This is a genomic window from Martinezella lusitana (assembly GCF_014207095.1).
Taxonomy (GTDB): Bacteria; Pseudomonadota; Alphaproteobacteria; order Rhizobiales; family Rhizobiaceae; genus Rhizobium; species Rhizobium lusitanum_B.
In genome coordinates this window covers 280,440-505,881 of record NZ_JACHBG010000001.1, presented here as the reverse complement: position 1 = coordinate 505,881, position 225,442 = coordinate 280,440, and the positions used below count along the sequence as shown (strand labels likewise).

Sequence of the window (225,442 nt, the reverse complement as noted above, 5' to 3'; positions counted from 1 at the left end):
GCGTCCATGTGGAGTCGCCAGCGCGAAGCAACACAGGCGGAAGAACACCTGAAGCAGGTGCGCGAAAACGACGATCTCGGCGTGGTCAACCGGCTTGCGCCGGCAAACTGAGCAGACTTGCGTCTTCGGCGCCGCTCTCAGCGGTCGCAGCGAGATTTCAGGCGAAGATCTTGTGCACTCCGACTGTCACGAACCTGAGATGACAGCTTGCTAGGTACGGGGCTCACTTAATAGGGAGCCCTCAATGCGTACTTTTGCCAAAGCCTTAACGTTGCTGCTCGTCGTCGGTGTCGCCTCGCCGGTTTTCGCCGACGATGCCAAGCCGTTTGCAGATGCCAAGGAGATCAACCTCCTCAATCTCCTGCCGCCGCCGCCCGCCAACGATTCGGCGAAGACGAAGGCTGAACTTGGCGAAATCCTGACGATCCAGGTTACCCGCACGCCGGAAATGGCAGCTCGCGCCGTAGCAGATGCCGAAGAAAATGTCTGGCGCTTCTCCGACGTCATCGACAGCCCAAAGTTCACCAAGGACAACCTGCCGAAGTTCTCGGCCTTCTTCGACCGCGTCGTCGAGACCGAAGGTGCCGTTGTCGATCCGGCCAAGGATGTCTGGAAGCGCCCGCGCCCGCATCTCTACAGCGATCTCGTAAAGCCGATCGTGCCGCTCTCCAAGTCCGGCTCCTATCCGTCAGGCCATACGACGGTCGGCACTCTGATGGGCATCGTGCTGGCGAACATGGTTCCGGAGAAGCGCGACGCCATCATGGCCCGCGCCTGGGAATACGGCCATAACCGCGTTGTCGGCGGCATCCACTACGCCTCCGACATCGAAGCCGGGCGCATCGCCGGCACCGTCATCGCCGAAACCATCACGACGCATGACGACTACAAGAGCGAATATGAAGGTGCCAAGGCCGAGCTGCGCGCCGCTCTGGGCCTCTGATCTTCCTCCGAGCATAAAAACATAGGTACGGCCGCCGGTTTCCACCGGCGGCCTTTTCATTGCGCCGCACGAGCAGACGTCAGCAAGGCTTTTCAGGGGTGGACAAGCATCGATGTGCTGCATTTGCTTGGATTGCGCTGTCGGCGAACGCGCGAAAGCATTGCCCATGACGGCGTTTGGCTGTAGTCACCGTCGACTGGTAGTCAGAGCAAGACCGCTTATCTTGTTCTCATCTTTTGATTGGCGTCCTCGCGCTCGGCAACCGGAATCGGTTGCCTCAGAGGTGCCCTAACGGAGTAAGCCGTAGATGAGCTTGTTCAACAGTGTGCGCAACGTCATCGTTCCGGTGCACAAGGAAGGCTATCCCTTCGTTGCGGGGTTCTTCGTCGCATCGCTGGTCCTCGGCTGGATCTTCAAGCCGCTCTTCTGGATCGGCCTGATCCTCACGCTCTGGTGCGCCTATTTCTTCCGTGACCCCGAGCGCATGACGCCGCAGGACGATGATCTGGCAATATCGCCGGCCGACGGCAAAGTTTCGGGCGTGCAGATGGTGACGCCACCGGCGGAACTCGATCTCGGCAACCAGCCGATGCTGCGCATCTCGATTTTCATGAACGTCTTCGATTGCCATGTGAACCGTTCGCCGATGCGTGGCCGCATCACCAGCATCGCCTACCGCCAGGGCAGCTTTCTCAATGCCGAACTGGATAAGGCAAGCGAGCAGAACGAACGCAACGGCCTTGTCATCGAAACGAAGCATGGCGCGATCGGCGTGGTACAGATTGCAGGCCTCGTCGCCCGCCGCATCCTTTGCTTCGTCAATCCCAACGAGCCGCTCGACGCCGGCGAGCGTATCGGCCTGATCCGCTTCGGTTCGCGCCTTGACATCTTCCTGCCCGAGGGAGCATCGCCGCGCGTCGCCATCGGCCAGCGGGCGGTTGCCGGCGAAACCGTGATTGCCGAATTCGGCTCCTCAAAGGGCCCGACCGTTAGCCGCCGCAGCTGAACCTGGAGCATTTCCGCATGTAAGCGGGGCCGCAGAAATGCTCCATATCATTGTTTTCACGCAGTTCCTGGCGCAAGCTTGCTTCGCATCTTTGCTGGAATTGCTCTAGGACCAAGAGTGAGATGAAAACGCCTTTTCCGCCTTTCGAGCCGCATGGGCCCAATGACGAAGCGCGCGGACCGCGCCTCCGGGAAATCCCCTTGCGGCTCATCGTGCCGAACATGATCACCGTGCTGGCGATCTGCGCTGGCTTGACGGGCATTCGTCTCGCTTTTGAAAACCGTTACGAACTCGCAGTGGCTGCTGTACTGGTCGCCGCCTTTCTCGACGGTATCGACGGGCGCGTCGCGCGGCTGATGAAGGCCACATCGAAGTTCGGCGCGCAGATGGATTCGCTCGCCGACATCGTCAACTTCGGTGTCGCTCCGGCTCTGGTGGTCTATATCTTCCTGCTCGATCAGGCCCATTCGCTGGGCTGGATCGCCGCACTCATCTATACGATTGCCGCAGGCCTTCGCCTTGCGCGCTTCAACGTGATGGCCGAGCGCGAGCACAAGGCCTCCTGGCAATCCGAGTATTTCGTCGGCGTGCCCGCTCCGGCGGGCGCCATGCTGGTATTGCTGCCAGTTTATCTCGGCTTCCTGGGGCTCACGCCGGATCGGACGTTTGCCTATTGGGGCGCCGCCTATACTGTCCTCATCGGCTTTCTGCTGGTCAGCCGGCTTCCCGTCTGGTCCGGCAAGACGGAGGGCAACGGCATCCGCCGCGACCTCGTATTGCCGATCATGCTCGCTCTCATGGTCTATGTGGCGCTGCTGATGAGCTACACATGGCATGTGATGGTGGTGACGGTCGTCGTCTACCTGCTGTCGCTGCCGCTCGGCGCTCGTTCATGGGCAAAGAAATACGGCACCTACACCATCAACGGACCGGGCGACCCTGACGTTGACGACGCCAACGACGATATCGGCAGGCATATCTAGCAGGCGCATGAAATGCTGTCGTGCGTGCCTCCCGCGACAATAGCGCGCGCAACCGCAAGTCGGTAAGTTTCCCTTATCATTCGAGAGGCTTAGCAGAGGCGGGAGGACGTCGTGTTTCCCCGTCAGCGGCGCTATCCTGCAGTATGGCGACCCGTGCGCCGACTGGCTTTTTGCACGAAGACTCTCCGCTAATCTCTCGAAATATGGTCATTGTTTACAAAAGCTGATTGGAAAACGCCTTCGATTTGTCATGATTTACGACGAGATAGCGAAGCACGACAGTGAATCGCGAAGTGCTCCGGGGGAGCATGGTGAGGAGTAAATCATGACGCAGAAAAAAGACGAACCAGCACAACCGCAGGCAAAGATCGATCCCAGCAAGCTTTACCGCCCGCTTGGCCTGAAAGCCGTTCTTGCAGCGCATCTGATGCTGAAGACCAAGCCGCTCAAGAAGAAAATCGCCTGAACTTGAGTGCCGTGAGCCGGCTGCCAAGCAGCCTAGGCACATGAACATCCTGTTGCGACGCCGGCCGCCGAATGGCGGTCGCTCAGAAGAAGCTCAGCTGGCCATCGTCGGGATCTGACTTCTTTGACGGCTTCTTGACGGGCTCAATCGCTACCGGTGTCTGCAGATCCGGCCCCATATTGGCGACCTTGTTGACTTGATCCGAAACCGGAATCGCTTCGAAAAAATCCTCCTGCACGGGTGCCATCAGATCAGCGACCTCTCGCGGCTCTTGCGTCTTGCAATCGAGCCAGCGCGCAAAATCCTCCGGCTGGATGACGACAGGCATGCGGTCATGGATCGGACGCATGGCGGCATTTGCCGCAGTCGTCAGGATGGCGCCGGTATCCACTTCCGAACCGTCGGCCGACGACCACGTCTCCATCAGTCCTGCGAAAGCGATGACGCCTCCCCTTCTTGGACGGATCCAGTAGGCCTGCGACTTCTCGCCACTTTCCTTCGACGGCCGATGCCATTCGTAAAAGCCGGAGGCCGGAATGAGGATGCGGCGGTGGCGCATGGCGGCCCGGAACGACGCCTTGCCGATTGCCGTTTCGGCGCGCGCATTGATCAGCAGCGGAAACTCTTTCGGATCCTTCACCCAGGAAGGCGTGAAACCCCAGCGCACAAGAAAGGCGCGTCGATCCGGCAGGTTGCTGCCAGGCTGTTGCCTGTCGCCTGATATGACGACGAGGATCGGCTGTGTCGGGGCGATATTGTAACGGGCCGGAAAGCCGTCGAGCAGCAACACGCCGAGCGCATCACCCACATATTCCGGCGTCGATGTCAAAGCGAAGCGTCCGCACATGAAGCTTGTGTTGCACCCGCAAGGCGCCGGGTCAAGCGCAAGCTCAGCCGCGCGGGCCGAGGAGGATGAGGCCTGCACCGGCAAGACAGATGGCAGCACCGGACATGTCCCACCGGTCCGGCAGCCGCCCCTCCACCAGCCAGAGCCAGAGGATGGAAGCGACGATATAGACACCACCATAGGCCGCAAAGGTACGGCCGGCGGCTTCGCTCGGCACCAGCGCCAGCAGCCAGGCAAAGATCGCCAGCGACACCAGACCAGGCGCCAGCCACCAGATCGGCTTTGCCAGCCTCAGCCAGGCCCAGAAGGCGAAACAGCCAGCAATCTCTGCCAGGGCCGCAAGAGCATAGAGTGCGAAGATCATTCCGGGCGCCCGCCTATTCGGCGAATACGAATCGCCGGTCCAACGATGGCGAGTTAAGGAGCTTTCCCGCGGGACAGCAAGGGTCGTTTCCTATAGAGATCGTGAACCGATGGCATTGCGCCAGCGCCTTCAAGGCTCATCATGCGAATGCGAACAGACCGATGAACTCTATTCCCCGCCCCGCCTCCTCCGCCATCCTCGAACGTGACGGCCGATTCCTTCTGGTGCTGCGCAGCAATCCGCCATCGGCCGATATGTATGCTTTTCCAGGCGGCAGGGCGGAAGCGGGCGAGACCCCTGCCGCGGCCGCGCTGCGGGAATTCGAGGAGGAGACGGGCATCAAGGCGCGCAATCCCCGGCTGTTCGAGACCTACGACCTGCGCTCCCATGCGTCGGACGGCACCCTCACAAGCCATTTCCTGCTGTCGGTCTTCCTTGTCGATGCCGACAAGGACGCCGTTGCCGTCGCAGCCGACGATGCCGCCGAGATCGGCTGGTATGCGCTTGAGGAGATTCGCGCCCTGCCCGTGCCGGCGAGCGTGCTGGAATGCGTGGAAAGAATTGCCGCCGAGAGCAAGGCCGGCCACCGATATTAACGATATGGAGCAATAACGAGGTGAAAAGCCGGCATGATGCCTTGTTCACGTCATGCTTGTCCGGTCAACATGGTTACATGATTCATAACCGCCTTGGCCGACCGCTCCTGATTTGCATTGCGCTTGCCGCAGCGTTTCCCGCTGTGGCGCAGCCGGCAACAAGCGCGCCGCCGGCACAGGCATCCGACAATGCCGATGCCGAACGACCAACACCCTATGACGACCGGCTTTCGCGACTCGCCGAAATTCTCGGCTCCATCGATTACCTGCGCACTCTCTGCAGCACCAAACAGCAGGAAGGATGGCGCGGGGACATGCAGCAACTGCTCGATATCGAGACGAAAGGCGAACCGAAGCGCAAGGAGAGACTGACGGCCGCATTCAACCGTGGGTATCGGTCATTTGCCTCGGTTTACGCGAATTGCACGCCACAGGCCCTTGTGGCCGAGGAGCGATACCGTAACGAAGGTGCAACACTGGCTACAGAAATCACCGCCCGCTTTGGAAATTAACGTTTTATTAACCCCTTTTCATACCGAGCCGTGTCGTTTTAGGAAAAGGCTGATAAAGTTATTAAGCAAGTGGTAAGGACATGAACGTCTCGAGGAAAGAAACAATGGAAACCAGCCTGAATGAAATCGACGACATGATCGTCCATGAAAAGATGCAGGCAGCGCTGGAATACCAGAATGAAGCTTGGGCCGACGGCATGGCCGACGGTATCGAGCCGGAAATCATTGCCGATGCAGCCATTGCGCATGCTATCCGCGAGACGATTCGCATTCAGGGCGAACAGGGCGCAGAGGCTTTGCTTGAATCGCTACGTGAGCGCATGCTCGCCGGCGAATTCTCTCCGAACCGTACCCTGCAATAACAATCAGAGATTGCTGATGCGTATATTCCAAGGCAATGAGTCCCGTCGTTCCATTGCCTCCGTTGCTGCTGCGACGCTGTTGTTGAGCAGCGCCGTCTTGCCGCTGCCGGCATTCGCCTTCTCCGGGCTTAATCCGCCTGCTCAGTTGCCGGGCGCCGCCGGCACCTCAGGCTCAGGCCAACAGAAGACCGAAAAGCCTGTCGAGCAAGCGCTGGAAGCACCGGCCAACAATGCGCTGCCGGCGCCTGAGCCGCTGATCAACAAGCAGGCCGGCCAGAGCAATAACGACACTTCCGCGGCCAGCAAATCGGTCGAGTTCCTCTTCGATATCGACAAGGCGCCCGAGCCCGTCAAGAAGCTGCGCGCGGCGATCGTCGAGGCCGCCGCTTCGGGCGATCTCGAGCGTCTGCGGCCGCTGATGAATGTCGGTGGCGGCCTCAAGCAGACCCAGGTCACGGCGGACGATCCCGGCGAAGATCCGATCAAGACCCTGCATGACCTCTCCGGCGATCCGGATGGGATCGAAATCCTGTCGATCCTGCTGGATATCATGTCCACGGGCTTTGCCCATGTCGGCCAGGGAACGCCTGACGAAATGTATGTCTGGCCCTATTTCGCACAGAAAGACATCAAGGCACTGTCCGCGCCCGAAAAGGTGGATCTGATGCGCATCGTAACGGCCGGCGACTATGCCGACATGCTCGAATTCGGCGGCTACAATTTCTATCGCGTCGGCATCACGCCGGACGGCCGCTGGAAATTCTTCACCTCGGGCGAATGATCCCACCGGGGAACTTGCGGTTCCCCGCCTAAGGCCCTACCTCTGAGTGGTGAATCATGTCGCGCCAAGCCGTGTAGCGGTTTTGCGGCGGCGAGATGCGCGAAATCAAAAGCCTGAGGCGTGGATAGCGGATCTGGAAGATCGCGGCACGCGCAACGGTCAAATCAGCGGATCCAACATGCCAGCCGTGTTTCTGAAAGATCGTTCCTTCATCCGCGTCGTCGGCGCGGAGGCGGAATCGTTCCTGCACAACCTCATCACCACCGACCTTGTCTCGCTCGCAGCGGACGAAGTGCGCCCCGGTGCGCTGTTGACGCCGCAGGGCAAGATCCTGTTCGACTTCATGATCCGGCGCGATGGTGCGGACTTTCTGATCGAAACGGATGCGACGCAACGCGAAGGCCTGTTGAAGCGGCTTATGCTCTATCGTCTGCGCGCCAAGATCGAGTTTACTCCCCTCGACGTGGAGGGCGTCACGGTCGGCTGGGGCGACGCGGCAAGCGACGGTCCTCGTGACAGCCGTTTCCTAAAGGCTGGAATTGTGCTGACCCGCACGCCCGGTCAGCACGGCCACGACGACCGAGCGATGTACGACGCACTGCGCATTGCCAATGGCATCGCCGTTTCCGATCGTGATTTCGCGCTGCAGGATGCGTTTCCGCATGATGTGCTGATGGACCTCAATGGCGGGCTCGGTTTCCGCAAAGGCTGCTATATCGGCCAGGAGGTTGTCTCGCGCATGCATCATCGCGGTACGACCCGCAGGCGCGTCGTCATCGTCGACGGTAGTACGGACCTTCCCGCGTCGGGGATGGAATTGACGGCAGGCGGCAAGCCCATGGGTTCGCTGGGATCGGTCGACGGCAGCAAGGGTCTTGCGATTATCCGCATCGACCGCGCCGGTGAAGCGATCGCATCGGGAACTCCGATCCTTGCAGGAGATGTCGAAGTCTCGGTATCGCTTCCCACTTGGTCCGGCCTCACCTTCCCAGCGCCGGCCGACGAGGCTTCGGCATGAGCTCGGCCAAAACTCCGCGCGCCTGGCAGCGCATGCTATCCGGGCGACGGCTCGATTTGCTGGACCCTTCGCCGCTCGACGTCGAAATCAGCGATATTGCGCACGGACTTGCCCGTGTTGCGCGCTGGAACGGCCAGACCTCGGGCGACCACGCCTTCTCGGTCGCGCAGCATAGCCTTGTCGTTGAGGCAATCTTCCGGCACCTCAATCCGGCAAGCCCCGACGAGTGGCTGGCCGCGCTGCTGCACGACGCACCGGAATATGTGATCGGCGACATGATCTCGCCGTTCAAATCCGTCGTCGGCGGCGGTTATAAGGAAGTGGAGAAGCGGCTGGAAGCGGCGATATATCGTCGCTTTGCCTTGCCACCCCATTGCGCGCCGCAGCTGAAGGACAAAATCAAGAAGGCGGACACCATCTCAGCCTATTTCGAGGCGATATTGCTCGCCGGTTTCACGCCGGAAGAAGCCCGCAAGTTCTTCGGACAACCCCGCGACATTACGAGGGAGATGCTGCCGATCGAGCCAATGCCGGCGACCGAAGCCCAACGGAAGTTCCTGCAACGCTTCGAGGAGATCGAGGCCGAACGCGCGGAAATGAGGATCGGCGCGTGACTGGCATCGTCGTGTCGCCGCTTGCCCGCATCGCGGAGATGGCCGTGCGTCATGGTGCGCGCGAGATGATCAGCCTTATGGCGAAGGAACAGAACTTTCATCGGCCGGCGGTCATCAAAGCGGACAGGCATCTGCTGCTCAGCATGAACGATATCAGCTTTGCCGGCACCGGCGACCTCATCGCCCCGCAGGAGGCGCATGTTCGCGCCATCGTCGACTTTGCGGGAGAGTGGGATCGTGCATCGCCTCTACTCGTCCATTGCTGGATGGGCGTTTCACGCTCGCCCGCAGCAGCGCTGATCGCCGCTCTCGCCGTTCATCCGGACCAGGACGACATGGCGCTTGTCCGTCGCCTGCGCTCCGCCTCGCCTTTTGCGACGCCGAATACGCGTCTGGTCGCAATCGGCGACGATATGCTCGGGCGAAAAGGAAAGCTCGTTGCGGCGGTAAAAGAGATCGGCCGCGGTGCGGATGCCGATGGTAATGCGCCATTCGTGCTGCCCGTGTCCGGGAGCATCGCATAGAAAACGAAGGCCGCGTCTGCGCAGCCTCCGTTCGCTTCATCCATAGACCATCTCTGCGGTTCAGGCTGCAACACTGCCCGTCTGGGCAGCGCTATTCGCCTGATCGGAGTCGTACTGACCGTAGGTGTTCTGATAAAGGCTCGACGGATCCTGCATCTCGCTAAGAAAGGCATTGAACACCGCATTTTCAGCGATCGTCGCCGGACTTGTCTCGCTGTCGCCCGCTGCTGGTTCCAAAGACAGCATATCAGCGGCAGATGTGTCGGAAGACTTCAGCGCATCGAGACCTTCGGCAAACTGATCTTTCGTCAGCAAGCCCGTGTTCTGCGCGTCTATGCTCGCGAACAGGTTTTCGGCATCGCTTTCGCTCATGTCCTTCGGACGACCGGCGACGAATTCCTTTTGCGAGATCTTGCCATCCTGATCGGCGTCGAGGCTGGCGAATAGCTGATCCATCGGCGATTGGGATGGCGAACCATCGCTCGATGTCGAGGAGTCGGACTGTCCAGCACTTGCCTGCTGCATTTGCAGCAGCATCGACGCCAGGTTTCCGGAGAAAATGTCCGTGGCGCTTGGATCGCTGCTGCCGTCACTGTCTTCATCGTTGAGAATGCTCGCCGACAGAAGGCCCGATTGGGCCGCCTGCTGCAATTCCTGAGCATCCACAACGCCGTCCTGGTTCTTATCAAGCGGACTATACGAGGTAGCCGTCATGCTGCTTCCAATTGAAGAAACGCCACTCATCCAAATCTCCTAAGCAAACGCCCTTGGCGTGTTCGACTGCCCCCCGGCACGCTTAGTCAACCGCACATAGGATAAGGGGATTTGCCAGGCTGGATCAGATGGGTGTTAACTCGTCATTAACCATAATTGACGGGCCGAGAATCATATTGCCGGTGCGCATGCGCCGGCTGAAAACAACCAGCGCATGCGGAGCCTGGCGCAGGGTTTCGAACCGGATCTCGGCTGCTTTGAAGCGCATCGCAATCTCTCAGATACGCTTGTTGCGCTTCAGCTCATCGATTTGGTGCGTGTCGCACAAACCGCTCGGCACTTTTGAGCGACAGGCTCTAGCGGATGACGGCACAAGCAAGACGTTTGCCGGCGCCGCCGACCGGCTGGCTGCGGTAGTCGTCCGATTCCTCGTGGATCATCAGCGTACGGCCACGGATGCCATTCTTGTTGTTCAGCGAGACCATGCCGTTGAAGACCTGCGCCCGCAGCTTGCCATCCTGATCGACATACTGGTTGGGCATATCACCCGCATGCGGCCCCTTGGCGGCAAGAAAGCCATGCTCCGCTTTCGCGGGATTGAAATGTCCGCCCGCAGAATCGAACCCGTGGGTGTGGTCGCACTTGCTGCTTTCGTGAATATGAAAAGCGACCCAGCGATTGGCCGGCAGGCCGGAGACTTCCATCTCGATCAATACGCCCGACCTTCCCTCGGTCAACGTCGCTCTCCCCGCCTGCTTGCCATCAAGTCCGACAAAATCGGCCGTGGCCGTTTGCTGGCTTTGGGCCGCCGCAGGCATGGCTGCGGCCAGTGCGAGAATTGCAGCCATCATCATAGTCCGTCTCATGGAGCGGTCTCCCTTTTGGTGGTTGCTGTCTAACGCATTGCGGATACGAGTGTTCCGCCGACAAGAAAGTGAATTGCATCAAACAAATAAAGCGGCCTGCCATCATCTGGCAGGCCGCTTCAAGCAATCAGACGAAAGCGGCTATTATCAGGCCGCCATGTTGTCGATGTCGTACTGGCCGTAGGTGTTGTTATAGGCGTCCATCGGCGAAAACAGATCGATATGGGTTTCAGACTGCTTGGCCCTGGCGGCTACATCGGAATTCGGCAATTGCAGGAGTTTGGCCATCAGGTCGCTCATGGCGCTGCCGGAACTATCCGCTGAACTATTATCGGCATTCTGTTGGAAAATACCGGGGCGCTCGCCAGCTTCGCGTTCTTCGCCGCTGAGCATACCATCGCCATTGGTATCGAGACGCGCGAGCGTGCCGCGATAAGGATAAGAACTATTGGATACGGAAGATACATGGGACATTCGAATCTCCTGTGGTAGGAGCCGCCTCATGCGACGTCGTTCGCCCTCACAACATTCAGGGCCAGACTATGAGTCTTTGATAAGCTGCTTCGCTCTATCAGTAAATACGAATTATTAATGGGCATTAACTATAATTTTCAATTAGTAAATCGGAACCAACGCATATTCTCCTGACCGCTTTCGCCAAGCTTTCAGGCATAATCCACTGGAATCATAGACGAATTTGGCCGCAAACCCTTACTGTGCGGTCCAATTGGTATATTGTACGAGCGATTGCCCACGGAGAGGACCTGATGGAGCTGCTACCGTTTGTCGTCGTGATCGCCGGTTTTTTCATACTGCTCGGATACAACCGGCGGATAAAGAGACTGGAAATTCGCGTCCAAGAGCTGCAGAACGCCATTGCTGGCAAGATGCTCCCCGCGGATCTGTCCGACTCGGCCGGAGCAGAGGAAACGCAGCCTGACGCTGTGCCGCTACTCAGCGAAGCCGGGCTTATCCAGGCAACCGAAGCCGCGATCGAGACCTCGCCCACGGATGACACCGAAGAACCGGCCCTGGCGGCCCGGACCGCTGCCGACATGCTGACGGATGGCGGCGCGGAGATCACGTTTCCGGAAACGACGAAACCGAAGGAAAGCCTGGAAAGCACGATCGGTGCACGCTGGGCGGTCTGGGTCGGCGGTATCGCGCTCGCCCTCGGTGGCATCTTCTTGGTCAAATATTCGATCGAGAGCGGTCTCCTCAGCCCGGGCGTCCGCCTCGTGCTTGCGGCGATCTTCGGTCTGATCCTCGTTGCAGCGGGCGAAGTCATCCGCCGCCGTTCCGCGCCGGTCCTTGGCGATGCGTTCCAGAATGCGATGGTGCCTGGCGTATTGACCGCAGCAGGCGTCGTGGCGCTATTCGGCTCTACCTATGCCGCACATGGCATCTACGGCTTTATCGGACCGGCAACGGCTTTTGTTCTCCTCGCACTGATCTCGCTTGCCACCCTTGCCCTGTCGCTGTTGCACGGACAGGCGCTGGCGGGCCTCGGTCTGCTCGCCTCGATGGTCACCCCTGCCCTTGTAGCGCCAACCGCGCCAAGACCCTGGGTCCTTTTCGGTTACCTCGTTCTAACCTGGCTCGCGACCCTTCTAGCGTCGCGGCTGCGCCGCTGGATGATCGCGCCATCGCTTGCCAACGCGCTGCTCAGCCTTTGGCCCTTGGTCTATATCTCCAACAGCCCGGTTGTGGACTTCACGCCTGCCACATTTTCTGTCCTCGCCATGCTTGGAGGCACCATCTTCCTCTGGCCTGGACGCTACCAGACTGCCGTGATGGCGATAGATGACGCAACGATAGAGACTGAATCCGATCCGCCGCAGCGGCGCAGCGGCGATGGCTGGGGCGCGTTCTTGGCCCGTCCACCACTCGGCATGACGCTGACGGCAACGATCGGCGCCCTGACGGTTGCTCTCTCGCTGCTGGGCGACAGCCTTGCCTACGGATATCCCATCGTCGATGCCGTGTTCATGTTCGCAGCGCTTGTCGCAGCGGTGGCCGCCTTCGGCGCCGGCCGGCTGCATGCGGCCTGGGCGGCAGTCCTGTCTGCGGCCGTTGCCATCCTAGGCGTGTTCGGCCTGCTGACGAACTGGATCTATGGCCTCGACCCCAGCATCGTCGATGCACTCGCGCGTATGCAAAACGTGGTGATCTACGAAGCACTCGGCCTCGGCGCTATCTTCGTGCTGATCGGCAGCTTCTTCCTGCGGCGTTTTGCGGAGAGCGAAAAAACCTTTGCTGCGCTCTGGAGCGGGATCATGGTCGTCGTGCCGCTCGCCATCGCCGCGATCAGCTTTGTCAATTTCGGCAACTGGATTGTTGACTGGCTGCATGGTCTCTATGGCATCGGGCTCGCCGTCGCGCTGCTGGCGCTCGCCGAATGGCAATATCGCCGCTCGGGCGACGGATGGAATCTGCCGACCAACGTTCTTGCTGCCGGCTCGTTCGCTGCCGCAGTGTTTGCCTTGCATATGCTCACACATCACGCCGTGCCGACCATTCTGCTGCCGCTCCTCGGCATTGCCTATCTGCTCATCGGACGGGCGCGAGACTGGCCGGTCCTGCCATGGACGATGATCGCAGCCTTGATCGCTGCCATGGCGCGCATCGCCTGGCAGCCGACCATCGTCGATCCGGCCGAGCTTGGCACGACGCCGGTCTTCAATATGCTACTGGCGGGCTATGGCATCCCCGCGGCGCTCGCAGCCGTGGCTGCCTTCATGGTCCGCCGCACTCCCAACATCCGTCTGCGCAGCACGCTTCAGGCCTTGGCGTCGTTCCTCGTTCTGCTGACGATCGCCATCCTGGTGCGCCACGCCATGAACGGTGGCGTCCTGAACGACGCGGTTCCGACGCTCGGCGAACAGTCGATCTACACGCTGCTGGCGATCGGCGCTTCCGCGACGCTGATGGCCCTGGACCTTAGCGCCGCAAGCCCTGTCTTCCGATACGGCAGCATGGCGCTGGGCACGCTCTCGGTGATCATGATCCTGACGCTGCATCTGCTCGGACTGAACCCGTTCATAACGGGCGAGAGCACCGGCCGCATCCCGTTGTTCAACCTGCTGCTGCTGGGCTACCTCCTCCCAGCCATCGCCTATGGCGGGTTGGCGCTGCTGGCACGAAACCGGCGGCCTCCGCCTTATGTCGCGATGCTGGCCGTTGCCGGGGCCGTGATGGCCTTTGCCTGGGCAACGCTGACGGTGCGCCGCTTCTGGCAGGGGGAGTACATTCCCTTCTGGAACGATTTCATCCAGGGCGAGCTCTATTCCTACTCGGTCGTCTGGTTGCTGATCGGCATCGCCCTTCTTGGGCTAGGCGCCCGCTTCGAAGCGCGGAGCTTGCGCATTGCATCGGCGGTGCTGGTCTTCATCGCCGTCGTCAAAGCCTTCCTTATCGACATGGCAAATCTTGAAGGCTTCCTGCGCGCCCTCTCCTTCATCGGTCTCGGCGCAGTGCTGATCGGCATCGGCCTGTTCTACCAGAAGATCCTGACACGGAAGAAAGCCACGGAGTGATTGCGGCGAATCCTTTCGCCCGTTAGGAAGTGGCTCTGCCGACAGATCATTCCGGAGCGCTTGCCACAATGGACACCAACAGGATGGCGCGGGCCTTTGCCCCGTTCGAAACGCTGGCTGCGGATCTCATTCCACATGCTGCCGCTGGGGACGATGGCTCGCATGATATCGCCCATATCCTGCGGGTTTTCAGGAGCGCCATGGCGATCCAGGCCGAGGAAGGCGGCAATGCCCGAATCCTTGCCGCCGCCGTGCTGCTGCATGATTGCGTTGCCGTGGAGAAGAATTCGCCGCATCGCGCACAGGCCTCACGGCTAGCCGCAGAGAAGGCATCGGGCATCCTGCGGGAGATCGGCTGGGCGGATGAGGATGTTGCAGCTGCCGCGCATGCGATCACCACCCACAGCTTCTCCGCCAATCTTCCGCCCGAAACCCTGGAAGCGAAGATGCTACAGGATGCCGACCGGCTGGATGCAATCGGCATGGTGGGCGCTGCACGCTGCTTCTACATCGCAGGGCGTCTCGGCTCGTCTCTCTACGATCCTTTCGACGCGCTTGCGACAGAACGACCACTCGACGATAAGCGCTTCGCCATTGACCATTTCGAGACAAAGCTGTTCAAACTTGCGGACGGTTTCCAGACCGAGACCGGACGCAAATTTGCCGAAGCGCGGCATGATCGGCTGAAAACCGTGCTCGCTATGTTCATCGACGAAATCTGAGGGCTATCCATGCGCGTCAGCGATCTTTTCATCTATCCGCTCAAGAGCGCACGCGGCATCGCCATCCCTTCGGCCGCCGTTGACGCCTTCGGTCTGGCAGGCGATCGCCGCGCCATGCTGGTCGACCCTTCCGGCCACTTCATTACTCAGCGCGAATTGCAGGCGCTGGCGCAGATCGATATCCAGCCCGGCCCTTCCTATCTGCGCCTGAGGATGGAGGGAAAGCCCGATATCATCGTGCCGCCGCCACACCCGGACAATCGCATGGATGTCGTCGTCTGGAAATCAGCGGTCAGCGCATCCGTCGCGGATGAGGAGACCAACAAGGCTCTGTCAGGCTGGCTTGGCCGCGAGGTCAGGATGGTTTTCTTCGACAGGCTCGCCAAGCGCCTCGCCAGCCCGGAATGGGCGGGCGACGATTCAACCGTTACCTTCGTCGATGGCTATCAGATCCTCGTCACCACGACGGGCTCTCTGAAGGCGCTCAATGCCAATCTGGCCGCCCATGGGGAAGGTGCCGTCGGCATGGAGCGCTTTCGTCCGAACATCGTCATCGATATCGATGAGGAATGGCCGGAAGATCGCTGGGCAGCGATCGAGGTCGGCGGTATTCGCCTTGATCTCGTCAAGCCCTGCTCACGCTGCATCATGACGACCCAGGACCAGAAGACCGGCTCGCGTGACGTGCCGAACCCGATGCCCGCCATGGGCCGCATCCGCATGTCGGCCGACCGCCGCGTTCCCGGCCCACTCTTCGGCTGGAATGCCGTGCCGCGCGGCGATGGTTCGGTCAAGATCGGCGACGCGGTGACGGTGCTTGAGGAACGGCCGGAGGGCTGGGCGCTCAAGCGGCGATAGTCGTTCCGCCGTTTGTTTAGCTTGCGGAGCTAACGCAGCAGGCGCATGCTTATAGCTCGTTTTGAACCCGTCGGTTGCGGCTAACATAGACGCAGCGCGCGGGCTTGCACGAGGTGCGTCCGATGGAGTGCGCCGGCTGCGGTTTCGATATTCAGAGCGGCTTTGCTTTCTGTCCGCGATGCGGAGCAAGGCAACCTATCGCTTGCGCCGCTTGCGGCTATCCCTGCCAACCGGATTTCGTCTTCTGCCCCCGTTGCGGCGCCGCGACTTCTGACAAGAGGTCCCCTCCTCCCACCGCCACTACCAAGCCGAACGTCGAGACGATGCCGGTAAAATCCGATGGCGATGCCGACCGACGGCCGGTGACCGTGCTTTTTGCGGATCTCTGCGGCTTCACGACGCTGAGCGAGCAGATCGACCCGGAAGTCATGCGGGTGTTGCAGAACGACTTGTTCGAAGAGATGACGCAGGCGGTCGAGGCCTATGGCGGCTTCGTCGACAAGTTCGTCGGCGATGCGCTGCTGGCCTTGTTCGGCGCGCCGGTCGCCCATGAAGACGACCCGGTGCGGGCACTGAACGCAGCACTTAACATGATCGAGCGGGCGACGCAGGTCGGCGAGCGCTGGCAGCCCCGCGCTGGCGTGCCGCTGCGTCTGCATATCGGCATCAATAGCGGTCCTGTCGTCACCGGCGGCTTCGGCGCCATCAGCGCAAAATCCTATTCCGTGACCGGCGATACGGTGAACACGGCCCAGCGCCTGCAATCGATGGCCGGCGAAAACGATATCCTCGTTGGACCGCTGACCTATCGCCTCACCCGCCATGCTTTCGCCTTCGACAATCTCGGCGCCCAAAGCTTGCGCGGCAAAAGCGGCAATGTGCTTGTGCATCGGCTGACGCGGCCACTCGAAGCGCCACATACGGCGCGCGGTCTCGAAAGTTTCGGCCTTCAGGCACCGATGATCGGGCGGGATACGGAGTTGTCTCGGTTGCTGACCTGCCTCGACCTTGCCTGCGGCGGTGCGGCACAACTCGTCCGTCTCATTGGCGATGCAGGCATCGGCAAATCGCGGCTGGCCAACGAGTTCATTGGAATTGCCGGCAATGCCGTCCGCTTTCAGGGCCTCGCCATCCGCAAAGCCACCTGCTCGCCTCTCGGCGAACAGTCCTATGGGACACTGGCCGCGGTCGTGCGCAGCGCCTACGGCATCGGCGAGCGGGACGATCTCGGCAGGACGCGACAATTGCTGGCGAATGGATTCCGCGCACTTGACCTCACGCAGGAGGATGTCGACGGGCTTCTACCGCTTTTCCTGCATGTGCTTGGTCTCGGCGATCCGAGCGGAGCGCTGCGGCACATCGAGCCGGAGCAATTGCGCCGGCAGATCTTCTATGCCGTGCGGACCGTCTTCGAGCGGCGCCTGGCGCAGGGTCCGCTGCTGCTTGTCATTGAGGACCTGCATTGGGCCGATGCCGCCTCGCTGGAAGTGCTTCGCTTCATGATGGATCGGCTGGAGCGCAGCCGGCTGATGCTGCTTGCGATCTACCGACCGACATCACAGATCGATCCGCTGGATTCCAATCGTGTCAGCGTCACTGTGCAGCGTCTCGGTCCGCTCGTCGCGGCAGATGGGCAGAAGCTGCTTGCTGCTTTTTTCCGCGAGGATCATGGCAAGCTGCCGGCCGCAATGCGCAAACGCATCCTTGATCGTGCCGGTGGCAATCCACTTTTCATCGAAGAGATTCTTCGAGGATTGATCGACATGGGTGGGCTGCACAATGACGGTCAGCGCTGGGAACTTGCTGCGGAAGACACCGATGTCAATATTCCGGTCAATCTGCAGGCCCTGTTGCTCGCCCGTGTCGATCGTCTGCCACCGGAGATCAGACGGCTGGCGCAGGAGGCGGCGGTGGTCGGCCCAAAGTTCGACACCCTTCTGCTGCGCAGCGTTGCCAGCGAACCTCATGTCATCGACGCGGCGTTGGACTATCTTTGCGATACCGATATGATCGAGGAGTTGCGCGGGCCGGATGCCGGTGCTTCTCCCACCTATCGTTTCAGCCAGTCGCTGCTGCACGACGTCATCTACCATAATCTCCTGCTGCAGCGGCGCATGGAGCTGCATCACCGGATCGGCCGTGTTCTGGAACGCCAATATGGCGCAACGCCGGATCGGCCCGAGCATCTGGCCCAGCTCGGCCATCATTTCAGCCTGACCACGGAAAAAGCGAAGGGCGCCGGCTATCTGATGGCAGCGGGCGATATGGCACGCAAGACCTACGCCAATGACGATGCCATGCGGCTCTATCGCCAGGCGCTCGCAACCTTCGAAAACGAGCCGGAGGTGGCGCCGGAGCAATCGGCGCTGCTGGAACGTCTGGCTGATCTCTGCGGCCCCGCCGGTCGCCGCGACGCCGCCTTAAGCCATTATCAACGGGCGCTCTCGATCCATCGCAACGGTGACGATCGAATTGCGGCGGCCAGGATATTGCGCAAGATCGGCCGGCTGCATCTCGAGGCGGGACGCCGCGATCAAGCGGAGGCACATTGCGCCGAGGCGGAAACGATGATCGCGACGATCGACTCGCCGGTCGAACACGCGCATCTCCTGCAGGAGCGCGGCCATCTTGCCTTCCGCATGGGCGACCAGGCGGCAGCTGCCGAATGGGCGACGCAGGCCCTGCAACGGCTGCAGACGCTCCCCATCGACGGAACGACCGAGGCCGGGCGAGAGGCGGCGCGCGCCATGGCGGAGGCGCTGAACACCAAGGGCGCAGCGCTCGCACGGCTTGGCCGCCGCCGCGACGCCGTGCTGGAAGTGGAGCGCAGCCTCACCGTCGCCGAAAAGGCCGATCTGCAAAGCGCTGCCTGTCGCGCCTATTCCAATCTCGGCGTACTCTACACCATTGTGGATCCAGCCAACGCCATCAAGATCTGTCGGCGGGGGCTGGAGGTCGCGACCCGTATTGGCGATCTCGGCTTTCAGGCCCGCCTTCTCGCGAACCTTGCCGTTTCCTGCTGTACCTTTACCGACCGCTGCGCCGCCGAGGGCGTGCCGGCGGCCGAGAAGGCCGTGGAAATCGACCGGGCGCTGGATCAGCGTGACCACTTGTCTGTGCCCTTGATCGTTCTGGGGCAGATCCATCAATGTCACGGGAAGCCGAAGCTCGCGCGCAAATATTACGAGGAAGCCCTTGAGGTTGCGAAGGAAATCGATGAGCCGCAATTGCTCTTTCCATGCTATGATGGCTTGGCGACACTAAGCCTGGAACATGACGACCTGGTCGAGGCGGAGCGTTTTTTCACGCTGGCTCAAGATGTATGTGCCCGCCACAACCTCGATCCGGGCACGCTTGTCGTATTGCCGTTTCTCGACTGACTGTCCTCGTTGTGACGGTCGCCGGAGATCTGTTGGGAGAACCTATTCAAGGAGATAAAGGGAGGAACGAGACATGCAGGAGAACCATACCGAAAGACCGTTGCAGCCGGGAGATCGCGCGCCGAATGTCGTGCTGGATGCGATCACTCGCCAGGGCAAGATCGCGATCGACGATTTTCGCGGCCAGAGGCCTGTGCTTGTGGGACTATTCCGAGGACTGCATTGTCCCTTCTGCCGCCGTCAAATCGCCGCAATGTCCGAACTCACGGGTGCCCTTCAGGAAAAAGGCATCGACAGCCTGACCGTTGTCAACACGCCGATCGAACGCGCCCGGCTTTACTTCCGGTACCATCCGCTTCCCAATCTGCTGGCTGCTTCCGATCCGGAGCGGGTATCGCACAGGGCCTTCGGTCTGCCGAATGTCCAGTTCACCGAGGATGAGACCGACTGGCCGCACAAGGTCGGCATAAGCGCGGTGCGGTCGATGCGCATCGAAATGCCGAGCGAACTTCCCCAGCCGATGGATCCGATGACGGCGATGGAGTTCCTCGACAAGGCGGATGGCTATGAAATCACCGAGGACGACAAACATATGGTTGCGACAGGCGAAGGCCAGCTCGTCGGCGAATTCCTGCTCGATCGGGATGGTGTCATTCGCTGGTGCTTCACCGAGGCCGAAGAGGCCGGTCGTCATATGTTCGGCATTCCCGCCCCGCGCGAGGTGATGTCGGCAGCGTCCAACATGGCTGTTTGAACGAGCGATCTTTCCGCTTGGAGCCATGCCTTGAGCATGATCCTACGCGCTGCGCGCTCAAGGGATCATGCTCTATATTTTAGCCGCAACGGCCGGGCGCTCCTGTGGTGTTTCCAGGTCCAGGGTTGCCGCGTTCAGTGCTTTCATCGCCGCCTGGATGAAGCCTTCGCGCGCCGCGGCGATCTGAATGCCGCGCGGCTCATAGACGTGGCGATGCAGAAAGAATCCGGTCAGACGAAAGGCAGCAGAAAGGCTGTCTCCATCAGCAGCGACCACGGCTCCGGTCGTCAGAAATGGCGGCAGGATCAACATCTTATCCGCCCATGGCATGCCAGCTGCGCGGCAGACGGCCCGCCCGCTTTTCGGCGAAACGAAGGCCAGATCCTCACGCCCGCCAGTGGCCGCGCATTCGGTCAAATCGAGACCGAAACCGAGATCGTTCAAGACGGCAAGTTCGAAACGCACGAAAAGTTCGCCGGCGTCGGCAGGGTTCTGCAGGTTTTCCAGAATGACGTCGAGCGCATCATAAAGATGCGGGTGCGGGTCGCGCTCGGGCAGCAGCCGAAGCAACGCAGCCATCGCCTGCACGCCGTAGACGGCGGTGGCGGTTTCCATCAGCCGCGCCGCTCTCAACGTCACCGGTTCCATACGAAATTCGCCCAGATGCTCGTGCAGCCTCGCTCGCCAGGTCGCTTCTACGAGATTGCCGGCCTGCAGCACCGGCTGCATAGAGCGAGACCTGCCACCTCGCACCATTCCCATGTGACGACCCCGCGAACGCGTCATCACCTCGACGACGACGCTGGTCTCGCCGTGGCGCTTGACGCCCAAGATGATCGCGTGGTCTTGCCACTGCATCGGCCGGTTTATCCTAAAAGAATGTCTCGATTCGAGTTTAGGACAAATGACCCCTGATGTCACATGGCGGAGGGTTTGCCGATGGCCGACAGCGTTTGGACGAAAAGCCGCATGGCTTGCTCATCGAAAGGCTTGTTCAAAAGCGGCACATGCCGCAGGTCCGACGGAAAGTCCAGCGTATCGGAATAGCCGCTGACAAAACCGAAGGCGATGCCGCGCTCCAGCAGCAAACGCGCGAAGCCGAAGCTCGTCGTTTCCCCCAGATTGACGTCCAGCATCGCGAAATCATAGCTATCAGAGTGAATGGCGCTAACCGCCTGTTCCAAATTCGAGGCAATTTCAACTTGCCCAATCCCGACAAGGCGCAGTATTTCCTCCACCTCCATCGCAATAATGAGATTGTCTTCAAGAATAAGGACACGTTGAAGCATCATCTCAACGTCATCCCCAAATGCATGCACCAAGCCATACGGCCCGTTAAGAAATTCCACATCTATCCCTCCGGCGCCAATCATCGGCCCGTATTGAATGGAAGGTTTCCCATCCGTTCCTGGCTAGGTCTGTTGTGACATGACTTCGCCTGCAACCCGCTTCGCACTTTTTGCATTGCGGTACTATGGGCTCGTCGATGTGCTCCAATCGCTTTTGCCGCCGGGGTTAGTAAAGAATGAAACTGGTCGAAAAGTGACGGACGTATTAATCTAAGCTGATACAGTTGAGGCCGACATTTAAAAAAGACATGTCGCCGATCACAATAAATATCGTCAAATGAAGGGTCGCTTGCCCGAATCAGGATTGTCCCAACCGGCTACATCTGCGAGGCCCTTCGCATCCAGAACGCTGCAGCCGCGATCCTGCCAGAGAATCAGTCCGCGCCCGGCCAGCTTTTTCAACGTCTTATTGGTATGGACTACGGAAAGGCCGAGCGTATCGGCGACATGCTGCTGCGTGATGGGAATGACTTTGCTGCCGTTGAAGAGACGAAGAGCGTGGGCGCGCTGATACAGATAGGCAATGAGATAGGCGGCTCGCTCAAGGGCTGATCGGCGTCCGATGCTGAGCAAATGTTCGTCCAGAATCCGCTCTTCGCGTGCCGCAATCCAGGTCAGATCGAAAGCAAGAGGCGGATGGGAGTTGTAAAGCGTCATCAGTTCCGTGCGCTCGAAGACACAAAGCGAGATCGGCGACAGCGCTTCCGTGGAATGCTGCATCTCCCCCATGATAGAGCCCTGCAGCCCGATAAGATCGCCCGGCATGACATAGTTGAGGATCTGCCGTCGGCCATCCTCCAGCGTCTTGTAGCGAAAGCCCCAGCCGGACAGGATGGTGAAGAGATGCGCGCTATGGGCGCCTTCCAGAAAAATGGTAGCGCCCGCATCGACGAGCAACTCGCCTTTCTTGAAGCCGCTGATGAAATTCAGCTCGTCACGCTCGAATTCCCGAAAATGCGGCAGAGACCTCAGCGGACATTCCTGACATGGAGTTCGCTGTCCATGCATCGCCGCGGCCTTCATCATGAAACGCTCCCCTGTGTTGCATCAGTTCAGGCGACGCGCCCGATAAACTGTTGCAATATAAAGCATTCAGGAGAGCAAAGTTCCATCAGTGCGGGAAGTCGAGGCCCATTTCCCGGAAGCGCTCGGGATCGTCGCCCCAATTCTCGCGCACCTTGACGAAGAGGAAGAGATGGACAGGCTGCTCCAGTATCTCGGAGAGCTCCTTGCGCGATGCAGTCGAGATCGACTTGATCGCCTCGCCGCCCTTGCCGAGGGCAATCTTCTTCTGGCTCTCACGCTCGACATAGATCACCTGCTCGATGCGAACCGAGCCGTCCTTGCGCTCCTCCCACTTCTCCGTCTCGACATGCGAGGAATAGGGAAGCTCCTGATGCAGACGCAGGAACAGCTTTTCGCGGGTGATTTCGGCAGCGAGCTGGCGCATCGGCAGATCGGAGATCTGATCCTCGGGATAATACCAGGGGCCTTCCGGCAGTGTCTTTGCCAGATAGTCCATCACATCGTCGCAACCGGAGCCATTCTCAGCGGAGATCATGAAGGTCTGATCGAAGGCGATCTTCTCATTGGCGGCAGCAGCAAGCGCCAATAAGTCCTCGCGGCGGACGCGATCGATCTTGTTGAGCACGAGGATTTTCCGCTGCGGAACTTCTTTCAGCCCTTCCAGAATGGCTTCGGCGTCGCCGCGCAAACCGCGCTCGCTGTCGATCAGCAACATGATGAGATCGGCATCCTTGGCGCCGCCCCAGGCCGACGTCACCATGGCGCGGTCGAGGCGACGGCGCGGCTTGAAGATGCCGGGCGTATCCATGAATACGATCTGCGCATTATTGTGAATAGCGATGCCGCGAACGACGGCGCGCGTCGTCTGCACCTTGTGGCTGACGATCGAAACCTTGGCGCCAACGAGCCGGTTGAGCAGCGTCGACTTGCCGGCATTGGTCGGGCCGATGAGGGCCACGAAGCCGGAATGGGTCGGGCCGCCATGTTCAACCGTGCCGTCGTCGGCGGGCGCATCTTGCTGATTGGTCATCTTTTCCGTCGTTTCCACGGCCTCCCCGATCTCATTCCGACAACAGGAAGGCTCAATACTCTTGTTTCTTTCGGCATTCCCCACGGAAAACCGCTATGCACTTTTCCTGGAAATGCTGTTTTCCTGTTCTTCCGCATTCAAGACGGAAAACTGCTGCGCATTTTTCCCGAAATGCTCTCGGCAATCACTTCTCAGAGGGTTGAGACTGCCATACGCCTTCGCGCTCCAAAATCCGCGTTGCCGCCACCTGTTCGGCCGCGCGCTTGGAGCGATCAATTCCTGTTTCGGGTGCGGTTCCCGTCACTTCCACGGTCACCGTGAAGCGGGGATCATGATCCGGTCCGCTGCGATCATCAACCCTGTAGATCGGGGTTACGCCGAATTTCGCGTGCGCCCATTCCTGCAGTTCCGTTTTTGCGTCGCGTCTCGCCCCGTCGGGCCGAACCGCGCGGCGCTGCCAATAGCGCAGAATGAACGTGCGCGCCACTTCGAGGCCACCATCCAGATAAAGCGCGGCAATCAGACTTTCGACGACATCGGCGCGCACGTTGAGCATGCGCTTGCCGGTCAGCTTCTTCACGTCGGCACCGGTGCGAATGTAGAGATGCAGCTGCATCTCGTCGGCAACTTCGGCGCAGGTTTCGGCGCTGACCAACTGATTGAGGCGAACCGAAAGCTCGCCTTCTGTTGCCGTCCCGAAAGTACGGAACAGAAGCTCGGCGATGCATAGGCCGAGAACGCGGTCGCCGAGGAATTCCAGCCGCTCGTAATTGCCCGACTTGTGCGTGCGGGCGCTGGCATGTGTCAGCGCCCAATCGAGGCGATCCCTTTCGGCAAACTCGTAGCCTATCGCAGATTCAAGCTTGACGCGATCCGCCTGCGAGAGCGTTTGCACTTTCGTCATTCGACAACCTTGAAGAGGCGATCCCAACGCATGTTGGTCGGCCATTTCCAGATTTCGCGGAACGACGTGTCGTGGCCGAGCGAGAAGAAGATGACACTGGCGCGACCGATCAGATTTTCGAACGGCACGTAACCGACATCGAAGCGGCTATCGTCGGAATTGTCGCGGTTGTCGCCCATCATGAAATAATGTCCGGCCGGAACGACGTATTCCTGCGTGTTGTCACCGCGCGAATTCGGCGAAAGATCGAGCGTATCGTAGACCTTGCCGGTATCCGGCATGCGCTCGCTGTAGACGGGGATCTTGTCGCCCGGTTCCTGGCTGTAGTCAGATGCGAAGGTGCCGTGCGGCTCGCGCGGCACTGCCTGACCGTTGATATAGAGAACGTCGTTCTTCATCTGGATGCGATCGCCGGGCAGACCGATGACGCGCTTGATGTAGTCGACATCAGGATTGGGCGGGAAGCGGAATACGACCACGTCACCGCGCTTCGGCTCGCTGGAGAAGATGCGGCCACTGAACAGGTTCGGCGAGAACGGCAGCGAATACTTCGAATAGCCATAGGCGAACTTGTTGACGAAGATATAGTCGCCGACAAGAAGCGTCGGCATCATCGAGCCTGACGGAATGGTGAATGGCTGAAATAGAACCGTGCGGATGATCATGGCCAGGACAAGCGCCTGCACTATGACCTTGATGTTTTCCCACAGAGCATTCTGCTGTTTAACGGCTTTCTCGGACACGCAGTCTTGTTCCTTTTTCGCACCCCACCGGCGCAACTTGCATTCGGCTTCTCTCTACTCGCTTCAAATCACCGCGGCAATGCCGCCGGCGTCAAAAGCAGCATCCGACAGCGATTCAGCCCTCTATCGGCAATGCCTCGATGATCACGAAGGCCTGAGCAAGAGGAAAATCATCCGTTATCGTCAAATGAATGGCAGCGCGATGATTCTCAGGCAGCATGGAAGCCAACCTTTCCGCCGCTCCTCCCGTCAATTGCATGGTCGGCTTGCCGCTCGGCAGATTGACGACGCCCATGTCTCGCCAGAACACGCCCTGCGCCAGTCCGGTGCCCAACGCCTTTGAGCAGGCCTCCTTGGCGGCAAAGCGCTTGGCGTAGGACGCGGCCTTATTCTTGCGGCCTTCGGATTTGGCGCGCTCGATATCGGTGAAGCAGCGATCCGTGAAGCGGGCGCCGAAGCGCTCCATCGTCTTTTCGACACGACGGATGTCGATGAGATCGCTGCCAATGCCGATGATCATGATGCGGCCCTCCCGGCGGCCCAGACGACGTCAGTGTGATGTCGGGTCAGTTTGATGTCAGACGCTCGACGAATTCTCGGCAAGCTCCAGGCGCTCGCGGGCGCGCTCCATCAGCCTCTCCTTGCGGCGCGTCTTGAAGGTCTTCACGCCATAATAGGTCAGCGCATAGACGATCACGCCCGAGATGATCGCGGGTGGAATGCCGCCGATCAGCATCGGTTTCAGGACCGGATCCCAGATTTGAAGGAGATCTCCCTTGTGCCAAAGCGCCGGCAGATCGACGCCGCCACCCTGGCTATTGCTGTCGCGCGCCAGGATCAGATGGCCGATCTCCCAGGTCAAAGCCCAGATGAAGGGGTAGGTAATGGGATTGCCGGCGGCCAGACAGCCGAGCGCGGACGCGATGACGTTGCCGCCGATCAGATAGGCGATAATGATCGCCATCACGAAGTGCACGCCGATGAACGGTGTCCAGGACACCACAATGCCTGCGGCAAAGCCGGCCGCAACCGAATGCGGCGACGCTGCAAGGCGAACGAGGCGCTTGCCAAAGTATTGAAAAGAACGAACGAAACCTTTGCGGGGCCAAATGTGCTCCCGCAACTTTTCCTTCAGTGTCAGTGGTTTTCGGCGACGAAATAGCATGCGGCTTATCTAGTGCACTGCGGGCGGTCATGACAAGACCGGCCAAACATATCCAGTGCCCGTTAGAAGCCGAAAGTACGGCCCTTTTAGGAACGTCGTCCGCGCTAACGCAGAAAGAAAGACGTTCTTTCATTTTCAGGCAGCATTCCCGCAAGTTCGGGAAGCTCCAAGGGCGCAGCAGCAGCACGCCCTTCTTGGTCTTGGAAGTATTGGCAGCGGTTAACGCTGGCGGAACAGACCGCGATCGACCTGACGCTGACGATATTCAAGGTCAAAACGGTCGTGCGAGCCATTCAGATAAGCCATCTCGCGTTCTTCAACGCTCGGAACGCGCAGGGCGCGGGCGATTTTCTTGATCGGGCTAAACATTGTCTTCTCTCATCTCTGTTTCGTTTCTTCGATGACCAGAAGATAGGCCCGAGAGAGGTTAATTACCACCTCTCTAAAATAGACACAGCCATGCGATAAGCGCATAGCTATCCGGAAAGCTGCTCATTTTTGGTCATAAAATGATCACAAAATATGCAGGCAGCATCAAATCGACCATGACGCCGGGCGGCGTCACTCATAAAGCCGCTTCACCGTGGCAATGCAATCGAGCTCCTTGAGCTGCACCAGAAGCTGGTTCAGCTGACGCAGATCCCAGACTTCGACGTCCAGCGCCATCTCGGTGAAGTCGGCGGCGACGCGAACCGTATTGAGAACGCGAATATTGACGTCGACATCGGCGACGGTCTGCGCGACCTTTGCCAGAGTGCCCGGCTCGTTCAGCGCGTTGATCAGGACGCGGGCAGCAAAGCGGGACTTGTTGGCTTCGTCCAGATCCCAGCGTACATCAATCCAGCGCTCGGGCTCGTCATCGAACCGCTGAAGAACCGGCGACTGGATGGGATATATGGTGATGCCCTTGCCCTTTTCCATGATGCCGACGATGCGGTCACCGGGAACGGCACCCGTCGGTGCAAAATGCACTTCGACATTGGCCGCCAGACCACGGATCGGTGGCGCCTCCGCATCATCGGCCAGATCGGCCTTGTTCTTGCCGGGAATCTTGAAAATCATGCCGGAGGCGCTGTGGACGTTGAACCAGCCTTCATCCCCGGCCGGCTTGACGGTGACGCGCTCATCCTGATGGTCGGGATAGACTGCGCGCAGCACATCGAGCGACGACATCTCCCCTCGCCCGACGGCGGCGATGGCATCTTCCACGTCCTTCTGGCCGAGACGATGCAGGGCCGGCTTCAGGGCATCCCGCGAGAAGATCTTGCCGGCACGCTCGAAGGTGCGCTCCAGAATGCGGTGGCCGAGGCCGGCATATTGCTTGCGAATGGCAAGCCGGGTCGCACGGCGAATAGCCGCGCGTGCCTTGCCCGTCACGACGATCTCTTCCCAGGCCGCCGGCGGCACCTGGACGCCGGAACGGATGATCTCGACTTCGTCGCCGTTGGTCAGTCGCGTCACCAGCGGCATGATGCGGCCGTTGATCTTGGCTCCAACGGTGGTGTCGCCGATATTGGTGTGAACCGCATAGGCGAAATCGATCGGCGTCGCGCCGCGCGGCAGGGCAATCAGCTTACCCTTGGGGGTGAAGCAGAAGACCTGATCCTGGAACAACTCAAGCTTCGTATGCTCGAGGAACTCTTCGGGACTATCGCCCTCGGCCAGCGCCTCGATGGTGTGACGCAGCCAGGAATAGGCGCTGCTTTCCTTGGAAAGAACGTCGCCATCGCCATTGCCGTTTGCGCCGTCCTTGTAGAGCGTGTGGGCGGCGATACCGAACTCGGCGATCTCGTGCATGCGCTTGGTACGGATCTGCAGCTCGATACGCTGGCTGGAGGGGCCGACGATCGTGGTGTGCAGCGAGCGGTAGTCGTTCTGCTTCGGCGTCGAGATGTAGTCCTTGAACCGACCGGGAACGACGCGCCAGCGAGTGTGCACGATGCCGAGCGCCCGATAGCAGGACGGTATGTCGTCGACGAGAAGACGGAAGCCATAGATGTCCGAAAGCTGCTCGAAGGAGAGCGACTTCGACTGCATCTTGCGGAAGACCGAGTAAGGCTTCTTCAGCCGCCCCTTGACCATGGCATTGGCAAGGCCGTTGGCCACCAGCAGATCGCGCAGCTCGGTCTCGATCTTCTTGACGAGGCCTTCATTGCGTCGTGACAACTCCTCCAGTCGCTTGGTGACGGTGTCGTACGCCTCGGGGTTGATATGACGGAAGGAGAGCTCTTCAAGCTCTTCGCGCATGTCCTGCATGCCCATGCGGCCGGCAAGCGGCGCATAGATTTCCATCGTTTCTTCGGAAATGCGAGCACGCTTTTCCGGCGACATGTGATCGAGCGTGCGCATATTGTGCAGGCGATCGGCAAGCTTCACCAGAAGCACGCGAACGTCGTCGGAAATGGCGAGCAGCAGTTTGCGCAGGTTTTCGGCCTGCTTTGCCTTCTTGGTGACGAGATCGATTTTTTTGATCTTCGTCAGCCCCTCGACCAGGCGACCGATATCCTCGCCGAACAATTCGTCAATCTCGGCACGTGTCGCCGTCGTATCCTCGATCGTGTCGTGGAGGAGCGCGACCGCAATGGTCGATTCGTCCAGGCGCATATCGGTCAGGATGGCGGCAACTTCGAGGGGATGGGAGATATAGGGATCGCCGCTTGCGCGTTTCTGCTGGCCATGCTTCTGCATCGCATAGACATAAGCCTTGTTGAGCAGCGCCTCGTTGGCATCGGGCTTGTACTTCTGCACCCGCTCAACAAGCTCATATTGCCGCATCATTCCAAGGCTACTCCCTCAAAAACAAAAGCGCGCCAGTCATATGACCGGCGCACGCATCCCCTCATCATATCGCTCCTGCCCGGAGCATCAAGATCGACGATCAGTAATCGTCGCTTTTTTCCGGCGGAACAAGGCCTTCGATGCCGGCCAGCAGTTCTTCTTCCGACATCTGGTCGAAAGTGACGGCTTCCGGAGCGTCTTCTTCCTCGTCGCTGGCAGCCGAAGCACCACCGGCCGCAAGCAGGCTTGCTGGATCGGGCTCGGGCTCATCCACTTCGACATGCTTCTGCAGCGAGTGGATCAGATCTTCCTTGAGGTCGTCGGGCGACAGCGTCTCATCAGCGATTTCACGCAGCGCAACGACAGGGTTCTTGTCGTTATCGCGGTCGATGGTGATGGAGGAGCCCTGCGAGATCAGGCGGGCGCGATGGCTGGCAAGCAGCACGAGCTCGAACCGGTTCTCTACTTTATCAATGCAATCTTCTACTGTGACACGGGCCATTGCCTGTCCTTTGCGGTCGTGATGTCGTCATCATGTCTCGGAGTAGCACGCCGATACAAGCAAACGATGGCAAATTCAAGTTTTTCCTGTTTGAGCCCCTGCGCGCAATCCCATAAAGTGCTAAAATTCTCCTAGACAAATGGTGCATTCCACCTAAGATTGCTTGGAATATCGCGTAGCGTGCCCTAAATCTCGTTTATATGAATAATTCATAAAGTAATTCGAATTATTCTTCGGACGCTGTACAAGGCCTTGTTTTAGCTTACCTTTGAATAAAAAGATTACGTTTTTGTAACAGTGGATATGTAAGCGATGTTTGACCCACGCGAGAAAATCGCACTTTTTATAGACGGCGCCAATCTCTACGCTGCATCTAAGAGCCTCGGCTTTGACATAGACTACCGCAAGCTCCTGAAGGCGTTTCAAAAACGTGGATATCTGCTGCGCGCCTATTACTACACCGCCCTCATTGAGGATCAGGAATATTCCTCCATCCGCCCGCTGATCGACTGGCTCGATTACAATGGCTACAAGGTCATTACCAAGCCGGCGAAGGAATTTACCGACTCCATGGGACGCCGCAAGATCAAGGGCAACATGGACATCGAGCTGGCGATCGACGCCATGGAGCAATCCGAGACCGTCGATCATCTGGTGATCTTCTCCGGCGACGGCGACTTCACGACGCTGGTGGAAGCTTTGCAGCGTCGCGGCCGCAAGGTTTCGGTGATTTCGACGATGGCGACCCAGCCGCCCATGATTGCCGACGACCTGCGCCGTCAGGCCGATCACTTCATCGACCTCGTATCGTTGAAGGCCGAAATCGGCCGCGAACCCTCGGAACGCGCTCACCGCACTGCAGATGTGGCTCATACGGAAGCCGACGCCGAACAATAAAGCCGAATGGATGGCTGCCTGCGGTCTTCGAAGCCAGACTTCTGTGGTTGCTTTACCTATGCTTGACGGAACCCAGCCGCTCGCCGGGAATCAAGGCAGTTCGGCTAATGCAGTAGGTTTTAGCCGTTGTCCTTGAGCAGCCGGCTCTTCTGGCGGTTCCAGTCGCGTTCCTTCTCGGACTCGCGCTTATCGTGCAGCTTCTTACCCTTGGCGAGCGCCAACTCAAGTTTTGCACGGCCGCTATCGTTGAAATAGATCTTCAACGGCACCAGCGTCATGCCCTCGCGGTTGACGGCGGAACGCAGCCTGCCGATTTCGCGGCCGGAGAGCAGCAGCTTACGGCGGCGACGCGGCTCATGATTGAAGCGGTTCGCCTGCAGATATTCCGGCAAATAGGAGTTGATGAGCCAGATCTCGCCGTCTTCATCGGAAGCGTAGGATTCGGCAATGTTGGCCTTGCCTTCACGCAGCGACTTGACCTCCGTGCCCTTCAGCACGAGACCCGCTTCATACGTGTCGATAATCTCGTAGTTGAAGCGTGCCTTTCGGTTCTCCGCCACGATCTTGTTCACTACGCGCTGGCTGCCTTTGGGGGCCATGATTGTTCTTCTTCTTTTCTGACGTCATTCCGGCTGCGGCTAACAGCGCGGCCCAGGTTTCAGCACTCTAAATAAGCGAGACCGCTCTCCTTGTGAAGAGAGCGGTCTCGCAGAGTTTGGCAATGAGTCTGCAATCGGCCTCAGTTCAGCAGGCCGGCATGGCGCATGGCCGCATCGATCGCAGCTTCCGTGCGGGGCTCAAGGGTCGACAATAGCGGTGAGCGGACATTGCGGCTCATCCGACCAAGACGGGAAAGGCCATACTTAGCACCGCAGAGACCAGGCTCAAGGAAGATCGCCTTGTGCAGAGGCATCAGACGGTCCTGATACTCCAGCGCCTTGGCATAGTCGCCGGCAAGCGTCGCCGCCTGGAACTCGGCGCAGAGGCGCGGCGCGATATTGGCCGTTACCGAAATGCAGCCGATGCCACCGTGAGCATTGAAGCCCAGCGCCGTTGCGTCTTCACCGGAAAGCTGGCGGAAGTCGCTGCCGCAGGTGATGCGCTGCTCGGAAACCCGTTCGATTTTGCCCGTCGCATCCTTCACTCCGACGATGTTGCCATAGGCCTTGGCGAGTGCACCCATCGTCTCTGGCGTCATATCCACGACCGAACGGCCTGGAATGTTATAGATGTAGATCGGCAGCTTCACGGCTTCGGCAACGGCGGCGAAATGAGCGAAGAGCCCCTTCTGCGTCGGCTTGTTGTAATAGGGAGTGACGACGAGCACGGCGTTAGCGCCGACTTTTTCGGCATGCTGGGCAAGCTCGATCGCTTCACGCGTATTGTTCGAGCCTGCGCCCGCCATGACGGGAACGCGCTTGTTCGCCACTTCGATGCAAAGCTCGACGACACGCTTGTGCTCGTCATGCGACAAGGTCGGCGATTCGCCCGTTGTGCCCACGGGCACCAAGCCGCGGCTACCCTCTTTTATCTGCCACTCGACATGGGAGGCAAAGGACGCCTCATCAAACTTGCCAGCGTCAGTAAAGGGCGTAACGAGTGCGGGAATGGACCCCTGGAACATACAAGTCTCCTAGCGGCGCTGCCTTCATGCTTCAGCCGCAATCCATGGTTATGAATCCGCGCACCATAAAGCGCCGGCTTGACGGCGACAAGCGCGCTTTGATTGGTGTGGGGCAGTTTCCGATATGATAATTGATTGAAATTCGAACCGCCGGTAAGGTTTCGTTAATATAGCATTAGGCAAATGGAAAGGGCCTGATTGTTTTGTGAGTAGCCGGATGAAAAGACCTGTGATGATCTGGACCGCCATGGGCCTGGCGGTTGCGTGGGGCGCTTTTGCGTCTCAACCTTCCGGCCAGCCCACAGCGATCCGCGGCGATGTCGCGATGTCGACGCCGGATCCGATCAGCACGGCCGCCATACCGCGTGGCGGTGCCATTGCCCCGATCAGTGGCGATTTGAAGGCCGGTCTCGATGCGCTCTCCAACAAGAACCCGATGCAGGCGCTTGCCGTCCGCAACAGCATGCGAGAAGGCACGCTCGACCGTCACATACTGACCTGGGCGATTGCGACCTCTGGCCAGCCGGGCATCCCATCCGGAGAAATTGCCGCCGCTGCGCGCGAACTTGTCGGTTGGCCGGGTCTTAGCAGCCTGCGTGCGAACTCGGAGCGGGCGCTCTACATCGAAAATCCGTCCACGGAACAGATTCTCGCTGCCTTTGGCAGCACCCAGCCGGAAACCGTGGAAGGCTCGGTGATCCTGTCTCGGGCGCTCGTGGCGCGCGGCTCCGCATCTCAAGCTGCGAAGCTGATCCGCAAGATCTGGCGTACCGAGGCGCTCGACAAGCCTTTCGAAGACAAGATCCTCGCCGAATTCGCCGCGCTGCTGTCGCCCGCCGATCATAAGGCTCGCATGGACTTTCTGCTTTATCGCGACCGTACCGCTCAGGCGAAACGCTTCGGCGACCTCGGGAAGGCACAATCGCTCTACAAGGCCTGGGCTGCGGTCAACGATCGCTCGAGCAAGGCCGACGGGTTGATTGCGGCGATCGACGCCCAATGGCGCAAGGATCCTGCCTATCTCTACATGCGCATCAAGAACCTGCGCTGGCAGAACAAATATGACGATGCCGCCACCCTGCTTGGACAGATGCCCAAGGATCGTAGCGTGCTCGTCAGCCCCGGCCAATGGTGGAACGAGCAGCGGATCGTCAGCCGCGGGTTGGTGGATCAGGGTGACTTCAAAGATGCCTATCGCGTCGTCGACGCCAGCGTCGCAGAGAGCCCGCAGGATGTCGGCGAAGCCGAATTCCATGCCGGGTGGTATGCCTTGCGCGGTCTGCAGGACGGAGCGAGCGCATCGGGCCATTTCCGCAAGATCCTGCAGGTGTCGAATGGGCCGATCTCGCAATCACGCGGCTGGTACTGGCTCGGACGCGCGGCCGAGGCGGGTGGCCCGGGCAAGGCAGCCGATTTCTATGCCAAGGCGGCGGCCTATCCCAGCACGTTCTACGGCCAGCTTGCCGCCGAGAAACTTGGCCGGCGGACGCTAGACGTCACCTATCCTTCCCCCTCGCCCACCGATCGCCAGCGCTTTCAGGCACGCGAGGCGGTGCAGGCGATTTCGCGGCTCGAAGCGGCGGGACATGGCTGGCGCGCCGAGGCAATCTACCGCGCATTGGCACGACAGCTGGATGGCCCCGGCGAAATCGCCTTGCTGGCAGCTCAGGCAGAGCGCTCCGGCAATCATCAGCTTTCGTTGCAGATCGGCAAGATCGCCTATGGCCGCGGTGTCGATGTCGCCGCGCTCGCCTTCCCGATCGGCGTCATTCCGCAGAACGCCAATATCTCGGGTTCCGGCAAAGCTTTGGCCTATGCCATCGCCCGACAGGAAAGCGCCTTCAATCCGGCTGCGGTCTCCTCGGCGAATGCGCGCGGCCTGCTGCAATTGCTGCCGAAGACGGCCAAGGCGGTCGCCGGTCGGCACGGCATAGCCTATTCCGCCGAAAAACTGACGCAGGATGCCGGCTATAACGCCACACTTGGCGCTCACTATCTCGGCGAACAGATCGACACGTTCGGCGGCTCCTACATTCTGACCTTCATTGCCTACAATGCCGGCCCGAACAAGGTTCCCGAGTGGATCACCCGTTATGGCGACCCGCGCGGCAAATCGCTCGACAACGTCATCGATTGGATAGAGCGCATCCCCTTCCCCGAGACGCGCAACTACGTCCAGCGTGTCATGGAGAACTATCAGGTCTACAAGGCCCGGCTTGGGCAGAAGACCGATATCGTCAGCGATCTCGTCAACGGCCGCACGTGATCGGGCCGGCGTGCTTGGGTGCGGTTGTGCAGACCGCGGGATTGACGCTACATTTCTCGTGATATCCCAAGCACGAGGCACGATGCATGCGCAGCGATGACAAAAGCGGCTTCCTTGTTCGAACGATAGCGGCCGAGGACGGCCTGAAGCTTTATGTTCGAGACTATATCGGTGACGCGCAGGCCACACAGGAACGGCCGCCCATCATCTGCCTGCCGGGTCTGACGCGCAATTCGCGCGACTTTCACCAATTGGCGATGCTCTTGGCGTATCATTCAGCAGCGCCCTACAGAGTACTGACGCTCGACGCCCGCGGGCGCGGGCGGTCCGAACGGGACGTGGACAAATCCCACTATAATCTCGTGGTCGAAACCCAGGACGTCGTTAGCCTCTGCTCCACACTCGACATCCCAAAAGCCGTCTTCATCGGCACCTCGCGCGGCGGCCTCGTCATGCATCTGCTCGCGGCCAGCCGTCCGGATCTTCTGAAAGCGGCCATTCTCAACGATATCGGACCTGCGATCGAAAAGCCCGGCCTGGCTGAAATTCGCGACTATCTCAATCGAGACAGAAAACCGGCCGACCGGGACGATGCCGTTGCCATTCTGCGGGAGAATCACGGCGCCACATTCACGGCGCTTGCCGACGGCGACTGGCAGGACATGGCCGGCGCGATCTATGACTTTCGTGACGGCAAACCCGTGGCCGATTATGACCCGGCCATCGCCCAACAGCTGCTAGCGCTTGATTTTGAAGCACCTCTTGCGGACCTTTGGCCGCAATTCGAGGCCTTCAACGACACTCCGCTGATGGTGATTCGCGGTGAAAACACCAAGCTGCTGAGCACGCGCACCATCGAAGACATGGCGCGCCGACATCCGGGCATGGTCATCAAGTCGGTGGCGGGCCAAGGTCATGCCCCTCTCCTGCATCTCGGCGATATCCCGGAAGTCATTCGAAGCTTTCTCTCAGCGCTTTGAGGCAAGCTGATCGGCCTTCGGGACTGTGCACAATAAAAAGGCCCGGTTGGGAAAACCGGGCCTGCCCTTTTCTGATCGGAGGTCAGATCAGAAAATCTGTCGATGTCGATTCGGCGGACCGAATTAGAAGCTGCGCTGGAAGCGGAGGATACCAGCCCACTGATCCTGGTTCACAGAATCGAAGTTGGTGTAGGAGACTTCCGGCTCGATGAGCAGGTTCTTGACCGGGTTCCACTTCAGGTTCGTGGTCGCGGCAAAGATCTTCGAGTCGGTGTAGGCGAGCTGCAGGTTCCACTTCAGCTTGTCGTTGACCGGAACGCCAATGCCACCCCAAACTGCCCAGTCACCCCAGCCGCAGAGATCGCCACGGCCAACCGGGCAAGCAGACGCGTCGAGGTTCGAACCGGCATACTGGTTCAGCTTCTTGCCGTCAGTGTTCCAGCCACCCATCAAGAAGGCCTTGAAGACGCCGAAGTCAGCGTCGACGCGAGCCTTGATAGCGCCTTCTTCGACGATCGAGTCATAACCGCCGACGACCTTGAAGCCGAAGTTGCCAACCTTGTAGCCGATACCGGCAACAGCGTTCGGAGCATAGTGGTTTTGCTCTGACTTAACCCAGGCGCCGCCGAAGGAAGAGGCATCCGCACCGGAGTTACTGTCTTCAACGGAGACCACAGCCGTGAAGCCGTTGCCGGCGTCGTAGTTGTAGCTGATCTGGTTCAGTTCGTACGGGCCGTCATAGACCACGTCGTCGTTGATGACGTCGCCGGCATAACCGGTGAAGACGTTGTACTGCGAGTCAGCCTTACCGACGAGGAAGCCACCGAGGCTGATGTTAGCCCAGAGCAGCTTCGTGGTGGTGGTGTTGCCTTCCTGCCAGTCCCAACGGATGACAGTGTTGGTCTTCAGCGGACCGTATTCGGTGTCCGATGCAGTATCGAGGCTCAGCTGAGCGCGAGTATGCCAGATAGTGCCGTTGTGGGTATTCGGGTTGTAAGCATCGTACCACTTGCCTTCGGTACGAACCAAGCCGCCGACCTTGAGGCAGGTTTCGGTGCCCGGAATGAAGAAGTAGCCTGCACCGTATGCGTCGCAGATGCGAACGTATTCCAGTGGCTCCGGCTCAGCAGCAACGATGGCGTCGGCTGCGTGAGCACCGGATACTGCTGCCAGCGCAGCAGCGGAGCCGAGAAGAAGGCTCTTGATGTTCATTGGAAACTCCAGTTTCAATATCAATAAGGCGCAAGACATCACGCCGAAAAATCGACGTTCCCCACCCTACCTAGTTTTTAAAGTTGACCCCTGATCCGGGAGAACCAAGACCGTAAGTCTTGCTTCTGATTTGGACCCTACAGATCGTTTTTTTCAGAGCAATATCAGATACAAACTGTCGGCATTTATGACGCGCGTTTCAAACGGTGCGTTGCACAAAAATCACGTCGCAAATTCGTCATATTTCTGCCGCGTCGAGAATAGGTTCTGCTTAAGATTACACGGAAAAAACTTTCGCCCGATAAGCGATATCCGTGGCGGAAGTGTGCTGCGCCGGGACAGCCGGCTCTATACTTCCAATATCAGAAAGAAATGCCGCTATAGACAACGCAAAAGGCCCGATCTTTCGACCGGGCTTTTCCTCACCGAAGTGAGAAATCCTATATGACCGAAGTCATACTAGATTAGAAGCTGCGCTGGAAGCGGAGGATACCGGCCCACTGGTCCTGATTGATGGAATCCCAGTTGGTGTAGGAGACTTCTGGCATGACCAGGAGGTTCTTAACCGGGTTCCACTTGACGTTCGTCGTAGCGGCGAAGGTCTTGTTGTCGGTGTAGGCGAGCTGCAGGTTCCACTTCAGCTTTTCGTTGATCGGAACGCTTGCACCGCCCCAAACAGCCCAGTCACCCCAGCTCTGGCCGATCGAGTCGCCATTAGCATACTTGTTGAGCTTGCTGCCATCGGTGTTCCAGCCGCCCATCAAGAAGGCCGAGAATACGCCGAAGTCAGCGTCTACGCGAGCCTTGATGGCGCCTTCTTCAACGATCGAGTCGTAACCGCCAACGAGCTTGAAGGCCCATGCGCCAGCCTTGTAGCCAACACCGGCAACGGCGTCAGGAGCGTAGTGGTTGTGGCTGTCTTCGCCGTTAGCACCAACGGCGCCCGTGCCGGAGTTGCTGTCTTCAACCGAGATCACAGCCGTGAAGCCGTTGCCGGCGTCGTAGTTGTAGGTGATCTGGTTCAGTTCGTACGGGCCATCACCGATAACGTCGTCGTTGATGACGTCGCCGGCATAACCGGTGAAGACGTTGAACTGCGAGTCTTCCTTACCGACGGTGAAGCCACCGAGGCTGATGCTGGCATGCAGCAGGTTCGTCTTGGTCGGATTGCCTTCCTGCCAGTCCCAACGCATTTCGGTGTTGGTCTTCAGCGGGCCGTATTCGGTGTCCGAAGCCGTCTGCAGCTGCAGCTCAGCGCGGGTGTGCCAAAGGGTGCCGAAATGAGTGTCCGGGGTGTAAGCGTCGTACCACTTGCCTTCGGTACGAACCTTGCCGCCGATCTTGAGGCAGGTTTCGGTGCCCGGGATGAAGAAGTAACCAGCGCCGTATGCATCGCAGATGCGGACGTATTCAAGCGGCTCCGGCTCAGCGGCAACGATAGCGTCTGCTGCGTGAGCACCGGATACTGCTGTCAGCGCGGCAGCGGAGCCGAGAAGAAGGCTCTTGATGTTCATATTGACCTCCAGTCAAAGTTTTTGTCGAGAATGAGAACTACCCGAAGGTATTCCCTGTCCCATCCTCGCGTTTCAAGAAGTGGACGATCAATCGCCCTCGCTTCCGAGAGTGAAAATACAAGACGCGCTCTGTCACGCAATCGACATCTTCTCGGAAAGGGTGATTTGCGTAAGCCTTCTGTAAGCCCTGTTGCCGAAAGGACACAAAACGACGGCGGCGCGGTAATGTAGGTTTAGACTTCGTTAAGAAAATCCTTAATCTACGGGCACTTATGCGGCGGCTCCCAATATAGCCCAGGACGCGAGATTCGGCCGTAACGCGGCCATTGCCTGACAAAACAAGGGGTTCAGTTGAGAATTGAACGCCAGTTGTACTCTTTGCCATACAGATCGCTGGTAGCAGAGAGCTCAAAGTCCGCTCTCCCCACCGTCCCGAATCGACGCACGTACCCCGAATGATTCTGCCTTACCTCTTTCGAGACGACATTAGGGACGACGTTTGAAGACGACTCAGCACGATCGCGTTGAGGAAATTTGAAGGAAACAGCGAGACGGAAGGTCGCGTGCCACGTGATATTACCAAGCAGACGAACCTGAGTTCGATGCTGAGCAATGGGCGATCTTATTCTTGAGATTGAAATGGCGGAGAAGATGGGATTCGAACCCACGATACCATTTCTGGTATACTCCCTTAGCAGGGGAGCGCCTTCGACCACTCGGCCACCTCTCCGGTGCGGCCCTGATAGGGCCATTCATTTATCGACGCAAGCGCTTTTTCGCCTTCACCCACGTTCTTTCCGAGATTCGGCAATAGCCGGCTGCCGAATCCCGTGTGCTTGGAAGATATGAGGCGTATCAGGCCAGCAGCTGCTTGAGGTCCGCCGCGGGATCCGAGAGAATCGCTCTGGAGGGATTGGCGCCCGCTTCCAGAAGCTTCTTGCCGGCAACATAGGCCTTTGCATCGTTTACAGCGTCGACGGCGATGAAGCGGCCCTGCTTGAAATACCAGACGGAAGCGGCCCCCTCACGCGCGCCGGGCCGCAGCAGCGTCTCGTCATAGCCGAGATTGAAGCCGGCAATCTGCAGCTTCACATCATATTGATCCGACCAGAACCAAGGCTTTGGATCGTAGGCCTTATCGCCACCGGCAATGATCTCTGCGGCGGCGTCCGCCTGGTCGACTGCGTTCTGCACCGATTCGAGGCGGATTCGCGTGCCCTCCCATGGTAGCTCGACGCAATCGCCCATGGCGAAGATCGAGGGGTCGGAGGTACGGGCGAACGAATCAACGACAATGCCATTGCCGACCTCCAGGCCTGCTTCCTTGGCAAGCCTGTCATTCGGAGCAACCCCGATACCCACCACGACGAAATCGACCTCGATGGTGGTTCCATCGGAAAGCTCGGCAGCGACGACATGACCGCTGCGGCCGACAAGCTGCTTCAGCCCCGTCTTCTCGCGAATGACGACATCATGTTTCTGATGGATCGCTCGGAATATGTCGGCCGTTTCCTTGGCCGCGACCCGCTGCAGGATCCGGTCGCTCATTTCGATGAGAGTAACTTCAAGGCCGCGATGGCGTGCAACGGCTGCCGCTTCCAAACCGATATAGCCGCCGCCGATAATAAGGACGCGGCGGCCTGGGCGCATCTCTTCCGCCAGAAAATCCGCATCGCGCTTGTCGCGGGCGACGTATACGCCTTCGAGCGCACCACCGACGGAGGGCGGAAGGCGACGCGGTGTGGAACCGGTGGCCAGCGCCAGCGTCTCGTAATCCAACCGCGAGCCATCCTGCATCACAATCTGCTTTGCGGCGCGGTCGATCTGCTCGACCCATGTGGACAGACGGATCTCGACATTGTTGTCGGCGTACCATTGTTCCGGGCGGAACAGCAGGCGATCGAAACTCATCTCGCCTAGGAGGTACTTTTTCGTCAGGGGCGGTCGCTGGTAGGGAAGGCTTTCTTCAGCGCCTGCGATGGTGATCGGCCTTGAATCACCAAGCGCCCGCAACTTGGCTGCGAGCGCGAAACCCGCCTGCCCGGCCCCAATAATGACCAATCTGCCCGTCACGATCCGTTCTCCATATTGTTATTATATGGTGTGCCGCCAGCATGAGACAGGCAGGCGCACCTATGGCCTCAGGGGTAACGCCTACCTCCGCAAGCGTCAATCACGACTGAGCCTGCGCCCGGGATCGGGAGAAAATTAGGCCGAATGACAAGCGGTTCTGCTTTTCTTTAAATAGAGGAACCGCCCATCTTCTTGGTTTTTTTTGCATTCGGGGCGGAGAACCGCCGCACATTTTCGCGGCACGTTTTAGAGGGCGATCTCGACCCAGCGCTGCTCATGGAACGATCGCGCCATGGCATGGACGGATTTCTCGATGCGCAAGCCATCTGAGAATCCGACGACTGACGCAGTCTCGCCGGAAATGGCCCGGATCAACTCGTGGCATTCGATGATCTTGAGGTCGTTGAAACCAAGGCCGTGACCAGGCGCCGGAATGAAGCGGTCGTAGGGCTTATGAGCCGGTGCGGCCAGCACCTTGCGGAAACCTTGTTCGCTGTCCCTGCCCTCGGCCTGATAAAGCTCGAATTCGTTCATGCGCTCCTGATCGTAACAGATCGATCCCTTGGAGCCGAAGATCTGTAAGGCTATTCTTCCCTTTCGGCCCCAGGCCGAGCGATTGGCCATCAGTACAGCAGAAATGCCACCGCCAAGTCGCATCAGCACATTGGCGAGATCGTGATTCTCGACGGCGCGGCTGCCGCCCTCCTTCAATGGCCGCTCGGCATAGGGCTTCACCATATCGGTGATCACGGCCTCCACATGCCCAAACAGGAACCACAGCAGCGAGAGCGGGTGCACGGCGAAATCGTCCAGGGCGCCGTAGCCGGAGGCAAGCTCGCTCTTCCAATAGAAGAGGCCGTTCGGATCGGCCATGAAATCTTCGTCCATTTCGACGCGGACATGGTTGACGGCACCGATCGCGCCGTCTTCGATCAACGACTTGATGTGCCGCATAACGGGGTTCTGGATATAGTTGTAACCGAGAATGGCGACCTTGCCGGAGGCTTTCGCCGCAGCGAGCATACGCTCGGCAGCATCATAGGCCGGCGCCATCGGCTTTTCGCACCAGACATGTTTGCCGGCCTCAAGTGCGGCAATCGCCATTTCCGGGTGGAACTGATTGGGTGTGGTGACAGAGACGACATCGACCTCGGGATCGGCAATAAGGTCACGCCAGTTGGCCGTCGCTCTCTCGAAGCCGAATTCATCGCCCCTCGCCTTTGCCAGATCGGCATTGGCTTCGGCCAGATGGACTAGCCGAGGCCGTGCCACGTCGCCGAATACGGTCTTGACCGCATTCCATGCCAGCGCATGGCACTTGCCCATATAGCCCGTGCCGATCAGTCCAACGCCCAATGGCTTCATTTGCCCATTCTCCTCCGCTTCCACCCGAAGCGAAGTCATTTTTGGAATGTTTAGACCGTTTTGGCAAGCGCACTCTCTTGACCTCCCAAGCCAAACCTCAATAATTCTCCATATTTTCCTTTTAAAATTAGATACTTAAAAATATTCGTGCCGAACAAATCGAAATCCGCTATCTTTGCAAATATGGAATACTTATTCCATCACAGGGGCAGGATGGCGGAAACGGGCATGGATAACGGTATCGGCACGCAGACAAAGGTGCCGCGCGACTTCGAAAGTCTGCGCAGCAACATCATAGAGCGCAAGAACGCTATGCCGAAGCGTTTGGCGCAGGTTGCCGCCTTCGCGCTTGGCAATCCCGATGAAATTGCCTTCGGCACGACGGCGAGTATCGCAGCTGCCGCCGAAGTCCAGCCTTCGACGCTGGTCCGTCTTGCGCACCACCTCGGCTATGAGGGTTTTTCCGACCTGCAGAGCATCTTTCGCGAAAGATTGCGCGACCGGACACTGAGCTATGAAGAGCGCTTGGTGACCCTCGAACGCTCCGGCGTTGAAAACGAGGATGCCAGCATTCTCTCCGGCTTTCTGTCCGCGGCAAGCCAATCGGTCAACAAGCTCGCTGCGACCATTGAGACAGAGGCGTTCGCCAGGGCCGTCGATGTGCTCGCCGCCGCCGAGACAATCTATCTCATCGCCAAGCGCCGGTCCTATCCGCTCACCGCGCACATGGCCTACGCCTTCTCCAAGCTGAATATACGCCATCAGATCGTCGCGTCCCCGAATGGCATCGACAGCGAGATCGCCCGCTTCGCCACGGAAAAAGATGCCGCGATCGCTGCGAGCTTCTCCCCCTATGCCGCCGAAAGCCTGTCGCAGGCGCAGGATCTGGCGTCACGCAACGTGCCGGTCATTGCGATTACCGATTCGGCCTTCTCGCCGCTCACTGCCTGTGCGACCCACTGGTTCGAAGTGGCCGAGACCGACTTCGCCGGTTTCCGCTCCATGTCGGCTTCGATGGCGCTGGTCATGGCCCTCCCCGTCGCCATTGCCGAGCGGCGGCGAAAAGCTGCTGCAAAAGCCGATAAAACGAAAATGGAATAAATATTCCGAATTGACAAAAAATCGGAACCGATGTTTCATTGCGTCCAGGATAACGGCAGCGAAAACGGCCAGCCAATCCGCCGCAACCGGGACGATACGAATACCGGCACTTTCAATGACGCATGATCTCGGCGCAGGCTGAAGAGCAAAAGAGGTCATGCATGGACGGGAGGACATCATGGCACACGACAATTCTGGCGCCGAGCCGGAGACGAAACTCGATGTGATCACCATCGGACGATCTTCCGTCGATCTCTATGGTCAGCAAATCGGCTCGCGACTGGAAGACATTGCCTCCTTTGCCAAATCAGTCGGCGGCTGCCCGGCCAATATCGCCATCGGCACCGCCCGGCTCGGCCTGAAATCCGGCCTCATCACCCGCGTCGGCGACGAGCAGATGGGCCGCTTCATCCGCGAGCAGGCCGCCCGCGAAGGTGTTGCCGTCGATGGGATCGCCACGGACAAGGAGCGGCTGACCGCACTTGTGCTGCTGGCGGTCGAGGCCGAAGGCGTCTCGCCGATGATCTTCTACCGCTCCGACTGTGCCGACATGGCGCTGAACGAAGGCGATATAGACGAAGGCTTCATCAAGTCCTCCGGCGCAGTTCTGGTCTCAGGCACACATTTCTCCAAGCCCAATACCGAGGCGGCGCAGCGCAAGGCGATACGCATCGCCAAGGCGAACGGCCGAAAGGTGATCTTCGACATAGACTACCGGCCGAATCTCTGGGGCCTTGCCGGCCACGCCGAGGGTTTCGAGCGCTATGTGAAGTCGGATCGCGTGTCCACCAAGATGAAGGAAACGCTGCCGCATTGTGATCTGATCGTTGGCACGGAAGAGGAGATCATGATCGCCTCGGGTGCGGACGACGTGCTCGGCGCCTTGAAGGAAATCCGCCGCCTCTCGTCCGCGGTTATCGTGCTGAAGCGCGGCGCCATGGGCTGCATCGTTTATGAGGGACCGATTTCTGACGATCTCGAAGCAGGCATTGTCGGCCAGGGTTTCCCGATCGAGGTGTTCAACGTTCTCGGCGCCGGCGACGCCTTCATGTCTGGCTTCCTGCGCGGCTATCTGCGCGGCGAGCCGCTGAAGACCTGCGCCACCTGGGCCAACGCCTGCGGCGCTTTCGCCGTTTCCCGCCTGCTCTGCTCGCCGGAATATCCGACCTGGGCGGAGCTCGACTTCTTCCTGAAGACCGGCAGCAAGCACCGCGCGCTGCGCAAGGATGAGGCGATCAACCATATCCATTGGGCAACAACCCGCCGCAGCGACGAGATCCCGCTACTGATGGCGCTTGCGATCGATCATCGTTCGCAGCTCGTCAGCATCTGTGATGAATTGGGCCTTGGTCACGACAAGATCGTCGCCTTCAAGCGGCTTGCCGTCGAGGCGGCGGCGCGAGTAGCGGATGGCCGACCTGGCTATGGGATGCTGATCGACGAGCGCTTCGGGCGTGATGCCTTCTTCGATGCCGCAACCAAGAATTTCTCCTGGATCGGGCGTCCCGTCGAACTACCGGGCTCGAAGCCGCTGAGATTCGAATTCAGCCAGGATATCGGCTCGCAGCTCGTCGAATGGCCGCTCAGCCATTGCATCAAGTGCCTGTGCTTCTACCATCCTGACGATCCGAAGGAATTGAAGACGGAACAGCAGGAGAAACTAAGGACGCTGTTCGAAGCCGCACGCAAGGTCGGCCGCGAGCTTCTGGTCGAGATCATCGCCAGCAAGAATGGTCCGCTGACTGACGATACGATTCCGACGGCCTTGGAAGAGCTCTATGCGCTCGGCATCAAGCCGGACTGGTGGAAGCTGGAACCACAGGAATCGACATCAGCCTGGAAAAAAATCGATGCCGTGATCGCCAAAAATGATCCATTGTGCCGTGGTATCGTGCTGCTCGGCCTGGAGGCGCCAGCGGAGGAACTGATGCGCAGCTTCGAGGCGACGCTGGCAGCGCCTTCGGTGAAGGGTTTTGCCGTCGGCCGGACCATCTTCGCCGATCCGGCCCGGGCCTGGCTCTCAGGCGCCATGAACGACGAGGAAGCGATTGCCGACATGGCCGGCCGCTTCCGGCAATTGACGGCAGCCTGGCTCAAAACTCGCGGCCTGTGAAATTCTGGGGCGGCTCGGCTTTCTGAGAAGCTCTGAGCCGCTCTATCTCTTTGTTTTCTGGCAATTCCGGACGGAAGACCGTTACGCATTTTTCCTGGAACTGCTCTAGCATTTGGGAGGCGCCCGATGGGCAAGACGATTCGATTGACGATGGCACAGGCCGTCGCGCATTTCCTCAAGAAGCAGATGACCATCATCGACGGGCAAAAGCAGCCGATCTTCGGCGGCGTCTGGGCGATCTTCGGCCATGGCAACGTCGCCGGCATCGGCGAAGCGCTCTATCAGGTGCGCGAGGAACTGTCGACCTTCCGTGCTCACAATGAACAGGGCATGGCCCATGCCGCCATCGCTTTTGCAAAAGCGAGCTTCCGTCAGCGTTTCATGGCCTGCACGACGTCGATCGGCCCCGGCGCGCTCAACATGGTGACAGCCGCCGGCGTGGCGCATGTCAATCGCATCCCCGTTCTCTTCCTGCCTGGCGACGTCTTTGCCAACCGTGCACCCGATCCGGTCTTGCAGCAGATCGAGGATTTCGGCGACGGTACCGTTTCCGCCAATGACGCCTTCCGCCCGGTTTCGCGCTATTTCGACCGCATCACCCGTCCCGAGCAGATCATGTCGGCGCTAAAGCGCGCCATGCAGGTGCTGACCGATCCGCTTGACTGCGGGCCAGTGACGCTTTCGCTCTGCCAGGATGTGCAGGCCGAAGCCTATGATTATCCGGAAAGCTTCTTTGACGAGCATGTCTGGACCCAGCGCCGTCCGCAGCCGGATGCCGACGAACTGGCAAACGCGATCGCATTGATCCGCCGTTCGGAAAAGCCGGTCATTCTGGCCGGCGGCGGTGTGCTTTACTCGCAGGCCACCAAGGAACTGACAGCTTTCGCTGAAGCGCACGGCATTCCAGTCGTTGTCACGCAGGCAGGCAAGTCGGCCATCGACGAAAGGCATCCTCTGGCGCTCGGCTCGGTCGGCGTGACAGGCACGTCGGCGGCCAATGCCATTGCCGAGGACACCGATCTGGTGATCGCTGTGGGCACGCGCTGCCAGGACTTCACGACAGGCTCCTGGGCACTGTTCAAGAATGAGAAGCTGGCGATGGTCAGCCTCAACATCGCAGCCTACGACGCGCTCAAGCACAATAGTCATCCACTGGTGACGGACGCGCGCGAGGGGTTGAAGGCGCTTTCCGCCGGCCTTGTCGGCTGGCGCGCTCCGGCAGCGCTTGCCGAGAGGGCAACGCAGGAAAAGAAGATCTGGATGGAAGCAGCCGCTCGGGCAATGGCGACCACGAACGCCGCCCTGCCCTCCGACGCCCAGGTGATCGGTGCAGTTACGCGGACCATCGGCGGCGAGAAGACCATCGTGCTTTGCGCGGCAGGCGGCCTGCCCGGCGAAATGCACAAGCTCTGGCCGGCGACGGTGCCCGGCAGCTATCACATGGAATATGGCTTCTCCTGCATGGGTTACGAGATTGCCGGCGGGCTCGGCGCGAAGATGGCCCATCCGGAAAAGGAAGTCGTCGTCATGGTCGGCGATGGCTCCTACATGATGCTGAATTCCGAACTGGCGACCTCGGTCATGCTCGGCTTGAAGATCACCGTCGTCCTGCTCGATAACCGCGGCTATGGCTGCATCAATCGCCTGCAGATGGCAACCGGCGGTGCAAACTTCAACAATCTGCTGAAGGACTCGCGCTTCGAAGTGATGCCGGAGATCGATTTCCGAGCACATGCGGCCAGCATGGGCGCGATTGCCGTGAAGGTTTCCTCCATCACCGAGCTGGAGCAGGCCATCGAAGCCTCGAAGAAGAACGACCGCAGCTCGGTCATCGTCATCGACACCGACCCGTTGATCACGACGAATGAGGGCGGCCACTGGTGGGATGTCGCCGTTCCAGAGGTCAGCCCGCGCGCCGAGGTCAACAAGGCCCGCGCGGCCTACGAGAAGGCCCGCGCCTCCCAGCGCATCGGCTGATCGATTTCCGACAGTTTTCCGGAGGAGCTGAGACGCTCCTCCATCACTAGGCCGGATGATTTTCGGTCCGCTCGACCTAAAATCATCCGGCCGAGAATTAAAGAATTAGAGCATGATGTTGTCCGAAAACCGCTCACACTTTTCGGCATCATGCTCGGTTTTCAAGGAGACTATTGATGAAGGCCAAACTCGGCATGTCGCCCATCGCCTGGTGGAACGACGATCTTCCTGAGCTCAGCGACGACGTATCGCTGGAAGAATGCCTGCGCCAGTCGCGTGGCGCAGGCTTTACCGGCATGGAACAGGGCCGGCGCTTCCCGAGCAATCCCGATGAGATGCTGCCGATCCTGCGCGCCGCCGACGTGACGCTTTGCGGCGGCTGGTTTTCCGGCACGCTCGTCAACGAGGAGCTTGCGGCCAACAAGGATCGCATCGCGCCGATGATCGAGCTGTTCAAGGCCGTCAACGCGCCTTGCATCGTCTATGGCGAAGTCGGCCGCTCCATCCAGGGCGACCGCTCCAAGCCGCTCGCCACCAAGCCGCGCCTTTCGGATGACGAGATGAAGGCCTATGCCCGCCGCGTCACTGAATTCGGCGAATGGTGCGCCGAACAGGGCATGCCGCTCTCCTACCATCATCACATGGCGGCCGTCGTCGAAACCGAGCCGGAACTCGATGCTTTCATGCGCAATTCCGGCGCGGGCATTCCGCTGCTGCTCGATGCAGGCCACCTTGCGTTTGCCGGCGGCGACGTGCTGCGCGCCATCGACAACCATCACGCCCGTATCAACCATGTGCACGTCAAGGACATCCGCAAGCCCGTCGTGGACGGGTTGGATCGTAGCCGCCAGTCCTTCCTCGATGCCGTCGCGCTCGGTGCGTTCACAGTGCCGGGCGATGGCTCGCTCGATTTCGGCGCCATCGTCAAGCGCTTCGCCGATTACGGCTATGAAGGCTGGTTCGTGGTCGAGGCCGAGCAGGATCCGCGCAAGGCGCCACCGCAGAAGATGGCCGAGATCGGCCATGCTGAACTGATGCGCGTCATGACGGCGGCGGGCTACACCGTGGAAACCGAAGGCTTTCCCAAGGGATAGCCAGAGCGTTTCCGCTTTTCTTCGAATCGCGAAACGCTCTAGCTCTTTGTTATCTAGCAATTCCGGACGGAAAACCGCTGCGCACTTTTCCTGGAATTGCTCGAGAGATGAGCGCTCCGCGCCGATCGAAGGATGGCGAGGAGCGTTTCCAAGCAATGGAGGAAGAAAACCCATGCCCAATCTCAAGGTCAAACCTGACGGCTCCCATGGCCGCGTCACCCATGTTACGCCCGAAAGCGCCGGCTGGACCTATGTCGGCTTCGACCTCCACCGCCTGAAGCCGGGTGAAACAGCCTCGGCCGAAACCGGCGATCGCGAGGTCTGCCTCGTCTGGGTCAGCGGCAAGGGAAGCGCCAAGGCAGGCACAAAGGATTTCGGCTCGCTCGGCGGGCGCATGAGCCCCTTCGAAGGCGCGCCGCATGCGCTCTACATTCCAGCCGGCTCGAACTGGTCAGTAACCGCCGAGACCGATCTGGAGCTGGCCGTCTGCTCGGCACCGGGCGGCGGCTCCCATGAGGCGCGTGCCATTCCGCCGGGCACGCATCCGGCCCTGACGCGCGGCAAGGGCACGAATGTCCGCCACGTCAACAACATCATGCCGGAAGACGACGGTGCCGCGCATTCGCTGCTCGTCGTAGAGGTGATCACGCCGGGTGGACACACCTCGTCCTATCCGCCGCACAAGCACGATCAGGATGATCTCCCGAACGAGAGCTTCCTGGAGGAGACCTACTATCATCGCCTTAACCCGCCGCAGGGCTTCGGCTTTCAGCGCGTCTACACAGACGACCGCTCGCTGGACGAAGTCATGGTGCTGGAGGATGGCGACGTGACGCTGGTGCCGAAGGGCTACCATCCCTGTGCCGCCTGCCACGGCTACGATCTCTACTATCTCAACGTCATGGCTGGGCCGAAGCGCATTTGGAAATTCCACAATGCCGTCGAGCACGAGTGGCTGCTCAAATCCTGAGATAGCATTGTGGTTCTTAACCACCCGCCCTCGTGGTTCGAGACGGCCCTTTGGGCCTCCTCACCATGAGGGCTAGTCTCCTGCACGAGACTACACATTGAACTCGCCTCATGCGACAGGGAGCTGTTTTACGCGACGATGTGCACTCCATCCTCACCCTGAGGAGCGAAGCCTCGAAGGGCGAGGATGGCCCCAAGCTTCTCAACAGCGAAAAGGCCGCGCCTAAAAGCGCGGCCTTTTCCATTCTTATGCAGGCAACAAGCCGTAGCGCCATTTCCGATCCCTGGCGTTGCGCGACAGCACGAGCCAGGTGAGCAGGATCATTCCCGCCTCTGCGAAGATAGGCGTCATCCAGATCCCCCGTTCGCCGAAGACGAATGGCAGGAGGAATGTCAGCGGCAGAGTGAACAGATAGGACCGTGACAGACCGAAGATCGCGCCGCGTTTCGCATCGCCGATCGACTGAAAATAGGACGACAGGATGATCGCCTGGCCGAAGATGAAATAAGCGCCAATCGTCCAGGGCAGGATGCGGCCGACCTCTTCGACGATCAGGGGATCGGCAACGAAAATCGAGCCCAGATGCCTCGCCAGCAGTTCGACGACAAGTTCGACGGCGGCGCAATAGACCAGGGCCGAGATCATCGCGATGAGAACGCTATGGCCGACACGAGCCGGAAGCGCCGCACCATGATTGTGACCCGAGATGGTCTGCAGCGCGATGCTCAGGCCCAGAAGCGGCAGATAGGCGAAGGTCATCACCCGCGTGACGATCCCGTAGGCGCCGACGGTCGCAACATAATCCCCCTGGTGCCAGATCGACAGGTTGAAGAGGATAGCGGCCGAACTCAGCGAGATGCCGATGAAGCCGAGGCTCATGGGGGCGCCGAAGGCAAAGATGCCGCGCCACTCACGAATATGCAGCGCCCTATCGACCCAAAGTCCGTTGGGCCGACGCAGGCGATAGACGATGACGATCGCCAGGCAGATGAACTGCGCGATGATCGAGCCACCGGCAGAGCCGACCACGCCCCAATGGGCGACGGCTATCAGCAGCCAGTTTGCCAGGATGTTGAGCAGCGTCGAGGCGAGCGTCACGAGCGTCATGAAGCCGAGCTTTCCTTCGCAACGCAGCCCATCGAGATGCAGCGAGAGGAAGAAGCTGATCGGCGCGAAAGCAACCATGACGCCCATGAAAGCCTCGCCGGAACGGGCAACCTCCGCGTTTCCTGCCGCGGCGACGGAAATGAACTGCCGGGCCGCGAGCCAGTAGACGAGGTTTACGATGACCACGACGGCGATCGCCAGCGTATGGGCGCCCGTAAACACGGACTTAGCCCCTTCGCGGTCTCCGGCTCCGAGACGGCGGGCAAGAATGCTCGCCATGCCGTTCGAAACCAGCGTCTGCAGCGCGACCAGCAGCATGAGCGCCGGGAAGATGAGGCTAACAGCCGAGAGCGCGTCGGCTCCGACATAGACGCCGAGGAAATAGGCGTCGACGACGGCGAAGAGGCCGCTGACTGTGGTGATGATGATGATCGGCGTTGCTGTCTTGGCAAAGACGCCTGGCAGCCAGCCGGTCAGAAACATATTGGCTTCAGTATGACGTGTCATGGTGGTACCCACACAGAATCGCTCGTTATTGGCGAAGATAGCGGTCTATCGATAGAAGATGAATGTCAGATGTCGAGAACGAGATGCGGTATGCCGTTCGACGTCTTGCGTGGCGAAATGCCATCGGCATCGACCTGGGCGTTGATGCGCTGGCGGAATGCCGAGAAGCTCTCGAATTCCACCACATCAACCGGTTCGTCGAAGTGAATGGTGATCCGGTAGAGCCCGCCTGACTTCGCCGACATCGCGAGAACCTTGCCGGTGAACGGCTTGTTCAGGTAGCGCCCGCGAACGGCCGAGCCGACATCGAAGGGCGCATCAGGCCCATCATTGGGTTTGGCCGCAAGCGCCGAGAGCGTGTTCCAGTCGCGCAGCCCATGTTGCTTCGCGATCAGTTCCAGCGCCGTCGAGTGGCTCATGTCGTCGCCGCGCTCGGCCATGGCCTGACGCAAACGTCGAGCCTGAGCCTTCAATTCATCTATGGACGGATACGTCGTCATAGGATCAGCCTTTGCTAAGGCACGCAATTACGACCGTGAAACGGAGCTCGCATTACCGTCAGTCAGCATGCCCTATATGGCTGTGACCAAGAACAGCGAGGACTTCACCTTGGATTTCCATCCGCGAGCAGCAGGCGCCTCGAACCGACAGGTCGTATGATCCAAGCCGATCCCGCTGTCAAGATGCACCCAAATCGGCACAAATGGCGAACCCGTTAAAATTCTACCGATGCAATTGACGCTTCGGCAAAGTCTCCGTGCAAGGTTGATGCGGTAACCGAGATGAATTCGGTCTGTTCTTCAACAGGGAATGACAATGCTTCGCGCAACGCATCTGGCGAAAGTCAAATCCGAAGTCTATGAGCGCAGCTGGGAACGTTTCTTCGTCCAGCGGCCTGCACGGCTAGTGGCCGTGCGTCCTTGCCTTACCGGCATTTCCGTGCGCAGCGCCGAGATCGTCGATATCTCGCGTGGAGGCGCCAGCTTTGTCGTCGGCACGACCGTCGGTCTGCCGACCCATTACTATCTGAACATCCTCGGCCTTGCCTATCGCATCGCCTGCGCCGAAGTCAGCCGCAACGGCAATCGCGTCCATGTCCGCTTCATCAACCTGATCGAACCGGAAACATTGCGACGCGTCGTGCGCGCCGATTTCATGATCGGCAACGTCGAAGCGCTGGCTGCACGCGGCAAGAGGCAGTAGGCGTATTGGCGAGAACTGGGAACGCAGCTAGCGGCTGCGTTCGGGTTTCTGTCGGACAAGCGGCCCCGCTGGCGGCGCCTAGGATGATACAGCGGCGAGAGCGATCAATGTGACAAAGACGCTCAAAGGCGCAAGGTGCGAATATTCGCGGTGGCGTAGGACGCTTAGCAGCGCAGCCGCAATGATTGCCGCGCCAAGCACCATCCCTGCCATGCGGCTAACAGGAAACGCGATCATTGCGGCGCTGACTATCTCCAACCCACCGGCGACAATGCCCCACCAGGGCGGGTAGCCCCAGCGAACGAAATCGTTTCGTGTCGCGGAGCTGCGGATCGCGTTTGCAAGACCTGCGCCGGAAAATGCGACAACCAAAAACCAGATTGAGAGAATCTGAACCATCTCAGTGCCCACCGATGAGCATGGGGATGGCAGCCAGGACCATAATCACCGCCGTAAGGCCGTGAATGCCGAAGGCACTTTTGCTGGAGCCTTTAGCTGCGAGAATGAGCAGCATGTCGCCGATCGGGATGATCGCTTCGACCAGAAGGACGATGCCGATCTCCCTCTGAGTGCCCCACACCATAAATGCAAGCACGAGCAGTCCCGCCACGATGTCGCGAACTCCCTTGAGGCGCAGCCACCAAGGGATATTGGGGCCATCGTCAGGAAGCGGCAGGCCAAAACCGCGCATCATGGTCATTGGGCTCGCGATATAGCCGGTGCCAATCGCAATAATCGCGAGAGCCACAAGCAGCGCGATCCCGTTAACAAGCCAGTCCATCTTCAATTCTCCTAGCGTAGCAATATAATCTATCATCGCTAGATGATGACTTAGCATTGCTAGATAGTCAAGCGATGCTATAATTCAAGCGCGCATTTGCCGTGCGGACATGGAGCTTTTGGGATGACTGTCACAGACCGGAAAATTCGGGAGCGAGCCGAGCGCGAAGATCGCATCGTTGCTGCAGCGCGCGCGATCGCGGAAAGCGAAGGATGGGAGGCCGTTACCATTCGCCGCCTGGCTAACGAAATCGAATATAGCCAGCCCGTCCTTTATTCACATTTCGCGAGCAGGGATGCCATCGTTGCGGCGGTTGCCGTGGAAGGTTTCAAGGAGCTCGCAGCCGTTCTTCGTGCGGCAGCGCACGCGGCAGACGGACAACGCGACGCTCTCATGAAGGTCGCCACGAGCTATTTTGCCTTCGCACTCAGCCGCCCCGCACTCTATGACGCCATGTTCATCCTACCGACCCAGTTGATATTCGCCGAAGCGGAAACGAGAGCAGAACTTCGGGACGGTTTCGAAGCGATTACAGCAGTCGTGTCGCCGTTCTGCATGGATGTGGAGATCGTAACCGAGACTTTCTGGGCAGCCCTTCACGGGCTTGCCGAGCTCGAACGCTCAGGCCGCGTGAGGCCTGGCATGCATGAAAAGCGCATCGCACTTGTCGTTCAGGCGATCATCAACGCTGAAAACGCCGCACCGAACTAAAAAGCTCATGTCATTCGGTCGCAGCGTGCCAAATGCCGCTATCCGGAAGCGGCGCTTTTCTACTCTTGCAACCACCGGCCAAGCGCCTATTCTGCCGCACCTTGCAACTGAATTCGGGAAACAAAGCCAGCATGTCCGCCTTCTCGCGCTTCACGCCGCTGATCAGCGCCCTGCCCTCCACCGTCCCTTTCGTCGGCCCCGAAGCGCTGGAGCGTCAGCGTGGACTGACGGTCAAGGCCCGTATCGGCGCCAATGAAAACGGCTTCGGGCCTGCGCCCTCCGTCATCGCGGCCATGCGTGAACGTGCTGGCGATATCTGGATGTATAACGATCCGGAGAATTTCGAGCTGAAGCATGCGCTTGCAGCGCATCTCGGCATCCAGCCTGCCAATATCGCGGTCGGCGAAGGCATCGATAGCCTGCTCGGCCTGATCGCTCGCATGGTTATCGAGCCCGGCACACCCGTCGTCACCTCGCTCGGCGGCTATCCCACCTTCAATTTCCATGTTGCCGGTTTCGGCGGGCGCCTCGTCACCGTGCCCTATGTCGATGATCGCGAGGATCTGGAAGGGTTGCTCGAGGCTGTGAAGCGCGAGAACGCGCCGCTCGTCTATTTCGCCAATCCCGACAATCCGATGGGAAGCTGGTGGGAAGCCGAAAAGGTCGTCGCCTTTGCCCGCGCACTGCCGGAAAACTGCCTGCTAATCCTCGACGAAGCCTATAGCGAAACCGGGCCTGCAAGTTCGCTGCCTGATATCTCGGCCCTGATCGATCTGCCAAATGTGCTGCGCACCCGTACCTTCTCCAAGGCTTACGGTCTTGCCGGCGCCCGCGTCGGCTATGCCATCGGCGCGCTCGAGACGGTGCTGACCTTCGACAAGATCCGCAATCATTTCGGCATGAACAGGCTGGCGACCGCTGCCGCCCTCGCCGCGATAAAGGATCAAGCCTATCTCACCGAGGTGGTCGTCAAGATCCAGACAGCGCGCGAGGTTATAGGGACGATAGCTCGCGACAACGGCTTGCTGCCTCTCGCTTCCGCCACCAACTTCGTCGCCATCGATTGCGGCCGCGACGGCGTCTATGCCCGTGCCATCGTCGACGGGTTGATCCAGCATGGCGTCTTCATCCGCATGCCGGGGGTCGCCCCGCTCAACCGGTGCATCCGCATCAGCGTCGGGCCGAAGCAGGATCTGGATCTCTTGGCTGAAGCGCTGCCCAAGGTGCTGAAGGCGATCGGCTGATCTTCTGAGCGATTCTGGACCTTGCTGAATTGCGAAGTTATAAGTCGCTCATGTCGTCTTGCCAGAACCGCTCTCCGCAAGCGTGAAAATGCGCGGGGATTATTCCGTCGTCCGCGTCGTAGATATACAGCGTTACCGGACACCGCTGCTGGTTCGCCCACTGGATTGCTTCGTGAACGGACACGTCGTCCCGGCTCGCGTAGTCGATGGTCAAGCCGGGTGGCAACTCATCCGCCACATCTGCGTCTGCGCAGCTATTGTCATGCTCTACGGCTTCGATGATTGCGTTCACACGCTTCCAACGATAGCGCCGCTTTCGTCGATCGATGACATTCCAGATCATTGGATTTGCGCGTCGTGTCGCGCTGATAATTTGGCTAAAACCGTCAATATCTTAGCGACTTTGAAGCACGAGCGATAGTCTCCACCGCCATATTGCCCAACACATCGACGTCGTACGCCGGCGGCATGAATGGAGTGGGGCCTGCATAGTCCAAAACGACGAAACCGCGCCAGCCTTATGCCGGCTGGTCGCGGTTTTCATCATTCGGCTGGCGTCTCCGTCGGCCGCCGACATCCCCTCCTTCGAGGTCAGTCTTCATGTCGCGTCTTATGCGGCACGCTTCAGTGCGTCGTCATCCACTCGCGAGCGGCGCGGAGCGCGGTCGCGAGCTGCATCTTAGTCAAGGTTGCGGCAACGTCGGCACGAAGCTCGGCGGCCCGCGCACTGCCACGGATGGCAGCGATATTCAACCATTTATGGGCGGCAACGAGGTCTGCGGAGCAGCCCCGGCCAGTCGCATAGTTCACGCCCAGTTCGCAAAGGGCATCGGCGCTATTACCACCCAACATGGCCATTTCAGACATCGGTGTTTCGAAGCGTGCCATCGGTTTTGTCCCTGTTTGCTTACGTTTGCATCTGCCCTGTTTTCCGTCCGAACCTTGCCGTCGTTCGCGGCTTTCCGGTTCTTCCGGTCGGCGGGTTTGCCCCGCTCGTTTGATGGCTTCACTATCGCAGACGGCTTTCAAAAAACGGCTAAAATGCATGCTTAATTCGATGCAAACAAAGTACAAATGCTTGGTAAACTTCGGTTTTTGTTAAACATCGCTTCCCTTGCAAATTAAGGATTTTCGCGCAAGCTTTACCTTTCGTTAAGATCCGGATTTAAACCCTTCATTCACCACGAAAAGAGCTGCGATAATCAGATGCGATGTTTTTTCGCGCCGTGCCGAGGCCCTGCAACAGGGCATTTGCGCCTGAAATCAGTATTTACCTTTACGTTAGCGTCAGATAACTTCACCCTATTCCCGGCGTTCGAGCCGGGCGGCGTCCGGGGAGGAACATCACTATGATCCGTGCCACCATTCTTGCTACGGCATTGCTCGCAAGCGCCAGTGCGGCTCTTGCCGAAGAGCCGATCGTCGGCAACTGGAAAACCGTAGCGGGCGACACCGCCGCCATCGCGCCCTGCGGCGACAGCTACTGCGTGACGCTGAAGACCGGCAAATATGCCGGCAAGCAGATCGGCAAGATGCAGGGCAAAGGCGGAAGCTATACGGGTGAGTTGACCGATCCATCCGAAGACAAGACCTATAGCGGCTCCGGCACCGTGAGCGGCAATACCGTCAGGATGAAGGGTTGCGTTTTGAAGGTATTCTGCAAATCGCAAACATGGACAAGGCTTTAAAGACCTTCGGCTCCAAGAAGAAGCCCGGCCTTATGCCTACCCGCCACCTTTCGGGCAGGATTTTTGCTGCGTGTTGCTAGCGGTAAACGCACCCTCAAGTCCGGTAATATTTCTGAACGCCGGATGAACCGGCATCTCAGCACCCGTTCAGCCTGACCATGGCAAAACAGTGTCCAGTATGGGGCACGGTAGGGCCAGGAACATGGACTCGATCATCATCGCACGGCGCTTTGTAGTTATTATGCTGTTTGCGGCCGTCTTCGCATTCAGCTTTTCGGTTGCGGTCGAACATGCCGGCCGCAGCGGCGCACAATCGCATTTTGGGGCAAGCTTCACCTGCGTGCAGACCGGCGCGCCCTACTGCACGACAGTACAATAAACAAGTGCTGACGCACCTCGGATGACCGGGGTGCGAATCCCGCAAGAACAAAATAGCTGAGAAAATCCAGAGCCGCCTCTTGCAACGTCGTTTGCTTGTTAACAACGACACTCTATAATGGCTCATGAGCAACCGAATCTCTCCTTTTTCGCCCCTCGACATCTCCTCCCCCAGCCCGTTCCAGCCGCGGACATTCGATGATCCGGCCAAGGCGGTCGAAGCGCTGACGGAGCTATACGAACGCAATACGGCGTTCCTGATCGACAATTTCACCAAGCTCGCCAAGGGTGCGCCGATCACGGCGCGCTATCGCGCCTTCTATCCGCAGGTCAGCATCGAGACGACAAGCTTCGGCCATGTCGATTCCCGCCTCTCCTACGGCCATGTCACGGCGCCCGGCGTCTACACGACGACGATCACGCGGCCGCATCTCTTCAAGCATTACCTGAAGGAGCAACTGACGCTGCTGATGCGCAGCCACAACGTTCCGGTTGTCGTGTCCGAGTCGACCACACCGATCCCGCTGCATTTCGCCTTTGGTGAAGGAGCGCATGTCGAGGCATCCGCCAGCGTGTTCGAGGATATCCCGCTGCGCGATCTCTTCGATACGCCTGACCTCAACACCACCGATGACGAGATTGCCAACGGCGAATATATCCCGCCGCCGGGCCAGCCCTCGCCGCTTGCCCCGTTCACGGCACAGCGTATCGACTATTCGCTGGCCCGTCTGGTCCACTACACGGCGACCAGCGCCGCGCACTTCCAGAATTTCGTGCTGTTCACGAACTACCAGTTCTATATCGACGAATTCTGCCAATGGGCCCGCGATCTGATGGCGAGCGGCGGCGACGGCTATACCGAATTCGTCGAACCCGGCAACATCATCACCAAGGCCGGCTCCAGCCAGCCCGAAGGCGACGTGACCACACCGCGGCTGCCGCAGATGCCGGCCTACCATTTGAAGAGGAAGGGCCATGCCGGCATCACCATGATCAATATTGGCGTCGGCCCGTCCAACGCCAAGACGATCACCGACCACGTTGCGGTGCTGCGCCCGCATGCCTGGCTGATGCTCGGCCATTGCGCCGGTCTGCGCAACAGCCAGCGGCTAGGCGACTATGTGCTTGCTCATGCCTACATGCGCGAGGACCATGTTCTCGACGACGACCTGCCGGTCTGGGTGCCGATCCCGGCGCTCGCCGAAGTGCAGGTCGCGCTGGAAGCAGCCGTTGCCGAAATCACTGGCTACGAAGGTTTCGAGCTGAAGCGCATCATGCGCACGGGCACGGTCGGCACGATCGACAACCGCAACTGGGAACTGCGCGATCAGGCAGGCCCCGTGAAGCGGCTGTCTCAGGCCCGCGCGGTCGCGCTCGATATGGAATCAGCCACGATCGCCGCCAACGGCTTCCGCTTCCGCGTTCCCTACGGCACGCTGCTCTGCGTTTCGGACAAGCCTTTGCATGGCGAACTGAAGCTGCCAGGCATGGCGACCGCCTTCTACCGTACCCAGGTGAACCAGCATCTGCAGATCGGCATCCGCGCCATCCAGAAGCTGGCCGCCATGCCGCCGGAAACACTGCATTCACGCAAGCTGCGCAGTTTCTTCGAAACGGCGTTCCAATAGGGCCAGAGCTTCTGCCCTACCGCCCGTCTGTAGGCATCGAAACTACCTTTGCAACGGCCGCGACTTGCGGCCGTTCGTCGTTTGGCTGCGCACCCAAACTCAAGCACAGGATCAAGAAGGCAAAGCCTACAAATCCGATCCAGATGCGGTACACGACTCTGCCGGCATCGGCCGCCTCCAGCAGCTCTTCTTCCTTCAGCGTCTTCCTTTGCCAATAATGAACGATTGCGGCTTCCAGACTGTACATCTCCGTCACTCCTTGTCGTGATGACGGAACTGGTCGACCGACGTCGAGCTTTTTCGACAGCGGCGGAAATTTTTGCCATGCTGCCAATCTGGGTGTCGATTTGCGCGAAAGCCGCTCGTCTAGAGCCGTCAGCAAATTGAAAGAGGAGACGCTGCGATGAAATATCTCTGCCAGGTCTGGTTCGATGGCACGGCGCTCGACGTCATGACCAAGGAGGAAAAGCACAAGCTCGATTCGGATTCGCTCGGCTATGACCGCGATCTGATGGCAAGCGGCAACATGATCCACGCCGAAGCGCTGCAATCGCCGCGATCGGCGGTGACGGTGCGGGTCCGCAATGGTGAGACCGCGGTGACGGATGGTCCCTTCATCGAAACCAAGGAGTATCTTGGCGGGTTTATTCTGATCGACGCGAAGGACCTGAACGATGCAATCCGCATTGCCGCCGGCATTCCGCTCGCCAAGCTTGGCGCAATCGAGGTACGCCCGATCTATTCTTTCGGCCCGGACACTTGAGGAGGTAACCATGAAATTCCTTTGCCAGGTCTGGTTCGAAACTGCCGAGATCGCCAAGCTTTCCGAAGAGGAAGGGCGAAAACTGACGCAAGATTCGATCGACAACGACAATCGGTTGCGCAACAGCGGCCATATCATCGTCGCCAATGCGCTGCATGAACCGAAGGCTGCCAAAACGGTTCGGGTGCGCCAAGGCCAGGCCGCTGTCACCGACGGCCCCTTCGCGGAAATGAAGGAGCATCTCGGCGGCTTCGTGCTGATCGAGGCGAGAGACATCGAGGAAGCGACTGAAATCGCCGCGACCTTCCCCGTTACCCGCTACGGCATGATCGAGGTTCGCGGCGCCTACGACATCCGCTTTCCGGACGAATAGCTAGAAGGGAGAACACATGCGGTTTCTATGTCTAATCTACACATCCATTGACGTCGACGGACGTCTGAATCAAAGCGAGATCAACCATCTGATCGGAGAGCATTTCGTTTATGACGAAGGCTTGCGACGGGACGGCAGCCTGATCGTTTCGGATGCGCTGGAACTGCGAAACAAATCGATCGTCATCCGGCCGCATGGCAAGACCTTTTCGGTGACGGACGGGCCATTTGTGGAAACCAAGGAATATCTGGCCGGCTTCTATGTCATCGACGCGCCGGATATGGAGAGCGCAGCGGAGATTGCCAAACGCATCCCCTCGGCGCGCTACGGCGCCATCGAGATCCGGCCAGTGCGGACCCTGACCCTTAAGGGAGACCTTGCGGAGATATCCTGACGCCGTGCCAACGAACCAAACCATCGACAGCATCTATCGCAGCCACTCGCGCCGCGTGCTGGCAACGCTGATCCGTCTGCTCGGCGATTTTGACCGGGCCGAAGAAGCGCTTCACGATGCCTTTGCGGCGGCGGCGCAGCAATGGACGCAGGAGACGATCCCGGCCAATCCCTATGCCTGGCTTGTTTCGGCCGGCCGCTTTCGCGCCATCGACCACATCAGGCGCCGGACACGCTTCGATGCCGCGCGCTCGGACATTGCCGACAGCCTTTACCCGGAGGGAGAGGCGATGGAGACCACGGAACCCGAAGAGATCGAAGACGACATGCTGCGGCTGATCTTCACCTGTTGCCATCCCCTGGTGCCCGCCGAGGCGCGCATGGCGATGGCGCTGCGCGAGGTTTGCGGGCTGACCACGGAAGAGATCGCCCATGCCTTTCTGATTCCGGCGCCGACCGTTGCCCAACGCATCGTCCGCGCCAAGAACCGCATTCGTTCCGCCCGCATTCCTTATGAGGTGCCAGGCAAAACCGAATTGCCGGAGCGGTTGGCCCAGGTACTGCACGTCATCTATCTCGTCTTCAACGAGGGTTATTCGGCATCGTCGGGCTCTGCGGTCGTCCGCGCCGGTCTCGCCGCGGAAGCCATTCGGCTCGGCAGGCTTTTGCTGCAGCTATTGCCGGATCCGGAGATCGAAGGGCTTCTTGCGATCATGCTGCTGCAGGATTCGCGGCGGCTTGCCCGCACGGATGCCTCAGGCGATCTGGTGCTGCTGGTCGATCAGGATCGCGCGCTCTGGAATCGCAGCCAGATCCGCGAGGGTCTGCTATTGTCGGCAAGAGCCATGTCGGCTGAGAGCGTCGGCAGCTATGCGCTGCAGGCCGCGATCGCGGCAGAACATGCTCGCGCAGTAACCGCTGGCGATACCGACTGGCAGCAGCTCGTCGCGCTCTACGATCTGTTGTTGATGGCCAGTCCCTCACCCGTGATCGAACTCAATCGGGCCGTGGCAATCTCCATGCGCGATGGCCCGGCTACAGCGCTTTTCATCGTCGACGGCCTGCTGCACGAAGAGCGCATGGCGCGTTATCATCTGACCCATGCCGCGAGGGCCGATTTCCTGAGACAGCTTGGACGATTGGACGAGGCGCGGCAGGCCTACGAAACTGCGCTTTCGCTTTGCCAGCAGGCACCGGAACAAGCGTTCCTGCGCAAGCGATTGTCCGAGCTGGATGACATTGCGCGGTGACAATCGCTTCAGCTGCGCTTGCGCCCGACCAGCAATCCGATCGCAGTTCCCGTCAGCGCCGACACGATGATCAGCAGATGTGCATTGATGCTGGCCTGCGCGAGATTTTCGATTGCTTCCTTCGCGCTTGAAGCACCGAAGGCCATGGCGCCGGCGGTGATGCCGGCAGGATAAGTGCCGACGCCTCCCGGCGCATGCACCGGAAGCACTGATGATAATTCGCCGCCGAGCGCACCACCGAAGCTTGCTGAGAGCGGAGTGACGTTCATGAGGCGGAGCGCCCAAGCGAGCACGACGACCTTGACCAGCCAGTTGACGACGGTCGTCAGCCAGGCGCGCGCAAAGGCCCGGGCGTTGACCGGCAGGCCACGCTCCAGCTCGTGCACCAGGCCCTGCGCCTTCTTCGGCAGGATGCGGGCGGCAAGACGGATCAGCGGCCGGCGGGAGATAAACCCAGCGACGGGCAGAAGCAGAAAGGCTGCCCACACAATCCAGGCCAGGACATGATAGGACGAGGCAAGCGCAAGACCGACGCCGGCTGCGGCCAACAGCGCGTGCAAATCGAGCAGGCGCATGACGAATAGCGCCGATGTGCCCCGCGCCAGCGGGATGCCGAACTCCGAGCGCATCAACACCGGGAAGCTGGTCTCGCCGGTGCGGAAAGGCATCATGATATTCAGCAGGTTATGGACTTGCGTCACACGGAACAGCGCCGTGAAACGGCCCGATGTTTCCTTTGGAAAGTAATCGTAGATGCGCCAGGTTCGCAGGAAATAGGTGCCGGTCAGAAGCGCGAGTGCCAGAAGGATCGGCAGCGCGCCGACCTTACCCCATTGCGCCAGAATGGAGTCCCAGCCCCAGAACCATTCGATGAAGGCAGCGTAGGCCACGACAACTGCGAGGGTCAGTAGCGTCATTCGGTTGCGAATAAACCAATTCTGTCGACTGGCCACCATTGGAGTCTTCATGTAGTTAGGGCACCCAAATGCGAGCGGAGGCTGAGCCCGGACGTTTCGCTCGTTTCCGTCCGGCAGGTTCTGCCGGTCTTTTAGGAGAAAGAAGAGTTGCAGACAACGGCAGAGTCGACCCTCCCCCAGGCCGATGCGGCAGACCAGCTGGAGCTTTCGCTGGTTGTGCCCGTCTTCAACGAGGAAGAAAGCGTCGGTCCGCTGATCGAGCGCATCTGTACGTCGATGACCGGCTTTACCAAGCCCTGGGAACTGATCCTGGTCGATGACGGCAGCGCGGATGCGACGCTTGCCAATGCGCGCCGGTCGCTGACACGCGAAGGGCTGATCCTGCGCATCGTCGAACTGCAGCGCAATTTCGGCCAGACGGCCGCCATGCAGGCCGGCATCGATGCCGCCAATGGCCGCCTCATCGCCACCATGGACGGCGACTTGCAGAACGATCCGAAGGACATTCCTTCGATGGTCGATGAACTGGAACGGCGGCAGCTCGACCTGCTCGTCGGCTGGCGCAAGAACCGCCAGGACGGCCTCCTCCTGCGCAAGATCCCGTCCTGGTGCGCCAACTACCTGATCGGCCGCATCACCGGTGTCAAGCTGCACGACTATGGCTGCAGCCTTAAGATCTATCGCGCCTCGATCATCAAGCAGGTCAAGCTGATGGGCGAGATGCACCGCTTCATTCCGGCCTGGGTCGCAGGCGTCGTGCCGAGCTCACGCATCGGTGAAGTGCCCGTCACCCACCATGCCCGCCAGCACGGCACGTCGAAATACGGGATTTCGCGTACCTTCCGCGTCATTCTCGATCTGCTCTCGGTGATGTTCTTCATGCGCTACAAGGCGCGGCCCGGGCATTTCTTCGGCTCGCTCGGCCTCGGCCTTGGCGCGCTTGCAGCGATTATCCTGTTCTGGCTGTTCATCGATAAGTTCATCTTCGGCGACGATATCGGCAGCCGTCCGCTGCTGATGGTCGGCGTCGTGCTGCTCTTGTCCTCCGTTCAGATGATCACGACGGGCATTCTCGCCGAAATGATCGCCCGCATCTATTATCGCGACGATCTCTCGCCGAACTACATCGTGCGCAAGATCTTCGACCGCGAGCATCAGGACGTTTGAGTTTCCGATCGGAAGCTGGACTGCTGACTTCGTGATCATGCCCTCCGTGCGCCGTCCGTTGGCGCACGGCCGTCGTTGAAGCGAAGTGCCGCTTACGAGCGCATGTCAGCCCAGACGGCATCGAGCGCTTGCCGCGCGATCCGTACCATCGTATCCACTTCCTCATGACTGATGATAAGCGGCGGCGAGGCCAGCATGCGGTCACCTGTTGCGCGCAGCACCAGACCGTTTGCCAGGGCATGGTTGCGCACGGCCGAACCGACCGCATCCGGTTTTTCGAACCTACGGCGGGTGGATTTGTCCGCGGCAAGCTGCAAGGCGCCCATCAGGCCGACGCTGACGGCTTCGCCGACCATATCGTGATCCGCAAGACTGCCCCACGCCTTGGCGAAATAAGGACCGATGTCGTCGCGGACGCGCTCGACCAGCCGCTCCTCCTCGATGATCCTCAAATTCTCGATGGCGGCAGCCGCGCAGACGGGATGGCCCGAATAGGTGAAGCCGTGATTGAACTCACCGACCTCGTTGATGAAAACATCGGCGATGCGATCGCTGACGAGCACGCCGCCGATCGGCAGGTATCCGGAGGAAAGTCCCTTGGCGATTGGTGCAAGATCGGGCTCGACGCCGAAATGCTGAAAGCCGAACCACGAGCCCAAGCGGCCGAAGCCGCAGATGACTTCGTCCGAAACGAGCAGGATATTCCGCGCCTTGCAGATGCGTGCGATCTCGGGCCAATAGGTTGATGGCGGGATGATCACCCCGCCGGCTCCCTGCACGGGCTCGGCAACGAAGGCGGCGACATTGTCCTCGCCCAGTTCGTCGATCTTCTCTTCCAGTTCACGGGCGACCTTCAAGCCAAATTCTTCCGGCGAAAGATCGCCGCCCTCGGCGTACCAGTAGGGCTGGCCGATGTGGACGACGCCCTGGATCGGCAGATCGCCCTGCTCGTGCATGTATTTCATGCCGCCCATGCTGGCGCCCGCGACGGTGGAGCCGTGATAGCCGTTCCTGCGAGCAATGACGGTCTTCTTCGCCGGCTGGCCGACAGCAGCCCAATAGACGCGCGCCATGCGGAACCAGGTGTCACTAGCTTCCGAGCCGGAATTGGTGAAGAAGACATGGTTGAAATGCGGCCCGGCACGGGCGCAGACCTTCTCGGACAGCAATGTCGTCGGTGTCGTCGTCGTGCCGAAAAACGTATTGTAATAAGGCAGCTCGTTCATCTGCCGCATGGCGGCTTCGGCAATCTCGGTGCGGCCATAGCCGATATTTACGCACCAGAGGCCGGCGAAACCGTCGAGATACTTCTTGCCGTTGCTGTCAAAGATATGTGCGCCCTCGCCGCGCTGGATGATCCGTGTGCCATCGGCATTCAGCTTCTTCATATTCGTGAAGGGATGGAGATGGTGGGCAGCATCGACGGCGGCGAGATTGGAACGGCTTGGCGTGTCGGACATCTGCAAGATTCCTGTCGGATTGAAAGGCTGGCTTTGATCAGTTACGACCATGCCGTGAGCATTGGGGATTTACAAGAGCATGGCTGCCGACACCGCAACCGAAGGTAACGCGCGCATCGAGGTGCTGATATCGGACATGAACGGCCGGCTGCGCGGCAAGCAAATTCCAATCTCAGCCGAGAAAAAAGTGTGGTCCGGCGCCGTGCGGCTGCCGACCTCGACGCAATCGCTCGACATCTGGGGCGACGATAATGACGATATCACCGGCCTGTCGCTGACGATCGGCGATCCCGACGGGACCTGCGTTGCCGACCAGCGCACGCTCACCGACATGCCCTGGGCTCCTGCGGGATCGAAACAGGTGCTGGCTACGATGCATGAACTCGACGGCAGCCCAAGCTTTCAGGACCCGCGCGCCATCCTCACAGCCGTTCTCGATCGCTACAAATCGCTTGGCCTGACACCCGTCGTTGCGACCGAGCTGGAATTCTATCTGCTCGCCGGCGACTGGCGGGAAAGAGGCGTTCCTTCGCCACCGGCGGCCTTGACCTACCGGGGCGAACCGAACGGCTTTCAGGGTTATGATATGGACGCTGTCGACCTGCTTGACGGTTATCTTGAAACGCTACGCGGTTATGCGAGGGCGCAAGGGTTGCCAGCAGACGCGACGACTGCCGAATTCGGAGCCGGGCAGTTCGAGATCAACCTGCTGCATCGCCCGGATGCATTGGCGGCTGCAGATGACTGCATCATGCTGAAGCGTGTGGCCGAGCAGGCAGCACGCAAGCATGGCCTGAAATCGACCTGCATGGCCAAGCCCTATACTGACGAGGCCGGCTCAGGGCTGCATGTGCATGCGAGCATCATCGATACTCAAGGCCGCAATATCCTCGATGCGGCCGGCGGCGAGCCGAAGAGGCTGAAGTCGGTCTGCGCCGGGCTGTTGCAAACCCTGCAGGATGCGCAGCTGGTCTTTGCACCCTATGCCAACTCTTATCGCCGTTTCCAGCCGGGCTCGTTTGCACCGGTCGATCTCACCTGGGGTTTCGGCCATCGGGGTACGGCCGTGCGGATTCCCGAGAAAGACGGACCAGCCGCCCGCATCGAGCACCGCGTCGCCGGCGCGGACGCCAATCCCTATCTGATGCTGGCAGCAATCCTCGGCGGCATGCTGCTTGGTCTGGAGAACGACCTCGATCCCGGCGAGGAATCAACGCCCGCATGCGTGCCTGTCGATGCGCCCAAGCTGACCCATGATTTTCTGACGGCTGTCGAGCGCTTCCGCGCCTCGGCCTTCATCGCCGATGTCTTCGGCGAGCGATATCAAAAGCTCTACGGCGATACGAAGCATAAGGAAGCGATCCGCCACCTACGCACAGTTTCCGATTTCGATTATCGCACCTATCTGCCGCGCCTCTGACGGTCTCAGACGGCGAGGCTGTCGATCGCCCCCTCGCGCTCGACACGGGCGGCAGTTCCTTGTCGCACCATCACCCTGAGTTCGCCGGGATGCACCCTGAGCGTCACATCGCGCTCGAGCGGCAAAAGCTCGCCATCCATGACGCAGTTGGCCAGCTGGCGTAGCTTCGGAAAATGCAGGCGCACCTCGGGCGTATGCATGACCATGACATCCGTGTTGTCGCGCACCCGGCCACGCAGCATGTCGATCGCAAGGCGGGCGACACCGAGCGGCCGCAAAGGCTTTGCCATATAGAAGCCCAGCTCGCCGCTGCGCAGACTATCGGCATAGAGCAGCGCGTTGGTGCCGAAGGGATTGTTGGAGACGGAGATCGCCGAGACATGCCGGCGTTCACTGATACCGCCGGCTTCGAAATCGACATCGAATTCCGGAGGATTGGCGATGACGCCGAAAGCGGCTCGGGTGCTGGCCGACATCTTTCCGATGCGCGAGCGATAGGTGTAGCTGTTGCGGTAGCGCACCATGCGCGCATGCAGACCCGCCGAAAACTGATGCACGAAAGCGCGGCCATTGGCGCTGCCGATATCGACATTGTCGACCTCGCCGGTCGCCAGCACGCTCAGCGTCTGCCAGATATCGAGCGGCAATCTGAGAGAGCGGGCAAAGAGGTTCATGGTACCGGCCGGAACGACGCCAAGGGCGACGCCGTTTCTCCAGGCAATCGCAGCGGCTGCCGAAATCGTGCCGTCGCCGCCGCCGGCGATGATGCCGTCTATATCATCGCGGCGGGCCGCCCGTTCCATCGCCGAAACGATATTGCGTCCCTCCACGATCACAGCTTCGAAATCGTGACCGGCGTCACGGAAGATCTGCTCCGCCCTCTTCTCATAGGCAGCCATGTCGGTCGTTCGGAACGTGCCGCCATCACGATTGAAAAAGCCGATCAGCTTCATCGGGGCTCTTGGTCTTCTCTCAAATTCTATCTCAAAAAAGGGGCTGACGCCCCCGTGCGCTTTCACAGAGATGGTTTCGGACAAGGCGATTTCAAGCATTGCGCCGCCTGCACAGGAAGCAGAACCGGCCGGCACTTATGCGCGAATGGATATGCTGCGCTGCAAAAAATGCACAGGACAGGAATGGTACGATCATTGATATTGTTGTTTGTGGCATGTCCATGCCGTCCCAGTCCATTTATTTTCCCATGATGCGCCGAGTACCTGGTTTCAGCGTCCGCCGCGCGATTCGCGGTGCTTCGACCCGATTACCGCCCAAGGAGTTTTCGTGAGCGATATTGCCGTCGAGGTTCTCGATACCCAAACCTCCCTGGAAACGCCGTCGCGCACCGCCATTGCGCTGGTGACTTTGGCACTGGCCGTCGGCAGTTTCGGCATCGGCACGGGCGAATTCGTCATCATGGGGCTTCTGCCCGAGGTCGCCGATACCTTCGGCGTCACCACGCCACAAGCGGGCCATGTCATTAGCGCCTATGCGCTCGGCGTCGTCGGCGGCGCGCCGATCATTGCCGTGCTCGCCGCCAAGATGGCGCGCCGCACGCTGCTCCTGCTGATGATGGCGCTCTTTGCCGCCGGCAATATTTCCAGTGCGTTTGCGCCGACCTTCGAAAGCTTCACGGTGCTGCGCTTCATCACCGGCCTGCCGCATGGCGCCTATTTCGGCGTCGCAGCGCTCGTTGCCGCCTCCATGGTGCCGGTTCATCGTCGCGTGCGGGCAGTCGGCCAAGTCATGCTCGGCCTGACGATCGCGACGCTGATCGGCACGCCGATCGCCACCTATCTCGGCCAGCTTCTCGAATGGCGCGCAGCCTTCATGATGGTCGGCGGCGTCGGGCTCGTCACCATGCTTCTCATCGCCCTGTTCCTGCCGAAGGACAAGGTCGAAGAAGGCGCCAGCATCACGCGCGAACTGGGCGCACTCAAGCGCATTCAAGTTTGGCTGACGCTGGGTGTCGCGGCCATCGGCTTCGGCGGCATGTTTTCGATCTTCAGCTACGTCGCCACGACGACGACCCAGGTCGCCGGCCTTGGCACCGCCATGGTGCCGGTCGTGCTGGCACTCTTCGGCATCGGCATGAATGTCGGTAACATCGTCGGTTCGCGCCTCGGCGACATCTCGATCAAGGGAACGATCGGCGGCATGATGATCTTCAATGTCGTCATCATGACGTTGTTTGCACTCACCGCCGCCAACCCCGTCATGCTCTGCATCTGCGTCTTCCTGATCGGCTGCGGTTTTGCCGCCTGCCCCGCAGTACAGACCCGCCTGATGGACGTGGCAGCCGATGCGCAGACGCTGGCCGCGGCCTCCAATCACTCCGCCTTCAACATCGCCAACGCGCTCGGCGCCTGGCTCGGCGGACTGGTGATCTTCTGGGGCTTCACCGCGGCAGCGACCGGCTATGTCGGCGCGGTCCTCTCCGTCGGCGGTCTTGCCGTCTTCGCGCTGTCAGTTGCTCTGGAGCGCCGTACCGGTCACGCATGACGCCAGTTGCTGGCGGCCGTCATGGCAGAACACATTCTCTTCGCCCCATACGGCCATGGCCTTGATGATCGGCCCAAGGCTGGCGCCTAGCGGCGTCAGCGCATAATCGACACGCGGCGGCACCACCGGAAAGACGGTGCGTGAAACCAGCCCGGATTCCTCCAGCTCCCGTAGTTGCTTGGTCAACATACGCTGCGTCACCGACGGCAGTTTGCGGCGGATCTCGTTGAAGCGCAGCGTTCCCTCCATCAGGTGAAACAGGATCACGCCCTTCCATTTGCCGTCGAGCAGGCTGAGCGTCGCCTCGACCGGACAACCCGGAAAATTCCTGACAAGCTTGGAACGGGGAACCGACATCGACAGTATCCTTTTTGTACCTACGTACAGAAATTGTGCATTCTTGCGCCATGTGAGGATAATGCGCATCTAGCCACTGTGCAACAAACCTAGGAGCTTCTCCCATGCGCGCAGTCGCCTACAAGCAACCGCAACCTATCTCCGCAGAGACATCCCTGATCGACGTCGAACTGCCGACGCCCGAGGCAAAGGGCCGCGATCTGCTCGTCGAGGTGAAGGCTGTTTCCGTCAATCCGGTCGACGTCAAAGTCCGTGCCAATGTCGCTCCGAGCGACGACGCGTATAAGATCCTCGGCTGGGATGCGGCCGGGATCGTCAAGACGGTCGGCCCCGACGTCACCATGTTCAAGCCGGGGGACGAGGTCTTCTATGCGGGCGCCATCAACCGCGATGGATCGAATGCCGAATTCCATCTGGTCGACGAACGTATCGTCGGCGCCAAGCCGAAGAGCCTGGATTTTCCAGCGGCGGCGGCACTGCCTCTGACTTCGATCACCGCTTATGAGGCACTGTTCGATCGTCTGAAGGTGCAAGACCCCGTTTCCGGTGTTGCCAATGCCATCCTCATCATCGGCGGTGCGGGCGGCGTCGGATCGGTTGCCATCCAGATCGCACGGGCTCTAACCGATCTCACCATCATCGCCACGGCATCCCGGCCGGAAACACAGGCCTGGGTGAAAGAGCTCGGCGCTCACCACGTCATCGATCATTCGAAGCCGCTTGCCCCGCAGATCGAGGCCCTTGGCATCGGCGCGCCGGCTTTCGTCTTCTCCACGACGAATACTGCCGACCACATCACCTCAATCGTCGACGCCATCGCGCCTCAAGGCCGGTTCGCGCTGATCGACGACCCGAAGACGCTCGATGTCGTGCCCTTCAAGCGCAAGGCAGTATCGATACACTGGGAGCTGATGTTCACACGCCCGCTCTTCAGCACCGCCGACATGATCGAGCAGCACAAGCTGCTGACCAAGGTCGCGGAGCTGGTGGATGCCGGCAAGATCCGCTCGACCCTGACCGAGACCGCGGGCACGATCAACGCCGCCAATCTGAAGACGGCGCACGCCCTCGTCGAGACCGGCAAGATGAAGGGTAAGATCGTTCTAGCGGGCTTCTGAGCGATCGGATTTCACAGCAATTCGGGCTGGGCGCATGTCGTCCGGCCGCATTGTTTTAACGCATTTGCATCAGGCTTTATTGCGTCGCAAAAATTTGCAGCCGCCTAACCAAAATTTTCTCGCAGGATCGTGCGTTTAGGCACGTCCGCCTCTTGACTTTTTATGCCTTCGGCGCGACTTCTCCGCACATGGGGAATACCGTTTTTCCATGCCGATTAACCGGAGCCATCTTTAGATGCCTAGCGACAGTAGTAGTCGATTGCCTTTGCCGTCAGTAGCATTCGTGCACTAACCGACTCCTGTCGGCTCGCCACGATCCGCTACGACGGCGGATCGACCGGAAAGGCGAGCTATAATGAACATCAACAGCTTTCCCGCGCGGGCTGGCAATGCCGCTCGTGCATTCATCAATAACAATCGCGGCGCCACCATCGCCGAACGCGTCGAGTCGCTGAACGTACTTGATGTGGCCGAAGCCGCACGCATCCTCGCCAAAATGCCGGAAGAGCGCGCCGTGCGCATTCTCGATCGGCCGGAACTGCGCAACGCTCCTGCCATCCTCGAAGTCATGGGCAATGCAGACGCTTCCCGGCTGCTGCACGGCATGTCCAACGACCGCGTCGCCGACGTGCTGCTCGACATGGATGTCGACACCCGCGCCCGGCTCTTTACCACTTTCGACGAGCATGCACGCCAGGCTATCCAGGGCCTGATGGGTTATCCGCCGCGCACAGCCGGCGGCATTATGACGACGGAGTTCGTCAGCGTTCTCGCGAGCTGGACCGTGGCGCAGACGCTCGATCACGTTCGCCAGGTCGAGCGCTCCCGCGAAACCGTCTATGCCATCTATGTGCTTGATGACGAAACGCATGTGCTGCTGCATGTCGTGACGCTGCGTCGCCTGATCACCGGCGAGCCCGATGCCTGTATCCTCACCGTCGCACAAAAGGGCACGCCAGTCACGGCACCGCCGCTGATGAAGCAGGAGGATGTCGCCCGTCTGATCCGCCGGCACGATCTGCTGGCGCTTCCTGTCGTCGACGACAAGGGCCACATGCTGGGGATCGTCACCGTCGACGACGTTATCGATACGATGATCGCCGATACGACCGAGGACGCTCAGAAGTTCGGCGGTATGGAAGCCCTCGGCCAGCCCTACATGAAGATCAGCTTTGCCGGTATGATCCGCAAGCGCGCCGGCTGGCTCGCAGCCCTGTTCCTCGGCGAAATGTTGACGGCGAGCGCCATGCAGCATTTCGAGGGCGAGCTGGAAAAGGCCGTGGTGCTGACGCTCTTCATTCCGCTGATCATGAGCTCTGGCGGCAATTCCGGCTCGCAGGCAACATCGCTGATCATCCGCGCGCTGGCGCTTGGCGAGCTCAAGCTCTCCGATTGGTGGCGCGTGGCGCTGCGCGAACTGCCGACCGGCATCGTGCTCGGCGCAATCCTCGGCCTTGTCGGTTTCACCCGCATCATCGCCTGGCAGAGTCTTGGCCTGTTCGACTACGGCCCGCACTGGCAACTCGTCGCCCTGACTGTCTTTGCAGCCCTCATCGGCATCGTCACCTTCGGTTCGCTTGCCGGCTCGATGCTGCCATTCGTTCTGCAAAAGCTGCGGCTCGATCCGGCCAGCGCATCGGCTCCCTTTGTCGCGACGCTCGTCGATGTCACCGGTCTTGTGATCTACTTCTCGGTGGCACTGCTGATCCTCAGCGGAACGATGCTTTGACGGCATCGAGATTTTCATCACAAAAGGGGCTGGCAACGGCCCTTTTTCGTCTTCATTCCGGCATCGGCAGCTTCAGTGCACCATTGGCCTTGATCGTCCGTATCGCGAAGTTCGAGCGCAGATCGACCACACCGGGAAGAGCCAGCAGCTTTTCCGACATCACCTTTTCATAGGCGGCAAGGTCCGCCACGACGACTTCCGCCAGGAAATCGGCGGATCCCGAAATCAGGTGGCATGCAACGATCTCTGGAATAGCGAGCAGCGCCGCCTGCTGCACTTCGGAATTTTCCTTCGAATGATGACCGACCTTGAGTTCGACGAAGACGGTCAAACCGAGACCGGCTTCCTTGCGGTCGATATCGGCGCGATAGCCGCGCAGCAGCCCTGACTTTTCCAGGTTGCGAATGCGCCTGAGGCAGGGCGATGGCGAGAGATTCACCCGTTCCGCGATCTCGACATTGGTGGCGCGCGCATCCTCCTGCAGGCAGTTGAGGATCGCAATATCGAACTTATCCAGTTTTGGCATGATCGAGAAGTTTATAAATCCCAATTAGCAGATTGTTGCTCATAGCATTGTTTCTGCGCCATAACTAGCAAGGACATGCCTCGGCCTTCGGCGCTATCTTTTCCTCATTCAAAGATGATCCGCATGGATGGAAAGGATATGTCGATGACCGCTTTGTCTCTCTCCACACGCAAGGCAACGCCCACCGCGATGGGCTACGCGGGCGCTATCGTGACCGTATTGATCTGGGCGAATTGGATTCTCGCGACGCGCCACACCGCCGAGACGCAGATGAGCACGATCGACCTCGGCCTGATCCGCTATGGCGTGCCGGCAGCAGTCTTGGCCCCCGTCTGGCTGCGGACCGGCCTGCTACCGAAGGGCGTATCATTGAAGCTGCTCGCGCTGATGGTCTGCGGCTCCGGCGCCCTCTTCTTTCAGCTGACCACCTTCGCCATCCAATTCACACCCGCCTCCTCCGCCGGCATTCTGCTCGGCGGCTCCATGCCTCTTGCCGCCGCCGTGATCGGCGTCCTGCTATTTCGCGAACGGCTGGATCTGACGCGCTGGCTCGGCCTTGGCGGCATCGTCATCGGCGTTGCGATCCTACTAGTTCGCAGCCTGTATGGCGTACAGATCTCCTGGGCCGGCTTCACCCTGCTGCCGCTCGCCGCTCTGCTGTGGGCAGCTTATACGCATGCCTTCCGGCGCTCGGGCCTGACTGCGATGCAATCAAGCGCGATCATCGCCGTCTGGTCTTTCCTGATCCATGTCGGCCTGGCCGCCATTTTCGGAAGCTCGCTGACTTCGGTGCCCTTGCCGGAAATCGGCCTGCAGATCGTCAGCCAGGGCTTGCTGTCGGGTCTTGCCGCGACGCTGGCCTATGGTCTTGCCGTCCAGGCTCTTGGTGGCACGCAGGCAGCAGCCTTCACCGCGATTACGCCCGTTCTTGCCACGATTGGTGGCGGCTTCCTGCTCGGCGAAGAAATCGGAATAGCCGGCGTTGCGGCAGCGATCGTGACTGGTGCCGGTGTCGCGCTTTCCACCGGCCTGCTCGCTCGCAAGCCCGCCCAGCATTAATTTCCACCCTGCACAGGGATGGAGCTTCGACAGGGCCAAACGCTTCATTGCAGCGTTTGGCCCTATCTTCGTGATGTCACTCACATATTCGGATAGACCGGCCCCTCGCCGCCCTGCGGCGGAACCCAGTTAATGTTCTGGTTGGGATCCTTGATGTCGCAGGTCTTGCAGTGGACACAATTCTGGGCGTTGATGACGAAGGTTTCCTTGCCGTCCTTCTCCACCCATTCATAGACGCCGGCCGGACAGTAGCGCGTCGAAGGTCCCGCAAAGACATCATGCTCGGAATTCTTCTGCAGCGCCATGTCTCCGACCTTCAGATGCACCGGCTGGTCTTCCTCGTGGTTGGTGTTCGACAGGAACACCGAGGACAGACGGTCGAAAGTCAGCACGCCATCGGGCTTCGGATAGTCGATCTTCTGGTGCTTGGCGGCAGGCTCCAGCGAGGCGGCATCCGTCTTGCCATGCTTCAGCGTTCCAAAGACGGAGAGGCCGAACAGCTGGTTCGTCCACATGTCGAGGGCGCCGAGCACTACGCCGACCGCCGTGCCGAACTTCGACCACAGCGGCTTGACGTTCCTGACGCGCTTCAGATCCTTGCCGATATCCGTCTGGCGCCATTCGTTCTCGATCTCGATCACTTCGTCATTGGCGCGACCGGCGGCGATCGCCCCGGCAATCTTGTCCGCTGCCAGCATGCCCGACAGCACCGCATTGTGGCTGCCCTTGATGCGGGGAACGTTGACGAAACCTGCCGAGCAGCCGATCAGCGCGCCGCCCGGGAAGGTCAGCTTCGGCACGGACTGGTATCCGCCCTCGGTGATGGCGCGGGCGCCATAAGAGATGCGCTTGCCGCCTTCGAAGGTGCCGCGAATGGCGGGGTGGGTCTTGAAGCGCTGAAACTCTTCGAAGGGGAAGAGATAGGGATTCTTGTAGTTGAGGTGCACGACAAAGCCGACGGCGACCAGATTGTCTTCCAGATGATAGAGGAATGAGCCGCCGCCCGTCTTCATGTCCAAGGGCCAGCCGAAGGAGTGCTGCACGAGGCCCGGCTTATGGTTCTCGCGCTTGACCTCCCAGAGCTCCTTGATACCGATGCCGAATTTCTGCGGTTCACGGTCTCTCGACAGATCGAACTTGGCGATGAGCTGCTTGGCGAGCGAGCCGCGCACGCCCTCGCCGATCAGAACATATTTGCCCATCAGCGCCATGCCGCGCGTGTAGTTCGGACCGGGCTCGCCGTTCTTCTCGATGCCCATGTCGCCGGTGGCAACGCCGATGACGGCGCCCTGGTCGTCATAGAGCACTTCGCTTGCCGCAAAGCCCGGATAGATCTCGACACCGAGCGCTTCCGCCTTCTCGGCCAGCCAACGACAGACATTGCCGAGCGAGACGATGTAATTGCCGTGATTGTTCATCAGCGGCGGCATGAGGAAATTCGGCAGACGTAAGGAACCGGCCGGGCCAAGGAACAGGAAATGATCTTCCTTGACCTCGGTCTTGAAGGGATGTCCCTCCTCGTCGCGCCAACCCGGCAGCAAGCGGTCGATGCCGATCGGATCGACGACGGCGCCCGAGAGGATATGCGCGCCGACCTCAGCTCCTTTTTCGAGCACGACGACGGTCAGATCCGGATTGATCTGCTTCAGCCGGATTGCAGCCGACAGGCCAGCAGGCCCCGCCCCGACAATCACGACGTCGAATTCCATGCTCTCGCGTTCCGGCAGCTCGCTCGCGTCAGTCATTCACTCTCTCCGCTTGGCCGGCATCCTTGATATCGGATCGCAGCCTTATCCCCTTTTGGGCATCTTCCCCGCTTCATTTATCTCTTGTCAAAATGGAAAGGAATTGTCGAGCCGGGAAGCGACAGGCAGTCTCCCAATTCCCCCACCGCACCATGCAAGTTAAATTACTCTTACGTTAACGTCAATATTTTGCCTGCCCTTGCGACCTTCTCATCAGGCACGGCTTTCAAAGTCGATCGAGAGCACTCTATAAATAGGGTTCAGCGGTTCCATAGCATGAAGGGGTAATCGACATGGATCTTCGTATCGAGGGAAAACGCGCGCTGGTGCTCGCCTCTTCCAAAGGGCTTGGCCACGGCATCGCCGTCGCTTTGGCGCGCGAGGGGGTAAACGTTCTGCTTTGTGGCCGTAGCGGCGAACGGCTCGAGAGCAATTGCAAAGCCATCAACGCTGAAGGCAAAGGCCGCGCGGACTGGGTCTGGGCGGATCTCGGCGACGAGAACTTCGTCGAGATCGTCAGCAAGGCCGTGACCGAGAAGCTCGGAGGCATCGATATTCTCGTCAACAATAGCGGTGGCCCGACGCCGGGTACCACCGAGGACATGACCGCCGACAGGCTGGAGACCTACTTCGTCACCATGGTATCGCGGATCATAACGCTCACCAACGCGCTTGTGCCCGCAATGAAAGTGCAAGGCTGGGGCCGTATTCTCACCGTCGCCTCTTCCGGCGTCGTCGAGCCGATCCCTAATCTGGCGCTCTCCAATACGCTACGCCCCGCGCTCGTTGGCTGGAGCAAGACCCTTGCCAGCGAAGTGGCAGCCGATGGAATTACCGTCAATTTGCTTTTGCCGGGCAGCATTGCGACCGACCGGCTGACCGAACTCGATACGGCTGCGGCCAACCGTGGCGGCAGGAGCCTGGAAGACGTCAGCGCCGAGCGTCAGCAGCGCATCCCGGCCGGTCGCTACGGCCGCGTCGAGGAGTTCGCCGCCACTGCCGCCTTCCTCTGCAGCGAGCCGGCAAGTTATGTGACCGGAACGATGGTTCGTTGCGACGGAGGAGCGGCGCGTTCTCTGTGAGACGGATCATCTGCCGAAGGGAGACGGGCCTCTTGTAAAGAAGGCCCGTCAACACAATTACGTGAGCATAGGCTAGAGCCGCTATGAAGATTTCGGCCCGCTTCTCACTATAAATGCCGGAAAAGAACGTATGGCTGTCCAATTATTACATGGCGGCAATCAAAAAATAGTCATTTGACTATTTGCTGCGCCGCACAACCGGCAGCGGCTTCAAAGCTTTCCAAGCTTTAATTTTTCGTCCCGCCGAACTGTGGTAAATTGCACAGGATGAGCGTTCATGAATTCACGTTATTGGGACAGAATTACCGAACGTTAGCAGTGACGGCGATGTGATGGATTGCGGCGAAGCCCGTCTTTGTTGTGCGACGCAATAGATACACCTCGATGTCATCGCGTTTTTTGCAACTCGCTTCGACCGGTTCTTTAAATATGAAAAAATTCTGGCTTCCCCTCGGTCTCTTCGTCGTTGCAGCCCTTGCAGCCTGGGGCTACCGCGACCGCATTCCTTTTCTTTCCGCATTTGTCGACAAGGCCTCCGCAGAAACCAAAGATACCAGCAAGACCGCAGCGGCTGGCAGTAAAAAGCATCAGGCCGGGCCTTCGGTCGTCAAGACGGTAGCGGTGGAGAATAGAACGCTGCCGAGCGACATCACGGCCACCGGTTCGGCCGTGGCGCAAAATGCGACAACGATCGCCGCGCAGGAATCCGGCATCATTACCTCAATCGAGGCGCAGGACGGCGCGATGGTGAAGGCTGGCGACCTCATCGCCAAGCTGGATTCGCGAACGGCACAGGCCGCCGTCGACAAGGATCAGGCTAATATAGTCAAGGACCAGGCGGCGCTCGTGGCGGCGGAATCAGCCCTCAACCGCGCCAAGAGCCTGCTTGCCAATGCCGGCACGCAACAGACGGTCGATCAGGCGGTCGCGGCGCGCGATACAGCAGCAGCCGACGTCAACGCCGACAAGGCCCAGCTTGCAGCCGACCATGTTCTGTTGGAAAACACGCAAATCCGTGCGCCTTATGACGGTCGCCTCGGAAATGTCGTCCCGAGCCCCGGCGCCTACGTCACGCCCGGCACTGCGATCGTGACGATCACGCAGTACAATCCGATCTACGTGCAATTCCACATGCAGGAAAATCAGCTCCGGCAACTGGAAGAAGCCATGAAGGCCGGCACCGTGCCGGTCAGCACCGTGCCGAACTCGACCAAGGGCAAGTCCCGCCAGGGCGCAGTCAGCTTCTTCGACAACACCGTCGACCCCTCTTCCGGCACTATTCTTGTCAAGGCGAAGTTCGATAATGCCAATGGCGCGATCTGGCCCGGCCGATCGGTCAACGTCGTCATGCATCTGACCGACAATCAGCCCGCGATTGTTGCCCCGACGGTTGCGATCAGCCCAGGCCCCGAGGGCTTCTATGCCTATGTCGTCAAGGACAGCAAGGTGCATCTGACGCCTGTTACCGTAGAGCGGCAGAACGGCGGCTACTCGGCCATTGCCAAGGGGCTGACGGAGGGAGACCATGTCGTCATCGAAGGACAGGTTCAGTTGATCGATGGCCAGAATATCGTCGAGCAGTTCAACGACGAAAAGCCTGAGAAGGTGGCTGCAGCCAACGACCAGTCGAGCCAGAAGAGCGAAACGATTTCCGTTGGAGCGCAGCAATGATACCACAATTCTGTATCCAACGACCGGTCGCGACGACGCTTCTGGCGCTGGGTGTGGTCATGGCCGGCCTTGCGGGCTATCAGCTCCTCCCCGTCGCCGCCCTGCCCCAGGTGGATTTTCCGACCATCAACGTTTCGGCCCAGCTGACGGGCGCCTCGCCGCAGACGATGGCGACCTCGGTTTCCACACCGCTGATCAAGCAGTTCGAAACCATTCCCGGCATCAGTGAAATCTCCGCAACAAACTCGCTCGGCAACACCAGCATCGTCCTGCAGTTCGATCTCAACCGCAGCATCGATGCCGCTGCGGCCGACGTTCAGGCCGCTATCTCGAATGCAACGCGGCAATTGCCCAACAATCTGACGACGCCGCCTGGCTATAGAAAGACCAACCCGGCAGACGCACCGATCATGCTGCTTGCGGTGCAGAGCGATACGATGCCGCGCAGCAAGCTGGACGAAATCGCCGAAGACATTATTTCGCCCTCGCTGTCCACCCTTCCCGGCGTTGCGGAAGTGACCGTCTATGGCGCGCAGACCTATGCCGTGCGCGTCGAGGTCGATCCGAGCAAGCTGCAGGCTCGCGGTATCGGCATCGAAACCGTCAACTCCGCCATCGTCAACGCAAACAGCCAGGTTCCGGTCGGCACTCTGCAGAATAGCAAGCAGAGCATGACCCTTAACGCCAACACGCAGAAGACCAATGCAGCACAGTTCAAGTCGCTGGTCATCGCAAATCCAAAAGGCGCACCGATCCACCTAAGCGATGTCGCCGATGTGCAGGACAGCGTGCAGAACGTCAATGCCGGCTCGTGGTACGACGGCAAGCAGGCGATCATTCTTGCCATCCAGCGTCAACCGGATGCCAACACCGTCGATGTGGTCGATGTGATCAAAGCCAAGCTGCCGCAGCTCCATGCGGAAATCCCGGCCTCGGTGCAGACCCATGTCATGAACGACTCGTCGCAGCCTATCCGCGATGCGATATCGGACGTGAAGTTTACCCTGCTCCTGACGATCAGCCTGGTCGTTCTCGTCATCTACCTCTTTACCGGCCATGTGACGGCAACGATCATCCCCGGCCTTGCCGTGCCTCTGTCGCTGATTTCGACATTCGGCATGATGTATGTGCTTGGCTACAGCGTCGACAATATCTCGCTTCTAGGATTGACGCTCGCCGTCGGCCTTGTGGTGGACGACGCGATCGTCATGCTGGAAAACATATTGCGGCATGTCGAAGAAGGCATGCCGGTGCTCCAGGCGGCGATCAAGGGATCGGCCGAAGTAAGCTACACCATCATTTCCATGTCCATCTCGCTGATTGCTGTGTTCATCCCGATCCTGCTGATGGGCGGTGTCGTCGGCCGCATCTTCAACGAGTTCGGCATGGTGGTCGCCATCGCCATCGTGTCTTCCGCAATTGTCTCCCTCACCGTCACGCCGATGCTCAGCTCGCGCCTGTCGGCAGGTCACAGCCAACCACCCTATCCGGTACGCCTCTTCAACCGGGCTTTCGACTGGACCCAGCGCGGTTACGACAAGGGCGTCGCCTGGTGCTTGCGCAATCGCGGCACGGTTCTGCTCAGCTTCCTCGCCTCCGTGGCGCTCTCGGTCTATCTCTTCATGGTGCTGCCGGCGAGCTTCTTCCCGACGGAAGATATCGGCCGACTGCAAGTTTCCACCCAGGCGCGTCAGGATATTTCCTACCCGGCCATGCGTGAACTACAGAGCCAGGCCGCAGCGCTCGTCAGGCAGAACCCGGCCGTCGACCACGTCATGTCCATCGTCGGCGGTAGTGCCCGCCAGCCGTTGAACAACGGCACCATGTTTGTCCAATTGAAGCCGAAGGAACAGCGTCCGCCGCTGGACCAGACGCTGCGCGAACTGCGGACCAGCATTGGCACCGTAGCGGGCCTCAAGGCCTATATAACGCCACAGCAGAGCCTGCGCTTCGGCGGCCGCCAAACCGCCAGCCAGTATCAGTTGGTCGTTCAGGCTTTGAGCGCCGACCAGACCAACCTCTGGGCCAACAAGATGTTGGATGCGATGCGCCGCGACCCCAGCTTTACCGACGTTGCATCAGACGAGCAGAACAATGCGCTGCAGGCCAATATCGTCATCGACACTGAAAAGGCAGCGCAATACGGGATCAACAACAATCAGCTGCGGACGACGCTGGAGGAAGCCTTCGGCGGCTATGATGCCGCCCAGATCCAGACCACCGGCGACAGCTACGACGTGATGGTCGAATTCGACACAAGCAAGCCTTGGGATGACCAAAGGCTGCAGGACATCCACATTACGTCGTCCAACGGCTCGCTGGTCCCCCTGTCGAACTTCGCTCATGTCCAGCGCACGACCGGTCCGGTTACCATCAACCAGACGGGACAGCTCGTTTCGACCACCGTGTCGTTCAACCTGCCGGCTGGCGAAGCGCTTGGTGATGCCACGGCGCGGATCGATCAGATCAAGAAAGAGATCGACATGCCGGCGGACATCTTTACGTCCTACGGCGGCACCGCCCAGATCTTCCAGCAATCGCAAGGCAGCACGCCCTATCTGATCCTTGCCGCCGTGTTGACGATCTATGTCGTGCTCGGCGTTCTCTACGAGAGCTTCATCCATCCGTTGACCATCCTGTCGGGCCTGCCGGCTGCCGCCCTCGGCGCTCTGCTTGCCCTCAAGGTCTTCGGCTTCGACCTCTCGATCATCGCGCTGATCGGTCTGTTGATGCTGATAGGCATCGTGAAGAAGAACGCGATCATGATGATCGACGTGGCGCTGGAAACGCTTCGATCGACAACGGGCATATCGCCTGCGGAGGCGATCCACGAAGCCTGCGTCCGTCGTTTCCGCCCGATCATGATGACGACCTTCTGCGCACTGCTCGGCGCTCTGCCGATCGCCGTCGGCGGCGGCGCGAGCTCCGAGCTCCGTCAACCGCTCGGCATCGCTGTCGTCGGCGGCCTGGTGGTCTCGCAGCTTCTGACGCTGTTCATCACGCCTGTGATCTTCCTTGAGATGAACCGCCTGAACGAGTTCCTCGCTCGGTTCGGCCGGCGCAAGGACGAGGATCCGCATCACAAGGAACCGCCGTCGGCTATTGCCGCGGAGTGACAAAGGCGGGCGCCGAGAGGCGTCCGTTTCATTTGTCCCGGACGCTACCGACAATAGGCCAAGGCGCCGGCTGGAACAGTTCCTGGGCGGGGAAATAAATCCGGCACGGCGTCTTGCACTTGCCGAGCAGCCATGCCATGACGCGCCCTCTTTGCGATCTGGGCGCGCCTTGCGCCTCGTCGGGGCCTTGCCCCAATCCATACAATCTCAACGGAAAGGAGTGCGGGCATGGCTCGGGCGCTTGGTTTCGACTTCGGCACCACGAATACGGTTCTGGCGATGGCCGATGGACCTGAAACGCAATCTGTCGCCTTCAACAGCGCCGCCGGCACGGCTGACAGCATGCGCACGGCGCTTTCCTTCATGAAGGATCCCGGACTGGGCGCAGCCGCGCTCAAGGTCGAGGCCGGACATGCGGCCATCCGCCAGTTCATCGACAATCCCGGCGACTGCCGCTTCCTGCAGTCGATCAAGACCTTTGCCGCAAGCGCGCTTTTCCAGGGCACGCTGATCTACGCCAAGCGCCATAGTTTCGAGGATCTGATGGAGATCTTCGTGCGCCGTCTGCGTGCCTATGCCGGAGAAGGCTGGCCGAGCGACGTTTCGCGAATCGTGACCGGGCGCCCCGTGCATTTTGCCGGCGCCAATCCGGACCCGGCACTTGCGACAGAGCGCTACAATAACGCCCTCGCCCGCTTCGGCTTTCCCGAGATCCATTATGTCTACGAACCGGTGGCCGCCGCATTCTATTTCGCGCAGAACCTGAAGAAGGACGCGACAGTATTGGTAGCCGACTTCGGCGGCGGTACGACGGACTATTCTCTTATCCGCTTCGAGACCGTCGCCGGCAAGCTCACGGCCACGCCCATCGGCCATTCCGGTGTCGGCATCGCCGGCGATCACTTCGATTTCCGGATGATCGACAACATCGTCTCGCCGGCCATCGGCAAGGGCAGCTACTTCAAGAGCTTCGACAAGCTGCTGGAAATGCCCTCTTCCTATTATGCCAATTTCGGACGCTGGAACCAGCTTTCGATCTTCAAGACCTCGCGCGAATATGCCGACCTGAAGACGCTGGTGCGCAGCAGCCTCGAGCCCGAGAAGCTCGAAACCTTCATCGATCTCGTCGAGCATGATGAGGGCTATCCGCTTTATCAGGCCGTATCGGCCACAAAGATGGCGCTCTCGGCCGAGGAAGAGGCTGAGTTCAACTTCCCACCGCTTGGCAAAGCCGGCCGCCGGAGCGTTCGCCGCGCCGATTTCGAAAACTGGATCGCCGAGGATCTCGCCCGCATCGAAGGGGCTCTTGACGATGTCCTGACGACGACGAACACCTCGCCCAACGCCATCGACAAGGTGTTCCTCACCGGCGGTACGTCCTTCGTGCCGGCAGTCCGGCGCATCTTCACGGAACGCTTCGGGCAGGAGCGCATCGAGACCGGCGGCGAGTTGCTGTCGATTGCGCACGGTCTTGCCCTGATCGGTGAGCGAGAGGACATCAGCCAGTGGACGGCGTGAGATAGCGGGCCGCCCTGCCCTTTCGCTCCGGCGCTGTTTTGATTGACGCCTTTCCGCTTTTCTTCGAATCGCGAAAAGGCTCAATCTTTTTGTTTTCACGCAATTTCGAACGGAAAACCGCTATGCACTTTTCCTGGAATTGCTTTAGGGTTCCCCCATGATTTCCGCCAGCGACCTCACACCGGCCGAACTTGCTGCCCTTCTGCATTTCCATGCGGATGCCGGCGTCGATTGGCTGCTGGAAGAGGAGCCGGTGGATCGCTTCGCCGAATTCGAGGCCATGCGCGCCGCTCGCCAAGGCGCAAGGGCTGCACAGCCGCGGCCGGACGCTCCGCAGCCGGCGAGCAGAGTGCAGCCGGATCGCCGCCAGGCCGCGAAACCGGCCGCTGCCCCGCCGCCCGCTTCACCACGCAATGCTCCGGCCATTCCCGACGAGCAAGCGGTCGAGCAGGCGCGATTCGCGGCCGAAAGTGCTCGCTCGCTCAGCGAACTGAAGACCGCGCTCGAGGCCTTCAACAGTTGCAATCTCAAGAACAGCGCCCGCTCGACCATCTTTGCCAGCGGCTCTCCGGAAAGCCGGATCATGGTGATCGGTCCGATGCCGAGCGCCGATGACGATCGCGAAGGCACACCGTTTGCCGGCCGTGCCGGACAGTTGCTCGACAAGATGCTGGCCTCCATCCGCCTGCAGCGCGAAGACATTCTGCTGACCAACGTCATTCCGTGGCGCCCGCCAGGCAACCGCGCACCGTCAGCGCCGGAAGTCGAGATATGCCGTCCGTTCATAGAGCGGCAGATTGCGCTCGCCGAGCCGAAGGCCTTGCTGCTGCTGGGCAATTTCACCGCAAGGCACTTCTTCGAAAGTGCTGAAACGATACACGGACTACGCGGACAATGGCGGGAAATTGGCATTCTCGGCCGAACGATACCGGCGATCGCCAGCCTGCACCCGCAGGAACTGCTGACCGCACCAATCAACAAGCGGCTCGCATGGAGCGATCTTCTGGCGTTCAAGAATCGTATCGACGCCGAAATATTAGGCTGATTTTCGTTACAATTAACAGAATATGACACGAGCTATGCATTTTCGCATGACAGTTCATCGTTGTTGTGCATTGCGAAATCAATGTTGCGCTGCAATATATAATCATGTCTTGGGAGGAATCTCGAAAGGAACCAAGGCAATGACTATGCGTTTTCGCCCTATTCACTGCGGGTTTGACACCCTGCGTCGCGCCCTTGAGCCCGTGCGTGCCACAAACGGGCATCGCAACCTCGGCATCGCTGCCAATGAGCAGATGACAGCCCGAGGCACCGGCATCTCGACCCGCGTTGGCCGCCCGACCGCCATTTTCGCCGATTTCCGCGCCTGCTAATCAACAGGCGCGAAGTCGCATTCGCGCGACTCCGAACGCATTTCCGTTGGAATCCAACGACGAAAATCCTCCGTCTCCCTATTTTCATAGAATTCCGGATGCAAAGCAGGGTTCACCGCTTGCTGGAATTGCTCAATCTTTCAGGAACTGAATCATGTCTTCGGGCTTACGCTCACTCATCAGTCTTTTCGATTCTGTCGCGCATATCGGCTCTGCCGTACGGGCAGCCGAAGAGTTCGAACGCTCGCGGAGCCTTCGCGGGGACGAAAGCCGAAACTTGAGCCCCGCCCGCGCGGCAGCTGCGAGCATTCCTCTATAGGGAATTCGAAGACCGGGGCAGCCGCGACCGGTTTCGCCATCTCTGGTGAGAGATCCCCGCAAAGGCCGAAGCGCAAAACCTGCCGACATCTCAACGAGTATTAGCTCTTTTGATCGGGTTGCCCCGTGACTTGCCGCGCCCAGGCAAAGGCTTCGTCGATCGCCGCAAGCTTCACGGCTTGCCACCCGCAATATTGATCCAGGAAGTCGCGTGAGATCCACATTCGCGTTTTCTTCGTCTCGTCGTACCACCCTATGTCGCCACGATCGGCGGACTTCCGGAGAAGACGCTGCAGATGGGTGCGCGATATCATGAAGTGCGCCGCAAGCGCGCGGGCATCGATCCGCCCGATGTCGATCTGCGGACCCGGCTCCCCACTGAGATCCATTTGCGACATGATATAGTCGACGACAAGGCCTCCAGCCTCAGTCCATAGAAATAGGCCGACGGATTCCGGCGGCTCGCGCCAGACCTCGGCTTCCAGACAGTAACGCGCCATGCGCGGCTGTGCGAGATCCATCAGTTGCGGAGCGGCAGCCAGCGCCGCGGCGCGACCACCATCATCCAGCAGATCAAGCGTCGCCAGATTGGACAGGCACCAGCCGAACATCCCCGTCAGGCTAGCCTCGGTCGGCACGTAGCGTCGCGGGCGCCGGACATGACCGGGAGCCAGCATCAGAAAGCGATAGGTGAGCAGCTCGTCGATAAAGCTGAGCACTGTATTGCGGCTGGCGACGCGGTGATGCGTAATCAGATCGCGAAGGCCGACGACGGTCAGACCGGAACCTGGCACCGCCGGATCATATTCAAGATGAAGCGCATAGGCCGTCTGCGTCAGAAGCCAACGCTGATGCGAGGCCAGCATGCGGGCAATCCGCGGACCATGATCGTAACGATTGCGCAGCGCCTCTGCGAGAAAACGCAGTGACGACACGAATTTAGGATGGCGAGCAATTTGCTCGATAGAAAAACTCAATCGGGCCTCCTTGGGGTGCCCTTCTCAACGTATCAACAAAAGGAGGATGTTTCATTTTTGTGAACGAGTTCACCGGAATCGATCATAATTCCGACATCTAATAGCGTGCTATAGTTATGTAGCTGTGCTTATACCGCAAGAGACTAAACAAATAATTTACTTTAAGTAATTGTTTCCTTGAACAGACCTGATGACGTTCGGCAACGGCACCTCAAGGATGGTGGGTCACCCAGCGCAACGATTGTCGCCCCGATTATCCGCAAATGCGGGTAGTAGGTGAGTGTGTGAGGATCCGGTATACATCCGCAGGCAGAGCTTGACCGGGCAAACGCGACGGATCGTCACCCCAATACTTGTTGTGCCACAACGGAACATTTCAGTGTAATGATATGACTTTAACTTTGGTTCAGATTTCGATGTAATGATGCGGCGACTTTCGGTCCGGAGGAGGGCTTCGGACTGTGCGGCAATGCATAGCCTGATCAGGATAGACCATGCGAACAGATACCGGCCAGATCGTAAATCTGGCAGACTACCGTCCTACCGACTTCGTTCTGGAACGCGTGGACCTCACCTTTGATCTGCACCCAACCGAAACGAAGGTTGAAGCGCGGCTGATTTTCCATCGCCGCGAAGGCATCGACCCGAAGGCGCCGCTGGTGCTGGACGGCGACGAACTGGTGCTATCCGGATTGCTGCTCGACCAGGGCGAACTGCCCACCGAGCAATATGTTGCCACCCCCGAGAGTCTGTCAGTTCGCGATCTTCCCGAGAGCACACCCTTCGAGTTGACGATCACCACCGTCATCAATCCAGAGGCCAATACGCAGTTGATGGGCCTCTATCGCACCGGCGGCATCTATTGCACGCAGTGCGAGGCCGAAGGCTTCCGCCGCATCACCTATTTCCCCGACCGGCCTGATGTTCTCGCCCCGTATACGGTCAACATCATCGCCGACAAGGCTGCCAATCCGCTGCTGCTGTCGAACGGCAATTTCCTCGGCGGCGCCGGCTATGGTGAAGGCAAGCATTTCGCCGCCTGGTTCGATCCGCATCCGAAGCCGAGCTACCTTTTCGCGCTCGTCGCCGGCGATCTTGGCGTCGTCGAAGATACCTTCACGACCATGTCCGGCCGTGAAGTGGCGCTGAAGATCTATGTCGAGCATGGCAACGAGCCGCGTGCGGCCTACGCCATGGATGCGCTGAAGCGTTCGATGAAGTGGGACGAAGAGCGGTTCGGACGCGAATACGATCTCGACATCTTCATGATCGTCGCCGTGTCGGATTTCAACATGGGGGCGATGGAGAACAAGGGTCTCAACGTCTTCAACGACAAATACGTGCTCGCCGACCCCGAGACGGCGACCGATGCCGACTATGCCAATATCGAAGCCATCATCGCGCATGAATATTTTCACAACTGGACGGGCAATCGCATCACCTGCCGCGACTGGTTCCAGCTGTGCCTGAAGGAAGGCCTGACTGTTTATCGCGACCACGAATTTTCCGCCGACGAACGTTCGCGTCCGGTCAAGCGTATCGCGGAAGTCCGCCATCTGAAATCGGAGCAGTTCCCCGAGGACAGCGGCCCCCTTGCCCATCCGGTCCGCCCGACAAAATATCGCGAAATCAATAACTTCTACACGACGACCGTCTATGAGAAGGGCAGCGAAGTCACGCGTATGATCGCGACCCTGCTCGGCCGCGATCTCTTCAAGACGGGCATGGATCTCTATTTCGATCGGCACGATGGTCAGGCCGTCACGATCGAGGATTTCGTTAAATGTTTCGAAGATGTCAGCGGCCGCGATCTCACGCAGTTTTCACTGTGGTATCATCAAGCGGGCACGCCTCTCGTAACGGCTTCCGGCGCCTATGATGCCGACGGCAAGACCTTCACCCTGTCGCTCGAACAGATGATGCCGGCGACGCCGGGCCAGGCCACCAAGAAGCCGATGCATATTCCGCTGCGCATGGCGTTGATTGCCGAAGATGGAACCGCGATCATGCCGGCATCAGTCAGTGGTGCGGAGCTGACCGACGATGTGCTGCATCTGACCGCGCAAGCGCAGACGGTAGTCTTTCACGGCATTCAATCACGGCCGGTGCTGTCGCTGAACCGCAGCTTCTCGACGCCCATCAACCTGCAATTCAACCAGAGCGCAGCCGATCTCGCCCTCATCGCACGCTACGAGACCGATCACTTCGCCCGCTGGCAGGCGCTGATCGATCTCGGGCTGCCCAATCTACTGCAGGCGGCGCGCGATGCCCGGCAAGGCAACGATATCACATGCGATCCGGCGTTCGTCGACGCGCTCTTGGCTGCGGCCGCCGACGACAGTCTGGAGCCTGCCTTCCGGGCACAGGCGCTTGCTTTGCCGAGCGAAGCGGATATTGGCCGCGAACTTGGCGGCAACAATGATCCCGACGCGATCCACGTAGCGCGCCGAGCTATCCTCAAGCAGGTTGCCGAAGCCGGCAAGGATATCTTTGCGGCACTTTACGACAGCATGCAGACGACTGGCCCCTTCAGTCCGGATGCGGCAAGCGCCGGTCGGCGAGCCCTGCGCAATGCGGCGCTGGCCTATCTCTCGCAATTGGATGGCAATCCGGCGCGCGCAAAAGCCGCCTATGACGCGGCAAACAACATGACCGATCTCAGCGCCGCGCTGACAATTCTGGCACATCAATTTCCGGAAAGCGCGGAGACGGCGGCAGCCCTCGAGCATTTCCGCGACCGCTTCGCGGAGAATGCCCTCGTTATCGACAAATGGTTCGCCATTCAGGCCGGGATCCCTGGCGCCGACGCGCTTGCGCGCATCCAGCGCCTGATGGAGACCTCGCAGTTCAAGCGCACCAATCCCAACCGGATGCGCTCCCTGCTCGGCACCTTCGCCTTCGCCAACCCGACCGGTTTCGGCCGTGCCGATGGCGCAGGCTACAATTTCCTTGCGGACGAAATCCTCGATATCGACCAGCGCAATCCGCAGCTTGCGGCGCGTATCCTGACCTCGATGCGCTCTTGGCGCCTGCTCGAACCGGTGCGGGCCGACCACGCCCGTTCAGCTCTCCTGCGGATCGAGCGCACTGCCGGCCTTTCGACCGATGTAAGGGATATCGTCGACCGCATTCTCAAGGAGTGATCTCGATCACTCGCCATGCTGATCTGAAAGGCCGGTTCTGACCGGCCTTTCAGCTTCAACGAGTCCCGCGACTGCGCAACTTACCGCTGCGTGTGCGGAAGATGCCAAAATCACAGATGGTTAAGAAAGTTTTACCGCACCCTCTGGACAAGCCGAATCACGAATGATTCATTAGGGCAGATTCGGGCGAGCGGCGCAGCGAATCACACGAGGGACAAGGCTAAAGCGATGGTGGACGTGCGGCGGGCAACCGCAGCCGATGGACGGCTGCGTGTTAATTTCGACGGTCTGAAATCCTGGCATAGCGGCGTTACTGATCGAACCGGCATACGGGTGGAGACGATATCACGTCGCTTCCCGCAGACCGAACATATCCTCAAGCGCATCATCCCCGTTCTCATCGTTTCCTTCCTGATGGTCGTGGCCGCCTCGCACTTCTTCGGCATGGTGACCGAGCATGGCCGGATGGCTTCTGCCGCCCGCCGCACAACCTCGCTTTCCATCGCTGCCGCATCCGCCGCCTTTTCGAACGACGCCAGCCTGTTTCAGATAGGCGACCGGGGTGGAGCGGAGCGGAAGCTGGCCACCTATCTGCCACAGGACCGGCTGGACGCCGGTGCATTCGTCCTGCTCGTGCAATCAAGCGGTCGCGTTTTCGGCTCGTCCGCTGCCGGCTCCGCCTATATCGGCATGTCGATCTCCGATTTCTTTCCGCAAGTATCCGCCATCCGCAGCTTCGGCGACCATGCCGGCGTGATCGAGACGACGATCGCTGGCGAGCCTTACTATGCCGCCATTTCGTTGATCGGCGACAAGGGCGATTTCGTCCTCTCGGCAGCGTCAATGGATCAGATCGAAAAGCTTTGGCGCGACGAGCTGACGCTCAACGTCACGCTCTTTGCCGGCATCTCTTCGATCCTGCTCGTCATTCTCTATGCCTACTACACGCAGGTACGGCGGGCCCGCGACGCGGACGAGATCTTCCTCGAATCCAATCTGCGCGTCGAGACGGCGCTCTCACGCGGCCGCTGCGGTCTTTGGGATTTCGATTTCACCAGCCGCGAGTTTTTCTGGTCGCGGTCGATGTATGACATGCTCGGGCTGCCGGCGGCCGACAAGCCGCTCGCCTTTGCCGACGCGGCCCGCCTGATGCATCCTGACGACAGCAGCCTGCACATGCTGGCACGTTCCGTCACCCGCGGCGGCGCCGGACAGGTGGATCAGATCCTGCGCATCCGCCATGCCAAGGGGCACTATGTCTGGATGCGCGCCAGAGCGCAGATCATCCGCAACAATTCCGGCCGCGTGCACATGATCGGCATCGCGATGGACGTAACGGAGCAGCACCGGCTGGCGCAGCGCTATGCCGAAGCCGACCAGCGCCTTGCCGATGCGATCGAATGCACCTCCGAAGCCTTCGTCCTGTGGGACAAGAACGACCGCCTCGTGATGTGCAATGCCCATTTCCAGCAGGCCTACGGCCTGCCCGACAATGTGCTCGTGCCCGGCACCGAGCGCGCCGTGGTCAACGCGGCAGCGGTGCGGCCCGTTATCGAACGGCGCATCGTCGATCCCGGCCGCTCCAACCATTCGCAGACGACGGAAGTGCAATTGGCCGACGAGCGCTGGCTGCAGATCAACGAGCGCCGCACCCGTGACGGCGGTCTCGTCTCGGTCGGTAACGACATCACGCAGTTGAAGCGCAACCAGGAGCGCCTTCGCGAATCCGAGCGCCGACTGATGGCGACGATCAACGATCTCTCGGCATCGCGGCAGATCCTAGAGCGGCAGAAGGCTGAACTTTCCACCGCAAACACCAACTATCTTGCGGAAAAGGAACGTGCCGAGGCCGCCAACAAGGCCAAATCGGAATTCCTCGCAAACATGTCTCACGAGCTGCGCACGCCGCTCAATGCCATCCTTGGTTTTTCGGAAATCCTGCAAGACCAGATGTTCGGCCCGCTCGGCTCGGCGCGCTACAATGAATATGCCAAGGATATTCACGACAGCGGCAAGCATCTGCTCAACGTCATCAACGACATCCTCGACATGTCGAAGATCGAGGCAGGCCATATCAAGCTTTCCCGCGAGCAGGTCGATCTCGCGCCGCTGATAGAGGAATGTCTGCGTTTCACCCGCATTCCCGCGGCAAACAAGAACATTCTCGTCGAGCAGTGCATTTCCCCCGACATCAAGCTCAGCGCCGATCGCCGGGCGATGAAGCAGATCGTGCTCAACCTGCTTTCCAACGCCGTGAAATTCACCAATGACGGCGGTCGCATCGCGGTGCGCACCCGCAGGGTCGACGACGCGGTGATGCTTGTTATCGCCGATACCGGCATCGGCATTCCGAAATCGGCGCTTGGCAAGATCGGTCAGCCTTTCGAGCAGGTGCAGAGCCAATATGCGAAAAGCAAGGGAGGCTCCGGCCTCGGGCTTGCGATTTCACGCTCGCTGACGGTGCTGCATCAGGGCCGCATGCGCATCCGCTCGCGCGAAGGCGTAGGCACGGTCATTGCCATCCGTATTCCGGACCAGGATTGATCAGTTTCCGACTGTCGCCTGAAAGATTTTCCGGACCGCTTTCGACAACCGCTTCAGCTCCGCTTCCAGCGTGCGAATATCCGGGCAATCGCCAGCGCGGCAGACCAATTCGATCAGGCCGGAAGGCGTGTTTTTCGGATCGAACGTACCGTCGATGCAGAGGCGGATAAGCTGTGACACTTCCGTGTAGAGATGCAGCGCCTCCAGGCAGATATCCAGATCGTTACGATCCATCAGGCTGCCGCCGAGCAATTTCAGCGCTTCTGCCGTGCTGAGCCCGTTCGCGTCGATGCCGACCCCGCGGGCCGGTGCGATCAGCCGCAGATATTGCGCGATGAATTCGATATCGATCAGTCCGCCAGGAATGAGCTTCAGATCCCAGATGCTCTCCGGCGGCTTCTCCTGATCGATCAGGCCGCGCATCTCGCGGACATCCTTGGCGATCTTGGCGACATCCCGCGTCGAGGACAGGATCTCGCCGATGATGCGCTCTGCATCCAGCGAAAACTCTTCGTCGCCGCAAATCAGACGGGCGCGTGAAAGCGCCATGTGCTCCCAGGTCCAGGCTTCCTCGCGCTGATACTTCTCGAACGAGTTGATGCGTGTCGCGACCGGGCCTTTGTTGCCGGACGGGCGCAGGCGCATGTCGACTTCATAGAGCACGCCTTCGGCCGTAGGCGCCGAAAGAGCCGCGATCAGGCGCTGTGTAATGCGTGTGAAGTATCGCGTCGCATCCAGCGCCTTCGGGCCGGAAGATTCGGCGGCAGCATCGTCGTAATCATAGAGCAGGATGATATCGATGTCGGAACCGGCCGAAAGCTCGAAACTGCCGAGTTTGCCCATTCCGATGACGGCGACGCGGCCGCCCGGATATTCACCATGCGCCGCCCGGATTTCCTTCATGACAGCATCGAGCGCCGCCTCGACGATGAGATCGGCAAGATAGGTGAAGGCGCGGGCCGCCATGGTCCCGCCGATTGCGCCCGTCAACAGGCGAATACCGATCAGGAAGCGCTGTTCGGATGCGAAGATCCGCAGCAGGTCAAGCGTCTCTTCATAGTGCCTTGCCGGGGCAAGGAAGCTCTTGAGGCGCTCGGCCAGATAGTCGCGCGTCGGCAGCTCGGCCATCAGGCTCGGATCCAGCATGCCGTCGAAGACGTGCGGCTTGGCCGCGATGATTTCGGCGAGCCGCGGTGCCGACGACATGATGTTGACGATGAGCGAGAGCAGTGCCGGATTGGTTCCGAGCAGCGAGAAAAGCTGGATGCCCGCCGGCAGGCCGGAAATGAAGCTGTCGAAGCGCAGCAACGCCTTGTCGGCGCGCTTGCTTTCGCCGAAGACCCGCAGCAGCTCCGGCGTCAGCTCCGTCAACCGCTCGCGCGCCTCTACCGATTGCGTGGCGCGGTATCGTCCGTAATGCCAGGTGCGGATCACATTGGCGATATCGGACGGCCGCTCGAAACCGAGACGACGCAGCGTTTCCAGAGTGTCGGGATCATCGCCCTGGCCGGTGAAGACCAGATTGCCGGTTTCGGACGATAGTTTCGTTTCCTGCTCGAACAGGCGCGCGTAGCGGCGCTCCACCGCCTTCAAGGTCGAGACAAGCGCCTCGGAGAAAGCCGGCAGATCGGCAAAACCCAACATGAACGCGATCCGGCGAAGCTCGGCATCGGTTTCCGGCAGTAGATGCGTCTGCTCGTCGCGCACCATCTGGATGCGATGCTCGACATCACGCAGGAACCAGTATGCGGTGGCCAGTTCGTCGCGCGTTTCCGCGTCGATCCAGTTTGCCTTGGTCAGCTCGGCAAGCGTCTCCTCGGTCGCACGGCTACGCAGTGCCGGCATGCGGCCGCCCGCGATCAGCTGCTGGGTTTGCACGAAGAACTCGATTTCGCGAATGCCGCCGCGACCGAGCTTGACGTTGTGCCCCTTCACAGCAATCGCACCATGGCCCTTGTGCGCGTGAATCTGCCGCTTGATGGAATGGATGTCCGCGATGGCAGCGTAGTCGAGATATTTGCGGAAGACGAAGGGCACGAGATCGCGGATGAACGCCTGGCCTGCGGCAATGTCGCCGCCGACAGGCCTCGCCTTGATGAAGGCGGCGCGCTCCCAATTCTGGCCCCTTCCCTCGTAGTAGATCATCGCCGCATCGACCGGGATCGCCAGCGGCGTCGAGCCGGGATCGGGGCGCAGACGCAGATCCGTGCGGAAGACGTAGCCATCGGCGGTGCGCTCCTGCAGAATCCGCACCAGCCGTCGCATCAGCCGCGGGAAAATATCGATCGCATCTTCGGGATTGGGGACAATCCCGGCCATCTCGTCGAAGAAGACGACGAGGTCGATATCGGACGAGTAATTCAGCTCCTTGGCGCCGAGCTTGCCCATGCCAAGCACGATCAGGCCGGAGTTTTGGCTTGGAACGGCGGTATCGGCAACCGAGATTTTGCCCGCCTCGTGCGAGGACAGCAGCAGATGATCGATCGCCGCCGATATCGACGCCTCCGCCAGTTCGCTCAGCCAGCGGGTCGTCGTTCTGCCGTCATGGATCCGCGCGAGGTCTGCAAGGGCGGCGAGAAAGGAGGCGCGGCGCTTGGCGACACGCAGGCGGCTCATCACTTCGGATTCCGAGGGCGACTGCTCTTCGCCATCGACGGGCCGCCAGGCATTCCGGGCTTGTTTGACCAGCGTTTCGATCTGTGGCGTCAACGGCTTTTCGATAGCGGCCACGAGCAATGACGGCTCGAGATTGGCCGTTTCGCGCAGATGCGGCGATAGAGCGAGTACGGCGACGACGAAGTCCCTGAGTGCACTTTCACCGGCGAGCAAGGCGGCGATAGCCGGCTCTGCGGCGGCCATCTGCTTGAGGTCGGCGAGCGCAGATTTCGTCTCTGTCTGGTTCAGCGGCCGTAACCGCCCAGGCGGGACATCCCGCAACATATCGCCTTGCGTCATCGTCATGCAGCGCTCCCCATGAGCAATCGGATAAAGCAGGATTAACCTATTGTTTCTGCATGGGGAAGATCATCGTTACCGTTAACCCCTTCGCATCGGCACTCTCGGGATTGGTATCCGAAAGCTCCAAGCGTCCGCCGTGCAGCTCCATGACGGCCTCCACCAGCGCCAGGCCAAGCCCGGTTCCCGGTTTGGAACGGCTTTCATCCAGCCGGAAAAAGCGTTTCACGACATCGGCACGCTGATGAGCGGGAATGCCGGGGCCATGATCCGCAACGGCAAGCATCACCGCATCGTGGGTGTGCGACAGTTTCAAGGTTACCGTCGGCTCCCCTTGGCAGCCGGCCGCATATTTGAGTGCGTTGTCGATGAGGTTGAAAAGTGCCTGGCCGATCAGTTCGCGATTGCCCTGCACCTCGACGTCAGACTCGATATCGGCGGTGAGCGTCAGACCGGCCTCCTCGGCCACCGGCTCGTAAAGCTCGGAGGTATCGGCGACGATGGACGAGAGGTCGACGCCGGTCATCTCGGCTGCGACGGATCCCGCCTCGACGCGAGAAATCATCAGCAGCGCATTGAAGGTGCGGATCAGTTGGTCGGACTCGCTGATAATGCCTTCCAGAGCGACACGGCGACCATCGCTATCGGCATTGTCGAGCGCATCGGCCGCCTTGTTGCGCAGCCGGGTCAGCGGCGTCTTGAGATCGTGGGCGATATTGTCGGAGACCTGCCGCAGCCCTTCGTTCAGCTTCTCGATGCGCCCCAGCATGGAATTCAACGACGCCGACATACGATCGAACTCGTCGCCGGAGCCGCCGACGGGCAAGCGCTGCGAGAGGTCGCCGGCCATGATCTTGCGGCTGGCATCCGTCATCCGGTCGATGCGCTTCAAGGCATTACGGCCGATGCCGAACCAAATGACCAGCGCGCCGACGCCCATGATCGCCAGCGCCAGCATCAGGGCCTGGCGCACCAGGACCCGGAACCGTTCCGGTTCGCCGAGGTCGCGCCCGATGAGGATACGCAAGCCGTTATCGAGGATGAAGATATTGGCGATCGCCAGGTGGCGGCGCTCGGGATCGTTCGACGCGTCCGTATAGCGCTCGTAGATGAAGGGCAGCTCCGTCCAGCCGGACTGGCCGAGCACTCCGGGTTGCACCGAGGCAACGTTGCCGGCGAGGATATCGCCCGACGGACCGGCTATGACATAGAGATTGGCGCCTGGCTGGCGAGCCCTGCGCTCCATCGTGCGCAACAGCAAGTTCAGCCCGCCAATGTCGTAGGCGCGCTTGACCTGGCTGACTTCCTGTTGGACGGCATCGCGGATCTGCCCCGTCAGCAGTCGCTCGGACATAGCCGTGACGTAGAAGACCAGCGTGGCGGCACACAGCGCAAAGAGGAGGATGTAGAGAGCGGAAAGGCGGACTGCCGTCGACTTGAAGAGGACGCGGAAGCGACTCATCACTCGTCCTTGATCATGTAGCCGGCGCCGCGAATCGTCTTCAACAGCGGCTGGCTGAAATCCTTCTCGATCTTGGAGCGCAGCCGCGAGACGTGGACATCGATGACGTTGGTCTGCGGATCGAAATGGTAGTCCCAGACATTTTCAAGCAGCATCGTGCGGGTGACGACCTGGCCGGCATTCTTCATCAAATATTCCAGCAGGCGGAATTCACGCGGCTGCAGCGGGATTTCCTTGCCACCGCGGCGAACCTCATGCGACAGCCGATCCAGTTCGAGATCGCCGACGCGATAGAGAACATCCTGCTCGGGCGTGCCCTTGCGGCGCCCCAGCACTTCCACGCGCGCGAGCAGCTCGCTGAAAGCATAGGGTTTTGGCAGATAGTCATCGCCGCCGGCACGCAAGCCGGTGACGCGGTCATCGACCTGCCCAAGCGCCGAGAGGATCAGAACCGGCGTGTGAACGCCTTTGCGGCGCAATTCGCTGATGACGGAGAGGCCATCACGGCGCGGCAGCATGCGGTCGATAATGGCGACGTCGTAGGTGTTTTCCGTGCCCATGAAGAGACCGCTCTCGCCGTCGCTGGCGTGATCGGCAACAATGCCGGCCTCGCGAAACGCCTTGGTGAGATAGGCCGCCGCCTCGAGATCGTCTTCGATGATCAGAATCTTCATGTGGGCGACATTACCTGCCGAGGGTGTCTCGGCACAACCGGATTCGGAAGGATTCACGGCATGTTGGCCAGCGGTTGTCATCTTTCACCTGCCTCGGAGCCAGTCATCTTTGACGTCAGTTAAAGAAGAAGCCGCGCAAGCCGTAGCTGCGCGGCTTCCCATTGCATTCTAAAGCGCGTCGCGATCTTCAGATCGCTTCTTGCGCTTTAGATCCTTGTTTGTGCGCATGTCGTCGTCGCAAAACCGCTACACGCTTTTGCGCGACATGCGTTGAAGACTGAAAGGATCAGCCCGCATTGATCGGCAAGGCGACGAAACGGCTGCCGTCACCGGACTGGATCTGGAACAAGGCGCGCGTGCGGCCGTCCTTCTTGGCCTGCTCGAGAACCTTGACGATGTCCTTCGCGCTCGAAACCTGCTGGTTGTTGACCGAGGTGATTTTCTCACCTTCCTTCACGCCCTTGTCGGCGGCGTCGGAGTCCGGGTCGACGGCAGTGATTGCGACGCCCTTGCCGTCGTCGGCAGGGCCGACGGTAAGGCCGAGGTCGGCCAGCGCCTTTTCGGAGGACGGCTGCGACTGGTTCTGCTGCGAGTTGTTGCCGTCATCGTTCGAAGCCTGGCTCTGATCGAGCGGCAGCGTGCCAAGTTCGACGGTGACCGACTGAGACTTGCCGTTACGCCACAGGGAAACCTCGACCTTCGCGCCCGGCTGCATAGCGCCGATGCGACGAGCGAGATCACGCGGATCCTTGACGGGATCGCCGTTGACGGCCGTGATCACATCGCCGTTCTTGATACCGGCCTTCTGTCCGGGTGAGCCATCCTGCGGGGAAACGACGAGTGCCCCGCTTGCTTCGGAAAGGCCGAGAGATTCGGCAATATCCTTGCTGACAGGCTGGATCTGCACGCCGAGCCAGCCGCGCGAAACGGTGCCGGTCTTGATCAGATCGGTCACGACATCCTTGGCGGTGGTCGCCGGAATGGCAAAGGCGATGCCGACGCTGCCGCCCGACTGCGAGAAGATGGCGGTGTTGATGCCGACCACCTGGCCATTCAGGTTGAAGGTCGGGCCACCGGAATTGCCCTTGTTCACCGGCGCATCGATCTGGATGTAATCGTCATACGGGCCGGAATGGATATCGCGGCCACGCGCCGAGACGATACCTGCGGTGACCGTGCCGCCGAGGCCGAACGGGTTGCCGACGGCAACGACCCAATCGCCCACACGGACCTTGGAGTCATCGGCCCAGCCGACATAGGTGAACTTTTTGCCCTTGGGATCGACCTTCAGCACTGCGAGGTCGGTGCGCGAGTCCTTGCCGACGAGCTTGGCGTCAAGCTCGGTGCCATCGTTGAGAACGACGACGAAGGCTGCGCCATCGGAAACGACGTGGTTGTTGGTGACGATGTAGCCGTCCTCGGACACGAAGAAGCCGGAGCCCTGAGCGACCGGCCGCAGGCGACCCTTGCCATCCTCGGAATTCTTCTGCTGGCCTCGGCCCTGCTGCTGCTCGAACTGGCGGAAGAACTTCTTCAACGGATGATTGTCCGGGAGATCGTCGAAGCCGCGACCGAGGCTGAAGGAGTCGTCTTCATCGGAAGCCGAGTTGACCCGCGATTCCACGCGGACGGAGACGACTGCCGGCGACACGGCATCCACGACATTGGCGAAGCTCGGAACCTGCGGGGCCTGAACGTTCACGGCATCGGCATAGGAGCTGCTGACTTCGGCGGGAATGCCCGTGGCGAGAGCAGCAACAGCAAGGCCGGCGACGACAGAAGCTTTCATAGCAGTGCTACGGGACAAGGTGTCCTTGATATTCCTAAACATATGCGAGTTACCTTCTCTTCTCTCGTCAGATTTCCGCCGGCGCAAGCCAGCGGTGACTTGTGGTGGTAAAGATATAAGGCGCGGGACCTTACGGCGAACTGTCCGCCCCATGAAAAATTGGTAATGTAGGGAAATGATGGCAATGAGGTGAAGGAAGATGACGCAAGCGTCACTTTCCCAAGATCTCGTCCAGTTGCGCCTCTTCTTCGGCGCTGAGAGCCTTGCCGGTTGGTTTTCCGGCGCGGCGGCGGGCATAAACGGCAAGAGCGATGCCGCCCAGGACGAAGAGCGTGATCGGCGCGCCCCAGAGTATCAACGTCTTCGCGGTGAAGCGCGGCTTCAACAGCACGAACTCGCCATAGCGCGAGACGACGTAGTCCAGGACCTGCTGATCGGTATCGCCGTCGCCGAGGCGTTTGCGGACCAGCAAGCGCAGGTCGCGGGCGAGATCGGCATTGGAATCGTCGATGGACTGGTTCTGGCAGACCATGCAACGCAATTCGGCTGATATCGTGCGTGCCCGCCCCTCCAGCGCCGGATCGGGCAAGACTTCGTCGGGATTGACTGCGAAGGCCGAAAGCGGTGTCAGAAACATTGCCAGGCAGAACCACAGCAGGATAGCCAGGAATGGACGCCGGCGACTGGCAGACAACGATATCCCCCCGGCACTACTCATTCGGCTGGCTCCATAGCGGAACGGGCCGGTTTTGCCTTCCGGCTCGGGGCGCCGACGCGCAGGCGCCGGTCGCTGAGCGACACGAAACCGCCGATCGCCATGACAAGGGCGCCTATCCAGATGCAGAGGATGAACGGCTTCCACCAGATGCGCACGACCATGCCACCATCCTTGCTGGCGTCCCCAACCGACACGTAGAGCTGGTTCGGCCCAAGCGTCAGAATGCCGGATTCGGTCGTTCCCGTCCGGCTCGCGGTGAATACCCGCTTGGATGACGACATTTCGGCAAAGGCGACACCGCCGCGGCTCACGGTGAAGCGGGCGCGATCCTCGGTGTAGTTCGGGCCGACAGCCGGCTGCATACCCTCGAAACGCAGGCTGTAGCCGCCGAGTTCGGCTGTCTCACCCGGTTTCATGCTGGTGATGTTCTCGGTCTCGAAGGTCGTCACCGCAACAATGCCTAGCACGGTAATGCCCAGGCCTGCATGGGCGAGCGCCGTCCCGAAGGCTGAGCGCGGCAGACCGCGCAGCCGGTGCCAGGCGACATTTGCCGCAACCTTGCGAATGCCGGCGCGATACCAGAGATCGGCCAGCGCGCCGAAGATCAGGAAAAAGCCGGCGGCAAGGCCGAGGACGGCCAATACTGGGCCGCCATGCTTGAGATAGAACAGGACGAGCCCGGCCAGGAAGGCAAGACCCGCGACGACGTAGAGCCGCTGCAACGCACCGAGCAGATCGCCCCGCTTCCAGGCAAGCAGCGGACCGAACGGCACCGCCACGAGGATCGGCGTCATCAGCAGGCCGAAGGTCAAGTTGAAGAAGGGCGGTCCAACGGAAATCTTGTCGCCGGTCAAAGTTTCAAGCGCCAGCGGATAGAGCGTGCCCGTCAGCACCGTGCCGCAGGCAACCGTCAGGATCAGATTGTTGAGAACCAGCGCCCCCTCGCGCGAGATCGGCGCGAACAATCCGCCGGCGGCGAGTTTCGGCGCACGCAAAGCAAAGAGCGAGAGCGCGCCGCCGATGAAGACCAGGAGAATGCAGAGAATGAAGATGCCGCGCGCCGGATCGCTGGCGAAGGAATGAACCGAGGTCAATACGCCGGAGCGGACGAGGAAGGTGCCGAGCAGCGAGAGCGAGAAGGTGAGGATCGCCAGCAGCACCGTCCAGATTTTCAGAGCGTCACGCTTTTCCATGACCAGCGCGGAATGCAGCAGTGCAGTGCCGGCAAGCCAAGGCATGAAAGAGGCGTTCTCCACCGGATCCCAGAACCACCAGCCGCCCCAGCCGAGTTCGTAATAGGCCCAATAGGAGCCCATGGCGATGCCGAGCGTCAGGAAACTCCAGGCGGCGAGCGTCCATGGCCGAACCCAGCGCGCCCAGGCGGCATCGATGCGGCCTTCGAGAAGCGCTGCGACGGCGAAAGAAAAGCAGACGGAGAAGCCGACATAGCCGAGATAGAGCAAGGGAGGATGGATAGCGAGGCCGATATCCTGCAGGACGGGATTGAGATCCTTGCCTTCCGCCGGCGCGGGATCGAGCCGGATGAAAGGATTGGATGTCAGCAGGATGAAGACCAGAAAGGCCGACGAGATCCACGACTGCACCGCCAGAACGTTGGCACGCAAAGTATCCGGCAGATTGCGGCCGAAGAGCGCGACGAGCGCGCTGAACAGCACAAGGATCAACAGCCATAGCATCATCGATCCCTCATGGTTGCCCCAGACGCCGGAGATCTTGAAGATCAGCGGCATCAGCGAATGGGAATTGGCCCAGACGTTGAAGACAGAGAAATCGGAGGCGACATAGGCATAGGTCAGGACGCCGAAGGAAAAGGCGACGAGCAGGAATGTGACGACCGAGCCGATGGGTGCGATATCCATCATCGAGATGTCGCCGCGCCGCGCGCCGATGACAGGCAGAATGGAGACGATGAGCGCGGTCGCCAGCGCCAGCACCAGGGCATAATGTCCGAGCTCTATGATCACCGGGTCGCCTCCTCGCCCTTCCACACGCCGTCCGCCTTCAGCTTGTCGGCGACCTGCTTGGGCATGTAGCGCTCATCATGCTTGGCCAGCACGCTGTCGGCAACGAAAACGTCGCTGCCCGGCACGAACTTGCCCTCGGTCACCACGCCCTGCCCTTCCCGGAAGAGATCCGGCAGGATGCCGTCATATTTGACCTTGATGGTATCGGTGCCGTCGGTCACGGCAAACTGAACCTGCGTGCCCTGTCCCCGCACGATGGAACCCTCACCGACAAGGCCGCCGAGACGGATCAGCGTTCCGGCATTGACGGGGGTCTTGGCAAGATCCGCCGGCATGTAGAAATAAGCGACCGACTGGCTGAAGGCGAAGAGCACGAGCAGCACGGCGGCGGCGATGAAACCCATGCCGCCGGCAATCACAGCCAGACGTTTCTGCTTGCGGGTCATTGCTGCGTCACCTCCGTCGGCAGTCCCAATTCCTTCGCCAGCGCCAGAAGCTGCTGGCCTTCTCCTCCATCGGCCGGGAAAGCCGCAAGGCCCCGCTTCAGGGCGTCCGCGGCACGATCCCGATCGTTCAGCACGGCATAGGATCGGATCAGCCGCATCCATCCCTCGAAATTCTTCGGATCGTCCTTGAGCTTTGCATCGAGGCTTTCGACCATGCCTCGGATCATCTGCTGGCGATCGCCGCTGCCAAGCGCATTGGCGGCGGCAACGTCCGCGGCGGTGGGATTGCCCGGTGCGTTGGTATTTGCGGTCGCTATCGGCTGGCCGCCATTCTTGACGATATGCTCATTGACGGCTGCAAGCCAGGGCGCATCCGGTGGCGACTGTTTGGCGAGCGCCTCGAAGGCAGTTTTCGCGTCGGCGGCCTTGCCCTCCTGCTCCAGCGCCAGCGCCAGATAGAAGAGCGTACGCGGATTGGCAGCGTCGAGCGCTAGGGATTGCTGCAGCACGCCGCGTGCATCCGCCGTCACGATACCATTCGCCTTGACCACCAGCACTTCGCCCAGATCGCCGAGGCGTGTCGCATTCGGCCCGAGTATGCGAATGATGTTGCGATAGGCGAGTTCCGCGTCGCCGATGCGATTGGTCTTGAAATAAATCGGCGCCAGAACTTCCCAACCCTTGGCATCGTCGGGGTTCTTGGCCAGATGCTGCTCGATCTTGACAATGGAGATGGCGAGATCGCCTCCCGATTTCTCCAACCGTGCTTCCAGCGGCTGCGAGGGCAGGCCGGGATTGCCGTTGGCCAGATAAAGACAGAGACCGACAATAGGCAGAATGGCGATGATGAAAGCCTGGGAAAGGCGATAGTTGCCGCGAGCGGACGATTTCGCTTCACTCGGCTGATCTTTGGAAACAGCAATAAGACGCCGGCCGATCTCCGCGCGAGCATAGCTTGCTTCTTCCTTCGAGATCAGCCCCCCGGCCAAATCACGATCCAGCTCACGAAGCTGATCGCGGTAGACCTCGACCTCTCCGGAACGACCGTCGTCGGCCTCTTTCGCACCACGCAGAAGAGGATAGAGCAGCACAGCGCCGACAACCGCCGTGATAACGGCCACAAGAATCCAGAACAGCATAAACGCCCATTACTTTAACGGGGCGCTTATTCCAACCGCGAAAGCCCTGCTGACGAAGATTTGAGGCGTTTGGCCGCGCCTTTCGGCTTTAGAATCTAGTCGAGCGGCGTCCAGGTGCCGTCGTCATTGCGGCAGGCGGCGCCTCTTCCGGTCGTCGGCTTGCCGTCGACGGTGATGGTATGGGTATATTGCCGGCAGTTCTGCGAACCGACCTGATAGGGCGCGGCAGCGACGACCTCACCGCTCGCAGCCTTCCCCTTCCAGACCACGGGCTGGCCAAGCGGTGCGCTTTCCAGCGCCCGATATTCCGCCTCCAGCGCCCGCTGCTTATCGTTGTCGCCAAGCTTGATGCCTGTGCGGTCGATAATGCCGCCATCGAGCGCCGCGATAAATGTCGCCGACGCTGGCGGCTTCGACGAGGAAAGCAGGCTACCGCTGCCGTCCTTGCCACTTGTGGTGGAACAACCGGAAAGCGCAATTGCTGCGAAGAGAGAGGGGGCGACCAAGAAAGAGGTACGAAGCTTCATACAACCGAACCAGTATCAAAAAGCAAAACCATAGGTACTGCGATGCGGCATCATCATGACCCACAACGTCTTTTGGCATCAAGGCGTGCGTCACGCAACATCCTTCGTCAAACCGGGTAGAATTAGGCTGGCGCGAAGGCCGCCCCAGGCGCCTCGGGACAGTTCGAACCGGCCCTGATATTCATTGGTGATCTCGCTGACGATCGACAGGCCGAGGCCCGTACCGGGCTTGCTCTCGTCGAGCCTGCGGCCGCGCTTCATCGCCTCGCGGATCTGATCCGGCTCAAGACCTGGGCCGTCGTCCTCTACCACCAGTTCCACCCAATAACGGCGCGCCGGATCGAGGCCCTTGACCTCGGCTGGCGCTTCGGTTGCAACCACGCGAACCTTGTTCTGCGCAAACCGCGACGCATTTTCGAGGAGATTGCCGACCGTCTCCTCAAGATCCTGCTGCTCCATGGCAAGCGCCAGATTGGGGGAGACGGTGAGTTCGAACTCCTTGTCCGCATTGAGCCGCCGCATGACGCGGACGAGCCGCTCCAGCGCGGGCTCCGCCTCTGTTCGCGCCAGCACGGATTCGCGCTGCGCGGCAATGCGGGCCCGATTGAGATAGGATTGCACCTGCCCCTGCATGGCCTCCGCCTGGTTCTTCACGAGATCGCCGTGCGAGCGCTCCAGTACGCGCGATTCGTTGAGCAGCACCGCGATCGGAGTTTTCAGTGAATGGGCGAGATTGCCGACCTGCATGCGCGCGCGCTCGACGATGCGACGGTTGCTTTCGATCAGTGCGTTGACTTCGTTGGCAAGCGGCAGGATCTCGCGCGGAAAATCGCCCTGCAGCCGTTCGCTTTCGCCGGCACGAATGCGCTCCAGCGCGGCGCGCGCCTTATCGAGCGGTTTCAGGCCGTAAAGAATGGCGAGCGCATTGACGATAAGGCTGCCTACGCCGAAGCCCACCAGGGCGAAGTAGAGGCTGTGGGAGAAATTGCTGACGTCGTCCTCCACGACGGCGACGTTGCCCGTGACACGGAAACGCGCCGCACGGCCATCCGTATCGAGCACGACTTCGGTTTCGGCCACCTGGACGCGATTCCCGAAGGCGTCGGTGACAACATAATAGCGCTCATAACGCTTGTCGAAGGGTGCCTCCAGCACCGACAGCACCGGCAGATTCGACGCGCCCAGCGAGGGCGACGCCAGCGGTGTCGCGGTATAGGTGCCAAGCGGCTCGACTATCCAATACCAGCCGGTCTTCGGCTGGGCAAAGCGCAGGTCGCCAAGCTGCGGATTGCCTGACAACGCACCCTGATCGCCGATCGTAACCGAATTGATGACGCTGGAGAGCTGTGCCCGCAACAGATCCTGAAAACCGCGTTCGGCGCTCTTGCGATAGATATTGGAAATGACCAGGCCGATCACCACAAGCGCCATGGCAGACCACAGTGTGGTCAGCAGCAGAACGCGCGCCGTGAGCGACTTAATTCGCATTGGTCGGAGATTGGATTCGGTAACCAAGGCCACGGACCGTCTCAATCAGATCGACACCCATCTTCTTGCGCAGGCGCCCGACAAAAACCTCGATCGTATTGGAATCGCGGTCGAAATCCTGATCGTACATATGCTCGACCAGCTCGGTGCGCGAAACGACTTCGCCCTTGTGGTGCATGAGGTAGGCGAGAAGCCGGTATTCATGCGAGGTGAGCTTGAGCGGCTTGCCATCCACCGTCGCCTTCGAGCTTTTGGTGTCGAGGCGGACCGGGCCGCAAACGATTTCCGAGGAGGCATGGCCGGCGGCGCGACGGATCAGGGCTCGGATGCGGGCGAGCACTTCCTCGACATGGAAGGGCTTGGCAACGTAGTCGTCGGCTCCCGCATCGATGCCGGCAACCTTGTCGCTCCAGCGATCGCGTGCCGTCAGGATCAGCACCGGCGTTGCGCGTCCGGCGCCGCGCCACTTCTCCAGCACCGTGATACCGTCCATTTCCGGCAGGCCGATATCGAGGATGATGGCATCGTAGGGCTCGGTATCGCCGAGAAAATGCCCCTCTTCACCGTCAAAAGCCGTATCGACGACATAGCCTGCCTCTTTCAAGGCTTCGGCAAGCTGGCGATTGAGGTTGATATCGTCTTCGACAATCAAAATGCGCATATTTGGATCCAATTTCCCCGGTTCGAGAAACAGTACTGTAAATCGAGCTGCAGTGGAATCACGGAAACGATAAGATTTTACGTGAAATTCAAGGTCTTAGAACATTCGTCGGGCGCGATGCCCAAGATGCCTTCACATCGGCACCTTCATCGTCACCTTGCGCGGGCGCTGCCCATTGCCTTGCACGAGAACGGTAATGACACAGCTATCGCCCGACGGCTGCGCGGAAAGGAGTTGCCCGCCCGTCTTTTCAACCACTTCGGCTGCAGCCTCGCTGCAATCGTTGCTGGCTCGGGCCACGAGGGTCGTCGGCGGCGTAGGCAGAACAGCCGAGCTGGCCAACACAAGGGCCGCTGCTGCTATGCTTGATAATGAGGCCATGCTTCGGACTTCCCACAGGGACATTAACTTGAGCAAATATGTACCCAAACACGTCTGAATGGCAAATGAATGGGCCGTAATTTTCCGCTTTCAACGCCTTCAACGAGCCTGAAACAAGATTTAACCGTTTGAATTCATTGAATGTGCGATCATAAGACTACCATGATGACAGCCGATCGGCGCTCCGCGACATATCGCCGGTACAATCGCACAGCAATGCATATTCGAGCGGTATCTAAATAGCTGATCTGAGCATGAGCAAAACAGAGGCTCAGTCAATTTTAATCATTATCGAGTATCTTTAATGACACAGGCGCAACACGAACGACCGCGCTACCATGGCCAATACAATTGGCCTTAAGGTGTTTTACTGAGGTAAGACACCTTGCTTTCCTTGAGTCTTTTGAATCGCTTGGGGCGACTTCCTTTCAGATTGAATCCGCTGCCTCAGACGCCGATTCAAGAACTTCAGGTAAAGAATCCGGGCGCGGATAATTCGATTCCGCCGGCGAGCACAATCACCTGAAATGGCTCATTGCGCTCTTATGGTCGCCTCGCAATTTCGCGCCGTTCAGAAGGGCTCCCGGACGGCAGCTGATGTCTCGTAGTCGGCCGCAATCCGCATTTCCCGCAGAGGACGCACGCGCTCTATGGAGCGCTGATAGTTCGGGTGAGCTTTGTAGGCGGCAAGTGCTGCCTCATTGTCGAATTCGCCGTAGACGACGAGATCGATGTCGGTGCCGAACTGATCGGTCTTCACATTCGTCCCGATCTCCAGCAGACGTGCGTGTGGGATGGCCGTCAAAATTGAGAGGCCGGAGCGGACCTCCTCAAGCTTGGCGCGATCGGGAACAGTGAAAAAGACGATATGACGGATCACGCGACAGCTCCTTGTGCATGAGCGAAGATCCGCGCGATATCACGCGTATCAGCGCAATTCAATGAAGGGGCTCGATCTCTGCCAAGGCTTCGTTGTCGCAGGCTTCACAGGAGCGATTTTCTGCGTGGAGCCGGGCGTGATACGCTTTTTCCATGACCGACGAGGATCTCATCGCTCTTGCGCTTGGCCTGCCGGAGGCCACGGAAGGCTCGCATTTCGGAACGCGCGATTTTCGAGTGCGCGGCAAGATCTTCATGACGCTACCCGGCCCGGATTTCTGCGTCGTGAAGCTGACGCCCGATCAACAGCAAATGGCCAGGGCGACCATGCCCGAAGAGGTTGCTGCCGTGCCGGGCGGCTGGGGTCTCAAGGGCTCGACTCGTCTCTTCCACCATCGCGCCGACAAGGACGCGGTCGCAATGCTCGTGCGGCGAGCCTGGCGGAATGTGGCGCCGAAATCTATGGCTTTGCCGGAGGATTAGGCAGCATATCGTCTTCGACGGTCAGCGGCCAATCGACGACGAAATCCTCGAAATCATCGAGATCGACATCGGTTTCGCTTACCGTGCGGCCCCGCGCGGACACCCCGGCGATATGCACCGTCTCCGGATCGCCCGAGACGAGCGGATGCCACCAGTAGAGATCGCGACCATCGTTGACGAGGCGATAGGCGCAAGTGGGCGGCAGCCATTCCAGCTCCGGCACTTTTTCCGGCGTGAGCTGCACGCAATCGGGCACGAAATCCCAGCGGTTCGGATAGCTCGTGCACTGACAGCTTTCGCCATCCATCAGCTTACAGCGGATCGAGGTGAAATAGACGTCGCCGCTATCCCACTCTTCCAGCTTGTTGAGACAACAGAGCCCACAGCCGTCACAAAGGCTTTCCCATTCCGACGGGCTCATCTCCGTCAGGGTCTTGCTTTTCCAGAAGGGTACTTCGTCTGTCATCATCATCGTCCTCGCCGCCCGGCTAAGGGGAATTCGGGCTGCGGCATGCATGTCTCTTGTTCTTTTCTCTAAATCAACCAATTATTCAATTAGCCGTCCTATGAGATAATAGGCTTTGTGTGTGCCGCAAGGAAACACGCAGCAGTATTGTGGTCGGGAAGTAGAGCGTGGAAGACCCATCCAATCCAGAAAACGGGCCGAACATGGAGCCCGAGACGCCACAGGATAATGGGGCCGGCAAGCCGCGGCGGCGGAAGCTGTATTTTTTCCTGCGTCTTGATTCCTGGATCGACTCCACCCTTTGGAACGCCGGCTTCCGTCTTGCGGAGGCCTGGGAAGAGATCACGATTTTCTTCCGCCGCTTTCGCGTGCGTGGCTGGAAGCGCATCCTTTTCGAATTGCTCGGCGAAGGCCTGACGCTGGGCGCTGCCGGCTCCGTCGTGATGCTGATGCTTGCCATGCCGGCCTTCGAGGCGACCCAGGGCGACTGGCGCAATCGCGGCAACTTCGCCGTCACCTTCCTCGACCGCTACGGTAATGTCATCGGTCATCGCGGCATCATTCATGAGAATTCCGTACCGGTAGACCAACTGCCGGATTATTTCATCAAGGCAGTGCTTGCGACCGAAGACCGGCGCTTTTTCGACCATTTCGGCATCGATGTGATCGGCCTGTTCCGCGCCGTGACCGTCAATGCGCAGGCCGGCGGCGTCGTTCAGGGTGGCTCGACGCTGACACAGCAGCTCGCCAAAAACATTTTCCTCAGCAACGAACGCTCGATCGAGCGCAAAATCAAGGAAGCCTTCCTTGCGATCTGGCTGGAGGCCAATCTCTCGAAGAAGGAGATCTTAAGCCTTTATCTCGACCGCACCTATATGGGCGGCGGCACCTTCGGTGCGGCGGCGGCCGCGCAATTCTATTTCGGCAAGAGCATCACCGACGTCAATCTGGCGGAAGCCGCGATGCTGGCAGGCCTTTTCAAGGCGCCGGCGAAATATGCGCCGCATGTCAATCTGCCGGCGGCGCGTGCCCGTGCCAACGACGTGCTCTCCAACCTCGTGCAGAGCGGATTGATGACCGAGGGGCAGGTGATCGCCGCCCGGCGCAACCCGGCTTCGGTCGTCGATCGCGCACAAATCGAATCTCCCGATTATTTCCTCGACTGGGCCTTTGATGAAGTGCAGCGGCTTGCCACCCGCTTCCCGGAACGCTCGCTGATCGTCCGCACGACCATCGACATGGGATTGCAGAAGGCAGCGGAGGATTCGATTCAATCGAGCCTGATGGAATATGGCGAGCGCTACCACGCCAAGCAGGGCGCGAGCGTGATGATCGAAAACGGCGGCGCCGTCCGCGCCATGGTCGGCGGTAGCGACTATGGTGAAAGCCAATTCAACCGCGCGACCAAGGCGCTGCGTCAACCTGGCTCCTCCTTCAAGATCTACACCTATTCCGTGGCGATGGAGAGCGGCATGACCCCGACCTCGGTCGTCGTGGACGCACCGATCTCCTGGGGCAACTGGAGCCCGCACAATTACGAAAACCGCTATGCCGGCAAGATAACGCTGACGACGGCCATCACGCAATCGATCAACACGATCCCGGTGCGTCTGGCCAAGGAAAAGCTCGGCATTCAGCCCATTCGCGAGATGGCCAAGGCCATGGGCGTGGAAACGCCGATCCGCAACGACAAGACCATTCCGATCGGCACGTCTGAGGTGACGGTGCTCGACCAGGCGACGGCCTATTCCGTTTTCCCTGCCGACGGCATGCAATCGAGACGCCACGGCATCGAGCAAATCACCGGCTATGACGGCAAGGTGCTCTATGATTTCGGTCACGACGAGCCGCCTGCCAAGCGCGTGCTCAGCGAAAAGGCCAATTCCTATATGAACCAGATGCTGACGCAGGTTCCGGTCATCGGCACCGCCCGCAAGGCGGCTCTGGACAACGGCATCGTCGTCGGCGGCAAGACCGGCACGACGCAAGCCTATCGCGATGCCTGGTTCATCGGCTTTACCGGCAATTACACCTGCGCCGTCTGGTTCGGCAACGACGATTATACATCGACGAACAACATGACCGGCGGCACTCTTCCGGCAATGACCTTCAAGAAGATCATGGACTATGCCCATCAGGGCATCGTGCTGAAGCCGATTCCAGGGATCAGCGATCCGTTCCCCGCGCAAAAGCCGCAGACGGCATCCGCCAAGAAGCCGGCGGATCCGGCAAATGGCAGCCTGCCACCGCTCGTGCGCCCTCGCTCGCTTTCGGTGGACTCGACGAGGGTCCTGCGCGATATCGGTGAAAAGCTGAAGGGCGCGGCTCCGCTCGAAGCCCAGAAGCTCGCAGCGGCGAAATAGCGACCGCTAAGCCGGCATAACTCCCTACACGGGCGTCCCGCCCTTCCCCCTGCGGTCAGAATCAGGAATAAATCGATATCGATTTGTCACGAGGACGATCCCAGGGTGTTCCGAGTTCCCTTTCTTGTTGCGCTTTCGCTGCTGATCGCTTTCGGCGGCGGGATCATGTTCACGCTCTTTGCGCTGAATGCGACATCCGGTTTCGGCGCCATTAAGCTTGGCGCCTGGCAGGCGTTCCCGGAAATGCAGACAGCGGATGCAGACCCTTACGCGAAGTCGCATCGCGCCCGTGCCGGCCGGCTGCTGTATGGAACTGCCGAAGGACTGGTCTTTACCGCCTCAGACGACGATGGCCGCGCGAGATTGACGACGAGCTGCAGCTATCGCATCAGCGGCCAGACGCCGCCGGCGCGGCTCTGGACGCTGTTCATCGCCGGCAATGACGGCCAGCCGATCGAAGCGACCGCCGGGCGCCCCTCCACCATCAATTCATGGGTCGTGCTGCGCAATCCGGATTCAAGCTTCAGCATCACCGTTTCGCCGAATGCGCAGGCGGGCAATTGGCTTGCCCTGCCCACCGCCGGCAATTTCCGGCTTGTTTGGACGCTTCTGGATTCCCCGGCGGCAAGCAGTTCCGGTCTGATCGACCTCACCATGCCGAAACTCGAGAAAATCGGGTGCGGCAATGTTTAAATATGCTTTCGCCATTCTGACCGGTCTTTTCGGCGCGGCGCTGCTGCACATCGTCATCATCCTGGCGCTGCCGCATTTCTCCGACCGCGATGCCTATACGCGTGTATCCGACGAGGGCGACGAGAACCATTTCTACGTGCTCGACGAAGCGGATGACGACGCGGGACTATCCAATACCGACCCCTATATTCGCACTGCTGTCTGCGCATACGATATAGAAGACAAGCCGGTGCATCTGACCGCAAAGGGCAAGGTGCCGTTCTGGTCCCTTGCCGTCTATGATGCCGCGTCTAACGAGGTGTTCAGCATGAGCGACCGCACATCCGTCGGCGGCGCTCTCGACCTGTTGCTTGCCTCTCCTGTCCAACTGACGGGAATACGCAAGGCGCTGCCGCCGGCTCTTGCGCAATCGATCCTGGTGGAGGCTCCGCATGCTCAAGGCTATGCGGTTCTGCGCACGATGGCCCCGCAGACAAGCTTCAACGATGCGGCGAAAGAATTTCTGTCGCAAGCCGGCTGCGACGAGTTCAGCAACAATTGAAACCAATGGGCGACGATGCAAGCGCCTTCGATCGCCACATCCGGCAACGCAGGGTGACCCGTAGCAAGCGATAGGTGCGGGTTTCGCGTACCAACGGATTTCGTCAGGCGCGCGTTACTTGCCTTTCACCCGCTTGGGTCCAGCTCCCGGACGGTGAGTAGGAGTGTCCAAGTGCTCGTAACGCACCCCGGTAAACAGCAATATTCTCGCTTCCACCGGCTCCTTCTGGGCGCGAGGCGGCAGGCGCAATCGCCAATCGGAAAGAGATACTATCTTTGCCATTCTCGTCTCCATTTACGTCTCGAGACGGATGAACTTGCGACTGATTTCACCCTACCCGCCACCAAGGCAGGCTAGCGCTTCCCTTTCTCAACCCTATCCTCTCCGGTTAAAACAAGGGACATTTACGCCTTCTCGCGGCATTTCAGGAACGCCTCGGCATAGGCCCCGCTATCGGTTCCCATGCCTTCACTGCATGTGATTACACTCTGCAAACAACTGCTTTCTTCGGAATTCAGACATATCGCAGTTAACAGAATGCTAATCTTCGTCGCACGTCATCCGTCGCACGTGTCGTCATGCTCTATTAACGCGGCGATGGCGGCTTTGGTTTCATTCACCGCGGAAAAATATTGAATGCCGGCTTTCTGAATAAATATAATAATATCAGTCTCTTATTTTCAATATCGGTGTAGACGAGAAGTGCACCGCCCCTGAATTCGTTGCATAAAAGCGTCACGCAAATATTATTTGCGCTCACGAAAAATTAACGTATTGTAAGATCGCTAATCGAGGGCGAAACATGTTTGCGACGGGCAACTCCGTCTTCTCTCCAGAGGATGTCATGGTCCTGCGTGGCGCGCTCGATGAGTGGTGCCAGGAGAGGCGCATCGACATCAAAAGCGCCGAAGCACAATTCGCAGCAACAGCCGCGCTCGGCCTTTTCCAATCCGGCCACAACACTTCCGAAAAACTCCTGACGGCTCTGCGTGAACACAGGGGCATCTAAGCGCCGTTTCGGGCGTTGCCACTCCAAGCGCATCTCGCTGTGGATAAGCCTGCGGAGGCAACTGGCGCCCTCCGAGCCGAAACTCTCATAAGTTGAATTCTGAAACGAGCAACCCTGCGGCGAAAGCGGTCTATGGCCGGGCATAGCCTCTGATCACCGCCCTATTCCGCAGAAACGCCGCGGTTTCATTCGCGCAAGCTTAACGCGCAATTTTTATTCGGATTTTAATAAAGTTTTCACGAACCATTAACCCAACCGGCCTTAGTCTTTCCCGAAAGCCAGACAAGGACGGCCGTGTCCATGCCCGTTTCGCCAATCGTTGCCGCGGACGCCCCGCTACCGGGAAGCGTCACTCGACACGATCGGAAGATGGTGCGGCAACATCGGCCGTCGATGATCCGGTTCCCCGTGTTTTTGTTCTGCGTATCAGTGTGGGTGTTTGCGTGCGTGACCGGTTTCGAGACCTTGAAGAGCCTGCAACAGTCCGGAAAAAGGACGTGGTTCTGATGGCGACGATCACCAGCTTTGAAGGCATGGGGCACCCGTCCAAATCGGAACTTCGCCAGTTCGCTGAACTTTTCACGCCGGTTTTCCAAGCTTCCTCGGAGGAGGCAAAGCGCCAGGCAGTAGCGGCCCTCTCCCAATGCCCGACCGTGCCACAGGCAGTCGCCCTCTTCATCGGCTGTCAACCGATCTCGATTGCCGCTCCCTTCCTCACCGGTTCTCAGGCGATCGATGACGACACCCTGATCACCATTGCCCGGACGCAGGGAGCAGCCCATGCCCGTGCGATCGTCAGCAGGCCGTCGCTGTCACCCAAGGTGATCGACGCGCTCGTCGGCCTGCATCAGGCTGAGCCGGATCGCGGCATGGCTATGCAGGACGCCGCGATGAATGCGCCCATGGTGAAAGTCGAGACGATCGAAACCGATCGCCTGGCGCGCGAAGAAGCGCTGCGCATGCAGATCAAACAGGCAGCGCGTCATCTGGCGCGGGACGACAGGGATCGTCTCGGCCTGCGCAGCCTAGGAGAAATGCAGGAAGCGCTACTCGTTCGTTTCGCACGAGAGCGCGACGCTCTGCAGTTTGCGACTACGCTTGCCGATGCGCTTTCATCGAGCCAATGGTTGGCGGAACGCATCATGCTCGACACGTCGGGACAGCAATTGGCCGTCACGCTGGTAAGCCTCGGAATGGGTATCGCGGATGCGGTCTATTCGCTCGAGCGCTTCTATCCACATCTGGCTGAAAGCCACGGCAGCGTCAGCCGTGCGTGGCTTGTGCTTGACGGCATCGACACCGAAGAGAGCCAGAGCCGTGTCGAAGCCTGGCGTCGGGCCGACAGCTATACCTATCTCCCACAGGACAGCGTTGCACCTCGCCCCGCCGCCCCGCTGTTCGGCGCCAAGTCCGTTTCGATCCGCGAACTGAGAGTGGCCGGCAAGCGTTGAAGCACCTGGTGATCTTCAAGATTCGCTTTAGGTCTTCGATCTTGCCTATGCCGTTGCCGTAACGCCGCGCCGCACTTTTGCACGGCATGCTTTGGCGGCCTCAATCCAAGGGATTGCGGCGCAGTTCGGCCAATGGGACGATATCGGCAATGTCGTCCGTCTCCAGCTCGATGATCCACAGATCCGGATCGAACTTCAGTTCTCGATCGAGCGTCTCGCGAACCTGCTCCGGCTGCCGCCGATCGACGCGAAGCTCGAACAGGCGCCCTGTGTCCCCTTCCCCGTCAAAGAAGCTCTGCGGCGCCGGCGCATAGAGGGTTTCCAGACCATCGCGGAAACGTTGCCGGATGAAGATCGCTCCCGCCTGCTCTTCGCCCTTTCGCTCGACGGCGGCAAAATCGCCCCGGGCAAACATCCGGCGCGTCATGGCGGAAACGAAGATGTCGCTGCGCAATCTCATGATCGAGCTATAGCGTCGAGCAGTTTGTCAGGCAATTGAAGCGATGGATTAAAGCGCGCCGATATCCTGAAGTTTCTTCAGCACCACCATGTTGGGCTCACCGGTCTCAGGCAGACGATAGTGCTTTTGGAAGCGGCGAATGGCGGCCTTGGTCTGTTCGCCGGCGACGCCGTCGATGCTGACATTGCTATAGGCGATGTTGCTCAGGCCCTTCTGAATCTGCATGACCATATTGACCTTGGTGACCGGATCGCTCGACACGGGTTTCGGTGCAACGGCGCCGGTCCTCAAGGTCTTGTCGGCATTCTGTATGGCGGCGGCCACCGGATCGATTGCATCGGCAGTAGCAGACACGTTGACCGGGCGCGGCGCAGGAATGGCCGCGGTGTTTGCCTTGGTGACGGCGGCGGACGGCGGCCCTCCCGCAGCCTTGCTGGCTTTCAAGGCCGCCAGAAGCTCGGGCGTCGGTGCACCCGTCTGTGGTAGGCCGGACGCTTCTTGAAAGAAGAGGATTGCGGCTGCGGTGCGCGATCCCGGTACGCCGTCTGCAGCGCCATCGTAGAGGCCATGACGGATCAGCTCGGACTGTACGTCGGCAATCAACTTCGCTGGCGCGGCTGCAGACTGAGAGGCAGGCGGGCTGCCGGCGGCAGGTGCGGCCGCGGTGGAATCCTGCCGCTCGATGCGGAATGTCGTAACATTGCCGGCATCAGTTTGCTGCGCATGCAGGAACGATTTGCGGCCGGGGATCTGATAGGGAGACGCAGGATCACGCGTACGCAGCAAGGGCGATGGATGCGTGCCGGGCTGATACCAAAGCGCATTTGCCGTAACGAAGCCGAAAACGCCGAGAAAGAGCGCGATGCCGCCGGCGATGGCAGGGTGCCGACCGACCGCGCCGCCGACCAGGCCCGCAAACACACCCGCTCCGCGAAGGCCGAGACCGCCCAGCGCGGTGCCGCCGCGCAGGCTGAGGCTGCCCAGGGCGACCACTCCGCGAGAAGCGAACCCAGGCTGCTTGCGTTTGCCTTTGCCTCTTCCCTTAGGCGATTTTCGCTTTTGCGGCGCCATCCATCCCTTCCTCTTTTCGCCCTTCACTTATCTCCACAGTATGTTTCAGACGCGGCGGAAAATCGACCGGGCGATTGACATCCACAGGCTGTTGTACAGCCGAGGCGCCCGAACCGTCGAACGGAATGAGAATTGTGATCACCGTGCCCTCGCCCGGAGCACTGGCGATGGAGAAGCTGCCGCCATGCAGGGCGACGAGCCCCTTGACGAGCGACAAACCAAGGCCGGTGCCTGCATAGCGACGGGTGTAATCGTTCTGGATCTGCACGAAAGGCTGCCCGAGGGAGGCCAGCCGTTCGCTGGCAATACCGATGCCCGTATCGCCGACCGAGAGTTTCAGCATACCGTCCGTCAACGCTGCATCGACGGTGACCGCGCCACCCGCATCGGTGAACTTGATCGCGTTGCCGACGAGGTTGATCAGAATCTGCTGGATGGCCCGTTGGTCAGCCACGACATCGCCGAGACCACGCTGAATGCGGCTCGAAAGAGTAAGTCCCTTTTCCTTCGCCTGCAGTCCCAGCATCGCTTCGCATGTCGCAATGGAATCCTCGATCGAGAAGGCTTCCATCATCAGCTCATAGCGGCCGGCTTCGATCTTACTCATGTCGAGCATGGTATTGACCACCGACAGCAGATGCGCACCGGACTGGCGGATCAGGCCGACATATTCGCGTTGGCGGTTGTTTTCGAGCTTACCGAAATATTCGCCGCTGAGGATATCCGAAAAGCCGAGGATCGCATTGAGCGGCGTGCGCAGCTCATGGCTGACGGCGGCAAGGAAGCGCGACTTGGCGTCATTGGCCGATTCGGCCTCTGCCGCCTTGCGGGCAGCATCCTCACGAAGCTGCTGATCCTGCGAGATATCGCGAAGCTGGCTGACGATCGCGATCAGCCGGCCATCGACATCGCGGCGCGCCGTCAGTTCCACGCGAACATGGACGAACTGCTGGTCGCTGCCGATGACGGCGGAGCGCTCCAGCCGGAGGTCGACGCAGAAGGCGTCCTTACCCTGGCGGAGCAAATCGATGGCCTGCAGGAAGACGATCCGATCCGAGACATGGATCTGCTCGATCAAGCCGCGACCCGTCGGATCGCGCATCCAGCCCAGGAACTCGGCCCGGTCGCGGCCGCCGACGGTGGTGACGTTCCCCTGCGGATCGAGCAACAATACGAGGCCAAAAGCAGCTTCCAACATCAGGTCGCGATGCTCGACGAGAACGGCTTCGGAAGATTGAGCGGCTGGCCGCTGGCGCGACAGCGCGATGCTGCCGACCGCGGAAAACAGAAACGCAGCGCATACGGTCGCCACACCGGCTGGCAGAGCCACGGCTGGGCTGGTGATGAAGGAAAGCCCTGCCGGTACGGCAAAAAGCGCCACCGAGGAGGCAAGCGCAAGCCGGCGAAGAATCGCCAGCTCCTGCGTCCGGACTTCGCCATTACCACTCGTCCCGGAGAGCCAGCTTCCGCTCACCCGATCCACGAAGGCTACAGCCCCGACTGCCATGTCACTCAATACGCGCACACTACAACCCGTCAAAACGGTCACTTATTGGACTGCACAATAGGCCTTCGCGACTTAAGGAAAGAATAAAGAGAGAACCCGCCGATGGGCCGAAAAAGCTCCAAAATCCCGTTTTGGCGCAGAATGCGAGACCTTTGTTTTTTGTGGTTAACAGCGGGTAAGCAACGGATTTTATTCATATTTCCGCCGCGCGTTAACTTTTTCGGCGAAGCGTGGAGCCGCAAAGCCCTGCATATCAGGCGGATAGGGCGAGACATGCTTAACAGCAATCGCTACAATTTGAACGAAATGCCGGGCGAAATCGGAAAGCTAAAATTTGAATCAAATTTGCCGAAAAAGCCGCCGAGTTTTGCAAAGCAATGTTGTCCTCTGCCGGATAGGGTCAAGTCACATCGGACGAATGAAGTCCGAATCGGCGATTGCGCCGACAGACAGAGAGGATGGGCAGGAAAATGTGGTTTCTGATTAGAGCGGGGTTCTGGTTTTCGCTGGTTCTCATGTTCCTGCCGATCTTCGCCAAGCCCGAAGGCGCGCCGAGGCCGGCTGGCGAAGCGACCCTGCAGGTTTCCGATGCGATTTCGGCCGCCTCGGGCGTCGTTCAATATGTCGGCGCCATGTGTACCGAAAAGCCAGAGGTTTGCGTCAAGGGCGGCGAAACGCTGACGGCACTTGGATATCAGGTCGGCGACGGTGCCCGCGTCGCCTATGACATGCTCGGCCGCCACTTCAAGGATCAGTCCTCCAATGCACCTGCCAACGTTGCAACGGCGGCGCATGCCAGTGCCGAGCAGATTGCCGCCACGACGCAGCCGATGCCTGCAAGACGCATTATAGGAACCGAGACGGCCGATGTGGTCGTGACCGGGACGGTGCGGCTGCCCGATTCCGTACCGCTACCGAAGCCGCGCCCGCGAACCTGAAACGTCTCCTTCTCCCCCAATCCGACGCCGCGAGCCCTTAGATGCCCGCGGCGTTCTTTTTTGCCGTGGGTTCAAATCATCAGCCGTTTCGCCTATATCCAAAGTCAACGGATAATGTGGACAGATACAATGGCTGCGCTTGATAAGATCATCGATGACTTTTCCTTCCTGGAAGACTGGGAGGATCGCTATCGTTATGTGATCGAACTCGGCAAGGCTCTGCCCGATCTGCCGGATGATAAGCGGACACTGGAAAACAAGGTGCAGGGCTGTGCAAGCCAGGTCTGGCTCGTCACACATGCATCCGGAGATCCGGAGAACCCGATACTGACCTTCGAGGGTGATTCCGACGCGCATATCGTCCGTGGGCTTGTGGCGATCGTGCTCGCCACCTATTCCGGCAAGCCGGCCTCGGAGATCGCCGCACTCGATGCACTCGACGTCTTTGGAAAGATCGGCCTGGTCGAGCATCTCTCGTCGCAGCGCGCCAACGGATTGCGTTCGATGATCAAGCGCATCCGCGAAGAAGCAAGCATCAGGACTGCGGCCTAAACTGCTTCGGAAAAGCTCGGAGCATTTTCCATTCCGAGCCATGCGCCAGAGCATTCAAGTCGGCGCACTTGCAAGATTCCGTCACCGCATCACCGGCAAGGCCGCCGCTACTTAGCGGCGATACACAAAACCCGGCTCGAAAGCCGGGTTTTGAAAACCGCTGAAACTCTTAGCGGGAGCCGCGCTTGCGGCGCTGGCCAAGACCCATTTCTTTCGCAAGCCGGGAACGTGCTTCTGCGTAAGCGGGCGCTACCATCGGGTAGTCGGCGGCGAGATCCCACTTTTCGCGATATTCTTCCGGGGAGAGACCGTGATGGGTCATCAGGTGACGCTTCAGCGACTTGAAGCTGCCACCGCATTCCAAGCAAGTGATCTGGTCATCCTGGACCGATTTGCGGACCGATACGGCCGGCTTCTGCTTTTCCACGACAGCAACGGCAGGGGCCGGGGCGGACGTGTTGCTTAAAGCGGAATGTACGTCGGAAATCAAATTCGGAAGGTCACTGACCGGTACGACATGGTTGCTGACATAGGCCGCAACGATGTCGGCAGTCAGTTCAACCAGTAACTCCTGCCCATTGCCAAGGGCCGCGTCTGACATTGTGTTCTCCTGTTCATCGGCTTGCTTGCTGCACCGCGCCCCACAGAGCGCGCAGGTACAGCGTTGCTATAAGATCTGCGCTCATCCCAGAAATCTGTTGATCATCAAGTTCCCGTAGCGCCGAGCAATCCGCACAAACGTATTGCTCGCATTCGTAGCAGCGACCGACAAAAAACGGTGCATAACGCCATATTTCTTACCGCAGGAAATCCACCCCTAGACTTCATGCGAGGAAAACCGTCTAATGCCGCCTGATGTTAGGATTAGCGATCGCGAAAGGTGATCTCCAATCGTTAACCGGAAGAAAGTTTCGCCCAGCTTTTCCCAAAAGAAAGTTAAGAGCATTGTGAGCTTAAACCCGGTCGAGACTAATTCAACATCAGAACTCTACTTGAATCTGAATTAGCACTCTTTACCCAAATGTCCAGTTTTTAATCCCAACATTTCTTTGCAAAAATTTCATCTACAAAAAAGCAGGTAACTAAAGAGGCGAACTTGCGTTGCTTCTTCTTCAATCTCCGCGTTTGTTAGCCCTTCTTTCCATACCCGCGTTTCGCGATTCTTCGTTGCAATAGTAGTTCATCCCGTACGGAAGGTTCCGTCAACCTGTACCCAGCTTCATGCGCGGCGCGTGCAAGAAGATGTGCAGCGATCGGCGCAGTCAACGCGAAGAAGACGAAACCTGCTAAAGCGCGGGCCAGAATCGACAAATCCTGTGAATGAATGCCGACTGCTAGCAGTAGAAGTCCCGAGCCCACAGTCCCGGCCTTCGACGCCGCATGCATGCGGCTGTAGAGATCGGGCAGGCGCACGATACCGATGGCGGCTATGAGCGCGAACAGCGCACCTCCGACAAGAATGACGGCCACGATAATCGCCCAAACCAGATCCATTAACGCCCTCCCTTACGCCGTTTGCCATGTTTGCGCGTCCTTCCGCCAAGCGATTCGCCCTTACCACCCTGATCCGAGAGAGGCTGCTTAGAGGAACTAGATTGCCCCTGCGTGATGATAAATCGAGCAAAGGCAACGGTCGCGAGAAAGCCGACAAGGCCAAGCGAGATGGCGATATCGATGTAGAGCATGAAGCCTGTCTTGATGGCGATGACAGCAATGAAGCCGATCGCGATCGCCACCAGCATGTCGAGCGCCAGAATCCGGTCCGGCAAAGTCGGGCCTGTCACGACGCGATAGACCGTGAACAGAAATGCCAGGCTCAAAATGCCTAGAGCCATCATTGCCGCGGCCGAAACGACGGATGCCGCTATCATCGGAAAGCCTCCATGATCCGCCGCTCAAAACCATCGGCTATACTTCGCCGGATGGCGTCCGGATCGGAGCAATCGAGCGCATGGACATACAAGGTCTTGCGATCTTCCGAGACATCGACAGACAAGGTGCCGGGTGTCAGCGTGATGAGGTTGGCGAGCAAAGTGATTTCGAAGTCACGCTCCACGGTCAGTGGAAAGGCGAAAATCCCCGGCTTCACGTCCATCCTTGGGCTCATGACCGTGACGGCGACCGCCCAAGCCGATTTGGCAAGCTCGCATAGGAACAGCAACAGCAGTGCGAGGATGCGGCGAACGCGGCCGAGATAGAGCGTGCCTCCGTAGGACGATCGCACGACGGTGAGTGCGAGCGCGGCAAGGAAGAAACCGAATACCAGGTTGAGGAACGATGCGCTGCCGGTGATGGCGACCCAGACGATGGCAAGCAGGAGATTGAAGACCAGGAGGATCATTGCGCGTTCCCCGCCTGCGGGAAGACCGAATGCAGATAGGCGGCTGGTTGCTCCAGTCCGGCAGCGGCCACCTGCGTCAACTGCAACAGCCTCTCCGGAAACACGCCGAAGCCAATGACGAGGGCAGTCAGGGCAATGAGCGGCAGCCCCGCCTGCCACCTGATCGGCTCCGAAGCCATAATCCCCTCATCCGCAGCCGGCCGCCAATAAGCCAGCAGGAAGACCCGACCGAAAGCGATCGTGGTCAGGAAGCCCGCGAGCAGGATTGCCGCCGCGAGCCACCAGGCTCCGGCCGCCAACGACGCCTTCACCAGCACGACTTTCGGCCAGAAGCCGGAAAATGGCGGCAGGCCGCTGACGGCAAAGAACAGTATCAGGGAAAGGCCGGCGAACCAGCCGCTTCGCCGGTAAAGCCCGCCGAGCGCGGTGAGCGAAAAGCTGCCACCGAGCCGGGCGGCTTGACCGGCCATCAGATAGAGCGCGGTCATCAACACCATCGAGTGGAACGCATAGAAGATCGCGCCGCTGAGACCATCGGCACCGCCAAGCGCAACGCCCGCCAACATCGTGCCGATGCCGGAAATAACGATATAGCCGAGCAAACGGCGAATATCGCTCGACCCGAGCGCACCCAGTACCCCGGCCAGCATGGTGGCAATGGCAACAACCGTTATCATAGGCCCAAGCTCGGCGCGCTCGACCGGCAGCAGCATGACCAGGACCCTGATGAGCGCATAGACGCCGACCTTGGTCAGCAGACCCGCAAAGAGCGCCGAAACGGTGATGCGCGGCGTGTGGTAGGAAGCGGGCAGCCAGAAATTGACTGGGAAGGCGGCGGCCTTCATGCCGAAGGCCAGCAGAAACAGGCCAGCCAGCGTCATCATTGGCGCCGTGTTGCCGCCTGCCCTCGCCTTGACGGCAATATCGGCCATGTTGAGCGTGCCGAAGACGGCATAGAGATAGCCGACCGATATCAGAAACAGCGTGGTGGCGATCAGGTTCAGCACGGCATATTTCAGCGCTCCGTCGATCTGCTCCCGCTCCGAGCCGAGGATGAGCAGGCCGAAGGACGAAATCAGCAGAACTTCGAACCAAACATAGAGGTTGAAGACGTCTCCGGTCAGGAAGGCACCGCTGACGCCCGCGAGCAACAGCATCAGGAAGGGAAAGAAGCCGTAGCGGCGGCCGCTGGTGCCGATTTCTGCGAGTGCGTAAATGCCGGCGGCCAGTGCCACGATCGCCGCGGTCAGAGCCAGAGCCGCGCTGAGAAGATCGACGCTGAAGGCGATACCGAAAGGCGGCAGCCAGCGTCCCATGACCATCGTTACCGGTCCATCAACGACGACCCTGTAAAGCAAGGCGGCGTCGGCCAGCACTAGGAGCAGCAGTCCGGGAATGGCGATCCAGGGATGCCATTCGGTGCGGTTGCGCAGCATCAGAAGAATGGCGCCAAGGCCGATGCATAGGCCAACCGGCAGGATGACCAGCCAATGCGCGAGCGGCACCGGTGCAGCAACCAGTGCGGCGGAAAGATCGGCGGGAATATCGGTCGGTCCGGCCATTCGTCAGTACCCCAGGGGCGGCAGCGGCCGCTCGTCCGGTTCGGCTGCCTGCATCTCGCCGGTATTGTCCGTCTTGAGATCCTGATAGGCCCTGTAAGTCAGGACGAGCAGAAAGGCCAGGAACGAGAAGGAAATAACGATGGCAGTCAGGATCAATGCCTGCGGCAGCGGATTGGCCGCCGACAGATCGAGCGTGCTGGCGCCTTGCGGAATGATGGGCGGCACTTCGGGCGTTATCCTGCCCGCAGTAAAGAGCAGCAGATTGACGGCATTGCCGAGGATGGCGATGCCGAGCATGATGCGGATCGAAAACTTCGACAGCATCAGATAAATCGCCGCCGAGAAGAACAGGCCGACAAGAACGGCAAAAACAGCCTCCATCAGTCGACCTCCCGCTCTTCGAGCGCAAGCGCAATTGATGTGATCGCACCGACGACGACCAGATAGACCCCGATATCGAAGAGCATCACCGTGGAAAGCGCCACTTCTACACCGAACAGATGCGGATAGACCCACAGCCCGGTCATGAAGGGCACGCCAAAGACGATGGACAGGAAGCCTGCAAGCGTCGACGCCAGCAGGCCGAACCCGGCGATCGTCAACGGATGAAGGACGATGGCGCGGCGCACCGCAGTCACGCCGCAGGCAATGCCATAAATCGCGAAGGCGGATGCGGCGATCAGACCGCCGATGAAACCGCCGCCGGGTTCGTTATGACCGCGCAGCAGGACAAAGACGGAAAAGAGCAGCATCAATGCGGTCAGAAAGGGTGCGGCGGTCCGAAAGATCAGCGTGTTCACGAGCGCTCGGCCTCCATTCTATTTTCGACATCGGCCTTTTCCTCACGGTCCGGATCGTTGGCTGCAAGCTTGCGCTCACCGCCCGCACGGATGCGGATCAACGCCAGGATGGCCAGTCCGGTCATGGCAACGACGGCAATCTCGCCGAGCGTATCCGTACCGCGGAAGTCGACGATGATAACGTTGACCACATTGTCGCCGTGGGCGATCAGCTTCGAGTAACGGTCGAAGAATGCAGTCAGCGTCAGATCGAAGGGAGCCTGCGTCGCCTTCAGCAGGAGAAGCGAGAAGCCTGCCCCGCAGCCAATCGCGAGCAAGGCATGGGCAAACATTTTCAGCGGCGGACGGCGATCGGCCGACGAAAGACGCAGCCTCGTCATCACCATCGCCAGAATGACGACGGACAGGGTCTCTACCATGAATTGCGTGAAGGACAGATCCGGTGCGCCGAACAGCAGGAAGATGACGGCGACGGCAAAGCCCTGGATGCCAAGCGACACGATGGCTGTCAACCGATCTCGCGCGAGAACGACCGAGGCAAGCCCGATGACGGCAATCAGGAAAATGGTCGCCTCATGCCACTGCAAATTCGGCCGGGCCGGCATAGCCGGAAGCTCGCCATACACAACGAGCGGCACCAGCAACATGGCCGCAAGGCAGAGAAATGTAACCGTGACGTAGATTTCCAGGCGGCCCGGCTGCAGGATGCGTGAGACCGCGTGCGACAACCGCACCAAGCCGGAGATAAGGCCATCGAAACCACGATCCGGTCCCGGCCCCAGGTGCCGCAGGATGACCGACATGACGAAACGAGCGCGATCAAGCTGCCAATAGACCAGGATACCAGCCAGCACGGTTGCGAGCGAAAGCGCCAGCGGCAGACCGACATGCGGGATCGGCGAGGCGGATATATGCAGTTCCTTGCCGGCAACGGCACTGGCCATCGGCGACGTCACATAGACATGCCATGCCCCCGAGAGCAGAGCCGCCGCGAGGCCGAGCAAGGCGAGCAACACCGGCCCGAGCCACAACAGCGGCGGCGCTTCGTGCGGATGACGCGGCGTATCGACCAGAGGCCCGACAAAGGGCTTCAGCGCCACGGCAAAGGCGATGGCGAACATCAGGGCATTGCCGGCGACGGCGACGATCGTCAAAACGACCGCCCATGGCCAGGCCTGCGCCAATGCGGCATAGATCTCCTCCTTGGCAATAAAACCGAAGGCGGGCGGCAGGCCGCCCATCGAGATGGCAGCGGTGAGCGCGGCGGCGAAGGTGAGCGGCATTGCCGAACGCAGCCCGCCGAGGCGCGTGATGTCACGCGTTCCCGTCTCGTGATCGACGATGCCGGCGACCATGAACAGGGCGCCCTTGAACAGCGAGTGCGCCACCAGATAAAGGACCACGGCTTCGACGGCATAATCCGTGCCGAAGCCGGTCAGCAGCACGAGCAGTCCGAGAGAGGATACCGTCGTATAGGCAAGCTTCAGCTTGAGGTCGGTCTGACGGATTGCCAGCAAGGTGCCGACCAGCAGCGTCGCCGCACCGAAAACCGGCAGGATCGTCTGCCATGCCGCCGTATCGCCCATGACCGGATTGAGCCGCATCAGGAGATAGACGCCAGCCTTCACCATGGTAGCGGAATGCAGATAGGCCGATACGGGCGTCGGCGCTTCCATGGCGTTGGGAAGCCAGAAGTGAAATGGAAACTGCGCCGACTTGGTGAAGGCGCCGCCGAGCACGAGGATCAGGGCCGTGAGATAGAACGGGCTTGCCCGCAAGACATCGCCGGAGCCCAACAACTCCGACATCGAGCCGAGACCGGTGATCTGCCAGATGAGCAGCAGGCCCGCCAGCAACAGCAGCCCTCCTCCACCGGTGACGACCAGCGCCTGCAGGGCCGCCCGCCGCGACGCCTCCCGGCGATGATCAAAGCCGATCAGCAGGAACGAGGTGATGGAGGTCAGCTCCCAGAAAACGAACAGCGTCAAGAAACTGTCCGCAACGACAAGACCTAGCATCGAGCCCATGAAGAGGAAGATGAACGAAAAAAAGCGCCCGAGATCCGCATGTCCCTTCAGGTAGCCGCCGGCATAAAGCACGATCAGTGTGCCAATACCCGTGACGAGCAGTGCGAAGGTGAGCGAGAGGCCGTCGAGCAGCCATGAAAAGCGCAGGCCGAGACTCGGCACCCAATCAAAGCCGCCTCGAATCGTCTGTCCCGCTGCGATCTCAGGCAGAAAGCTGCAGAAATGGAGAAAGGCAAATGCCGGGAGCAGCGCCAAAAACCAGGCCGCATTGTGTCCGAGGCGCCGAACGAAGACGGGCGCGATCAACGCACCCAAAAACGGCAGACATAGAGCCAGGAATGTCAGGCCCGTGACACCGGCCATGCCTTCTCCCTGCTGAACGATCATGCGGAATCCGGCAAAGCCGGAGCTAGAGTGCAGGGATAGGCGAATGGGTTGATCGCCTCAAGTGCAAACGGTCGAAAACCGGTATTAAACCACTGAAATCGCTTTTCGACGGGGCAAAGCCAGGCAGTTGCCATGGATATCGAGCCCCTTCGAAGCAAGACTTTAGGAGGCTCGGGAAGGAGCCCGCGCATAGATGCATCGACCCGGCGGAAAATCATACAATCCTGCATGGCTCGCAATGAAGCTGTAACGAATTTGAGCTAATTTTGTATCATTTCCAGAATCGCTATGGAATTTCCGCTGAAAAAATGCGCTATTCTTGACCGGTTTGCAGACCCCGCCTCCGGAAACCGCAATGCTTGCCCGCCTGATAGCTTTCCTGCTGCTTTGCCCCGCCTCGGCGTTTGCCGCCGAGTGGTGGTCCTATGACGATGCAGGCTTCGGCTACGCGATCGAACTGCCGTCGGACTTCCATCTATCGACCCCTTCCCATGACGCCAATCGCTTGTCGCTGTCGCCTGCGGACCGGTCGGCCATGCTGCAGGTTTTCGGTACGGCGCTCGCAAATGGCGATTTCGTGGAAGAGGCAAATGTGCGCGTTGCCCTCGCTAGGGATCAAGGCTGGAAGATTTCCTACACCAAGTCGAATTCACGCGGCATCAGCTTTTCCGGCACGAAACAGGGCCGTATCGTCTATGTGCGCGGCGTGGCGCTTTGCAACGGCGGAGCGGCCTTCTTCCAGATGGATTACTCGAAATCCGACATGCAACGCTATGACGCCATCGTGATGCGCCTGGTGCGCAGCCTGCGCCCGACCAAGAAGTGCACGCCGACGGCGCAGGTCGTCAAAACCCTTCCGGCGACAGGCTGAAGCAGGTGAGCACCGCCGAGTAATGTACGGCGGCGGCGGCAATAACAAAGCCGTGCCAGATGGCATTTTGGAAGCGCAGCTTTTCCCAGACGTGGAAGATGACGCCAAGCGAATAAATCACCCCGCCGATGACGATGAGCAGCATCGATGCGGAAGGAATATGCATCGAAACCGGCTTGGCAACGATGACGCCGCTCCAACCCATGGCGAGATAAAGCAGGATCGCCAACCGATCGTAACGCCCCGGGAACAGGCATTTCAACACGATGCCGAATGCCGCGAAAACCCAGACGGCGATCAGCATGGCAAATAGCAGCGGATCCTCGGCCCCACGCTCGAGAAACGGCGTGTAAGTGGCAGCAATGAGCACGTAGATGAAGGAGTGGTCAAAGCGCCGGAGGAACCATTTCGTCCGCGACACCGGCCAGAGATTGTAGGTGAAGGACATGCCGAGCGTCAGCACCAGGCCGACGCCATAGATCCAGGCGGCAGCAATCGCGCCGTAGGAACTCCAGACGGTCGCGTAGAAAATCAGGACAGTCGCACCGATTAGCGCAAAGACCACGCCGATACCGTTGACGATGCTGTCGGCGATCACTTCGTATCGATCGTATGCCCAGCGGATGCCTTTGTACTCGGTCATTTGTTCGTACGCTCAAATTCCGTAACGGCTCGATCCTTGCACCTCGCAAATGGGGAAGCAACTGCGTCAAACTGGCATTTCGATCAATCTTCGTGAACGACACCAGCTACATCGTCAACGCTTGGCGAACGCTCAATCCGCAATTTCTGGCCTTCTGTGAACAATCGAAATCCGCCATATAGAAAGGCAAGTACAGCGGGCAGAGGATATCGAAGAGGCATATCAACCGGCGAAACCTTCCGCTCGCCACTGACGGCTCACCTGCCGCCAACGCCGGTTGCCTTTTCTAGAAATGTAGAGGTTGGAATTGCCCATGACCGAAACTGCCCCCTCCTACGCGCTTACCCGCCCCGCCTATGTCGGCCAATCGCATCTCGTCGTCACCGATCTGCCGCTCGTCTCCCGCTTCTATCAGGACATGCTTGGCCTGAAGGTGATAGAGAAGACCGCAAGCGGTGAAGTGCTCGGCGTCGCCGGCCAACCGCTCCTGACCCTGACGACGGATCGCGCTGCAGCTCGGGCGCCGCGGACGGCGGCCGGCCTGTTTCACACCGCCTTCCTGCTGCCGAGCCGCGTCGAGCTTGCCCGCTGGCTCCGCCACGCCGCGCATAACAACGTCGCGCTCGAAGGCGCATCCGACCATATCGTCAGCGAGGCGATCTATCTTTCCGACCCCGAAGGCAATGGCATCGAGATCTATGCCGACCGGCCGCATGAGGAATGGACCTTCCACGACGACGGCACGGTAGAGATGGCGACGCTCAGGCTCGATCTGCAGAAACTCTACGAAAGCGCTCCGCAGGACCGCTGGGACGGCATGGCCGACGGTTCGGCGATCGGGCACATCCACCTGCAGGTCGGCGACGTCGCCGAAGCGAACGCCTTCTATCGCGATGTCCTCGGCATGAAGGTCATGGCGGCGCGCTATCCCGGCGCGACCTTCCTTGCGACGGGCGGTTATCACCACCATCTCGGCGCCAATACATGGAACAGCCGCGGCGCCGGCATACGCTCCGAACACATGACCGGCCTTTCGGATTATACCTTGCGCTTCAACGACAAGGCTTCGCTCGACAAGGCTGTTGCCGCTCTGGAGCAGCATGAGATCAAAACCGAAAAGCGCGACGGCGGCATTTCGCTGCGCGACCCTTGGGGCATAGGCCTTAATCTGGTCGCCTGACCGCTTCGTTCAATGTGCTTTCGCAAGCCCGTTTCGGAACCGGAACGGGCTTTTTCGCGTTTGAATCTCGAGGCAATCGTGCCTCGGGGATTTGAGTGCATGGAGACCGATAGAAACGCCGGAATCCAGCCAGGCGGACCGGAGCGTCGCGATGGGAACTCCGGCGGGCGGCAAAACATGTCGCAAGGATATGGCAACGACGCAACCACTTCCGAACCGGCGGACAATCCGCCAACCGGTCAGCTTCGCATCGCCGCCGAGTGGGCGACCATAGGTATCTTTCTTATCCTTGCTCTGGCCGGCGTTTATATGATGTCGATCATTCTCATTCCAGTGACCCTCGCCGTCGTCGTCGGCATGATCCTGGGGTTGGCGGCTGAGAAACTCAGCAAGCTCGGTGTGCCGCGCGTCCTCAACGCCGTTCTCCTCTCATCGGCCGTAGCGCTGGCGATTTTCCTCGTCATCAATGCGCTTGCCGGGCCGCTGGCGAAGCTGGCGCAGGAGGCTCCCGATTTCTTCCAGCGAACCGCGGATAGGCTGATGCCTTATCTCGACCGGTTCAAATGGCTGCACATTTCGCCGGAAACCTTCCAGAGCGGCCCGATGTCGATCACTACCCTCCTGGAAAACAGCGGCAATGTCCTGCATGTCGTTTCCAGCAACCTCACCCCGGCCATCGTTCAGATCCTGATCTTCTTTGCGGCGCTGCTCCTGTTTCTCGTTAGCCGGCTCAGCCTGCGCAAGACGATCATCATGACCTTCTCAAACAGGGCGGCGCGACTGACGACAATCAGGATTATCTATGCGGTGGAGCAGGTGCTGGGTTTTTATTTCGCCACGGCCTCATTGATCTATGCCGGCATCGGCGTCGCGATGACGATTATCGCCTACGTCGGCGGCTTAAGCGTGCCGGTGCTCTGGGGCGTATTCGCCTTCGTTGCCAGCTTTATTCCATTTCTCGGCGTCACCACCATGACGATTGCATTGGCAATCGCCGGCATCATCACGCATTCGGACATAGTCTTTGCGCTCGCTCCCGCCATTGCCTTCTTTGCAGTCCACCTCGCTGTGGAAAATCTGGTCTTTCCAGCCGTCATGGGCCGTCAGTGGGAACTCAATCCCTTTGTCGTCTTCTTCGCTATCATCTTCTGGACATGGATGTGGGGTGCCGTCGGCGCCATGTTGGCGCTGCCACTGTCGCTGATTGTCATGACCGTGATCGACGAGCTCTTCATCGAAGAAAAGGCCCAGCCGCAACTGCCGGGTTAAACCAATTCCACGAGAAGCGGCGCGGTTTGCTGCCGAAAATGCGTGAAAACAAAGGGATAGAGCATTTCCGTAACTCAGGTTGAAAACAGATATACTCCAGCCGGTTCACGCCATCAGTTCGTCGTGCCGTCGTCGCCCTTTTCGGGAATGTCCTGAAGGCGGACGAACTGCACGCCTTTCGCTTTCAGCGCCAGGATGCTCGCGGCCACCCCCTCGCCGGCGGCATGCGTCGGCTGGTTGATATGGGAAATGATGACGTCGCCGTCCTTGGCGGAGACATATTGCTTTTCCACCATCTTGGCCGGCAGGAGCGAACCGCCGTCGCCATTCACCGAATAGCCGGCGATCCGGTAGCCCATGCCGCGGATCTGCTCGATCGACGAGCGGCTGTATTTGGCGGTCGCGCCGCGGAACCAGCGTGGTTGCGGTATGCCCGCCGCGATCATCGCATCCGCCCCGCCCTTCACTTCCTGGGCGACCGCCTCCGGCGAGCCGGCAGCAGGGATGCCGTAGACCTGGGTCGGGATGTCGACGGCCGGGATATGGTTCTGCCCGTGGTTTTCCAGCTCGAACAAATCCGGGTGAGCCAGGAAGACTTTCAATGCGTCCGGATTGGTGCGCAGCCAGCGCGCGGTCACAAAGATGGTTGCCGGGATGCGCTGATCGACCAGGGTGCTCAGAATGCGCGGGTCGGTCTTGCCCATGCAGGCGTCGAAGGTGAGCGCGATGCGTGGCGCGCCCTTGCCGGCTCGATTGACGCGCAAATGCGGCTCGACGAGCTTGACGTTCGGGGCGGCTGCCTTCGGCGGCAGTTGCGGCCAGCCTGCCGGCGGTTGTTCAGGCTGCGCTGCATAAGCAGCGCCGGCAGCGAGAAGAAATGCGGATGCAAGCACAAAACGGTTCATCAAGCGGCCACCGGGCGAATCGAGACAATCTAATCTGACGGAAGACCGTGGGATCACCACGGATTTTCCACCTCTCCGCTCGCCATCTTCCGGCAACACGCCGGAAATATGGCAGACCGAGGGCAAACCCACCCATATCGCATCAGATATACGCTGGGCTTAGAAAGCATCACGCTCCGGGCTTCAACCCGTCGGCGTCTATGCTACGATTGATATGAGGCCATCGTAACACTATCTGCGTATTTTCCGTGCTCCCGAAGAGAGACATGCATGAGCCGCGATCCGTATGAAGTATTGGGCGTAAAACGCGACGTCCCGCAAAAGGATATTCAAAGCGCCTATCGCAAGCTTGCCAAGAAGCTGCATCCAGACCTCAACCCCGGCGACAAGCAGGCCGAGGACAAATTCAAGGAGGTCTCAGCGGCATACGGCATCGTCGGCGACGAGGAGAAACGCGCGCGTTTCGACCGCGGCGAAATCGACAGCAGCGGCGCCGAACAGGCACCGCGCAACTATTATCGCGACTACGCCGCCAATGAAGGCCAGCGTGGCCCCTATCAGAATACCGGCGGCTTTGCCGATTTCGGTGATGCCGATGACATGTTTTCCAGCTTCTTCTCGCGGCGCAGCCGAGGCCATTCCCAAATGCAGGGTCAAGATCGTCACTATACGATGGAGGTCGACTTTCTTGATGCCATCAACGGCGCGAAAAAGCAGATCAGCCTGCCTGATGGACCGGCCCTCGACGTCCAGATACCGCCAGGTACCCGTGACGGGCAGACGCTGCGGCTGAAGGGCAAGGGCGACCCCGGCTTCAATGGCGGGCCAGCCGGCGATGCTTTGATTTCGGTGCATGTCCGTCCGCATCGGTTCTACACCCGTGACGGCGACGACATTCGGCTGGAGCTGCCGATATCGCTGACGGAAGCAGTGCTTGGCGGCAAAATCAGGGTTCCCACTCCCTCCGGCGCCGTCACGGTGACGCTGCAGCCGAATTCCAACACGGGCAAGACATTGCGGCTGAAGGGCAAGGGCGCGCCTGTACGCGGCAAGGACAATGGCGACGCCTATGTTACCCTGAAGATCGTGCTTCCGGATGCGTCGGATCCCGAGCTGACGCGTTTCGTCTCGGAATGGGAAGCCGGCAAGACACAAGATCCCAGAAAGACCATGGGAGGATAAGCGATGAACGAGAGAGAGTTTCGACTGCACCTCGAAATCGAGACCACGGTGCTGGAAGTCTGGATCTCACAGGGCTGGGTGGTGCCGGAGGTGACGGATCAGGGCCGGAACTTCCGCGAGGCCGACATTGCCCGCGGCCAGCTTATCCTCGACCTCGGCAATGCCATGGGCGTCAACGAGCCCGGCGTCGATGTCGTCATGGATCTGGTCGATCAGATCCATAGCCTGCGCGCGACGCTGCGCGATCTCACGGACGCTGTTCGCCACCAGCCTTCCGACGTGCAACAGCTCATCCTCTCGGAGCTCAATCGCGTCGAGGTTCTGAGGCGGCGCTGACGGCACCTGTCAGTCAATTGTAGAGATAGTGCTCCTGCCACGCCTCGCGCGGCACTTTTTCGCCGATCTGGTAGCTCAACTCCCGGACATGAATGTGCTTCGGGCCAGTGACGCAATTGTAGGAGAGATGATACCAGTCGCCCTTGCTGCGGAAGACCGCACCCGGCGCATCCATCGAATCCGGGTTCATGGCGGGGTCGCTGAATGTGTAAGCGATGACTTTATCCGGCTTGAAACCCGTCTTTTCCGTGCCGATCCGCTTCATTGCCTCTGCATCGCATGCCTGCTCCATGCGTTCCGATGGATCAAGCTTCTCCAGTTGTTTCTTCATTGCCGGATCGACAGCGAAGGCGGAGTTGGCGACAGCAGCCAATGGAATGAGGATGGCAACGAGTTTCAGCATGAAGACCGGTCCCTTGCATTATTCTGGATTTGGTTGCGTCCGTTCCATCAGGGATGGCGGTTCGACCGCCTTTATGTCGACGCAATGTATGCCGACTTCGATAAAGATTGTGGTCTCATCAAGGCAGCTCCCCCCAACGGTTTCCCGCAAGCTGCCTACTGCGCTATTCCTCGGATCGAGATCGATTTGCGGAATCTTGAAGCATTTAAAGGCGCTGCAGCGCCCCTGGCGCGCGATGAAAGATGCGCGATACCGTAGTCGATCAACAGTAGTTTACCCGACTTGTATGAAGCTTGAGGGGAGAGTTCCCTATTGAACCTCATGCGGCCCGCCTCTATTTCTCTGTTCTCTTCGCATCCGACTTTCACTCCAGAGAAAGCGCACTCGTGTCTGTATTCAAGAACCTCCCCACCCCGCCTGCCGCCCCGAAGCATCCTGTTGCGGATACGCGTCACGGCATCAGCCGCAGCGACGATTACGCCTGGCTGCGTGCCGACAACTGGCAGGCGATGTTTAAGGATCCGTCGATCCTGGCGCCGAAAATCCGCGCTCATCTGGAAGCTGAGAACACTTACATGAATGCGGCAATGGCCGACACGAAGGAACTGCAGAAGGTTCTCTTCGGCGAGATGAAGGGCCGCATCAAGGAGGACGACAGCTCGGTGCCGGTCAAAGACGGCCCCTATGCCTATGGCACGCTTTACGTCACCGGCGGCGAGCAGCCGCATTATTTTCGCGAAGCCCGCAACGGCGGCGAGCGCAAGCTGCTGCTGAACGGCGACAAGGAGAACGAAGGAAAGTCCTATTTCCGCCTTTCCGGCCTCGATCACTCCACCGACCACAGCCTCGGCATCTGGGGCTATGACGACAAGGGCTCGGAATATTTCACGCTGAAGGTCCGCAACCTCGAGACCGGCGAGGATCTCTCGGATGTTCTCGAGAACACCGGCGGCGGCGGCGTCTGGGCGCCCGACGGCAAAAGCTTCTTCTACACGCTGCAGGACGAGAACCATCGCCCGTCCAAGATCTATCATCACATCCTCGGCACGCCGCAATCGCAGGACCGGCTCGTCTACGAAGAGGAGGATGCAGGCTTCTTCATGGGCGTCGGCGGCTCGCTGCTCGATGACTACATCTTCATCGACATCCACGACCACGAGACCAGCGAATATCGCATCATCGCGACTTCCGACTTGACCGCCGAGCCGAAGGTGGTCGCCGTGCGCGAAACGGGGATCGAATATGAGCTCACCGAAGGTGGCGACGTCTTCTACATCCTGACCAACGACGGCGACGCCAAGGATTTCAAGATCATGGAAACGCCGGCCGACAGACCGGGTAAGGAAAATTGGCGCGAAGTGGTGGCTCACAAGCCGGGCACGCTGATCCTCAACCACATGGCTTACGCGCGCCACCTCATCTGGCTGGAGCGCAAGGATGGCCTGCCGCGCATCGTCATCCGCGATCGCCGCACTGGCGAAGAACATTCCATCGCCTTCGAGGAAGAGGCCTATTCGCTCGGCCTGCAGGGGGCTGCGGAATACGATACCGACGTCATCCGCTTCTCCTACTCTTCGATGACGACGCCGAGCCAGCTTTTCGACTACAACATGGTGACGCGCGAGCGCACGCTGTTGAAGACGCAGGAAGTGCCCTCGGGCCACAACCCCGCAGACTACATCACGCGCCGCGTCTTCGCGCCCGCCTGGGACGGCGAAACAGTGCCGGTGACGCTGCTTTATCGCAAAGACACGCCACTCGACGGCACTGCGCCCTGCCTGCTCTATGGCTACGGCGCTTACGGCATCACCATTCCGGCCGGCTTCAACACCAACTGCCTGTCGCTTGCCGATCGCGGCTTCGTCTATGCCATCGCCCATATCCGCGGCGGCAAGGATAAGGGCTTTGCCTGGTACGAAGACGGCAAGATGGCGAAGAAGACCAACACCTTCAAGGACTTCATCGCGGCTGCCGACTATCTGAATCAAGAGAAGTTCACCTCTTACGCGAAGATCATCGCCGAGGGCGGGTCGGCAGGCGGCATGCTGATGGGCGCAATCGCCAACATGGCGCCGGAGAAATTCGCCGGCGTCATTGCCGCCGTGCCTTTCGTCGACGTGCTCAACACTATGCTCGACGACACCTTGCCGCTGACGCCGCCGGAATGGCCGGAATGGGGCAACCCGATCGACAGCAAGCAAGAGTATGAGCAGATCGCCGCCTACAGCCCCTATGACAATGTCGGCGAGAAGGCCTATCCGCCTATCCTCGCGCTCGGTGGGCTCACCGACCCGCGCGTCACCTATTGGGAACCGGCCAAGTGGGTTGCCAAGCTGCGTGACAAGACGACGGGCGACGCGCCCATCCTGCTGAAGACGAATATGGATGCCGGCCATGGCGGCGCATCCGGCCGTTTCCAGCGTCTGGAGGAAGTGGCCTTTGAATATTCCTTCGCCATCAAGGTCGCGGGCAAGATGTAGGCTGAAGTCGGGAGGAGCGAATGGCAGTCTTTGTGGCCCTGCTGCGTGCCGTCAATGTCGGCGGCACCGGCGCATTGCCGATGGCAGAACTCAAGGCGCTCTGCGAGGAGATCGGCCTCACCGACGTGAAGACCTATATCCAGAGCGGCAATGTGCTCTTTCGCTCCGACGAGGGCGAGGCAAAGGTGCAGGCACGACTTGAAGAGGCACTGGCGCGCAAGATGGGAAGCTCTCCGGGCGTCATCCTGCGTAGCTGCCAGGAACTGGAACATGCGGCCGACAATTCGCCCTTTCCGCATGCCAAGCCAAACTATCTGCTCGTCAGCTTCCTGCCGGATGAACCGCCGAAGGATGCGCTGGACAAGCTCGTGGCACCCGGCGGCGAGGAAGTGCATATCGCCGGCCGCGAAATCTATGTGCATTATCCTGATGGTTCCGGACGCTCGAAACTGAAGCTGCCGGCGCTGAAGGCAGGTACATCGAGAAATCTCAACACGGTACGGAAACTCGCGGAGATGGCGCGCGAGCTGGAGGCGAGATAGGGACGCGCAGCATCACTTTGATGCGACCCGCCAAGGAGGGTCTATCCGGTTCGTTCCCGCAAAATAAAGGACGACCCGGTTCCCGCCTGGATCGAACAACTCGGCCTCACGCCAGAGCCAGCTTTTGTCTTCAGGCCCGCTTGTGAAGCCGATACCGGCCGCTTTGAGACTTTGGACCACCTCATCCAGATTATCGCACTCGAAGTAAACAGTTGTACCGCCGCCGTCTGCTTCGCCCTGATGCAGGGAGAATGTACTGTTTCCATCCGGGCAGACGAAACGTGCATATCGCGGGCGCGCATCGACCACAGGCTTGAGACCAAGAGTAGAGTAGGAACTCCATCCCGCATCCAAGTCCGGCATCGTCACTGTCACTTGATTCAGACGCATGCTTTCTCCCCCGTGTTTCGAAGCATTTTCAGCCGGCGCTCATATGGCCTTACCGCCACTGCTTCGTTCGCCGACGAAATCCCCGGGCCGTCAACCAACTAGGTCAAACCCTGCCTGGAACAAGCGCCTTGCGCCTCCCCCTCAGCAACCTTACCTTATACACATGAGCTCTCCTCTTCACGATGATACTGCACTTCGTGCGCCACCCGTCGCCTTCGACAACAGCTATGCGCGCCTACCGCCGCAATTCTTTGCGGATCAGGCCCCGACGCCTGTCGCAGCCCCGAAGCTGATCAAGTTCAACGAGTTGCTGGCGCGGGAACTCGGGCTCGACGTCGATGCCTTGAGGCTGGATGCTGCGGCGATCTTCTCCGGAAACGAGCTGCTGCCAGGCGCGCGGCCGATCGCCATGGCCTATGCCGGGCATCAGTTCGGCAACTTCGTGCCGCAACTCGGCGACGGGCGCGCGATCCTTCTCGGGGAAGTCAAGGACCGCAACGGTAGACGCCGCGACATCCAACTCAAAGGCCCGGGACCGACGCCATTTTCACGGCGCGGTGACGGACGCGCCGCAATTGGCCCAGTTCTGCGCGAATATATCGTCAGCGAGGCCATGCACGCTCTCGGCATTCCGACAACGCGGGCACTCGCGGCCGTGAGCACCGGCGAGCCTGTCTACCGCGAGGAAGTGCTTCCGGGCGCCGTTTTCACGCGCGTTGCGGCGAGCCACATCCGCGTCGGCACCTTCCAGTTTTTTGCGGCGCGCGGCGACACGGACAATCTGAAGGTTCTGGCCGATCATGTCATTGGCCGCCATTATCCTGATATCAGCGACCGCGCGAACCCCTATCTTGCGCTGCTGGAGGCCGTGGCCGAGCGGCAGGCCACGCTCATCGCGCGCTGGCTGCATGTCGGTTTCATTCACGGCGTGATGAACACCGACAACATGACCGTGTCTGGCGAGACGATCGATTTCGGCCCCTGCGCCTTCATGGATGCCTATGATCCGGCGACGGTCTTCTCCTCCATCGACCGGAATGGCCGCTATGCCTATGCCAATCAGCCGGCGATCGGCCAATGGAATCTCGCACGCCTCGGTGAGACGCTTATTCCGCTGATCGATCCATCCGTCGACACGGCGATCGAACTGGCGAATACCGTCATCAAAGCTTATGGCGAACGCTTTCAGGCCCACTGGCTCTCGGGCATGCGCGGCAAGATCGGCCTTGCAAGTGAAGAGGAGGGCGATCTCGATCTCATCCAGTCGCTGTTGACGATCATGCAGCAGCAAGGCGCGGATTTCACACTGACCTTCCGCCGCCTCGCCTCCGTTGCAGCCGACGAGGACGTCACCGATTTCGCGGCGACCTTCCACGATCCGCAAGCCGTTGCGCCATGGCTTGCGCGCTGGCGCGAGCGCCTTGCCAGGGACCCTCAGTCATCCGGCGCACGGGCGAGTGCCATGCGAAAGGTCAATCCGGCGTTCATCCCGCGCAACCATCGAATCGAACAGGCGATCCAGGCTGCAGTCGAGGACGACGATTTCTCGCTGTTCGAAGCGCTGCTGGAAGTATTGGCCAAGCCCTATGACGATCAGCCTGCCTTCGCACCCTACACCGAGCCACCGTTGCCCTCGGAACGAGTGCTGCAGACCTTTTGCGGCACCTGACACAACTTAGGACATAAGCCCCAGACAGGCTTGGAGAGTCATCGTCGCGCCAACCCATAGGGAGACATGACGATGAAAGTGCATGGCAGCACCCAGAACTATTTCAGCGCCCCGATCCGCAGCAACCAGCAGGATGCGGATTCCGACGACAGCACGCCCTTCAGCCTGCCTGATGACGGCGAGCAGCAGGACAAATCGCAGGGACCGTCGATCGCATCCAGTAGCGGCATCCCCTCCTCAATTTCATCGGCTTTCTGGCTTAGCCAGATCGGCGCAACGTCGACTTCGGCAGCCGACGGCAGCGGTGCAGAAGACGATGGATCGAGCGCCATCGACGGCAGCAGCAAGACGGCTTCATCCAAGAAATCCAACCAGGACATTCTGGACGAATTCAGCAAGTGGGCGAACATGACGCCCGCGCAGAAAATCCGCGCGCAATATCTGGAAGCACACGGGCTGACGGAAGAATCCTTCAGCCAATTATCGGCCGAAGACCAAAAGGCGATTACCGATCAGATTGCCGCTGAGATCAAGCAGAAGCTCGGCGTCGGAAACACCGATGGCGACAGCGAGAAAGAAGCAGACGGCGCAGCCTCGGCCTTGTCCTTGGTCTGAACTTATTGCGACGCTACATGAAGGCGATGCGATCCTGATTCACATCTCGATCGCATCGCCTTGTTTTATCTAGCGGATTTTCGTTACTGCCCGACCATGCCGACGACGATTTTGCTGATCTCGGCGAAGGCCGCTTCCACATCCTTGGCAGGCGCCGTGGTTTCCGCCACAAAGGTCGTCACCAGAACCGGCCCGCGCTCCGGCGGCCAGATGACGGCGATATCGGCATATGAGCCATTGTTGCCGGTGCCGGTCTTGTCGCCGATCTTCCATTCCTTGGGCAGTCCTGCGCGCAGCCGATTATTTCCAGTGGTATTTCCGACTAGCCAGTTGACCAGTTGATCCCTGGAGGTTTCCGACAGCGTGTTGCCGAGTGTCAGGAGGCCGATCGTATCCAGCATCGCATCGGGCGTGGTCGTGTCACGCGGATCGTCCTTGGTCGCTTGGTTGACGTCGGGCTCATTGCGATCGAGGCGTGTCTCCGTGTCGCCGGTTGAACGCAGCCAAGCCGTGAGCGCCGCCGGACCACCAAAGCTTTCCAGCAGCAGATTGCCGGCGGTGTTGTCGCTGAGCGTGATCGCTGCGCCGCAGAGTTCCGCGACAGTCATGCCCTCGGTGCCGGCATGCTTCTCGGTTTCCGGGGAATAGGTTACCACTACGTCTTTCCCGTAGGTGACGCGGCGGTCCAATTTTTCGACCCCTTGATCGACCCGCGCCAGCACGAAGCCGACGGCAAGAGCTTTGTAGGTACTGCAAAGGGGAAACCGTTCCTCTTCGCGGCTTCCGAGCGAAATATTGGTCTCCGTGTCGAGGACGGAGACCCCAAGTCGTCCGCCGATCTTCTTCTCCAGGGCCGCCAATTGCTTGTCGACATCGTCGGTCAGCTGCGTATTGCCCTGCGCGCCGCCATCGCCGTCCGGCGACTGTCCGTCTGACGGCATTGCAGTATTATCCTGAGGAGCAGGCGCGGGCGTGGTGGCGGCCTGGGCAAAAAGCGCTTTCGGAGCGAGCGTCAGAGCAGGAGCAAGCAGAGCGGAACCTGCCACAAGGCGGCGACGGGTGAGCAATATGGGCATTCGAAAGCCTCCAGCAGAATCGGACCGGATTGTGGGCTATGCGAGGAATATGGCAAGCCTCCGGCCGGCCCGATTGCTACCGGATTTTATGCCGCCTTGTCGACTGTGACTTCAACGGTGACGTGAGAGAGTTCGTGAATGTTGGCCGGCCGCGTCTCGATCGCGCCGCGGATTTCGCCCGGCAGATCCTCTCCTTGCAGAATGAAATCGAGCGGGACGGCCAGCTGAATCGGCTGCCGAGCAGAAGCGCGGCAATGGCGAGAACCGGGGTCATCGACCGCGTGACAGCGGGCCTGTTCGCTTTCCGCATGCAGCACCTCCCTGCACGGACGCTCGGCCTCGAACGCACGCTCCACGGCATCCATCTGACTTTGAGGCGGCGGACGCGCAATAACAGCCTGGCTTGCTGACGTGTGATGTGGGACATCCGGATCTCCAGTTGTATGGATGGCTATTGCTCCCTGCCCTTGCAAAGACGAGCGATCAGCGGCATATATAGCTCTAGAGACTAGAGATTTTCGCCTTAGACGAGGCCATGGAAATGCTCTCTCTCATTTTGTTACGCAATTCCGGGCGCAAAACGGCTACGCACTTTTGCTGGAATTGCTCTGGAGGTATCGGAGACGAGAGATGCTGACGATCGGTGATCTATCCAAGCGTACCGGCGTGAAAGTGCCGACGATCCGCTATTACGAACAGATGGGCCTGATCTCGGAGCCTGATCGCAGCGAAGGCAATCAGCGGCGCTATTCCAAGGCCGATCTGGAGCGCCTGGCCTTCATCCGCCATGGGCGCGATCTCGGTCTGACGATCGATGCCATCAAGGAGCTGATCTCGCTCAGCCAGCACCCGGACCGCCCCTGCGTCGGCGCCGACCGCATTGCCCGCGAACATCTGGACGACGTCCGCATTAAGATCGCACAGCTGAAGCGGCTGGAGCATGAGCTCGAGCGCATCGTCTCGCATTGCGACGGCCACAGCATCGAGGACTGCTATGTGATCCGGGCGCTGTCCGATCACGGGCTTTGCGAAGCAGAGCATTGAGCCCCCATTGACAAATGCGCTGAAGCGGATCATGTAAGCGCCCATGATCACGCACGCGCTCCATAACTGCTCGTATTTTTGGCTGTACCTGTAAGGGGCGGCCAAGACAGATCATTTTGTCAACAAGCCGCCGTCAGGCGGCTTTGTTGTATCGGCAGCGTCCTGACGGCTCATTTAAAAACAAGGACGCAAATGCCATGCTAGACGATAGCGACATCTCACTTCTTCGCCCGCCCGTTCTGACCATTCGCAGCGCGCAGCCGCGAGACCTGCCCGAGCTCAACGACATGATCCGGCTTCTGGCCGCCCATCACGGCGACCCTTCCGGCTCGACGCCCGAGCAGCTCGAGCGCGATCTTTTCGGCCCGCTGCCGTGGATCACGGCGCTTGTTGCCGAAGGCGAAGATGGGCTGATCGGCTACGCCATTCTCGTGCCGCTCTACAAGGCACAGGAAGGCCAGCGGGGCATGGACCTGCATCATCTCTTTGTACGTGACGGCCATCGCGGCCACGGCATCGGACAGCATCTTGTCGACCGCGCCCGCGACATCGCCCGCAAGGCCGGCTGCAGCTACCTTTCGGTCGGCGCCGCGACAGGCAATTTCCAGGCCCATCGCTTCTACGAACACATGGATTTCAAGCCTCGTCCGGTCACCGGCATGCGCTATCTGCAGGCTCTGGCCTGATGCCGGCCTTCAACGGGATCGCCATTGGATCCTGACTTCCAGAACCTTTACGGTTTTGCGCATTCCGGATGGAAAACCGCTGCGCACGCCTCCTGGAAGTGCTTCAGCGATCGATGGCGATCCCGCGGCCAGCAAAGAACTTCTCGAATGTCTCCAGCGTCATCTCCGCATTCTCGCGCGTCGCATCGACGTGACCGGACGGATTGTGGAAGCGGATCTTTTTGCCGTCGATGGCTGTCACCAGCACCAGATGGCCGCCCTTTGCCGGCGGCTCGGTCTCGGGCCAGCGGATGGAGTGATGGACTGACGCAATGAAAAATTCAGATTGGGTGAGGATATCGACGATGTCGGTGATGGAGATCCCGGTAACGACCCTTGCCATCAGACCGAAGCGATCGCGAACGAAGGGTATAAAGGGCGCGTAGATCAGCCCCCTGATCCTGCCATCCGGCTCCTCGACATAGCCGCCATAATCCCTGCAGCCCATGGCCAGATCCATGATCGGGGCCGCTTTACCGGTGCGGGCGGCAAGCACCATCTTCAGGCAGGCCATGCCGCAGAGGTTGGCAGCCCAATGGGCATATTCCTCGATATCGCGCGCACCGGAGGACGCCCAGAGTGGATCCTTCAGCAAGGCCGCCCGCGCACCTTCGGTGACGACAGCCAGAGTCATGTCGGGCGTTTCCCATTGGCTGAAATAAGGAACCTTCTGCGTCACCCTTGCGTCCACGACCACCCTCTCCCGGTACCGAATCCAGTTGCTACAAGCTCGACGGAAAATGCGCTAGAAAAAAGGCTATCGGCTTCGATCCGCAACTGGAGGTGCATCTTGGAACAGCGGTTCACATTCGATGGCGTCGCCAAGCTCTACGATAGTGCCCGCCCGCTTTATCCCGATGCTCTTTTCACGGATACCATCGAGTTTGCGGGGCTGGAACCTTCAGACCGGATGCTGGAGATCGGCTGCGGTACGGGACAGGCGACGGAAGGTTTTGCCCGTCAGGGGCTTTCGATTCTCGCCATTGATCCCGGCGAGGAGCTGCTCGCAGTTGCGCGCAAAAGACTAACGGAATTTCCTCAGGTGCGGTTCGCACAAACCACTTTCGAAGCATGGTCAGCGGAACAAGGAGGCTTCAAGCTGATAGCGGCGGCGCAATCCTTCCATTGGGTCGCGCCGGAACTGCGCCTTGCCAAAAGTGCGGCTCTGCTGGCGCCGAGAGGTGCGCTTGCTGTCTTTGGCAGTGTGCCAATGCCGCCCGAGCCGAAATTTGCGGAGAGATTTGCCGATATCTATGCCCGTCACGCCCCGCAACTTTCAGGACCGCCCGTCGAGTCCTGGTATCTGCCCGACGGCCCGTTTGCCGGGCAGCTACGGCAATCCGATCAATTCGAAGCGCCAACAGAGCATTGCTATCGCTGGAGCCGGTCGCACACGGCACAGAGCTATACGGACCTGCTTCGTACGCTCTCAAGCTACCGGCTTCTGCCTGAAGGCCGGAAGGAGGCTTTGCTTGCCGAACTGGCCGATGCAATCGCCGCCCAAAGCGATGTATTCGAACTGCATTACGAAACGCATCTCTATCTCGCCCGCCGTTCAAACGAGACCTGAGCGCCGTTCGACCTATCTCTTGGGCAGCGCCTTCAGATAGGCAGCAATCGCTTCGCGGTCCGTCGCTGGCAGGTGGGCGATGTTCTGCTGGACCTCGGCCATCGAGCCGCCGGCGGAATCGTAGTCCGGGGTGAAGCCGGTTTCGAGGTAATTGGCGATATCTCCGGCACTCCAGCCACCGATCGCCTTGGAGCCGGGCGTAATATCCGGGATTTGGCCCTTGCCCTCGGGGTTGGGCGCACCCGCCAGCCATTGGCCGCCTATGAAGCCGCCGAGACTGTCACGCGGCGTATGGCATTCGCCGCAATGTCCGGGGCCTTCCACCAGATATTGCCCGCGTTTGACCTTCTCATTCGCGCTGGCAAGGATGGCGCGCGGCTGATCATTGAGATAGAGGAACTTCCAGCTGCCCACCGCCAGCCTGATATTGAAGGGGAAGGGCAGTTCGTGCGGCGGAGCGACATTGTTGCTCTTCGGCAGCGTCTTCAGGAAGCCCCAGAGATCGTTGATGTCCTTGTCGCTCATGCGGGTATACGAGCCGTAGGGGAAGGACGGATAGAGATGCTCGCCTTGCTTGCCGACGCCCTGTTTCATGGCATTGCCGAAATCGGCAAGTGTCCAGCTGCCTAGCCCGGCCTTTTCGTCCGGCGAGATGTTCGGCACATGGAAGGTGCCGAAGGGGCTGGTGAGCGCCAGACCGCCCGAAAGCACGAGCTTGGCATCGCCCTGAGCGCCGGACGCAGCATGACAGCTCGTACAGCCGCCTGCCCAGAAGACCCTCTCGCCATTCTTGAGATCGGGATCGCCAAGATTGGTCCAATGGCTTGCCGGCAAGGGCGAAGGCGCCGTCACGACATAAAAGGCACCGCCGCCAAGGACGACCACGCCGAGGAGACAAAGCAGCCACCGGATAAACCGCGCCATCACAACTACCCCCTTCCGGCTTCAAAGCCGATGCGCCCCGCGCCGGTCACAAACCGGACGCGGGGCCGAAACCAACCCTGAGACGAAGCCGCGACCTACCGCTTAGTCCTTCTTGACGCGGTAGGCCTGATGACAGGCGCCGCATGCACCGCCAAGGGCCTTCAGCGTCGAGCCGACGTCTGTCTTGTCGGCCGGAAGCTGGGCGAGCGCCGTCTCGGCATCGGCGGAGAGCTTGGTGGCCTTGGCCTTGAAGTCGTCGAGGTTCTCCCAGATCTTCGGATTGACTTCGGCATCGCCCTTGTCGCTCTGCGGGTTGAACTGCTCCGGGAAAGCCTTCGCCGTTTCGGCAATCGTCGCCAGCGATGCCTTGACGATATCGGCGTCATAGGGCTTGTCGCCCTTGGCAATCGCGCCGAGAGCTCCCGCAGCGCCGCCGATCTTCTTCATCATCCCGATACGGGAATCATGCGTGCCGTCGGCTGCGACGACCGAACCCAGGGCGATGCTGGCCAAGGCCGCTGCCGCCACAATCGCTTTCCATTTCATTTCGTTCTCCTACCTATTTCCGAATGATCGAGGCCACGAAGGCGACCCGACGCATGAGTACGGGCGACATGTTTGCCGGTTTCCACTCCGGCAATGAAGTCACAAAGTGGTGAGAGCTAAGTGAAATCAGTGTCATGCTATCGACACATGCATTCGCCAAATCAATCCTCACGCCAATTTCAGGCCCTCCCAGACCGTAAATGCCGAAACCGCAACCAGCAGCAGACCGGCCGCGCGGCCGGCAAAGGCAGTTACCCTGGGGTTGGCGACCAGCAGCTCGCGGCTGCGCCCGGCAGTAACTGCAAGAGCGCCATAAACGGCAAATTGGGTTGCGATGGTCATGGCTCCCATGATGACGGCCTGTATCCACATCGGACCGTAATCCGGCTTCAGGAACTGCGGATAGACGGCGAAGATGAACAGATAGGCCTTGGGATTGATCAGGCAAGTGACCGCTCCCTGCCGGAAGGCTTTCCAGGCAGAACGGCTGCCGGCGGGCCCTTCTCCGCCGACGGTGATGGAACTGCGCATCAGCGTATAGCCGATGAAGGCCATATAGGCGCCGCCAATGACGAGCAGCGGATTGAAGAGAACGGGCACGAAATGCATCAGCAGGCCGATGCCGACCGCGCCGTTCAGCGAGTGCACCGCCCCGCCGAGCATGATGCCGCCCGTCGCGGCAAGGCCGCGATTGCTGCCGCCGGTCAGCGAATTGGCGAGCACGAACAGCATGTCCATGCCCGGCACGATGATGATCCCCAAAAGAAGAAGAAAGAAAAGCCAAAGATTCTCTGCATAACCCATGTCAGTTGCCTATCGCCCTCTCCATGAAGAGCGGAGAGGAAATGATTGATTTTCAAGTCGATAGACGATCTTATATGTAAAACCAACTGACAGGGTGTTGTCAGTAGCCTTCACTTTCGGGGCGAGAAATGCGCAAGGCATCACGCCTTTTCGAGATCATCCAGATCCTGCGGCTGGCCAAAAGGCCTGTAACGGGGGCCGATATTGCCGGCCAGCTGGAGGTGACGGTACGCTCGGTCTATCGCGATATCGCCGCACTCCAGGCGATGCGGGTGCCGATCGAGGGCGAGCGCGGCATCGGCTATATCCTGCGGCCGGGTTTCGACCTGCCACCGCTGATGTTCTCGATCGAGGAGATGGAAGCGATCGTGCTGTCGCTGGCGCTCCTGGAGCGCACCGGCGACGCCGAGCTGAAACAGGCTGCCAAGCGCGTGACCGCCAAGATCGCCGGCGCCGTGCCGCCGCCACTGCGCCAGACCCTCGATGCCAATGCGCTGCATGCCTGGGGATTCGCGGCGCCCTCAGCATCCGCAATCGACCTGGCACTCGTCCGCCGTGCCATTCGCGACGAGGAAAAGCTCGAGCTTGCCTATCGCGATGAACTCGGCCGCGCCACGGAGCGCATCATCCGGCCAATCGCGCTGATCTACTATGCCGAGGCGGCGAATATCGTCGCCTGGTGCGAGCTGCGCCAAGCCATTCGCAATTTCCGCAGCGACAGGATCGAGGACTGCCAGCCGACCGGGCTCTGGTTCAAGGGCGAAGGTGACGGCCTCAGGCAGATCTGGGTGAACGGCTGGCAGACGAACGCCTCCACTGCAAACGCTTGAGATGTTGCTGGACAACGATCACGGGACCGGATCCTGTCAAGCCAAACAGCCTCTCCTCGCATGTCCGACAAGCCACAGAAGGGACGCGATCGAAAGGCGGAGGCTGCCCAGCAAGAGCTCAGCGCAGCGTCAAAGTTCGATCGACTTCGCGCCCGAAACCGGTGATCTCCAGCCGATCCTCGTAGACCGAGACGATTGCGTAGGCATTGGTGTCTTCGGTATCGACCATGCCTTTGAAATTGACGAAGTAAGTGGCGCCCGACACTCCGAAATTGCCGGCATGATTGTGGCCGTTGAGATAGGCGACGATATGGTCATGCCCGGCCAGAAGCGAGAGCATCCGCTCGCTGTTCAAGGCGTTGTGGCCATTGTCCGGGAAGACCGGATAATGGTTCATGACGACGACCTTCTCGCCTGCCGCCTTCGCTTCCTGCAGTTTCTCGGCAAACCAGTCGAATTGCCGCTCGCCGATGGCGCCGTTCCAGCGCTGGCCGTTGAGCGCTCCCGCATCGTCCAGCACCTTCATCAGCTCCTTTGCCTGCTGTCGACGCGGATCTCCTTCCGGCGGAGCGAAGACGCTGATCTCGTTGCCGTCGAGCGCAATGAAGCGATAGCCGGAATGGCCGAAATCGTAATAGGCGGAGGGCATGCCGGCACGTGCGGGCACATTGTCGAGATGCTCGGGCGCTATCGCGAAATCATGGTTGCCGAGCAGGAAGTGCTTCCGATGACGCAGCGTCTCATAGACCGGCAAGATCGCATCAAAACTCTTCCATTCGCGATCGATGATGTCGCCAAGCGTCACGACGAAGGCGATATCGTGCCGGTTGAATTCCTCTATCGCCGAACGAAGTTTGGCAAGGCTGTTCGCGGGATAGCGATTGAGGGTCAGATTGGGCTCGAGATCGGCATATTGCGGATCGGCGACGACACCGAAGCGGAAGAGCGGTGCTGATGGCATTCAGCCTCCTTGGGCGGCATCCTTGGAACGCCAAGCGGCCCACGAATACGTCAATATGGGCTGACGATACGAAAACACCCGACGCCATCAAGACGCCGGGTGCGAAAGCCAGCCTTAGCGGCAGACCTTACTTCGTGGCGGCTTCGTAGCGCTCCAGGACGTAGTCCCAGTTGATCAGGCTGTCGATGAAGGCTTCGAGATACTTCGGACGCAGGTTGCGGTAGTCGATGTAGTAGGAGTGTTCCCAGACGTCGACGCCGAGAATCGGGTCTGCACCATGAACCAGCGGGTTTTCGCCGTTCGGGGTCTTGGAGATTTCGAGCTTGCCGTTCTTGACGGAAACCCATGCCCAGCCCGAGCCGAACTGCGTGGCGCCGGCAGCGGCGAAATCAGCCTTGAACTTGTCATAGCCGCCGAGATCGGAATTGAAGGCAGCTTCGAGCTTGCCCGGCAGCTTGTTGCCGCCGCCGCCCTTCTTCATCCACTTCCAGAAATGGATGTGGTTGTAGTGCTGGGCAGCATTGTTGAAGAGGCCTGCATTGGTGCCGAAAGACTTCTTCACGACTTCTTCGAGCGACAGGTCGGAAAGACCGGCTTCGGCAGCGAGCTTGTTGCCGTTGTCGACATAGGCCTTGTGGTGCTTGTCGTGGTGATATTCGAGCGTCTCACGCGACATGAACGGCGAAAGGGCGTCGTAATCGTACGGAAGTGCAGGCAATTCGAAAGCCATGGTCATATCTCCTCTTGGCAGAAAATTGCGGTCGGCAGGTGACCGGAACATAGGAGCGGTCGCCAGGAAGAGCAACCGGCGACATGCCAAAAAAGTTGCCTGCAGGAGCAAAAATTGCCTTATTTTCAATTGGGTATAGCATCTACTTTAAAACTAACCTTATTGAATACATCGGTATCGGGATGCACGCCGCGACACCGGGATGGAATGTCGACAAAGGCAGGAGCCGCAGCTAGTTTCGCCGGAGTTCGCCCTGATGAGAAATTCCCCGTGACAATCGCTTGCCTACACACTGCCGAAAGCAACATTGCCATCTATGAGACTGCAGCGAGGGTGCTCGGACTGCCCGATGGTACGCTGCGTCACCATGTCCGTGCCGACCTTCTTCTCTCCGCCGAAGCGGCCGGACGGTTGACCGAAGAGATTTCCGGCGAAACGGCTGCTCTCCTTTGGCATCTCGCCGAGGATGCCGATGCCGTGGTGCTCAACTGCTCAACGCTCGGACCGGCAGCGACGAAAGTGGCACCGGGCGCGGCGGCACATATTATTCGAGCGGATGCTACGCTTGCCGACGAGGCCGTCAGGGCTGGCGGCAAGATCATCGTACTATGCACAGTGGAAACGACGCTCGCCCCGACGACGGCGCTTTTCGAGGCGGCGGCGAAGGCGACAGGCGCCGAGATCGAGGTTCGGTTGGTGCCGGGTGCCTGGGCGCTGTTTCGTGCCGGTGATCTGTCCGGCTATCTCGCGTCGATAGCCGATGCCGTCAAGGCAGCATACGGCGAAGGTGCTGTCACCATCGCCTTCGCGCAAGCGTCCATGACCGATGCAGGGCGTCTTCTGCCGGAAGGCTATCGGCAACCGATGAGCGGTCCGGTGACTGCGCTTGCGGCAGCCATGGCGAAGATTGCGGGCTAGTTTTTACAGGTTTCGGCCGAAATAGACGTTCACCTCCAAGATGCGATCACCGGCAAAGCGGATCAGCTCGACATTGCGAAAGCTGCCGCCATCCATCTTCTCGGCGCGATAGCCGACGATCACATCGTCGCCATCGGCCAACAGATGTTCGATATGAATGTCGCGGAAGGTCTTTTCCTTCGGCCAGCATTGCTCGAAGTAGCTCTTCCGGTCGATATGATCGTCGCGCGGGCTGGAAAAGGTGAAATCCGGCGCCAACATCGCATCCACGATCTCGGGACGCTGGGCCAGATAGGCGGCGAAGAGGCGTTTGACCGTGTCGCAGCGGGCATCGTCCAGGGAATTCGTCATGTGTCTCCTCCTTGGCAGCCGGTGGCGTCATGTCCGTCCGGCAGATACCGATTGCAAAACGCAATCGGTTAATAACATAAGGTGAGCGAACCAACAAGGCGGTTTGCGGACTTGGCATTGCCTTGGACGTGGTCCAAACTCCGCGCCAACCCCATCGAAGCAGGAAGCCATCGCCGTGTCCGAGGCTCATCATCACATGTTGGAAAAGCTGCGCCGCTTGGCAGCGAAGGACAACCGCCCGGCGGTCACGCCGACCGGCGTCGGCAGCTATTCGACGCTTTTCACCTTCGTCACACGCGAACGCGAGCGCATTGCCGGCTCGGCCTTTTCACAGGTCTCAATCGTCGCCGTGCTCGAAGGTTCCAAGGAAATCGTCAGCATGGGACGGCAACGGCACTTTACGGCTGGCACGGTGATCGTGCTGCCCGCCGGCTGGAGCGGTGATGTGGTCAACGACCCAGATCCACAGACGGGCGTGTATCGGGCGATCTTCATTACCTTTCCCGAGGAGTTGACGCGCCGGGCGGCAAAGGCATTTCCACCTGCCCAGATCGCCACACAGGCGGAGTTACCCCTTGATCCATTGCTGGCGGCGGCCATCAGCCATGCCGGTGAAGGCATTGCTGAGGGCAACATGCCGACCCCTTTGATCGAGCACAGGCTTCTCGAAATCCTCATGGTGCTCGGATTGCGCGGCGCCCTGCCCGGCTCGCCCGAGACCACAGCCGAGGCTGTGCGGGCGCTGGTGCGCTGGCAGCCGGATCGCTCCTGGACGGCCGATCTCATTGCCGCTGAACTCGGCACCAGCAATGCGACACTGCGCCGCCGTCTGTCGCGCGAAGGCGCAGCGTTGCGCGATGTTCTCGCAAGCGAGCGCGTGGCGCTTGCAACGACCCTTCTGGCGGAAGACGGGTTGTCTCTGCGCGAAGCGGCCCTTGCCACCGGCTATCGCTCGCCACGCCGCTTTGCCGATCGACTTCGCAGCGCGTGAGCGTTTCCGACCGCATTTTGAGCGTTTGCGTGCGCAGTCGCTCGTTCCGAATTTGTTAGACCCTGTCCTCGAAGGCTCACAGGAGCCGCAACATGAAAGGGCAACATCATGAAAACCATGCTCAAAGTTCTGAACGCCATTGCCATCACAGCTGCCGCCGCCACGCCGGCGCTCTCGGCCGATCTCAAGGTGACCTTCGCAAAGAGCAACGGCCGGATGCTGCTGCCGGAGAACGCCTCCTGCATCGCGACGGGATCCGACAAGTCGGCGCCCGGACCGAACAAAAGCCTCGGCGTCTCTTGGTCGAAGGGGCCAGAGGGAACCCGCTCCTATGCGGTGACCATGGTCGACCCCGACGTTCCCACCGATTTCTCGCTGTTCAACAAGGCTGACAAAACCATTCCGAAAGACTTCAAGCGGATGGAGTTCGTTCATTGGGTGCTGGTCGATATCCCGGCGTCGCGCACCAGCCTTGCCGAAGGCACGGACGGAGACGGCCCTTCCTCAGGCGGCTTGCCGCTTGAACGCACGGCCTACGGACGGCGCGGTCAGAACGGAGCCGGCGGCGGCAATTTGAGGAATGGGCCGCATGGCGGCTACATGGGCGCCTGCCCGCCCTGGAATGACGAGCGCATTCACAGCTACCACGTCACCGTCTATGCCCTCGACGTCGACCAACTGAAGCTTCCCGATCTCTTCACCCGCGCCGATCTGATCGCCGCCGCGAAGGGGCACATCCTGGCATCGGGCAGCCAGGAATTATTTTACACATTGAATGCAAAGGCCGAGAAATGACCGAGACGAGATGGGATGCAATCGCACCGGCTGAGCCGGAAACCGCACATTGGATGCGGAACCTGATCATCTGCCTCGTCGGTTCGTTCACCACGATCGTGGCGATGACACTGCTGCTCCCCTTCCTGCCGCTCTATGTGGAAGAACTCGGCGTCAGTGATAAGGCCGCGATCGTGCAATGGTCCGGCATTGCCTATGGCGCCACCTTCTTTGCCGCCGCTTTTGTCGCGCCGCTCTGGGGGCGGCTCGGCGATATCTACGGCCGCAAGCTGATGCTGATCCGCGCCAGCCTCGGCATGACGGTCGCGATCTCGCTGATGGGCATGGCCGGCAATGTCTGGCAGTTGGTGGCGCTGCGGCTGTTCACCGGCCTTGCTGGCGGCTATGCCTCGGGATCGATGGTACTGGTGGCCGCGCAGACACCGAAGCATCGTTCCGCATGGGCGCTCGGCACGCTGTCCGCGGGCATCATGGCGGGCAATCTGGTGGGACCGCTGATCGGCGGCGCGCTGCCGCCTGTTATCGGCATTCGCGGCACCTTCCTGCTGGCCGGCGGCGTGATCTTCTTCACCTTCCTGGCAACGACCTTCCTGATCAAGGAGGAGAAATCCACGGCGCGGAAGAAGGCGGCAAAGGCAAGCGGCAGTTGGGCCTCCATTCCGGACAAACGTCCGGTCATTGCCATGCTGTCACTCGGCCTGCTTTTGATGCTCGCCAATATGTCGATCGAGCCGATCATAACAGTCTATGTCGCGCAATTCGTCACGGACGCCAACGTGACGATGGTGTCGGGCATCGTCATGGCCGCTGCGGCGCTCGGCAGCATCCTGTCGTCCTCCTGGCTCGGCAAGCTCGCCGACCGCATCGGCTACTGGAGCGTCATCATGGCGGTCCCTGCCGTCGCGGCGCTGCTGCTCATCCCTCAGGCCTTCGTCACGTCGGCCTGGCAACTGATCGCGCTGCGCTTCCTGATGGGCATTGCGCTCGGGGGGCTCCTGCCCTGCATCACCGCCGTCATCCGGCACAACGTTCCCGATGCGGCGACGGGTAGCATCCTCGGCCTTTCCATCTCATCGCAATATGTCGGTCAGGTGGCAGGGCCTGTGATGGGCGGCTTTGTCGCTGGCCATATCGGCATGCGCGCCGTCTTCCTGGGCACATGCGTGCTGCTAGCGCTCGGCGCGGTCTATTGCTGGTGGGTGAGCCCGAAGAGGGAAACGGAATAGCCTCGTCAGCGAAAATCGCTAGCCGTCAGGATGTAGAGGCGCCGTCGCGTGTAGCCATAGGCTTTCGCGGCGGCCTTCTGAATCACATCACGTCCGGCATCGAAGGCGGCAAGGTAACCCGCTTCGGTGCTGGCTCCCGGAAAGACATCGGCATCGACGAGAAACGGAACCTCGAACATGCCGTCATGACCGGTAAAACGGATTCGGTTTGCCGAAGCGTCGTAGCTACGGCTGCGGTTAGGAAAGTTCAGGCCCATCGTCGAGTACTCCATAACAAAACAGATCCGGCGTCCCAAAGAGGGCAGACGGCTTCGATTGCTTTCGATGTCACCAGGTCAATCCGAACAGCATCGAATAGATGACGAAGCCGATCGCTGCGACGACGCAAAGCTGCAGGAACAGCCGTGATAGTCGAAAAGATAGACGGAAGCAGGAAGGGAGATCTTCATGGCGGCCTCCTTAGTGGTTGTGCCGACCAAATTCACAATAGCATAAAAGCTGTCTTCGCGCCGCTTATTTTGGATTGAGTTCGCGCCTAGATTATCGCCATGGATCTTCGCTTGCATCTCGCAAACCACGTCGACAACCTTGGGAAACATCAGTGCTACCGACTTTTGAAACCGACCGGCTGATCCTGCGCCCGCGTGCGATGAAGGATATCGAGGATTGCCTCGCCATGGATCGCGATCCGGAGGTGACGAAATTCATTCCGGGGCCGTGGAACGATCCGGAGGCGCACCGACTATTTCTGACGGGCCGCATCACAGCTGATTTCGGAGCGGGTCTCGGCTATTGGTCAATCTTCGCCAAGAAAAATCGTCAGCAATTTCTCGGCTGGGTTTTACTGATCCCCGCAGATGCAGTCGGACCGGAAATAGAGATCGGTTGGCGACTGAATAGAACCGCCTGGGGCAAGGGGTTTGCGACGGAGGCAGCAAGATCGGTTCTTACCCACGCCTTTGCTACGCTCCGCCTCGAATATGTGATTGCCGATATCGCTCCCGGCAATGTTGCGTCGATACGAGTTGCCCAAAAACTTGGCCTCTCGGCAAGGCATGAGACGAGATATCTCGATCAGCCGTTTGCATCCTATCAGATCGACAGGGCCGCCTTCGAAACGAACGCATCAGCATACTGATCCGGCGGAAAGCTCGGCGCCACCGGATCAGCGCTTCAGAACGTTGATAGAGCGCTCACTCTTCGCTGGCGCTGCGGCCGTGTGCCCAATCCATATAAAGCTCCAGCGCCTTGCGGGCGACCGGTCCTTCCTGGAATTCGCGATCGTCCAGGCGCTTGACCCCGACAACCTTGGAATAATTGCCTGTCGTGAAAACCTCATCAGCGGCCTTGAACTGCTCCACTGTGAGCGTTTCTTCACGGACGTCAAAACCTTCCTGGCGCAGCAGGCCGATGACACGGGCGCGAGTGATGCCGGCAAGGAAGGTGCGGTTGGCGATCGGCGTGTAAACGATGCCGTCCTTGACCATGAAGACGTTGGATGCGGCGGTTTCGGCCACGTTGCCGTTCATGTCGCAGACGAGCGCATTGTCGAAGCCGCGCTTCTTCGCTTCCAGAATCATGCGGCCGCTGTTCGGATAGAGCGAGCCTGCCTTGGCGTCGGTCATCGCCGTTTCCGGCGACGGGCGGCGGAAGGGCGAAACGGTGAGCGTGATGCCGCCATTGCCGCCGAGCGGCGCTTCGAACAGGCAGAGCGCGAAACGCGTCGATTCCGCATCGACCGCGACAACGCTGCCGGCCGAGCCATGCTCGCCCCAATACATCGGCTTGATGTAGATCGGCGTCTTGCCGTCGAACTTCTTGATGCCTTCCCAGGCGAGCGCTTCGATCTCTTCAGCCGTCTTGACCGGCTTCAGGCCCATGGCAACGGCAGAACGGTTGACACGCTGGCAATGCAGATCGAGATCGGGCGCGATGCCATCGAACCAGCGCGCGCCGTCGAACACGGTCGAGGCGAGCCACATGGCATGCGAGGTCGGCCCGATGAGCGGCGGATTGCCGGAGAGCCACTCTCCTTCGACATGGGTCCAGGTGGTGGAGCGGGGCGACGTATCGACGGACATGGGTGTTTCCTCTCTTTGAGCGGCTCAGCTTTTCACGTAATCTGTGAACCGCTCCATCTTTTTGTTTTTACGCAATTCCGGACGGAAAACCGCTACGCACTTTTCCCGGAATTGCTCTGGTGGCGAAGAGCAAATAGCCGCGCAATCTCAGGGTCAAGCAGAAACTGCGCGGCAAAATCCATTTGCAACAAAGCGCCCGATACCGCATTCATAGCGCAATTTTCATGCGCCGAAACAACAACTTGACGAATGGGTTCATCAGGAAAAATGATGGACCGTACGGATGGCAGGCAAACAGGGAGAACTCCGATGAAAGCGATGTATTACGAGTGTTTCGAGGCAACGCCCGAGATCCGTACCCTGCCCGATCCGACGCCGGGCGAGGACGGTGTTGTTATCGCCGTCGGCGCGACCGGGCTCTGCCGCAGCGACTGGCATGGCTGGATGGGGCACGATCCGGATATCAAGCTGCCGCATGTGCCGGGCCATGAGCTCGCCGGCAAGGTCGTCGCGACGGGTCGCGGCGTCGTCCGTTTCAAGGTCGGTGATCGCGTCACCGTTCCCTTCGTTTCCGGCTGCGGCCACTGCGCCGAATGTCATTCCGGCAACCAGCAGGTCTGCCCGAGCCAATTCCAGCCGGGCTTTACCCACTGGGGTTCCTTCGCCGAATATGTTGCGATCGATTATGCCGACACCAATCTCGTTCACCTGCCCGAGACGATCGACGATGCGACAGCGGCAAGTCTCGGCTGCCGCTTCGCCACCTCGTTCCGAGCCGTTGCCGACCAGGCAAAGACACGGCCAGGCGAATGGATCGCCGTGCATGGCTGCGGCGGCGTCGGCCTTTCGGCAATCATGATCGCAAGTGCCCTTGGCGCCAATGCCATCGCCATCGACATTTCCGACGAGAAGCTGGCCTTCGCCCGCGAATGCGGGGCCGTGGCGACGATCAATGCGGCTAGCGTGGCTGACGTTAGCGAGGCGGTGCGCGAGATTACCAAGGGCGGTGCCCATGTCTCGATCGATGCGCTCGGCCACCCCACGACCTGCTTCAACTCCATCAAGAACCTGCGCCGCCGCGGCCGGCACGTGCAGGTCGGCCTCATGCTCGGCGACTATGCTACGCCGCAAATCCCCATGGCGCAGGTCATCGGCCATGAGCTGGAAATCTACGGCAGCCACGGCATGCAGGCCTGGCGCTACGATGCCATGCTCGACATGCTTGCCGCCGGCAAGATCGCGCCGCAGAAGCTCATCGGCCGCAAGATCAGCCTGGAAGAGGCGGTTCCCGCGCTGATGACGCTCGACAAAGCCGAGGGCAAGGGCATCAGCGTCATCACGCAATTTTGAACCCAGCCCTTGAGGCGCAGGAAACCTCAGGATTGACCTAGCTTTTGCGGTTCAACCGAACGATGAAGGCGCGCTTTCGAAAAACTGTCATGCAATCGGGATAGACTCTTTCATCTAGTGCCCTTGCACAAATGTCATTTCGTGCCCAGATTGCCGCCCATGCCCGATAGCGAGCCTCATAGTTCCTGCTCCAGGAAAACCGGCCCGACAAATAGCGATCCGGATAGCGACGGCTGTATCAGCCGCGCGATGGCAATGGCGCGCGGCATCTCACTCGACAAACAGAAGGAAAGAATTGGCGGGCTCGTCACGGCCGGCGCCAAGCTTGCACATTGATGATCTTCGACTGGCTATCCGACCCTTCCGCCTGGATCGGTCTTGCTACCCTGATCGTTCTCGAGATTGTTCTCGGTATCGACAATCTCGTCTTCATTGCGATTCTGGCCGATAAGCTGCCGCCGCACCAGCGCGACGCCGCCCGCATGATCGGCCTGGCACTGGCGCTGATCATCCGCCTCGCGCTGCTTGCCTCCATCGCGTGGGTCGTGACGCTGACGACGCCGCTGATCTCCGTCTGGGGCTTCGGTCTCTCCGGCCGCGATCTCATCCTGATTTTCGGCGGCCTGTTCCTGCTGTTCAAGGGCACGATGGAGCTGCACGAGCGGCTGGAAGGGCATGAGGCGCAGGGCGAGAAGAAGCTCGTCCACGCCGTCTTCTGGCAGGTGATCGTGCAGATCGTCGTGCTTGACGCGATCTTCTCGCTCGACAGCGTCATCACGGCCGTGGGCATGGTGCAGGAACTCTCGATCATGATGGTCGCCGTCATCGTCGCGGTCGCCGTCATGCTGTTCCTCTCGAGGCCGCTGATGGCCTTCGTTTCGAAACATCCGACCGTGGTCATCCTCTGCCTCGGCTTTCTGATGATGATAGGCTTCTCGCTGGTCGTCGAAGGCTTCGGCTTCCATGTACCGAAGGGCTATCTCTATGCCGCCATTGGTTTCTCGATCATCATCGAAACGCTGAACCAGCTCGCCCGCCGCAACAAGGAGCGGCTGATCACGCCGAGCAATATCCGCAATCGCACAGCCGATGCCGTGCTCGGACTTCTCGGCGCCAAACGACCGCAGGGTACGCTCGGCGAGCCCGCCGAGAAGAGAGCCGAGCAGACCGTCAACGAAGAAGTGTTCTCCACCGAGGAGAAGGATATGATCCATGGCGTGCTGACGCTTGCCGACCGTTCGGTCCGCTCGATTATGACGCCGCGTACTGATATCGCCTGGCTGGATCTCGACAAACCGCGGGCAGAGCAGCAGCGCCGCGTCATCGAGATGGGTCATTCGCGCTTCCCGGTCGTGCGCGGCAGCCTCGACGATTTCGTGGGCACCGCCAGCGCACGCGACGTCCTGCGCGACCTCATGGAAAAGGGCGAGATCGATGTGGAACGCTCGATCCGCCAGCCGCTCGCCGTGCACGAGAGCATCAACGTTCTCAAGCTCATGGAGCGGTTGCGCCAGACAAACCAAGCGATGGCACTGGTCTTGGACGAATATGGCGAGATCGAAGGACTAGTGACGACGACGGATCTCTTCGAGGCAATCGCCGGCGAATTCCCCGACGAGGAGGATGAGCGGCTGACGATCGACAAGGGCGAGGATGGGTCGCTGACCGTCGACGGCTGGATCGACATTCGCCATCTCTCCAAGCTGGTCGGCATCGATCTTGTTGACGAAACCGATCGCTACTCGACCCTTGCCGGATTCATCCTGTGGGGCCTCGGCCATTTTCCGCACGAAGGCGAGCGCTTCAACTCCGGCCGACTGGCCTTTGAAGTGGTCAAACTCAATGGCCGAAATATCGACAAGGTCCGGATCCAACCGTTGGAATATGCAATCTAGAAGAGGATAGACTCATGGCATGGTCTGCTGGCCAGTACGTGAAATTCGAGGATGAACGCACGCGCCCGGCGCGGGATCTCCTGGCGCAGGTGCCGCTGGCAAGCGTCGAGCGAGCGATCGACCTCGGTTGCGGCCCAGGCAATTCGACGGAACTGATCGTCGAGCGATACGGTGCCGTCGGCGTCTCTGGCCTCGATAGCGACGACAACATGCTGGAAGCGGCGCGCAAGCGCATGCCCGGCACGGTCTTCGCCAAAGCCGATCTCGCGACCTGGCGTCCCGAGAAGCCTGTCGACCTGCTCTTTGCCAATGCCGTCTTTCAGTGGCTGCCGAACCATCTCGATATTCTCGACCATTTAATGGATGGCCTGAAGCCGGGCGGCGTGCTTGCCGTGCAAATGCCGGACAATCTGAACGAGCCAAGCCATCTTATAATGGAGGAAACCGGCAAGAGCGGTCCATGGAGCCAAGTCTTTGCCAAGAAGAGCGTGCGCCGCAATCCGCTTCCCGCCCCCTCGGTCTACTATAGCAGGCTGATCGGCAAATCGGCTCGGGTCGATATCTGGCACACCAACTACAATCACGCGCTGGAAAATGCGGCTGCGATCGTCGAATGGGTAAAGGGCACAGGCCTGCGCCCCTATCTCGACCATGCCGGCGCCGAGCATCGCGATGCTTTCACCGCCGAGTATCTGAAGCATATCGAGAATGCCTATCCGCCGCTGGCCGATGGCAAGGTGCTTTTGCGCTTTCCCCGGCTCTTCATGATCGCCGTTAAGAAGTAGGATACTCCCTCCCCCAAAGTCTGCCGACGGCGCCGCGCGCCACATCTGGCGCGCAAAGGTCACTGTAACACGTTAAATCTGCTGCATAATTTTGTCCCTAAATCGATTTCGATTTAAGGAATTATGCAGTAGAACATCAGCAGCCAAAGCTGAAACAGCAATAGCTCCGAGGAGATAGTCGATGTCGTCCAGAAGCCCCCTTTATGGCCGCCGCAAGGAGAAGCGCTCATGACCACCCCCGACGTCGCACCCGCCCCGCCACTGACATTCGTAATCTTCGGCGCCGCTGGCGATCTCACCCGGCGCCTGCTTATCCCGACGCTGATCAACATGACCCGCAGCGGGCTTGTGGGAGAGGATCTGCACATCCTCGGCGTCGGCATCGAGACCGGCGGCGTGGACATGCTGCTGGGGCGGCTGGAAGCCTTCCTCAAGACCTCCGGCGACATGGATGATCCACAGCGTCAGGCCGCGTGGCAGAGCCTGAGCAAGCGCATCAGCTATATCTCGGGCGATTTCACGCAGAACGGCGTCTACAAACAAATCGCCGATTACCTATCGAATGCACCAAGCGCTAATGCGGCGTTCTATTTCGCCGTACCGCCGCAATTCTTTGGCGACATCGCCGAAAAGCTATCCGAGAACGGGCTGATGAACGAGGCGACCGGCGCCTTCCGCCGCATCGCGATCGAGAAGCCCTTCGGCCACGATCTTGCCTCGGCGCAGGCCCTAAATGCGCGGCTGCTTAATCATGTCCACGAAAGCCAGATCTACCGCATCGACCATTTCCTCGGCAAGGAAACCGTCCAGAACATCATGACGACGCGCTTCGCCAACATGATGATCGAAGCCTTGTGGAACAACAACTATATCGACCACGTGCAGATCACGGCGGCCGAGCTTGTCGATGTCGGCACCCGCGGCAAATTCTATGACGCGACCGGCGCGCTGCGCGACATGGTCCCGAACCATCTCTTCCAGCTGCTGGCGATGGTGGCAATGGAGCCGCCGAACAGCTTCGATGCGGAATCGATCCGCAACGAAAAAGGCAAGGTGCTGAAAGCCTTGCGCGCCTATTCGCGCGAAGAAGCAGCCCAAAACGGCGTGCGCGGCGCCTATACGGCCGGCCCGATCGCCGGCCGCGATCTGCCGGCCTTTACCCAGACGCCGGATGTATCTCCCGATAGCAATACCGAAACCTTCGTGGCGCTGAAGCTTCTCGTCGACACCTGGCGCTGGGCGGGCGTACCGTTCTATCTGCGCACCGGCAAGGCGATGAAGGCGCGCGATACGGAAGTGGTCATCACCTTCCGCCAGGTACCCTTTGCGCAATTCCCTCGTCACGGCACCCAACCGGAGCTGCCTCCGAACAGGCTGATCATCCAGGTGCAGCCTGACGAAGGCCTGGATATGGAAATCTCGATCAAATCACCGGGGCTGGTGCTGAAAACCGCGCCGGTTTCACTCGACTTCCGCTACGCCGACAATTTCGACATCGGCAAGCAGACCGGCTACGAAAGCCTGTTCTACGAACTTTTCGTCGGCGACCAGACCCTCTTCCAGCGCGCCGACGGCATCGAGGCAGGCTGGGCGGCCGTGCAGCCCTTCCTCGATCTCTGGGCCGAAGGCGGCAAGCCCGATCCTTATGCTCCCGGCAGCTCAGGCCCGGCTTCCGCCGACGAACTCATCGAACGCGATGGCCGCAAGTGGCACCAGATCGACGGGGCCGCGAGCGGTAAAAGAGTTTGAGGCTGAAAACGGGCCGGTGTCGGTGGGTGCCGGCCCTTTCAGCTACGCCTCTATCAGCTCTTCACGGTTTTTTTGAGCAGTCCACCGCAGCAATTGTGAAGTTATCCGAATTCTGAACCGTCTCTCTAAGGACTGTACAGCCGGTTGCTGCTTCCATCGCTCTCACATTGCCGGCGTAGATATTTGGGTCGATAATCAACAGCGATGCGCCGGTTGGGTGATTCAAGGCCGCTTGCCAAGAGTTTTTGCTCGAAAGCGGCCTGACCGAATATTCGACACCATCGATTTTTACAACTTTTGATCCTGGAAAGTAACTTGAGACGCCTTGGCAACCAGCTAACCCAATAAGTGCAACAACTGCGAAAAGCCGCTTCATATTACCCTGTCCCCCCAGATAGCTCCGACACCGACTACAATGTGCAAGCAGAAGCTGCAAGCGCTCTTCGGTTAAAGGCGCTATATAAATTTGCTGTAAGAGCGAGTCTGCAAGGAGCGGCATCTTCAGCCGCTTGCACCTCGGCAAACCCTCATAGCGCCAAGCCAAAAATGGTGCGCGATGGTCGCAAAATGGCATCAGATCGACGGGGCCTCGAGCGGCAAGAGAGTTTGAAGCTGAAAATAGGCCGGTGTCGGCGGGTGCCGATACAGGCCGATCCAACTTCTATTCGGTAAGCCCGTATAGAACTCGTTCCGCCCGACGGGCTTGCAGCACGGCAGCGAAGAAGCGATCCTGTTCCGGATCATCGGCAAGTGCGTTGAGCATGAAGCCAGCTTCATGCCGGGTTGCCTGCCTCCCCATATAGCCGCCGCGCTCAATCCAGAAGCTCGGATAGTCCTGACCGGGCCGACAGGAATTTGCCGAACTGATCGCATACAGATATTGCCTGCCATAGCCCTGCATTAGAGCCGGTATAGTGAATGTTTCATTCTTGTCCCGTCCATGCCCGTCAGAGCATGCGCAATGAAAGATCAACTCGACGCGCCCCTCATAGTCCCGCCAGAGTTCATTGAAACCCCAGTCGCGGCAAATCAGGAAGCCACAGGCGACGCCGTCGATATCCACGACAAGCTGGTGGTGACCCAGTTCGAAAGCGCGCAAGTCGTTGGTCGAGCAGCAGCGCTTGTCATAGCGGCCGACGAGATTACCCTCGCGATCCACGACATAGATCGAATTAAATTTCTTGTCGGTGGCTTCGTCACGATGAACCGAGCCGGTCACGACCCAGACACGATAGGTCCGCGCCGCTGATCGGACGGCCTCCAGCGCCGCATGAAGGGCGCCCCAATCGAAGCCGGTCCATTCGGGCCAATTGGCCGAACCATAACCGGACAATGCACATTCTGGGAAATGCACGACATCTGCACTGGCCTTTGCCGCTGCCTCGATGAGCGACCGCATCCTGGCGACATTTTCTGCAATATCGTGGCCAACAGGAATTTGCGCTGTCGCCACCCGCAGCCGGTCCGGCGCGCCAACGGCTGATGGCCGCTTATGCCAGGTATAGGCACCATCCCATTTCGCCATGCCAATACCTCTCGGCGCCCGACTCGCGCTGCTCAGAGCTTAGCAGAGTCCGAGATGGCAATGGACGGCACTGGCTGGCGCTGCGCTAACATTTGTATCCGACTTTAATGCTCAGCCCGCTACCCATGAAGGGGCGGTCCGCCGCGCCGCCTTGACCATGCCCGACGCTCCATCGTTCCGGCCAGACAGTATGCTCCAGACCCGTTGCGGAAGCCCCACAGAATGAACTCCATCCGTGATCGGCCCGCATCCTATAGAGCATACCACCCGGCCCCATGCCGGCATGCAGAGCAATGTCGATGTCGATGTCGAGCGCCTTTCCAGGTGAGAGATCCGGTCCGAACCAATGGTGCGGACTGCGGCCGGGATCGCGGCCAAGGACCAAGGTCAGTGTCTGACGCGGGCCGCGCAGCCCGAGCCATAGCTTGGCGGTGCTATGAGAATCGAAAACGGAGAACAAGGTCTGCGCCGGCGCATATGACCCATCCGCCATATGCCCGGTGATCTTGAGCTGAACGATACAATCGGCACCCTTCAAGCCACCGAAGCCGACATCATGCAATCCGGGCGATAGCTCCCGCGAAGTTCCGACTGGCTTGAAAGGCCATTGCAACCGTTCACGGACCAAGCCGTCCGCGTCCAGCACCTGATAGCGCAATCCTTCCGCATCCAGTGCCGCCTGAACGCAATGAAGATATTCCACCCCTTCCGGCATCCTGTGCGCCGTTCCGGCGCCTGCCGTACAAAGCTGTAGAACGCCGCGATGAACCTGAACGTCGAAGGCGAGCATATGGCTACAAACATAAGCCAGGACATCCGCTTCCACGAGAATATCCCAGAAAGGCGTTGTATATTCGTGGCCGATCTCACGCTGATAAGTGCCGGAGTAACCGTTGACCGGGAAAACGGGATGATGGCCGAGAACGATTTTATGTCTCGCGTCGGCATGCGCCCTCAATGTCGCCTCCAGCCACTCGGTTTCGACATGGCCCTCACCACCCAAACCAGTCCACAACGTATGGACGAAGACCAACAGCAGGTCGCCGCGCCGAACCCAATAGGATAGCCCCTCCTGCCCCAGCGGCCCATTTTCCGGCAGGCGGAGCACCTCGCGGAAAATCCTTTCGCTCATTTCGTCGTAGGTCGTGTGGTTGCTTGTCGTGTGCCAGAGCGGCGTCTGATCGCGATCAAGCCAAGCCATCTCATGGTCGAGCCAATGCCGCCATTGTGCACGCAGCTCGTCCGGATCGGGCGTGAGGCCGATGACCTCGTCGCCGGGAAATAGAATAAATTCAGGCGGCGGATCAAGCCGCCGCAACACTGCGTTGACAGCGGCGAAGGTTCTTTCATGCAACGCGCCCGGAACGCCCGAACAGGAATCACCGTAAAGAACGAACTGGTGACCTGGGCCGGCGGGCACAAGCGAGCGGATGAGGCCGACAGACATCAACGTTCTCCTTAAAAAGGACGACCCTCGCCCCTAGAGGAGCGAAGGTCGGAGAATTGAAGCAATCAAAACCAGTACTGCGAACCGGACCCGCCAATTCGCGAGGTAAGGTTTGCCGAGCCAGCCCCTCGCGAAACGAGAAGGCCCTTGCTTGGCGTCAGATGAACTGGCTGAGGCCTGGAACGGAATTCACCACCTGGTCCACGACATCGTTGCCGGCATATTGCCGGGCGGTCGCAACCGTTTCCTTGGCGAGCGAGGTGATATCGCCCATGCCGAGGCCGGTGCTCATCAGCTGCTGGCCGAGGCCCATGATCCCACCGCCGGCGCCAACCGCGCTCAAGAGACCGCCGAGAAGACCGCCGCCACCCGAGGCGTCACCGCCGTACTGGGCGACCAGATCAGTTGCGCCGGGGAAGGATTCGATCATCTTGGTAACGGGGCCTTCCGGAGCTTCGCGCTGCAGGAAGCCGAGGATCATGCCGACGGCCTTCTCCGCGAGGTCCGGAGCGATGCCGGCTTTGGTCGCGATCTGATCAATAACTTCGTTCACTGTGGCCTCCTGCCTTTACGACGTTAACGTCAACGTAACTCAATGAAGCAGCCGACACAAGCCGCGCCGGGCACCGTCATTCTACCAGAAGCGGAACCGTGACGCGAATGGTTGTCCCCCTTCATTCGAGTTCTTATAACAGTGTCAGGACAAATCAATGAATGGCCCTTGCAGCCCCAAAAGGGTTGCTGTGCCGCCGCCCTGGAACCGGATGATTTTGGATCGAATCGATCCAAAATCATCCGGTTCCGGAATCAAATAGGTAGAACATGATGTCGTCCGAAAACCGGTGACACTTTTCGGCATCATGCTCTAAGGGAGACGACACCATGCCGCAGCAGGATGGACAGATTTTCGTCGGCGCGAGCCGCAATCCGGATGAAAGCATCAACAAGGACGAGTTCCTGACGCTGAAATTCGGCAACCGCCACGGCCTCGTCACCGGCGCCACCGGCACCGGCAAGACGGTGACTCTCCAGGTATTGGCGGAAGGCTTTTCCAAGGCCGGCGTGCCTGTCTTTTGCGCTGATATCAAGGGCGATCTCTCCGGCATTGCCGTCAAAGGCGAAGCCAAGGATTTCCTGCTGAAGCGTGCCGAGGAAATTGGCCTTTCGCCTTATGAATTCGATCAGTTTCCGGTCATCTTCTGGGATCTCTATGGCGAGAAGGGCCACCGCGTTCGCGCGACCATCGCCGAGATGGGACCGCTTTTGCTGGCACGATTGATGGATGCTTCCGAAGCGCAGGAAGGCGTGCTCAACATCGCCTTCAAAATTGCCGACGAAAATGGCCTGGCGCTGCTGGATCTCAAGGACCTGCAGGCGCTGCTGAACTATATGGGCGACAATGCCAGCGAGCTTTCCAGCAAATATGGCCTGATCTCGAAATCCTCAGTCGGCTCGATCCAGCGTGCAATGCTCGTGCTGGAACAGCAGGGTGCGGAAAACTTCTTCGGCGAACCCGCCCTGAAGATCTCCGACATCATGCGGGTCAGCAACGACGGATACGGCCAGGTTTCCGTGCTTGCGGCCGACAAGCTGATGATGAACCCGCGGCTCTATGCGACCTTTCTGCTGTGGCTGCTGTCGGAACTGTTCGAGGAACTGCCCGAGGTGGGCGATCCGGAAAAGCCGAGACTGGTCTTCTTCTTCGATGAAGCGCACCTGCTCTTCAACGATGCGCCGAAAGTGCTGATCGAGCGCGTCGAGCAAGTGGTGCGCCTGATCCGCTCCAAGGGCGTCGGCGTCTATTTCGTCACCCAAAACCCGCTCGATGTGCCCGAAACCGTGCTGGCCCAGCTTGGCAATCGCGTCCAGCATGCCCTGCGCGCCTATACGCCGCGCGAGCAGAAAGCCGTGCAGACGGCAGCCTCCACTTTCCGGCCCAATCCCGCCTTCGATTGCGCCGAAGTCATCACGACGCTCGGCACCGGCGAAGCACTGGTGTCGATGCTGGAGGGCAAGGGTGCGCCATCGATCGTCGAGCGCACACTGATCCGGCCGCCTGCCGGCCGCATCGGCCCGCTTAACGATACGGAGCGTCAGGCCGTCATGCATGCCAGCCCGGTGGCAGGCATCTACGACCAAACGATCGATCGAGAATCCGCCTATGAGATCCTGACCGAGCGCGCCCGCAAGGCTTCCGAGCAGCAGAGCGGCAACGCAGGCGATGGCTGGACGCTACCCGGCTTTGGCGGAGACAGCAATAAACCGGCCGGCCGTGGTCGCTCGGGCTACCAGCGGGAGACGATCATGGAAGCTGCACTGAAAAGCGTGGCGCGCACGGTCGCCACGCAGGTAGGCCGCGCCATCGTGCGAGGCATCCTCGGCAGTTTCAAGAGGTAAGTCGACACCTCCCCCTTGACGGGGAAGATCACGACCAAGCCGCGGGCGGGGTGACATGCCGCAAACCTGGAGACCACCCCACCCCGGCCCTACGGGCCGACCCTCCCCCTCAAGGGGAGGGTGGAGATCAGCGCACCGGCGCGACGAGCGAGAAGAACGCTCCCTGCGGGTCGGTCGCCTGGACGATCCAGCTGCCGCCGGGGACTTCCATGGGACCATTGACGATCGTGCCGCCGCCTTCGGTGATGCGCGCGATTGCCGCGTCGATCGCCGGAACGTTGATGTAGAAATTCCAGGCGGCCATCGGCATTTCTGCCGGCTTGGTCATGATGCCGCCGAAGTCGCGATCGCCGATCTTGAAGATCTTGTACTTGCCCATCGGGCCCATATCGAAATCGGAGCTCAGTTCCCACCCGAACATCTCGCTATAGAAATCGAAAGCCTTCGGACCGTCGCCGGAATAAAGTTCGTGCCAGCCGAAATATCCCGGTGTCGCAGGGGCTGCGGGCTCCCAATCCTGACCCGGTAGCGGCGTAAACAGGCAGAAGGCCGCGCCATAGGGATCGGAGACAACGGAAAACCTACCCACGCCCGGAATATCCGTCGGCTCGCGATAGGTCTTGCCGCCCTTGCCAACGACCGTCTTGGTGGCTTCGTCGACATCGGGAACGCCGATATAACCGGTCCAGCAAGGCGGCGTGCCCATGGCTTTCGCCTCTTGTGGCAGGATCATCAATCCAGCGACGGGGCCGGCGCCGGCGCTGAAGAGCGTGTAGTCCATTCCGACATCAGGCATTCCGGCGTCAGCGGCATCCCAGCCGACAACCTTGCTATAGAAGACCTCCGCCGCCTTCATGTCCGTTGTCATCAACTCGTACCAGACGAAATATCCCTTCTCAGCCATCGAAGCTCTCTCCCTATTATGATTGTTGCAGTATCGGTCTCATCCTGAGCCGGCTCTCAGCGCAACTCATCATCGCCGATAAACGTGACGGCGAAACGATGATCCATCGGCCGGTTCGTCAGTCTTCGGCAGACGCGCATCAGCTACAACTAGGCAGAACGGGCAATGCATCAACCCCGCCCTGCTGCAACTTGCGCCAGGCCGCGCCATTATACATCAATGGCAGCAGGAATGCGCCTTGGCAGCATCCTCATATTCGTCATGGCGGCGCACGAAATTCATTGTGCTGCTCTCGTTGCGACCCTTCGGCGCCCGGTCGAGGATCATCAGCGTACCGATCAGTTCCTCGGGGCCACGCGCATAGCTCGAATAGGTATGGAAGATATTGCCGGATTCGTCCTTGTAGAAAGAACTGAGACCCGGAAGCTCATCATACCCCTCGGCCGCATCCATCGGCGTGAAGTTGTAGAAGACCGTCTCGCCGGCAAGCTGCTCCTTCGAGAAAGAAACGTGATAGTCGAAGTTGAAATCGTTCGAGAAGGACGACACCCAGGGGAAGCCCCAGCCCATGCGCTTCTTGTAGGCGCCCACCTTCTCCAGCGGCGCACGCGAGACGGCGACCAGCGTCACGTCATGATGGTTGAGATGGGGAAGCGCCCCGTCGAAATGATCGGCAAGGAAGGAGCAGCCGGTGCAGCCGGCATCCCAATCGGGACCGAGCATGAAATGATAGACGATCAGCTGGCTGCGGCCATCGAAGAGATCGGCGAGCGTCTTCCTGCCAGCCGGCGTGTCGAAAATATAATCTTTGTCGACCTTTACCCAAGGCAAAGCCAGGCGCTCCGCATTGACGCGATCGCGCAGATGGGTTGCTTCTTTCTCTCTGGCGAGCAGTTGACGGCGGGCTTCGAGCCACACGTCCCTGGAAACGACCTGGTTCATTGTCCGCGCCCTCCTCCGGCGTTTTCATTCCCAAATCTTGACAAATACATTGATATCAATGTTAATAAACCATGTCAAACGCAGTCGAAATCCCCTTTGAAACCACACTGTTAGTGCGTGACACCTGCCTCTGCCTGCATGTGCAGCGCGCAGCCCGCGCGCTAGCCCGGCGCTTTGATGAAGCGCTGAGACCGTTCGGACTGACCAACGGCCAATTTTCCCTTATGATGTCGTTGAACAGGCCTGCGCCGGCATCCATGGGATCAGTCACGGCACTTCTGGCGATTGACCAGACGACGTTGACGGCCGCGCTGAAGCCGCTGGAGCGGCGCGGATGGGTCAGCATCGCGCCCAATCCGAACGATCGGCGCGCGCGCCTCCTTAGCCTGACACCGTCAGGCAAGGCAGCGCTTGCTGCCGCGGTTCCGGTCTGGAAGGTGACGCATGCCGCCCTTGAGGAACGGCTGCCGGATGGTAATGGCGACCAGCTGCGCCGAGATCTCGCTACTCTGCTCTGAACTCGGTCGACAGCCTGGGATCACCCTCGAAATCCTGCCGTTCGAAGCCGATACGGCGCCGGGGAAATTCGCACAGCGCCTGCACGCCGGCGCGCGACAGTCGAATGCGCCAGGTCTGACGCTCCACCGGCTCCCGAGCCGAAAAAGCCTTGGCAGTCAGCAATGCGATGTTCCTGCCCCCTTTGGGGTCTCGGACAGAACGATAGAGGATCGCCTCGATGCCGCCCGACCGCGCCGCTTCTGCGAGCGACTGGCATGCCTCATAGTTTACCGGATTGGTCCATTGCTGACGATCGCGATCCAAAGGAGGCGCGGTGAGATCGATCACCGCCTTCGTGGCGATCGCCGCGGCGAAAGCGGTATATTCGGCCGCGTTGGCAGGCAGCGGCGTGTCAGGAGAGTCGCGGAAGAACAGCAGTCTGTAGAAACTCATCTCCGCCAAAGCGGTCTCCACCTGCTCCGAGGCGTAGAAAACGCCGAGCGTGCGACCTGCCCGACGAAAACGCGACCCATGGGGGTAGATGGCGCCATAACGAAAGGGTGTGGCGAGCAGATAGTCGAGCCCGACGCATTCCGGCGGCAGGACCGGCTTGCTTTCCTCCAGCAGATTTTCGAGAAGCGCCTGCTCTTCCAGCGTATCGACAAGTTTCAGCGTCGAGACCTGATGCTGCGATTCCACCAGCCGCCAATAACGGCCGGAAATGGCCCTCGCCTCAGATGAGAGCGCGGCGGGCGTCCAGATAGGCAAGGACATCGGTCAAACCAGAAATCGAGGTAATCCTGTCGATGGGAGCGGCAGCAAAGGCGATATTGCCGTTGCGCAGCCACTGTCGCGCCACTGTCTCGTCACCACCAACAATCGCATCCAGCGAGCGAAAGAGACGAACGAAAAGCACACCAAGCTCGAACGGCTTGCTGTCGCGCTCCAGAAGATGATCCTGCCGCTTCATGCGCGATACTGTCGCCTCCGAAACCCCGATGACCGCCGCCAGTATGCGCGCGTTCAAGCCAAGCCGTTCGGCCGCATTGACCACCGCCTTGGTGATGACGAGCGCCTCGCCGGGCTTTGCTTGATTTATTGCTTGAGCTTTTGCCATAGCCGCATCCTTTCCTAAGAAAAGATATAGCAACTTTCTTGCAAAAGAAAAGGAGCGGCAGGCTATGCCTCCGCTCCCGATCGGTTTTATTTCGCCTTATCAGGCGTCATATACGGTCAACTTAGGCAACCGTGAACGGCACTTCGGTCGAGGTGCGCATGGCGTGGCTGTAGGGGCATACGATGTGTGCGGCAGCGGCCAGCTTTTCAGCTTCGGCCTTGTCCATGCCGGGAATGTGAACAGCCAGGGAAACTTCGATACCGAAGCCGGTACCGTCTGCACGCGGACCGATGCCGACCGTCGCGGTGACTTTCGCATCTTCTGGAATCTTGACCTTCTGCTGGCCTGCGACAAATTTCAGGGCACCCAGGAAGCAGGCAGAGTAGCCGGCGGCAAAAAGCTGCTCGGGATTGGTGCCGGTGGCGCCATCGCCGCCTAGTTCCTTCGGCACGGTCAGCGTGACATCAAGGACGCCATTTTCGGAAACTGCATGGCCGGCGCGGCCACCGGTGGCGGAAGCTTTGGTCGTGTAGAGAATAGGCATGTCATGTCTCCCTTCGGTTTGGATGATTTTTATATACAGCACGATTTAATCGCGCGCAATATGTATTTTTTGCAATTTGATTTTGCACGGTGAATTTGTGACAATGGCGCAAACAAGAAAATGGCGGAGCGGCGATGATAGACAGTGCGAATGGGCAGATTGTGATACCCGATGAGGAAAAGCGCCTCGAACGGCAGCTTTGCTTTGCCGTTTACAGCGCCGCGCATGCCTTCAACCGTGCCTACAAGCCAATTCTCGATCGCGTCGGCCTCACCTATCCACAATATCTTGTCATGCTCGTGCTTTGGGAAAAGGGCAGCCTTCCCGTGAAGGTCATCGGCGAAAAGCTCGATCTCGATTCCGGCACGCTTTCACCTCTGCTGAAGCGGTTGGAACAAGCAGGGCTGATCGATCGCGCGCGCGACACAAGGGATGAGCGGCAGGTAATCGTTTCGCTGACGGAGGAAGGCGCTGGCATGAACTGCCAGGTCGAAACGATCATGGGCGCCATCGGCCAGGCCACCGGTTGCAATTTATCCGAGATCGGCGATCTTCGCGACCGACTGCGGCAGCTAAAGGCCAATCTTGCAGCAGAGTGAGTCGTCCGCATTTCGGACGAAAGGCCACTGCACGGCCTTCTTGAAAGCATTCCGTACACGGCATACCGAAAAAGCGGGTAAAATAGCGAAGGGCGCCTCATTCGGGCGCCCTTTCTGTATTTCGGTAGGGCGATCTTACGTCGTTACGAGGATCGGCGCGCGTTCCGGCACCCGATCGTAGAGATCGATGACATCCTGGTTCAGCAAGCGGACGCAGCCGGACGAAACGGCTTTGCCAATGGAGCGCCAATCCGGATTGCCGTGCAGGCGATAGAGCGAATCCTGCTTGTCTTCGAAAATATAGAGCGCGCGTGCGCCGAGCGGATTCTTCAGCCCCGGATCCATGCCGCCATTGGCGATGGAGAACTTGACTAGTTCCGGCTGGCGGGCAACCATCTCATCCGGCGGGTTCCAGCGCGGCCACTTCTTGCGCCACTGAATGATGCCACGGCCCTGCCAGGCAAAGCCTTCGCGACCGACGCCGATACCGTAACGCATGGCAGTACCGCCCTGCTCGGTAACGTAGAGCATGCGCTGCGTGGTGTTGACAATAACCGTGCCCGGTGCCTCGCCGGTCGGATCGACCACGCGCTGCCGGTAAAAACGTTGATCGATCTGCTGATAAGGAACAGCCGGCACATGGAAGCCGCCGTCATCCAGCGCGGCATAGATCACGGCAGGATCCGGCTGCTCGCCATCATAGCTGGAGAACCAGCTACGGAACGGTTTGGGCGACCCGGTATATTGCACGGGGCTGACGATGGGCCCGCTGTTGACGGTGGAGGCACAGCCGGCGAGCGTAGAAGCGGCGCCGATGCCAACGAGGGTGAGGAAATTACGTCGGGATAGCGAAGAAGGAAGGCTCATGTCGACAGCATAGTTCCTGTTGAGACGGAAGCGAGAACCCGCGATGCATAAGCTGATTCGGCTTCCCGAGAGGTTTGCAGAGACAAAGGCAAAACTAAAGAGCGCAGGAACGCCCCGCTATCGCACTTATGCAACATCACGAAAATTTGTGGTAAAATAGCCTACAAAACCACGATTTCTGCCCGGGCCGATACCCGGTTGTAGAGATCTATCACGTCCTGGTTGAGCATTCGCACGCATCCGGACGAAGCGGCACGGCCGATCGACTGCCAATCCGGCGTGCCGTGAACGCGATAAAGCGTATCCTTGCCATTCTGAAAGATGTAGAGCGCCCGCGCGCCGAGCGGATTGGTCGGCCCCGGATTCATACCACCGCGCGCAGCCGACAGCGGCTTCATTTGCGGCTCACGAGCAACCATCTCGGCCGGCGGCGTCCAGCGCGGCCATTTCTGCTTCCATTGGATCAGACCCCTGCCGTGCCAGGCATAGCCGGCCGCACCAAGGCCCACGCCATAGCGCATGGCCTTGCCGCTCGGTTCGATCAGATAGAGAAAATGATCCCTGGTATCGACGACAATCGTGCCGGGCCGCTCATTGGTCTTGTAGTCCACTTCCTGACGCAGGAAACGCGGATCGATGCGCTTGTAGGGAATGGCCGGCAGCGTGAAGTCGTCTTCGCTCTTTTGCGCATACATGGCCTGATGCACAGGATTGAAGGTCGGCAGGCCGTAGGTCTGATGGAACTGGGTGCGGAAGAGATCGCGCGATTGCGGTACTGGCTGCACTGGCAGGCGATGCACCTTCTGCGGATCGATACCCTCGGGACGATAGAAGATCGGCGCCGTTTCCTGCACGAACCGATCTGGATCGGTTGCGCCGGTATCGGGAATGATGCTGCAAGCTGACAATGTCATCAAAGCGGCAGCAGCAAGCAGGCGACGGGAAACGGGCAGCAGATCGACCATCATCGGAAACCAGTTGAAACACATATCGGATCACCGACATGATGAACGGTCCGGCTGGAGCGAGGCTGGCGTCGATGGCGAAGGCATTGCGCGGATTGGCCAAACGCCTGGTTTTCGACGCAGAGCCAGGCCGCCGCGATGCGAAGATGGCGCGGATAAATCAATCCCCCGAGATTTGGGCGTGATGTCTCCGTCGCATCGCTTTGCCACACTGGCGCCTGCCGGCAGAGCCGCGGGCCAGTCCGCCAGGCTAGGTCGCTACGTTTTCGAAGAACCGGATGCTTTGTTCGATCTCGCCCGGCAAGGCCGAATTGTGGCTGCCCGGGACGGTTGCCATGTCCATTTTCACGCCGCCGGCCGTCGCGCGCTTGGCCAGCAGGGCAAGCCGCGAATCGAAATGGGCCTCTTCCGTGCCGCGAAACAGCTTCATCGGGCATCGGAAACTATGCGCGTAACAGAGCGGCGAGCGCATCTGGAATTCGCGTGGGTTCTTGGTGTTGAAACGGATATCCTGCGGATAACGGCTGAAGAAGGCATAGGCGTCCGGATTGCCCGATATTGGTGCGGCCGCGCGGAAACGCTTGGTCGACATGGCAGTCAGCATGGCGAGCGTGCCGCCGATGCTGTGCCCGGCCAGAAACAGGCGATGCGGATCGATGCCGGGCAGATGCCGAAGCCGGTTGGAAGCCGCCAGCACATCGGCGACCTCGTCGTAGAAGCCCGAGAAGTTGCCCTTCTGCCCGTTCTCGCCGCGCATCGAAGGGATCATGACCACATAGCCCGCTTCGACATAGGGCTTCATCAGCTGCCAGTGCCCTTGGCCGATGGCATTGCCGCCGTGCAAAAAAACCACCGCCGGCTTCAAGGTGCGCTCGCGCGTATATTTGGAAACCCAGGCAACCAGCTCCAGCTCGCCGCCGGCGCCGCTACGGTAGAAGAGCTTGTCGGCCGTGGGCGGCGTCACAAGCGGCTCGTAGATATCAGGCGCCGGTCCCTTGTTCACCAGGTCAGTGCGGAACACGCGACGTTCCTTGCTGTAATTGCCCGAAAGCAGCGGCGGCGCGTCCTCGGCTTTTTCCTCCGCGACTGCACTCTTGCTATCGGCGGGCTTGCCGCCGGTCGTGCTGTCGTCGGCGGCTCTCATGACGTTCGGCGCAAAAAGCACGACGGCCAGGCCGGCAAGAATGCCGCGACGATTGGGACGAAATGTGGTGTCGTCAGACGTGGTCATAGGCTCTGTCCAAATATGCCGGCGCGGTTCGAATCTGCACAGGTTGAAAGGCAAGGCCAACTCACATTGTGGTGAGGATTCGCCCTGGTTCATTCATCAACAACGGGAGCCTTCGCGTCAATTAGCGCAATCAAACTTTCCAGCCGATCCGCCTCGTAAGGAGGCTTGTCGAGACGCAGCCGGGCAATGCGAGGAAAACGCATCGCGACACCGGATTTATGACGCGTGGAACGGTTGATACCTTCGAAGGCGACTTCGAGAACAAAGCCGAAATCGCGATCGGCGCGAACAGCCCTCACCGGGCCGAAACGATCGACCGTATTGTCGCGCACGAATTTGTCGAGCACCTCCAGCTCGGCATCGGTGAAACCGAAATAGGCCTTGCCGACGGGCACCAGCTGCTCTCCCTCCGGCGTCATCGCCCAAACGCCGAAGGTGAAATCGGAATAGTAGCTGGATCGCTTGCCGTGGCCGCGCTGGGCATACATCAGCACGGCATCGACATTGTAGGGATCACGCTTCCACTTGAACCAAGGCCCCTTGGCCCGGCCGGCAAGATAGGCGCTATCCTTGCGCTTGATCATGACGCCTTCGATCACCGGATCGGGCGGCGAAGAGCGCAGCCGATCGAGTTCTTCCCATGAGGAAAAGTCGACCAGCGGCGACAGGTCGAAACGGTCGTGAGGCGCTGCCTCGACAATCTCCGCCAGCCGCTCGCGCCGATCGAGAAAACCGCGGGCGCGGACATCTTCCGCCCCATCGAAAAGAAGATCGTAGGCGCGAATGAAGGCCGGAAACTCGTCCAGCATCTTAGAGGTGACGGTCTTGCGGTTGAGGCGCTGCTGCAGGTCGGAAAATGTGCGTGTCGGGCTGTTGGAACGTACGGTGCCGCCGACCAGCAGCTCGCCATCCATGACGCCTTCGAAGCTCATCGCGTCGACAATGTCCGGGAAAGCGGCGGAAATATCGTCGCCCGAGCGGGAGTAGAGCTTGCTCGTCGCCCCGGAGCGCGAAAGCTGGACGCGAATACCGTCCCACTTCCATTCGGCGGCGAAATCTTTCGGCTCGAGCCCGTCGAGATCACCGGGTTCGACCGGGTTGGCGAGCATGACGGAATGGAAGATCGCCGGCGTCGCGAGTATAGGCCGCTCGCCCTTCCCTTCAAGCCAATGGAAGAGGCTTTCATAGGGCGGCTGCAGGCCATGCCACAGCGTTTCGATTTCGGCGACATCCTTGCCGCTGAGTTCGGCCAGCGCCTGCTTGGCAAGCCGGGCTGAGACGCCGATGCGCAATGCGCCCGTTGCAAGCTTCAGGAAGGCGAAGCGGCCCGAGGTATCCAGCCGATCCAGCAGGTCGCGGACGAAGCTGCGCACCTCGGTTCGCCCGAGCGCGTTCATGCGGCGTACGACCTCGCCAAGCTTCGGCTGTTCGCCCGGGAGACGCTCGATGTCGCTCTTCTTGTCCCAAACCAACGAGATCGTTTCGGCGAGATCGCCGACATAGTCGTAGGAATAGCGGAACAGCACCTCGTCCATACGCTCGAGCACGAGTTCGCGCAGCATGGCTGGCTTGACGTTGCGCACCTCCAGCGTGCCGGCGATGGCGGCCAGGCCATAGCCACGATCGGGATCGGGCGTATCGCGGAAATAATCGGTCAGCAGCTTCAGCTTGCCGTTGCGGCTCGGCGTCAGCACCAGGCGGTCGAGAAGGTCGGCAAAGGCTTTCATCAATCGCCCTCGTCTTCATAGCCGATGAGATGCAGCGGCTTGGCCGTGATACCCTGCAGCTCGCACCAGCGCACCAGCGCCTCTTCGCGGCCATGGGTGACCCAGACCTCGCCTGGCTTCAGGTCGGAGATCGTCTCCGTCAGCTCCGGCCAGTCGCAATGGTCCGATATGACCAGCGGCAGCTCGACGCCGAGCTGCTTGGCACGCTGGCGCACCATCATCCAGCCGGAGGCAAAGGCTGGGAGCGGATCGTGAAAGCGTCTTGCCCAGCGATCCTGGAACGTTGAGGGCGGGCCGACGACGACGGCGCGGTGGAAGATCGACTGATCGCGGCTTTCGATGGTGGCTGGCTTGAGCTCGCCGAGCGCGATACCCTGGCTGACATAATAGTCGCACAGGGTTTCCAGCGCGCCATGAATGTAGATCGGCTTGTCATAGCCGGCATCGCGTAACAACCGAATGACCCGCTGCGCCTTGCCGAGCGCATAGGCGCCGACCAGATGGGTTCTTTCCGGGAACTGCCGAAGCGAGGCCAGCAGCTTGCGGGTTTCGGCCATGGGATCGGGATGGTGGAAGACCGGCAGCCCGAAGGTTGCTTCGGTGATGAAGACATCGCAGGGAACCGGCACGTAGGCCGCACAAGTCGGGTCCGGCCGGCGCTTGTAGTCGCCCGAGACGACGATGCGCAGGCCATCCTTCTCCACCGCGATCTGCGCCGAGCCTAGTACATGGCCCGCCGGATGGAAACTGACCTTCACCCCGTTGATCGTTATCTCCTCGCCGAAGGCAACCGGCTGCTCCGACCCGGCAAAATTATCACCGTAGCGGATGCGCATAATATCGAGCGTTTGGCGCGTGGCGAGCACATGGGCGTGGCCGGAGCGGGCGTGGTCGGAATGGCCATGCGTGACGAGCGCCCGCTCGACCGGCCGCACCGGATCGATGTAGAAGCCGCCGATCGGGCAGAACAGCCCTTCGGGCGCGGGATAAAGCAGTTGGTCAGGTCTCATGACTCAAGAGGATAGCGCTATTCGCGCGTTTAGGTAGCGATGGCGGAGGTTTTTTAATGGCAGCGGCGCTCCGGCTGCCGGTCCGGCAGATCGAAAACGAGCACATCCTCGCTATAGGGTTTTGCTTTCGCCACGACGACACCGTTCGGATCGACGATTGCGCTGCTGCCATAGCTCACCCAGCCGTCGGCATTGCTGCCGACCACATCCGATGCCATCACCCAGCACCCCGTATGCCTGGCGCACATCTGCAGGCTCGATATGCCCGGCCTGTGCCACCTCTCCGCCTTGTGGGGCCTGAGCATCAGATTAATAGGATTGCAGATGAGACCGGCTCCCTTCTGAGCCAGCCGACGCGCCGTATAGGGATACCTCAGATCAGCGCAGATGTTGATGCCGAAGCGCCAATATCCCTCTTCCCATACGGGAAAATCTGTTCCGGGCGAGCAGCCGCTTTCGAGCGGATGGGCCTTGGCATAGACTCCAACGATCCGCCCTCCCTTGGCGACCAGCGAGCTATTGTAGAGCGCCTCGCCCCGCCTCTCGAAAAGGCCGACGATCGCCGTCGTCCTGCCCGAGGCGAAGCGGCTGACAAGAGCGTTCAGCCTGGCATCATCGAGAGAGAGTGCGCGGCTCCGCGCGATGGTCTCATCGTAGCTATGCCCCTGCAGGTAGCATTCGGGAAAAAGCGCGAGATCAATCCCCTGCGTTTCAGCCCAAGCCAGATCTCGCGTCAGGATCTCGGCCGCCTGCTCGACGGCATCGAAAACTGCCAGGCGTTGGAAGGTCGCGATCCGCATGCGGCAGAGCTAGCATGAGTGGTGAGTCGCCCCTAGCACCAACCATGCCCGGATTGGTTAAGGAAAGCTCAAGGCTGGCCCGCATCCACCGAGGCCAACATATGCAAGTAATGGCCAGAGGACGAAAACGTGCCAAAACGGTACGGATTTGCTTGGCACGATTTCTGCTTGGCCGATGTCGTTTCGGGAGCCTGCAATGATTCATCGCCGCGCCTTCATCACCTCTCTGGCCACTTCGGCGGCAGCCGGCCTGTTCGCGCCCGGCATATTGGCTGCGCCACTTACGAGGACCAATGGTGCCGAGCTCCGCGGATCGATCGATGCCATCGCCTATAAGACGACGCCTGGCGCCAGCGACTTCAAGAGCGGCAAGCTGCAGGCGATGATCGACAATGCCGCGCGCAACAACATGCCTTTGATGCTACCGCCCGGCAACTACACCGTGTCCAACCTGACACTGCCGGACAATACGCGGATTATCGGCGTACCCGGCGCCACACGATTGATCTATGGCGGCGACGGCTATCTGATGAATGCCGACAAGGCCAAACGCATCGAGCTTTCCGGCCTTGTGCTCGATGGTGGCAATCGCTGGCTGGCCGACTATGCCGGAGCCCTTCTGCAGTTCACAGGCGTCGGCGATGTGCGGATCGACAATTGCGAGATTGCCGGCAGCCGCAAGCATGCGCTGCAACTGGAGCGCTGCGGCGGCCGGATTGAGCGCAGTAGGATCTCCGGAGCCGCCGAAGCCGGTATCTATTCCGTCCAATCCACTGGATTGCAGGTGACAGGCAACAGCGTCGAGGATTGCGGCAATGGCGGCATCCTCATCCATCGCTGGGGCAAGGGCGAAGACGGCAGCAGCGTCACCGACAACCGCATAGCCCACATCCGCGCCAATAACGGCGGCACGGGTCAGAACGGCAACGGCATCAATGTCTTCCGTGCCGACGGCGTGCAGGTCTCCGCCAACCGCATCAGCGATTGCGCCTTCTCGGCGATCCGCGCCAATTCGGGATCGAATGTGCAGATCTCCGGCAATCAGTGCCTGCGTTCCGGTGAGACGGCGATCTTTTGCGAATTCGAATTCGAAGGTGCCGTCATCAACAACAACCTGATCGATGGCGCCGCAAACGGCATTGCCGTCACCAACTTCGACAATGGCGGCCGGCTCGCAAGCGTCACCGGCAATGTCATCCGCAACCTGTCGGCCACAGCTCCCTATACCCAGGACATCGGGCTCGGCATCGGCATATCAGCCGAGGCCGATACGCTGATTTCAGACAATGTCATCGAAAATGCGCCGCTCTGCGGATTGAGGCTCGGCTGGGGACCCTACCTCCGCAATGTCAGCGCGACAGGCAATATCGTGCGCCATGCCGGCATCGGCTGCGTCGTGTCGGTGGTAGATGGCGCCGGCTCGGCCGTCATCTCGAACAATATTTTCCAGGAAACGGAGAAGGCCGCGATCATGGGCTTTCGCTGGGACAAGGCAGCCTCCGGCGATCTTTCCGCCGGAAGCTCGCAATTTCCGCAATTGACCGTGGCGAACAACAGAGTGGTTTAAGCCTGCCGCCAGTTCGGCTGCCGCTTGTCGAAAAAGGCGGTAATGCCCTCTCTCGCCTCCTCGGTTTCCCAGGCATCGGCCAGCTGCTCGACGACGTCATCGATCATACCGTCGGTGATCGGCCGGCCGACCGAGCGGGCCAGCGCCTTGGCGCGTGCCGCGGCCTGCGGAGATGCGGACAGAAAATGGCGGATTTCGGCCTCGACGGCCTCGTCCAGCGCTTCCTCGGCGACGACCCGGGACAACAGGCCAGTGGCGTGTGCCTGCCATGCGTCGATGATCTTGCCGGAAAGGAAGAGCGGGCGGGCATTCGCTTCGCCGATACGGGCGACCACATAGGGGCTGATCGTGGCAGGGATGATGCCGAGGCGCACCTCCGTCAAGCCGAAGCGGGCCGTTGATGCGGCGATGACCATATCGCAGACGCTGAGGACGCCGATACCGCCGCCGAACGCATTGCCCTGAACACGGGCGATCAATGGCTTGGGCAGCTCGTTCAGTGCCTTGAACAGCATGGCGAGCCGGCGCGCCTCGACCATGCGGCCCGCGCGCGTTGCATCGAACTGCGCCCGCATCCAGCCGAGATCTCCGCCCGCACAGAAGCTTGCTCCCTCGCCCGTGAGCACGACGACACGGACCGTCTTGTCATTGCCGAGATCGCGGACTGCCGAGGTCAGGGCATCGATCATCTCGGCCGAGAGCGCATTGTGCTTGTCCGGCCGTGTCAACGTGAGGCGGGCAACGCCGCGCTCATCGGTGGCGATATGGATCGTTTGCGACGTCATGAAGTGCTCCTGAGACTGCGGGCAAAGGCGGCGGCGCGGGCGAGCTTTTCCTCGTCGAGGCCAGTCTCGTAGCCATGCGCCATCAAATAATCGTGGACCGCGACGGTATCGACATTGCCCTTCGCGCCGGGGGCGAAAGGGCAACCGCCGAGACCGCCTGCGGCGGCATCGAACACGCGCAGGCCGCGCTCGAGAGCAACGGCGATATTGTCGAGCGCCCGACCGGATGTGTCGTGAAAATGTCCAGCGAGAGTCGTAACCGGAAGTTCATCCAGAACCGCGGCAAGCATGCGATCCACGGCTTCCGGCGTCCCCCTGCCGATCGTGTCGCCGAGGCTGATCTCATAGCAACCGAGCGCCCGCAATTGCCAGGCGACATCGGCGACACTCTTCGGCAGCACGGCCCCTTCATAAGGACATTCGACAACGCAGCTGACATAGCCGCGCAACGGAACGCCGCGATCGCGGCTTGCGGCAGCCACCGGCCGGAAGCGCTCGATGCTTTCGGCGATCGAACAATTGATGTTGCGCTGCGAGAATGTTTCGGAGGCCGATGCAAAGATCGCCACCTCATCGGCACCGGCCGCAAGCGCTGCCTCGAAACCCTGCATATTGGGAGCCAGCGCCGCGTAACGCACGCCCGGCCGGCGCTCTATTCCGGCCATGACAGCGGCGGCATCGGCAAGCTGCGGCACCCATTTCGGGCTGACGAAGCTGGTGACTTCGATACGGTCGAAACCACTATCGGAAAGCAGATTGACCAGCTCGATCTTGCGCGCGGTATCGATCGGCTGCTTTTCGTTCTGCAGACCGTCGCGCGGCGCCATCTCGACGACGGTGACATGGTTCGAATGCTCCTGCATCATGTCGCATCCTCCGGACGAAGCGACAGCAAGACGGCGCTCTCGCTTGTCTGATCCCCTTCACCAACATTCAGGCTCTCAACGATACCGTCGCGCATCGCCGTCAGTGTCAGCTCCATTTTCATGGCCTCCATGACGATCAGCGCCTGTCCCTTCGCCACCACATCTCCCTCGCGGACGCGGACGATCTTGACGAGGCCGGGCATCGGCGCGATCAACCGATCACCTCCGGCAGCCGCCTCCTCGCCGCCGTCAAGCGGATCGTGACGATGGAAATGATGCGTTTGCCCATCCATGAACAAGGTCGTGCCGTTCGACGCCTCGAACACGGTGACATTTGACTGGCGGCCATCGATCTCGATACGGCGAGCCTCACGGTCCCCCGCCAAAAGCCGGAGCGGAATGCTACGATCCTCAAGCGCGACGCTGAAAAGTGCCCTTCCTTTTGCGGTCACGCGGCAATGGGTCTGCCCGCGGTCATAGTGCAATGTAACGGGACGGTTCGCTTCGCCCCAAAGCTGCCAAGGGCCGAGCGAAAGCCAGGGATCGCCACCAGTCGCGCCAGCAAAGCCGCCTGCTTCGGCAACCGCGGCGACAGCCAGAGCACCATCGTCGGGCTGCCGCGCCGAGGTCAGCGCCTCCACATCGCGGTCGATCAGCCCGGTGTCAGGATGACCGGCGGCAAAATCCGGCTGGCGGCTGAGGCGGATGAGGAAATCGAGATTGGTGGTAGTTCCGGCAACTTGCGTTTGCTCCAACCCGCGCGTGAGTTTTGCAAGAGCGGATTGACGATCCGACGCATGGACAGTCAATTTTGCAATCAGCGGATCGTAGTGCGGGGTGATGGTATCGCCCTCGCGCACCCCGGCATCGATGCGGACATCGCCTTCGGGAAACCGTAAGTGCGCGAGCGTGCCGGTCGCCGGCAGGAAGCCGCGCGAAGGGTCTTCCGCATAGACGCGGGCTTCGAAGGCCCAGCCGTTTATGGCGAGCTCATCTTGAGACTTCGGCAGCGGCTCGCCGCTCGCAACACGCAACTGCCACTCCACCAGATCCACGCCGGCGATCGCTTCGGTGACGGGATGCTCGACTTGAAGGCGGGTATTCATCTCCATGAAGAAGAAGCGATCCGGCGACAGACCGTCAGAGACATCGGCGATGAATTCGACCGTGCCGGCGCCGCGATAGTCGATGGCGCCGGCGGCGCGAACGGCCGCTTCGCCCATGGCGCTGCGCATCTCCTCGGTCATGCCCGGAGCAGGCGCTTCCTCGATCACCTTCTGGTGCCGGCGCTGCAGCGAACAATCGCGCTCGAAAAGATGCACGGCATTGCCATAGCTGTCACCGAAGACCTGGATCTCGATGTGACGCGGCTTGATCAGATATTTCTCGATCAGTACGGCATCGTCGCCGAAAGCGGATTTCGCCTCGCGCTTGGCCGCTTCCAGCGAGGCGGCGAAATCCTCCCTCCGGTCGACCCGGCGCATGCCCTTGCCGCCGCCGCCGGCCCGCGCCTTGATGAGCACGGGAAAGCCGATGCCATCAGCCTGTTCGGCAAGGAAGCCGGGCTCCTGCGCATCGCCGTGATAGCCGGGAACGATTGGTACTCCCGCTCGCTCCATCAGCGCCTTGGCGGCATCCTTGAGCCCCATCGCGCGGATCGAGGCCGGCGACGGGCCGACGAAGACGAGGCCCGCGGCCTCGACGGCTTCGGCAAAGTCCGCGTTTTCCGAGAGAAAGCCGTAGCCGGGATGGATGGCTTCCGCACCCGTGCGCTGAGCCGCCGCAATGATCTTTTGTTTCGAAAGATAGCTCTCGCTCGCCACGGCCGGGCCGATGTTAACGGCCTCGTCGGCCAGTGTCACATGTAAGGCATCCCGATCGGCGTCGGAATAGACAGCGACCGTGCGGATACCCAGGCGCCTTGCGGTGTAGATGACCCGGCAGGCGATTTCGCCGCGATTGGCGATCAGTATCTTCGAGAACATCGGCAGACCCTATTGCGCGGCAATGACTTCGACTTCGAGCAACCAGGCCGTGTCGAAAATACCGGCGATCACGACAGTCATGGCCGGCGTGAGCGGGCCTAGATATTCGGCGCGGATCTCACGGTTTTCCATCGTGTGGTGCCGGTCGGCAAGAAAGGTGGTGACCTTGACGATATCATCCTTGGTCATGCCGGCCGCCTTGAGTTGGGCATCGACATTCAGCCAGGCTTGGCGAGCCTGCGCCTTGAACCCGTCAGGCAGCGTATCGTCCGACGTCATCGGGATCTGCCCGCTGACAAACAGCAATCGCTCGAAATTTTCGAGCTTTACGGCCTGCGCATAGCCGCCGCGTGGCTGCGGCGCATTCTTTGCATTGATGGTATCGCGTTTCATTTCCATCTCCTCACATCCTGAACAGACCGAAGCGTGTGTCTTCGATCGGCGCGTTGAGTGCTGCTGAAAGCGACAGAGCCAGCACGTCGCGGCTCTTGCGCGGGTCGATGATGCCATCGTCCCAGAGGCGGGCCGAGGCGTAGAGCGGGTGGCTCTGGGTTTCGAACATCTTGAGCGTCGGTTCCTTGAAGGCGGCCTCCTCCTCTTTCGTCCAGGGCTTGCCGGCGCGAGCCAGCGCTTCGCCGCGCACGGTGGCGAGCACGCCCGCCGCCTGCTCCCCGCCCATGACCGAGATGCGGCTGTTGGGCCAGGTCCAGAGGAAGCGCGGCGAATAGGCGCGGCCGGCCATGCCGTAATTGCCGGCACCGAAGGAGCCACCGATGAGCATGGTGACCTTCGGAACTTTGGTGGTCGCCACTGCCGTCACCAGCTTGGCGCCGTTCTTGGCGATACCTTCCGTCTCGTATTTCCGGCCGACCATGAAGCCGGTGATGTTCTGCAGGAAGACCAGCGGGATCTTGCGCTGTGAGCAGAGTTCGACGAAATGCGCGCCCTTCAAGGCCGACTCCGAGAACAGGACACCGTTGTTGGCGACGATCCCGACGGGAATGCCGTGGATGTGGGCGAAGCCGCAGACCAACGTCGTGCCGTAGCGCGCCTTGAACTCATCGAGGCGAGAGCCATCCACCATGCGGGCGATGACCTCACGCACGTCATAGGGCGTGCGCAGGTCTGAAGGGACGATGCCCAGGATTTCTTCGGGATCGTAGAGCGGCGCCTCGGGCGTGCGAAGCTCGACACCCTCAGGTTTGCGGCGATTGAGATTGGCGACCGCCTGTCGGGCGAGCGCAAGCGCGTGGGCATCGTCGCGCGCAAGATGGTCGGCAACGCCGGAGAGGCGCGTATGGACGTCACCGCCGCCGAGATCCTCGGCTGAAACCACCTCCCCCGTCGCCGCCTTGACGAGCGGCGGACCGGCCAGAAAGATCGTTCCCTGCTTCTCGACAATGATGGTTTCATCCGACATGGCAGGCACATAGGCGCCGCCTGCCGTGCAGGATCCCATGACGACGGCGATCTGCGGAATGCCGGCTGCCGACATATTGGCCTGATTGTAGAAGATGCGGCCGAAGTGATCGCGATCCGGAAACACCTCGTCCTGGTTCGGCAGGTTTGCGCCACCGGAATCGACGAGATAGATGCAAGGCAGGTTGTTCTCCGCCGCAATCTCCTGCGCCCGCAGATGCTTCTTCACCGTGATCGGATAATAGGTGCCGCCTTTGACCGTGGCATCGTTGCAGACGATCATGCAGTCACGGCCCGAAACGCGGCCGATGCCGGCGATCAGGCCGGCGCCCGGTGCATCGTCGCCATGCATTCCGTGGGCCGCCGTCGCGCCGATTTCCAGAAACGATGTGGCGGGATCGATCAAGCCGGCAACGCGATCGCGCGGCAGCATCTTGCCGCGACTGACATGCCGTTCGCGCGCCTGCGCTCCGCCGCCTTCCGCCGCTTTCGACGCCGCAGCCGCGGCGACCCCGATCGCCTCCAGCAACGCCGCACGATTGTCGCGGAAGCGATCGGAATGCGTCGATATCTCTGATTTCAGGACGGTCATGCGGCCTCACTCGATCAAGTCAAATGGAATTCGAAATCAGGCCGTTTCGCCGAACAACTCGCGGCCGATCAGCATGCGCCGGATTTCGGACGTGCCGGCGCCGATCTCATAGAGCTTGGCGTCACGCAGCAGCCGCCCGGCGGGGTAATCATTGGTATAGCCATTGCCGCCGAGCGCCTGGATGCATTCGAGCGCGAGCGCCGTCGCTTTCTCCGCGGAATAGAGAATGCAGCCGGCCGCATCCTTGCGGGTCGTCTCGCCGCGATCGCAGGCGGCCGCCACCGCATAGACATAGGCGCGCGCGGCATTCATGGTGACATACATGTCGGCGAGCTTGCCCTGCATCAGCTGGAACTCGCCGATGGACTGGCCGAACTGCCTGCGCTCATGCACATAGGGCATCACCACATCCATACAGGCCGCCATGATGCCGACCGGACCGCCCGAGAGCACGACGCGCTCATAATCGAGCCCCGACATCAGCACGCGAACACCGCCATCGACTTGCCCCAGAATATTCTCCTCCGGCACTTCGCAATCCGTGAAGATCAGCTCCGACGTGTTAGAGCCGCGCATGCCGAGCTTGTCGAGCTTCTGGCCGACGGAAAACCCCTTGAAGCCCTTTTCAATAAGAAAGGCAGTAATGCCGCGCGGGCCGGCATCCGGCGAAGTCTTCGCGTAGACGACGAGAACATCGGCATCCGGGCCGTTGGTGATCCACATCTTACTGCCGTTCAGCACATAATGATGGCCGCGCTTTTCAGCATGAAGCTTCATGGAAACGACGTCGGAACCGGCACCGGGTTCGGACATGGCGAGCGCCCCGACATGTTCGCCCGAAATCAGCTTCGGCAGATAGCGCTCCTTTTGGGCCGTCGTGCCGTTGCGATGGATCTGGTTGACGCAAAGGTTGGAATGGGCGCCGTAACTGAGGCCGACGGAAGCGGACGCACGGCTGATTTCTTCCATGGCAACCGTATGGGCAAGATAGCCGAGCCCTGCCCCGCCGAGCGCTTCGTCGACGGTAATCCCAAGCACGCCGAGATCACCCATCTCCCGCCAAAGATGCATCGGGAAACTGTTGTTGCGATCGATCTCGTCGGCAAACGGCGCGATACGGTTGGCCGCGAAACGGCGCACCTGTTCGCGCAGCGCTTCGATGTCCTCGCCCAGCGCGAAATTCAATCCCCCTTCGAACATCCTGCTTCTCCTCCCGACCGTCCCAAACGTCCGATCCTTGTCAACGTATATCTCTTTATGCCCGCTTCAAGCGCCTGCCTTAGCCATCATGCGGCATTGGCCGACACTTGCCGCGTCTCCTGCGTCGCCTCATAGGCTTTCATCCTGTCGGCAATCGTCATCATGATCGTCTCAATGGCCTTGTGCTTGACCGGGCCGAAGCCTCTGATCTCATCAAACAGAGAGAGAATGGCGAGAGCCTCCGCTTCGTTGTCGTGGCGCAGGCCTGCGAGCACGCGCTCAGCAATTCCTTCATATTCGGCGATCATGCGGCGCTCCAATCGACGTTCCGCCATATAACCGAAGGGGTCGAAAGCGGTGCCCCGCAGTCGTTTCATCGGCGCCAGAGCGCGCAGTAACGGCAGGATCCAGGCACCGAATTCACGCTTCTTCGGTCGGCCGTTCGGATCCTTCCCGCCTAAGATCGGCGGCGCAAGATTGAAGGCCAGCTTGAAATCGCCCTCCATCTCCTCCCGTAGCTGCGCTTCGAAGGAAGGATCGGTCAGGAGACGAGCGACCTCGTATTCATCCTTATAGGCCAGAATACGCGCATAGGTGACGGCGACAGCAAAGGGCACCTTGTCCGACAGGCGTTCCCTGATCGCCAAGGCGTTGGCATGGGCCACGAAGCGGCCGTAACGCTCGGCAAGTGCCTCGTCCTGATAGGTAGCCAGATGGGCCTTGCGATGCTTGATGAGATCTTCGAGGCCCATATCCGCCAGTGTCTTGCCAGCATCCGGCTCGGTGATCATGGCCTGCACGGACTGCGGGTCATGCGCCAGAAGCCGGCCCCAGGAGAAGGCGGCAAGGCTCGCCTTGACGGCGACGCCATTGAGCTCGATCGCCTTCTCGATCGATTCCAGCGACAGCGGCAGCAGGCCGCGCTGCCAGGCAAAACCGGTCAATAGAATATTGGTCGAGATGGCATCGCCGGTCAGCTCGGTTGCGATGCGATTGAAATCGAGGAAGACGGATTTGTCGCTCACAGCCTTCGCGATCGTGTGCTGGATCGAGCCGGCCTTGAAATCGAAATCGCGATTGCGCACGAAATCGGCAACCGGCATCAGGCCGGTGTTGACGATGGCCGTGGTGCGGGCCTCCGAGCAGAGCGTGATCGCATCCTTGGAGGCGCCGACAACCTCGTCTGCAGCAAACAAGAGATCGGCGCCGCCGTTGACGATCCTCGATGAGGTGACGTCGCCCTGGTTTAAACCGATGCGCAGATGGCTCATGACGGCGCCACCCTTCTGGGCGAGGCCGGCCATGTCGAGGATCATCGGCACCTTGCCGTCGAGATGCGCGGCCATACCAAGAATGGCGCCGATCGTCAGGATCCCGGTGCCGCCGACGCCGGCAATTGCGATATTCCAAGGGCGGTCGACGATGACAGGAATTTCAGGCAGGGGCAGCTTGATATCGGCAGGTGCGCGCGCCTTCCGCTTGCGGCGCTTGCCGCCATGAACAGTGACGAAGGACGGGCAGAAGCCTTTGACGCAGGAGAAATCCTTGTTGCAGCTCGACTGGTTGATCTGGCGCTTGCGGCCGAATTCAGTCTCCAGCGGCTCGACGGAGATGCAGTTGGATTGTACCGAGCAATCGCCGCAACCCTCGCAGACAGCCTTGTTGATGAAAACGCGCTTGGCCGGATCTTCCATCAGGCCGCGGCTGCGGCGACGGCGCTTCTCGGCGGCACAGGTCTGGACATAGACGATCGCCGAACAGCCCGCGGTCTCGCGCAAGGTCAGCATCACCTGATCGATATGGTCGCGATGCAGCACCTTGACGCCGGGCGCCAGCTCGGAGGCGCTGTAGGCGTCGGGATTATCGGATAGCAAGTAAATCGGCTTGACGCCCTCGTCATGCAGCTGCTTCGTCACCAACTGCGGCGTAAGGTGCCCGTCGATCTGCTGGCCACCGGTCATGGCGACCGCATCGTTGTAGAGCAGCTTGTAGGTGACATTGACCTTGGCGGCGACGGACTGGCGGACGGCGAGAATGCCGGAGTGGAAATAGGTGCCGTCGCCGAGATTGACGAACATGTGCTTTTCGTCGGTGTAGCGTGCAATCGCCGTCCACGGCACGCCTTCGCCGCCCATCTGCGTGAAGGTCTCGGTGCTGCGATCCATCCAGGTGACCATGTAGTGGCAACCGATGCCGGCGGCGGCGCGGCTGCCTTCGGGAACGCGGGTGGACGTATTGTGCGGACAGCCGGAGCAGAAGAACGGCGTGCGGTTCAGCGGCGCGACATGGCTTCTGCTGATCTGGCCACGCTCGGCAAGATAGGCAAGCTTGGCGGCGATGCGATCATGCAGACCCCGGTCGAGATCGAGTTTGACGATGCGCCCGGCGATCGCCCTGGCAACGGCACCGACGGTCAACGCAGAAGACAGGCTGAGATAGGGTCTGTCGTGCTCGTCGAACTTGCCGACAATGCGCGGGCGCACATCGGCGCGCCAGTTGAACAGCTGCTGCTTGATCTGGTTTTCGATGATCTCACGCCGCTCTTCGACGACCAGCACCTCGTCCAGCCCTTCGGAGAAGTGCCGCACCGCCTCCGGCTCAAGCGGCCAGGGCATACGGACTTTCAAAATACGCAGGCCGATCGCCGCCATTTCTTTGGGGCCGATCTCGAGCTCGCGCAGCGCCTGCAGCACATCCTCATAGGCCTTGCCGGAGGAGATAATACCAAAGCGGGCATTGGGCACGTCATGCGTGATTTCGTCGACGCGATTGGCGCGAGCGAAGGCGATGGCGGCATAGGCCTTGTAATTCTGCAGCCGGTCATCCTGCATCAAAGGCGGATCGGGCCAGCGGAGATTGAGGCCACCGGGGGGCAGTTCGAAATCGGTTGGCAGTACGAACTGCCGCCTTTCGCCGGAGAGATCGACAGCCGCTGTTGTCTCGACTGTATCGGCGATGAACTTCATGCCGACCCAGCAGCCGGAATAACGCGACATAGCGATGCCGAGCAGGCCGTATTCAAGAAATTCGTGGATGGACGAGGGATAGATGACCGGCATGACCGCCGACATGAATTCGTGGTCGGTCTGGTGCGGGATGGTCGAGGATTTGGCGGAGTGATCGTCACCGGCAAAGCAAAGGACGCCGCCATGCCTGGAAGTGCCGGCGGCATTCCCGTGCTTCAGCACATCTCCGGAACGGTCGACGCCGGGGCCTTTGCCGTACCAGATGCCAAGTACGCCATCCTTGCGGGCGCCTGGCGAGAGGCCTACCTGCTGCGAGCCCCAAACGGCTGTTGCGGCTAGATCCTCGTTGATACCCGGTTGAAAGGTGACGTCATGCGCATCGAGATAGGTCTGTGCCTTCAAAAGCTGCTGGTCGTAACCGCCGAGCGGCGAGCCGCGATAACCGGAAATGAAGGCTGCTGTGTTGAGCCCGGCGGCGCGGTCGCGCCGCATCTGGGTCATGGGCAGCCGCACCAGCGCCTGCAGGCCCGTCATGAAAACGCGGCCGTCCTCTGCCGTATATTTGTCGTCTAGCGAAACGCCGGTCGCAAGCATCTGCTCTCCTCCCGAGATCGCAGTCACCGATTGCCCATATGCATTTCACCGGATGCCTCCTACCGCATCCGACGAAAGCCGTGAGGGAACGGTAACACGCAGCGCCGCTAATTTCTGAACGAAGGCTAAGCCTCCGCAGCATGATTTGCAAAGATTTCGGGCGGTTGACAGATGTTTTCGTGCTTGGTGAGCAAGCGCACTGTCATTCATCACGAGCTTTCATTGCCGATATCAGCGCCAGGGCCTTTTACTCCCACGACCCGCCCAATAATGTCGCGCCGACTCGAATCTGGGAGACCTCATATGCTGACGATCTACGGCGTCTATCGCTCGCGCGCCTCGCGCAATTACTGGATGGCTAGGGAGCTCGGTATCGAGTTCAAATCCGTACCGGTCATCCAGGGCAGCCGGCTTGCCAATCCGCTCGCCGCCGATGCACCGATCAACACGCTGTCGCCGGAGTTTCTGGCCGTCAATCCGATGGGCATGATCCCCTGCATCAAGGACGGCGATCTGATGATGCATGAATCGCTTGCCATCAATCTGTACCTCGCCCGCAAATATGGCGGCCCGCTCGCGGGCGCGGCGATCGACGAAGAGGGGTTGATGACGATGTGGACCATGTGGGCCGCAAACGAAGTCGAGCCGCACAGCGTCGCGATCGTGCGCATCTATGACAATGCACAGGAGAATAGCGAACCGGGCAAGGCCGGGATCGCCGTTGCCTGCCGCTCGCTGAAGCGGCCGCTCGCCGTCTTGGAAAAACATCTGTCAAATCAGCAATATCTTGTCGGTGGCCGCTTCACCGTCGCTGACCTCAATCTTGCGGAAGTGCTGCGCTACGCTCAGACGGAACAGGAACTCTTCGACGCCCATCCTGCGGTGAAGGCCTGGATCGAACGCTGCCAGTCACGCGCCGCCTACAAAGCCATGCAGGCAACCCGCGGCCAAGAGCCGGTCTGAATCCGTCTGGAATCCAAGACGTGGAGCATGATGTCGGCCTGACATCACCTAGGTTTTTCGGCATCATGCTCTATCGGAAGAGACGCATGCTCTCTTCCATTTCTTCGCGGATCCAGGCCTTGAAAGCGGTGACCTTCTTCGGTTCCCGCACACCTTCGGCCGCAACAAAATAGTGGCCGAAGCCGGTCTTGGCGCGGATGCCGAAGGGGTCGACAAGGCATTTCTGCTCCAGGGCGTAGGCGGCCAGCGTCTGCCAGGCGAGCATCACGCCCTGCCCGGCCATGGCCGCATCCAGGCACAGCGACGCGTCGTTGAAGATGTGCCGCTCTTCCATGCCATGGCCTGACAGGCCTGCTTGTTTCAACCAGACTTCCCAGCCGAACATCGCGTGGCCGTCGATGACGGCCGGCACCTTCAGAAGATCGGCAGGCTCGTGGAGCGTGGCGGCCACCCGTGGTGTGACGACGGGAAACACTTCCTGCGCCAGCAACAGTTCGGATTCGACATCCGGCCACCGCCCGTTGCCAACCCGAATGCCGATATCGACATCCGACGTCGCCGGATTGATCAGCTTCGTCGTGGCGTCGATGCGCAGGCGGATATCGGGGTGACGATTGGCAAAGCGATCGAGGCGGTACACCAGCCAGCGGGCGGCAAAAACCGGGGCAACGGAAATGGTGAGGATATTCTCATCCTTATGCTGCGCGACGGCCACCGCTGCCGACAGAGCCTTGAAGCCCTCCTCCAGCCGGGCCAGTACTGCGCCACCGGCTTCGGTCATCAGCATGCCCTTCGGCGTGCGCTCAAACAACGGTCGGCCCAATTGCCCCTCAGCCTTGATAACCTGCTGGCTGACCGCGCCGATCGTTACGCCAAGTTCATCTGCGGCAGCCTGCAAGGACCCCAGCCGCCCCACCGCCTCCACGGCTCGAAGACCATTCAAATGTACGCTGTTGAGATTTCGCATATAGAATATCTATATCAGCATCTCATCATTCTCAATTGATTAAAGCGCAGAACAGCGCGATTATTGCAGCATGGAATTGAAACCCGCCGCCGCCCGACCGGCTGATGACCCCATGGTTGCATCTATGCGGAGAATTTCAGGAGACATGCCATGTCCATATTGAAGTTTTTCTTCAATGACTTGCAGGATGAAGACCGCGAGCGGAAGAACGACCCGCTGCAGCACCCCACGCTCGCTGCAATGTCGCTGGAGGAGTTGGCCGACTTGCCGTTGATGCCGGAAAATCTGGGTCGAGAGGTGGAGATGCAGCAGAAGCCTTCAAGGGGAGTTGCCTGATTTCTCACGGCGATACCCAATGATAGGTTTCCAAAACGCGCCTTTCGCTCGTGAGAGACACGGACCAAGCCTCTATGCCTGGGATAAGATTTTCGTACCACAATCTCTCAGCACAGGGAGCAATACAGCTCTCCAAGGCATAACCGGGATAGAGGCGATCTGGCATTTCGCGCGCAGTCGGAGATCCAAGCTTGTTAAGAACAACCTCCTCTGTGTCTCCCGCGCCAATTGTTTCGAAAGCGGCGCTCCAATTTTTATGATATTGGGTACGGCCTAAGACGATCGCAACAAACGTCACAACGACGATAATCGCGGCAAATTCCGAGCGCGCTCTTTGGCTAAGTGGCATGGGACGCCGTCCCTTTGGGATTGCTTACTGGGTGAGGAAATATATTCTTCCTCTTGCAAACACAACCGATCCGAGCGCAGCAATGGTCGAACATACCGATCTAGGAACGATTTATGAGCGGCTACAGCGTCTTGTCTCCAACGCTAGATTGCCGGAGGTCGAACCCGGTACACATTACGGCCTGCCGGCTTTCAAAGTCGGCGGCAAAGCTTTCGCGACCGTCAAGAACAACGAGACCATCGTCCTAGCCTTGCCGATCGACCGCAAGGAGCAGCTGATCGAAATGACGCCGGAGATCTATTTCCAGACGGATCATTATGTCGGCTGGCCTGCTCTGCCTCTGCGCATCGATACGATCGAAGATGAGGAACTGGAACTGCGCTTGATCGAGGCGTGGCGATACCGCGCCCCGAAAAAACTTCTGGCCAGATTCGGCTGAGGCCCTCAGCCGGCTTCGACGGCAAGCGCCTTCTTGACAGCAGGGCGCTCAAGCATGCGCGCATAGTGAGCGCTCACCTTTGCGAACTGGTCGCGATCGACGCCGTCTCCCGGCAGCCACTTTGCGATGGTGAAGAGATAGCCGTCTGCAACCGTATATTGATCGCCCATCACCCAAGGCCCCTGGAGCATGCCGTCCTCGATAAGCGCGAAGCTCTCCGTCATGGTTTGCGGCACTTTGGCTTTCATCGCCTCGATGGCTGCGGCATCGTCCGTCCAGCGATAACCACGCCCCTTGTGCGAATGGTTGACGTGGACAGTCGACGACAGATAGCTGTTGAAGGCCTGCATCTGGGCGAACGCGAAGGGATCGTCGAGCGGCGCCAGCTTTGCGGCGGGCACGATCTGGGCGAGGTAAGCCAGAATCGCAACGTTTTCCGTAATCAAGCCCTTGTCCGTAACCAGCGCCGGCACACGCCCCTTGGGGTTGACAGCCAGATACTCCGGCTGGCGCTGATCGCCATTGGCGAGGTTGAGGCGCCGGGGCTCATAGGCGAGACCGGATTCTTCCAGGGCGATGAGGCTGGCAAGAGCACAGCTTCCGGGCGCAAAATAGAATGTCAGCATGTTCCGTTCCTCGATTGGATTCCCGGGGAAGCTAAAGGCAAGCCGGGCAATACGGAAGTGGCCGATGCTGATACCTTCTACAAAAGGTTTTGATCGATCGGGAATGCATGCCCATCCTCATGGGGCTAGACTATGAGGATGGGCGAGCGTGTCAGGCGCAGCCGGGAACGTCTTCCAGCTTGTACCAGACGGGAATGCCGCGTTCGCGGGCTATGCGGACATCATTATCCGCCCCCTTGGAATCGCCCGGCAACCTCAAAACTCCTTCGCAAAGCTGCAGCAGACGGCCGGCCGTCGGGTGGAAGATCTCTTCATAAAGATCGTCGCCGATGCTCTTGCCGCCGGCAGCATGCCAGACTGGCAGAGCGACCCATTCGCCGATCATTGGCAGATGTCCGGCCTTGAACAGGGCGTAGGATGGCTCCTCCAGACGCTTGAGGTTCTCGGCCATCTTCTTCGGATCGTCCCCGGTGCCGGAACGATAGGGCCCGGCGATCAAGATCAACATGTCATTTCTCCATTTTCCTCCTGCTTCCTGCAGGAATTTGCACGAATATGCGCATATTTTCTTGAATGTCGAATCTATTTTGATAGAATCGCGATGTTTCGTGAAATAACGTGCAGAGATCGACATGCTCACCAGCCAACGCAAAGCCCTCATCCTCGACAGATTGCGCCGTGACGGCCAGGTGGTCGCCAAGGCACTGGCCGACGATCTCAGCCTGTCGGAAGACACGATCCGCAGGGATCTGCGGGAGATGGCGACGGAAAAGCTCTTGAAACGCGTGCATGGTGGCGCATTGCCGCTTTCCCCCGACCTGCCGGATTTTTCGGCGCGTCAAGCGGTGTCATCGGAGGAGAAGCGGCGACTTGGCGCGTTTGCCGCGCGCATGATCGAACCGGGCCAGACTGTGTTTCTTGACGGCGGCACCACCAATGCCGAGATCGTCCGCCACTTACCCAAGGATCTGGCCGTCACCATCGTCACCCACAGCCCGACCATCGCCAGCGAGCTGGAGCATCATTCGGCTATCGACGTGATTCTGATCGGCGGCAAACTCTACAAGCACTCGATGGTGGCAACAGGCGCTGCGGCCATGGCGGCGATCGCCTCGATACGATCCGACATTTTCTTTCTTGGCGTTACCGCCGTTCATCCGGTGCGAGGCGTCTCCACCGGCGATTTCGAGGAAGCCGCCATCAAGCGGCATATCGCTCAATACGCGGCGGAAACCTATGTCTTGGCGACAGCAGACAAGCTCGACGCGGCGTCGCCGTGCCAGATTCTACCGGTGACGGCGGTCTCCGGCCTGATCGTGCCGGCAGATATTTCCGAGGAGAGCCTGACACCCTATCGCAACGCCGAGGTGCCGATTCTGCCTGCCTGAAGCCGGCATTGTCGTCGAAGGACTGGAACAAGCGGCGGCATTGGGATTTAGATGGCAATGAACATGATCCAGTCGAAGATTGATCCTATCTCAGGCTGAGATGGCCTGCCCAGCAGCGATTACCGATCAGGTCCAGCTCAAACCTTGCAGGTTACGGTCGCACATGAACGAACGCCGCATTCACCAGATCTTCGAAATCAGCATCCTGCTGAAAGGCGCCCATGCCCTGATCGAATGCATCAGCGGCCTGATCCTGGCGCTCGTCAGCACGGAATCCATCCTGCGCCTGGTGAATTGGCTCGTGCAGCCCGAACGACTCAACGACCCCAAGGATTTCGTGGCGAGCCACCTACATGCCTGGGCGCAGGATTTCTCCGTCAGCACCAAGAATTTCTACGCCTGGTATCTCTTGAGCCATGGTGTAGTGAAGGTGCTGCTCGTCATCGGCCTGCTGAGAGGCAAGATGTGGGCCTATCCGGCATCGCTGGTGGCGCTCGGTTTTTTCATCGCCTACCAGCTGTACCGCTTTACGGACACGCACGGCATCGGGCTCATAGTCCTCACCGTGTTCGACCTGTTCGTCATGGTTCTCATTTGGCACGAATACAAAATCGTCCGGCAACATGTGCCGGCACGATAGAGCGCCGTGCTTCCTTTCGGAAGCATGGCGCTCTATCTCTTTGAATCTACGCGTCAGGCTCTTCGAAAATCGTTCAGATTTTCGGGCCGATGCTGTAGGTCAGAGGCCGTAGCAATGAGTAGAGTTACGCCGTCAGGGCCGAAGCCGGCCTGATATCGCCGACGTGGATGCCGTTCCAGTTCTTGAAGGACTTGTTGGCGATCGCCATCAGGCCGGCATGAACGGCACCGTCCTTCTCGAAGAAGCGTGCAAGCGTTGCGGCAACCATGACTTCCGTAGCACGGCCGGTGCCATCGTCGCATTTCAGAGCGACGGCGATACCCTGCTCCGGAATCGAGGCGCAGAACACGCCTTCGGCGCCGGTCTTGGCGAAGATGCGGCCTGGAGCGACCTGCATCAGCTTGGTGCAGGCGCGGTCGGTGCCCGCGACGTAGAAGGGTTCGGCCATGCAAGCCTCGAACAGCCGGCGCGACGCCTTGGCGCGCAGCGGCTCAAGGCCGACGCCGGTTGCCATCTTGGCAAAGCCATGCGCCAGCCCCTTGAGCGGCACGGCATAAGTTGGGATCGAGCAGCCATCCGTGCCGCAATTGTCATGGCCGAGAACGGCGCCGGTCAGGCTCTGCATGGTGTCGCGGATCTGTTGCTGCAGCGGGTGCTCGTAGCCGACATAGCCCTTGGGGTCGATATCCTGATGGCAGCAGGCGCAGACGAAGCCGGCATGCTTGCCAGAGCAATTGTTATGCAGCGCAGTCGGCTTGTCGAGCGTGCGCGCCTGGTGGATGAGGGTCTTCTGATCGGAAGACCAATGCGCGCCACATTCCAGCGTGTCGACATCGCGGCCGGCGCGCGCCAGCATGGAAGCGGCAAGCGCAACATGCTCGTCCTCGCCATTATGGGAGGAGCAGGCGAGCGCCAGTTCCTTGTTGCCGAAGCCATAGGCGTCTGCGGCGCCGCTTTCGACCAATGGCAGGGCCTGCATCGCCTTGCAGGCGGAGCGCGGAAACACGCCCCTGTCGATATCGCCAACCGAGAAGACCACTTTGCCGTCGCCATCGACCGCAACGATGGAACCGCGATGGCGGCTCTCGACCAGATTGCCACGGGTGACTTCGACGCAGACGGGATTCGACATGATGGGATGCAGCCTTTGATTTGCGGGATGGCCACTGATAGCCGCTGCGCCCCGGATTGCCAATCTAGGATCTGTCCATCCGCATGAAAAAGCGGATCGCTCAGGCGGTCGGGCTGATCCGGTATGCGCATCGCCGCGCGCCTAGCAGAATATGCTCCTCCCGCTCGACGTGCGCATCGAGCACGATGCGGAAGGTTTCAAGCTCGGACCGGCAGAAGCCGGCGCAGGCGCAGGCAGCGGCACATATCGGGCAATGATTCTCCACCAGCATGAGCGAGCCATCTTCGCGTTGCCAGTAATCGGCCATATAGCCCTCCTGGGTGCGGATGGCGGCAAGGCTTGCGACGCGTGACGCCAAGTCGGCGGTGAGGTCGATTTCGCTGCGATAGCGCCGCAGCGTCTCGGTTTCACGGGCAGAGATGACGGTATCGACGGCACCCTGCCCCAACTGGCTGACCATGGTCGCAAGCAGGGTCGCTGTGAGATCCGCGTGCCCATCGGGAAACTGCCGATTGCCGGCGGCCGTCAGGTGCCAGAGCTGCCGCGGTCGCCCTCTGCCCGCTGCCGCCTCCGCCACGGGCTCGACCAGCCCCTCCTCCGCCATCTTCGTCAGCTGCTGGCGCGCCGCCTCGGACGATATGCCCAGCGCATCGCCGACAGCTGCAGCGAGTTGCGGTCCATCGGTTTTCAACAGGATCAGAATTCTGTTGGCAGGTGATTGGCGCATTTTTCCAAGTTGTCTCTTGTTTTAATTCGGTTGCTGTGTAATTTTCCAAATCATAACTTGGAAAATAACCAACCGCCAGAGCTTTTCCGTTTTTTACACGGCGTCACGGAAATGCTCCGTCTCTTTGCTTCACGCAGTTCCGGACACAGCATCGCTGAGCATGTTTGCCGGGATTGCATTCAGGAAATACCGAGGCTCATCCGATGTCCAACATCGAACACTCTACTCCCCTCAAGTCGGCCACCATCTTCACCCTGTTCTCGCCAAGGCTTCTGCCCGCAACGTTGATGCTTGGCGGTGGCGTCACGCTCTATGCCGTCGAATCCTACATCACCGCCACCATCGCCCCTTCTATCGTCCGCGACATCGGCGGCCTTGAACTGTTCTCCTGGATGACGACGCTTTTCGTCGCGGCAGGCGTGCTCGGCTCGATCACGGTCGCGACCCGGCCGAAGGGCGTCGGCCTGCGCGCCGTCTATATTGCGGCAGCTCTCACCTTCGGTATCGGCAGCCTGCTCTGCGCCATCGCACCGACCATGCCGGTACTGCTCGTCGGCCGCGCCGTTCAGGGCTATGGCTCGGGCATGCTGTCGGGCCTTGCCTATGCCTTCATTCGCTTCATCTATCCGGAACCGCTGTGGCGCAGAGCATCGACGCTATACGCCGCCATATGGGGTGTGGCGACCGTGCTCGGGCCGACGCTCGGCGGCCTCTTCGCCACCGGCGGCGCGTGGCGGGAAGCTTTCATCGTCCTCGTGCCGCTGGCCGTCCTCATGGCGTTTTCGGCCCGCCGGCTGCTGCCCGATGTCGCAGACGACCGGACGGACACCAGAACACCGCTCGTCCAGATCATACTTCTACTCGCCGCAGTCCTGTTCGTCAGCGTTGCCGGCACGATCGAACACGGATCCTTGAAGGCGGTGCTGATCGCGGTTTCGATCGCGCTCGTTGCAGCCATGGTGCTGATCGAGCGTAAAAGCGAGATACGCCTTCTTCCCTATGGCGCCGTCATGCTCAGCAATCCGATCGCGCGGCTCTACCTTACGATATTCACGATGATGCTCGTGCTGACGAGCGACATCTATATCCCCTACTTCCTGCAGACGCTCCATGGCGTAACGCCGCTGGTTTCCGGCTACCTCGTGGCGCTGGTAGCGCTCGGCTGGACCATCGCCGCCTTCTTCAGCAACTCATTCACTGGCAGGCCGGCGGCCATCGCCATCATAGCCGGCTGCATTCTCGAAACGGCTGCCACGGCATCATTGATCCCCTTCCTCGCAACCGCGACGCCCTTCTCGGAAGTCGCGGCATTTGCGCCGGCCGTGATCGCCATGTTCCTGATGGGCTTTGGCGTCGGTCTCGGTTGGGCACATCTCGTCACCAGGATCATCGGCACGGCCAAGAAGGCAGAGCAGGACAAGGCCTCAGCGGCGATCTCGATGACACAGTCGCTTGGGGGCGCCTTCGGCGCGGCCCTGACCGGCGTTATCGTCAATAGCGCAGGACTGACCCATCCGGGCGGCATCGCCGGTGGCCTATCCGCTGCACATTGGCTCTATGCGTTGATGGCCGTACCCGGTCTGGTCGCGATCGTCCTTTCCTTTACGATCAAGCCAGCTTCAGCATGATCTTGCCGATGTGATCGCTGGTTTCCAGCAAGCGGTGCGCCGCGATCACATCGTCGAAGGAGAATTCCTTGTAAATGACGGGGGCGACCGTGCCCTCGTCCAGCAGCGGCCAAACCTGAGAAAGCAGGTCGTCGCGAATTGCGCGCTTCTCCTCCGCCGTGCGCGGGCGCATGGTGGAGCCGGTGACCGTCAAGCGCTTCACCATGATCGGTGCCAGATTGATCTTGTCCGCAACTGCACCACCAAGGAAAGCGATGATCGAGAGGCATCCGTCGCGGGCGAGCGACGCGAGGTTCTTCTCCAGATAGGCGGCGCCGATCATATCGAGAATGATGTCGACGCCTTGGCCCGTCTCGGCCTTGATGACCTCAGCAAAATCCTCTTGCTTGTAGTTGATCGCCCGCTTCGCACCGAGCGTCTCGCAGGCCTCGCATTTTTCCTTCGAGCCTGCCGTCGTATAGACCGTTGCGCCAAAAGCACGCGCAAGCTGGATCGCCGTCGTGCCGATGCCGCTGGAACCGCCGTGGATCAGGACGCTTTCGCCTTCGGTGAGGCCGGCCATCTGGAAGAGATTGGCCCACACGGTGAAGAAGGTTTCAGGAAGCGCTGCCGCGCGCACCGCGTCATAGCCATTGGGGAAACGCAGCGCCTGACCGGCGGGCAGCGCGCAATATTCGGCATAGCCGCCGCCGTTTGCGAGGCCGCACACCTTGTTGCCGATCGCAAACTCGGTGACGCCGGGCGCGACATCGACGACTTCTCCGGCGACTTCCAGCCCCAGTATCGGGCTTGCATCCTTCGGCGGCGGATAGGTGCCCTGCCGCTGCGCGACATCCGGCCTGTTCACGCCGGCTGCCTCGACGCGAACGAGGATTTCGCCCGGGTTCAGAGTGGGCAGAGGTTTGCGGCCTATGGTCATAACCTCAGGACCGCCGAAGGTCGGCAAATCCACGAAACGCATTTCAGACGGCAAGGGCATCGCACAATCTCCTATCCCGATGGAGCACTGGAGATAGTTGAGCCGGCGACGCTTGAAAAGGAGGGACCGTACGAGGGCGTCAATTCGTCTCGGCGAGAGCGAGGAAAGCGACGCCGACGCTGCTCTCCTTCGCCTTGGCCTTGATGCCGGCGATGGAGGTACTGACGCGGTTGATATTGTCGATCACCAGTCCCTCGGGCAATTGCAGCATACCGATCGAGCAGCGCATGAGCGGGAACTCGGCTTCGGCGCCGCTGCGGTCGTGGCCGTGGATACGACCGGCCGCGCGGTCCTCGGCCGAATAGAGATTGAGCACATCCGCATGAAAATCGGCAAGCAGCCGATCCAGAACTTCGCGAAGCTCTGCCATGCTCCAGCCGCTGACGCCGATGAAGAAATCGTCGCCGCCGACATGGCCGAGGAAATTGCGCTCGGCAAAGAAATAGCGGCGCATGAGCGCCGCAAACAAGGAAATGGCATGATCGCCGAGATGGAAGCCATAGGCATCGTTGAACGGCTTGAAATTGTCGAAATCGCAATAGCAGAAGTGCCTGACCTCATCTCCGTCGCGGCCGATGCTCTGCATGAAATCGTGGATCGCCCTGTTGCCCGGCAGGCCGGTCAGCGGGTTCTGATCCTGGGCGATCTTCAGTTGCTTCTCGTTGATGACCTTGATCAGCGACGCGGCCGAGACGATGCCGGCATAATGCGTGCCTTCGGTGACGATCAGGCAATCGCTACTTTCCATATTGGCGAAGATTGCCATCAGCGTATCGGCGTCGGAATCGAGGCCGACGATCGGCGCCATCTCGACGAAATGCGAGATTGAGCGCTCATAGACCTTGTTCTTCAGAAGGTCGCGGCCAAAGGGCTGATAGATATATTCCTTCAGCTGGTACTCGTGGATGATGCCCCGCGGCTCGTCATTCGCATTCACGACGGGGAAATAGGCGCGGCGCGGATTGCGGCGGAAGAGCTCGAAGACGCTATCGATACTGTCGCTTTCGCGGATGGTCGGCAGCACCTCGATCTGCTTGCGGATGAGGATTTCGTCCAGCGATTGGCTGTTGCGCGCCGTCTTGCCGAGATCCTGCAGATGCGGAAAGCTCTGTTTCAGCTCGTTGACCAGCACCGTCGGGCGAGCGATGAACCAGCCCTGGACCAGATCAACGCCGAATTCCCGGCAGGTCAGGAATTCCGCTTCGGTCTCGATGCCTTCGGCGATGACGCGCGTTCCGAGGACGTGGGCGATATTGACGAGATTTCTCAGAATATGCCGCTTGCGGGCGCTGCGGTCGATATCGACGATGAAATGCCGGTCGATCTTGAGATAGTCGACCGGATAATCAGACAGTAGCTTCATTTCACCATGGCCGACGCCGAAATCGTCGATCGCCAGCTTGAAACCCGCATTGCGCAGCTTGGACACCAGCGCTGAAAATTCGGGCACCATGGTATTGTCGAAGCGCTCGGAGAGCTCGAAGCAGACGGACGAAGGCGCAACTCCGGCCTTTTTCATGTGCTGCAGCAAACTGTCGACCAGTGCGATGCCCTGCGAGATCAGGCGGACATCCAGATTGAGGAACAGGGTTGCGGCGCCGACATTCGGAAGTGTGGCAAATTTCGCCAGCGCCCGGCTCGTCACCATCTGTTCCAAACCGAGAAGCTGGCCGGTACGCTCGGCTTCGTCGAGTATGTCGATCGGACTGTCGAAACCGATGCGTTCCTGGCCGCGCATCAGCGATTCATAGCCGAATACAGCGCCGGTACCGGCTTCCACGATTGGCTGAAATGCGTTTTCGATCACGAGCTTAGCGAGAGTTACGATCTGGTCGCTGGCATACCGGCGCAATACTCCGGGCTCGACTGCGGCAGTCAGGGACATGCCCATCTCCATACGGATTTTTTGATCAAATTATTTGAGTAAAACTTTGGATCTACCGCGTTTTCAACCTAAGATGCGCCATAAAGCGTCAACGAAACCTTTCCCGTATGTGAAAGTTTCGTGAATGGTAAAGCAATATTAACCATTCATCCGGCCGTAAATTCGGGCTCACCGGCATACATCTTGACGCTCGGACAAGAGTTGCAACTCAGTTATGCGTGTGCGTTTCCGCCTCATAATCGGCGAACATGTCGGCAACACAGCGCCCGCCCCTGTTCGCCTCATCATTGGCGGCGATCGGCACATCGCAGACATCGCTTCGCTTGCGCGCAGCATCCCACATGCGAAGCGCTTCGCGCACGACTTCACTGCTTGAGGCATAGGTGCCGGTGTCGACTGCAGCACGAATGCCGGCAGCCTGAAGCGGAGAGATGGAAACCGTTACCATCGGCATGATATTCCTCCCTTGACGTTATCAAGCGGAAATTCGCTGGAGACCTATTCCGCGACCTTCAACGGTACCTCCCGACAAGTCCCTCAGACTTGCCCGCTCCAGATGATGGCACCGTCGCTACATCAATTCGACGCCGCTCCGCCCTAGACGCAGCGGCGCAAAGAGTAGCGCCGCTCACGCTCCTTGTCAAAAAGTAGCAGTTCGTTATCCCTTTTGGGAACGCCCTTACCGCCGAAGGACGAGCCCGAAAGCGACGAGCGTCCATCCCTGGAAAATCAGATCGAACGCCAGGAAGAGTCCGAGAATCCATAAGCTGTTGACCGGCCAGCCGAGCATGATGGCGATGCCGGCAATGGCGGTCGCGACGCCACCGATGACGATCCAGATCCAGCCGCGCTCCGGCTTCACCTTGCGTCCGACCCAGACGCGAAACGTGCCGGCGATGATCAAAGCGACAGCGAGGAACAGGGTCAGCGCCGCGGAGGCGAGGAGCGGGTTGGTAAACGCCAGAATGCCGGCAAGCGTATAGAGCAGACCGCTCAGCACCCAAAAGAGGATATGCTCCCACCCCCTCACCTGAAAGGCCTGCGCTAGATGCACGATGCCGCCGATCAGCATCAGCACGCCGACATAGTAGACCGACGCCACGGTGGCGATGAACAGATTGCCGAGCGCAATGCCGCCGCAGACCAACAACAATATGCCGAGGCCAACAAACCAGCCCCATTTGCCGCGCATTGCAGATGAGGGAACTCCATCAAGAACATCGACCATGATCGCACCTCCTCCTGGGTGGAAGTATGACACAGAAATACAACTCGGAAAGAGCCGGTGCATTTTTCGGCGAAACCCGCCAGCGTAATGGATTTTTTTATTGATTGATCAGTCAATCAAAAATAAAGTCACGCTCAGCTCTGGAGATTGACACATGCCGAAAGTCGGAATGGAACCAGTGCGCCGCAAGGCGCTGGTGGATGCTGCGATGCGCGTGATCGGCGATCATGGCTCGCTGACCGTCACCATGTCCGAAATCGCCAAGCAGGCCGGTGTTTCCCCTGCCCTTGCGCATCACTATTTCGGCAGCAAGGAACAGCTGCTGATCGAGACCGTCCGCGTCCATCTGCAGCGGCTGCGCGACAGTGTGGTGACTGCGCTCCGGGAGGCGAAATCACCGCGCGACAAGCTTTCGGCCGTCATCCGCGTCAGCTTTCAGGCCGATCAGTTTGCGCCGGAGACGATCGCTGCCTGGCTCGCCTTCTATGCCGAGGCGCAGCGCTCCGAAGAGACGCGGCGCTTTCTCGTCATCTACGCGCGTCGCCTGCACTCCAATCTGGTCGCCAATCTCAAGGCATTGTGCCTGGCAGGCGATGCCGCGCGGATCGCCGAAGGTGCGGCCGCCATGATCGACGGGCTCTATATCCGACAGAGCCTGCGCTCCGCGCCGATCAGCACTGAGGCGTCCATCGCCCTGACGGAAGACTATCTGACGACCAACCTCAATGCGTTGAAAGGCTGACGCGATGCTGACCGTCTGGGGCCGCAAATCGTCATCCAACGTGCAGGCGCTCATGTGGTGCATCGGCGAGCTCGGCCTTGCCTATGAGCGCATCGATGCGGGCTTCAAGTATGGTGTCACCGACACGCCCGAGTTCCTCGCGATGAACCCGAACGGCACCGTTCCGATACTGCGCGACGGCGACGATGAGCCGCTCTGGGAAACAGGCGCAATCCTGCGCTATCTCGCCACACAATATGGCGACGATACGTTCTGGTCCAAGGACGTGCGCCATCGCGCCCAGATCGACAAATGGGCCGAATGGGCCAAGATCAACATTGCCATGAACTTTACCGGCCCAGTGTTCTGGCGCGCGGTGCGCACAGCTCCTGCGCTCAGGGACGAAAAGGCGATCAACGCGGCCGTTACCGCGCTAGGGGCGAAGCTTGACATCGCCGAGTCGCAGCTCGGACGGCATCGCTTCCTCGCGGGCGATAGCATGACACTCGCAGACATACAGTTCGGGCATATTCTCTATCGCTATTTCGACATCGACATCCAGCGCCCTGCCCATCCGCGGCTTGAGCGCTACTACCAAAACCTGACCGAGCGACCTGCTTTCCAAGAGCATGTCATGGTGTCCTACGAAGAGTTGAGGGTTCTATAATGCGCGCACAACCGAAAGCCTCGCATTTCATCGACGGAGAATATGTCGAGGACACCGACGGCACACTTATCGAAAGCATCTATCCCGCGACCGGCGAAGTGATTGCCCGCCTGCATGCGGCAACGCCTGCCATCGTCGAAAAGGCAATCGCTAGCGCCAAGCGGGCACAGCCGGAATGGGCAGCCATGAGCCCGACGGCGCGCGGCCGCATCCTGAAGCGGGCCGCCGACATCATGCGCGAGCGTAACCGCGAGCTTTCCGAACTGGAGACGCTGGATACCGGCAAGCCAATCCAGGAAACCATCGTCGCCGACCCGACCTCCGGCGCCGACAGCTTCGAATTCTTCGGCGGCGTCGCGGCAGCCGGCCTCAACGGCTCCTATATCCCGCTCGGCGGCGATTTCGCCTATACAAAGCGCGTGCCGCTCGGAGTCTGCGTCGGCATTGGCGCATGGAACTATCCGCAGCAGATTGCCTGCTGGAAGGGCGCGCCTGCCCTCGTCGCCGGCAACGCCATGGTGTTCAAGCCTTCGGAAAACACGCCGCTCGGCGCGCTGAAAATCGCCGAGATCCTTATCGAAGCCGGCCTGCCGAAGGGACTTTACAACGTCATCCAGGGCGACCGCGAAACCGGGCCGCTGCTCATCAACCATCCTGACGTTGCCAAGGTTTCGCTCACCGGCTCGGTGCCGACGGGCCGCAAGGTCGCGGCTTCGGCCGCCGGCAACCTCAAGCACGTCACCATGGAACTCGGCGGCAAGTCGCCGCTGATCGTGTTCGATGATGCCGATATCGACAGCGCCATAGGTGGTGCCATGCTCGGCAATTTCTATTCGACGGGCCAGGTCTGCTCGAACGGCACGCGCGTTTTCGTCAACCGTAAGATCAAGTCCGAATTCCTGAAGCGCCTGAAAGCCCGCACCGACGCTATGCTCATCGGCGACCCGATGGACGAGGCAACCCAGATCGGCCCGATGGTGTCCTGGGCGCAGCGCGAAAAGGTGCTCACCTATATCGAAAAGGGCAAGGCCGAAGGCGCGACGCTGGTCGCCGGCGGCGGCATTCCGAACAATGTCTCCGGCGAGGGCTATTATATCCAGCCGACCGTGTTTGCGGATGTCACCGACGACATGACGATCGCCCGCGAAGAGATCTTCGGGCCGGTCATGTGCGTTCTCGATTTCGATGACGAGGCCGAGGTCATCGCCCGCGCCAATGCGACCGAATTCGGCCTTTCCGGCGGAGTCTTCACCGCCGATCTCACCCGCGCCCATCGCGTGGTCGATCAGCTCGAGGCCGGCACGCTGTGGATCAATACCTACAATCTCTGCCCGGTCGAAATCCCCTTCGGCGGCTCCAAGCAATCCGGCTTCGGCCGCGAGAATTCGCTGGCCGCACTGGAGCACTATTCGGAACTGAAGACCGTCTATGTCGGCATGGGGCCGGTGCAAGCACCTTATTGATGCAACCTCGGGGCTCAACCTCGCCCTTCGAGGCCGCCTATGGCGACACATCAGGGTGAGGTCGAGAGCTGCCAACAGCAAGCACGGACGATGATCCGCCTCATCCTGAGGTGTCGCCAAAGGCGGGCCTCGAAGGATCGGGGCGGCCACAGGGAGATAAATATGCAGCAAGCAGATTTCGTCATCGTCGGCTCGGGTTCGGCCGGCTCCGCCATGGCTGCGCGCCTGTCGGAGGACGGCAAGCACTCGGTTATTGTTCTGGAGTTCGGCGGCAGCGATTTCGGCCCGTTTATCCAGATGCCGGCGGCACTTGCCTGGCCGATGAGTATGGACCGCTACAATTGGGGCTATCTCTCCGAGCCGGAGCCGCAGCTCAACAATCGCCGCATCACCGCGCCGCGCGGCAAGGTGATCGGCGGGTCTTCCTCGATTAACGGCATGGTTTATGTGCGTGGCCATGCAGAAGACTTCAATCGCTGGGAAGAGCTCGGCGCTCAAGGCTGGGCTTACGCCGACGTGCTGCCCTACTTCAAGCGGATGGAGCACTCGCATGGCGGCGAAGAGGGGTGGCGCGGCACCAAGGGCCCGCTGCATGTGCGCCGGGGCGATGCTCGCAACCCGCTCTTCCACGCCTTCATAGAGGCGGGCAAGCAGGCGGGCTTCGAGGCGACGGAGGATTATAACGGCAGCAAGCAGGAAGGCTTCGGCCTGATGGAGCAGACGACTTGGATGGGCCGGCGCTGGTCCGCGGCGACAGCCTATCTCAAGCCCGCGCTCAAGCGGCCGAACGTGCAGCTCATCCGCTGCTTTGCCCGCAAGATCGTCATCGAAAACGGCCGTGCAACGGGCGTCGAAGTCGAGCGTGACGGCAAGATCGAGGTGATCAGGGCGAACCGCGAGGTGATCGTCTCCGCCTCCTCGTTCAACTCGCCGAAACTGCTGATGCTGTCAGGTATCGGACCGGGTCAGCATCTGCGCGACATGGGGATTGAGGTAAAGGTCGACCGGCCGGGCGTCGGCGCTAACCTGCAGGACCATATGGAATTCTATTTCCAGCAGACGAGCCTGAAGCCGGTATCGCTCTATTCCTGGCTGCCCTGGTACATGCAGGGCATCGCCGGCGCGCAATGGCTGTTCTTCAAGAAGGGGCTCGGCACCTCAAACCAGTTCGAAGCCTGTGCCTTCCTGCGCTCGGCGCCGGGCGTCAAGCAGCCCGATATCCAGTATCACTTCCTGCCTGTTGCCATCAGCTACGACGGCAAGGCGGCGGCCAAGAGCCACGGCTTCCAGGTGCATGTCGGCTACAATCTGTCGAAATCGCGTGGGAACGTCACGCTGCGCTCCTCCGATCCGAAGGCCGACCCGGTGATCCGCTTCAACTATATGAGTCACCCGGAGGACTGGGAGAAGTTTCGCCACTGCGTGCGCCTCACCCGCGAAATCTTCGGGCAAAAGGCCTTCGACGATTATCGTGGCGCTGAGATCCAGCCGGGAGCAAACGTCCAGACAGACGACCAGATCGATGCGTTCCTGCGCGAACATCTGGAAAGCGCCTATCATCCCTGCGGCACCTGCAGGATGGGCTCAAAAGACGATCCGATGGCGGTGGTCGATCCCGATACCTGCGTCATCGGCGTCGACGGCCTGCGCGTTGCCGACAGCTCGATCTTCCCACATGTCACCTACGGCAACCTGAACGGCCCCTCGATCATGACCGGCGAAAAGGCGGCCGACCATATTCTCGGCAAGCCGAGACTGGCGCGCTCGAACCAGGAGCCCTGGGTCAATCCGCGCTGGGAAACGAGCGATCGGTGAGATCGGTACAGCTCATCACCTGCAGCCGGTTGACGTAGCAGCACAGTCGGCGCAGAGAGACGGCCAGCAAAGTGAAGCTCTGTAAGACAGTGTGACTATCTTAAGACGTCGTTTTTAAGCAGATTGCCCGAACAGAGTCCGCAAAGACCCGTCCATCAATCCGCCGGTCACACGTCCCATGCCCCCGATCTACCGCAAGTCCAAGCTGCTTCGCCGTTCCCGCGTCATCTGGGGATCTTTCAATCTCTGGCGACCGCGTCTGGTGTTCTGGACGGGCGCTTTGGCGATCGGCGTTATCAGTGTCGGCTTTGCCAAGCTTGCGGATCTCGCACAGCGAACCTTTGCAGGCGTAACCCAATCGGGCGAGTGGATGTGGCTGCTGCCATTGGCGCTGACGCCCCTCGGTTTCGTGCTCTCGGCCTATCTCGCGGCGACGCTGTTTCCGAACTCTCAAGGGAGCGGCATTCCGCAGGCGATCGCCGCGCGGCATCTGCACCATGACGAAGATCGCACGAAACTGCTGTCCCTGCGGCTCGCTTTCGGCAAGATCGTGCTGACCATATTGGGGCTCTTGAGCGGCGCCTCGATAGGCCGCGAAGGGCCGACGGTACAGGTCGGCGCATCCTTCATGCTGGCCGTTGCCCGCTTCGGCGGCATGGCGCAGGCGAAGGGGCTGATCCTTGCCGGCTCCGCCGCCGGTATCGCGGCTGCCTTCAACACGCCGCTTGCCGGTATCGTCTTTGCCATCGAGGAGATGAGCCGCACCTATGAATCCCGCGCCAATGGTCTGGTCCTGACCGCCGTCATCCTGTCCGGTCTAGCTGCTCTCGGCCTTTCCGGCAGCTACAACTATTTCGGCACGGCCGATGCTGCACCGACGATGCTTCGCGACTGGATCGTCATGCTGATCTGCGGCATAGGCGGCGGCGCGCTCGGTGCCACTTTCAGCGGACTGGCACTCTATGCCGGCATCCGTATCCGCCGCTGGGCGCAGCCGCAGCCGCTCAAACGCATGCTGATCCTCGCCGGCCTTTGCGGCCTCTTCGTCGCAGCGGTCGGCGTCTTTTCCGGCGGCCAGACCTTCGGTACCGGATACGAGCAGGCGCGCGGCGCGGTCGAGGGCCACGCCCTGCCGCCGCTCTTCTTTGTTGAAAAGCTTCTCGCCAGCTTTCTGTCGATGATCTCAGGCATTCCCGGCGGCATTTTCGCGCCGTCGCTTGCCGTCGGCGCCGGCTTCGGCAGCACGGTGGGCACACTGATCGGCGGCAGCGTGGCGCTTGCCGCGATCCTTGGCATGGCCGGCTATTTCGCCGGCGTGGTGCAGGCGCCGATGACGGCCTTCGTCATCATTCTAGAAATGACCGGCGACCATCAGGCCGTCATCCCGATCATGGCGGTGTCGATGATCGGCTACGTCACGTCGAGGCTACTGTCTCGCGAACCGCTTTATCACGGCTTGTCGCGCGTCTTCATAGCGGCAGCAATCCGGGCTCGACGCGCAATGGACAAGGAGGCTGGCGGGGAACACGCCGCCAGCTAGAGCGTCTACCGACGCATCCCGGACGGAAACCGCTGCGCACCTTTCCCGGAAATGCTCCAGGGTCCGGTTGGCTTCGCGCAACTGCGCATGGACAAGCGTCCAATGCCGTTGCTCGGCACGTCTCTCAGGCCATCAGCCTCGTAACCTCGGCGCCGTCAGCCTGCGCGACGGCATCGGCGATCGTGGTCGAGAAGAGAACCTTGCGGGTCGCATCCGCGACCCGGGCAAAGACATGGCGGATTTCGCAGGTCTGCTCGCCGTCACAATCATCGCAACGACGATAGGCGGTGAGCGACAGACAGGGCAGTGGCGCGATCGGCCCGTCGATAATGCGAAGGATCTCCCCGAAGGTGATCTCTTCGGCCGGCTTGCGCAGGAGATAACCGCCCTGCTTGCCACGCCGACTAATCACGATACCCTGATGCTTCAGGTCAAGAAGGATCTGCTCCAGAAACTTCTTCGGGATCTTCTGCTGGGCGGCAATGTCGGAAATCATCATGGGCTCGCCTGCCCCTGACTGAGCCAGGGCAGATAGCGCCCGCAACGCATATTTCGCTTTTTGAGTAATCATTTCGAACCGCTTCACACACACATGCGATACGTTCGGCCGATGGATTCAGCCGGTCCGCTCCAGAACTCCTCAGCCCTCGTCCCGGGGGCAATTTCGAAGCACCCACACCCCTGGCGCAATGCCAGGAAACATTAGCAACCCAGACTTGTTGTCATTCTTCGTCGCTATGCCCTTAGTTTAACTTAAAATGCGCCGCCACGCATCATTTCGGGCATCACTTCCGATTTCCATTTGACAAGCTATGTGTAACTCTACTATTTCTATAGACATTAAAGCAAGCACTTAAACATGGTGAGCCATAGCAAGTGCACCCGAAGAGCCGCTTCCGGCGGAAAAGCGCCTTGGTCAACAGCCGAGGCGGTCGCTTTTCTTTATCGGCGCTTCTTCATGGAGATATTTGCTCTCCAGCCGTATCCTTTCGAAATCTATTTTTCTGTCCGTTGCCCGGACTAGCTGCGATACTCCGGGCAACATCAGGACAGGATCCCCCATGACTGCCATCACTTCAATTGAAGATGCAGCGACACTCAACAGCCAGCTCGCATCGCTCGATCTCGCCGGCCGTCTGTCCCTCGTCGCCAGCCTCGGTGGCCGCGCCGTGTTCACAACCTCGCTCGGGATAGAAGATCAGGTGATTACAGCCGAGATTGGTAACCATCGTCTGCCGATTGAAGTTGCGACCCTGCAGACCGGCCGCCTCTTTCCAGAAACGCTTGCCTTGATCGACGAAACGGAAAGCCAATACGATATCAACATTGTCCGTTACGAGCCGGAGCAGGCCGATATCGACGCCTATGCCGCAAAATTCGGTCTGAACGGTTTCTACGAAAGCGTCGAAGCCAGGCATGCCTGTTGTGGCGCGCGCAAGCTGAAGCCGCTTGCGCGTGCACTTTCGGGCGCCAGCATCTGGATCACCGGTCTGCGTCGCGGCCAGTCCGCCAATCGCGCCGATACGCCGTTTGCCGAATTTGATCCCGAGCGCAACCTGATCAAGGTAAACCCGCTGGCCGATTGGGACATCGATGCCATCCGCGCCTATGTCGCAGAGAACAGCGTTCCCGTTAACCCGTTGCACGCACGCGGCTACCCTTCCATCGGCTGCGAACCTTGCACGCGCGCCATCAAGCCGGGCGAGCCCGAACGAGCCGGCCGCTGGTGGTGGGAAAACGACGAGAAGCGCGAATGCGGCCTGCATGTTCACGAAGAGGGCGCTGCCGCAACAGCGCAATAAAGCCCAGCCGGCTCCCGACATCGATCCGAAGCGCGTTTCACCGCCGCCGGTCTGCCAGGAGCCATAGCATCTATTCCTTCCGGCCAGCCTTCCGGCCGGGGCACTTGAAAGTTCTGGAGTTATAAATGCCCGATAGCCGTCCGGATACGGAAATCTCCAATCCGCAAAGCACGAAGCCGCCGCTCGATCCGCATCTGAAGGCGCTGGAAAACGAAGCCATTCATATCTTCCGCGAAGTTGCGGCCGAATTCGAGCGTCCTGTCATGCTCTATTCGATCGGCAAGGATTCGTCGGTGCTGCTGCATCTGGCACGCAAGGCCTTCTATCCCGGCCGTGTCCCCTTCCCGCTCTTGCATGTGAACACCGGCTGGAAATTTGCCGAGATGATCACCTTCCGTGACGAGATCGTGAAGAAGTACGATCTCGATCTGATCGAGCACATCAATCCGCGCGGTAAGGCGGAGAACATCACCCCGTTCACCTATGGCTCGGCTCGCTATACCGACGTCATGAAGACGGAAGCGCTGCGTCACGCACTCGATGCCGGCCAGTTCGACGCCGCTTTCGGCGGTGCCCGCCGCGATGAAGAGGCCTCGCGCGCCAAGGAGCGCATCTACTCCTTCCGCACGCCGGACCATCGCTGGGACCCGCGCAACCAGCGCCCGGAACTCTGGAACGTCTACAACGGCCAGATCCGCAAGGGCGAAAGCGTTCGCGTCTTCCCGCTGTCCAACTGGACCGAAGTCGATATCTGGCGCTACATCCAGGCCGAAGATATTCCGATCGTGCCGCTTTATTTCGCGGCAAAACGTCCGGTCGTCGAGCGCGACGGCATGATGATCATGGCGGCCGACCCTCGGCTCGAACTGTTGCCCGGCGAGGCCAAGCGCGAAGAGCTCATCCGCTTCCGTACCCTCGGCTGCTTCCCGCTGACAGGTGCGATCCGTTCTACCGCCACGACCCTTGAAGAGATTATTGCTGAGTTGGAAATTGCCACGGTTTCCGAACGCCAGGGCCGCGCCATCGACCGCGACCAGTCCGGCTCCATGGAAAAAAAGAAGCGCGAAGGATATTTCTGAGATGACCGCAAACGCCAACGTCGTCGCCCTGCCCGCTGTTGGGCCTGCCGCCGAACCAGCCAAGGCCGTCCGCGACTCGCGCCCGCTTCGCCTGATCACCTGCGGCAGCGTCGATGACGGCAAGTCGACGCTGATCGGTCGTCTGCTCTGGGATACCAAGGCGGTCAAGGAAGACCAGGCCGCCACGCTACGACGCGATTCCACCGGCAAACAGAACGATCTCGGCCTGCCTGACTTCGCACTGCTGCTCGACGGTTTGCAGGCCGAGCGCGAACAGGGCATCACCATCGATGTCGCCTATCGCTATTTTTCGACGGACAACCGCTCCTTCATCGTCGCCGACACACCCGGCCACGAGCAATATACGCGCAACATGGCGACCGGCGCCTCCACTGCCGATCTCGCCGTCCTGTTGATCGATGCGCGCGTGGGCATTCTCGAACAGACCCGCCGGCACGCAACGATCGCTTCGCTGCTCGGCATCAAGCAGTTCGTGCTAGCCGTCAACAAGATCGACCTGACGAATTACGACCGCGCCGGCTTCGAGAAGATCTCGCATGATTTCCGCGAGTTCGCGCTTTCGCTCGGCGTCAAGCAGATCACGGCCATCCCGATGTCTGCTCTGAAGGGCGAAAACGTCGTCTATTCCGGCCAGGCCGTCATGCCGTGGTACAGCGGCCCGACGCTGGTCGAAGCGCTGGAACTGGCAACCGTTCGCTCGGCGCAGACCGTCGGCTTCCGCCTTTCCGTGCAGCGCGTCTCCCGCCCAGGCGAAAGCTTCCGCGGTTATCAGGGCACGGTTGCCGGCGGCTCGGTGAAGCCGGGCGACAGCGTCATGATCCTGCCGTCTGGCATGGTCGCCAATGTCTCCAAGATCGTCACTTTCGATCTGGTGCGGAACGCTGCCGTTGCCGGGGATGCGATCACGCTCGTTCTCGACCGCCAGGTCGACGTATCGCGCGGCGACATGATTGTCGCCATCGACAGCCAGCCGCAGTCTGGCCTTTCCTTCGACGCGCAGATCGTTGCTTTGCAGCCCGAGGGCATTGAGCCCGGCAAGCGTTACTGGTTGAAGAGCGGCAGCCGCCGCCAGCGCGTCCAGGTGCAGCCGATTGCGCAACTGGAGCTGAAGACCGGCGCTTGGGCACCGGCGCAGGCCCTGTGGATGAACGCCATCGGCAAGGTTCGTCTTTCCTTCGATGAAGCGGCCGTCTTCGACCCCTACGATCAGAACCGCTCAACGGGCTCCTTCATCCTGATCGATCCCGAAACCAACAATACGGTTGCCGGCGGCATGATCACCGGCAAGCGCACCGATATCGGCGGCATCCACAAGGAAGGCCAGCGCGTTCTCCTGTCCTTGCCGGCCGATCTCGCCGAGCAGATCATGGCAAGCGAACTCTTCGCCAGCCGTCGTGACGAAACCGACGTTCGCCGCGTGACCGCCGCCCAGGCTGCGGAAATCTGGAGCAACGCCGCAAGCGACATCTGATCACGGCATAGTCTGAAACAACGAGAGGCCGATTTCGATCGGCCTCTTCTTAAAAATGATGCGCCGCGCTCGTCCAGATCAGCGCAATATGTCGTCGAGCGCTGCCAACAGCCGATCGCATTCGGCATCCGTTCCGATAGAGATGCGCAAGAAGTCGCTAATGCGGGCTCCTGAAAATCTCCTGATCAGTACCCCCCTGCTCCTTAGCTCCGCCGCCAGGTCCGCGCCCGGTTTGCTGGCGTGTCTTGCAAACACAAAATTGGCAGAAGACGGAAGCACCACGAAGCCGAGTGCTTGAAGTGCAATACCCAAGCGACCCCTAGTCGCAATAACCAGCGCGCGGTGACGCTCGAACCAGTCGCGATCCTCCCAGGCAGCAATGGCGCCGGCCAAGGTGAGCCTGTCGATGGGATAGGAGTTGAAGCTATCCTTGACGCGCTCCAGTGCCTCGATCAACGGCCTTTGCCCAACGGCGAAGCCGACACGAAGCCCGGCAAGCCCGCGAGACTTCGAAAATGTCTGGACCACCAGGAGATTGCGGTATTTGCGCACCAGCGGAATGGCGCTTTCGCCACCGAAATCCACATAGGCTTCGTCGATCACGACAACCTGCTCAGGGTGCTCCCGCACAAGGGTTTCGATATCGGCAATTGGCAGGCCGATCCCTGTGGGAGCGTTGGGATTGGGCAGGATGATCGCGCCGCAGGATTGGCGGTAATCGGCGACCCGAACCCGCATCCTGGCGTCGAGAGCCACTTCCCGAAACTCGATGCCATAGAGACGGCAATAGGTCGGATAGAAACTGTAGGTGATATCAGGGAACAGCAGAGGCTCTTCGTGATTGAGCAGCGCCTGGAATGTATGCGCAAGGACTTCATCCGACCCATTGCCGATAAAAACCTCGTCCTTGTCCAGCCCATAGCTTGCAGCGATGGCAGCCCTCAGTCCACGCGCCGTCGGATCCGGATAGAGCCGCAGCGTGTCGGATACGGCCTTCGAGATCGCCTCCAGCGCAAGCGGAGAAGGACCGTAAGGGTTTTCATTGGTGTTCAGCTTGGCAATATCGCTCATGGCAGGCTGCTCGCCGGCGACATAGGGGATCAAGGAATGAACAACAGGACTCCAGAAACGGCTCATCGTGATCCCCACATCTTGGCGGTTGCAGGCGGTCTTGGTATCGCGCGGTTCGATTTGCGGTCAATATGGCAAATGCTGCCATCGAAGGGAGCTTTCGGCCCTTAGCAGTCGTTGGAACTCTGAGATAAGAGGAAATATCGGGCTTGCTCATGGCTGCGATAGGCTTGAAGCGAAGTCGGATCGTGGTTGCCTCGATTACGGCAGGATTGAAACAAGGAACCCAAAGCTTGACGCAATTGGTCTTTCGCAGGGCGTCCGCCGCCGACCTGACAACGATAGTGACCTTACTCGCGGACGACGTTCTAGGTGCCGCGAGAGAAGCGGTCCGGCCGGAGGATGCGGCTCAATACCGCGAAGCATTTTCCGAGATCGAAGCTGATCCCAATCAGTTTCTGTGCGTTGTCGAGGATGGAAGCGAGATCGTCGGGACATTTCAGCTGACGATTATCCCCGGGCTGTCGCGCCGAGGGGCCAAGCGTGCCCAGATCGAAAGTGTGCGAGTTTCCCATTCAAGGCGAAACGAACAGATCGGCGAGGCCATGTTCAAATGGGCCATCGACTATAGCCGCTCACACGGATGCGCCTTGATGCAGCTGACCACCGACAAGGCACGTCCTGATGCGCACCGCTTCTACGATCGGATGGGTTTTGAGCCCACCCACGTCGGTTACAAACTGCAATTGTCATGATCGAAGCTGGCTGCCGAAGCTAAAGTGACGACTATCGGCTCAATCCGCAATCTCGCACGAGTGTCGAAGACGAGCCGACTTAGCCCCTTGTTCATGCGTTGGGTGCCGCGGGCAAGATATCGCAGCTCTTCGCGAACAGCCGCTCGCCGAGAAAATCGACGAATACCCGGACCTTGGGCGACAGGTGGCGGCTCGATGGCCAGAGCATATGGAAGTGGCCGGGTTCATCGATAAAATCATCAAGAACGGTTAGCAGCTTACCTTCGGCAAGCGAACTACGCACAAGGAAATCCGGCATGCACCCGATGCCAAGCCCGGCGACGGTCGCGCCGCGCACCGCCTCCATATTGTTGCAGGAGAATGCCGTTCTGATGCGCAGATCCGGCTCGCCTTCAGGCAGGCTCAAAGGCCACTCCTGCAGCTTGCCGCTATTGGGAAATCGGAAGCGCACCGCTGAGTGCTCGTTGAGCGCCCTCGGACAATCGGGTGTGCCGTGGCGCTCCAGATAAGAGGGGGCGGCACAAAGCAACATCTGGAATGGCCGCAGGGTGCGCGACATCAACCGTGAATCCGGTAGGTCGCCGCTGCGGATCGCGACATCGACGCCCTCCTCGATCATGTCGACAATGCGGTCGTTGAAATCGATATCGAGTTCGACCTCGGGATAGCGAGTTACGAATTCCGGCACCACCGGCAGCAGGAAATGATAACTGACGATGGGCACGCTGACGCGTAGCCTTCCGCGCGGCACCGCCACAGCCTGCGCAAGCGAGGCCTGGGCATCGTCGAGATCATCGAGCACGCGCCGGCAGCGCTCGTGAAAGAGGCGCCCCTCCTCGGTCAAACGAATGCTGCGGGTGGAGCGCTGCAGCAGCCGGACGCCGAGTTGCCGCTCCAGAGTGGTCACCGCCTTACCGACCGCGGAAGCCGACAGACCGAGCACGCGCCCTGCGGCTGCGAAACTGCCGAGATCGGCGGTCCGCACAAAAGCATTCAGGCCACTCAGGCGATCCATGGCACTCCATCCGAGCGTTTTTTTCCGATATATGCGGAACTATAGCCCCATTATCATAGAATTACAGCAAAACTATCCTGACTGGGTAACTTAAAGCCGCGGGCAACGGCGCTCGACGCACCCACTCCCAGGGATACCCACGGCTTTCCTTGCTCGAACCCAACGGGAATCCCGATGATCTCGCCCAAGACACAGGTCGCAAGTCCGACCGAAAAATTCTTTGTTCTCGTGGCAGTCTGCTGCGCCGCTGCAGCCATGCCCCTGACATTTACAGGTCCAGCCGTCGCGCTGCCGGCGATCAGCCGGACGCTTGGTGGCAGCCCCATCGCCCTCAACTGGGTGACCAACGCCTTCATGCTAACCTTCGGCAGCAGCCTGATGGTCGCAGGTGCACTGGCCGACAGCTTCGGTCGGCGACGCATCTTCCTGGTGGGCGTCGGCTGTTTCGCCCTGTTTTCAGCAGGCCTCGCCTTTGCCGGCAATATCGTCCTCTTCGACATCTTGCGGGCATTGCAAGGTTTGGGCGCCGCTGCCGCCTTCTCCGGCGGCATGGCCTCGCTCGCGCAGGAATTCGACGGCAGCGCACGTATGCGGGCTTTCAGCATCGTCGGCTCCAGCTTCGGCGTGGGTCTCGCCTTCGGGCCGATCGCTTCGGGCTTGATGATCGATGCTTTCGGCTGGCCATCGATCTTTCTCCTCGTGGTCGTGTTGGCGCTGCTCGCACTCGGCCTCGGCGCATATCATCTGCGCGAATCCCGCGATCCCGATACAGCCGGACTCGATTGGCCGGGCGCGCTAAGCTTCACCCTTGCGCTGACGCTTTTCACCTATGGCATGCTGCGCGCGCCGGAGACCGGCTGGAGCGATCCGCTTGTCATTGCTCTGCTTGTCGGCGCAGCCTTGCTGTTCCTCGTCTTCGGCATCATCGAACGCTCGGTGAAGCGGCCGATGCTGGATCTCACCCTGTTTCGCTATCCGCGCTTCGTCGGCGTGCAACTACTTGCGGCGGCACCCGCTTATGCCTTCGTCGTCCTCCTGATCCTGCTGCCGGTGCGCTTCGTCGGGATCGAGGGCATGAGCGAGATTGCGGCCGGGCGGACGATGATCGCGCTTTCGGCTCCGCTTCTCATCCTGCCTATCGCCGCCGGCCTTCTGACCCGGTGGTTCAGTGCCGCAACGATCTGCGGCAGCGGCCTCATCGTTTCGGCAGCCGGTCTCTTCTGGCTCAGCCATTTTGCCGCAGGCTCCCCGGCATCGGCATTGATCGGTCCGCTGCTGACGATCGGCGTCGGCATCAGCCTGCCCTGGGGCCTGATGGACGGGCTTGCCGTCAGCGTGGTTCCGAAAGAGCGCGCCGGCATGGCGACCGGCATCTTCAGCACAACGCGCGTCGCCGGCGAAGGGGTTGCGCTTGCGGTCGTCAGCGCCATCCTCTCCGCGTTCATTCAGTCGAATCTCGGCGCGACGGCGAGTGGGCAGGCTTCATCTGCGGCCCAGCGGCTTGTCACAGGCGATCTTGCCGCCGCCGCATCGAATGTACCGGCGATCAGCCACGATGCGCTGATTAGCGGCTACGGCAATGCCTTCAGTTCGCTGCTCTGGCTGCTGACCGCGATCACCGCCATAACCGCAATCGTGGTTTTCACCTTCCTCGGCAGAGGCGCATCGGCCGACATGGCCGAAGATGCAACTCCCTTGCCGGAGGAAGAGGAAGTGCTCCGCGTAAAGAAGGCCTGAGCCGCATCGTTAGCGCAAAACCGCCGCCCATTCTTGCGCGACATGCGTTAGGCGTGTTCAAAAAGACGTCGTAGGGCAGCCGCACGGGCGGCCCTACGCTCATGCCAAAATGGCGAATAAAGGGCTGAATTACGCCGCAAGCGCTTCCGAGCCGCAACATAATATTTCGCTGACACATAAAATGTGCGCATCCAAATGCGGCGCGGCGTGCTCTCTGAAGCAAGACTAGGCTAGTGTTCGCAAGCGCGGCTGCTATATCATCGCCCCATGATCTCAGACCGGTTTTTGAAGATAATCGCATGGACTTATATCGCGGCCCTCGTGGCCGTGACCCTTGCGCATCTCAATTGGCAGGTCGCGTTCGGCAATCCATTTGACATCCTGCGCGCCGGCGCACTGTGCATTGCCGGCATGCTTGCTCGCCTTGCCTATCCGCAGTCCCCTTCCTTCACCTGCCTCCTGATGATCGGCAGCGTGCTGGTGCTTTGCCTGTCGCATTTCCTCGCCAACGGCAATTACGGCTCGACGCTCGACATCGTCGTCGGCATGATCAGCGGGCTTTGGGGCATCATGCTCGGATCGGTTCTGAGCAAGGTCGTAGCTTCAGCCACCAAACGAACCGCGTAAACTTCGAAAAGCGCCATTCCCTTATAAGAGTCTTCGACGGCTGACACATTCGATACGCCGTCGTAACGTCTTGGCCGCAAGCGCCGCTCACGTGCACTTTCAGCGCTCATTCAAGTATATCCGACGCAACCAAAGGAAGTATAGCGGCCCTTTCGTTTCTCAAAATGACTATTACCAAGACAATATTACGTACAACTTACTATTTCTGTTGGTATATGTGGCATTCGTGCAACTAAAATTTTTAAATCACAAAAATGCGAAGCTGAGAAAAATATATCATATAACTTTACAGGAGTTCCTCTCTAATAGGACCAGAAGCGGGTGGGGCCCGTTTCTCCCGAGTCGGGGTATTTAAACAGGGATAGGGTTAGGGCACGTCGATTTTTCGGCGCGATTGCCTGTGCCCAATCTATATTGGATTGGAGTTTTTATGAACATCAAGAGCCTTCTTCTCGGCTCCGCTGCTGCTCTCGCAGCAGTTTCTGGCGCTCAGGCAGCTGATGCCATCGTCGCCGCTGAGCCGGAACCGCTCGAATACGTCCGTATTTGCGACGCATACGGCGCTGGTTATTTCTTCATTCCGGGCACGGAAACCTGCCTCAAGATCGGCGGCTACGTCCGTACCGAAGGCAAGTGGTACAATGCTTACAACCCGGCTGACCGTTTCGGCACGCTGTGGCACACCCGCGCTCAGCTGAGCCTCGATACTGCATCGGACACCGAATTCGGTCCGCTGAAGACCAACATGGTCATGCGTTGGGACTGGCAGGATGGCGGCGCTACCACCACGAAGCTGGTATTCGCGAACATCAGCCTCGGTGGCTTCCTCGTCGGTAAGGCTGACTCGCAGTACAACTCGTACATCGGCTATGCTGGCGGCGTCATGAACGACGACGTGGTCTATGACGGCCCGTACGAACTGAACCAGTTGACCTACAACTACGATGCCGGCAACGGCTTCACGGCCGTGGTCTCGCTCGAAGACAGCAACTCCGGCACCGGCGCCACCGGCGTGAACGGTGAAGACAGCTCCAACCACTACCTGCCGGACGTCGTTGCAGGTGTTGGCTACAAGGCTGGCAACTTCGGCTTCAAGGTCGTCGGCGGCTACGACTCGATCGTTGAAGAAGGCGCTGTCAAGGCTCGCGTCGATGCCGACTTTGGCGTCTTCAAGGCCTTCTTGATGGGTGGCTGGAACACCAACGGCGACAAGCTCAACAAGTACGCAAGCTCGAACGGCGCTGGCCCTGCCAAGCCGATCGGCTGGGGCGACTGGGCCCTCTGGACCGGCGTGACCGTTCCGATCAACAGCAAGCTGCAGGCCAACGCTCAGGTTGCCTACACCGACTCCAAGATCTTCGCTGCTACCGCGAACGTCAAGTGGACCCCGGTTAAGAACCTGCAGATCACGCCGGAAGTATCCTACACCAACTGGGACTCCATCAACCAGGACCAGTGGGCCGGTATCCTGCGCTTCCAGCGCACGTTCTAAGACCTCGTTTTCGAGATCTGATCTGACTTGACCCCTGATCGGATGAGGACTGGCCCGACTTCCAGCGAAGTTGGGCCGGTCTTTCCGAGACAGGGGTTAACTCATTTGTCGATGCGAGCCGCCACGCAGGTGACGAACCCTGCGAAAAGCGCGGCGGTCGAAGCCAGCCTGCTGGCAGGCAAACACCCGCACATCGATTTCGATTGTGGAGAGAAAGCGGCGCTACGGCGCGAGCTCTTTCGTTTCCCGATGCCAACCTCATCGACAAGCAGGATTTTTTGTCGTAGAGACAGCGCATGTCGACTATCTGCGCATACGCCTCGCGATTTTATTCGTACCGCTGCTCTCAGCGGAGGCGGGCCTGTGCGTAGTTAGAGAAGACACGACAGCAAAGACCCGAACAGCCGCTAGTCTACCTGGCGGCTTTTTTGTCGCCACGGTATGACCCCGAAAGGAACCGATACCGTGTTGAATTCCACTGATGATTTGCGCATCGTCGAGATTACGGCGCTGACGCCGCCTTCTCGCATCATAGATGAGATCCCCCGCGACGAAGCGGTAACGAACACCGTTACTCAGGCGCGCGGCGCCGTTCACAATATCCTTCGCGGCAAGGACGACCGCCTGATCGTCGTCATCGGCCCCTGTTCGATTCACGATCCCGCCGCCGCCCGCGAATATGCCGCGCTGTTGAAGGAGCAGCGTGACCGGTTTGTCGGCGATCTCGAAATCATCATGCGAGTCTATTTCGAGAAGCCACGTACCACAGTCGGCTGGAAGGGTCTTATCAACGACCCTCACCTCGACGGCAGCTACCGTATCGAGGAAGGTCTGCGCATCGCCCGCAAGCTGCTCATCGACGTCAATGAAATCGGCCTGCCGGCGGGCTGCGAGTATCTCGACACCATCACGCCGCAATATATTTCCGACCTCGTCAGCTGGGGCGCCATCGGCGCAAGGACGACCGAAAGCCAGGTGCATCGTCAGCTGGCATCCGGCCTCTCCTGCCCTGTCGGCTTCAAGAACGGTACGAATGGCGACGTTCGCATCGCGCTCGATGCCATCGTTGCGGCTTCGCAGCCACATCACTTCCCTGCGGTGACCAAGGAAGGTCTTGCGGCAATCGCTTCGACCCGCGGCAACGAGGACTGCCACATCATCCTGCGCGGCGGCAAGCAGCCGAATTATGACACGGCAAGCGTCCAGGCGACCGCCGAGCAATCCCTCAAGGCCGGGCTCGAGCCGCAGATCATCATCGACGCCAGCCATGCCAACAGCAGCAAGAACCCGGAAAACCAGCCGCTCGTCGTCACCTCGGTTGCCGAGCAGGTGGCAGCCGGCGATCGGCGAATCAAGGGCATGATGATGGAGAGCAATCTCGTTGCCGGCCGCCAGGATCTCGTACCGGGCAAGCCGCTGGTCTATGGCCAGAGCATCACCGATGGCTGCATCGACTGGCCGACCTCCGTCCGCACGCTGGAAGATCTGGCAAAGGCTGTCCAGGCACGACGCCGGGCGGACTGATACCAGCCCCATTAGGGAGATTGGTTCGGGTCAAATACGCCGGTAGTGCGCGAGGCTCAGGTAGCTCTTTCTAGGCCCGCGCACATGCCACATCTCGGCCCAGACATCTGAGGCGCGAAAGAAGAGACGGCCCCGGTAGAGATCGGGGCCGCAATGATGGACTACATGCTGCGAGGCGTCTTCGCCGATGCGGATGAATTCCGAAAGATTGGGGAAACGCACGACGAGATCACCGTCTGTGCCGTCAAGCCGGTAGGTGCGGCTGCTTCTCAGGGTGACGTGATCGCTTCGCGTATCGCCATGTTCTTCAAACTGGACAGGCGTCACCAACGCCTGTCCCTCGAACGTGATACGGGTGCGGTTGAAGCGATCGATGATCCGCCGCTTCACCTCCCATGTGCCGAGAAAGAGGTCCAGCCGGTCGATACCGGCCGATCCTTCCATCAGGAGGCTGCGCGCTGAGCTGTATCAGCCTGCCGGCGGGGCAGCTTCCAGCCGGGCCGGGCAAAGTGGCAGGTATAGCCGTTGGGATAGCGCTCCAGATAATCCTGATGCTCCGGTTCCGCCTCCCAGAAATCGCCAACCGGTGCGACTTCGGTGACGACCTTGCCAGGCCACAGGCCGGAAGCATCGACATCGGCGATCGTATCGAGCGCAACCTGCTTCTGCTCTTCGCTGGTGTAGAAGATCGCCGAGCGGTAGCTCAGGCCGAGATCATTGCCCTGGCGATTAAGCGTGGACGGATCATGGATCTGGAAGAAGAATTCCAGGAGATCGCGATAGCTGATCTTCTGTGGATCGAAAATGATCTCAATCGCCTCTGCATGGGTGCCGTGATTGCGGTAAGTGGCATTGCGGACATCGCCGCCGCTATAGCCGACGCGCGTCGAGATGACGCCGTTGTAACGGCGGATGAGATCCTGCATGCCCCAAAAGCAACCGCCGGCGAGAACTGCACGTTCCGTTGTCATCTTACATCCTCCACTTGATCGATATAGGCGCCATAACCCTCGGCTTCCATGCTGTCACGCGGCACGAAGCGGAGAGAGGCCGAATTGATGCAATAGCGCAAGCCACCGCGATCGATGGGGCCATCCGGGAAAACATGGCCAAGATGGCTGTCGCCGTTTGCAGAGCGCACTTCTATGCGGACCATACCGTGCGAGATATCCGTCAGCTCACTGACGTTGGCGGGCTCGATTGGCTTGGTAAAGCTCGGCCAGCCGCAGCCGGAGTCGAATTTATCCGCGGAGGCAAAAAGCGGCTCACCCGAAACGATATCGACATAGATGCCCGATTGCTTGTTGTAGAGATATTCGCCTGTGCCCGGACGCTCGGTGCCGCTCTGTTGCGTCACGCGATACTGCTCAGGGGTCAGCTTGGCTACCGCTTCTGCCGTCTTGCTGTATTTGCTCATTCTTGTTCTCCTTGCCCGTCGGCACACATTTCGAGCTTGGCCAAGGCCTGCGGGGAGGAACCAGGGACGGGTATCAAGCTCGATCAGCGCTAAGGGAATGATTGCCTGCCCAATATAGGCATCACTCGGTCGATTTGCCATATCGATCACGCGTGCGTGACGCCCTGCCCTTGCGAGCGCTCAAGCATCCGCAGCGCAGGCAGCGACGTAGATTGCCGCGAGCGCTTCGATGCCGGCCTGATCGTCACGATCGAAACGGCCGGCAATCGGGCTGTCGAGATCGATGACGCCGAAAACCCGGCCATCGCGGAACAGCGGCACCACCAGTTCCGATTGCGAGGCAGCATCGCAAGCAATATGGCCCGGAAAGGCGTGCACATCCTCGACAAGGATCGATTCCGCTTTCTCGACCGCGGTTCCGCAGACGCCACGGCCCACGGCAATGCGCACGCAGGCAGGTTTGCCCTGGAACGGGCCGAGCACCAGTTCGTCAGCGGCTTGCAGAAAATAGAAGCCTGCCCAGTTGAGATCCGGCAACATTTGAAAGATCAGCGCCGATGTATTGGCGGCATTGGCGATAGCGTCCTTCTCACCGGCAAGCAGCGCCTGCAGTTGCCCTGCAAGTTCACGATAGAATTCAGGCTTGCTGTCGCTCTCAATCGCTTTTTCCGCAAACATCGCAGGTCGCTTTCTTTAAGTCTCTTGTCCTTCAGAAGCCGACATCAATCCTTGTCGTCCGGATCATCGGGGGGACACGGCCAGACCGCCGGCGCCTTCAGCCAGGATGGCAGCTTGGTGGAATTGTCGCCGCAGGCAAGATTGAGCTGTGCCTGCTGCAGGCCCGCCGCATTCGACAGATCAAGGCCTTCGATGCGGGTCAGATACATGAAGGCACCGCTGAGGGAGATCTGTCCCTTTATCACCGCGCCGCTCAGCGTCGCGCGAGACAGATTGGCAAACGAGAAATTCACATCCGACAGGACCGCCTTGTTGAAATCTGCGCGGCCAAGCTCAGCCTTCTGAAAATCAGCATTGGCGAGCTGCGCGCTGTCGAATTCCGCCCGCTGCAGTTCGGCATTGGCAAAGGAGGCGCCGTTGAGGGATGCGTTGCTGAAATCAGATCGATATGCCTCGATCTTTTTGAAATTCGCGCCATCTGCCTTGGCATTCTTCAGCCAGGCACGCACCAAGGTCGCTTTATCGAGGTTGGCCGATGTCAGGTCGGCATCGCTGAGATCCGTGCTGTCGAAGTGGGCGCCGGCAAGGTTGGCGCCGTGCAAATCGCTACTCTGCAGCATGATGTTGGTCTTGCTGCACTTGCTCCAATCCAGGCCCGGCGCGGGGACATTGCCGCAATCGGCGGCGCTGAGGAAATTGGTGCTGGAAGCGAGAAGAAATCCGGTGCTCAGGATCAGGATGCCGAGGCCTGTCGCGATCCCCAGCTTGCGCATGATCATATTGCGCAGCCGTCGCCACAAAGGCCCCTCGCCCGCCAATGCGGCCGCTCCTTCAGCAAAACTCATCCATCCCTCCACTATAGCGCCCACAAGCCACCCGTTGCCTGAGTCGATGCCTGTATTCCCTTTGTATATTGTGCTTCGTACGACAAAAAGAGCCGGCATTGCAAAAGCATATCTGAAGGGAGGCCGGATGCCGAGCGGGAACCGGGAAAGATGCTGTGATGGCTGATGGATCGAGCGCCAGAAGCCTTCACGGCGAAGGCTGGACAGTTCGTCTGTTGCTTGGGATTTTTCGGGATATATCGGAATTTTCAGCTGGTCGGAGTGGAGTGATTCGAACACTCGACCCCCACGTCCCGAACGTGGTGCGCTACCAGACTGCGCTACACTCCGTGACCAGCGGCGCTTCTATAGACCAGCCATTTTTGATGCACAAGCACCAATTTAAAAAAAGCGTTTGATTTTTGACGAAAAAATTACAGCGGCATCTGCCTAGAAAAACGGCAGGAAACGGGAGCCGAAATTGCCGGCGTGCAAAAGACGCAACAGATCGATTAAAATCCCTCTTGAACACGCGGATGGGAATTTTCTTTTGCCGGCTTTGGCGCTAAAGCCCTTAGCGGGACAGGTGGAAACGTCGTTGGACAGAGCGGCTTTCCGCAACCGAATGCGTGACAGAAGCTCAAGGACGACACGATGAATATCCGCATGATTACCGCGGCGGGACTGTTGCTGGCGCTAGCCGGTTGCAGCACCACAACCACGACGACAAAGACAGCAGTCATTCCGCTGCTCGCCAAGAACCCCGTTCAGGATCGCTGGGAAGGCAAGTCCGCAGGACGCTTCTTCGCAGCATACGGGCCGCCACTTTCCGATCGCGACGAAAGCGGCAATCGTGTCTACACCTGGCGCGGCGGCTACAAGAACCTCACCATCAAGACCAAGGACGGCAAGACGACCGGCAAGCGCTCCCTCAGCTGCAAGGCCGACATCGTCACCAACCAGAGCTACGAGATCCGTTCGATCCGCATCCTCGGCGACCAGCCAGGCGTCAGCGGTCCCTCCTATTGCGCCGAGCTTCTGGCACCATCGGAGAAGGTTGAAAAAGCCGAAAAAGCTGACAGCGCCGACTGAGGCCAAAGCTTCATCACGAGACAATGCCAGCGGGCGGTCTGCACGGGCCGCCTGCTTTTGTTTGTAGACTAACGGCCAGGATCTGACGTTCCACGAAATTGGGCACACTGACCCATCTTGCGAAAGGCGCATGCCTGCCGACAATTCTGTTACCGGGTGTCCACTGAACATGGAGAGAAGGAAGAGTGTGGCTGGGGCGCCAGGATTCGAACCTGGGAATGCCGGTACCAAAAACCGGTGCCTTACCGCTTGGCGACGCCCCAACAGAGGAAATGGCTGCAATATCTGCCAAATCGGCGTCTGATTAGCAAAGGTCGCTTGCCGCCACAATCACTAAGTTATGCGTGAACGCATATTTCTGTGTGCTTTTTTGGCGGCTATGATAGGTCTTGCTGCGCTGCAATCCGAATGAGGAGGCCCGATGAGCCAGTTTCGCGCCCGCCCGCCGGCTGTTCCCACCGTACTTCTCGATGACGCTGCCGTGCGCATTACGCGCTGGGATTTCGAGCCAGGCGCCGATACCGGCCACCATGTCCATGGCCTCGGCTATGTCGTCGTGCCGATGACGGATTGCCAGTTTTTGCTGGAAGAGCCCGGCGGCAGCCGCCGTGTCGACATCGCCAAGGGTGCCGCTTATCGGCGCGAGGCGGGCGTCGAGCACAATGTCGTCAACGCCGGCTCCGAGCCGATGTCCTTTATCGAAATCGAATACAAGCAATCATGAGCACACCTGACTTCGACCTTGCCTTCGAGCCCGCCTATGGCCGCGCCGTTCCCGTTGCACCCGGCATCGAGCGAATGACGGTCAACAATCCGAGCGCCTTCACCTTTCACGGCACCAACAGCTACATCGTCGGCAGCACGTCGGTGGCGGTCATCGATCCCGGCCCCGAAAGCGAGGCGCATTTCGCCGCCTTGATGGAGGCGCTGAAGGGCCGCGAAGTCACCCATATTTTCGTCAGCCACACCCATCGCGATCACTCGCCGCTCGCCAAGCAGCTGAAGGAGGCGACGGGCGCACTGACCGTCGGCGAAGGGCCGCATCGCTCCGCGCGACCGCTCCATCGCGGAGAGGTCAACCCCTTTGCCGAAAGCTCGGATATGGAGTTTCAGCCGGATATCGTGCTTGGCGACGGTCAAAGCATCTCCGGAGACGGCTGGCAGATGACGGCGCTGTTGACGCCGGGTCACGCAGCCAACCACGCCTGCTTCGCACTCGAGGGCACCGGCATCGTCTTTTCCGCCGATCATGTCATGGCTTGGGCGACGTCAATCGTCGCGCCGCCGGACGGTTCGATGGCCGATTACATGGCCTCGCTGGAGAGGCTTCTCGCCCGCGAGGACCGCCTGTTCCTGCCGGGCCATGGCGGGCCGGTTAAGGAGCCGGCCTCTTTCATGCGCGGCCTCAGAACCCATCGCCGCATGCGCGAGCGCGCCGTGCTGGAGCGCATCAAGGCCGGCGACCGCCTGATCCCCGACATGGTGAAGGCCATCTATCGCGACACGGACGCGCGCCTGCACGGCGCAGCGGCGCTTTCGGTGCTGGCACATCTGGAAGACCTGGTCGAGAAAGGCCGCGTCGAAACAGATGGCCCTCCGGCGTTGGCGGGAGCATACCGCCCCCTCTGAGAGGCCTCAGCTTCCCGCTATGCCCAGCAACTCGGCATCGAGCGCTTTCAGGAAGCCGTCTGCCGTGTCGGCGCTGACACCGAGATCGTTCTGCCCGTAGCGGGACGCGACGCGAATATCGACGAGCGTCGTTTCAGCTTCCTCGCGGATCCGGATCAGCACGTCGCAGGGCAGGCCGAAAATGCGGGTGCGCATTTCCCCCTGCAGGATGACGTCGGTGTTCTGGCGGATCAGATCGGCGACGCCATCCCGGAAGGGGCGCGGGGTCGGCACCGGAATGAAGTCAGGCATGTCGCCGACGGCGGTATCGTCCTGTGCTGGGCTGGCGCGCTGCTGGAGACGCATGCGGCGTTTGGGCTTCGCAGCGCCGTTCGGATCGGCCACCTCCGCGCCCTCTGCCTTGACGACGGTAATGTGGCTGTCCCTCGCCACCTTGCGCACGGCCTCCAGCACGCGGTCGGCAGCCCCTTCGTAGCGGCGGCTGATCAGGGCCGGATAAGCGTCGAATTGCGCCTGCCGCTCCTGCTCGTTCACCAGATGGCGCAACGGCAGCCAGATCTGCCTGGCGTCCGGTGTCGCCAACCATTGCGGCGGGTCGCTGAGATCAGTCGAGACTTCGTAGATCGGCGGGCGGGTCCAGAAGCGCTCCACGCCAAGGCCGAAGATGGCAAGCGGCAGGGCGGCATAGATGATTGCCTTGACGGCAGAAACGCCGCCGAAGGCAGCGCTTTGCCAAAGCTGGGCAAGACCGATCGCCGCCAGCACCACCGCGATCGCAGCGCAGCCCGCCGAGATCAGCATCAGCAGCACGAAATAGGGCATTTCCAGCGGCCCGAAACGATGCCCGATCAGCGTCACGCCGCACAGCACAAGCGCAAAGGCGGCGATGAGGCGCGCAGCGCGGGCAGCATGTGAAACAGGACGGTCGAAACGAATGGTCATCAAGTGCTCGTCGGCGCGTCGGATCGGAAGCCGGATGCACCGAATCCCGGATAAGTGATCCATGTTTAAAGCAGGAAATGATGAAAATAAATCTTAAGTCATGCCGTCCGTGAGCGATGCCTTGCCAAAGTTCAGTCCGGTGACGGATCGCCGAAAAACGTGAGCGCTTGCTTAAATTCCCTAAAAAGGCCATTCTTGGGCGTTTTATCGAGGCTTCGAAGGGACTTGATGAGATGGAACCGATGCTTTCTCAAGACATCGCAGCCCGGCCGCTGCCAAATGCGGCCATTGTCGCGGCAGACGCAACAGACCCGATATTGCCGCTTGAGCTTCTGGAA

The 225,442-nt window shown here is 60.1% G+C and carries 223 protein-coding genes and 3 tRNA genes (2 of these 226 only partly in view); 106 read left to right on the top strand and 120 right to left on the bottom strand.

All coding sequences use genetic code 11. The features are described from left to right. From GGD46_RS02485 to GGD46_RS02465, 5 genes are all read left to right on the top strand, one after another. A protein-coding gene (locus GGD46_RS02485; RefSeq protein WP_184702223.1) for an ABCB family ABC transporter ATP-binding protein/permease crosses the window boundary here: on the top strand, window positions 1–111 show its 3' end. It extends 1,776 nt beyond the left edge of the window; 111 of the gene's 1,887 nt are visible here — the last part of the coding sequence; its start codon lies beyond the left edge, outside the window; its stop codon occupies window positions 109–111. A gap of 133 nt (window positions 112–244) precedes the next feature. Further along, window positions 245–943, top strand: coding sequence for a phosphatase PAP2 family protein (locus GGD46_RS02480; protein WP_184701484.1), 699 nt, complete (start codon window positions 245–247; stop codon window positions 941–943). Window positions 944–1,250: 307 nt separating this feature from the next. Beyond that, a complete protein-coding gene (locus tag GGD46_RS02475; protein WP_184701482.1) occupies window positions 1,251–1,949 on the top strand; it encodes a phosphatidylserine decarboxylase in 699 nt (232 codons plus the stop codon). 122 nt (window positions 1,950–2,071) lie between these two features. Then, complete coding sequence (gene pssA / locus GGD46_RS02470; RefSeq protein ID WP_184701479.1) at window positions 2,072–2,932, top strand: CDP-diacylglycerol--serine O-phosphatidyltransferase; 861 nt, start codon at window positions 2,072–2,074, stop codon at window positions 2,930–2,932. A gap of 325 nt (window positions 2,933–3,257) precedes the next feature. Beyond that, window positions 3,258–3,398 (top strand): hypothetical protein, encoded by a 141-nt coding sequence (locus GGD46_RS02465; protein ID WP_184701477.1) that lies wholly within the window; start codon window positions 3,258–3,260, stop codon window positions 3,396–3,398. Window positions 3,399–3,480: 82 nt separating this feature from the next. Here the strand turns inward: GGD46_RS02465 and GGD46_RS02460 are convergent, their stop codons facing one another. Beyond that, window positions 3,481–4,245, bottom strand: coding sequence for an SOS response-associated peptidase (locus GGD46_RS02460; RefSeq protein WP_184701475.1), 765 nt, complete (start codon window positions 4,243–4,245; stop codon window positions 3,481–3,483). A 43-nt stretch (window positions 4,246–4,288) separates the two neighbouring features. Beyond that, the gene (locus tag GGD46_RS02455) at window positions 4,289–4,609 is read right to left on the bottom strand and encodes a YnfA family protein (protein WP_184701473.1); all 321 of its coding nucleotides are present in this window, start codon (window positions 4,607–4,609) and stop codon (window positions 4,289–4,291) included. 161 nt (window positions 4,610–4,770) lie between these two features. Here GGD46_RS02455 and GGD46_RS02450 point away from each other — a divergent pair, with 161 nt between their 5' ends. The 7 genes from GGD46_RS02450 (at window position 4,771) to GGD46_RS02420 (ending at window position 9,016) form a co-directional block, all read left to right on the top strand. Continuing rightward, on the top strand, window positions 4,771–5,205 hold the full coding sequence (locus GGD46_RS02450; RefSeq protein WP_184701471.1) for an NUDIX hydrolase: 435 nt from the start codon (window positions 4,771–4,773) through the stop codon (window positions 5,203–5,205). Window positions 5,206–5,282: 77 nt separating this feature from the next. Further along, window positions 5,283–5,717, top strand: a complete 435-nt coding sequence (locus tag GGD46_RS02445) for a TIGR02301 family protein (protein WP_184701468.1) — start codon at window positions 5,283–5,285, stop codon at window positions 5,715–5,717. 104 nt (window positions 5,718–5,821) lie between these two features. Then, the gene (locus GGD46_RS02440) at window positions 5,822–6,079 is read left to right on the top strand and encodes a hypothetical protein (protein ID WP_034507811.1); all 258 of its coding nucleotides are present in this window, start codon (window positions 5,822–5,824) and stop codon (window positions 6,077–6,079) included. 16 nt (window positions 6,080–6,095) lie between these two features. After that, entirely contained in the window at window positions 6,096–6,860 is a 765-nt protein-coding gene (locus tag GGD46_RS02435) for a hypothetical protein (RefSeq protein WP_184701466.1), read from the top strand. A 178-nt stretch (window positions 6,861–7,038) separates the two neighbouring features. After that, window positions 7,039–7,878, top strand: a complete 840-nt coding sequence (locus GGD46_RS02430; protein WP_184701464.1) for a folate-binding protein YgfZ — start codon at window positions 7,039–7,041, stop codon at window positions 7,876–7,878. After that, on the top strand, window positions 7,875–8,492 hold the full coding sequence (locus GGD46_RS02425; RefSeq protein WP_184701462.1) for a YfbR-like 5'-deoxynucleotidase: 618 nt from the start codon (window positions 7,875–7,877) through the stop codon (window positions 8,490–8,492). The genes GGD46_RS02430 and GGD46_RS02425 overlap by 4 nt, the downstream gene beginning before the upstream one ends. Further along, window positions 8,489–9,016 carry a tyrosine phosphatase family protein gene (locus tag GGD46_RS02420; protein WP_184701460.1) on the top strand — a complete coding sequence of 176 codons (528 nt, stop codon included), beginning with the start codon at window positions 8,489–8,491 and terminating at the stop codon, window positions 9,014–9,016. The genes GGD46_RS02425 and GGD46_RS02420 overlap by 4 nt, the downstream gene beginning before the upstream one ends. A gap of 60 nt (window positions 9,017–9,076) precedes the next feature. Here the strand turns inward: GGD46_RS02420 and GGD46_RS02415 are convergent, their stop codons facing one another. The 4 genes from GGD46_RS02415 to GGD46_RS02400 all read right to left on the bottom strand — a co-directional run bounded on the left by GGD46_RS02415 (window position 9,077) and on the right by GGD46_RS02400 (window position 11,070). Then, the gene (locus tag GGD46_RS02415; protein ID WP_246806184.1) at window positions 9,077–9,730 is read right to left on the bottom strand and encodes an EF-hand domain-containing protein; all 654 of its coding nucleotides are present in this window, start codon (window positions 9,728–9,730) and stop codon (window positions 9,077–9,079) included. Window positions 9,731–9,854: 124 nt separating this feature from the next. Continuing rightward, window positions 9,855–9,998 carry a hypothetical protein gene (locus GGD46_RS02410; RefSeq protein ID WP_184701456.1) on the bottom strand — a complete coding sequence of 48 codons (144 nt, stop codon included), beginning with the start codon at window positions 9,996–9,998 and terminating at the stop codon, window positions 9,855–9,857. Window positions 9,999–10,086: 88 nt separating this feature from the next. Further along, window positions 10,087–10,596 carry a superoxide dismutase family protein gene (locus tag GGD46_RS02405; RefSeq protein WP_184701454.1) on the bottom strand — a complete coding sequence of 170 codons (510 nt, stop codon included), beginning with the start codon at window positions 10,594–10,596 and terminating at the stop codon, window positions 10,087–10,089. A gap of 147 nt (window positions 10,597–10,743) precedes the next feature. After that, a complete protein-coding gene (locus tag GGD46_RS02400) occupies window positions 10,744–11,070 on the bottom strand; it encodes a hypothetical protein (RefSeq protein WP_184701452.1) in 327 nt (108 codons plus the stop codon). 293 nt (window positions 11,071–11,363) lie between these two features. On the opposite strand from GGD46_RS02400, the gene GGD46_RS02395 reads away from it, so the two are divergent. The 5 genes from GGD46_RS02395 to GGD46_RS02375 all read left to right on the top strand — a co-directional run bounded on the left by GGD46_RS02395 (window position 11,364) and on the right by GGD46_RS02375 (window position 19,846). Further along, a complete protein-coding gene (locus GGD46_RS02395; protein ID WP_184701450.1) occupies window positions 11,364–14,132 on the top strand; it encodes a DUF2339 domain-containing protein in 2,769 nt (922 codons plus the stop codon). 68 nt (window positions 14,133–14,200) lie between these two features. After that, window positions 14,201–14,854: an HD domain-containing protein gene (locus GGD46_RS02390; RefSeq protein ID WP_246806183.1), complete on the top strand. Its 654-nt coding sequence runs from the start codon at window positions 14,201–14,203 to the stop codon at window positions 14,852–14,854. 9 nt (window positions 14,855–14,863) lie between these two features. Further along, window positions 14,864–15,712: an MOSC domain-containing protein gene (locus GGD46_RS02385; RefSeq protein ID WP_184701449.1), complete on the top strand. Its 849-nt coding sequence runs from the start codon at window positions 14,864–14,866 to the stop codon at window positions 15,710–15,712. A gap of 122 nt (window positions 15,713–15,834) precedes the next feature. Continuing rightward, window positions 15,835–19,092: an adenylate/guanylate cyclase domain-containing protein gene (locus GGD46_RS02380; RefSeq protein ID WP_184701447.1), complete on the top strand. Its 3,258-nt coding sequence runs from the start codon at window positions 15,835–15,837 to the stop codon at window positions 19,090–19,092. A 73-nt stretch (window positions 19,093–19,165) separates the two neighbouring features. Further along, window positions 19,166–19,846 (top strand): peroxiredoxin-like family protein, encoded by a 681-nt coding sequence (locus GGD46_RS02375; protein WP_184701445.1) that lies wholly within the window; start codon window positions 19,166–19,168, stop codon window positions 19,844–19,846. 72 nt (window positions 19,847–19,918) lie between these two features. Here GGD46_RS02375 and recO read toward each other — a convergent pair whose 3' ends face one another. The 11 genes from recO to rpoZ form a co-directional block, all read right to left on the bottom strand. Beyond that, the gene (gene recO / locus GGD46_RS02370; RefSeq protein WP_184701443.1) at window positions 19,919–20,704 is read right to left on the bottom strand and encodes a DNA repair protein RecO; all 786 of its coding nucleotides are present in this window, start codon (window positions 20,702–20,704) and stop codon (window positions 19,919–19,921) included. Window positions 20,705–20,763: 59 nt separating this feature from the next. After that, complete coding sequence (locus tag GGD46_RS02365; RefSeq protein ID WP_409527657.1) at window positions 20,764–21,195, bottom strand: response regulator; 432 nt, start codon at window positions 21,193–21,195, stop codon at window positions 20,764–20,766. 273 nt (window positions 21,196–21,468) lie between these two features. After that, window positions 21,469–22,221, bottom strand: coding sequence for a Crp/Fnr family transcriptional regulator (locus GGD46_RS02360; RefSeq protein WP_184701441.1), 753 nt, complete (start codon window positions 22,219–22,221; stop codon window positions 21,469–21,471). Between the two features lie 85 nt (window positions 22,222–22,306). Next, window positions 22,307–23,251 (bottom strand): GTPase Era, encoded by a 945-nt coding sequence (gene era, locus GGD46_RS02355; RefSeq protein ID WP_184701438.1) that lies wholly within the window; start codon window positions 23,249–23,251, stop codon window positions 22,307–22,309. A 184-nt stretch (window positions 23,252–23,435) separates the two neighbouring features. Then, window positions 23,436–24,155 (bottom strand): ribonuclease III, encoded by a 720-nt coding sequence (gene rnc / locus GGD46_RS02350; RefSeq protein WP_184701436.1) that lies wholly within the window; start codon window positions 24,153–24,155, stop codon window positions 23,436–23,438. Continuing rightward, window positions 24,152–24,898, bottom strand: coding sequence for a signal peptidase I (gene lepB / locus GGD46_RS02345; protein WP_184701434.1), 747 nt, complete (start codon window positions 24,896–24,898; stop codon window positions 24,152–24,154). Before lepB ends, rnc begins: the two co-directional genes overlap by 4 nt. A 115-nt stretch (window positions 24,899–25,013) precedes the next feature. Further along, the gene (acpS, locus tag GGD46_RS02340; RefSeq protein ID WP_184701432.1) at window positions 25,014–25,418 is read right to left on the bottom strand and encodes a holo-ACP synthase; all 405 of its coding nucleotides are present in this window, start codon (window positions 25,416–25,418) and stop codon (window positions 25,014–25,016) included. Between the two features lie 57 nt (window positions 25,419–25,475). Then, a complete protein-coding gene (locus GGD46_RS02335; protein WP_184701430.1) occupies window positions 25,476–26,063 on the bottom strand; it encodes a DUF2062 domain-containing protein in 588 nt (195 codons plus the stop codon). A gap of 219 nt (window positions 26,064–26,282) precedes the next feature. Next, window positions 26,283–26,432, bottom strand: a complete 150-nt coding sequence (locus GGD46_RS02330; protein WP_081615336.1) for a DUF3563 family protein — start codon at window positions 26,430–26,432, stop codon at window positions 26,283–26,285. Between the two features lie 192 nt (window positions 26,433–26,624). Continuing rightward, window positions 26,625–28,841 carry a bifunctional (p)ppGpp synthetase/guanosine-3',5'-bis(diphosphate) 3'-pyrophosphohydrolase gene (locus GGD46_RS02325; RefSeq protein WP_184701428.1) on the bottom strand — a complete coding sequence of 739 codons (2,217 nt, stop codon included), beginning with the start codon at window positions 28,839–28,841 and terminating at the stop codon, window positions 26,625–26,627. 100 nt (window positions 28,842–28,941) lie between these two features. Next, a complete protein-coding gene (rpoZ, locus tag GGD46_RS02320; RefSeq protein WP_184701426.1) occupies window positions 28,942–29,343 on the bottom strand; it encodes a DNA-directed RNA polymerase subunit omega in 402 nt (133 codons plus the stop codon). Between the two features lie 312 nt (window positions 29,344–29,655). On the opposite strand from rpoZ, the gene GGD46_RS02315 reads away from it, so the two are divergent. Next, complete coding sequence (locus tag GGD46_RS02315) at window positions 29,656–30,240, top strand: NYN domain-containing protein (protein WP_184701424.1); 585 nt, start codon at window positions 29,656–29,658, stop codon at window positions 30,238–30,240. Between the two features lie 119 nt (window positions 30,241–30,359). Here the strand turns inward: GGD46_RS02315 and smpB are convergent, their stop codons facing one another. Further along, window positions 30,360–30,839: an SsrA-binding protein SmpB gene (gene smpB / locus GGD46_RS02310; protein WP_004121827.1), complete on the bottom strand. Its 480-nt coding sequence runs from the start codon at window positions 30,837–30,839 to the stop codon at window positions 30,360–30,362. A gap of 140 nt (window positions 30,840–30,979) precedes the next feature. After that, complete coding sequence (gene dapA, locus GGD46_RS02305; protein ID WP_184701422.1) at window positions 30,980–31,864, bottom strand: 4-hydroxy-tetrahydrodipicolinate synthase; 885 nt, start codon at window positions 31,862–31,864, stop codon at window positions 30,980–30,982. Between the two features lie 217 nt (window positions 31,865–32,081). On the opposite strand from dapA, the gene GGD46_RS02300 reads away from it, so the two are divergent. Together GGD46_RS02300 and GGD46_RS02295 are read left to right on the top strand one after the other, a co-directional pair. Beyond that, window positions 32,082–34,130 (top strand): lytic transglycosylase domain-containing protein, encoded by a 2,049-nt coding sequence (locus tag GGD46_RS02300; RefSeq protein ID WP_184701420.1) that lies wholly within the window; start codon window positions 32,082–32,084, stop codon window positions 34,128–34,130. An 86-nt stretch (window positions 34,131–34,216) separates the two neighbouring features. Further along, window positions 34,217–35,110 (top strand): alpha/beta fold hydrolase, encoded by an 894-nt coding sequence (locus GGD46_RS02295; protein ID WP_184701418.1) that lies wholly within the window; start codon window positions 34,217–34,219, stop codon window positions 35,108–35,110. Window positions 35,111–35,233: 123 nt separating this feature from the next. Here the strand turns inward: GGD46_RS02295 and GGD46_RS02290 are convergent, their stop codons facing one another. From GGD46_RS02290 to GGD46_RS02270, 5 genes are all read right to left on the bottom strand, one after another. Beyond that, window positions 35,234–36,322, bottom strand: a complete 1,089-nt coding sequence (locus GGD46_RS02290; RefSeq protein WP_184701416.1) for a porin — start codon at window positions 36,320–36,322, stop codon at window positions 35,234–35,236. A gap of 464 nt (window positions 36,323–36,786) precedes the next feature. Then, entirely contained in the window at window positions 36,787–37,836 is a 1,050-nt protein-coding gene (locus tag GGD46_RS02285) for a porin (RefSeq protein ID WP_184701414.1), read from the bottom strand. A 640-nt stretch (window positions 37,837–38,476) separates the two neighbouring features. Beyond that, window positions 38,477–38,566, bottom strand: a tRNA-Ser gene (locus tag GGD46_RS02280). Window positions 38,567–38,691: 125 nt separating this feature from the next. Next, entirely contained in the window at window positions 38,692–39,909 is a 1,218-nt protein-coding gene (locus GGD46_RS02275) for an NAD(P)/FAD-dependent oxidoreductase (protein ID WP_184701412.1), read from the bottom strand. A 246-nt stretch (window positions 39,910–40,155) separates the two neighbouring features. Further along, on the bottom strand, window positions 40,156–41,274 hold the full coding sequence (locus tag GGD46_RS02270; protein ID WP_184701410.1) for a Gfo/Idh/MocA family protein: 1,119 nt from the start codon (window positions 41,272–41,274) through the stop codon (window positions 40,156–40,158). A gap of 228 nt (window positions 41,275–41,502) precedes the next feature. On the opposite strand from GGD46_RS02270, the gene GGD46_RS02265 reads away from it, so the two are divergent. The 5 genes from GGD46_RS02265 to iolB all read left to right on the top strand — a co-directional run bounded on the left by GGD46_RS02265 (window position 41,503) and on the right by iolB (window position 48,529). Beyond that, window positions 41,503–42,375, top strand: a complete 873-nt coding sequence (locus tag GGD46_RS02265; protein WP_184701408.1) for a MurR/RpiR family transcriptional regulator — start codon at window positions 41,503–41,505, stop codon at window positions 42,373–42,375. A 178-nt stretch (window positions 42,376–42,553) separates the two neighbouring features. After that, a complete protein-coding gene (gene iolC, locus GGD46_RS02260) occupies window positions 42,554–44,488 on the top strand; it encodes a bifunctional 5-dehydro-2-deoxygluconokinase/5-dehydro-2-deoxyphosphogluconate aldolase (RefSeq protein WP_184701406.1) in 1,935 nt (644 codons plus the stop codon). A 126-nt stretch (window positions 44,489–44,614) separates the two neighbouring features. Further along, window positions 44,615–46,465: a 3D-(3,5/4)-trihydroxycyclohexane-1,2-dione acylhydrolase (decyclizing) gene (iolD, locus tag GGD46_RS02255; protein WP_184701405.1), complete on the top strand. Its 1,851-nt coding sequence runs from the start codon at window positions 44,615–44,617 to the stop codon at window positions 46,463–46,465. A 176-nt stretch (window positions 46,466–46,641) separates the two neighbouring features. After that, on the top strand, window positions 46,642–47,559 hold the full coding sequence (gene iolE / locus GGD46_RS02250; RefSeq protein ID WP_184701403.1) for a myo-inosose-2 dehydratase: 918 nt from the start codon (window positions 46,642–46,644) through the stop codon (window positions 47,557–47,559). Window positions 47,560–47,731: 172 nt separating this feature from the next. Beyond that, on the top strand, window positions 47,732–48,529 hold the full coding sequence (gene iolB, locus GGD46_RS02245) for a 5-deoxy-glucuronate isomerase (RefSeq protein ID WP_184701401.1): 798 nt from the start codon (window positions 47,732–47,734) through the stop codon (window positions 48,527–48,529). 246 nt (window positions 48,530–48,775) lie between these two features. Here the strand turns inward: iolB and GGD46_RS02240 are convergent, their stop codons facing one another. Both GGD46_RS02240 and GGD46_RS02235 read right to left on the bottom strand, forming a co-directional pair. Beyond that, on the bottom strand, window positions 48,776–50,143 hold the full coding sequence (locus tag GGD46_RS02240; protein WP_184701399.1) for an MATE family efflux transporter: 1,368 nt from the start codon (window positions 50,141–50,143) through the stop codon (window positions 48,776–48,778). Window positions 50,144–50,208: 65 nt separating this feature from the next. Further along, window positions 50,209–50,643 (bottom strand): glyoxalase superfamily protein, encoded by a 435-nt coding sequence (locus GGD46_RS02235; RefSeq protein WP_174174054.1) that lies wholly within the window; start codon window positions 50,641–50,643, stop codon window positions 50,209–50,211. A gap of 310 nt (window positions 50,644–50,953) precedes the next feature. Between GGD46_RS02235 and GGD46_RS02230 the strand changes: the two genes are divergently transcribed. Continuing rightward, window positions 50,954–51,346 carry a PilZ domain-containing protein gene (locus GGD46_RS02230; protein WP_184701398.1) on the top strand — a complete coding sequence of 131 codons (393 nt, stop codon included), beginning with the start codon at window positions 50,954–50,956 and terminating at the stop codon, window positions 51,344–51,346. A 78-nt stretch (window positions 51,347–51,424) separates the two neighbouring features. Here GGD46_RS02230 and GGD46_RS02225 read toward each other — a convergent pair whose 3' ends face one another. Next, complete coding sequence (locus GGD46_RS02225) at window positions 51,425–51,745, bottom strand: DoxX family protein (RefSeq protein ID WP_184701396.1); 321 nt, start codon at window positions 51,743–51,745, stop codon at window positions 51,425–51,427. A gap of 1 nt (window position 51,746) precedes the next feature. Further along, complete coding sequence (locus GGD46_RS02220) at window positions 51,747–52,127, bottom strand: DUF4267 domain-containing protein (protein WP_184702217.1); 381 nt, start codon at window positions 52,125–52,127, stop codon at window positions 51,747–51,749. Between the two features lie 123 nt (window positions 52,128–52,250). On the opposite strand from GGD46_RS02220, the gene GGD46_RS02215 reads away from it, so the two are divergent. Together GGD46_RS02215 and GGD46_RS02210 are read left to right on the top strand one after the other, a co-directional pair. Further along, window positions 52,251–52,838, top strand: coding sequence for a TetR/AcrR family transcriptional regulator (locus GGD46_RS02215; protein ID WP_184701394.1), 588 nt, complete (start codon window positions 52,251–52,253; stop codon window positions 52,836–52,838). A 131-nt stretch (window positions 52,839–52,969) separates the two neighbouring features. Continuing rightward, entirely contained in the window at window positions 52,970–54,082 is a 1,113-nt protein-coding gene (locus GGD46_RS02210; RefSeq protein ID WP_184701392.1) for a pyridoxal phosphate-dependent aminotransferase, read from the top strand. A gap of 37 nt (window positions 54,083–54,119) precedes the next feature. Here the strand turns inward: GGD46_RS02210 and GGD46_RS02205 are convergent, their stop codons facing one another. After that, complete coding sequence (locus GGD46_RS02205) at window positions 54,120–54,425, bottom strand: hypothetical protein (RefSeq protein ID WP_184701390.1); 306 nt, start codon at window positions 54,423–54,425, stop codon at window positions 54,120–54,122. A 281-nt stretch (window positions 54,426–54,706) separates the two neighbouring features. Further along, a complete protein-coding gene (locus tag GGD46_RS02200) occupies window positions 54,707–54,970 on the bottom strand; it encodes a sel1 repeat family protein (RefSeq protein ID WP_004121770.1) in 264 nt (87 codons plus the stop codon). Window positions 54,971–55,431: 461 nt separating this feature from the next. Here GGD46_RS02200 and GGD46_RS02195 point away from each other — a divergent pair, with 461 nt between their 5' ends. The 3 genes from GGD46_RS02195 to GGD46_RS02185 all read left to right on the top strand — a co-directional run bounded on the left by GGD46_RS02195 (window position 55,432) and on the right by GGD46_RS02185 (window position 57,776). Further along, on the top strand, window positions 55,432–55,770 hold the full coding sequence (locus GGD46_RS02195; RefSeq protein ID WP_184701388.1) for a DUF2147 domain-containing protein: 339 nt from the start codon (window positions 55,432–55,434) through the stop codon (window positions 55,768–55,770). A gap of 202 nt (window positions 55,771–55,972) precedes the next feature. Further along, window positions 55,973–56,149 carry a hypothetical protein gene (locus tag GGD46_RS02190; protein WP_015339266.1) on the top strand — a complete coding sequence of 59 codons (177 nt, stop codon included), beginning with the start codon at window positions 55,973–55,975 and terminating at the stop codon, window positions 56,147–56,149. A gap of 124 nt (window positions 56,150–56,273) precedes the next feature. Continuing rightward, window positions 56,274–57,776 carry an AMP nucleosidase gene (locus GGD46_RS02185; RefSeq protein WP_184701386.1) on the top strand — a complete coding sequence of 501 codons (1,503 nt, stop codon included), beginning with the start codon at window positions 56,274–56,276 and terminating at the stop codon, window positions 57,774–57,776. A 16-nt stretch (window positions 57,777–57,792) separates the two neighbouring features. Here GGD46_RS02185 and GGD46_RS02180 read toward each other — a convergent pair whose 3' ends face one another. After that, the gene (locus GGD46_RS02180; RefSeq protein WP_184701384.1) at window positions 57,793–58,023 is read right to left on the bottom strand and encodes a hypothetical protein; all 231 of its coding nucleotides are present in this window, start codon (window positions 58,021–58,023) and stop codon (window positions 57,793–57,795) included. Window positions 58,024–58,179: 156 nt separating this feature from the next. On the opposite strand from GGD46_RS02180, the gene GGD46_RS02175 reads away from it, so the two are divergent. Genes GGD46_RS02175 through GGD46_RS02160 form a run of 4 tightly spaced genes read left to right on the top strand, consistent with a single transcriptional unit; the run spans window position 58,180 to window position 60,555 of the window. Further along, on the top strand, window positions 58,180–58,539 hold the full coding sequence (locus tag GGD46_RS02175) for a YciI family protein (RefSeq protein ID WP_184701381.1): 360 nt from the start codon (window positions 58,180–58,182) through the stop codon (window positions 58,537–58,539). Between the two features lie 10 nt (window positions 58,540–58,549). Next, window positions 58,550–58,912 carry a YciI family protein gene (locus tag GGD46_RS02170; RefSeq protein ID WP_184701379.1) on the top strand — a complete coding sequence of 121 codons (363 nt, stop codon included), beginning with the start codon at window positions 58,550–58,552 and terminating at the stop codon, window positions 58,910–58,912. Between the two features lie 16 nt (window positions 58,913–58,928). Next, the gene (locus tag GGD46_RS02165; RefSeq protein ID WP_184701376.1) at window positions 58,929–59,306 is read left to right on the top strand and encodes a YciI family protein; all 378 of its coding nucleotides are present in this window, start codon (window positions 58,929–58,931) and stop codon (window positions 59,304–59,306) included. A gap of 4 nt (window positions 59,307–59,310) precedes the next feature. After that, a complete protein-coding gene (locus GGD46_RS02160; RefSeq protein WP_184701374.1) occupies window positions 59,311–60,555 on the top strand; it encodes an RNA polymerase sigma factor in 1,245 nt (414 codons plus the stop codon). Between the two features lie 8 nt (window positions 60,556–60,563). On the opposite strand, the gene GGD46_RS02155 is transcribed toward GGD46_RS02160, so the two are convergent. Then, the gene (locus GGD46_RS02155) at window positions 60,564–61,523 is read right to left on the bottom strand and encodes a lysylphosphatidylglycerol synthase domain-containing protein (protein ID WP_184701372.1); all 960 of its coding nucleotides are present in this window, start codon (window positions 61,521–61,523) and stop codon (window positions 60,564–60,566) included. Window positions 61,524–61,619: 96 nt separating this feature from the next. On the opposite strand from GGD46_RS02155, the gene GGD46_RS02150 reads away from it, so the two are divergent. Beyond that, window positions 61,620–62,639: a glycosyltransferase family 2 protein gene (locus tag GGD46_RS02150; RefSeq protein WP_184701370.1), complete on the top strand. Its 1,020-nt coding sequence runs from the start codon at window positions 61,620–61,622 to the stop codon at window positions 62,637–62,639. 92 nt (window positions 62,640–62,731) lie between these two features. On the opposite strand, the gene GGD46_RS02145 is transcribed toward GGD46_RS02150, so the two are convergent. Then, window positions 62,732–64,099, bottom strand: coding sequence for an aspartate aminotransferase family protein (locus GGD46_RS02145; RefSeq protein WP_184701368.1), 1,368 nt, complete (start codon window positions 64,097–64,099; stop codon window positions 62,732–62,734). A gap of 79 nt (window positions 64,100–64,178) precedes the next feature. On the opposite strand from GGD46_RS02145, the gene GGD46_RS02140 reads away from it, so the two are divergent. Then, the gene (locus GGD46_RS02140; protein ID WP_184701366.1) at window positions 64,179–65,519 is read left to right on the top strand and encodes a glutamine synthetase family protein; all 1,341 of its coding nucleotides are present in this window, start codon (window positions 64,179–64,181) and stop codon (window positions 65,517–65,519) included. A gap of 5 nt (window positions 65,520–65,524) precedes the next feature. On the opposite strand, the gene GGD46_RS02135 is transcribed toward GGD46_RS02140, so the two are convergent. Then, window positions 65,525–66,472 carry a diacylglycerol kinase family protein gene (locus GGD46_RS02135; RefSeq protein ID WP_184701364.1) on the bottom strand — a complete coding sequence of 316 codons (948 nt, stop codon included), beginning with the start codon at window positions 66,470–66,472 and terminating at the stop codon, window positions 65,525–65,527. 328 nt (window positions 66,473–66,800) lie between these two features. Here GGD46_RS02135 and GGD46_RS02130 point away from each other — a divergent pair, with 328 nt between their 5' ends. Further along, window positions 66,801–68,018 (top strand): MFS transporter, encoded by a 1,218-nt coding sequence (locus GGD46_RS02130; RefSeq protein ID WP_184701362.1) that lies wholly within the window; start codon window positions 66,801–66,803, stop codon window positions 68,016–68,018. On the opposite strand, the gene GGD46_RS02125 is transcribed toward GGD46_RS02130, so the two are convergent. Continuing rightward, window positions 67,983–68,375: a winged helix-turn-helix transcriptional regulator gene (locus tag GGD46_RS02125; protein ID WP_184701360.1), complete on the bottom strand. Its 393-nt coding sequence runs from the start codon at window positions 68,373–68,375 to the stop codon at window positions 67,983–67,985. The genes GGD46_RS02130 and GGD46_RS02125 overlap by 36 nt on opposite strands. Before the next feature lie 104 nt (window positions 68,376–68,479). Between GGD46_RS02125 and GGD46_RS02120 the strand changes: the two genes are divergently transcribed. Together GGD46_RS02120 and mgtE are read left to right on the top strand one after the other, a co-directional pair. Continuing rightward, complete coding sequence (locus GGD46_RS02120) at window positions 68,480–69,493, top strand: zinc-binding alcohol dehydrogenase family protein (RefSeq protein ID WP_184701358.1); 1,014 nt, start codon at window positions 68,480–68,482, stop codon at window positions 69,491–69,493. A gap of 355 nt (window positions 69,494–69,848) precedes the next feature. Continuing rightward, window positions 69,849–71,222, top strand: coding sequence for a magnesium transporter (gene mgtE / locus GGD46_RS02115; protein ID WP_184701355.1), 1,374 nt, complete (start codon window positions 69,849–69,851; stop codon window positions 71,220–71,222). 52 nt (window positions 71,223–71,274) lie between these two features. Here mgtE and GGD46_RS02110 read toward each other — a convergent pair whose 3' ends face one another. Beyond that, the gene (locus GGD46_RS02110; protein ID WP_184701353.1) at window positions 71,275–71,748 is read right to left on the bottom strand and encodes an Lrp/AsnC family transcriptional regulator; all 474 of its coding nucleotides are present in this window, start codon (window positions 71,746–71,748) and stop codon (window positions 71,275–71,277) included. 144 nt (window positions 71,749–71,892) lie between these two features. On the opposite strand from GGD46_RS02110, the gene GGD46_RS02105 reads away from it, so the two are divergent. Beyond that, window positions 71,893–72,807, top strand: coding sequence for a DMT family transporter (locus GGD46_RS02105; RefSeq protein WP_184701351.1), 915 nt, complete (start codon window positions 71,893–71,895; stop codon window positions 72,805–72,807). A gap of 80 nt (window positions 72,808–72,887) precedes the next feature. Here GGD46_RS02105 and GGD46_RS02100 read toward each other — a convergent pair whose 3' ends face one another. Further along, window positions 72,888–74,552, bottom strand: coding sequence for an electron transfer flavoprotein-ubiquinone oxidoreductase (locus GGD46_RS02100; RefSeq protein ID WP_184701349.1), 1,665 nt, complete (start codon window positions 74,550–74,552; stop codon window positions 72,888–72,890). A gap of 293 nt (window positions 74,553–74,845) precedes the next feature. On the opposite strand from GGD46_RS02100, the gene GGD46_RS02095 reads away from it, so the two are divergent. The 6 genes from GGD46_RS02095 (at window position 74,846) to GGD46_RS02070 (ending at window position 83,315) form a co-directional block, all read left to right on the top strand. Then, the gene (locus GGD46_RS02095) at window positions 74,846–75,634 is read left to right on the top strand and encodes an SDR family oxidoreductase (protein ID WP_184701347.1); all 789 of its coding nucleotides are present in this window, start codon (window positions 74,846–74,848) and stop codon (window positions 75,632–75,634) included. 429 nt (window positions 75,635–76,063) lie between these two features. Continuing rightward, window positions 76,064–77,305, top strand: coding sequence for an efflux RND transporter periplasmic adaptor subunit (locus tag GGD46_RS02090; RefSeq protein ID WP_184701346.1), 1,242 nt, complete (start codon window positions 76,064–76,066; stop codon window positions 77,303–77,305). Further along, on the top strand, window positions 77,302–80,421 hold the full coding sequence (locus GGD46_RS02085) for an efflux RND transporter permease subunit (RefSeq protein ID WP_184701344.1): 3,120 nt from the start codon (window positions 77,302–77,304) through the stop codon (window positions 80,419–80,421). Before GGD46_RS02090 ends, GGD46_RS02085 begins: the two co-directional genes overlap by 4 nt. Window positions 80,422–80,649: 228 nt before the next feature. After that, complete coding sequence (locus GGD46_RS02080; protein WP_184701342.1) at window positions 80,650–81,939, top strand: Hsp70 family protein; 1,290 nt, start codon at window positions 80,650–80,652, stop codon at window positions 81,937–81,939. A gap of 157 nt (window positions 81,940–82,096) precedes the next feature. After that, window positions 82,097–82,984 carry a uracil-DNA glycosylase family protein gene (locus GGD46_RS02075; protein ID WP_184701340.1) on the top strand — a complete coding sequence of 296 codons (888 nt, stop codon included), beginning with the start codon at window positions 82,097–82,099 and terminating at the stop codon, window positions 82,982–82,984. A gap of 139 nt (window positions 82,985–83,123) precedes the next feature. Beyond that, window positions 83,124–83,315: a hypothetical protein gene (locus GGD46_RS02070; protein WP_184701338.1), complete on the top strand. Its 192-nt coding sequence runs from the start codon at window positions 83,124–83,126 to the stop codon at window positions 83,313–83,315. 419 nt (window positions 83,316–83,734) lie between these two features. Here GGD46_RS02070 and GGD46_RS02065 read toward each other — a convergent pair whose 3' ends face one another. Then, the gene (locus tag GGD46_RS02065) at window positions 83,735–84,610 is read right to left on the bottom strand and encodes a hypothetical protein (RefSeq protein ID WP_184701336.1); all 876 of its coding nucleotides are present in this window, start codon (window positions 84,608–84,610) and stop codon (window positions 83,735–83,737) included. 494 nt (window positions 84,611–85,104) lie between these two features. Here GGD46_RS02065 and pepN point away from each other — a divergent pair, with 494 nt between their 5' ends. Together pepN and GGD46_RS02055 are read left to right on the top strand one after the other, a co-directional pair. Continuing rightward, window positions 85,105–87,753: an aminopeptidase N gene (gene pepN, locus GGD46_RS02060; RefSeq protein WP_184701334.1), complete on the top strand. Its 2,649-nt coding sequence runs from the start codon at window positions 85,105–85,107 to the stop codon at window positions 87,751–87,753. A 228-nt stretch (window positions 87,754–87,981) separates the two neighbouring features. After that, complete coding sequence (locus tag GGD46_RS02055) at window positions 87,982–90,297, top strand: PAS domain-containing sensor histidine kinase (RefSeq protein WP_184701332.1); 2,316 nt, start codon at window positions 87,982–87,984, stop codon at window positions 90,295–90,297. Here the strand turns inward: GGD46_RS02055 and GGD46_RS02050 are convergent, their stop codons facing one another. From GGD46_RS02050 to GGD46_RS01990, 13 genes are all read right to left on the bottom strand, one after another. Further along, window positions 90,298–93,258 (bottom strand): bifunctional [glutamine synthetase] adenylyltransferase/[glutamine synthetase]-adenylyl-L-tyrosine phosphorylase, encoded by a 2,961-nt coding sequence (locus GGD46_RS02050; protein WP_184701330.1) that lies wholly within the window; start codon window positions 93,256–93,258, stop codon window positions 90,298–90,300. A gap of 40 nt (window positions 93,259–93,298) precedes the next feature. Then, entirely contained in the window at window positions 93,299–94,714 is a 1,416-nt protein-coding gene (locus GGD46_RS02045; RefSeq protein ID WP_184701329.1) for a HAMP domain-containing sensor histidine kinase, read from the bottom strand. Continuing rightward, complete coding sequence (locus GGD46_RS02040) at window positions 94,714–95,469, bottom strand: response regulator transcription factor (protein ID WP_184701327.1); 756 nt, start codon at window positions 95,467–95,469, stop codon at window positions 94,714–94,716. The genes GGD46_RS02045 and GGD46_RS02040 overlap by 1 nt, the downstream gene beginning before the upstream one ends. Before the next feature lie 205 nt (window positions 95,470–95,674). Further along, entirely contained in the window at window positions 95,675–97,219 is a 1,545-nt protein-coding gene (locus GGD46_RS02035; RefSeq protein WP_184701325.1) for a Do family serine endopeptidase, read from the bottom strand. A 169-nt stretch (window positions 97,220–97,388) separates the two neighbouring features. Further along, the gene (locus tag GGD46_RS02030; RefSeq protein ID WP_246806207.1) at window positions 97,389–97,814 is read right to left on the bottom strand and encodes a cytochrome c-type biogenesis protein CcmH; all 426 of its coding nucleotides are present in this window, start codon (window positions 97,812–97,814) and stop codon (window positions 97,389–97,391) included. A gap of 77 nt (window positions 97,815–97,891) precedes the next feature. Further along, the gene (locus tag GGD46_RS02025; protein WP_184701321.1) at window positions 97,892–99,880 is read right to left on the bottom strand and encodes a heme lyase CcmF/NrfE family subunit; all 1,989 of its coding nucleotides are present in this window, start codon (window positions 99,878–99,880) and stop codon (window positions 97,892–97,894) included. Next, window positions 99,877–100,326 carry a cytochrome c maturation protein CcmE gene (gene ccmE / locus GGD46_RS02020; RefSeq protein ID WP_184701319.1) on the bottom strand — a complete coding sequence of 150 codons (450 nt, stop codon included), beginning with the start codon at window positions 100,324–100,326 and terminating at the stop codon, window positions 99,877–99,879. The genes GGD46_RS02025 and ccmE overlap by 4 nt, the downstream gene beginning before the upstream one ends. Beyond that, window positions 100,323–101,465, bottom strand: coding sequence for a c-type cytochrome biogenesis protein CcmI (gene ccmI, locus GGD46_RS02015; RefSeq protein WP_184701317.1), 1,143 nt, complete (start codon window positions 101,463–101,465; stop codon window positions 100,323–100,325). The genes ccmE and ccmI overlap by 4 nt, the downstream gene beginning before the upstream one ends. Before the next feature lie 95 nt (window positions 101,466–101,560). After that, window positions 101,561–101,992 (bottom strand): hypothetical protein, encoded by a 432-nt coding sequence (locus GGD46_RS02010; RefSeq protein WP_184701316.1) that lies wholly within the window; start codon window positions 101,990–101,992, stop codon window positions 101,561–101,563. Between the two features lie 90 nt (window positions 101,993–102,082). Further along, on the bottom strand, window positions 102,083–103,480 hold the full coding sequence (locus GGD46_RS02005; RefSeq protein WP_184701314.1) for a HAMP domain-containing sensor histidine kinase: 1,398 nt from the start codon (window positions 103,478–103,480) through the stop codon (window positions 102,083–102,085). Further along, the gene (locus GGD46_RS02000) at window positions 103,470–104,141 is read right to left on the bottom strand and encodes a response regulator transcription factor (RefSeq protein WP_184701312.1); all 672 of its coding nucleotides are present in this window, start codon (window positions 104,139–104,141) and stop codon (window positions 103,470–103,472) included. Before GGD46_RS02000 ends, GGD46_RS02005 begins: the two co-directional genes overlap by 11 nt. Window positions 104,142–104,273: 132 nt before the next feature. Next, a complete protein-coding gene (locus GGD46_RS01995; protein ID WP_184701310.1) occupies window positions 104,274–104,522 on the bottom strand; it encodes a hypothetical protein in 249 nt (82 codons plus the stop codon). A gap of 571 nt (window positions 104,523–105,093) precedes the next feature. Continuing rightward, window positions 105,094–105,402 carry a Dabb family protein gene (locus tag GGD46_RS01990; protein WP_184701308.1) on the bottom strand — a complete coding sequence of 103 codons (309 nt, stop codon included), beginning with the start codon at window positions 105,400–105,402 and terminating at the stop codon, window positions 105,094–105,096. A gap of 152 nt (window positions 105,403–105,554) precedes the next feature. Here GGD46_RS01990 and GGD46_RS01985 point away from each other — a divergent pair, with 152 nt between their 5' ends. After that, a complete protein-coding gene (locus tag GGD46_RS01985; protein ID WP_184701306.1) occupies window positions 105,555–105,884 on the top strand; it encodes an MmcQ/YjbR family DNA-binding protein in 330 nt (109 codons plus the stop codon). Here the strand turns inward: GGD46_RS01985 and GGD46_RS01980 are convergent. Continuing rightward, window positions 105,862–106,350 carry a YcgN family cysteine cluster protein gene (locus GGD46_RS01980; protein ID WP_184702215.1) on the bottom strand — a complete coding sequence of 163 codons (489 nt, stop codon included), beginning with the start codon at window positions 106,348–106,350 and terminating at the stop codon, window positions 105,862–105,864. The genes GGD46_RS01985 and GGD46_RS01980 overlap by 23 nt on opposite strands. A gap of 167 nt (window positions 106,351–106,517) precedes the next feature. Between GGD46_RS01980 and GGD46_RS01975 the strand changes: the two genes are divergently transcribed. From GGD46_RS01975 to GGD46_RS01955, 5 genes are all read left to right on the top strand, one after another. Continuing rightward, on the top strand, window positions 106,518–108,713 hold the full coding sequence (locus GGD46_RS01975) for a transglycosylase domain-containing protein (protein ID WP_184701304.1): 2,196 nt from the start codon (window positions 106,518–106,520) through the stop codon (window positions 108,711–108,713). Between the two features lie 105 nt (window positions 108,714–108,818). Continuing rightward, a complete protein-coding gene (locus GGD46_RS01970; RefSeq protein ID WP_184701302.1) occupies window positions 108,819–109,406 on the top strand; it encodes a DUF1214 domain-containing protein in 588 nt (195 codons plus the stop codon). Further along, window positions 109,399–109,947, top strand: a complete 549-nt coding sequence (locus GGD46_RS01965) for a DUF1254 domain-containing protein (RefSeq protein WP_184701300.1) — start codon at window positions 109,399–109,401, stop codon at window positions 109,945–109,947. The genes GGD46_RS01970 and GGD46_RS01965 overlap by 8 nt, the downstream gene beginning before the upstream one ends. Before the next feature lie 802 nt (window positions 109,948–110,749). Next, window positions 110,750–110,956, top strand: a complete 207-nt coding sequence (locus GGD46_RS01960; RefSeq protein ID WP_184701298.1) for a hypothetical protein — start codon at window positions 110,750–110,752, stop codon at window positions 110,954–110,956. Window positions 110,957–111,399: 443 nt separating this feature from the next. After that, window positions 111,400–112,407: a DUF2336 domain-containing protein gene (locus tag GGD46_RS01955; RefSeq protein ID WP_184701296.1), complete on the top strand. Its 1,008-nt coding sequence runs from the start codon at window positions 111,400–111,402 to the stop codon at window positions 112,405–112,407. A 100-nt stretch (window positions 112,408–112,507) separates the two neighbouring features. Here the strand turns inward: GGD46_RS01955 and GGD46_RS01950 are convergent, their stop codons facing one another. Genes GGD46_RS01950 through GGD46_RS01940 form a run of 3 tightly spaced genes read right to left on the bottom strand, consistent with a single transcriptional unit; the run spans window position 112,508 to window position 115,445 of the window. Then, window positions 112,508–112,867, bottom strand: coding sequence for a DUF1491 family protein (locus tag GGD46_RS01950; protein ID WP_184701294.1), 360 nt, complete (start codon window positions 112,865–112,867; stop codon window positions 112,508–112,510). 48 nt (window positions 112,868–112,915) lie between these two features. Then, complete coding sequence (locus GGD46_RS01945) at window positions 112,916–113,938, bottom strand: peptidoglycan-binding protein (RefSeq protein ID WP_184701291.1); 1,023 nt, start codon at window positions 113,936–113,938, stop codon at window positions 112,916–112,918. Beyond that, window positions 113,910–115,445 carry a HAMP domain-containing sensor histidine kinase gene (locus GGD46_RS01940; RefSeq protein WP_184701289.1) on the bottom strand — a complete coding sequence of 512 codons (1,536 nt, stop codon included), beginning with the start codon at window positions 115,443–115,445 and terminating at the stop codon, window positions 113,910–113,912. Before GGD46_RS01940 ends, GGD46_RS01945 begins: the two co-directional genes overlap by 29 nt. A gap of 470 nt (window positions 115,446–115,915) precedes the next feature. Here GGD46_RS01940 and GGD46_RS01935 point away from each other — a divergent pair, with 470 nt between their 5' ends. Together GGD46_RS01935 and GGD46_RS01930 are read left to right on the top strand one after the other, a co-directional pair. Continuing rightward, window positions 115,916–116,383, top strand: coding sequence for a DUF5330 domain-containing protein (locus tag GGD46_RS01935; RefSeq protein WP_184701287.1), 468 nt, complete (start codon window positions 115,916–115,918; stop codon window positions 116,381–116,383). 129 nt (window positions 116,384–116,512) lie between these two features. Next, a complete protein-coding gene (locus tag GGD46_RS01930) occupies window positions 116,513–116,935 on the top strand; it encodes a SufE family protein (protein ID WP_184701285.1) in 423 nt (140 codons plus the stop codon). Between the two features lie 169 nt (window positions 116,936–117,104). On the opposite strand, the gene GGD46_RS01925 is transcribed toward GGD46_RS01930, so the two are convergent. The 8 genes from GGD46_RS01925 to GGD46_RS01890 form a co-directional block, all read right to left on the bottom strand. Next, window positions 117,105–117,536 carry a MucR family transcriptional regulator gene (locus tag GGD46_RS01925; RefSeq protein WP_184701282.1) on the bottom strand — a complete coding sequence of 144 codons (432 nt, stop codon included), beginning with the start codon at window positions 117,534–117,536 and terminating at the stop codon, window positions 117,105–117,107. 527 nt (window positions 117,537–118,063) lie between these two features. Beyond that, the gene (gene mnhG, locus GGD46_RS01920) at window positions 118,064–118,429 is read right to left on the bottom strand and encodes a monovalent cation/H(+) antiporter subunit G (protein ID WP_184701281.1); all 366 of its coding nucleotides are present in this window, start codon (window positions 118,427–118,429) and stop codon (window positions 118,064–118,066) included. After that, window positions 118,429–118,806 carry a cation:proton antiporter gene (locus tag GGD46_RS01915; protein WP_184701279.1) on the bottom strand — a complete coding sequence of 126 codons (378 nt, stop codon included), beginning with the start codon at window positions 118,804–118,806 and terminating at the stop codon, window positions 118,429–118,431. Before GGD46_RS01915 ends, mnhG begins: the two co-directional genes overlap by 1 nt. Further along, window positions 118,803–119,276, bottom strand: a complete 474-nt coding sequence (locus GGD46_RS01910) for a Na+/H+ antiporter subunit E (RefSeq protein ID WP_184701278.1) — start codon at window positions 119,274–119,276, stop codon at window positions 118,803–118,805. Before GGD46_RS01910 ends, GGD46_RS01915 begins: the two co-directional genes overlap by 4 nt. Then, complete coding sequence (locus tag GGD46_RS01905) at window positions 119,273–120,838, bottom strand: Na+/H+ antiporter subunit D (protein ID WP_184701275.1); 1,566 nt, start codon at window positions 120,836–120,838, stop codon at window positions 119,273–119,275. The genes GGD46_RS01910 and GGD46_RS01905 overlap by 4 nt, the downstream gene beginning before the upstream one ends. Window positions 120,839–120,841: 3 nt before the next feature. Next, a complete protein-coding gene (locus GGD46_RS01900; RefSeq protein WP_184701274.1) occupies window positions 120,842–121,219 on the bottom strand; it encodes a Na+/H+ antiporter subunit C in 378 nt (125 codons plus the stop codon). After that, window positions 121,219–121,638, bottom strand: a complete 420-nt coding sequence (locus GGD46_RS01895) for a Na+/H+ antiporter subunit B (RefSeq protein ID WP_184701272.1) — start codon at window positions 121,636–121,638, stop codon at window positions 121,219–121,221. Before GGD46_RS01895 ends, GGD46_RS01900 begins: the two co-directional genes overlap by 1 nt. Next, the gene (locus GGD46_RS01890) at window positions 121,635–124,028 is read right to left on the bottom strand and encodes a putative monovalent cation/H+ antiporter subunit A (protein WP_184702213.1); all 2,394 of its coding nucleotides are present in this window, start codon (window positions 124,026–124,028) and stop codon (window positions 121,635–121,637) included. The genes GGD46_RS01895 and GGD46_RS01890 overlap by 4 nt, the downstream gene beginning before the upstream one ends. 379 nt (window positions 124,029–124,407) lie before the next feature. On the opposite strand from GGD46_RS01890, the gene GGD46_RS01885 reads away from it, so the two are divergent. Next, entirely contained in the window at window positions 124,408–124,923 is a 516-nt protein-coding gene (locus tag GGD46_RS01885; protein WP_184701271.1) for a hypothetical protein, read from the top strand. On the opposite strand, the gene trhA is transcribed toward GGD46_RS01885, so the two are convergent. Then, the gene (gene trhA, locus GGD46_RS01880) at window positions 124,898–125,566 is read right to left on the bottom strand and encodes a PAQR family membrane homeostasis protein TrhA (RefSeq protein ID WP_184701269.1); all 669 of its coding nucleotides are present in this window, start codon (window positions 125,564–125,566) and stop codon (window positions 124,898–124,900) included. The genes GGD46_RS01885 and trhA overlap by 26 nt on opposite strands. Window positions 125,567–125,879: 313 nt before the next feature. On the opposite strand from trhA, the gene GGD46_RS01875 reads away from it, so the two are divergent. Further along, window positions 125,880–126,746: a VOC family protein gene (locus GGD46_RS01875; protein ID WP_184701267.1), complete on the top strand. Its 867-nt coding sequence runs from the start codon at window positions 125,880–125,882 to the stop codon at window positions 126,744–126,746. 177 nt (window positions 126,747–126,923) lie between these two features. Then, window positions 126,924–128,015, top strand: a complete 1,092-nt coding sequence (locus GGD46_RS01870) for an AI-2E family transporter (RefSeq protein ID WP_409527656.1) — start codon at window positions 126,924–126,926, stop codon at window positions 128,013–128,015. A 113-nt stretch (window positions 128,016–128,128) separates the two neighbouring features. Here GGD46_RS01870 and GGD46_RS01865 read toward each other — a convergent pair whose 3' ends face one another. Next, window positions 128,129–128,920 carry a polysaccharide deacetylase family protein gene (locus tag GGD46_RS01865; RefSeq protein WP_184701263.1) on the bottom strand — a complete coding sequence of 264 codons (792 nt, stop codon included), beginning with the start codon at window positions 128,918–128,920 and terminating at the stop codon, window positions 128,129–128,131. Between the two features lie 270 nt (window positions 128,921–129,190). On the opposite strand from GGD46_RS01865, the gene GGD46_RS01860 reads away from it, so the two are divergent. Continuing rightward, window positions 129,191–130,102, top strand: a complete 912-nt coding sequence (locus GGD46_RS01860) for a DnaJ C-terminal domain-containing protein (protein ID WP_184701261.1) — start codon at window positions 129,191–129,193, stop codon at window positions 130,100–130,102. 3 nt (window positions 130,103–130,105) lie between these two features. Beyond that, complete coding sequence (locus GGD46_RS01855; RefSeq protein ID WP_184701259.1) at window positions 130,106–130,438, top strand: chaperone modulator CbpM; 333 nt, start codon at window positions 130,106–130,108, stop codon at window positions 130,436–130,438. Window positions 130,439–130,451: 13 nt separating this feature from the next. Here GGD46_RS01855 and GGD46_RS01850 read toward each other — a convergent pair whose 3' ends face one another. Beyond that, a complete protein-coding gene (locus GGD46_RS01850; protein WP_184701257.1) occupies window positions 130,452–130,841 on the bottom strand; it encodes a DUF930 domain-containing protein in 390 nt (129 codons plus the stop codon). Window positions 130,842–131,227: 386 nt separating this feature from the next. On the opposite strand from GGD46_RS01850, the gene GGD46_RS01845 reads away from it, so the two are divergent. Beyond that, the gene (locus GGD46_RS01845) at window positions 131,228–133,321 is read left to right on the top strand and encodes a S9 family peptidase (RefSeq protein WP_184701255.1); all 2,094 of its coding nucleotides are present in this window, start codon (window positions 131,228–131,230) and stop codon (window positions 133,319–133,321) included. A 20-nt stretch (window positions 133,322–133,341) separates the two neighbouring features. Further along, window positions 133,342–133,863 carry a DUF1697 domain-containing protein gene (locus tag GGD46_RS01840; RefSeq protein ID WP_184701253.1) on the top strand — a complete coding sequence of 174 codons (522 nt, stop codon included), beginning with the start codon at window positions 133,342–133,344 and terminating at the stop codon, window positions 133,861–133,863. A gap of 12 nt (window positions 133,864–133,875) precedes the next feature. Here the strand turns inward: GGD46_RS01840 and GGD46_RS01835 are convergent, their stop codons facing one another. Further along, on the bottom strand, window positions 133,876–134,253 hold the full coding sequence (locus tag GGD46_RS01835; protein WP_184701251.1) for a VOC family protein: 378 nt from the start codon (window positions 134,251–134,253) through the stop codon (window positions 133,876–133,878). 163 nt (window positions 134,254–134,416) lie between these two features. On the opposite strand from GGD46_RS01835, the gene GGD46_RS01830 reads away from it, so the two are divergent. Together GGD46_RS01830 and GGD46_RS01825 are read left to right on the top strand one after the other, a co-directional pair. Next, window positions 134,417–135,922 (top strand): protein adenylyltransferase SelO, encoded by a 1,506-nt coding sequence (locus GGD46_RS01830; protein ID WP_184701249.1) that lies wholly within the window; start codon window positions 134,417–134,419, stop codon window positions 135,920–135,922. 66 nt (window positions 135,923–135,988) lie between these two features. Next, window positions 135,989–136,537: a hypothetical protein gene (locus GGD46_RS01825; protein ID WP_246806181.1), complete on the top strand. Its 549-nt coding sequence runs from the start codon at window positions 135,989–135,991 to the stop codon at window positions 136,535–136,537. Between the two features lie 83 nt (window positions 136,538–136,620). Here the strand turns inward: GGD46_RS01825 and bla are convergent, their stop codons facing one another. Continuing rightward, window positions 136,621–137,613 carry a class A beta-lactamase gene (gene bla / locus GGD46_RS01820; protein WP_184701247.1) on the bottom strand — a complete coding sequence of 331 codons (993 nt, stop codon included), beginning with the start codon at window positions 137,611–137,613 and terminating at the stop codon, window positions 136,621–136,623. 86 nt (window positions 137,614–137,699) lie between these two features. After that, window positions 137,700–137,978 (bottom strand): hypothetical protein, encoded by a 279-nt coding sequence (locus tag GGD46_RS33710; protein ID WP_246806180.1) that lies wholly within the window; start codon window positions 137,976–137,978, stop codon window positions 137,700–137,702. Between the two features lie 265 nt (window positions 137,979–138,243). On the opposite strand from GGD46_RS33710, the gene GGD46_RS01810 reads away from it, so the two are divergent. Together GGD46_RS01810 and GGD46_RS01805 are read left to right on the top strand one after the other, a co-directional pair. Next, window positions 138,244–138,657, top strand: coding sequence for a MerR family transcriptional regulator (locus tag GGD46_RS01810; RefSeq protein ID WP_184701245.1), 414 nt, complete (start codon window positions 138,244–138,246; stop codon window positions 138,655–138,657). A 197-nt stretch (window positions 138,658–138,854) separates the two neighbouring features. Continuing rightward, window positions 138,855–139,343, top strand: a complete 489-nt coding sequence (locus GGD46_RS01805) for a GNAT family N-acetyltransferase (RefSeq protein ID WP_184701244.1) — start codon at window positions 138,855–138,857, stop codon at window positions 139,341–139,343. A gap of 103 nt (window positions 139,344–139,446) precedes the next feature. On the opposite strand, the gene GGD46_RS01800 is transcribed toward GGD46_RS01805, so the two are convergent. After that, window positions 139,447–140,073, bottom strand: a complete 627-nt coding sequence (locus GGD46_RS01800; protein ID WP_313206281.1) for a C39 family peptidase — start codon at window positions 140,071–140,073, stop codon at window positions 139,447–139,449. 99 nt (window positions 140,074–140,172) lie between these two features. Here GGD46_RS01800 and GGD46_RS01795 point away from each other — a divergent pair, with 99 nt between their 5' ends. Next, on the top strand, window positions 140,173–140,952 hold the full coding sequence (locus GGD46_RS01795; protein ID WP_184701242.1) for a class I SAM-dependent methyltransferase: 780 nt from the start codon (window positions 140,173–140,175) through the stop codon (window positions 140,950–140,952). Between the two features lie 12 nt (window positions 140,953–140,964). On the opposite strand, the gene GGD46_RS01790 is transcribed toward GGD46_RS01795, so the two are convergent. The 3 genes from GGD46_RS01790 to GGD46_RS01780 form a co-directional block, all read right to left on the bottom strand. Further along, the gene (locus tag GGD46_RS01790; RefSeq protein ID WP_184701240.1) at window positions 140,965–141,879 is read right to left on the bottom strand and encodes a cytochrome c; all 915 of its coding nucleotides are present in this window, start codon (window positions 141,877–141,879) and stop codon (window positions 140,965–140,967) included. A 99-nt stretch (window positions 141,880–141,978) separates the two neighbouring features. Then, a complete protein-coding gene (locus GGD46_RS01785) occupies window positions 141,979–142,422 on the bottom strand; it encodes a cytochrome c (RefSeq protein WP_184701237.1) in 444 nt (147 codons plus the stop codon). Between the two features lie 168 nt (window positions 142,423–142,590). Beyond that, window positions 142,591–143,226, bottom strand: coding sequence for a LysE family translocator (locus GGD46_RS01780; protein WP_184701235.1), 636 nt, complete (start codon window positions 143,224–143,226; stop codon window positions 142,591–142,593). A 128-nt stretch (window positions 143,227–143,354) separates the two neighbouring features. Here GGD46_RS01780 and GGD46_RS01775 point away from each other — a divergent pair, with 128 nt between their 5' ends. Further along, entirely contained in the window at window positions 143,355–144,056 is a 702-nt protein-coding gene (locus GGD46_RS01775) for a YafY family protein (RefSeq protein WP_184701233.1), read from the top strand. A 118-nt stretch (window positions 144,057–144,174) separates the two neighbouring features. Here the strand turns inward: GGD46_RS01775 and GGD46_RS01770 are convergent, their stop codons facing one another. Together GGD46_RS01770 and GGD46_RS01765 are read right to left on the bottom strand one after the other, a co-directional pair. Further along, a complete protein-coding gene (locus GGD46_RS01770; protein WP_184701231.1) occupies window positions 144,175–145,017 on the bottom strand; it encodes a metallophosphoesterase in 843 nt (280 codons plus the stop codon). A 127-nt stretch (window positions 145,018–145,144) separates the two neighbouring features. Further along, window positions 145,145–145,747, bottom strand: coding sequence for a superoxide dismutase (locus GGD46_RS01765; protein ID WP_184701229.1), 603 nt, complete (start codon window positions 145,745–145,747; stop codon window positions 145,145–145,147). Between the two features lie 270 nt (window positions 145,748–146,017). Between GGD46_RS01765 and GGD46_RS01760 the strand changes: the two genes are divergently transcribed. Continuing rightward, entirely contained in the window at window positions 146,018–146,665 is a 648-nt protein-coding gene (locus GGD46_RS01760; RefSeq protein WP_184701226.1) for an Asp/Glu racemase, read from the top strand. A 3-nt stretch (window positions 146,666–146,668) separates the two neighbouring features. Here the strand turns inward: GGD46_RS01760 and GGD46_RS01755 are convergent, their stop codons facing one another. Next, window positions 146,669–147,016, bottom strand: a complete 348-nt coding sequence (locus GGD46_RS01755; protein WP_184701224.1) for a nuclear transport factor 2 family protein — start codon at window positions 147,014–147,016, stop codon at window positions 146,669–146,671. 175 nt (window positions 147,017–147,191) lie between these two features. On the opposite strand from GGD46_RS01755, the gene GGD46_RS01750 reads away from it, so the two are divergent. From GGD46_RS01750 to GGD46_RS01740, 3 genes are all read left to right on the top strand, one after another. Further along, entirely contained in the window at window positions 147,192–148,007 is an 816-nt protein-coding gene (locus tag GGD46_RS01750) for a helix-turn-helix transcriptional regulator (RefSeq protein WP_184701223.1), read from the top strand. Between the two features lie 108 nt (window positions 148,008–148,115). Beyond that, window positions 148,116–148,802, top strand: coding sequence for a YbhB/YbcL family Raf kinase inhibitor-like protein (locus GGD46_RS01745; RefSeq protein WP_184701221.1), 687 nt, complete (start codon window positions 148,116–148,118; stop codon window positions 148,800–148,802). Further along, a complete protein-coding gene (locus GGD46_RS01740) occupies window positions 148,799–150,028 on the top strand; it encodes an MFS transporter (protein ID WP_184701219.1) in 1,230 nt (409 codons plus the stop codon). Before GGD46_RS01745 ends, GGD46_RS01740 begins: the two co-directional genes overlap by 4 nt. 5 nt (window positions 150,029–150,033) lie before the next feature. Here the strand turns inward: GGD46_RS01740 and GGD46_RS01735 are convergent, their stop codons facing one another. Beyond that, entirely contained in the window at window positions 150,034–150,285 is a 252-nt protein-coding gene (locus GGD46_RS01735) for a DUF1488 domain-containing protein (protein ID WP_184701217.1), read from the bottom strand. A 344-nt stretch (window positions 150,286–150,629) separates the two neighbouring features. On the opposite strand from GGD46_RS01735, the gene GGD46_RS01730 reads away from it, so the two are divergent. Further along, window positions 150,630–151,166, top strand: a complete 537-nt coding sequence (locus GGD46_RS01730) for a GNAT family N-acetyltransferase (protein WP_184701216.1) — start codon at window positions 150,630–150,632, stop codon at window positions 151,164–151,166. Window positions 151,167–151,221: 55 nt separating this feature from the next. On the opposite strand, the gene GGD46_RS01725 is transcribed toward GGD46_RS01730, so the two are convergent. After that, on the bottom strand, window positions 151,222–152,109 hold the full coding sequence (locus tag GGD46_RS01725; protein WP_184701213.1) for a branched-chain amino acid aminotransferase: 888 nt from the start codon (window positions 152,107–152,109) through the stop codon (window positions 151,222–151,224). Between the two features lie 309 nt (window positions 152,110–152,418). Here GGD46_RS01725 and GGD46_RS01720 point away from each other — a divergent pair, with 309 nt between their 5' ends. The 4 genes from GGD46_RS01720 (at window position 152,419) to zwf (ending at window position 157,888) form a co-directional block, all read left to right on the top strand. Beyond that, entirely contained in the window at window positions 152,419–153,459 is a 1,041-nt protein-coding gene (locus tag GGD46_RS01720) for a zinc-dependent alcohol dehydrogenase family protein (RefSeq protein ID WP_184701211.1), read from the top strand. Window positions 153,460–153,794: 335 nt separating this feature from the next. Continuing rightward, window positions 153,795–155,354, top strand: coding sequence for a TerC family protein (locus GGD46_RS01715; protein ID WP_184702207.1), 1,560 nt, complete (start codon window positions 153,795–153,797; stop codon window positions 155,352–155,354). Between the two features lie 14 nt (window positions 155,355–155,368). Further along, window positions 155,369–156,139: a trans-aconitate 2-methyltransferase gene (tam, locus tag GGD46_RS01710; protein ID WP_184701209.1), complete on the top strand. Its 771-nt coding sequence runs from the start codon at window positions 155,369–155,371 to the stop codon at window positions 156,137–156,139. Window positions 156,140–156,367: 228 nt separating this feature from the next. Beyond that, the gene (gene zwf / locus GGD46_RS01705; protein ID WP_184701206.1) at window positions 156,368–157,888 is read left to right on the top strand and encodes a glucose-6-phosphate dehydrogenase; all 1,521 of its coding nucleotides are present in this window, start codon (window positions 156,368–156,370) and stop codon (window positions 157,886–157,888) included. A 61-nt stretch (window positions 157,889–157,949) separates the two neighbouring features. Here the strand turns inward: zwf and GGD46_RS01700 are convergent, their stop codons facing one another. The 4 genes from GGD46_RS01700 to GGD46_RS01685 form a co-directional block, all read right to left on the bottom strand. Then, window positions 157,950–158,264 (bottom strand): hypothetical protein, encoded by a 315-nt coding sequence (locus GGD46_RS01700; protein ID WP_210325423.1) that lies wholly within the window; start codon window positions 158,262–158,264, stop codon window positions 157,950–157,952. A 285-nt stretch (window positions 158,265–158,549) separates the two neighbouring features. Further along, on the bottom strand, window positions 158,550–159,413 hold the full coding sequence (locus GGD46_RS01695; RefSeq protein WP_184701203.1) for a carbon-nitrogen hydrolase family protein: 864 nt from the start codon (window positions 159,411–159,413) through the stop codon (window positions 158,550–158,552). Between the two features lie 85 nt (window positions 159,414–159,498). Beyond that, complete coding sequence (locus GGD46_RS01690; protein WP_184701201.1) at window positions 159,499–160,860, bottom strand: metallophosphoesterase family protein; 1,362 nt, start codon at window positions 160,858–160,860, stop codon at window positions 159,499–159,501. A gap of 157 nt (window positions 160,861–161,017) precedes the next feature. Then, window positions 161,018–161,413, bottom strand: coding sequence for a hypothetical protein (locus tag GGD46_RS01685; protein ID WP_184701199.1), 396 nt, complete (start codon window positions 161,411–161,413; stop codon window positions 161,018–161,020). A gap of 329 nt (window positions 161,414–161,742) precedes the next feature. On the opposite strand from GGD46_RS01685, the gene GGD46_RS01680 reads away from it, so the two are divergent. Beyond that, complete coding sequence (locus tag GGD46_RS01680; RefSeq protein ID WP_184701197.1) at window positions 161,743–163,257, top strand: helicase HerA-like C-terminal domain-containing protein; 1,515 nt, start codon at window positions 161,743–161,745, stop codon at window positions 163,255–163,257. Between the two features lie 127 nt (window positions 163,258–163,384). On the opposite strand, the gene GGD46_RS01675 is transcribed toward GGD46_RS01680, so the two are convergent. Further along, window positions 163,385–164,161, bottom strand: a complete 777-nt coding sequence (locus GGD46_RS01675) for a VOC family protein (protein ID WP_184701195.1) — start codon at window positions 164,159–164,161, stop codon at window positions 163,385–163,387. Between the two features lie 216 nt (window positions 164,162–164,377). Further along, window positions 164,378–165,103, bottom strand: coding sequence for a thioredoxin family protein (locus tag GGD46_RS01670; RefSeq protein WP_184701193.1), 726 nt, complete (start codon window positions 165,101–165,103; stop codon window positions 164,378–164,380). A 71-nt stretch (window positions 165,104–165,174) separates the two neighbouring features. On the opposite strand from GGD46_RS01670, the gene GGD46_RS01665 reads away from it, so the two are divergent. Then, window positions 165,175–165,621 (top strand): MarR family winged helix-turn-helix transcriptional regulator, encoded by a 447-nt coding sequence (locus GGD46_RS01665; RefSeq protein ID WP_184701191.1) that lies wholly within the window; start codon window positions 165,175–165,177, stop codon window positions 165,619–165,621. Here GGD46_RS01665 and GGD46_RS01660 read toward each other — a convergent pair. The 3 genes from GGD46_RS01660 to GGD46_RS01650 all read right to left on the bottom strand — a co-directional run bounded on the left by GGD46_RS01660 (window position 165,608) and on the right by GGD46_RS01650 (window position 167,262). Beyond that, entirely contained in the window at window positions 165,608–166,375 is a 768-nt protein-coding gene (locus tag GGD46_RS01660; RefSeq protein ID WP_184701189.1) for an RES family NAD+ phosphorylase, read from the bottom strand. The two genes, GGD46_RS01665 and GGD46_RS01660, sit on opposite strands and share 14 nt — an antisense overlap. Continuing rightward, window positions 166,335–166,718: an MbcA/ParS/Xre antitoxin family protein gene (locus GGD46_RS01655; RefSeq protein WP_184701187.1), complete on the bottom strand. Its 384-nt coding sequence runs from the start codon at window positions 166,716–166,718 to the stop codon at window positions 166,335–166,337. The genes GGD46_RS01660 and GGD46_RS01655 overlap by 41 nt, the downstream gene beginning before the upstream one ends. A gap of 121 nt (window positions 166,719–166,839) precedes the next feature. Further along, window positions 166,840–167,262 carry an organic hydroperoxide resistance protein gene (locus GGD46_RS01650; protein ID WP_184701185.1) on the bottom strand — a complete coding sequence of 141 codons (423 nt, stop codon included), beginning with the start codon at window positions 167,260–167,262 and terminating at the stop codon, window positions 166,840–166,842. A 134-nt stretch (window positions 167,263–167,396) separates the two neighbouring features. Between GGD46_RS01650 and GGD46_RS01645 the strand changes: the two genes are divergently transcribed. Further along, on the top strand, window positions 167,397–167,861 hold the full coding sequence (locus tag GGD46_RS01645) for a MarR family winged helix-turn-helix transcriptional regulator (RefSeq protein WP_184701183.1): 465 nt from the start codon (window positions 167,397–167,399) through the stop codon (window positions 167,859–167,861). Window positions 167,862–167,996: 135 nt separating this feature from the next. Here GGD46_RS01645 and GGD46_RS01640 read toward each other — a convergent pair whose 3' ends face one another. The 6 genes from GGD46_RS01640 to GGD46_RS01615 all read right to left on the bottom strand — a co-directional run bounded on the left by GGD46_RS01640 (window position 167,997) and on the right by GGD46_RS01615 (window position 174,461). Then, window positions 167,997–168,728: a L,D-transpeptidase gene (locus tag GGD46_RS01640; protein WP_184701181.1), complete on the bottom strand. Its 732-nt coding sequence runs from the start codon at window positions 168,726–168,728 to the stop codon at window positions 167,997–167,999. Between the two features lie 161 nt (window positions 168,729–168,889). Continuing rightward, a complete protein-coding gene (locus GGD46_RS01635; RefSeq protein WP_184702203.1) occupies window positions 168,890–169,693 on the bottom strand; it encodes a L,D-transpeptidase in 804 nt (267 codons plus the stop codon). 250 nt (window positions 169,694–169,943) lie between these two features. Further along, on the bottom strand, window positions 169,944–170,924 hold the full coding sequence (locus GGD46_RS01630) for a S9 family peptidase (protein WP_184701179.1): 981 nt from the start codon (window positions 170,922–170,924) through the stop codon (window positions 169,944–169,946). Between the two features lie 89 nt (window positions 170,925–171,013). Continuing rightward, window positions 171,014–172,651 (bottom strand): cisplatin damage response ATP-dependent DNA ligase, encoded by a 1,638-nt coding sequence (locus tag GGD46_RS01625; RefSeq protein ID WP_184701177.1) that lies wholly within the window; start codon window positions 172,649–172,651, stop codon window positions 171,014–171,016. Beyond that, window positions 172,651–173,661, bottom strand: a complete 1,011-nt coding sequence (locus GGD46_RS01620) for a ligase-associated DNA damage response exonuclease (RefSeq protein WP_184701175.1) — start codon at window positions 173,659–173,661, stop codon at window positions 172,651–172,653. Before GGD46_RS01620 ends, GGD46_RS01625 begins: the two co-directional genes overlap by 1 nt. Before the next feature lie 53 nt (window positions 173,662–173,714). Then, window positions 173,715–174,461 (bottom strand): carbon-nitrogen hydrolase family protein, encoded by a 747-nt coding sequence (locus tag GGD46_RS01615; RefSeq protein ID WP_184701173.1) that lies wholly within the window; start codon window positions 174,459–174,461, stop codon window positions 173,715–173,717. Between the two features lie 196 nt (window positions 174,462–174,657). Here GGD46_RS01615 and GGD46_RS01610 point away from each other — a divergent pair, with 196 nt between their 5' ends. Further along, window positions 174,658–176,028: a TIGR03808 family TAT-translocated repetitive protein gene (locus GGD46_RS01610; protein WP_184701171.1), complete on the top strand. Its 1,371-nt coding sequence runs from the start codon at window positions 174,658–174,660 to the stop codon at window positions 176,026–176,028. On the opposite strand, the gene GGD46_RS01605 is transcribed toward GGD46_RS01610, so the two are convergent. From GGD46_RS01605 to GGD46_RS01575, 7 genes are all read right to left on the bottom strand, one after another. Beyond that, complete coding sequence (locus GGD46_RS01605) at window positions 176,025–176,813, bottom strand: crotonase/enoyl-CoA hydratase family protein (protein WP_184701169.1); 789 nt, start codon at window positions 176,811–176,813, stop codon at window positions 176,025–176,027. The genes GGD46_RS01610 and GGD46_RS01605 overlap by 4 nt on opposite strands. Beyond that, on the bottom strand, window positions 176,810–177,679 hold the full coding sequence (locus GGD46_RS01600) for a hydroxymethylglutaryl-CoA lyase (RefSeq protein ID WP_184701167.1): 870 nt from the start codon (window positions 177,677–177,679) through the stop codon (window positions 176,810–176,812). The genes GGD46_RS01605 and GGD46_RS01600 overlap by 4 nt, the downstream gene beginning before the upstream one ends. Beyond that, a complete protein-coding gene (locus GGD46_RS01595; protein ID WP_184701165.1) occupies window positions 177,676–179,664 on the bottom strand; it encodes an acetyl/propionyl/methylcrotonyl-CoA carboxylase subunit alpha in 1,989 nt (662 codons plus the stop codon). The genes GGD46_RS01600 and GGD46_RS01595 overlap by 4 nt, the downstream gene beginning before the upstream one ends. 9 nt (window positions 179,665–179,673) lie before the next feature. Further along, window positions 179,674–180,057: a RidA family protein gene (locus tag GGD46_RS01590; protein ID WP_184701162.1), complete on the bottom strand. Its 384-nt coding sequence runs from the start codon at window positions 180,055–180,057 to the stop codon at window positions 179,674–179,676. Window positions 180,058–180,067: 10 nt separating this feature from the next. Then, a complete protein-coding gene (locus GGD46_RS01585) occupies window positions 180,068–181,675 on the bottom strand; it encodes a carboxyl transferase domain-containing protein (protein ID WP_184701160.1) in 1,608 nt (535 codons plus the stop codon). A gap of 36 nt (window positions 181,676–181,711) precedes the next feature. Beyond that, window positions 181,712–182,875 (bottom strand): isovaleryl-CoA dehydrogenase, encoded by a 1,164-nt coding sequence (locus tag GGD46_RS01580; protein WP_184701158.1) that lies wholly within the window; start codon window positions 182,873–182,875, stop codon window positions 181,712–181,714. A gap of 86 nt (window positions 182,876–182,961) precedes the next feature. Then, window positions 182,962–186,435 carry an indolepyruvate ferredoxin oxidoreductase family protein gene (locus GGD46_RS01575; protein WP_184701156.1) on the bottom strand — a complete coding sequence of 1,158 codons (3,474 nt, stop codon included), beginning with the start codon at window positions 186,433–186,435 and terminating at the stop codon, window positions 182,962–182,964. A 303-nt stretch (window positions 186,436–186,738) separates the two neighbouring features. Between GGD46_RS01575 and GGD46_RS01570 the strand changes: the two genes are divergently transcribed. Next, entirely contained in the window at window positions 186,739–187,398 is a 660-nt protein-coding gene (locus GGD46_RS01570) for a glutathione S-transferase family protein (protein ID WP_184701140.1), read from the top strand. A gap of 70 nt (window positions 187,399–187,468) precedes the next feature. Here the strand turns inward: GGD46_RS01570 and GGD46_RS01565 are convergent, their stop codons facing one another. Then, a complete protein-coding gene (locus GGD46_RS01565; protein ID WP_184701138.1) occupies window positions 187,469–188,365 on the bottom strand; it encodes a LysR substrate-binding domain-containing protein in 897 nt (298 codons plus the stop codon). Window positions 188,366–188,515: 150 nt separating this feature from the next. Here GGD46_RS01565 and GGD46_RS01560 point away from each other — a divergent pair, with 150 nt between their 5' ends. Both GGD46_RS01560 and GGD46_RS01555 read left to right on the top strand, forming a co-directional pair. Beyond that, window positions 188,516–188,701 (top strand): hypothetical protein, encoded by a 186-nt coding sequence (locus GGD46_RS01560; protein WP_184701136.1) that lies wholly within the window; start codon window positions 188,516–188,518, stop codon window positions 188,699–188,701. Between the two features lie 431 nt (window positions 188,702–189,132). Continuing rightward, window positions 189,133–189,489: an MmcQ/YjbR family DNA-binding protein gene (locus GGD46_RS01555; RefSeq protein ID WP_184701134.1), complete on the top strand. Its 357-nt coding sequence runs from the start codon at window positions 189,133–189,135 to the stop codon at window positions 189,487–189,489. 5 nt (window positions 189,490–189,494) lie between these two features. Here GGD46_RS01555 and GGD46_RS01550 read toward each other — a convergent pair whose 3' ends face one another. Both GGD46_RS01550 and GGD46_RS01545 read right to left on the bottom strand, forming a co-directional pair. Continuing rightward, on the bottom strand, window positions 189,495–190,115 hold the full coding sequence (locus GGD46_RS01550) for a glutathione S-transferase family protein (RefSeq protein WP_184701132.1): 621 nt from the start codon (window positions 190,113–190,115) through the stop codon (window positions 189,495–189,497). 151 nt (window positions 190,116–190,266) lie between these two features. Continuing rightward, on the bottom strand, window positions 190,267–190,623 hold the full coding sequence (locus GGD46_RS01545) for a DUF4406 domain-containing protein (protein WP_184701129.1): 357 nt from the start codon (window positions 190,621–190,623) through the stop codon (window positions 190,267–190,269). Between the two features lie 124 nt (window positions 190,624–190,747). Here GGD46_RS01545 and GGD46_RS01540 point away from each other — a divergent pair, with 124 nt between their 5' ends. Together GGD46_RS01540 and GGD46_RS01535 are read left to right on the top strand one after the other, a co-directional pair. Beyond that, entirely contained in the window at window positions 190,748–191,503 is a 756-nt protein-coding gene (locus GGD46_RS01540) for a DeoR/GlpR family DNA-binding transcription regulator (RefSeq protein ID WP_184701127.1), read from the top strand. A gap of 163 nt (window positions 191,504–191,666) precedes the next feature. Further along, window positions 191,667–192,143 (top strand): DUF2127 domain-containing protein, encoded by a 477-nt coding sequence (locus GGD46_RS01535; protein ID WP_184701125.1) that lies wholly within the window; start codon window positions 191,667–191,669, stop codon window positions 192,141–192,143. A 124-nt stretch (window positions 192,144–192,267) separates the two neighbouring features. On the opposite strand, the gene GGD46_RS01530 is transcribed toward GGD46_RS01535, so the two are convergent. After that, complete coding sequence (locus GGD46_RS01530) at window positions 192,268–193,275, bottom strand: asparaginase (RefSeq protein ID WP_184701123.1); 1,008 nt, start codon at window positions 193,273–193,275, stop codon at window positions 192,268–192,270. 100 nt (window positions 193,276–193,375) lie between these two features. Continuing rightward, entirely contained in the window at window positions 193,376–194,002 is a 627-nt protein-coding gene (locus GGD46_RS01525; protein ID WP_184701121.1) for a helix-turn-helix transcriptional regulator, read from the bottom strand. Window positions 194,003–194,205: 203 nt separating this feature from the next. On the opposite strand from GGD46_RS01525, the gene GGD46_RS01520 reads away from it, so the two are divergent. After that, the gene (locus GGD46_RS01520; RefSeq protein WP_184701119.1) at window positions 194,206–195,630 is read left to right on the top strand and encodes an MFS transporter; all 1,425 of its coding nucleotides are present in this window, start codon (window positions 194,206–194,208) and stop codon (window positions 195,628–195,630) included. Here GGD46_RS01520 and GGD46_RS01515 read toward each other — a convergent pair. The 4 genes from GGD46_RS01515 to GGD46_RS01500 form a co-directional block, all read right to left on the bottom strand. Next, on the bottom strand, window positions 195,611–196,609 hold the full coding sequence (locus GGD46_RS01515) for an NAD(P)H-quinone oxidoreductase (RefSeq protein WP_184701117.1): 999 nt from the start codon (window positions 196,607–196,609) through the stop codon (window positions 195,611–195,613). The two genes, GGD46_RS01520 and GGD46_RS01515, sit on opposite strands and share 20 nt — an antisense overlap. A 79-nt stretch (window positions 196,610–196,688) precedes the next feature. Then, window positions 196,689–198,494, bottom strand: a complete 1,806-nt coding sequence (locus tag GGD46_RS01510) for a GGDEF domain-containing protein (protein WP_184701116.1) — start codon at window positions 198,492–198,494, stop codon at window positions 196,689–196,691. 208 nt (window positions 198,495–198,702) lie between these two features. Further along, window positions 198,703–198,948 carry a type II toxin-antitoxin system ParD family antitoxin gene (locus GGD46_RS01505; RefSeq protein ID WP_184701114.1) on the bottom strand — a complete coding sequence of 82 codons (246 nt, stop codon included), beginning with the start codon at window positions 198,946–198,948 and terminating at the stop codon, window positions 198,703–198,705. Between the two features lie 225 nt (window positions 198,949–199,173). Beyond that, the gene (locus GGD46_RS01500) at window positions 199,174–199,722 is read right to left on the bottom strand and encodes an HdeD family acid-resistance protein (protein WP_184701112.1); all 549 of its coding nucleotides are present in this window, start codon (window positions 199,720–199,722) and stop codon (window positions 199,174–199,176) included. Between the two features lie 154 nt (window positions 199,723–199,876). Between GGD46_RS01500 and betI the strand changes: the two genes are divergently transcribed. From betI to GGD46_RS01475, 5 genes are all read left to right on the top strand, one after another. Further along, a complete protein-coding gene (betI, locus tag GGD46_RS01495) occupies window positions 199,877–200,464 on the top strand; it encodes a transcriptional regulator BetI (RefSeq protein ID WP_184701110.1) in 588 nt (195 codons plus the stop codon). Window positions 200,465–200,468: 4 nt separating this feature from the next. Beyond that, window positions 200,469–201,110: a glutathione S-transferase family protein gene (locus tag GGD46_RS01490; protein WP_184701108.1), complete on the top strand. Its 642-nt coding sequence runs from the start codon at window positions 200,469–200,471 to the stop codon at window positions 201,108–201,110. Further along, the gene (gene betB / locus GGD46_RS01485) at window positions 201,110–202,573 is read left to right on the top strand and encodes a betaine-aldehyde dehydrogenase (protein ID WP_184701106.1); all 1,464 of its coding nucleotides are present in this window, start codon (window positions 201,110–201,112) and stop codon (window positions 202,571–202,573) included. Before GGD46_RS01490 ends, betB begins: the two co-directional genes overlap by 1 nt. 162 nt (window positions 202,574–202,735) lie before the next feature. Next, window positions 202,736–204,388 carry a choline dehydrogenase gene (gene betA / locus GGD46_RS01480; protein ID WP_184701104.1) on the top strand — a complete coding sequence of 551 codons (1,653 nt, stop codon included), beginning with the start codon at window positions 202,736–202,738 and terminating at the stop codon, window positions 204,386–204,388. Window positions 204,389–204,566: 178 nt separating this feature from the next. Next, the gene (locus GGD46_RS01475; RefSeq protein WP_184701102.1) at window positions 204,567–205,928 is read left to right on the top strand and encodes a chloride channel protein; all 1,362 of its coding nucleotides are present in this window, start codon (window positions 204,567–204,569) and stop codon (window positions 205,926–205,928) included. Between the two features lie 124 nt (window positions 205,929–206,052). Here the strand turns inward: GGD46_RS01475 and GGD46_RS01470 are convergent, their stop codons facing one another. Further along, on the bottom strand, window positions 206,053–206,499 hold the full coding sequence (locus GGD46_RS01470) for an Rrf2 family transcriptional regulator (RefSeq protein WP_184701100.1): 447 nt from the start codon (window positions 206,497–206,499) through the stop codon (window positions 206,053–206,055). 490 nt (window positions 206,500–206,989) lie between these two features. Between GGD46_RS01470 and GGD46_RS01465 the strand changes: the two genes are divergently transcribed. The 3 genes from GGD46_RS01465 (at window position 206,990) to cysN (ending at window position 210,301) form a co-directional block, all read left to right on the top strand. Then, window positions 206,990–207,730 (top strand): phosphoadenylyl-sulfate reductase, encoded by a 741-nt coding sequence (locus GGD46_RS01465; protein ID WP_184701098.1) that lies wholly within the window; start codon window positions 206,990–206,992, stop codon window positions 207,728–207,730. A gap of 125 nt (window positions 207,731–207,855) precedes the next feature. Then, complete coding sequence (gene cysD / locus GGD46_RS01460; protein ID WP_184701096.1) at window positions 207,856–208,809, top strand: sulfate adenylyltransferase subunit CysD; 954 nt, start codon at window positions 207,856–207,858, stop codon at window positions 208,807–208,809. Window position 208,810: 1 nt separating this feature from the next. Next, the gene (cysN, locus tag GGD46_RS01455; protein WP_184701094.1) at window positions 208,811–210,301 is read left to right on the top strand and encodes a sulfate adenylyltransferase subunit CysN; all 1,491 of its coding nucleotides are present in this window, start codon (window positions 208,811–208,813) and stop codon (window positions 210,299–210,301) included. A gap of 78 nt (window positions 210,302–210,379) precedes the next feature. On the opposite strand, the gene hisC is transcribed toward cysN, so the two are convergent. After that, the gene (gene hisC, locus GGD46_RS01450; protein ID WP_184701092.1) at window positions 210,380–211,438 is read right to left on the bottom strand and encodes a histidinol-phosphate transaminase; all 1,059 of its coding nucleotides are present in this window, start codon (window positions 211,436–211,438) and stop codon (window positions 210,380–210,382) included. Window positions 211,439–211,587: 149 nt separating this feature from the next. On the opposite strand from hisC, the gene GGD46_RS01445 reads away from it, so the two are divergent. Continuing rightward, window positions 211,588–212,127 (top strand): GNAT family N-acetyltransferase, encoded by a 540-nt coding sequence (locus GGD46_RS01445; RefSeq protein WP_184702201.1) that lies wholly within the window; start codon window positions 211,588–211,590, stop codon window positions 212,125–212,127. A gap of 91 nt (window positions 212,128–212,218) precedes the next feature. Here GGD46_RS01445 and GGD46_RS01440 read toward each other — a convergent pair whose 3' ends face one another. After that, window positions 212,219–213,142 carry a LysR family transcriptional regulator gene (locus GGD46_RS01440; protein WP_184701090.1) on the bottom strand — a complete coding sequence of 308 codons (924 nt, stop codon included), beginning with the start codon at window positions 213,140–213,142 and terminating at the stop codon, window positions 212,219–212,221. 174 nt (window positions 213,143–213,316) lie between these two features. On the opposite strand from GGD46_RS01440, the gene GGD46_RS01435 reads away from it, so the two are divergent. The 4 genes from GGD46_RS01435 (at window position 213,317) to GGD46_RS01420 (ending at window position 218,522) form a co-directional block, all read left to right on the top strand. Then, the gene (locus tag GGD46_RS01435) at window positions 213,317–214,879 is read left to right on the top strand and encodes an MFS transporter (RefSeq protein ID WP_184701088.1); all 1,563 of its coding nucleotides are present in this window, start codon (window positions 213,317–213,319) and stop codon (window positions 214,877–214,879) included. 321 nt (window positions 214,880–215,200) lie between these two features. After that, entirely contained in the window at window positions 215,201–215,506 is a 306-nt protein-coding gene (locus GGD46_RS01430) for a hypothetical protein (RefSeq protein WP_313206280.1), read from the top strand. Between the two features lie 430 nt (window positions 215,507–215,936). Beyond that, window positions 215,937–216,998, top strand: a complete 1,062-nt coding sequence (locus GGD46_RS01425; protein ID WP_184701084.1) for a porin — start codon at window positions 215,937–215,939, stop codon at window positions 216,996–216,998. Between the two features lie 441 nt (window positions 216,999–217,439). Then, window positions 217,440–218,522, top strand: coding sequence for a 3-deoxy-7-phosphoheptulonate synthase (locus GGD46_RS01420; protein WP_184701082.1), 1,083 nt, complete (start codon window positions 217,440–217,442; stop codon window positions 218,520–218,522). A gap of 30 nt (window positions 218,523–218,552) precedes the next feature. On the opposite strand, the gene GGD46_RS01415 is transcribed toward GGD46_RS01420, so the two are convergent. The 6 genes from GGD46_RS01415 to GGD46_RS01390 all read right to left on the bottom strand — a co-directional run bounded on the left by GGD46_RS01415 (window position 218,553) and on the right by GGD46_RS01390 (window position 221,792). Then, window positions 218,553–218,966, bottom strand: a complete 414-nt coding sequence (locus GGD46_RS01415; protein ID WP_184701080.1) for a DUF6314 family protein — start codon at window positions 218,964–218,966, stop codon at window positions 218,553–218,555. Further along, window positions 218,966–219,493: a peptide-methionine (S)-S-oxide reductase MsrA gene (msrA, locus tag GGD46_RS01410; RefSeq protein WP_184701078.1), complete on the bottom strand. Its 528-nt coding sequence runs from the start codon at window positions 219,491–219,493 to the stop codon at window positions 218,966–218,968. The genes GGD46_RS01415 and msrA overlap by 1 nt, the downstream gene beginning before the upstream one ends. Then, window positions 219,490–219,939 (bottom strand): peptide-methionine (R)-S-oxide reductase MsrB, encoded by a 450-nt coding sequence (gene msrB, locus GGD46_RS01405; RefSeq protein WP_184701076.1) that lies wholly within the window; start codon window positions 219,937–219,939, stop codon window positions 219,490–219,492. The genes msrA and msrB overlap by 4 nt, the downstream gene beginning before the upstream one ends. A gap of 180 nt (window positions 219,940–220,119) precedes the next feature. Continuing rightward, window positions 220,120–220,617 (bottom strand): GAF domain-containing protein, encoded by a 498-nt coding sequence (locus GGD46_RS01400; protein ID WP_184701074.1) that lies wholly within the window; start codon window positions 220,615–220,617, stop codon window positions 220,120–220,122. A gap of 44 nt (window positions 220,618–220,661) precedes the next feature. Next, window positions 220,662–221,396, bottom strand: coding sequence for a pentapeptide repeat-containing protein (locus GGD46_RS01395; protein ID WP_184702199.1), 735 nt, complete (start codon window positions 221,394–221,396; stop codon window positions 220,662–220,664). A gap of 319 nt (window positions 221,397–221,715) precedes the next feature. Then, window positions 221,716–221,792, bottom strand: a tRNA-Pro gene (locus GGD46_RS01390). Between the two features lie 303 nt (window positions 221,793–222,095). Between GGD46_RS01390 and GGD46_RS01385 the strand changes: the two genes are divergently transcribed. Next, window positions 222,096–222,533 carry a hypothetical protein gene (locus GGD46_RS01385; RefSeq protein WP_184701072.1) on the top strand — a complete coding sequence of 146 codons (438 nt, stop codon included), beginning with the start codon at window positions 222,096–222,098 and terminating at the stop codon, window positions 222,531–222,533. A gap of 188 nt (window positions 222,534–222,721) precedes the next feature. On the opposite strand, the gene GGD46_RS01380 is transcribed toward GGD46_RS01385, so the two are convergent. Next, a tRNA-Gln gene (locus GGD46_RS01380) sits at window positions 222,722–222,796 on the bottom strand. 158 nt (window positions 222,797–222,954) lie between these two features. On the opposite strand from GGD46_RS01380, the gene GGD46_RS01375 reads away from it, so the two are divergent. Further along, entirely contained in the window at window positions 222,955–223,257 is a 303-nt protein-coding gene (locus GGD46_RS01375; RefSeq protein ID WP_184701070.1) for a cupin domain-containing protein, read from the top strand. Next, window positions 223,254–224,162, top strand: a complete 909-nt coding sequence (locus GGD46_RS01370; protein WP_184701069.1) for an MBL fold metallo-hydrolase — start codon at window positions 223,254–223,256, stop codon at window positions 224,160–224,162. Before GGD46_RS01375 ends, GGD46_RS01370 begins: the two co-directional genes overlap by 4 nt. 6 nt (window positions 224,163–224,168) lie before the next feature. Here the strand turns inward: GGD46_RS01370 and GGD46_RS01365 are convergent, their stop codons facing one another. Beyond that, window positions 224,169–225,104: a DUF1499 domain-containing protein gene (locus GGD46_RS01365; protein WP_184701067.1), complete on the bottom strand. Its 936-nt coding sequence runs from the start codon at window positions 225,102–225,104 to the stop codon at window positions 224,169–224,171. A gap of 242 nt (window positions 225,105–225,346) precedes the next feature. Between GGD46_RS01365 and GGD46_RS01360 the strand changes: the two genes are divergently transcribed. After that, window positions 225,347–225,442, top strand: partial view of a hypothetical protein gene (locus tag GGD46_RS01360; RefSeq protein WP_184701066.1) — the 5' portion only. Its footprint extends 324 nt past the window's final position; only the first 96 of its 420 coding nucleotides appear in the window; it begins with the start codon at window positions 225,347–225,349; its stop codon lies off the right edge, out of view.

Coding starts and splice junctions, on each gene's coding strand:
- GGD46_RS01500 (WP_184701112.1), bottom strand. CDS start 199,722: ATGGTCGATGTTCTTGATGGAGTTCCCTCATCTGCAATGCGCGGCAAA.
- GGD46_RS01995 (WP_184701310.1), bottom strand. CDS start 104,522: ATGGCCTCATTATCAAGCATAGCAGCAGCGGCCCTTGTGTTGGCCAGC.
- GGD46_RS01755 (WP_184701224.1), bottom strand. CDS start 147,016: ATGACGAATTCCCTGGACGATGCCCGCTGCGACACGGTCAAACGCCTC.
- GGD46_RS01875 (WP_184701267.1), top strand. CDS start 125,880: ATGACCGAAACTGCCCCCTCCTACGCGCTTACCCGCCCCGCCTATGTC.
- GGD46_RS02085 (WP_184701344.1), top strand. CDS start 77,302: ATGATACCACAATTCTGTATCCAACGACCGGTCGCGACGACGCTTCTG.
- GGD46_RS02435 (WP_184701466.1), top strand. CDS start 6,096: ATGCGTATATTCCAAGGCAATGAGTCCCGTCGTTCCATTGCCTCCGTT.
- mgtE (WP_184701355.1), top strand. CDS start 69,849: ATGAACATCAACAGCTTTCCCGCGCGGGCTGGCAATGCCGCTCGTGCA.
- GGD46_RS02460 (WP_184701475.1), bottom strand. CDS start 4,245: ATGTGCGGACGCTTCGCTTTGACATCGACGCCGGAATATGTGGGTGAT.
- GGD46_RS01605 (WP_184701169.1), bottom strand. CDS start 176,813: ATGACGTCGCAAACGATCCATATCGCCACCGATGAGCGCGGCGTTGCC.
- GGD46_RS01745 (WP_184701221.1), top strand. CDS start 148,116: ATGAAAACCATGCTCAAAGTTCTGAACGCCATTGCCATCACAGCTGCC.
- betI (WP_184701110.1), top strand. CDS start 199,877: ATGCCGAAAGTCGGAATGGAACCAGTGCGCCGCAAGGCGCTGGTGGAT.
- betA (WP_184701104.1), top strand. CDS start 202,736: ATGCAGCAAGCAGATTTCGTCATCGTCGGCTCGGGTTCGGCCGGCTCC.
- GGD46_RS01425 (WP_184701084.1), top strand. CDS start 215,937: ATGAACATCAAGAGCCTTCTTCTCGGCTCCGCTGCTGCTCTCGCAGCA.
- pepN (WP_184701334.1), top strand. CDS start 85,105: ATGCGAACAGATACCGGCCAGATCGTAAATCTGGCAGACTACCGTCCT.
- GGD46_RS01885 (WP_184701271.1), top strand. CDS start 124,408: ATGCTTGCCCGCCTGATAGCTTTCCTGCTGCTTTGCCCCGCCTCGGCG.
- dapA (WP_184701422.1), bottom strand. CDS start 31,864: ATGTTCCAGGGGTCCATTCCCGCACTCGTTACGCCCTTTACTGACGCT.
- GGD46_RS01415 (WP_184701080.1), bottom strand. CDS start 218,966: ATGGAAGGATCGGCCGGTATCGACCGGCTGGACCTCTTTCTCGGCACA.
- GGD46_RS02445 (WP_184701468.1), top strand. CDS start 5,283: ATGATTCATAACCGCCTTGGCCGACCGCTCCTGATTTGCATTGCGCTT.
- GGD46_RS02155 (WP_184701372.1), bottom strand. CDS start 61,523: ATGAAGACTCCAATGGTGGCCAGTCGACAGAATTGGTTTATTCGCAAC.
- GGD46_RS02405 (WP_184701454.1), bottom strand. CDS start 10,596: ATGAGACGGACTATGATGATGGCTGCAATTCTCGCACTGGCCGCAGCC.
- GGD46_RS02440 (WP_034507811.1), top strand. CDS start 5,822: ATGGAAACCAGCCTGAATGAAATCGACGACATGATCGTCCATGAAAAG.
- GGD46_RS02145 (WP_184701368.1), bottom strand. CDS start 64,099: ATGTCCGACACGCCAAGCCGTTCCAATCTCGCCGCCGTCGATGCTGCC.
- GGD46_RS02270 (WP_184701410.1), bottom strand. CDS start 41,274: ATGAAGCCATTGGGCGTTGGACTGATCGGCACGGGCTATATGGGCAAG.
- GGD46_RS01570 (WP_184701140.1), top strand. CDS start 186,739: ATGCTGACGATCTACGGCGTCTATCGCTCGCGCGCCTCGCGCAATTAC.
- GGD46_RS02030 (WP_246806207.1), bottom strand. CDS start 97,814: ATGTTTCTGACACCGCTTTCGGCCTTCGCAGTCAATCCCGACGAAGTC.
- GGD46_RS02165 (WP_184701376.1), top strand. CDS start 58,929: ATGCGGTTTCTATGTCTAATCTACACATCCATTGACGTCGACGGACGT.
- acpS (WP_184701432.1), bottom strand. CDS start 25,418: ATGATCATCGGCATTGGCAGCGATCTCATCGACATCCGTCGTGTCGAA.
- GGD46_RS01545 (WP_184701129.1), bottom strand. CDS start 190,623: ATGTTGATCTTGATCGCCGGGCCCTATCGTTCCGGCACCGGGGACGAT.
- GGD46_RS02300 (WP_184701420.1), top strand. CDS start 32,082: ATGAAAAGACCTGTGATGATCTGGACCGCCATGGGCCTGGCGGTTGCG.
- GGD46_RS01945 (WP_184701291.1), bottom strand. CDS start 113,938: ATGGCGCCGCAAAAGCGAAAATCGCCTAAGGGAAGAGGCAAAGGCAAA.
- GGD46_RS01985 (WP_184701306.1), top strand. CDS start 105,555: ATGACCGACGAGGATCTCATCGCTCTTGCGCTTGGCCTGCCGGAGGCC.
- GGD46_RS01615 (WP_184701173.1), bottom strand. CDS start 174,461: ATGCGGATCGCGACCTTCCAACGCCTGGCAGTTTTCGATGCCGTCGAG.
- GGD46_RS01465 (WP_184701098.1), top strand. CDS start 206,990: ATGACTGCCATCACTTCAATTGAAGATGCAGCGACACTCAACAGCCAG.
- GGD46_RS02000 (WP_184701312.1), bottom strand. CDS start 104,141: ATGCGCATTTTGATTGTCGAAGACGATATCAACCTCAATCGCCAGCTT.
- GGD46_RS02180 (WP_184701384.1), bottom strand. CDS start 58,023: ATGTACAGTCTGGAAGCCGCAATCGTTCATTATTGGCAAAGGAAGACG.
- GGD46_RS02140 (WP_184701366.1), top strand. CDS start 64,179: ATGGCTGCCGACACCGCAACCGAAGGTAACGCGCGCATCGAGGTGCTG.
- GGD46_RS02390 (WP_246806183.1), top strand. CDS start 14,201: ATGGACACCAACAGGATGGCGCGGGCCTTTGCCCCGTTCGAAACGCTG.
- GGD46_RS01645 (WP_184701183.1), top strand. CDS start 167,397: ATGATAGACAGTGCGAATGGGCAGATTGTGATACCCGATGAGGAAAAG.
- GGD46_RS01785 (WP_184701237.1), bottom strand. CDS start 142,422: ATGAAATGGAAAGCGATTGTGGCGGCAGCGGCCTTGGCCAGCATCGCC.
- GGD46_RS01765 (WP_184701229.1), bottom strand. CDS start 145,747: ATGGCTTTCGAATTGCCTGCACTTCCGTACGATTACGACGCCCTTTCG.
- GGD46_RS02170 (WP_184701379.1), top strand. CDS start 58,550: ATGAAATTCCTTTGCCAGGTCTGGTTCGAAACTGCCGAGATCGCCAAG.
- iolE (WP_184701403.1), top strand. CDS start 46,642: ATGAAGGCCAAACTCGGCATGTCGCCCATCGCCTGGTGGAACGACGAT.
- GGD46_RS02295 (WP_184701418.1), top strand. CDS start 34,217: ATGCGCAGCGATGACAAAAGCGGCTTCCTTGTTCGAACGATAGCGGCC.
- GGD46_RS01980 (WP_184702215.1), bottom strand. CDS start 106,350: ATGACAGACGAAGTACCCTTCTGGAAAAGCAAGACCCTGACGGAGATG.
- GGD46_RS01960 (WP_184701298.1), top strand. CDS start 110,750: ATGTTTGCGACGGGCAACTCCGTCTTCTCTCCAGAGGATGTCATGGTC.
- ccmE (WP_184701319.1), bottom strand. CDS start 100,326: ATGACCCGCAAGCAGAAACGTCTGGCTGTGATTGCCGGCGGCATGGGT.
- GGD46_RS01825 (WP_246806181.1), top strand. CDS start 135,989: ATGACGATGAAAGTGCATGGCAGCACCCAGAACTATTTCAGCGCCCCG.
- GGD46_RS01670 (WP_184701193.1), bottom strand. CDS start 165,103: ATGAACCAGGTCGTTTCCAGGGACGTGTGGCTCGAAGCCCGCCGTCAA.
- GGD46_RS02230 (WP_184701398.1), top strand. CDS start 50,954: ATGACAATGCTTCGCGCAACGCATCTGGCGAAAGTCAAATCCGAAGTC.
- GGD46_RS01555 (WP_184701134.1), top strand. CDS start 189,133: ATGGTCGAACATACCGATCTAGGAACGATTTATGAGCGGCTACAGCGT.
- GGD46_RS02475 (WP_184701482.1), top strand. CDS start 1,251: ATGAGCTTGTTCAACAGTGTGCGCAACGTCATCGTTCCGGTGCACAAG.
- GGD46_RS02195 (WP_184701388.1), top strand. CDS start 55,432: ATGATCCGTGCCACCATTCTTGCTACGGCATTGCTCGCAAGCGCCAGT.
- GGD46_RS01435 (WP_184701088.1), top strand. CDS start 213,317: ATGATCTCGCCCAAGACACAGGTCGCAAGTCCGACCGAAAAATTCTTT.
- GGD46_RS02100 (WP_184701349.1), bottom strand. CDS start 74,552: ATGACTGACGCGAGCGAGCTGCCGGAACGCGAGAGCATGGAATTCGAC.
- GGD46_RS02335 (WP_184701430.1), bottom strand. CDS start 26,063: ATGCTATTTCGTCGCCGAAAACCACTGACACTGAAGGAAAAGTTGCGG.
- GGD46_RS02185 (WP_184701386.1), top strand. CDS start 56,274: ATGAGCAACCGAATCTCTCCTTTTTCGCCCCTCGACATCTCCTCCCCC.
- GGD46_RS02425 (WP_184701462.1), top strand. CDS start 7,875: ATGAGCTCGGCCAAAACTCCGCGCGCCTGGCAGCGCATGCTATCCGGG.
- GGD46_RS01420 (WP_184701082.1), top strand. CDS start 217,440: ATGACCCCGAAAGGAACCGATACCGTGTTGAATTCCACTGATGATTTG.
- GGD46_RS02415 (WP_246806184.1), bottom strand. CDS start 9,730: ATGACGGCTACCTCGTATAGTCCGCTTGATAAGAACCAGGACGGCGTT.
- GGD46_RS01865 (WP_184701263.1), bottom strand. CDS start 128,920: ATGAACCGTTTTGTGCTTGCATCCGCATTTCTTCTCGCTGCCGGCGCT.
- GGD46_RS01775 (WP_184701233.1), top strand. CDS start 143,355: ATGCGCAAGGCATCACGCCTTTTCGAGATCATCCAGATCCTGCGGCTG.
- GGD46_RS02225 (WP_184701396.1), bottom strand. CDS start 51,745: ATGGTTCAGATTCTCTCAATCTGGTTTTTGGTTGTCGCATTTTCCGGC.
- GGD46_RS02120 (WP_184701358.1), top strand. CDS start 68,480: ATGCGCGCAGTCGCCTACAAGCAACCGCAACCTATCTCCGCAGAGACA.
- GGD46_RS01940 (WP_184701289.1), bottom strand. CDS start 115,445: ATGGCAGTCGGGGCTGTAGCCTTCGTGGATCGGGTGAGCGGAAGCTGG.
- GGD46_RS01620 (WP_184701175.1), bottom strand. CDS start 173,661: ATGAGACCTGACCAACTGCTTTATCCCGCGCCCGAAGGGCTGTTCTGC.
- GGD46_RS01905 (WP_184701275.1), bottom strand. CDS start 120,838: ATGGCCGGACCGACCGATATTCCCGCCGATCTTTCCGCCGCACTGGTT.
- GGD46_RS02095 (WP_184701347.1), top strand. CDS start 74,846: ATGGATCTTCGTATCGAGGGAAAACGCGCGCTGGTGCTCGCCTCTTCC.
- GGD46_RS01505 (WP_184701114.1), bottom strand. CDS start 198,948: ATGCCGATGGTAACGGTTTCCATCTCTCCGCTTCAGGCTGCCGGCATT.
- GGD46_RS01675 (WP_184701195.1), bottom strand. CDS start 164,161: ATGGCTGAGAAGGGATATTTCGTCTGGTACGAGTTGATGACAACGGAC.
- GGD46_RS02075 (WP_184701340.1), top strand. CDS start 82,097: ATGATTTCCGCCAGCGACCTCACACCGGCCGAACTTGCTGCCCTTCTG.
- GGD46_RS01720 (WP_184701211.1), top strand. CDS start 152,419: ATGAAAGCGATGTATTACGAGTGTTTCGAGGCAACGCCCGAGATCCGT.
- iolC (WP_184701406.1), top strand. CDS start 42,554: ATGGCACACGACAATTCTGGCGCCGAGCCGGAGACGAAACTCGATGTG.
- GGD46_RS02050 (WP_184701330.1), bottom strand. CDS start 93,258: ATGACGATGACGCAAGGCGATATGTTGCGGGATGTCCCGCCTGGGCGG.
- GGD46_RS02200 (WP_004121770.1), bottom strand. CDS start 54,970: ATGGCACGCTTCGAAACACCGATGTCTGAAATGGCCATGTTGGGTGGT.
- GGD46_RS01445 (WP_184702201.1), top strand. CDS start 211,588: ATGGCTGCGATAGGCTTGAAGCGAAGTCGGATCGTGGTTGCCTCGATT.
- GGD46_RS02205 (WP_184701390.1), bottom strand. CDS start 54,425: ATGATCTGGAATGTCATCGATCGACGAAAGCGGCGCTATCGTTGGAAG.
- GGD46_RS01655 (WP_184701187.1), bottom strand. CDS start 166,718: ATGGCAAAAGCTCAAGCAATAAATCAAGCAAAGCCCGGCGAGGCGCTC.
- GGD46_RS01400 (WP_184701074.1), bottom strand. CDS start 220,617: ATGTTTGCGGAAAAAGCGATTGAGAGCGACAGCAAGCCTGAATTCTAT.
- GGD46_RS01665 (WP_184701191.1), top strand. CDS start 165,175: ATGTCAAACGCAGTCGAAATCCCCTTTGAAACCACACTGTTAGTGCGT.
- GGD46_RS02285 (WP_184701414.1), bottom strand. CDS start 37,836: ATGAACATCAAGAGCCTTCTTCTCGGCTCCGCTGCCGCGCTGACAGCA.
- mnhG (WP_184701281.1), bottom strand. CDS start 118,429: ATGGATCTGGTTTGGGCGATTATCGTGGCCGTCATTCTTGTCGGAGGT.
- msrB (WP_184701076.1), bottom strand. CDS start 219,939: ATGAGCAAATACAGCAAGACGGCAGAAGCGGTAGCCAAGCTGACCCCT.
- GGD46_RS02010 (WP_184701316.1), bottom strand. CDS start 101,992: ATGAAGCTTCGTACCTCTTTCTTGGTCGCCCCCTCTCTCTTCGCAGCA.
- GGD46_RS01810 (WP_184701245.1), top strand. CDS start 138,244: ATGCTGACGATCGGTGATCTATCCAAGCGTACCGGCGTGAAAGTGCCG.
- trhA (WP_184701269.1), bottom strand. CDS start 125,566: ATGACCGAGTACAAAGGCATCCGCTGGGCATACGATCGATACGAAGTG.
- GGD46_RS01700 (WP_210325423.1), bottom strand. CDS start 158,264: ATGAAGCGGCTTTTCGCAGTTGTTGCACTTATTGGGTTAGCTGGTTGC.
- GGD46_RS01565 (WP_184701138.1), bottom strand. CDS start 188,365: ATGCGAAATCTCAACAGCGTACATTTGAATGGTCTTCGAGCCGTGGAG.
- GGD46_RS02240 (WP_184701399.1), bottom strand. CDS start 50,143: ATGACACGTCATACTGAAGCCAATATGTTTCTGACCGGCTGGCTGCCA.
- GGD46_RS02125 (WP_184701360.1), bottom strand. CDS start 68,375: ATGTCGGTTCCCCGTTCCAAGCTTGTCAGGAATTTTCCGGGTTGTCCG.
- GGD46_RS01560 (WP_184701136.1), top strand. CDS start 188,516: ATGTCCATATTGAAGTTTTTCTTCAATGACTTGCAGGATGAAGACCGC.
- cysN (WP_184701094.1), top strand. CDS start 208,811: ATGACCGCAAACGCCAACGTCGTCGCCCTGCCCGCTGTTGGGCCTGCC.
- tam (WP_184701209.1), top strand. CDS start 155,369: ATGGCATGGTCTGCTGGCCAGTACGTGAAATTCGAGGATGAACGCACG.
- GGD46_RS01640 (WP_184701181.1), bottom strand. CDS start 168,728: ATGAGCCTTCCTTCTTCGCTATCCCGACGTAATTTCCTCACCCTCGTT.
- GGD46_RS01510 (WP_184701116.1), bottom strand. CDS start 198,494: ATGTCCCTGACTGCCGCAGTCGAGCCCGGAGTATTGCGCCGGTATGCC.
- GGD46_RS01660 (WP_184701189.1), bottom strand. CDS start 166,375: ATGTCCTTGCCTATCTGGACGCCCGCCGCGCTCTCATCTGAGGCGAGG.
- GGD46_RS02315 (WP_184701424.1), top strand. CDS start 29,656: ATGTTTGACCCACGCGAGAAAATCGCACTTTTTATAGACGGCGCCAAT.
- GGD46_RS02070 (WP_184701338.1), top strand. CDS start 83,124: ATGACTATGCGTTTTCGCCCTATTCACTGCGGGTTTGACACCCTGCGT.
- GGD46_RS02105 (WP_184701351.1), top strand. CDS start 71,893: ATGACCGCTTTGTCTCTCTCCACACGCAAGGCAACGCCCACCGCGATG.
- GGD46_RS02395 (WP_184701450.1), top strand. CDS start 11,364: ATGGAGCTGCTACCGTTTGTCGTCGTGATCGCCGGTTTTTTCATACTG.
- GGD46_RS02210 (WP_184701392.1), top strand. CDS start 52,970: ATGTCCGCCTTCTCGCGCTTCACGCCGCTGATCAGCGCCCTGCCCTCC.
- GGD46_RS01735 (WP_184701217.1), bottom strand. CDS start 150,285: ATGGGCCTGAACTTTCCTAACCGCAGCCGTAGCTACGACGCTTCGGCA.
- GGD46_RS01910 (WP_184701278.1), bottom strand. CDS start 119,276: ATGATCCTCCTGGTCTTCAATCTCCTGCTTGCCATCGTCTGGGTCGCC.
- GGD46_RS01915 (WP_184701279.1), bottom strand. CDS start 118,806: ATGATAGCGGCATCCGTCGTTTCGGCCGCGGCAATGATGGCTCTAGGC.
- GGD46_RS02005 (WP_184701314.1), bottom strand. CDS start 103,480: ATGCGAATTAAGTCGCTCACGGCGCGCGTTCTGCTGCTGACCACACTG.
- GGD46_RS02035 (WP_184701325.1), bottom strand. CDS start 97,219: ATGTTTAGGAATATCAAGGACACCTTGTCCCGTAGCACTGCTATGAAA.
- GGD46_RS01870 (WP_409527656.1), top strand. CDS start 126,924: ATGTCGCAAGGATATGGCAACGACGCAACCACTTCCGAACCGGCGGAC.
- pssA (WP_184701479.1), top strand. CDS start 2,072: ATGAAAACGCCTTTTCCGCCTTTCGAGCCGCATGGGCCCAATGACGAA.
- GGD46_RS01860 (WP_184701261.1), top strand. CDS start 129,191: ATGAGCCGCGATCCGTATGAAGTATTGGGCGTAAAACGCGACGTCCCG.
- GGD46_RS01475 (WP_184701102.1), top strand. CDS start 204,567: ATGCCCCCGATCTACCGCAAGTCCAAGCTGCTTCGCCGTTCCCGCGTC.
- betB (WP_184701106.1), top strand. CDS start 201,110: ATGCGCGCACAACCGAAAGCCTCGCATTTCATCGACGGAGAATATGTC.
- GGD46_RS01375 (WP_184701070.1), top strand. CDS start 222,955: ATGAGCCAGTTTCGCGCCCGCCCGCCGGCTGTTCCCACCGTACTTCTC.
- GGD46_RS01530 (WP_184701123.1), bottom strand. CDS start 193,275: ATGTCGAATCCCGTCTGCGTCGAAGTCACCCGTGGCAATCTGGTCGAG.
- GGD46_RS01395 (WP_184702199.1), bottom strand. CDS start 221,396: ATGATCATGCGCAAGCTGGGGATCGCGACAGGCCTCGGCATCCTGATC.
- GGD46_RS01930 (WP_184701285.1), top strand. CDS start 116,513: ATGGCTGCGCTTGATAAGATCATCGATGACTTTTCCTTCCTGGAAGAC.
- GGD46_RS02080 (WP_184701342.1), top strand. CDS start 80,650: ATGGCTCGGGCGCTTGGTTTCGACTTCGGCACCACGAATACGGTTCTG.
- GGD46_RS01680 (WP_184701197.1), top strand. CDS start 161,743: ATGCCGCAGCAGGATGGACAGATTTTCGTCGGCGCGAGCCGCAATCCG.
- GGD46_RS01625 (WP_184701177.1), bottom strand. CDS start 172,651: ATGAAAGCCTTTGCCGACCTTCTCGACCGCCTGGTGCTGACGCCGAGC.
- GGD46_RS01490 (WP_184701108.1), top strand. CDS start 200,469: ATGCTGACCGTCTGGGGCCGCAAATCGTCATCCAACGTGCAGGCGCTC.
- iolD (WP_184701405.1), top strand. CDS start 44,615: ATGGGCAAGACGATTCGATTGACGATGGCACAGGCCGTCGCGCATTTC.
- GGD46_RS01610 (WP_184701171.1), top strand. CDS start 174,658: ATGATTCATCGCCGCGCCTTCATCACCTCTCTGGCCACTTCGGCGGCA.
- hisC (WP_184701092.1), bottom strand. CDS start 211,438: ATGAGCCGTTTCTGGAGTCCTGTTGTTCATTCCTTGATCCCCTATGTC.
- GGD46_RS01440 (WP_184701090.1), bottom strand. CDS start 213,142: ATGGATCGCCTGAGTGGCCTGAATGCTTTTGTGCGGACCGCCGATCTC.
- GGD46_RS02090 (WP_184701346.1), top strand. CDS start 76,064: ATGAAAAAATTCTGGCTTCCCCTCGGTCTCTTCGTCGTTGCAGCCCTT.
- GGD46_RS01925 (WP_184701282.1), bottom strand. CDS start 117,536: ATGTCAGACGCGGCCCTTGGCAATGGGCAGGAGTTACTGGTTGAACTG.
- GGD46_RS01935 (WP_184701287.1), top strand. CDS start 115,916: ATGTGGTTTCTGATTAGAGCGGGGTTCTGGTTTTCGCTGGTTCTCATG.
- GGD46_RS02450 (WP_184701471.1), top strand. CDS start 4,771: ATGAACTCTATTCCCCGCCCCGCCTCCTCCGCCATCCTCGAACGTGAC.
- GGD46_RS01805 (WP_184701244.1), top strand. CDS start 138,855: ATGCTAGACGATAGCGACATCTCACTTCTTCGCCCGCCCGTTCTGACC.
- cysD (WP_184701096.1), top strand. CDS start 207,856: ATGCCCGATAGCCGTCCGGATACGGAAATCTCCAATCCGCAAAGCACG.
- GGD46_RS01835 (WP_184701251.1), bottom strand. CDS start 134,253: ATGCGTCTGAATCAAGTGACAGTGACGATGCCGGACTTGGATGCGGGA.
- GGD46_RS01590 (WP_184701162.1), bottom strand. CDS start 180,057: ATGAAACGCGATACCATCAATGCAAAGAATGCGCCGCAGCCACGCGGC.
- GGD46_RS01365 (WP_184701067.1), bottom strand. CDS start 225,104: ATGACCATTCGTTTCGACCGTCCTGTTTCACATGCTGCCCGCGCTGCG.
- GGD46_RS01575 (WP_184701156.1), bottom strand. CDS start 186,435: ATGCTTGCGACCGGCGTTTCGCTAGACGACAAATATACGGCAGAGGAC.
- GGD46_RS02265 (WP_184701408.1), top strand. CDS start 41,503: ATGGATAACGGTATCGGCACGCAGACAAAGGTGCCGCGCGACTTCGAA.
- GGD46_RS02465 (WP_184701477.1), top strand. CDS start 3,258: ATGACGCAGAAAAAAGACGAACCAGCACAACCGCAGGCAAAGATCGAT.
- GGD46_RS02175 (WP_184701381.1), top strand. CDS start 58,180: ATGAAATATCTCTGCCAGGTCTGGTTCGATGGCACGGCGCTCGACGTC.
- GGD46_RS01950 (WP_184701294.1), bottom strand. CDS start 112,867: ATGAGATTGCGCAGCGACATCTTCGTTTCCGCCATGACGCGCCGGATG.
- GGD46_RS02045 (WP_184701329.1), bottom strand. CDS start 94,714: ATGAGTCGCTTCCGCGTCCTCTTCAAGTCGACGGCAGTCCGCCTTTCC.
- zwf (WP_184701206.1), top strand. CDS start 156,368: ATGACCACCCCCGACGTCGCACCCGCCCCGCCACTGACATTCGTAATC.
- GGD46_RS01850 (WP_184701257.1), bottom strand. CDS start 130,841: ATGCTGAAACTCGTTGCCATCCTCATTCCATTGGCTGCTGTCGCCAAC.
- GGD46_RS02380 (WP_184701447.1), top strand. CDS start 15,835: ATGGAGTGCGCCGGCTGCGGTTTCGATATTCAGAGCGGCTTTGCTTTC.
- GGD46_RS02400 (WP_184701452.1), bottom strand. CDS start 11,070: ATGTCCCATGTATCTTCCGTATCCAATAGTTCTTATCCTTATCGCGGC.
- GGD46_RS01370 (WP_184701069.1), top strand. CDS start 223,254: ATGAGCACACCTGACTTCGACCTTGCCTTCGAGCCCGCCTATGGCCGC.
- GGD46_RS01535 (WP_184701125.1), top strand. CDS start 191,667: ATGAACGAACGCCGCATTCACCAGATCTTCGAAATCAGCATCCTGCTG.
- GGD46_RS01470 (WP_184701100.1), bottom strand. CDS start 206,499: ATGATTACTCAAAAAGCGAAATATGCGTTGCGGGCGCTATCTGCCCTG.
- GGD46_RS02055 (WP_184701332.1), top strand. CDS start 87,982: ATGGTGGACGTGCGGCGGGCAACCGCAGCCGATGGACGGCTGCGTGTT.
- GGD46_RS02235 (WP_174174054.1), bottom strand. CDS start 50,643: ATGACGACGTATCCGTCCATAGATGAATTGAAGGCTCAGGCTCGACGT.
- GGD46_RS02330 (WP_081615336.1), bottom strand. CDS start 26,432: ATGTTTAGCCCGATCAAGAAAATCGCCCGCGCCCTGCGCGTTCCGAGC.
- GGD46_RS02360 (WP_184701441.1), bottom strand. CDS start 22,221: ATGATGAAGGCCGCGGCGATGCATGGACAGCGAACTCCATGTCAGGAA.
- GGD46_RS02040 (WP_184701327.1), bottom strand. CDS start 95,469: ATGACAACCGCTGGCCAACATGCCGTGAATCCTTCCGAATCCGGTTGT.
- GGD46_RS01595 (WP_184701165.1), bottom strand. CDS start 179,664: ATGTTCTCGAAGATACTGATCGCCAATCGCGGCGAAATCGCCTGCCGG.
- GGD46_RS01900 (WP_184701274.1), bottom strand. CDS start 121,219: ATGGAGGCTGTTTTTGCCGTTCTTGTCGGCCTGTTCTTCTCGGCGGCG.
- GGD46_RS01600 (WP_184701167.1), bottom strand. CDS start 177,679: ATGATGCAGGAGCATTCGAACCATGTCACCGTCGTCGAGATGGCGCCG.
- rnc (WP_184701436.1), bottom strand. CDS start 24,155: ATGACGAAAGTGCAAACGCTCTCGCAGGCGGATCGCGTCAAGCTTGAA.
- GGD46_RS01580 (WP_184701158.1), bottom strand. CDS start 182,875: ATGTTCGAAGGGGGATTGAATTTCGCGCTGGGCGAGGACATCGAAGCG.
- GGD46_RS01525 (WP_184701121.1), bottom strand. CDS start 194,002: ATGCGCCAATCACCTGCCAACAGAATTCTGATCCTGTTGAAAACCGAT.
- bla (WP_184701247.1), bottom strand. CDS start 137,613: ATGCCCATATTGCTCACCCGTCGCCGCCTTGTGGCAGGTTCCGCTCTG.
- GGD46_RS02220 (WP_184702217.1), bottom strand. CDS start 52,127: ATGGACTGGCTTGTTAACGGGATCGCGCTGCTTGTGGCTCTCGCGATT.
- GGD46_RS01740 (WP_184701219.1), top strand. CDS start 148,799: ATGACCGAGACGAGATGGGATGCAATCGCACCGGCTGAGCCGGAAACC.
- GGD46_RS01725 (WP_184701213.1), bottom strand. CDS start 152,109: ATGTCCGTCGATACGTCGCCCCGCTCCACCACCTGGACCCATGTCGAA.
- GGD46_RS02215 (WP_184701394.1), top strand. CDS start 52,251: ATGACTGTCACAGACCGGAAAATTCGGGAGCGAGCCGAGCGCGAAGAT.
- GGD46_RS02290 (WP_184701416.1), bottom strand. CDS start 36,322: ATGAACATCAAGAGCCTTCTTCTCGGCTCCGCTGCTGCGCTGGCAGCA.
- GGD46_RS02410 (WP_184701456.1), bottom strand. CDS start 9,998: ATGCGCTTCAAAGCAGCCGAGATCCGGTTCGAAACCCTGCGCCAGGCT.
- GGD46_RS01520 (WP_184701119.1), top strand. CDS start 194,206: ATGTCCAACATCGAACACTCTACTCCCCTCAAGTCGGCCACCATCTTC.
- GGD46_RS01550 (WP_184701132.1), bottom strand. CDS start 190,115: ATGCTGACATTCTATTTTGCGCCCGGAAGCTGTGCTCTTGCCAGCCTC.
- era (WP_184701438.1), bottom strand. CDS start 23,251: ATGACCAATCAGCAAGATGCGCCCGCCGACGACGGCACGGTTGAACAT.
- GGD46_RS01890 (WP_184702213.1), bottom strand. CDS start 124,028: ATGGCCGGTGTCACGGGCCTGACATTCCTGGCTCTATGTCTGCCGTTT.
- GGD46_RS02375 (WP_184701445.1), top strand. CDS start 19,166: ATGCAGGAGAACCATACCGAAAGACCGTTGCAGCCGGGAGATCGCGCG.
- GGD46_RS01780 (WP_184701235.1), bottom strand. CDS start 143,226: ATGGGTTATGCAGAGAATCTTTGGCTTTTCTTTCTTCTTCTTTTGGGG.
- iolB (WP_184701401.1), top strand. CDS start 47,732: ATGCCCAATCTCAAGGTCAAACCTGACGGCTCCCATGGCCGCGTCACC.
- msrA (WP_184701078.1), bottom strand. CDS start 219,493: ATGACAACGGAACGTGCAGTTCTCGCCGGCGGTTGCTTTTGGGGCATG.
- GGD46_RS33710 (WP_246806180.1), bottom strand. CDS start 137,978: ATGGATGCCGTGGAGCGTGCGTTCGAGGCCGAGCGTCCGTGCAGGGAG.
- GGD46_RS01830 (WP_184701249.1), top strand. CDS start 134,417: ATGAGCTCTCCTCTTCACGATGATACTGCACTTCGTGCGCCACCCGTC.
- GGD46_RS02385 (WP_184701449.1), top strand. CDS start 14,864: ATGCGCGTCAGCGATCTTTTCATCTATCCGCTCAAGAGCGCACGCGGC.
- GGD46_RS01695 (WP_184701203.1), bottom strand. CDS start 159,413: ATGGCGAAATGGGATGGTGCCTATACCTGGCATAAGCGGCCATCAGCC.
- recO (WP_184701443.1), bottom strand. CDS start 20,704: ATGCAGTGGCAAGACCACGCGATCATCTTGGGCGTCAAGCGCCACGGC.
- GGD46_RS01965 (WP_184701300.1), top strand. CDS start 109,399: ATGTTTAAATATGCTTTCGCCATTCTGACCGGTCTTTTCGGCGCGGCG.
- GGD46_RS01650 (WP_184701185.1), bottom strand. CDS start 167,262: ATGCCTATTCTCTACACGACCAAAGCTTCCGCCACCGGTGGCCGCGCC.
- smpB (WP_004121827.1), bottom strand. CDS start 30,839: ATGGCCCCCAAAGGCAGCCAGCGCGTAGTGAACAAGATCGTGGCGGAG.
- GGD46_RS02480 (WP_184701484.1), top strand. CDS start 245: ATGCGTACTTTTGCCAAAGCCTTAACGTTGCTGCTCGTCGTCGGTGTC.
- GGD46_RS01840 (WP_184701253.1), top strand. CDS start 133,342: ATGGCAGTCTTTGTGGCCCTGCTGCGTGCCGTCAATGTCGGCGGCACC.
- GGD46_RS01385 (WP_184701072.1), top strand. CDS start 222,096: ATGAATATCCGCATGATTACCGCGGCGGGACTGTTGCTGGCGCTAGCC.
- rpoZ (WP_184701426.1), bottom strand. CDS start 29,343: ATGGCCCGTGTCACAGTAGAAGATTGCATTGATAAAGTAGAGAACCGG.
- GGD46_RS02110 (WP_184701353.1), bottom strand. CDS start 71,748: ATGCCAAAACTGGATAAGTTCGATATTGCGATCCTCAACTGCCTGCAG.
- GGD46_RS01715 (WP_184702207.1), top strand. CDS start 153,795: ATGATCTTCGACTGGCTATCCGACCCTTCCGCCTGGATCGGTCTTGCT.
- GGD46_RS01515 (WP_184701117.1), bottom strand. CDS start 196,609: ATGCCCTTGCCGTCTGAAATGCGTTTCGTGGATTTGCCGACCTTCGGC.
- GGD46_RS02135 (WP_184701364.1), bottom strand. CDS start 66,472: ATGAAGCTGATCGGCTTTTTCAATCGTGATGGCGGCACGTTCCGAACG.
- GGD46_RS02430 (WP_184701464.1), top strand. CDS start 7,039: ATGCCAGCCGTGTTTCTGAAAGATCGTTCCTTCATCCGCGTCGTCGGC.
- GGD46_RS01770 (WP_184701231.1), bottom strand. CDS start 145,017: ATGCCATCAGCACCGCTCTTCCGCTTCGGTGTCGTCGCCGATCCGCAA.
- GGD46_RS01855 (WP_184701259.1), top strand. CDS start 130,106: ATGAACGAGAGAGAGTTTCGACTGCACCTCGAAATCGAGACCACGGTG.
- GGD46_RS01690 (WP_184701201.1), bottom strand. CDS start 160,860: ATGTCTGTCGGCCTCATCCGCTCGCTTGTGCCCGCCGGCCCAGGTCAC.
- ccmI (WP_184701317.1), bottom strand. CDS start 101,465: ATGCTGTTCTGGATTCTTGTGGCCGTTATCACGGCGGTTGTCGGCGCT.
- GGD46_RS02190 (WP_015339266.1), top strand. CDS start 55,973: ATGGACTCGATCATCATCGCACGGCGCTTTGTAGTTATTATGCTGTTT.
- GGD46_RS02325 (WP_184701428.1), bottom strand. CDS start 28,841: ATGATGCGGCAATATGAGCTTGTTGAGCGGGTGCAGAAGTACAAGCCC.
- GGD46_RS02455 (WP_184701473.1), bottom strand. CDS start 4,609: ATGATCTTCGCACTCTATGCTCTTGCGGCCCTGGCAGAGATTGCTGGC.
- GGD46_RS01630 (WP_184701179.1), bottom strand. CDS start 170,924: ATGACCACGTCTGACGACACCACATTTCGTCCCAATCGTCGCGGCATT.
- GGD46_RS01635 (WP_184702203.1), bottom strand. CDS start 169,693: ATGGTCGATCTGCTGCCCGTTTCCCGTCGCCTGCTTGCTGCTGCCGCT.
- GGD46_RS01585 (WP_184701160.1), bottom strand. CDS start 181,675: ATGACCGTCCTGAAATCAGAGATATCGACGCATTCCGATCGCTTCCGC.
- GGD46_RS01540 (WP_184701127.1), top strand. CDS start 190,748: ATGCTCACCAGCCAACGCAAAGCCCTCATCCTCGACAGATTGCGCCGT.